The sequence below is a fragment of the Aeromonas ichthyocola genome (assembly GCF_046087985.1).
Classification (GTDB): domain Bacteria; phylum Pseudomonadota; class Gammaproteobacteria; order Enterobacterales; family Aeromonadaceae; genus Aeromonas; species Aeromonas rivipollensis.
In genome coordinates this window covers 55,767-260,000 of the sequence record NZ_JBJSWH010000005.1, presented here as the reverse complement: position 1 = coordinate 260,000, position 204,234 = coordinate 55,767, and the positions used below count along the sequence as shown (strand labels likewise).

Genomic DNA, 204,234 nt, shown 5'->3' with positions numbered 1-204,234 from the left:
AAACCGTATGTATGCCAAAGAAGAGGCGCCGGTCACCCGGGTCAGCTTCAATGTGGGCGATCAAATTGCCAGTCACGAAGACTGGACCATGACGGTCGAAGAAGTGCAGGAGAAAGACAGCCTGCTTATATATGTAGGTGTTCGCACCGACAACGATGAGCCCGTTGCCCTCAAGGAAGTGTTTCTCAACAACTTCATCAAGTTCAACAAGCCGCAGGATCGCCTGTTCGCCGGTCAGATTGACCGTATGTCCCGCTTTACCCTGCGCTACGAGGCGCTGATCAACCAGCACCAGCGCCGTCGCAACCCGACTCGCGGTTTGGCCGGTGGCCGGGTCAGCCTGATCCCGCACCAGCTCTATATCGCCCATGAAGTGGGTCATCGCTACGCCCCGCGCGTATTGCTGGCGGACGAAGTGGGTCTGGGCAAGACCATAGAAGCGGGCATGGTCATCCATCAGCAGCTGCTCTCCGGTCGCGCCCATAGAGTGCTGATCCTGCTGCCAGAAACCTTGCAGCACCAGTGGCTGGTCGAGATGCTGCGCCGCTTCAACCTGCACTTCTCCCTGTTTGACGAGGAGCGCTGCATCGAGGCATTCGCCGATGCGGAGAACCCCTTCGAGACCGAGCAGCTGGTGATCTGCAGCCTCGACTTCCTGCGCAAGAAGCGTCGTCGCTTCGAGCAGGTGCTGGAAGCCGAGTGGGATCTGCTGGTCGTCGACGAAGCGCACCATCTGGAGTGGAGCGAAGATGCCCCCAGCCGCGCCTACGAAATGGTGGAGGCGCTGGCCGAACAGGTGCCGGGCGTACTGCTGCTGACCGCGACCCCGGATCAGCTGGGCCACCAGAGCCACTTTGCCCGTTTGCGCCTGCTCGACCCGGAGCGTTTCTACGACTACGAGGCCTTCCTCGCCGAGGAACAGGCCTACGGTCAGGTCGCCAGCGCGGCGCAAGAGCTGCTGGATGGCGAGACCTTGAGCGATGAAGCCAGGCAGATCCTCGCCAGCCAGCTGGAAGGGCTGGACTTAAGCGATGCTGCCGCCCGTCAGCAGGCGGTCGCCAGGCTGCTGGATCAGCATGGCACCGGGCGGGTGCTGTTCCGCAACAGCCGCGCCAATATTCAGGGCTTCCCCGAACGTCACCTCAACGTCTACCCCATGCCGCTGCCGGAGCAGTACAAAACTGCCATCAAGGTAATGGGCATGATGGGTGGCAATGGTGGCGATCTGCAGACCCGCGCCCTGCGCTACCTCTACCCCGAGAAGATCTTCCAGCAGTTCGAAGGCGACAACGCCACCTGGACCCAGTTCGACCCCCGCGTCGAATGGTTGCTGGAACTGCTGCTCTCTGCCCGCCAGCAGAAGGTGCTGGTGATCTGCTCCGAAGCGGCCACCGCCATCGCGCTGGAAGAGGCGCTGCGTACCCGTGAAGGGATCCGCGGCACTGTATTCCATGAAGGGATGTCCATCCTCGAGCGGGACAAGGCCTCCGCCTATTTCGCGCAAGAGGATGGTGGCGCCCAGGTGCTGCTCTGCTCCGAGATCGGCTCAGAGGGTCGCAACTTCCAGTTTGCCAGCCATCTGGTGCTGTTCGATCTGCCTCTCAATCCGGATCTGCTGGAACAGCGTATCGGCCGACTGGATCGTATCGGTCAGCAGAATACCGTCGAGATCCACGTTCCCTATCTGGAAGGGACTGCCCAGCGCGCCCTGCAGCTCTGGTACCACGACGGCCTGGACGCGTTCGAGCAGACCTGCCCGACTGCCCGCCCGGTATTCGAAGCGGTGCGTGACGAGCTGTTCGAACTGCTTGCCGCCAATACTGGTGATCAAGGCGCTCTGGATATCCTGCTGGCCAAGACACGAGAGATCCACGAGCCGCTCAAATCCCGCATGGAGCAGGGCCGCGATCGCCTGCTGGAGATCCACTCCAGCGGTGGCGAAGCCGCCCAGCAGCTGGTCGACAAGCTGGCCGCCGAAGATGACGACACCGGCATGATCTCCTTCGCCCTCAAGATGTTCGACGAGATCGGCGTCAATCAGGATGACAGGGGCGAGAACGCGCTGGTGCTGACCCCCGGGGATCATATGCTGGTCTCCAGCTTCCCGGGCTTGCCGCAAGACGGCATGACCATCACCTTCGATCGCAACACCGCCCTGTCGCGGGATGATATGGCGCTGCTCTCCTGGGATCACCCCATGATGCGCGGCGGTATCGACCTGATCCTGGGCTCCGAGATCGGTGCTACCTCGGTCGCACTGCTCAAGAACAAGGCGCTGCCCATAGGCTCCATCCTGCTTGAGCTGATCTTCGTTGCCGAGTCTGCGGCCCATCCCCAGCTCTACCGCTTCATGCCGCCGACCCCGATCCGTCTGCTGATGGACAAGAACGGCCAGAACCTGGGTGAGAAGGTGGCGTTCGATGCCTTCAACCGCCAGCTGACCCCGGTCAACCGCCACCTTGGCAGCAAGCTGGTCACGGCGTCACAGCCGGTGATCCACGGCCTGATTGGCAAGGGCCAGGTCATTGCCGACGAGCTGAAAGCCGGGATTGTCGACAAGGCCCGCGCCCAGATGGCGCAGACCCTGCAGCAGGATCTGGATCGTCTGGAAGCGCTCAAGGCTGTCAATCCGAACGTGCGCGACAGCGAACTGGATTATCTGCGCAATCTGCAGGCAGAATTGCACCACCTGATCGATCAGACCCAACTCAAGCTGGACGCAATCCGCTTTATCGTGGTCACCCATAACTGACAAGGTACCGACCGACAGCGGCCAGACCCAGCTCAAACTGGATACCCAATGCCGCTTTATCATGGTCACCCATAACTACTGATGGGGGCTTGCCCCCACCTTCTGATGCGAGACATTTATGTTTGAATACTCACCGCCTCTGGAACCCTGGCTCGATATCCTGTTCAAGGACAAGGACATCATGGTGGTCAACAAGCCCACTGGCCTGCTGAGCGTCCCTGGGCGCGGCCCCGAGAATGAAGACAGCGTCCTGCATCGGGTGAAGCAGCAGCACCCCAAGGCGGCGGCAGCCCATCGCCTCGACATGTCCACCACTGGCGTCATTGTCATTCCCCTCAATCCCAATTCCCATCGGGAGCTGAGCCGACAATTTCGTGAGCGGGAAACCGAGAAGCACTACCTCGCCTGGGTGTGGGGCGAGCCGGAGGTAGACTCGGGTCAGGTCGACCTGCCGCTCTGCGTCGACTGGCCCAACCGCCCGAAGCAGAAGGTGGACCATGAAGAAGGACGCCACGCCCTGACCCTGTGGGAAAAACTGAAGGTGGAGAACGGCAACAGCCTGATCAAGCTGACCCCTATCACGGGTCGCTCCCATCAGCTGCGCGTCCATATGCTGGAGCTGGGGCACCCGATTCTGGGTGACAACCTCTATGCCCATCCGGATGCGCTGGCGGCGGCCCCCCATCTCTACCTGCATGCGGCCATGCTGACCATCAGCCACCCCCGCAGCGGCGAGCGGATGACCTTCGAAGCCCCGGCCCCCTTCCCGGTCTGAGCAGTGAAACCGTCAGATAACACCCGATAAAAAAGAAAGCCCCCATCGCGAGATGGGGGCTTTTTCGTTCAGGTCAGACGCGAATATCGATCTTGCTTCCGAGGGAAGCGCTGGCCGATGTCGGCGCTGCCGGAGCAGACTGAGCTGCCGTTGCCAGCAGTTTCAAAGCCGATTCGCCCTCCTGGGTCTGCTGCTTCTTGGCCAGGCTGGCCACCATCAGTGCAGAACCAAACGACGCATTTGCAGAGCTAGAAATATCCATTGTGTACCTCCTGCCTAAACACTATCGGCCAGAACGTGGCAGACATGAGCCATATCGTTCAGAGCAGGTATGCCTTGTTCGGCGCACGCCGTGCCAACCAGCGCTCCTCCATCTCCAGCAGGGTCTGATAGGCCTTGGACGCCTGCTCCGGGCGACTGAACAGATAGCCTTGTCCGTAGAGATGGATGTCGGTCAATGAACGCAGCACGTCGAGCTGGCCCTGAGTCTCGATGCCTTCACACACCAGCTTCTTGCCCAGCATGGAGCCCATGCGGCAGATGTTGGCCACCAGCTCGGCCGCCTCTATGGAGGTATCTATGCCCTGGATGAAGGATCTGTCTATCTTCACCTTGCTCACCGGCAGCTTCTGCAGATAGCTGAGAGATGAGTAACCTGTCCCGAAGTCATCCAACGCCAGGTGTACCCCTTGCTGGCTGAGATCCTGCATCAGCTGCAGCGAGTTCTTCACCTCGCGCATTGTGGTGTCTTCCGTCACCTCCAATACCAGGCAGGATGCGGGTATATGGTGTTCCATCAACGCCTTGGCCACCAACTTCAACAAGTTGCGCTGGTACATGCCAGGGGAGATGTTGACGCACATCTGCAGATCGACCAAGCCCAGGTGCTGCCACTGGTGGAGCTGCTCGCACGCCGTGTTCAGCACCCAGCTCCCCAGCTTCTCGGCAAGCTGGAACTCTTCCGCCACCTGGATCACCTCGTTGGGCGGGATGAAGCCAAGTTCGGGGTGGCGCCACCTCAGCAGCGCCTCCACCGCCTCGCAGCGACCACTCTCCAGATTGACTATGGGTTGGTAATAGAGCTCCAGGGCATTGTGTTCCAGCGCCATCACCATGTCGGAGGCGAGGTGCTTGCGCCTGGCGGTTTCGTTGAGCAGGGAGCTGTCATAGATGACATAAGGCACATGGGTCTTGCGACTGTGGAACAGCGCCTGCTCCGCCCGGCTCAGCAGCTCCTGGGTCTGGTTGCTGTCCGTGGGGAAGAAGGCGATGCCTATGCCCACCTCCAGCCGGAAGGGGTAGCTGTCGATGATGATGTCTTGCTTGATGGCATGGAGCACCCTCGCCACCAGCTCCCTGACCTGGCGCAGGTCGCTGCTGTCCCGTTGCAGCATGGCGAGCTGATCGCCCCCGAGACGCGCCACCCACTCGCCGTTTTCACACAGGGCACGCAGCCGCTTCGCCAGCTCCTGCAGCAGTATGTCCCCTGTGCTGTAGCCAAACTTGCTGTTGATGTCCCGAAAATCGTTGATGTCGATCAGTATCAGACCAAAGGGAGTATCACGGCTGACATAGGACTCCATCTTCTCAAGCAAGGCCAGCCTGTTGGCCAGGCCAGTCAGCGGATCGACCCGGGCCGTTCTGAAATGGCGCCTGGCTTCACGCACCAGCAGACCGCTGAGCAGAATGACGGAGATCACCAGGCCCAACACCATGAACAGCAGGGCATCGCGCAGCTGGCCGAAGCGCTTGTCATTGCCCGAATAGACGTTGATGTTCTTCTGCATCATGGAGGCGAGAGAGTAGGAGAGCGGCTCCTGCAAGGGCGCAAGGGTCATCATGATCTGCTGGTAGTCCGGCATCCCCGGCTTCAGCCTGGTCAGCTCCGGCTCCAGCTTGCGGATATTGCTCTCGGTCAGCTGGACCAGCCGCAGCGTCTTCGGACTGTCCGCCAGACTCTTGCGCAGCTGGCCGCTCAGCAGTATGGGGGTGCGGCTCCACAGGATGTCGTAGCGCAGCAGCAGGGTTTCATGGTCGATGCCGCCGTAGTGGTAAATCTCGACGGCATTGATAAAGCGCCCCAGCTCGAGCTGCAACTGCATCAATGCCCAGGAGACGTCATAGGTATACTTTTCCATCACCCGAGTCGCATTTTGTATCTGCACCAGGCAATACAGCGTGCTACCCGTGAATAACAGAATGGATAGATAAAGAACGCCGAGTAAGGGCCAGGCCCTGGTCTTCGCTTTCACCCAATACTCCCGCAAGTCACCGTCTTTACTGCTGAATATCGATTGCGCTCAGTTGCCAGATCATCATGTCGGTGAACTCGGATCGCTTGAGTTCGGGATGCTGATCCAGCGGCAGGATAAACCAGAGCGGCCCTTTGTCACGTACCCGCATGGTCACCCCATCATCCTGCCAGGCCAAGATGGGATCGTATTGCCTGACCTTATCCCAGTTGATCCGGATCTGGAAACTATTCAAGGCGGTGAGCGTGATGCTCTTGCCGTTGGCCTTCACCGCCGTCAGCACATCCGCCAGCTTGGGCCCCACGTATTTGTGCGGTTTGTCCACCCAGGGATTGCTCGTCACTATCTCATGCTGTGGCAGGGCCTGGATCATGGCCATGTCGAAGGCAACCTCACCATCAGTCGGGTCGGCGGGATCCAGATTCCCCGTCACCTTGAGGATCACGGGCCCTTCGGGAGTGGCCAATGCCATGGTGGGGACGACAAGGGAGAACAGTAATGGGATCAGGCCTAATGTTCGCATGCTTACCTCAGATCATTTCACTATCAACAACTTCAGCTTAGTAGCACTAAAAAAAACGGCCCGCAAAAGCGAGCCGTTTGATGACTATGACGGAATTACATCATACCCATACCGCCCATGCCACCCATATCAGGCATGGCCGGGGTATCTTTCTTCGGCAGCTCGGAGATCATGCACTCTGTGGTGATCATCAGGCCGGCAATAGAAGAGGCGAACTGCAGGGCAGAACGGGTCACCTTGGTCGGATCCAGGATGCCCATGGCCAGCATGTCACCGTACTGTTCGGTGTAGGCGTTGTAGCCGAAGTTACCTTCACCGTTCTTCACGGCGTTGGCAATGACGGAGGCTTCTTCACCGGCGTTGATGACGATCTGACGCAGCGGTGCTTCCATGGCGCGCAGGGCGACCTTGATACCCACGTTCTGGTCTTCGTTGTCACCACGCAGGGAGGCCAGCTTGGCGGCTACGCGCACCAGCGCCACACCACCACCGGCAACCACGCCCTCTTCCACGGCAGCGCGAGTGGCGTGCAGGGCATCGTCAACACGGGCTTTCTTCTCTTTCATCTCGACTTCGGTGGCAGCGCCAACCTTGATCACGGCAACACCGCCGGCCAGCTTGGCCACGCGCTCTTGCAGCTTCTCACGGTCATAGTCGGAAGAGGTATCTTCGATCTGCTGACGGATCTGAGCCACGCGGCTCTCGATCAGGGCGGCATCACCCACGCCATCGATGATGGTGGTGTTCTCTTTGGTGATGACGATGCGCTTGGCACGGCCCAGATCTTCCAGAGTCGCTTTTTCCAGCTCCATGCCCACTTCTTCGGAGATCACGGTACCACCGGTCAGGATGGCGATATCCTGCAGCATGGCCTTGCGACGGTCGCCGAAGCCCGGCGCCTTGACGGCAGCGACTTTCACGATGCCGCGCATGGTGTTGACCACCAGGGTCGCCAGCGCTTCACCTTCCACGTCTTCGGCCACGATGATCAGCGGTTTGCCCGCCTTGGCCACGCCTTCCAGCACCGGCAGCATTTCGCGGATGTTGGAGATCTTCTTGTCCACCAGCAGGATGAAGGGGTCATCCAGCTCGACGGAGCCGGTTTCCGGCTTGTTGATGAAGTAGGGGGAGAGGTAGCCACGGTCGAACTGCATGCCTTCAACGACAGCCAGCTCGTCTTCCAGACCCTGACCGTCTTCTACGGTGATCACGCCGTCACGGCCGACCTTGTCCATGGCTTCGGCGATCAGTGCACCCACTTTCTCGTCAGAGTTGGCGGAGATGGTACCGACCTGAGCGATGGCGTTGTTGTCTGCGCAGGGCTGGGACAGGGCCTGCAGCTCGGCGACGGCGGCCACGACGGCCTTGTCGATACCGCGCTTCAGATCCATGGGGTTCATGCCGGCGGCAACGGCCTTCAGGCCTTCGTTGACGATGGCTTGCGCCAGTACGGTGGCAGTGGTGGTACCGTCACCGGCGGCGTCGTTGGCCTTGGAAGCAACTTCCTTGACCATCTGGGCGCCCATGTTCTGGAACTTGTCTTCCAGCTCGATCTCGCGGGCAACGGATACGCCATCCTTGGTGATGGTCGGGGCGCCGAAGGACTTGTCCAGTACCACGTTGCGGCCTTTCGGGCCCAGGGTCACCTTGACGGCGTCGGCCAGGATGTTGACGCCTTCCAGCATTTTGATGCGGGCTTCGTTGCCAAACTTAACTTCTTTAGCTGCCATGTTCTTCAGTCCTTAAATCAATTCGGGAAAAGGGGGAGGTGATTACTCTTCGACAATCGCCAGGATGTCGGTCTCGGACAGGATCAGCACGTCCTGGCCATCCAGCTTCTCGGTCTTCACGCCGTAGCCTTCGTTGAAGATCACCTTGTCACCCACCTTGACGGCGAGGGCTTTGACATCGCCATTGTCCAGAATTCGGCCAGTCCCCACGGCAAGAACTTCACCACGGGTGGACTTCTGGGCCGCAGTGCCAGTCAAGACGATGCCGCCAGCGGATTTGGCTTCAGCTTCGATGCGCTTGATGATGACGCGGTCGTGCAGTGGACGAATTTTCATCGATAACTCTCCCAAAATGAGTCTCTGTGTTGCTTGAGGAATGGCCGCAGTCGGCCAAATTTGTTATGCCCCTGATCTGGGGCAATTTGGGTAGCCCTTCAAGGGCAAATACAAAAAAAATATTTTCACGTACTATGAGTATCTTCGATGGATCACCCACCCCCAATCAGGAAGGCGGATGGACGCGGCCAGCATTTAGGCCCAGAGCACATAGAGACCCTGCCTTGAGCCGACCCAATCCCATGCTGACCGAGCCCATGACGCCAGTGCTGCTGCGCATGACGGGCCCCATGATCCTCGGCATCGTTGCCATCCTCGCCTTCAACCTGGTCGATACCTTCTTCATCGGCATGCTGGGTACCCAAGCGCTCGCCGCCATCAGCTTCACCTTCCCGGTCACCTTCGTGGTCACCTCCCTCACCATGGGGCTGGGAGCGGGACTGTGCGCCTTGCTCGGTCATGCCCTGGGCCAGGGCCGTCACGACGAGGCCGCCCGCATCACCACCGACTGCCTGTTCCTCGCCGTCATCCTGGTGACCCTGCTCGCCGTGCTGGGGGCCTTGACCATAGAGCCCCTCTTTACCTTGCTGGGCGCCAGCGCCGAGCTCATTTCCCTCATCCATGACTACATGCTGATCTGGTATCTGACCGTGCCCATGCTGGTCATCCCCATGGTCGGCAATGCCGCCATCCGGACCACAGGGGATACCAAGACCCCCAGCCTGGTGATGGGGGTGGCCGGTCTGGTCAACGGGGTGCTGGATCCCCTGCTCATCTTCGGGCCCGGCCCTTTCCCCGAATGGGGCATCCGCGGCGCCGCCATCGCTACCTCGATCTCCTGGCTGATGGCCATGCTGGTCAGCCTGCACATACTGCGCAAGCGGGAGCAACTGCTGTCATGGCGCCTCTCCCCTCGCCCGCGGCTGCTGGCCCACTGGCGCGCCCTGTTGCAGGTGGCGGTGCCCGCCTCCTTCACCAACATGCTCAATCCGCTGGCCAACGCCGTACTGATGGTCATCTTCGCCGGCCTGGGTACCGAGGTGGTGGCCGCCTATGGCGCCGCCTCCAGGGTGGAGGCGCTGCTGCTGATCGTGATGATGGCGCTCTCTTCCGTGCTGGCACCTTTCGTCTCGCAGAACTGCGGGGCGGGCAATCCGGCAAGGGCCAGGGCCGCCCTGCTGCTCTGCATGCGGTTCGCCCTGCTGTTCCAGCTCGCCATCTATGGCCTCGTCTGGCTGCTGGCCCCCCTCATCGCCAACCTGTTCAGCGATCACCCTCAGGTCGTTCGGCTGATCGTGCTCTACCTGCATCTGGTGCCCATCGGCTATGGTTTTCAGGGCATGGTGATGCTGCTGGCCTCGGCCCTCAACGGGGTCAGAGCCTCGACGGTGTCATTCGTCTTCAACGGCATGCGGCTGTTTGTCTTCTTGCTGCCAGGGGCCTGGCTGGGGGCAAAGCTGGGGGGAGAGCAGGGGATCTATCTGGGGATATTGCTGGCAAACCTGGCGGCGGGGCTGCTGGCCTGGGGCTATGCCCACCGCAGGTTTGAGGGGCTCTGCCATCAGGTCCACCCCTGACGGCGAGGGCCCCGATATGGCGGCCGACTCCGTTCACTCACTCCTTGCGTTCAAATTCGCCTTCAATTGTGGTTCCGCCACCCTTGGTCCGATCCGGCTGCACCTCGCCAGGGCGCGCCTCGAACGGCGGTTGCTGCCCCTGGAAGCCTCCCATCTGCATCCTGAACTGGCTGCTGCCCACCAGCTTGTCGGCCAGCCGGTTGCGCAACCAGGGCTGCAGCAGCAGGATGCCGAAGAAGTCGGTCACGAAACCCGGAATGATCAGCAGCAGACCGGCCAGCGCCAGCATCATGCCCCCCATCACCTCGCGGCCCGGCATCTCGCCCTGCTGCATCTTCTGCTGGGCGCTGAACAGGGTCTTGATCCCCTCGCTGCGCACCAGGGAAGAGCCCAGCACCGCGGTCAGCACCAGCAGGCCCACGGTCGGCAAGGCACCAATCACCGAGCCCACCTCTATCATCACGGTGAGCTCCAGCAATACCAGGCCAACCAACAACAGTAACAACTTGCCCATAGCAACCTCAGTGCGGTGAATAAATGAACCTGCCATCGCGCAGTCAGCGGAGTATGGCCCATGCCAACTCGTCATCGCGCAGGTCTCTTGTCACTAAAATGGGGAGCCCTGGCGGTTTTTCAAGTCCGCGGCGTCAGACAACCCGGGGTCGGGAGAAATATTTGGTCGCCCAACTGTGATTGAAGTGATTGTTCTGTCAAAGTTAATCGCTCAATTGCAATATCTGTTTAATGACCACAAGATATTTGGGGTTGCCTCAAATTTAGTGATCCAAGTCTAATATCAGATACCTCAATTGAGGTAAGATCTATCCCAGTCATTGCACAGGGGAGCCATCGGCTCCCCACTGCCCCACCCGATGTGTGGTGCTTCAGGATGAAATGTGCGTAAGGAAGTCGCGACCACTCGGTGAGGATCGTTTCCATTTATCTGATTTCTGAGGCATTACAATGAGCGACATCAAGAACGTCCGCATTGAAGAAGACCTGCTGGGCACCAAAGAAGTTTCCAACGATCTCTATTACGGTGTGCATACCCTGCGCGCCGTCGAGAACTTCAAGATCAGCACTCAGAAGATTTCTGACGTTCCCGAATTTGTCCGTGGCATGGTGCTGACCAAAAAGGCCGCCGCACTGGCCAACGGTGAGCTGGGCACCATACGTCCCGAAATCGCTGACAAGATCATCGAAGCCTGTGACCTGATGCTGAACACCGGCAAATGCTTCGACCAGTTCCCGGTCGATGTCTATCAGGGCGGCGCCGGTACCTCCGTCAACATGAACACCAACGAGGTGCTGGCCAACATAGCACTCGAGTTGATGGGTCTGGAGAAGGGCCGTTACGACGTCATCAACCCCAACGATCACGTCAACAAGTGCCAGTCCACCAACGACGCCTACCCGACCGGTTTCCGCGTGGCCGTGGTCAACAGCACCGACACCACCCTGCATGCCCTGGAAGCGCTGATCGCTGCCTTCGATGCCAAGGCTGCCGAATTCAAGAGCATCCTGAAGATGGGTCGTACCCAGCTGCAGGATGCTGTCCCCATGACCCTGGGTCAGGAGTTCCACGCCTTCGCCGTCACCCTGCGCGAAGAGATCAAGTCCATCAAGCGTTGCCAGGAGCTGCTGCTGGAAGTGAACCTGGGCGCCACCGCCATAGGTACCGGCCTGAACACCCCGCCCGAGTACTCCGCCCTGGCCATCAAGCGTCTGGCCGAGATCACCGGTCGTGCCTATGTGCCGGCAGAGGATCTGATCGAAGCGACCTCCGACTGCGGCGCCTACGTCATGCTGCATGGCGCGATCAAGCGTCTGGCCATGAAAATGTCCAAGATCTGTAATGACTTGCGTCTGCTCTCCTCTGGCCCGCGTACCGCGCTCAAAGAGATCAACCTGCCGGAAATGCAGGCGGGCTCTTCCATCATGCCGGCCAAGGTCAACCCCGTCATCCCGGAAGTGGTCAACCAGTCCTGCTTCAAGGTGTTCGGCAACGACGTCACCATCACCTTCGCCGCCGAAGCCGGTCAGCTGCAGCTGAACGTCATGGAGCCGGTGATTGGTCAGGCCATGTTCGAATCCCTGAGCCTGATGGAAAAAGCCTGCATCTCCCTGCGCGAGAAGTGCGTGGAAGGCATCACCGCCAACCCGGAAATCTGCATGAACCACGTGCTGAACTCTATCGGCATCGTGACCTACCTGAACCCCTTCATCGGTCACCACGAAGGTGACATCGTCGGCAAGATCTGCGCCCAGACCGGCAAGAATGTCCGCGAAGTCGTGCTTGAACGCGGCCTGCTGACCGCCGAGCAACTGGACGAGATCCTCTCCATCGAGAACCTGATGAATCCGCAATACAAGGCCAAGCGTTACACCCGCGAAGCCACCGTATAACCGGAATCCTGGGCCGGGTATATCCCGGCCCCATAGAGTCAGTTCCCGAGCGGCCTCCTGCTAGTCCCGTCGGGAATTGGCTTTCTGCCTAATAAAACCTAAAAAAACTGGAAAATGGAGTGTTCGCTATGATTGGAATCGAGTTACTTGTGGTGCTCGCCGCTATCTATCTGGGGGCCCGGATAGGCAGCATCGGCATCGGCTTTGCCGGTGGTCTGGGGGTGCTGGTACTGACCTGGGGTCTGGGCATGCCCATCCCGAGCGATCAGCTGGTTGCCTACCTCCCCTGGGACGTGATCATGATCATCGCGTCCGTCATCTGCGCCATCGCCTGTATGCAGCTCGCTGGCGGGATGGACTACCTGGTGCACCTGGCCGAGAAGGCACTGCGCAAGAATCCCAAGCACATCACCTTCGCCGCCCCCGTCGTCACCTACCTGATGACCATGCTGGCCGGTACCGGTCACACCGCCTTCTCCACCCTGCCGGTGATAGCAGAAGTGGCCAAGGAGCAGGGCATTCGCCCCTCCCGTCCGCTCTCCATCGCGGTCGTTGCCTCCCAGATCGCCATCACAGCCTCCCCCATCTCGGCAGCCGTGGTCGCCTTCTCCGGCATGCTGGAGCCGCTCGGTGTCGACTACCTGACCCTGCTGGCCATCTGCATCCCGTCCAGCTTCATCGCCTGTCTGCTGGGGGCCTTCGTGGCCAACATGCTGGGCAAGCCGCTGGAGCAGGATGAAGTCTACCTGGAGCGCAAGGCCAAGGGCCTGATCAAACTGCGCGGCACCAGCAAGGTTGAACTCAAGCCTTACGCCAAGCTCTCCGTCGGCATCTTCGTCGTCGCCATAGTGGCCGTTATGGCCTATGCCACCGCCATCTCCGGCAACGTGGGCCTGATCGCCAGCCCGCCCATCCCCCGCGATGGCGCCATCATGGGCATCATGCTCTCCGCCGCCACCCTGATGGTGCTGTTCTGCAAGCTGGACGCCGCCCAGATCACCAACATGCCGACCTTCAAGTCCGGTATGTCCGCCTGTATCTGCGTACTGGGTGTGGCCTGGCTCGGCAACGTCTTCGTGAAGGGCAACATGGTCGAGATCCAGGCGTTCGCCGGCGATCTGCTGAGCCAGTACAGCTGGCTGCTGGCCGTGGTGCTGTTCTTCTCCTCCATGCTGCTTTACTCCCAGGGTGCCACCACCAAGGCACTGATGCCGGCCGCGCTGGCACTGGGCGTCAGCCCGCTGGCGGCCATCGCCTCCTTCGCCGCCGTGAGCGCCCTGTTCGTGCTGCCGACCTACCCGACCCTGCTGGCGGCGGTCGAGATGGACGACACCGGCTCCACCCGGATTGGCAAGGCGGTGTTCAACCACCCCTTCTTCATCCCGGGCGTGGCCACCATCGCCATGGCAGTGGCGCTGGGCTTCTTCTTCGGCGGTCTCATCCTCTGATAGCGAGCAACTCCTTGCCAAACGGCCCTTCGGGGCCGTTTTTTTTATGTCCGGCCGCCGCGAATGGCTTCCGAACGCCCATGAAAAAAGCCGCTCAAGGGAGCGGCTCTCATCATCAGGGGCAGGCACTCAGGTGGTCTGCCGGGCACCGAAATAGTCGGCGAGGAAGTCGTCGAACGACAGGCTGTCACCGCGCTCCCGCTCCCGCTGCTTGGCCAGGGAGTCCCGCGCCTCGCCGGCGAAGTAGGCCTCATCCCAGTACTGCAGCTCACCGCTCAGCATCTCTTCCCGGTAACGGCTCGCCAGAGCGTCACCGAAGCAGCCGTTGTCCTGGCCGCTTTCCAGCAACTGCTTGAGCAGGCGGGCGGAGTAGGTCAGCTCGGGGTTGAGCAGCTTCTCCCTGTGCATGGCCAGGGTTTCCCGGTAACGGTTGCGGCCGCAGCAACGATCCAGCAGTTCGGCGACCTGGGCCAGCTCGTCGAACAGCTTGAGCCCGTACTCCTTGAGGCCGATGGCATTGCCCTGCTCATCTTCCAGCTCGAGGCCGGGACGGCGCCCTTCCAGCACCACCTTGTTCTGGTTGCGACGGTTGCGGGCTATCTCCTCGTCATCCAGCACGGGAGACGGGCGCAGCAGGCACCAGACCAGGAAGAGATCGAAGAAGCGGATCTGATCCACCTCTATGCCGAACGGCGTGAAGGGATTGACGTCCACTGTGCGCAGCTCTATGTATTCGATGCCGCGCTGCTCCAGCGCATCCGAGGGCTTCTCGCCGCTGCGCGGGGTGCGCTTGGGCCGGATCGGGGCGTACAGCTCGTTCTCCAGCTGCAGCACGTTGTCGTTGAGCTGGCGGTACTCGCCGTTCACCTTGACCCCTATCTTGGCGAACTCGGGATCATGGGTGTTGATGGCACGGCGCAGGCTGCTCACGTAAGCGGGCAGGTTGTCATGGCTGATCTTGAGCCCCGCCTGGGCGCTGTTGGTGTAACCGAGATCGGACAGGCGCAGGGCGGTGGCATAGGGCAGATAGAGGGTCCCCTTGCCAATCTTCTGGAACGGCAGGCTGCTCTTGCGCCCCTTGAGGAAGGAGTCGCAGATGGCCGGGGAGGCACCGAACAGATAAGGCACCAGCCAGCCGAAGCGGTAGACGTTGCGGATCAGTCCCATGTACTTGTCGGAGATGAAGCGCTGGCTGCAGCACCCCTCGCCCACCAGATCCTGCCACTCGCACCAGAAGCTGTCCGGCATGGAGAAGTTGAAGTGCACTCCGGCGATCACCTGCATCAGGCTGCCGTAACGGTTCTTCAAGCCCTGGCGATAGAGGGTCTTCATCCGCCCTATGTTGGAGCTGCCGTACTGGGCCAGGCGGATGCTATCCTCGTCACCGACGAAGCAGGGCATGGAGAGGGGCCAGATCCGCTCATCCCCCAGGTGGTGAATGGCGTGGCGATGGATGTCGCCAAGCTGCTCGATCAGGCTCTCGATGGAGTCGGTCGCCGGGGTGATGAACTCCAGCAGGCTCTCGGAGTAGTCGGTGGTGATGTTGGCATGGGTCAGGGCCGACCCCAGGCCTCTGGGGTGATCGGTCTGGGCCAGGGTCCCTTCCGGGGTGATGCGCAGACATTCACGTTCGATCCCGCGCCGGATCCCCTTGAGGGCGGCCACCCGATCCGGGGTGCCCAGCGCGGTCAGCAACTCGGTGAGCGACAAGCTAGTAGTAGTCATATTCACGGCTCATGTATGGCCGCCCCACCTGGGGCGGCGCTCATTTTTTTGCAACGCCCCTCAGGGCAGTTGCAGCGGATAGATGGGAAGATGAAGCTCGCTCAGGGGTTTTTCAAGCTTTTGCTTGTCCCCCACCACCACAATCACCATGTCGGCCGGGTCGAGCCAGCGTGCCGCACTGGCTTTTAGCGTCTCAGGCGACACCGTTTTGATCAGCTGGTTCTGGGCCTGCACATAGTCCGGCTTCAGCCCATACATGATCATCTGCAGCAGGAAGCCCGCCTTCTGACCGAGGGTCTCGTAGGAGAGCGCATCCTGCTGGGAGACGGCGCTGCGCATATAGGCCAGCTCCACCGGGGTGGGCCCGCTCGCCCGGTAGCCATCCATCTCCTTGAGGAACTGGCGGATGGCATCCGCGGTGGCATCGGTGCGCACGTTGGCGCCGGTGGCGAAGATGCCGGCCTCGCGGTTCGCCTGGAAGCCCGAGCTGGCACCATAGGTGTAGCCCTTGTCTTCCCGCAGGTTGAGGTTGATGCGGCTGTTGAAGTTGCCCCCCAGGTTGAAGTTCATCAGGTTGGCGACGAAGTAGTCCCCGGTGGTGTCAAACGGCATGGCACGGCGGCCGATGCGGATCACCGACTGGGGCGCCCCCGGCTTGTCCACCAGGTAGATGCCCGGCTTGGCCTGCTCCCCCTTGAGCTTGAGATCCCCCAGGGTCGGGGCAGGCCCCTGCCACTGGGTGAGGAAGCCGAGCTGCTGTTCGACCTGTTGCTGGGTCACATCCCCGGTCACCACCACCTTGGCATTGGTCGGGTTGTAGTAGGTGTGATAGAAGCGCTTCACGTCCGCCAGGGTCAGCTTCTCGACATCGGTCAGCACCCCGTCGGTCGGCTGACCGAGGCGGTTCTGCTCGCCGTAGACCAGCTCACGGAACGCCTGCCCCGCCAGCCACTCGGGCTGCTGCTCGCTCTGCTTCATGCCTTGCAGCATCTGCGCCTTGAGCCGCTCGAAGTCCGCCTCCCGCAGGCCGGGTTGCAGCAGCACCTCGCGTACCAGTGCCAGCGTCTGGGGCAGCTTGTCGGTCAGGCTGCTGATGGTGATGAGGTTGTTGTACTGGGCGGTCGAGACGCTGATGCTGGCGCCGAGCTTTTGCAGCTCGTCGCTGAGCTCGGCCTCGGAGAGGCGCGCCGTTCCCTGCCCCAGCATGGCGGCGGTGAGACTGGCCAGCCCCAACTCGCCCTTGCCCTCGGCCCGGATGCCGCCCGGCAGGGCAATCATGATGGAGACGGCCGGGATCTCGTCACTCTGGGTGCCGATGATCTCGATGCCCTTGTCCAGCTTGCCATGCCAGATGGCCGGCACCTTGACGCTGACCGCTTCCGCCGTCTTGGGCTCCACGCTGCGATCGAAGCTATCCTTGACCGTTTGCTGGGCCAGCGGCTCCCCATGCTGGCTGTAATCCGGCAGCTCGCGCTTGGCCGGGGTGAAGTTCGGCGTGCCCGCCTGCCACTGGGTCTTGCCCTTGGGCACCACGCTCAACACCACCGAGGGCTTGTTCGCGATGAACTTGTCGTAGGCCGCCTTGACCTGCTTGGCGTTCACCTGACCTATGGCATCCAGGTTCTTGAACACATAGTTGGGATCCTGGGCCAGCACCTGACCCATGGCGAGCTGGCTCACCTTGCCGGACACGCTGTCCAGCCCCCAGATGGCCGAGGCGCGATAGCTGCTGATGGCCTTCTCCAGATCCTCGGGCTTGATGCCGCGACCAGCAAACTCGCCGATCACCTTGTCCACTTCCCCCTTGAGGGTCTTGAGGCTGCCATCCACCGCCGGGTTAGGGTAGGCGTAGACCGCCAGGGTACAGGCCAGCTCCTCGCAGGAGTGAGACGCCCCCACCTCGATGGCCTTGCCGGTCTTGACCAGAGACTGATAGAGCATGGAGCTCGCGGAGCCGCCGAGCACATCGGCAAAGATGTCCAGCGCCGGCTCCTGGGGGTCGCCGAGGGAGACGGTCGGATAGCTGATGTAGAGCAGCGGCAGGTGCACCTTGTCTTCCAGCGTCACATAGCGGGTCTCGGGCAGGGTCGCAGGCTCCGGCGTTGGCTCGGCCACCTCGGGACCACGGGGGATGGGGCCGAAGTACTGCTCAATCCAGGCCAGCGCCTGCTTGGTGTCGAAATCGCCGCCCAGGGTGAGGGTGGCGTTGTTCGGACCATACCAGCGCAGGAAGAACTGCTTGAGGTCGTTCACATCGACCCTGTCCAGATCCTCCACATAGCCGATGGGCTGCCAGGAGTAGGGATGGGTGCGCGGATAGAGCGCCTCCCCCACCTTCTCGCTCAGCAGGCCATAGGGCTGGTTGTCGATGCGCTGGGCCCGCTCGTTCTTGACGGTGGCGCGCTGGATCTCGAACTTCTTCTGGCTCACCGCATCGAGCAGGAAGCCCATGCGATCCGCCTCCAGCCAGAGCACCTTCTCCAGCTGGTTGGCCGGTACCGTCTCGAAATAGTTGGTCCTGTCCTTGTTGGTGGTGCCGTTCATCTCGCCACCGGCCTCGTTGATGATCCGCATGTGCTCCTGATCGCCAACGTGTTTGGAGCCCTGGAACATCATGTGCTCGAAGAAGTGGGCGAACCCCGACTTGCCGACCGCTTCGCGGGAGGATCCCACGTGATAGGTGACATCCAGGTGCACCAGGGGGTCAGACTTGTCCGGCGCCAGGATCACGGTCAGGCCGTTGTCCAGCTTGTACATCTGATAGGGAATGCCGAGCTTGCCTTCCTGCTTGACCTGCTCGGACACCAAGGTGGGCGCTGCCAGTGCGGGCAGGGAAAACCCCAGGAGAATGCTTAATGGAATAAGTTTGTTCACGGTTACCTCGTGAGTGACAAGAATGGGCTAGAAGATCTGGCTGGCCAGCAGAAACACCAGGGCATAACGAAACAATTTGCCGAGCCCGATCAGGATGAGAGAGCGCCAGAAGGAGAAGCGAAGCCAACCGGCCAGCAGGCAGAGACCATCGCCGATCACCGGCGTCCAGGCGAGCAGCAGGCACCAGTGACCATGTTGTTTGAGCCAGGTGAGCGCCTTTTGTTCCCCACGGCCTTGAAAATCTTCCGGTTTTTTCTTCGATGTGGCGAGTCGGCCGAGCCACCAGGTGGTCATGGAGCCCAGGGTGTTGCCCAGCGTCGCCCACAGCAGCAGGCTGGCCATGCTCCACTCTCCCCGGGTGGCCATGGCCCCCAGCAGCACTTCCGAGCTGCCGGGCAGCAGGGTGGCCGAGGTGAAGGCGCTCAGAAACAGCCAGCCCAGCCCCATCTCGGCAATGTCGTTCATCCGGGCTGGCCGTCGGCGGCAGGCATGCGCAGCAGCAGCTTGCCCCGCACATGGCCACCCTCGATGGCCTGATGGGCCAGCGCCCCTTCCCCCAGCGGGTACTCGCCGGAGATGGTGATATGCACATCGCCCTGACGCAGCAGCATCAGCACCTGGGTCAGCTGCTTGCTGTCGGGGTGGACCAGCATGCCGAGCACCTCTATGCCAGCCTCGGCCCCCGCCTCCTTGATCTGCTGGGCAGTGATGGTGGGCACAGTCACCAGGCGGCCACCCGGTTTGACGCAGGCCAGCGCCGCCTTGCCGCTCTCGCCGCCCACCAGATCCAGCACCAGATCCACCGGGCCGCCAGCCACCACCTGTGAAGGCCAGTCGGCGTCGTGGTAATCCACCATCTGGCTGGCCCCGAGCCCGTGCAGGAAGCTGTGGTTGTCAGGCCCTGCCGTGACCACCACCTGGGTCCCGTAGGCGGCGGCAAACTGCACCGCCAGATGCCCCACGCCACCGGCACCGGCCAGGATCAGCACCCGCTGACCGCCCTTGAGGGCTCCATGCTCGAACAGTCCCTGCCAGGCGGTGAGGCCCGCCAGCGGCAGTGCCGCCCCCTGCTTGAGGCTGACCCCATCGAGCTTGACCAGCTCGTCCTCGCGCGCCACCACAGACTCCGCATAGCCACCGACCGTCAGGGGAAAGCCCACCATGCCGCACACCTTATCCCCTTCCACCAGGGTGGTGACATTGGGGCCGACCTTCTCCACCACGCCGGAGACGTCATAACCCGGGGTCCAGGGCAGCTTGTCCTTGTTCTGGGCCGCCGCCCAGCCGAGGCCGGCCCGGGTCTTGGCATCTATGGGGTTGACCCCCGCAAAGCAGATGCGCACCCGGACTTCCCCCTCGGCGGGCACCTTGTCTAGGGAGGGGTTGAGCCGAAGTACCGAGGGGTCGCCGAATGCGGTAATCTGTAGCTGCGTCATTGCACAATCCATCCTGTTGATTGATCAAGGATCAACAGAATAACAGCGAGGACACCATGGCTCGAATGTTTCTTATTCCTCTGTTGCTGGCCCTGGGGTGGTGGGCGTTTCTGCTCTACTTCCGCATCCCGCTCAAGCAGGGGGCCAAGGGGTTTTACTGGATCATCGGCATAGGTGGGGGGCTCGCCGCCTTCTTCAGCCTGATGATGGTGCTCACCCACTGACGCCGCCTGCGGCAACAAAAAGGCCACCCTGAGGTGGCCCGGATCTCAACCCGCCTGTGAACTGAGGTGGTAGTGGCGATTGCTGCCCTGCCCCAGCACCCCCTCTGCCAGCAGATGGTGGAACACCCTGTCCACCTCTTCCAGCGAGAGGGAGAGGGCCTCAGCCACCTTGCGCTTGCTGCACTTGAGCTCGCCGCTCTCCAGCGCGCTGCGCACCTGGGCCACCACGGCCGGTGCGGGCTCGGATCTGCTCACCACCATGGGCGCGGCGGCGGCTGATTCGATCTGGCGCGCCTCGGCCTGCTCCCGCGCCCGCAGCCACTGCCATTGACGGCGGAAGCGGTTTTCCTCGCCGATCAGGCTGACGAAAAAGGCACCGAACGCATCCAGCAACACCGAGAGGAAGCAGACCAGCAGGAACTGCACCTGGCTGATGCTCATGCCCACCCCGTCCGCCAGGCTGCTCATCAGCCCCAGCATGGAGGACTGCTCATTGACAGGCTTGGCGTCGCGCTCCTGGCGCAGCTCATCCTGCTTCAACCTGAGCCGGGTGTTGGCCTGCTGCAATCCGCTCACGCCGCTGGAGATACGCGCCATCTCTATGTACTTGCGCGCCGCCTCCTCGTTGAGCTGGATCTGCCGCTCTATGCTGGCGATCTGCTCGTCGAAACGGGCTATCTCCCGCTCGTGGCGTGCCTGCTGGCTCAGTATGGTGTTGGTGGCGCTGTTGATGCCGCCTATGCTGCCCCCTATGGAGATGGCGGCCAGCACGCTGTAAAACAGCAGTGACCAGAATGCCCCCCCGAGATCGCGGCGCGCCTTGCACTCCCCATACTCGTACCAGACATAGAACTTGCCCAGCTCGAAGATGATGGCCAGGCCGCCAAACAGCCACTTCATCAGCGGGTTGTCGTCGATGGAGAGAAACAGCAGCAGGGAGAAGACGATGGAGGCCAGAATGGCCAACCCGGTAAAACTGTACACCGTGGTCAGTGCGAACCAGCCCTTGGGATAGCGCAATGCGGCAGGAGCCTGTGTGGTCATGATGAAGAGGGAGTGCCGTGCAGGAAAAGTTGGCTGCCGATTATAGTCAGCGGGCGGTCGGAGAGAAGGGCAAATACCTGAATTCCTTCATATGGATAACCAGCTGTCCATAGTGCGACCAAAACGGACAAATCGGCAGCAGAAAACCGCTACAATCCACCTCAGACTTGAAGGGCATGTTTCGTTGTGCCCGGGTTCAGCCCGGCGCGCTACACTGACTCCCTATTGCCATTATCCGAGGCCATCATGAACAGAACGACTAAGCTGCTGCTCTCCCTTCTTCTGGTTGCCGGCACCTCCACCTCATCGGTCCAGGCTCAGGAGCAGGGGAATCAAACTTTCTCCGTTGACGAGCTCACCTTCAAACTGGACTGGAATGACACACAATTTGACTGGTCGCAGACCGGCTGTCTGGATCTGGGGGTCGGTGAGGAGACCTCACCCGATTGCAAGGGCGTGAAGCTCAATCTGGATGATGAGGCGCTCCGCAACCAGCCCCCCAGCAGCAACCAGATCCCGACCAGCCAGGAAGAGTAACCCGTCCCCCCAGGAGCATCTCTGATATGACCCACTTCAAGCGCAGTGCCATCATGCACAGGAACACCCTGCTGTGCGCTCTGCTGATGGCCCAGGGCGTCGCCTTTGCGGCCCCTCCCTCCAAGAACAACGACGACGTCAAGATCTCCACCGATCGAGGCCAGATCAGCCTGGATTGGGACGACAAGGAGTATGGCTGGTGGCAGGACAACTGCCTGGATGTCAGCACCCGCAGCAGCCGCATCAAGCTCAACTGTGACAACATGGATGGCAAGTATCGCGATCACTACAACCGCAGCATCCACAGCGGCAACAACCCGGGCAAGGGCCACGACAAGGACGACTGGGACAATCACGGCAACGGGAAGAACAAGGATAAGGGAAACGGGAAAGGCAAAAACAAGTGATGGTTCAGGGGCCCCAGCCCCTGAATGCGGCCACCTGTGCAGGCGGTGGCCGCCATATCCTACGCTCGGCTCACGAGCCCCGGGAACAGGCAACTGCCATTCTGCCAACCCAGGCTCAATGGAACACCTTGATACCCTTGGCAAAAAAGTATGAACCAGGCCATTTCACGCACGTTCACCGCCCATTTCTGACAATATTCACAACGATGATGCCAGGATCCTGTTCCGCCCCGGTTAAGGCTGGCGGCGATAGACTGCCTCTCCTCCAGCCGTCATCGAGGCCATCATGCGCAACACCATCTCCCATCTGCTCGCCCGGTTACTGAACAGCGGCGCCGCATTTGAAGCCCCTCTTGCCCGGCGCAGCGCCGCCCAGGATCCCGGCGCCCGCCAGGAAGCACAGGGAGCGAGACGGCCGCCACAGGGCAATAACGCCTGCGCCGAGAGCTCTGGCAAGCACGACTGTGACAAGGTCGGCCGCTGACCGCCCCTGCTGGCGTCTACCAGTAATTTTCCACGCTGATGTTACCGGGGGCCCGGCGCAGGTTCTTGGCAAGACCAAGCTCCAGCAGGGTTAGCTGCGTCTCCTTCACCATGGCGGGATTGCCGCAGATCATCACCTGGCTATGCTCGGCCGAGAAGGCGAGCCCGACCCTGGCCTGCAGCTCGCCGCTGGCGATGGCCGCAGGGATCCGGCCGGGCAGCGCACCGGGCCAGGGTTCCCGGCTGACGAAGGGTACATAGTGAAAACGGGGTCCATACTGCTCGACCAGGCTGGTAATCAGGCCCTGATAGGTGAGCTCCTCCCCCTTGCGCACCCCCTGTACCAGCACCAGATTCTCGAAACGCTCGAATGCCTCCCCCTCCGCCAGCATGGCGAGGAAGGGACCTATGGCCGTGCCGGTGGAGAGCAGCCAGAGATCCCGTCCAGGCGGGAGCTCGTCCAGGGTCAGGAAACCCGTGGCCTGGGACTGAACCAGCAAGGTATCTCCCAATTGCAAGGCTCCGAGGGCGGGAGTCAGTTCGCCGTCCGGGATCTCCACCAGATAGAATTCGTGATAGGGGGCTGAGGGGGGATTGACGAAGGAATAGGCGCGCTGGATCCGCTGCTCGCCCCGTTGCAGGGCCAGCTTGGTAAATTGCCCCGCCTTGTAGGGGGCGAGATCCGCCGCTATGCGCAAGGAAAACAGGGTGGGCGTCCACTCGATGCGCTCGAGTACCCGACCTTCGACCCAGGCTGCCATAAAGGTTCTCCTCCAAAAGAACAGAACCTCACTCTACCCCTTGATCCCCTCTTGATTCAAAAAGAAAAAAACCCGCGCATGTGCGCGGGTTTTTTCTGCAAAGCGAATCGCTATTACAGAGCAACAACCTGGATCTGTACGGTTGCCTTGACGTCAGCGTGCAGCTGAACAACAACTTCGTACTCGCCGGTGTTACGCAGAACGTTGCCCATACGGACTTCGCTCTTGGCAACGGCGACGCCGGCAGCAGTGATGGCTTCAGCCACGTCACGGGTACCGATGGAACCGAACAGCTTGCCTTCGTCGCCAGACTTGGAGGCGATGACAACGGCAGCCAGTTCACCCAGCTTGGCAGCGCGCTCTTCAGCGGCAGCTTTACCGGCAGCCAGCTTGGCTTCCAGTTCAGCACGGCGAGCATCGAAGGTCTCGATGTTGGCCTTGGTAGCCATAACGGCTTTGCCTTGCGGGATCAGATAGTTACGGGCGTAGCCAGCTTTAACAGCGACTTGATCACCCAGACCGCCCAGTTTGGCGATTTTGTCGAGCAGGATAACTTGCATTACCTTTCCTCTATAAAAGTTGAGTTAGGCTTAAGTGCCGGACCGATTCTTACTTGTTGTGCAGATCGGTGTACGGCAGCAGAGCCAGGTAACGAGCACGCTTGATGGCGCGTGCCAGCTGACGCTGATACTTGGCGCGGGTACCGGTGATACGGCTCGGTACGATCTTGCCAGATTCAGTGACGTAGTTTTTCAGAGTAACGATATCTTTGTAGTCGATCTCGGTAACGTTCTCGGCGGTGAAGCGGCAGAACTTACGACGACGGAAATAACGTGCCATGGCCTTTATCCTCTAATGCGGTGATCTAAGAATTACTCTTCGGAAGACGCTTCAACAGCATCTTCGCGGCGCTCGTCGTCACGACGGGTGAAGCGCTCTTCCTTGGCCTTGGCCATCGGAGAAACTTCAGTCACGGCGTGCTTGGTGCGCATGATCATGTTGCGGATAACGGCATCGTTGAAGCGGAAGTTGGTTTCCAGTTCGTCGATAACGGCCTGCTCTGCTTCTACGTTCATCAGAACATAGTGAGCCTTGTGCAGCTTGTCGATCGGGTAAGCCAGTTGACGACGGCCCCAATCTTCCAGGCGATGAATGGTGCCACCAGCGGTGGTGATAGCGCCGGTGTAACGCTCGATCATGCCAGGTACTTGCTCGCTCTGGTCCGGATGAACCATGAAGACGATTTCGTAATGACGCATTTTAGCTCCTTACGGATTAATTCAGCCTCCGCCCAGGTGCAGCCAGACCTCGGAGGCAAGGAACATAGTGGTGTTTAGACGCTGCTTTCTAGGGCGGCGTATTGTACGAAATCACATCTCCCACTGCAACTGGCGTCGACAGATGTTTTTGTCGATGACCTTGATGCAAAACTTCAATTGATAACAATTATCATTTAGATCTATGCTATCTCCATGCTCTTATGGAGGGTGACACCATGCAACCCGCATTGACCACGGCCATCCCGGCCCGCAAATTCAAGCTGACCCTGCTTGGCCCCGCCTTCATCGCCGCCATCGGCTACATAGATCCGGGCAACTTCGCCACCAACATCCAGGCCGGATCCACCTTCGGTTATCAACTGCTGTGGGTGGTGGTCTGGGCCAACCTGATGGCCATGGTGGTGCAGACCCTCTCCGCCAAGCTCGGCATAGTCACTGGCAAGAACCTGGCGGAGCACATCCGCGACCGCCTGCCCAAACCGGCGGTCTGGGCCTACTGGGTACAGGCGGAGATCATTGCCATGGCCACGGATCTCGCCGAGTTCATTGGCGCTGCGGTGGGCTTCAAGCTGCTGTTCGGGGTAACCCTGCTGGAAGGGGCCTGCATCACCGCCGTGGTCACCTGGGGCATTCTCATGCTGCAATCCCGCGGCCAGAAGCCGCTGGAATTCGTGGTGGGCGGTCTGCTGCTGTTCGTGGCCGCCGCCTATATAGTCGAGCTGGTGTTCTCCCGCCCTCATCTGCCCAGCCTGCTGGAAGGCGCCCTCTTCCCCGGCCTGCCCAACGGCGATGCCGTCTATCTCGCCGCCGGCGTGCTGGGGGCGACAGTGATGCCCCACGTCATCTACCTCCACTCGGCGCTGACCCAGCACACTCAGGATCAGGGAACCCTGTCCCAGCGGCTGCACAGCACCCGGGTCGATGTGGCCATCGCCATGACCATAGCCGGTTTCGTCAACCTGGCCATGATGGCCATGGCCGCCGCGGCCTTCCACGACTCGGGCCACCAGCAGGTGGCTGAGCTGGAAACGGCCTACCAGACACTCACTCCCTTGCTGGGACAGGCAGCCGCCACCCTGTTCGGCCTCTCCCTGGTCGCATCCGGTATCTCATCCACAGTGGTTGGGACCCTGGCAGGCCAGGTGGTGATGCAGGGCTTCGTGCGCTTCACCATACCGCTCTGGCTGCGCCGGGCCATCACCATGGCCCCCGCCTTCGTGGTGATCGCCATGGGGCTCAACACCACCGAGATCCTGGTGCTGAGCCAGGTCATTCTGAGCTTTGGCATAGCGCTGGCACTGATTCCGCTGCTGATCCTGACCGGCGATCGCGCCCTGATGGGGGAGCATCGCAACCATCCTCTGACCCAGGCAGTCGGTCGCCTCATAGTCGCCCTGGTGATCGGCCTCAACGCCTATCTGCTGGTCACCACGATCTAGTGCTCACTCCGCCATCTTGGGGCCGGCTCGTTAACAGAGGTTAATGAGCCGGCCCCCGCTTTGGCGTATGCTGCCGCTTTCTCTTCTCTTTTTCTCGTTGCGGGAGCCTTGCCATGGAACATACCCGAGTCAGCTTCGTGCTGGGCCATCATCAGGAACAGGCTAGCGTCGTCTATTGCGAGCAGGGGCAACCCAGCCTGCTGGTCACCGACCTCACCCCCTTCCACCCCCAGAGCCACCTCTGGCCCGATCAGCCTGGCGATGTGGGCACTGTGCGCTGGGATGGTGGCGAGGCGGCCGTGGGTCCCTGCCGGATGGGGGCCATCAGCCCGGAAGGCAGGCTGTTCGTGGATCAGGATATTCCGGTCAAGCGGGGCGCCGAGGGCTGGGCCTTCGTGGTGGTGCATCCCCTCGCCGGCTCCCATCAGCTTGCCATCGGCACTCAGCTGGAACTGAGGGTGGACGCCGAGGCCCGCCACGCCCTGAGTCTGGGCCACAGCGGCTGCCATCTGGTGGCGCTGGCCCTTAACCGGGCGCTCGTTCCTTACTGGCGCAAGGAGGTGAGCGAGCGCGACGCGCTGGATCAGCCCGACTTCGACCGCCTCGCCATCCAGAGCTCGCGCGTCGAGCCCATGGGCTCCCGGGAGCAATACCGCATCGGCAAGAGCCTGCGCAAGAAGGGGGTCAACGGCGAGGCCCTGCTGGCGGATTTGGCGCTGATAGAAGAAAAGGTCAACCGGCAACTCGCCGACTGGCTGGCTGCGGGGGGCGAGATCCGCCGCTCGCGGGCTGGCGAGGCCATCATCGACTCTCGTTACTGGCACTGCACCCTGGAAGGGCAAGAGCTGACCATCCCTTGCGGCGGTACCCATGCCGGCACTCTGGCGGAGCTGGGTCAGGTCAGGGTGCGGCTCGTCCCCGCAGAGGAGGGGTTCAGCCTGCTCTCCGAAGTCACCCCCTGAGTCAACGACCGAGCCGGCTTCGCCTCATCAGCCGAGCCGGATCAACAGTATGCCGCAGAGGATCACCAAGGCCGCCATCAGCCTGACCCGCCCCAGCCGCTCCCCCAGCCAGAGCCAGGAGAGCAGCACGGCAAACAGCACGCTGCTCTCACGCAGCGCCGCCACCAGCCCGATGGGGGCCCGGGTCATGGCCCAGATGACGATCCCATAGGCGAGCAGCGAGAGGGCGCCACCCAGAGCGCCCGAATACCACTCTGCCCGGGTCAGGCTGCGCAAGGCGGTGCGGCTCTGCCATCTCATCAGCAGCGGCATCACCAGGGCCGTCAGGGTAAAGAGCCAGAGGGTGTAGCGTATCGGCTCCCCCGCCGAGCGTGCCCCGACCCCGTCAGACAGGGTATAGGCGGCGGTAAACAGCGCCGTGATCAGCACGGCGCACAGGGCCGCAGGCGCCAGCCTGATGCCGCCACGCCAGGCCATCAACAAGACTCCGCTCACCAGCACCATGGCCCCCGCCACAGCCACGACACCGGGCACCTCCCCCAGCAGCAAGGCACCGAACAGCAGCGTCACCAGAGGGGCGCTGCCACGGGCCAGCGGATAGATCTGGCCAAACTCCCCCAAGCGGTAGGCCCGGCCGAGAAAGAGGCAATAGCCGCAGTGCAACAGGATGGAGAGTGCCAACCAGGGATATTCGACCGGGGCCGGCCACCCTACCAACGGCAGGAAAGGCAGGGAGAAGAGGCCGGAGCAGAGGGAGACCAGCAGCACGCTGACACGCCCCTCGGCCTGGCGCTTGGCCAGCGCATTCCACAGGGCGTGCAACAAGGCGGCCAGCAAGATGGCCGCGAAGATGGAGAGGGTCACGACGGGGTTCCAATCAACAAGGGTGTGAGATCATACCCGTTTGCGTCGCAGCAATATGGGAGCCAGCTCATGAAGGCTCCCAGGACTTGCCATCAACTCAGGGGGCTTTGCGCATCCCCATATGAGGGATGTCGTCTTCGATATAGCCCTCCCCTTCCGGCACGAAGCCGTGCTGGCCATAGAAACCCTGCAGGTGAGCCTGGGCACCGAGCCAGATGGAGTGACCCGGCCAGCGGGCCGTGCAGGCGGTCACCGCCTCGCCGATCAAGCTGTGACCCAGACCGCCCCCTCTCGACTGGGGGGATGTGACCACCCGGCCTATGGCGGCGCCATTGTCGTCGCCGATGCCGGGGGCCATGATGCGGGCATAGGCTGCCAGATGCTCTCCCTCGTAGCCGAGCAGGTGCAGCACCCCTTCGCGGCGATCCAGTCCATCCAGATCCTGGAAGGGGCAGCTCTGCTCCACCACGAACACCTCGGCCCGCAGGGCCAGCAACTCGTACAACTCGTCCGTGGTCAGTTCAGACCAGGGTTTCAGGATCCAGTTCATGGGCGACTCCTTATCGGTTAGGCCCGCCAGCATAGGTGAGCACCGCCAGGGCGGCATTAACCTTGGTTAAGACTTTTAAGCCGTTTGCGAATGCGGCTGAGGCTGATAGGGGTGATCCCCAGATAGGCGGCGATCTGGTGATCCGGCACCCTGGCATCCAGGGCCGGGAAGCACTGCAGGAAGTGCTGGTAGCGGGCTTGGGGGCTCTCGGTCAACAGCAGCAACTCCTTCTCCTCCTTGATACGCAGCTGCACCGCCAGCAGGTGCTGATACCAGGCGGACCAGCAGGAGAGCTGGCGCAGGTCGGCCAGCTGGAACAGCTGCAACCGGCAGGGTTCCAGCGCCTCCACGCTATAGCGGGCGGGTTCACCACTGAGCAGGTGATGGAAGTCGAGAAACTCGTCCCCCTCCCAGTAGAACTCCTTGACGTACTCCCGCCCATCCGCCAGCACCACCTTGGCTCGCAGCAACCCCTGCTCCACCCTGACCAGCAGATCCGGGTTGTCACCGGCGTGCCAGAGACAGGTTTTTGGGGCCAGCCGCAGCGGCCGGGCAAAAGAGAGGAGGCGCGTGGCCTCCTGCTCATCTGTGACCCTGTCCCAACAAAAGGGAGGTCTGTCCGTCATCACGGCGTTAGCTGCGGCGCTGACGCACGGCTTCGAACAGGCAGACGCCGCTCGCCACCGAGACGTTGAGGCTGGATACCGCCCCTGCCATCGGGATGCTCACCAGTTCGTCGCAATGTTCGCGGGTCAGGCGACGCATCCCCTTGCCCTCGGCGCCCATCACCAGCGCCATAGGGCCGGTCAGCTTGGCCTGATAGAGGTCGTGGTCCGCCTCGCCGGCGGTGCCGACGATCCAGACGCCGCGATCCTGCAACTCACGCAGGGTGCGGGCCAGGTTGGTGACCTGAATGAGCGGCACCACTTCGGCGGCGCCACAGGCGACCTTGCGCACTATGGAGGTCAGGCCGGTGGCCTTGTCCCGCGGCACTATCACCGCATGGACCCCGGCCGCATCGGCGCTGCGCAGGCAGGCGCCGAGGTTGTGCGGGTCAGTCACCCCATCGAGCACCAGCAGGAAAGGTTGGGCCTTTTGATCGGCCAGGCTGTCCAGCAGGCTGGCCAGGTCGTGCTCGGCCAGCTTGGGCGCTTCTATCACCTTGGCCATGATGCCCTGGTGATTGTTGCCCTCGGCTTTATCATCGAGCGTCTTGCGGTTCACGCTCTGCACCTTGATGCCGAGGGATTCCAGCTCGATCAGCAAGGGTTGCAGCCGGTCGTCATCACGGCCCTTGAGGGCCCATACCTCGATGAAACGCTCCGGGGTGCGCTCCAGCAGCGCGGATACAGCGTGAATGCCGTAGATCAGTTCTGTACTCATTTAGTGCTCTTGGTCTTGTCCCGAGCCTTCTTGCTCGGTCGTCTGTTGCTGGGCTTGGCACGGCCACCCTTGTCGGATTTGCCGCTATCCTTGCTCTCTTTGCGTTTATCGTGACGCTGGCCACCCTTGGCTGGCTTGCGCACCACCTCTTTGCCATCCTTGCCGGTCAGCGGCGCTTCCACCATCACGAAGTCGATCTTGCGATCGTCCAGGTTCACGCCCATCACCTTGACGCGCACCTTGTCACCCAGACGGTAGCGACGGCGGAAGTTCTCGCCGATCAGCTGCATGTGCAGGGGATCAAACTGGTAGTAGTCGTTGGTGAGGGTACTGACGTGCACCAGACCGTCGATGTGGATATCCGCCAGGCGCACGAAGAAGCCAAAGCCGGTAACGCTGGCGATGACGCCGTCGAAGTCGTCACCCACGTGATCCAGCATGTACTCGCACTTGAGCCAGTCGGCCACGTCGCGGGTCGCATCGTCGGCACGGCGCTCTGTCATGGAGCAGTGCTCGCCCATGGGATCCACTTCTTCCAGCTGGTAGTGGTAACCACCGCTCGGAGTCCACTTGTGGCGCAGGTTGCCCTGCTGTTCCTTGGCCGTCTGGTACTTGATGGCGCGGTGCAAAATGAGGTCGGGGTAACGACGGATCGGCGAGGTGAAGTGAGCGTAAGACTTCAGCGCCAGACCGAAGTGACCTATGTTGTCGGCCTGATAGACCGCCTGGCGCATGGAGCGCAGCAGCATGGTGGAGAGCAGCTCCGCATCCGGGCGCCCTTCAAACTTGGCGGCCAGCTCGGCAAAGTCTTTCGGCTCTGGCTCGAGGCCACCCTTGAGCTCCAGACCCAGTTCGGCCAGGAAGTCACGGAAACCGGTCAGACGCTCTTCGCCCGGGCGGTCGTGCACCCGGAACAGGGCAGAGGCTTCGTTCTTCTCGATGTAACGGGCCGCGGCCACGTTCGCCTGGATCATGCACTCTTCGATGATCTTGTGGGCATCGTTGCGCACCAGCGGCACTATCTGGTCGATCTTGCGCTGGGCGTTGAAGATGAAGCGGGTCTCTTCGCTCTCGAATTCCACGGCGCCACGCTGGTGACGGGCGTGCTTGAGCGCCTTGTAGAGGTTGTTGAGCTCCTCGATGTGACCCACCAGCGGCTCGTACTGCTGACGCAGCTTGGGCTCGCCATCCAGGATCCCCGCCACCTTGCTGTAGGTCATGCGGGCGTGGGAATTCATCACGGCTTCGTAGAACTTGTAACCGGACATGCGGCCGGCGGCTGAGATGGTCATCTCGCACACCATGCAGAGGCGGTCAACCTGCGGGTTCAGGGAGCAGAGGCCGTTGGAGAGCACCTCCGGCAGCATGGGCACCACGAACTCGGGGAAGTAGACGGAGTTGCCGCGCTGATAGGCTTCGGCATCCAGCGCCGTACCGGGCTTCACATAGGCGGAGACGTCTGCGATGGCTACCCACAGGCGCCAGCCGCCACCGCGCTTGGCTTCACAGAAGACGGCGTCATCGAAGTCGCGGGCATCTTCCCCGTCTATGGTGACCAGCGGCAGGGCACGCAGATCGATGCGACCCTCTTTGGCCTTCTCCGGCACCTGCTCGCCCAGACCGGCAACCTCCTTGGTCACCTCTTCCGGCCAGGTGTGCGGGATGCCGTGGGTGCGCAGGGCGATCTCGATCTCCATGCCAGGGGCCATGTTCTCGCCCAGCACGTCCAGCACAGTGCCGACCGCATTGATGCGGGAGGTGGCGCGCTGGGTGATGCGAACGACCACCACCTGGCTCTGGCGGGCACCCTTGTTCTCCCCTTCCGGGATGATGATGTCCTGGCCGATGCGGCTGTCATCCGGCACCACGAAGCCAACCCCGTTCTCGACGAAGTAGCGGCCGACGATGTCAGCCTCGCGGGCCTTGAGCAGGCGTACCAGACGCGCTTCCTGACGACCCTTGCGGTCGATCTCGGTGGGCTGCACCAGCACGTAGTCGCCGTGCATCAGCCGCTGCATCTCGCGGTTGTTCAGGAAGAGATCCGATCCACCACCCTCGGGGCGCAGAAAACCGAATCCATCTTTGTGGCCGAGCACATAGCCTTTCACCAGATTCAGACGATCCGGCAGGGCGTAACATTGGTTGCGAGTGAATACCAGTTGCCCATCGCGCTCCATGGCGCGCAGACGACGGCGCAAGGCTTCCAACGGCTCTTCGTCGGTCAGCTTGAGGACCTTGGCCAACTCCTCCCGGGACATGGGTTTCTCATGACCACGGATAAGCTCCAGCAGCATCTCGCGGCTGGCGATGGGGTTATCGTATTTTTCGGCCTCGCGTTGGAGGAAAGGATCTTTTTGAGACATAAGCAGGCCTTAGGGTAGGTAGTAACGCAGACATTATATCGAAGGGGGGAGCTAATGGCATCCATCGACTGCCTTTTGCCCAATCTCTCTGTCATACTGGGCAAAGTTTGCAGGTATGTGAGACTCGGAACTCATGAGCAAGGACTCGTTCGCCCAATCAGCCGCCTATTTGAAACAGGCGGTCCCCCTGATGATCAAGTATCAAATCCCCACCACCCCGAACAATTATTCATCTTTGGTACAACTACGTCTCCGGCGCCATGCCCGAGCTGAACAATGCCGTCGATCACGCCATAAAACTGCAGGGCACCTTCTCCCTCACCACCTGTGAGCGTCTCTATCACCAGCATCTGGCCAGCCAGGACGAACAGCAGATGGAGACCATGAAGCTCAATCTGGTCGCCATGGCCAACGAGCTCGGCCACTCCATGCAGGATGCGCTGGTCGACACCAGCCAGTTCCAGGCGATGCTCGACAAGAGCTTCGACAAGTTGAGCCTCATCGATGACGAGGGGCTGAGCCTGGACGACACCATGGCCATCTTGCGGGAGCTGGTGCGCGAGTCGCGGGACGTGCGCATGTCTACCCTGCACTTTCGCAACCAGCTCAGCAGCGCCGAGAAGGAGATCAAGGAGCTAAAGGCGGCGCTGAACGAGACGCGCAAGATGGCCACCGAGGATGCCCTCACTTCCCTGCTCAACCGCCGCGCCTTCGATCTGGAGATGGACAGCCTGATCCGCAACAAGCAGCCCTTCTCGTTGATCATGACCGACATCGATCGTTTCAAGAATTTCAACGACGAATATGGCCACTTGCTGGGGGATCAGGTGCTGCGCATCGTCGGCAAGCGGCTGCGGGAAGTCAGCAAGGAGGGCATCACTGCCTATCGGCTCGGGGGGGAAGAGTTTGCCCTGCTGGTGCCGGGCCGGGCTCTGGCACTGACCCGCCAGATGGCGGAGAGCCTGCGCCGGGTCATAGAGCGGATGTCACTGCTGGATCGCAAATCGGGCCGGCGCATCGATCACATCACCGCCTCCTTCGGTGTGGGGGAATACAATGGCCAGGAGACGGCAGACGCCCTGATAGAGCGCACCGACAAGCTGCTCTACAAGGCCAAGGAGCTCGGTCGCAACCGGGTGATGCCGCTTCCCTCCTGAGCACATCAGACACAAAAAAGGCCGGTCAATGACCGGCCTTTTCAACTTTACCGCGTCGGCTCAGAGGCTTTTCAGCTTCTCTTCCGGCAGCGCCAGCTCATCGTTGTGGTTGACGCCGATGCCGCGCTCCAGCACGTGGCGGGCGATGGCATGGGCCTCTTCCAGGGAGTGCATGCTGTAGGTACCGCACTGGTATTCGTTCAGCTCGGGGATCTTCCCCTGCTCCTGCACTGTCAGCACATCGCTCATGGCAGCCTGCCAGGCCGCACCCACGCGAGCCTCGTCCGGCGCGCCGATCAGGCTCATGTAGAAGCCGGTACGGCAGCCCATGGGGGAAATGTCGATGATCTCGACCCCGTTGCCGTTCAGGTGATCACGCATGAAACCGGCAAAGAGGTGCTCGAGGGTGTGGATGCCGCGCTCGGAGAGGATCTCCTGGTTCGGCACGCAGAAGCGCAGATCGAACACGGTAATGGTGTCCTTGCTCGGGGTCTGCATGGTCTTGGCCACCCGGACTGCCGGGGCTGCCATGCGGGTATGGTCGACGGTAAAACTGTCCAATAACGGCATTTCTGACTCCTGATTGGTTACGAGAACCAGCCCCCGCTGGGGAGCCGATCCTTGCATTGTCGATACTGGGCGCCGTAGCGTTGGGCACGGGCCTCCACCTTGCGGGAGACCTTCATCAGCCACCCCTTGCTGCGGTAGCTGCCACGCCGGTAGCCACCCCAGCCTTCGTGATAGTTGAGATACTGGCCATAGGCATCCCACTTGGAGGTGCCGTTGAGCCGCTGCGCCTTGTTAGTGTACCAGCCCATGAAATCGATGGCGTCGGCGAAGTCGTCGCGATCGCTCCAGCCGTTGCCTGTCTCACGCTGATAGTCGTCCCAAGTCTCATCCTTGACCTGGGCATAGCCGTAGGCAGAGCTGGCACGCCCGGTCGGGATGAAGAGGAAGTATTGCATCGGCGGCTGGGCATCGTGCACGAAGGAAGACTCCTGATACATCATGGCCATCACCACGTGCACCGGGGTCCCCCACTTCTCGTTCATCTTGAGTGCCGCCTTGTGCCACTCCGGCTTCTCCCGAAAGATCTGGCACAGGTTTTCCGGCTGGGCCGGTGGCCGGGAGCTGCAAGCCGTCAGCGCCATCAGCAGGCCTGCCGCCACCACGAGACGCATCCCTGAGATCAAGGGGGTTACATCGTCGTGTTTTTGGTCGTTTCGAGGCACATCCATCACATCAAATCGCGTCTTCGTTCTCTTCGCCGGTACGGATACGAATGACACGCTCCACCTCGCAGACGAAGATCTTGCCATCACCGATCTTGCCGGTGCGGGCGGTGTTCTGGATCGCTTCCAGACAGGCGTCGAGCTCTTCGTCCTGCACCACCAGCTCTACTTTCACCTTGGGCAGGAAGTCGACCATGTACTCGGCACCGCGGTAGAGCTCGGTGTGGCCCTTCTGGCGCCCGAAGCCTTTGACTTCGGATACCGTCATGCCGTTGATGCCGATCTCGGCCAGGGCTTCGCGCACATCGTCCAGCTTGAACGGTTTGATGATGGCTTCAATCTTCTTCATGGTGACTCCTTACCAGTTCTGTTTACCGAACCCGGACGTAATGGGGTAGCGGCGATCCTTACCAAAGTTGCGAGCCGTGATGCGGGGCCCGACGGCAGCCTGACGGCGCTTGTACTCGTTGAGATCCACCAGACGGATCACCTTGCGCACCACGGCTTCTTCGAAGCCCTCCGCCACCATGTCGGCGACCGAGGCATCTTCTTCCACATAGCGCTTGAGGATGGCGTCCAGAATGTCGTAGGGAGGCAGGCTGTCCTGATCCACCTGATCCGGTGCCAGCTCTGCCGAAGGGGGACGATCGATGACCCGCTGCGGGATCACGTAGTCGACAGAGTTGCGATATTCGCACAGCTTGAAGACCAGCGTCTTGGGTACGTCCTTGAGCACGTCAAAGCCGCCCGCCATGTCACCATACAGGGTGGCATAGCCGACCGCCATCTCGCTCTTGTTGCCGGTGGTCAATACGATGCGGCGACGCTTGTTGGAGAGTGCCATCAAGAGCACACCGCGGCAGCGGGCCTGCAGGTTCTCTTCGGTGGTATCCCGGGCCGTCCCTTCAAACAGCGGCGCCAGCTGGGTCATGAAACCTTCGAACATAGGCTCGATGGAGATGATGTTGAACTCGACCCCCATCCGCTCTGCCTGTTCCTTGGCATCTTCCACGCTCATCTGGGCTGTGTAGCGGAACGGCATCATCACCGCCTGCACCTTGTCCGCACCTATGGCATCGGCCGCGATGGCGAGCGTCAGGGCGGAGTCGATGCCACCGGAGAGGCCCAGCACAGCCCCCTGGAAGCCGTTCTTGGTGACGTAGTCATGCACCGCCAGCACCAGCGCCTGATAGGTCTCGGCTAGGGGCTCCAGTGGCGCTGCGGGTTCCCGCTCTTTCAGCGGCTGGCCGTCGACAAAGCGCACCAGAGCAAGCTCTTCGGCAAAGGGAGCCAGCTTGTGAGTCAGCTCGCTCTGACCGTTGAACACCTTGGAGCAACCATCGAAGATCAGTTCATCCTGACCACAGACCTGATTGAGGTAAACCAGTGGCAAACCGGTCTGCTCGCAGCGCTCGGCCATCAGCTCGCGGCGGATCCAGGGTTTCTCCTGATCATAAGGGGAGGCATTGATGGTGAGCAGCAGCTCGGCACCGGCCGCCTTTGCCGCGAGTGCCGGGCCCGGTTGCCACAGATCTTCGCAGATAAGCAGCCCCAACTGGTGGCCACGGAACGACACTACGCAGGTATCGCTCGCCGCGGTGAAGTAACGCTTCTCGTCGAACACCCCGTAGTTGGGCAGATCCTGCTTGAAGTAGCGGGCGATGAGCTTGCCCTGCTCATAGAAGGAAGCTGCGTTGTAGAGCGCCTCTCCTTCACGCCAGGGGTGGCCCACCAGAATGGCGCAACGACCCTGCCAGGCCGCGACACGAGCCAGGGCCGCCTCCACACGGATCATCAGATCGCTGCGCAGCAGCAGATCTTCAGGCGGGTAGCCGGTCAGCGCCAGCTCGGAGCAGACCAGCAGATCGGCTCCTTGCTGGTCGGCCTCTGCGGCGGCAGCCAGCACCTTGTCACAGTTATCTTCGATAGCGCCTACCGTCAGATTTAACTGGGCAAGCATCAGAGAGAGGGCTTTTGCCATGGCGATGCATCTTGAATTCGAAAATGATGGGGAATGATAAAGAAAAGGGGCTGGCTGTGCCAGCTCAACACTTGGCCTTTGCGCTGGTGTTCTGGCTGTCTGGAGATAAGATGTAACTAATCGAGGGAGATATTTGCCATGATCAAGGATGTGAAAGGATTCACTCTGCTGGAACTGATGATAGCGGTCAGTCTCGGGGTCATCTTGCTCGGGATTGGGGCACCGGCCATGTCGAGTCTGCTCAGTGAGAACAGCTTGCGATTTGAATCACGCACTCTCCTGAAATACCTGCGCTTTGCCCGCAGCCAAGCCATCGACAACCAGCAATCAGTCACCGCCTGCCTGGCCAATGCCAGCGACAACTGCGTCACTGCCAACCCGACTCAGTTGCTGGTATTCGTCGATAATGATGCTCCGGCAGACAACATCTTGAATAACAGCGATCAATTTCTGGCCAGAACCGCTGCATTTGCCGGAACACTGACAATCTCCAACAACCGGATTTCCACCACCTTCAGCCCGGATGGCACCAGCCTCGGCAGCAATGCCACTATCAGCCTCTGCCGCTCAGGCAATGCCCAAGTCAACTTGGTCATTGCCCAATCGGGGCGCTCCAGCCAGTCAACCCAGGCCAACGTCTGCCCCTGAAAACGTCGGCTCACTAGCGTAACTGGCTGGCGTCCTGCTGCTGTCCCTCCTTTGACTGAAACTTCTCCCCCAGCGGGCGGCACTCCAACAGTGTCTTCACCGGCTCTACTGCCCCGTCGACCTCATATCCTCTCTTCTTGAATTTCTCGTGTACAGCCTGAGGAGAAGTATCCGTCACAGGACCATGCAACACGACTCGCTGTCCATTCGCCAGCTCGGCGTAACACTTCATGTCCTCCGCCAGCGCCGCTCCCGATAACAACAGGCTCAGGCCCAACACCGTGCTCAGTGGTTTCATTGCGCCTCTCCTTCATACAGGTAAATTTTCTTGGGCGACATGTCCATTTCCGCCTCTTCCGCGCCCTGGTTGCACTCCCCGGCACCAGTACAACGCTCCGGCTCACCGTCACCCTCGTCCTTGAGAATCACCTCCTCCCCAACACCTCCTCCAATGATACGGACCTTGGCATCATCCCCTGCATGCACCACCAGATCATCCGCCACCTTGTTTTGCACTTCCACGTAGCGTTCCGGCGTTTCATTGCCATCGAGATCGACCACATAACGGAAGGAGCTGCCATAGTGCATGTCCACCATGTACTGGCGCGCCGCACCTATAGACTGAATGGTGCATTGCTGGAAAGACTGCACCTGCGGCAGGAACGAGGTGAAGTAAAGTTTGCCCTGCAACACCACACCCGCCCCCATGGACTTCTCGCCGGGCTCGTTCAACCAGTTGACCCAACCTTTGGCTGTGGTGATCCCCGCCTTGGTCGCCAGAACATCATCACTGGTCGTCTGTGCCGACAGGGGGTCTGAGGTCACGTCGTAGAGATCGGTAATCAGGATGGGATCTCTGGCCTGTGCAGTAGTTGCGCGGGGCATGACGTCATAGTCACGCAACATGAAATAACCATTGCGGACAGTCGCTTCCGAGGAGGGCCGATTGCGATCACCACTGCCGATCAGCACAGCATCAAAGGGGCGATCCTGGTAGGAATAGACAGTATTCCCCCCCACCACTGTACGTGTCACTTCCTTGTTGATGGTGCGCACCACTATAGGTTGCGTAAAGAAGCGGCGATCGGCGGCCTGAGTGCTGTCAGATCCCAGACTGGCAAATTTGAATACCCGCCAATCTGATTTGGTGGCATTCGGGAGATCCATCCGCCAGATATTACCTCCGGTATCCCCTGCATAGATGCGGTCAGTCTTGCCATCACCATCGCTATCCAGGGTCGCCACCGAGCCAGGCATGCTGTCAGCCATCCCCGTTACCTGGAGATTTGTGGTTGAGGTGGCTGCCGGGGTCGCACTGAACACCAAGGCCCCTGTCTCGGCGTTGACGATATAGATCCCCCTACCCATGCTGTCATTCGCCCCCAGCCCCTGGGCACTCTTGTTCACGTCATAGCCGCCAGCAAAGATCAGGACTGGTGTGGTGACCCCTGGCACAAAGGCAACCTCAGGCACCGACCAGGTCAAACCCAGCTCGCCGAAGCCCGTCGTTTGGGAGTTCAGGCGCCATTTCAGCGTCGGCGTATCGGGGCTGGAGATATCAAAGGCGTAATAGGCCTTTCCACCGCTTCTCAATCCAGTGAATACCCAAACGAAGTCATTCTCGGACGATTTCAACACCCCATTTCGATTGACATCTTTGATGAGGGCGACAGGAGAGGAGTCAACACCATAAATATGATCCGCAGATTCTGCGTTGATACGCAATGCTCTCTGATTGGGCAAGAACTCATAGGGAATGGCGGCCCAACTCTCGTCTATGGTGCTGCCCATATCCTTGAACATATGAAGGAAGCCCGCATTGGTCCCAAACAAGATCCGCAAATCAGGCGCATCGGCCGGGTTGCCGGATTGCGGGCCATAGTTCAGCACCAGGGGCCGGGAGTGCAGGGGATCGCCCATGATATGCGTGCGGATCAGGGTTGATGTATCAAAATCTTCGTCGTCAACATCCAACCCCTTGGTCCAGTCGATCAGGGAATCGAGTTCTGTCGTACTGCCTGCCTGCATGAAAGTCATGAGCGCCGCCTCACTGCCCGCCTGAGTCACCAGATTGGCCTTGGTCAGCGCATCGAGCCGGCTCTGGGCATTATTGATGACATAGAGACTGCGGGTGCTTTTCCCCGCCAGCATCTCTTGTGCCCCACCTTCAGCCACCTTGTTGCCATCACGACCTGATGACCAGAAGGTCTGAGCGCTGTCGATGATGGTGCCATCAAACTTGATGGCGGGCAGCCCTCGGCTATCCGCAACATAACCGTCCGGGGAAAATACCAGTTTCTTCAGATTGCCCCGCCATCTGGGCCCGTCATCCGGCTCAAACATGGCGTAATAGATATTGTTAAGGCTGCGAGTCCGGTCAAAGTTGTTACTGGCAATCGCAGGTGACACCAGTGAGGTATTGATGCGCAGGATCGCTAGCAAAGAGGCCTTTAGCGCATCGGTCAAGGCTGAGGCATCGGTCGCTGGGTAGTACTCACCACCTCCCCGCCTGGCCGTCTCCGCCAGCAGATTACCCGCCCCCGAGATAGCCTCATCACCAAATCCGACAGTAAAGGTGGTCACAGTCTGGGTCCCTGGTGAAACAGCATTGACATCCTTGTGCTTCATATAACCAGCCAAGGCAGCCAGATAGCTGTTTTCTCTGTTTCTTCCAGAACCATAAGAAACCACAGTCCCATAGGCCGCTTTTTCATCCGTGCTCAGGGTCTTGATTAGCTCCTGCACAAGGGTATCTGAAGAAGTATCCTGGGTCGGCTCGCCATCGGTGATATAGATGACATAACCGTTATTTGAGCAGTTATCATAGGGTGCCTCATAGGTACCAGTCGGACTCTCGGCTGTAGTATCTCTCGGGCTACCTTGCAGTCCATACACAACGCTTTTGCCCCCAAAGAATTGATATGCCTCACTCAACGTCTCACATAACGGTGTGTTGGTGCTGGCAGTCAGGGCTTCGACCCGATCCAACAGATCCTGCTCCCCCGTCTTGCCATTTGCCAGTGTAATCTCACTGCCTAATATGTCTCTGACAATACGCCCGCCATTATTATCAGTGTCATTGTTTCTATTAAATACCGCCAGACCAAAGTCCACCCCAGGTGTGGATGATATCAAGCCTTTCACTGCATCCTTGGCAATGCGGAGTCGAGATTCCTCTGAGTATCCGGTTGGGCCATGATACCAGCGAATATAATTGGCAGAATAAATGGTCACAGCAGTATTACTGGCATTGACAGCATTATTTTTATTGGCCGTATAAAACCACTCGCCGCTTCTACTACTGTCCTTGTCTACTGGATAACCAGCCCCAACCGTCCAGCTTCCGCTGTAGGGGTTGGCCGGGTTGCTTGCTGTAATATCCTGCTTGCAATCTACCAGATTGATATTGTTCTCTTGATCACCGCTGAGTGAATTCCATTCACCCCGCCCTCTTCCTGGTGGGTTACCATTCGTAACCTCATAACTCCACATTTGCGACTGAAAATAACCAATATTCGACAATGGAGTTTTTGAAGTCGCACAAGCATTCAACTTGTCGGAGAATCGCCTGCTGGTGTTAATAGCAGGAATACTGCCATCGGTTGAATAGTAAATGTACTTTTTACTATTGTTAGAGTCCGGATCATTGCTCAATGCAGGATACACGGTAGCAGGGTTATAGACCTCTTTGATCTGCTCCATGGTGTCAGCCATACTGCCGGAGTTATCAAATATCAGCAGCACCTTGGGGCGAAAGTCACCGGCCTTGTTGAAATCATAAATAAAAAGCTCGGTGTCATCAGCCCTTGTCGAGGTCACCGACAATACAAGGCTACACCAGCATAAAATTACTCCCAGTTGTCGTAACCACATATCCTTCGCTCCTATTCTGTGAGCAGTGGTTGTTCTACACCCGCAATCCAAGTCAACGGGCGAACATATTTTCCATAATTCACATTGGCCTGCAGCTCGACATACTTGCACGCAGGAATCACATTGTTGCTGCTGGCGTCTATCTTTCGCTTGCACACGGTTTCGGCGCGATTGGTAAGAGCGACAGCCGCCGAAGCATTGCTGCTATTGACGCTGATCGCCGCACTGGCCCCCAGAGTGGCGCCCATGCCGGCAATCACAGTCGATATGTTGTTGCTCTGCATCGCCGCTTCGATGATGCCTTCGAGCCGATGCTCCGCCTGTCGGAAGCTGGCGGACGAGCCTGCCATCTTGAGGTCTTGCCCCGAAGATTGCATCACTACCACGGCAATCAGGGTAAGGGGCAGCAAAATGATCAGGGCGACGATCAGAGCCACACCGCGCTGGGATCTCATGCTCCACCTCCCACTATTACCGCAGGATTGCGCAGCGATACACTGGTTTCCAGTAACAGACGGCGGAAACCATCTCCATTGCCTGATACGCTAGTGCTGCCAACCTGATAAACATTGTTATTCACATAACTGCTGGATGCTTGCAGTGAGCGCACCAGAATAAAGATGCGTGCCGCCACGACCCGACCTTCACTCCATTCCTGTTCAGTGACATTCGCGGTCGCGACATAACGGTCAATTTCACCATCCGGCACCGGGCTGTCGTCGACACCAAACAGCACCGTCATCCGTTCAATTCCTTCGGCCATGGGGCCGGAGATCAATACCGATCCGCCATTTGCGGTCAGGTAACGCTTTCTCAATTCAGGGTTGCCGGCGGCATTGGGAGAAAGGTAATAGATAAAGTGCTGATATTCCCAGAGTTGACGTGCCGTCATGGCTGCCGAGATAGGTCTAGTTTTGCTATTCTTGATGCCTCCTTGAACATCTGAGCCGCCTGGGTCGTTGTGGCGAGATAAAAGCGATTGCCAGTAGCTGCGGCATCCGCCAGCGGAAGACCAATCAGCCGCTTGATGCTGATGACATCCGTATTGGCGATACGCGAAGCCACAGGGATACAGGCAAAAGCCCCTCCCGTAATCGCCCTGCTGTTGTCCACCCCTGCGACCCAGATCCCCCGATTTGTTCCCACACTGGGTGGCAGGCTGCCTCGCCCAAGATTGTCCAGACAATCATTTGCGGCAAGCACACTAGACCCAGCACTCAGCGTAACCCCCTGCCCCACGGCCATGGGAGAACCCGTATAGTCCCCCCAAAAGCCAGCCCATTTCAGGTCCTGGGTGAGCAGACGCATGGCGATGCGGCCATTTTCCTGCAACTCGCTCTGATCGAAGGCATCTTCAGTGGTGGCCCGAGAGGCTACAAAGATGCTCAGGCCACCACCAATCAGAAATACTCCGATCAGCATGGCGATCAGCCACTCGACCAGAGTAAATCCACGAGCATGTCATAACGTGGTCGTCAGAATAAACTGGCGCCTCGCTGCATCGATTGTTGTAGATAACTCCACAGCTGTTGCGCACGGCGGTAACCGCATCCCCGCCATCATGATAGAGATTGCGGCCGCGCCCAGAAGATCCCCACAGTCAATACATTGTTGGCCCCGCGGATCACGCAGCCGACCGGAGAGTGCAGAGATGAGGCTGCACCGGACACACTGACCCAGCAGGGACTGTTGCCAATAGTGAAGGTCCAGCGCCTGCCGTTCGGTCCTGCTGCAATCCGCTGATGGTGCCATTGCTGTTGGCACAACTCGGCATGGCAAGATGGCGGCCTGATACGACTGTCGTGCCCTGGGCGCTCCAGCTGTCCCTGGTTGATCCTGGCCCGCTCAACCATATCGTTAGCCAGCCAGCTGGCAATCGTGCGCTGTCGAGCTTCATAACTGGCAAATTTGGAATGGGTTGCATGCAACCAGACCCAGCAGCCCCAACGACAGGATTACTGCGGTGATCATCACCTCCAGCAGGCTGAATCCTTTGTCATGTGATGAAACATGAATGGCCATGGCTATTCCCAACAGCTATTGCTAGCTGCACCAGAGGCACTTTTGACGCCCAACTGATTAATGGAAAACACCGTGCAATCGGTATCGTTAGCTTGGGCTGTCGTCGCGCCAGCACTGGCTGACAAGGTGTAGGTGTTGCCTGATACGGCAGATGGATAATTGATACAGACCATTCTCAGACGCACTACTGATACCAAGAGCAGCAGCAGAGGATGCATACTGATTGAAATCCATAAAATAGGTTTCTTGCCGATTGGCCGCATTGAGCAGCATGGCTTTTTGGCTTCGACACGATGACTGGTCAGCACATATTGCTGATAGGCGGGTAAGCGATGGTGCCAAGAATCGCCACAATGGCGAACGACAATCATCAGCTCAATAAGAGAAAAGCCACGAAAGTATCCAATCATATCCCATCCTTGGTGACAGACTGCTTTATAAGTTTAACGCCGAGCCTGTCACTAGACAAACCCGGCGTCATCAACATTGCACTTTATTCTTAAGCCTTCCTGGCTGCACTCAAATTATTCTAAGTTCGGGAGGAACCTCAAAGACCACGTTCTCTTCACGGCCAGGATGCTCGGCGACCACCTTGCCACCCAGCTCCCGCAGGCGGGCGATAACCTTTTGCACCAGCACCTCGGGGGCGGATGCGCCGGCAGTGACGCCGATCGCCTTCACCCCTTCCAGCCAGCTCGCCTCAATCATGGACGCATCGTCGATTTAAGGCGTTATCCCCAGTTTTTAAGTGAAATCTCTCCCACTGACGTATCATTTGGTCCGCCCGAGATAGGCCTTGGCGCCCCTACCTTCTCGGCCAGCTCGCGCAGGCGGTTGGAGTTGGAGGAGTTCCGTGACCCCACTACCAGCATGGCGTCCACCAGCCCCGCCATCTCCCGCACCGCATCCTGACGGTTCTGGGTGGCATAACAGATGTCATCCTTGCGCGGTCCCTGAATTTTTGGGAAGTGTTGGCGCAAGGCATCGATAACGTCCGAGGTCTCATCCACGCTGAGCGTAGTCTGAGTAACGAAGCAGAGATCGTCCGGGTTCTTCACCTTGAGCCTGGCCACGTCCTCCGGCGTCTCCACCAGATACATGCCCCCTTCCGGATTCTCGTACTGCCCCATGGTGCCGATCACCTCGGGGTGACCGGCGTGACCGATGAGCACGGCCTCGGATCCCTTGCGGCTGGCACGATGGACCTCCATGTGCACCTTGGTCACCAGCGGACAAGTGGCATCGAACACCTTGAGGGCACGGGACTTGGCCATCTCGCGCACCGTCTTGGCCACGCCGTGGGCGGAGAAGATGACGATGCTGTCGTCCGGCACCTCGTCGAGCTCCTCGACGAACACGGCCCCCGCCTCTTTCAGCTTGTTCACCACATAACGGTTGTGCACCACTTCATGGCGGACATAGATGGGCGCCCCGAACTTCTCAAGCGCACTCTCGACTATGCTGATGGCCCGATCGACACCGGCACAAAAACCACGTGGGTTGGCGAGCAGAATATCCATCAGTGCACCTTTTCCTCGTCATCCACGCCCAGGATCTCCACCTCGAAGGTGACGGTGTGACCCGCCAGCGGGTGGTTGAAGTCGACCGTCACCGACATCCCTTCCACCGCCCGTATGATGCCGGGCAGCTCGCTGCCATTGGGCTGGTCGAAGAGGATGATGGTGCCAATCTTGGGCTCCACATCGGCACCGAACTTGGCTCTGTCCAGATGGTAGATGTTGTCGGGATTGGAGTGACCGAACGCCTGTTCAGGCGCCAGCGTGAAGCTCTTGGCCTCACCCTGTTGCAACCCCAGCAGACACTGCTCGAAGCTCGATGTCAGGCTGCCGTCCCCCATTCGCAGGCGGGCCGGTTTGCCGTGCAGCGCCGTGCTGTCGGCAACCGAGCCATCTTCCAGCTTGATGGAGAAGTGGAACAGTACGCTGCTGTCAGCGCCTATGGCCTGGCTCATGCCGCCTCCTTCTGTTTTTCGGAGCGAAAACCTTCCAGCACTATCATGGCTGCGCCGATGAAGATGAAGCTGTCCGCCAGGTTGAATGCGGGCCAATGGGAGCGCTGCCAGTAGAAGTCGAGGAAGTCGACCACATGGCCAAGCACCAGACGATCAAAGACGTTGCCAAGGGCTCCGCCGATGATGAGCGAATAGGCGATACCGCTCCAGCGCTGGGTGACCGACTGCTTGCGCAACCAGTGCGTCAGCAGCCCACAGATGGCAAACGCCAAGACCGCGAAGAACCAGCGCTGCCAGCCCCCCTGATCGGCCAAGAAGCTGAACGCTGCGCCCTTGTTGTAGACATGCACCAGGTTGAAGAAGGGGGTGATCTCCACCCCCGGATAGCCAAACGGCAGCAACTTGACCACGGCGAGCTTGCTCGCCTGGTCCAGTACGAAAGCCAGCACCGCCAGCCACAGCCAACGCAGGCCCGTTTTGTTATGAAGAGCGTTATTGGTCATGTTCATCAGGCAAATTGACGCGTTTCGCCGTCACCCTCGACGTTGGTGACGCAGCGGCCACAGATCTCTTCGTGACCGGCTATGGTGCCCACGTCTTCCACATGGTGCCAGCAGCGGTCGCACTTGGCGGCAGCAGACTGGGCCACGTTCAGCCACAGATCATCGCGCTCGGTCGCAACGGCACCTTCCGGTGCTGTGTCAGCCACCACCACCTTGGCCTTGGAGGTGAGCAGCACGAAGCGCAGCTCATCGGCCAAGGCATTCAGGCGCTTAGCCAGCTCGGGCTTGGCGAACAGAGTCAGTTCTGCCTGCAGGGAGCCACCGATGCGCTTCTCGCCACGGGCGGCTTCCAGTGCCTTGTTCACTTCACCGCGCACTGTGAGGATCTCAGCCCAGAAATCGTCGTTCAGCACTTCACCCGCTTCCAGCCCGAACAGGCCGTCGTACCACTCTTCGGTGAACACGAACTCACCGCGCTCACCCGGCAGCAGAGCCCAGATCTCGTCGGCGGTGAAGCTCATGATGGGCGCCATCCAGCGCACCATGGCCTCGGCGATGTGATAGAGGGCGGTCTGGCAGGAGCGACGAGCCAGGCTGTCAGCCTTGGCGGTGTACTGCCTGTCCTTGATGACATCCAGATAGAAGGAGCCCATCTCGATGGAGCAGAACTGCATCAGCTTCTGGGTCACACCGTGGAAATTGTACTCATCGAACGCCGCCATGATCTCGGCCTGTACCGCCTTGGCACGGCCCACGGCCCAACGATCCACCACCACCATGTCGGCAGACGCCACCATGTCGGTCGCCGGATTGAAACCGTTCAGGTTGGCCAGCAGGAAGCGGGCTGTGTTGCGAATACGGCGATAAGCATCGGCGGAGCGCTTGAGGATCTCGTCAGAGACTGTCATCTCGCCGGTGTAGTCAGTGCTCGCTACCCACAGGCGCAGGATGTCGGCGCCCAGCTTGTTCATCACGTCCTGCGGGCTGACCACGTTGCCGATGGACTTGGACATCTTGCGCCCCTGGCCATCCACGGTGAAGCCGTGGGTCAGCACCTGGTTGTAGGGAGCCTTGTCTTTCATGGCCACGCCGATCATCAGGGAGGACATGAACCAGCCGCGGTGCTGATCAGAACCTTCCAGATAGAGGTCGGCGGAGTGACCGTTGAACTCGGGACGGGCATCGACCACGGAGGAGTGGGTCGAGCCTGAGTCGAACCAGACGTCCAGGGTGTCGGGCACCTTGTCGTACATGTCGGCGTCGCTGCCCAGCAGCTCGGCCTTGTCCAGATCCCACCAGGCCTGGATGCCGGACTGTTCGACCCGCTTGGCCACCTCTTCCATCAGGCGCACGGATTCCGGGTGCAGCGCCTGAGTCTCCTTGTGAACGAACAGGGAGATGGGCACGCCCCAGGTACGCTGACGGGAGATGCACCAGTCAGGACGGTTCTCGACCATGGCCTGGATGCGGTTCTTGCCCCATGCCGGCACCCAGCCGCTCTGGCCGTGCTGGGCAATGCCATCTTTCTCGATGCGCTCGATCTCTTCCAGCGCACGCTTGCGCAACCCCTTCTGCTCCATGCTAATGAACCACTGGGGGGTAGCACGGAAGATGATCGGGGTCTTGTGACGCCAGCAATGGGGGTAGGAGTGGTTGAACACCTTGTGGTGCAGCAGGGCGCCGCGCTCGGTCAGCACCTCGACCACGGAGGCGTTGGCCTTGAACACGTGCTGGCCGGCAAACAGCTCGGTATCCGGCAGGTAAACGCCGTTGCTGCCAACCGGGTTGGCTACTTCCAGACCGTACTTCTGACCGACCACGAAGTCTTCCTGACCGTGGCCAGGGGCGGTGTGGACAGCGCCGGTACCGGCATCCAGGGTGACGTGGTCACCCAGCACCACAGGCACGTCGAAGCTGTAGAAGGGGTGGTTGAAGCGCAGCAGCTCGAGCGCCGCACCCTTGGCATAGCCCAGGTTGTGGAACTTCTCGATACCGGCTCTGTCCATCACGTCCTTGACCAGCTCGGCGGCCAGGATCAGGCGCTCGGGGTTGTCACCCTCCACCTGTACCAGGGCGTAGTCCAGATCGGCGTGCATGGCGATGGCACGGTTGGCCGGCAGGGTCCAGGGGGTGGTGGTCCAGATCACGGCAGAGAGCGGGCCCTTGCCGGTGTGACCTTCGGGGCAGTCGAACTTGGCTGCCACTGTCGCCTCGTCGACGGCCTTGAAGCGCACATCGATGGAGGGGGAATTCTTGTCGTAGTACTCCACTTCGGCTTCCGCCAGGGCAGAGCCGCAGTCGGTACACCAGTGTACCGGCTTGGAACCCTTGTGCAGGTGGCCATTCTCGACGATCTTGGCCATGGAGCGGATGATGTTGGCTTCGGTGCCAAAGTCCATGGTCAGGTAGGGGTGTTCCCAGTCACCCAGCACGCCCAGACGGATGAAGTCGGTCTTCTGCGCTTCGATCTGGGTCTTGGCGTATTTGCGGCACTCGGCGCGGAACTCGGCGGCGGAGACCTTCACACCCGGCTTGCCGACGAGCCCCTCGACCTTCAGCTCTATGGGCAGACCGTGGCAATCCCAGCCCGGCACATAGGGAGAGTCGAAGCCGGAGAGGCCCTTGGACTTGATGATGATGTCTTTGAGGATCTTGTTGACCGAGTGACCGATGTGAATGCTGCCGTTCGCGTAGGGAGGGCCATCATGCAGAATGAAGGAAGGCTTGCCCGCTTTGGCGCGGCGAATGGCGCCGTAAAGATCCTGATCGTACCAACGTTTCAGCATGTTGGGTTCGCGCTTGGCCAGATCGCCACGCATCGGAAACTCGGTTTCCGGCAGATTCAGGGTGTGTTTATAGTCGCTCATCAGTCCTGGGTTCCCTTCTTTTCTAAAAGAGTGCTGGGTAAATTGAATGGTGGCAGCCCGAACCAGGCTCGGGCCGCCAGGGCATCTCGTTCGATCTGCTCTTTCAAGGCGGTGAAAGAGGCAAACTTCTGCTCTTCGCGCAGCTTGTGGCGAAGCAGCACCTTGACCTGTTGACCATATAGATCGCCAGAAAAATCAAATAGATGTACTTCCAATCTGGCTTGTGTACCGCTCAAGGTCGGCCGTACACCCACATTGGCGACACCGGGGAAGGTCTTGCCGGAACATATCACTTCCACCGCAAACACGCCACCGACCGGGATCACCTGGCGTTTGAGGGCCAGATTGGCGGTTGGAAAACCTATGGTGCGCCCCAGCTTGTCGCCATGGGCCACCCGGCCGCTGATGGTATAGGGGCGGCCGAGCATCAGTTCCACTTCCGCCATCCGGCCCGCCTTGAGCGCTTCGCGCACCAGGGTACTGCTGACCCGCTGGCGGGATAGCTGGAAACTCTGGGTGCTGATCACCTCGAAACCGAAGCGCTGCCCCGCCGCCTCCAGCAGCTGGAAGTCCCCTTCCCGCCCCTTGCCGAAGCGAAAATCATCGCCCACCACCAGGTAGTGCACGCCGAGTTTCTCCACCAGCAACTGCTCGATGAAGCTGCTGGCGGCCTGCTCGGCGAAGCGGTGCGTGAACCGCACACAGAGCATGCGATCTATATGCATCCCCTTGAGGGCTTCGTACTTCTCCCGCCAACGGCTGAGACGGGCAGGAGCCGCATCCCCCGCAAACAGCTCAAGGGGCTGCGGCTCGAACAGCATGACGCAGGCGGGCAGACCAAGCTGGGCGGCTTTCTCCTGCAGTCGGGCCAGCACCGCATGGTGGCCCTGATGAACCCCATCGAAGTTGCCTATGGTCAATACACAGCCCCGATGACGGGGCTTGATATTGTGAATGCCGCGAATGAGTTCCATCAGTGCCTTGTGCGTTGCTGCCATGGAAATCGGCGGATTATATATCAGGCAGCAGGCAGGGTCAGCCCTGCTGTTGAGCCGATTTCAGGTATCTGACCCGGAACCCGTGCGCCATCAGCCTCATTGCTGACCCGATTTCAGGTGTCTTGGCCTGACCCCCAGCACCAACAGGACTATTCCATACAAGGCGCCCCCCAGGCAGAGCAGCAAGGTCAGCTCCAGACTGGCTTTGCCCATGCTCCAGGCTCCCCACTGGGCGAGATCCGGTGACAGATAGCCAAGCACGCCCCCCATCAGCACGGTCGCCACCAGCAGCTTGAGGCAGAACACGCCCGTGTTGCGGGAAGGGCGATAGACCGCCTGCTGATACAACCCCTTGAACAGCAGGGCCGCATTCAGGGTGCCGGAGCAGGCGGTGGCGAGCGCCAGCCCCACATAGCCAAGCGGATAGATGAAGATGAGGTTGCACACCATGTTGGCCACCATGGCCATGATGCCGATCCGTACCGGGGTCCTAGTGTCCTGGCGGGCATAGTAGCCGGGCGCCAGCACCTTGATCAGCATCAGGGAGAGCAGCCCTGTGGTGGACGCCAGCAGGCTGGCGCTGGACATGGCCACTCGTGCATGCCGAACTCCCCGCGCATGAAGAGCACTCTCAGTATGGGCTCGCGCAATACGGCAATCCCCACCATGGCGGGCAGGCCGAGCAGCATCACCATCCGCACCCCCCAGTCCATGGTACGGGAGAAGTCGGCCGGATCCGCATCCACATGCTTCTTGGCCAGCGCCGGCAGGATCACTGTGCTGATGGCGACCGCGAACAGGCCGAGGGGGAACTCCAGCAGGCGATCCGAATAGTAGAGATAGCTGATGGCACCGGTCGCCAGGAAGGAGGCCAGCATGGTGTTGATCAGCAGATTGATCTGGCTGACCGAGACGCCGAACAGCGCCGGTATCATCAGGGTGCGGATCTTCACCACACCAGGATGGTGCCAACCCCACTTGGGCCACACCAGCATGTTGATCTGGCGCAGGAAGGGGTACTGGAACAGAAACTGCACCAAGCCGCCGAGGAAGACGCCGATCGCCAGCGCGATCTCGGGCCGCTCCAGCAACGGGGCTATCCACCAGGCCGCCGCTATCATGGTGAGGTTGAGGAACACCGGCGTGAAGGAGGAGACGGCGAAGCGACCAAAGGTGTTGAGAATAGCCCCGGCCATGGCGGTGAAGGTGATGAACCAGAGATAGGGGAAGGTAATCTTGAGCATCAGGCTGGCCAGCTCGAACTTCTCGGCCGCCGGGCCGCCGTGCAGCCAGTCCCAGAACCAGCCCCAGCCGAACAGGGCCGTCAGCACCCCCGAGCCCAGCACACCGAGCAGGGTGACTATGGTGACTATGCCCCCAAGGGTGCCCGCCACTGCGGCCAGCAGCTCTCGCACGGCCTGCTCGTCACCGTTTTTCTTGTACTCCGTCATCACCGGCACGAAGGCCTGGTTGAAAGCCCCTTCGGCGAACAGCCGGCGCAAGAAGTTGGGAATGCGGTTGGCGAAGAAGAAGACGTCTGCGGCCACCCCGGCACCGAGCAGATTGGCGATGACCACATCGCGCACCAAGCCCATCACACGGGACACCAGCGTCATTGCGGACACTATCATGCCGGATTTGATCAATTTCTTACTCAAGACGAGGCCTCTGGAACTGTCAGAATGGAAAGAATGCTGCTAGAATCGGCCGACAGTTTAACCGCCTCCCAACTGACACACCACCGGGGGGCGGTGTTTATTTGCACAAATCATTTGACAATATGTGGTTGAGAAGGCATATTTCCGGGCCTTTTCAATACACTCGCTAAGACAGTTTTAGGAGTTTTACCTTGGCTAATATCAAATCTGCTAAGAAGCGCGCGATTCAGTCAGAGAAACGTCGTCAACACAACGCCAGCCGTCGTTCCATGACCCGTACCTATCTGAAGAAAGTAATTGCTGCAATCGCTTCTGGCGACAAAGCTGCTGCCACTGCCGCTTTCGCTGTTGCTCAGCCGATCATGGATCGTATGGCGACCAAAGGCCTGATCCACAAGAACAAAGCTGCTCGTCACAAGAGCCGCCTGTCTGCCCAGATCAAAGCTATGGCTTAATCAGCTTCGGCTGAACAAAGCTAAAAAAACCGGCCTTAGTGCCGGTTTTTTATTTGGGTTCGCTGCAATACAGCCTGTGCAACAATCCAATCATCTCGCGTACCTCATGGCTGCGCAGCGAATAGTAGACCGTCTGGGCCTCTTTTCGCGTCGCCACCAGCTCATCACGCCGCAGCACAGCCAGATGCTGTGACAGGGCCGATTGACTCAGTCCAAGCACCTCGTTGAGTTCCCCCACCGACAGCTCTCTCTCCAATAACTGGCACAGAATGAACAAGCGCCGTTCATTGGCCAGCGCCTTGAGCAGGGTGACCGCACGTCCGGCATTCGCCTCCATCTCTTCCAACTGCATCGCATTCCCTCCCCTGCAAGACAGGAATCATACCCTCTGCCCCGCCGATTTAAAATGACAGGGTCGCCGGCTGAATGGTGGTGAAATCCTCCTGACCGGCAAAGAGGAAGGAGAAATCACTCTCGCACACCCGCTTCACCGCCGGATGCTGGATCATCCGTTCGGCGAAGATGACGTAGTACTCCTCCATCAGATCCTGGGTCTCCCCGATCAGCATCACCTCCTCCCCCTCCAGGATCTCCTCCCGATAGATGGTCGGCGCCATGAAGATCCCCTGATTGAAGAAGCCAAATGCCTTCATCAGGGCCGCATCGTCGAATTCCCCCAGGATGCTGGGAGAGATGCCCTGCTGCTCGAACCACTGGGTCAGCTGGCGCCCCATGGCGGTACGACGGCCCGGAATGAGCAGCTTGCGCTCCTCGAGACAGGCAGGAAAAGGCTTTTCGGGCAGCGGCGCCTTGCAGAAGAAGCTGACGCCACAGCCTCCCAGCCGCTTGGAGAGCAGGCCGGCGTGCTGGCTGGAGTCCACCGGACAATCGGAGAGGATCATGTCTAGCTTGTGCTCGCTCAGTTGTTCCAGCAGCAGCTCGTGGGTCGATTCGAAACAGCGCAGGTGGATGGAGCCGTCGTTGGGGATGACGGAGAGCAGCACCCGGCTGGCGAGGCGCTTGGAGAGTGCATCGGCGATGCCTACGTCGAACAGGATCTGGCTCTCCTTGCGGTAGTTGACGATATCCAGCATCTCGTAGGAGAGGCTGAACATCTTGTCGGCATAGCGAAACACCAGCTGGCCCAGTTCGGTCGCCTCGAGGGATCGCCCCTTACGGATCAACAGCTTGCCGCCGAGACGCTGCTCCAGCAGTTTGATCTGACCGGTGACTGTCTGCGGGGTCAAGAAGAGGGCTTCCGCCGCCTGGGTGACGGAACCCTTCTTCTGAGTCATCCAAAAATAGTAGAGATGGTTGTAATTAAGGTGTGACATCCGATGGGGTTCCCGCGCTGCGCGGGCTCCGGTAGCAGCTGAGTTCAACCGCCAGAATGTCATACATGTCGCTGATCGAGTCAACCTTGTTTGCGCCGAACTGCTCTTGCAGGGTCAGCTTGAGGCGGGCCGGATCCGGCATCCGCTCCCCGCAGTAGCGCTTATGGGACTTCTTCACGCGCTCGCCGGCCCGGCTGCTCAAGGCCCGCTCGGTGAAGGTCTCACCGAACTGGGCCTTGGCCTGCTTGTCCCCCAGCATGAGGGCGCTGTCCACCACCCCATTGAGATAGGCCGAGCAACTGGCCGACATCGCATCCTGCTGGCACTCCGCCAGGCTATTCGCCCAGACTGCCGGGCTCGCCAGCATGACTAACCATCCGAGTCTTCTCATAACCCCTCCGTGCTTTGATTCGCCTCCCGATTGGGCAGCGATATCCGCAGGGCGATAAAACCGATCACGGCCGCCAGGGTAGATCCCACCAGGATCCCGAGGCGTGAGTAGCTGCCGTAGTCCAGTCCGCCATGCTCGAATGCCAGCGATGCGATGAACATCGACATGGTAAAGCCGATGCCACACAGGATGCTGACCGCAAAGATCTGCTTGAAGTTGACGCCGCTCGGCAGCTGGGCGATGCCGAGTTTCACCGACAGCCAGCTGATGGTGAAGATACCGAGGGGTTTGCCGATGAAGAGCCCCAGTATGATGCCCATGGGCACCGGGCTGAGCAGATCCGACAGCTGGATCCCGTCGAGGGAGACCCCGGCGTTGGCAAAGGCAAACAACGGCAATATCAGGTACGCACTCCAGGGGTGCAGCACATGCTCGAGGTGCTTGAGTGGCGAGGCATAGCGCTTCCCGGAGATAGGGATCATGAAGCCAACGATGACGCCGGCCAGGGTCGCATGGACGCCGGACTTGAGCACCGCAACCCAGAGCACCAGACCCACCAGCATGTAGAGGCCGATCCTGTCCTCACCGCGGCGATTCATCCACAGCAGAGTGAGGGTCGCCAGAATGCCGACCGCCAGTGCGGTCAGCGACAGCTGCTGGGTATAAAAGAGCGCGATGATGATGATGACCCCAAGGTCATCCATGATGGCCAGGGCCAGCAGGAATACCTTGAGGCTGGTCGGTACCCGCTTGCCGAGCAGCGCCATCACCCCGAGGGCGAAGGCGATGTCGGTTGCGGCCGGAATGGCCCAGCCGGCCCGGGTCACTTCGTCTTCGTAGTTGAAGAGGGCATAGATGAGCGCAGGGGCCAGCATGCCGCCCACGGCGGCGATGGCCGGGAAGGTGGCCTGCACCCGTGATGAGAGCGCCCCCTCCAGCATCTCACGCTTTACTTCCAGCCCGACCAGCAGGAAGAAGATCGCCATGAAGCCGTCGTTGATCCAGAGCAGCAGCGGCTTGTTGATGTCGAGGGCGGCAATGCGCACCTGTACCTGGGTATTGAGGAAACTCTGATAGTGCTCCGCCAGGGCAGAGTTGGCCAGACCGATGGCCACCAGGGCGGCCAGGATCAGAATTATTCCGGAGGCTGACTCCAGTTTGAGAAATCGCTTGAACACATCGCTCATGGTCTAACTATCCATAAAATTGTACTTTTTCAGTCTAGGGGCCGAGTGAGTTAATGAAAAATCGTTTCTAACTGCCAATAACAACGGAAAAACCGAAGGCAAAATGAATCATGCCTGCTATAAGCACGTTTTACCCCGCCTTCATGAGCCCGCGGAGTATTCTTTTTTTTGCATATTTATTCTTTTAAGGCATGAAAAAGGCGCCCGCAGGCGCCTTTCGAACAGATGGAATAACGTAATGCCGCCACGCGGGAGATCCTGCCGAGAGCCGCTCGCCATCACGGCGGATACGGGATCAGATGGCAACAGGGGCCTTGATACCCGGATGGGGATCATAACCCTGGATCTCGAAGTCCTCGAACCTGTAGTCGAAGATGGAGTCCGGCTTGCGCTTGATCACCAGCTGCGGCAAGGGACGCGGCTCGCGGGAGAGCTGCAGCGCCGTCTGCTCCATGTGGTTGGAGTAGAGGTGCACGTCGCCACCGGTCCAGACGAAGTCGCCCACGGCCAGATCGCACTGCTGAGCCATCATGTGGGTCAGCAGGGCGTAGCTGGCGATGTTGAACGGCAGGCCGAGGAATACGTCGCAACTGCGCTGATAGAGCTGGCAGGAGAGCTTGCCGTCTGCCACGTAGAACTGGAAGAAGGCGTGACAAGGGGCGAGCGCCATCTTGTCCAGCTCACCCACGTTCCAGGCGGAGACTATGATGCGACGCGAGTCCGGGCTGTGCTTGATGTCATCCACCGCCTTCTGGATCTGGTCGATGACGGCGCCATCGGCCGCCGGCCAGGAGCGCCACTGTGCACCGTAGACAGGGCCCAGATCGCCGTGCTCGTCGGCCCACTCGTCCCAGATGCTTACGCCGTGCTCTTTCAGGTAGGCGGTGTTGGTGTCGCCATTGAGGAACCAGAGCAACTCGTGAATGATGGAGCGCAGGTGGCACTTCTTGGTGGTGACCAGCGGGAAGCCTTCCGCCAGATTGAAGCGCATCTGATGACCGAACAGGGAGACTGTCCCCGTGCCGGTGCGATCGGATTTGACGGTGCCTTCATCCAGGATCTTCTGCATCAGGTCGAGATAGGCCCTCATTGCTTTGCCTCCTTCGCCGCGTTGCCGAACAGCTGCGGACGCTTGTAGGCGACCCAGATCATCAGGGCGCCGATGATGATCATCGGGGTGGAGAGGATCTGGCCCATGCTGATCTCCTGGAAGTAGAGACCCAGCTGGCTGTCAGGCTGGCGTACGAACTCCACCAGGAAGCGGAACAGGCCGTAGAACAGCAGGAACATGCCGGAGATGGCGCCCCGTGGCGGGTTCTTGCGCCAGAACAGGTTCAGGATGATGAAGAGCACCACACCTTCCAGAGCGAACTGGTAGAGCTGGGAGGGGTGACGCGGCTCGGGGCCGGCCTCCGGGAAGATGATGGCCCAGGGCACGTCTGTGATCCTGCCCCACAGCTCGCCGTTCATGAAGTTGCCGATGCGGCCGACACCGAGGCCGAACGGAATGAGCGGCGCCACGAAGTCCGCTACGGTGAAGAAGTGACGCTTGGTCTTGTGGGCAAACCAGATCATGGCGGTGATGACACCGATCAGGCCGCCGTGGAACGACATGCCGCCGGTCCAGATCTTGAACAGGTAGGTGGGATCGGCCAGGAAGAGATCGAAGTTGTAGAACAGCACATAGCCGATACGACCACCCAGGATCACCCCGAGGAAGCCGTAGAACAGCAGGTCGGAGACCTCGTTGCGAGTCCAGCCACTGTTGGGCGCGTCGGCGCGGCGGCCCGCAAGCCACATGGCAAAGGCAAAACCAAACAAATACATGAGACCATACCAGCGTACCGATAGTGGTCCCAAACTGAATGCTACGGGATCAATCTGCGAGAAAACCCAATATCCGTCGTGCTGCATGGCGCGGCCCCAGTCATAAGAAAAGCCGCATTCTCCGATCATTCGTCAGCAGGAACAAGACTGAATATCAATCGGGCAGCTTGGTCTTGTGGCCCGCGCGCAGCAAACCGCCCAGACCGTGCTCTTCCAGGTAGCGGGCAAACAGGCCACGGAGCACGTGGGGATTGTCGTGCTTGAGGCCATCTGCCATCAGCGCCTTCAGCTCGCCGAGATCGGATTGACGCAGCACGTACTTGATGCGGGAGATGTTGTGGGTGTTCATGCTGAAACGGCGATAGCCCATGGCCAGCAGCAGCAGCACGCCGACCGGATCCCCGGCCAGTTCGCCACAGACAGAGACCGGCTTCTGGTAGCGATGGGAGGCATCGACCAGCAGTTGCAGGGCGCGGATCACAGCGGGATGGAAGGCGTCATAGATGCTGGCGACCCGGGCGTTGTTGCGATCCACCGCCAGCAGATACTGGGTCAGGTCATTGCTGCCCACCGACCAGAAGTCGATGAGGGGGGCCATCTCCGGCAGGATGTAGAGGGCGGAGGGCACCTCTATCATCACCCCGAGGCTAGGGTAGCGGATCACCGCATCACGGCTCGCCGCCTCTTCCGACACTTCACGCCAGGCCTGATCCAGCAGCCGGCGGGAAGCCTTGATTTCACTGACGCTGCTGATCATCGGCAGCATGATGGCCAGATTGTCCAGCCCTTCGCTGGCGCGCAGCATGGCCTTGAGCTGCACCAGGAACAACTCGGGGTGATCCAGGGTGAGCCGGATCCCCCGCCAGCCAAGGAAGGGATTTTCCTCCACTATGGGGAAATAGGGCAATTGCTTGTCCCCCCCCACGTCCAGGGTGCGCATGCAGACCGGGCGATCCCGATAAGTCTCCAGGATCCCGCGATAGCGCGCCGTCTGCTCCCATTCGGAGGGGAAGCTGTCCTGCAGCATGAAGGGGATCTCGGTGCGATAGAGCCCGACCCCGTCCGCCAGATGGTTGAGGGAGATCTCGGTGTCGGCACTGAGGCCGGCGTTGAGCAGCAAGGAGACAGGAGTGCCGTCAGCCGTCTCCGAGGGTTGGTTGTCGACGCTGCGCACCAGAGTATCGAGCGCCCGCTCCTCGCTCAGCAGCTGCCGGTACTCGGTCAGGATCACCTGATTGGGTTCGATGAAGAGATCGCCGCTGTAACCATCGACGACCAGGGTGCGACCACCTATGTCACCCAGGGGCAGATCCACCCCCATGATGGCCGCCACCCCCATGGCGCGGGCCAGGATGGCGGCATGGGAGTTGGTCCCCCCCTTGAGCGACACCACGCCGCTCAGGAACTCCCGCGGGATCTCGGCGAGTATGGTGGCGGTCACCTCGTCGGCGACCAGCACCACAGGCTCCCCTATGGTGAGCTGCTCGGGTTCGTCCTGCACCAGACGGCTGATGAGCCGCTGGGCTATGTCTTTCACATCGGTGGAGCGCTCCCGCAGATAGGGATCCTTCATCCCCTTGAACTGCTCGATCAGCCGATCGCTGATGATCTTGACCGCGGAGATGGCGGTCCAGTGCTCCTTGCCGACCTTGTTGCGGATGGGCTTGATGTAGCCGGGATCGTTCAGCAGGTGCAGATAGATGTCGAAGATGGCGACCGAATCCTGGCTGTAGCTCTCGCGAAAGCGTAGCGCCAGGCTCTCCAGATCGTGGCGAACCTCTTCCACCGCGAGCTCCAGTCGGGCCAGCTGCTTGCCGTGGTCCTCGTCCTTGCGCGGGGTGATGCTGTTGAGCGCCTTGCGCGGGCGCCACACCCAGGCCTTGGCGATGGCGATGCCACTGGCACCGGCGATGCCGCGCAGCGGCTTGCTCCAGTCGGTCTTCTGCAACCAGCCCTTGGCCTGGGCCTGGGCGATGCGCGCCGCCAGCTGCGCCGCCAGGGTGACCATGAAGGACTCTTCCCCTTCATCGAACAGCCGGCTCTCTTTCTGCTGCACCACCAGAATGCCCACCACCTGGCGCTGGTGCATGATGGGGGCGCCGAGGAAGGAGCGAAACGCCTCTTCCGCGACATCGGGCAGGAACTTGAAACTGGGGTGAGAAGGCGCATCGGCCAGGTTGATAAGCTCTTCCCGCTGACCCACCAGGCCGACTATGCCCTGCTCGAACGGCAAGGTGGCCTTGCCCACCGCCGACTCGGCCAGGCCATCGGTCGCCGCCAGTCGATAGCGGCGCATGTCGGGCTCGGCAACATAAACGGAGCAGCAGTCCACCGTCATGGCGAGCCGGGTCTGGCTCACCAATGCTTGCAAGGCCTGTTCGAGGGTGTTGGCCTCGGCCATGCTCTCGACGATGCGTCTGAGTTCCGTCAGCAACTAATTGTGCTCCTTAGCGCGAGCGGTTGCGCCGCCCATCCTTTCGATTAACCTGCACCACCGGCACCGGCATGGCCAGCGGGGCAAACTCCTTCATCACCCGGCGGTAAACTTCCCGCTTGAAGGAGACGACCTGACGAACCGGGTACCAGAAGCTGACCCAACGCCAATCATCAAATTCCGGGTGACCATGACAGCCGAACTGGATCCTGGACTCTCTGCCAGGATCGAGCTGCAACAAAAACCATTTCTGCTTCTGGCCAATACAGACCGGTGAACTGTCCCAGCGAACGAGTCGTTTGGGTAAGCGATACTTCAGCCAGTTGCGACTGGTCGCCAGTATGGTCACATCCTCGGGCTTGAGGCCTATCTCCTCATACAGCTCACGATACATGGCCTGTTCCGGCGATTCACCATCATCAACTCCCCCCTGCGGAAACTGCCAGGAGTGCTGCCCATAGCGCTTAGCCCACAATACTTGCCCGTCACGGTTACAGATCACGATGCCGACATTGGGACGAAATCCGTCGCCATCTATCACGTGATCACCTTATAAAGGCTGAATCTATAAAGAGATTGTTCCACATTCACCCCGTGGCGGCAAACAGGGACTGTCATCTTCCACTCATGAATAACTTGGCATTTCAAGCAAAGTTATAAACAAACAGGAAGGACAAGCTCCGCAAGTTGCCCACCCAGACTGTGCATAAGCCTGTGATCAAGCGGGTATATACAGTAGTTTTATACTACGACTTCAAATCATGCCGTATCATACCCGATTCATATAAAAACAAAATATTCATTTAAATACATACAGTTAATATTTAAAGACTGGATCAAGATCCATGTCTTTTGCGCCCGAGGATCCTGGCTGTCAATTGTGAACAAGTTCGACTGTTCAAAGATCCATCAAGGCTAGTTTATCCACAAGGATGGCGCATTATCTGCACCGATATGGCGAGAAAAATCGGCGTGCTCTCACATTTATTTCTGATGCCGGGCCCTGTATCACCACTTTATGTCAGTTATCCAAGATTTCTGTGGATAACTATGTGCAACAGCCAGGCCAAACCCTTGGACAACTCGCAGCAACCGGGATCCTCCCGTTATCCAGGCTGGAGAAAAAAGTCAAATTCCTTTAAAATCATTGCCATAGATTAAAATTCACAATCCTGCCCCCCCTGTGTATAGCCGGGCAAGGATCGGTTACAAAAACAGCGATCCTCTGTCAGGATCACACTTGTCCACCCCTTCTCGCCAACAGGAGCCCCTCATGCCCGACAACCCACAGTCAGAGCAGGAATTGCTGGCGCGCGCCTACGCCATGGCGGGCTTCACCCTGGCTCAACTCGCCGCGACGGCCGGCATCCCGGTGCCACGGGATCTCCGGCGGGACAAGGGCTGGATCGGCCAGTTGATCGAGTGGCAGCTGGGCGCCAGCGCGGGTAGCCGACCGGAGCAGGACTTCCCCGATCTCGGCATAGAGCTCAAGACGATCCCGATCGATCCTCAGGGCAAACCGCTGGAAACTACCTTCGTCTGCGTCGCGCCCCTCATCGGGATCAGTGGCCAGCGCTGGGAGGAGTCCAATGTGCGCAACAAGCTGTCGCGGGTACTCTGGATCCCGGTGGAGGGCAGCCGCACCATCCCCGTCGGTGAGCGCCGGGTCGGCATGCCGTTGCTGTGGAGCCCGAACGAAGAAGAAGACAGGTTACTGCGTCAGGATTGGGAGGAGCTGATGGACATGATAGTGCTGGGGGAGGTGGAGCAGATCAGTGCCCGCCACGGCCAGGTCATGCAACTGCGCCCCAAGGCGGCCAACAGCAAGGCACTGACCCGCGCCATCGGCCGCAATGGCCAGCCAATCCAGACACAGCCAAGGGGCTTCTACCTCAAGATTGACTTCACTCACCAGCTGCTTCGGCGTCATTTCGCCCTGCCTGCCTGACGATTGCTATCAACATCCTTGTCATAAAGTGATATAAAAATGAACAGCACTGCTTTCTTCGCAGTCAGTGACAAGGAGTCGATATGCCGATCAACAAGCAATTTCTCAAGTCCCGCCCCGAGGTCAAGGTGACCTTCGCAGTGGAAAAGGAGGCCGCAGGCGAGGCCGAACAGGTCTTGCTTCTGGGGGAGTTTAGCCAGTGGCAACCCATTGAATTGAAAAGAATGAAGAGCGGGGAGTTCAAGGCGACCCTCAACCTTCCCACCGATGGCCCCAGCCATTTCGAGTATTGCTACCAGCTGGTGCAGCCGGACGGGGAGACCCGTTATGACAACGACTGGGAAGCGGACGACTACGTGCCTGGCCCCTTCGGGCGCGACAACTCTGTGGTGCGGGTCAGTCAGTAGACGACGACCAGAACACTAACACCTCTGACCGATACCCGAATTACAGACACAAAAAAGGCTCGCCATTGGCGAGCCTTTTCACTACCTGTCGAGCTTTTCGCCGACATACCGACACCAATTCGAATCGAATTAGTTGAGCTTCTCTTTGATACGAGCAGCTTTGCCGGACAGGTTGCGCAGGTAGTACAGCTTGGCGCGGCGAACATCACCACGACGCTTCAGTTCTACACTGTGGATCAGCGGAGAGTGAGTCTGGAATACACGCTCAACACCTTCGCCGTTGGAGATCTTGCGAACGGTGAAAGCAGAGTGCAGACCGCGGTTACGCTTGGCAATGACGATGCCTTCGAAAGCCTGCAGACGCTCTTTACCACCTTCTTTAACACGAACTTGAACACGTACGGTGTCGCCCTGGGCAAAAGCCGGGATGTCGGTACGCAGTTGCTCTTGTTCAAGCTGCTGAATAATCTTGCTCATTGTCTTTCCTTACCTAGGATAAACTGAAAACTCTACTTAACGCTGTCACGCACTTCGCGGACATACTCGGCAAGAAGTGATTCTTGCTCGTCAGTCAGAGCTAGGTTGTTAATAAGTTCCGGCCTTCTCTGCCAGGTTCGTCCGAGCGACTGCTTGAGACGCCAGCGCCGAATCACTTCGTGATTGCCGCTTGTCAGCGCCTCGGGCACCGCCAATCCATCCAACAACTCCGGCCGAGTGTAGTGGGGATGATCCAGCAGGCCATCCGTGAAGGAGTCCTGCTCGGCACTGGCCTGATCGCCCAGGACCCCGGGGACCAGACGCGAAACCGCATCGATCAGGGTCATGGCAGGCAACTCGCCACCACTTAACACGTAATCCCCGATAGACCACTCTTCGTCCACTTCGGTTTGTATCACGCGTTCATCGATACCTTCGTATCGACCGGCGACCAGAATCAGTGTCTGATTCGTCGCCAACTCGGTTACGCCCGCTTGAGTCAGCTTGCGCCCCTGAGGAGAGAGATAGATGACTTTCGCCCCGTCTCCCGCCGCTTGCTTGGCTGCATGAATAGCATCACGCAGCGGCTGAACCATCATCAGCATCCCAGGCCCACCACCATAAGGACGATCATCGACCGTGCGGTGTTTGTCGTGGGTGAAATCCCGCGGGTTCCAGCACTCAATCTGCAGCAGGCCACTCTTGACGGCCCGACCCGTTACCCCGTGCTCGGTAATGGCTCGGAACATTTCCGGGAAGAGGCTAATCACCCCAATCCACATAAGAAACCTCCGGCACCCGTGTTAGCGCGGGAAACTAGAAACCAGGATCCCAATCAACTTCGATTGTTCGAGCAGTCAGATCAATGTTCTTGATCACCTGCTCTTCCAGGAACGGGATCAGCCGCTCCTTTGCACCAAAGGCATCTTTTACATTGGCCTCAACCACCAACACATCGTTGGAGCCGGTTTCCATCAATTCGGTCACCTTGCCCAGGTCGTATCCCTTGGTGGTCATCACGGAGCAACCAATCAGGTCACGCCAGTAGAACTCACCTTCAGGCAACGCAGGCAACAGATCGGCGGCTACGCCAATCTCGACATTGGTCAATGCCAGGGCATCCTCGCGCACATCGATACCATCGAGTTTGCAGATCAGACCCTTGTTGTGACGCTTCCAGGCCGAAACCTGAATCTCACGCCACACCCCGTTCTGATTGATCAGCCAGGGGTTGTAATCGAAAATCGCTTCGGCAACATCGGTGAAGGAGTTCACTTTAAGCCAGCCCTTGATGCCGTAGACGGTACCCAGGGTGCCCAGAACTATAGGTTTTTCCACCTTAACTCCTTACCGTTTGGCTGATTAAGCAGCTTTTTTAGCGTCTTTGATCAGCTTGGCAACGCGGTCAGAAACAGCGGCACCAGTAGCAACCCAATGCTCGATACGAGCCAGGTCCAGGTTCAGCTTTTCAGCGTTACCAGCAGCAACCGGGTTGAAGAAACCAACGCGCTCGATGAAGCGACCGTCACGGGCGCAACGGCTGTCAGAAACTACTACCTGGTAGAACGGACGCTTTTTCGCGCCACCACGTTGTAAACGAATGGTTACCATATCGTCCTCATGAACATCTAATGAACAAGGCCTGCAAATACGCAGACCCTAGCTTAAAATAAGCCGCGTAATTCTACTTGGATTCGTAATAATTGCAACCAAGCCTGCTATTTTTTGCGCAGGAGTTGGCATGAAAAAGGCTCACCGCAGTGAGCCTTTTTGCCTGACAAGCAGGAAAATCAGAACGGACCGCGTCCGCCACCGAATCCGGGCGGCAGCATGTTCTTCATCTGGCCCATCATCTTGCGCATGCCGCCCTTGCCGGACATCTTCTTCATCATGCGCTGCATCTCGGTGAACTGCTTGAGCAGCTTGTTCACATCCTGCACCTGCATGCCGGAACCCGCGGCGATGCGGCGCTTGCGGGAGCCCTTGATGAGATCGGGATGAGCACGCTCCTTGGGCGTCATGGAGCTGATGATGGCCTCCATCCGCACTGTGATCTTGTCATCCATCTGATCTTTCACATTATCCGGCAGACCGGACATGCCGGGCAGCTTGTCGAGCATGCCCATCATGCCGCCCATGTTGCGCATCTGGGCCAGTTGCTCGCGGAAATCTTCCAGATCGAAGCCCTTGCCGCTCTTGACCTTGCTGGCCAGCTTGGCGGCTTTCTCCTTGTCGACTGTACGTTCCACTTCCTCGATAAGCGACAGCACATCGCCCATGCCGAGGATACGGGATGCGAGTCGGTCCGGGTGGAAGGGCTCAAGGGCGTCGGTCTTCTCGCCCATACCGATGAACTTGACCGGCTTGCCGGTGATATGGCGCACCGACAGGGCGGCACCGCCGCGGGCGTCGCCGTCCGCCTTGGTGAGGATGACGCCGGTGAGCGGCAGCGCTTCGTTGAATGCCTTGGCGGTATTGGCGGCATCCTGACCTGTCATGGCATCCACCACGAACAGGGTCTCGACCGGCTTGATGGTGGCGTGAAGATCCTGGATCTCCGCCATCATCTCGGTGTCCACGTGCAGACGACCGGCGGTATCGACGATCACCACGTCATAGAACTTCTTGCGCGCCTGATCGATGGCCGCGGTGGCGATCGCCACCGGCTTCTGGGTCACATCGCTCGGGAAGAAATCGACCGCGATGTCGTTGGCCAGGGTCTCGAGCTGCTTGATCGCCGCGGGGCGATAGACGTCGGCACTGACCACCAGCACCTTCTTCTTGTGGCGCTCTTTGAGCAGCTTGGCGAGTTTGCCCACAGTCGTGGTCTTACCGGCCCCCTGCAGGCCCGCCATCAGGATGATGGCCGGCGGCTGGGCGGCCAGATTGAGCTGCTCGTTCGCCTCCCCCATGACGGAGACCAGCTCGCCATGCACTATCTTGATGAAGGCTTGGCCCGGGCTCAGGGACTTGGCCACTTCCTGGCCGACGGCACGTTCTTTCACGCGGGCAACGAAGTCACGCACCACCGGCAGGGCCACGTCCGCTTCGAGCAGCGCCATGCGCACTTCACGCAAGGTATCCTTGATGTTCTCTTCGGTCAGCCGGCCACGGCCACTGACATTGCGCAGGGTGCGCGAGAGTCGTTCAGTCAAATTCTCAAACATGACGCATTCCGATTCTTGGCGTAACTAGTGGGGCATTGTGGGGCATTATACCCCAGTCAGCACTGTGAGGACGATTACTCACCGCTTGCGGCGGTGACCCGCCATCGAATGAGCGGGTGTAACAAATGGAGGGCATTATACCCCAGTCAACGCCGGAGGACGATTATTCGCCGCACGGGGCCGTCAGCTGCTACTTATATATGGGCAGTTAGCCCCTGGCACAACTGGCGAGCATATCTTGTGCAAGGTATACTGCCCCTCTTATCCATAAAAGCTTGTTCGACAACGACCTGGTTATGATCGTGATCTCTGTTCTGGCCCTGGCGTTTTACCTGCTGGCCATCATCGCCTCTCTGCACCTGCTGCTCAGCGCCAAGCCCGTCGGGCAGGTGTCGCTGTTTGCCTGTGTCGGCCTGGCCCTGACCGCCCATGGCGTGGCGGTGGGAAGCGAGGTGCTGGTCACCCATTCCGGCCAGAATCTCAGCATGTTGAACGTCGCGTCCCTGGTCAGCCTCATCATCAGCTGCTTCATGACCTGCGTCACCCGCCGCTTCAACGGCTGGATCCTGCTGCCCGTGGTCTACAGCTTCTCGGCCTTGCTGCTCGCCGCCAGCGCCCTCATACCGGGTCGCTACATCACCCATCTGGAAGCGCATCCCCAACTGCTGCTGCACATAGGGCTCGCCTTGATGGCCTATTCGGTGCTGATGATCGCCTGCCTGTTTGCGCTCCAGCTTGCCTGTCTGGATCGGCAGCTAAAGTCCAGAAAGATCAGCCATCTGCCCGCTATGCCGCCCCTGATGACGGTGGAGAAGCGGCTGTTCCAGCTCATCTCCGCGGGCCTCTTGCTGCTGACGCTCTCCATCGCCTCGGGCCTGTTCTTCCTGGAAGACATGTTCGCCCAGGGCAAATCCCACAAGGCCATCCTCTCGATCCTGGCCTGGTGCGTCTATGCCTTGCTGCTGTGGGGTCACCACACCCGTGGCTGGCGTGGTCGCAAGGTCATCATGCTGAGCCTCATCGGCAGCGTCATCCTGACCCTGGCCTACTTTGGCAGCCGCTTCGTCAAGGAAGTCTTGCTGAGCTGACGGTTCAGCCACCCCAAAACCATCCCAACAGGAGCCCTTCTTGGACAGTATCTCAACGAGCACATTACTGATTGTTCTCGTTATCTTGATTGTTTTGTCAGCCTTCTTCTCCAGTTCTGAAACCGGTCTGATGTCCCTCAACCGCTACAAGTTGCGGCATCTGGCCCAAACCAAGCACAAGGCGGCCCGTCGGGTCGAAAAGCTGCTGGCCCGACCGGACCGCCTGCTTGGCCTCATCCTCATCGGCAACAACCTGGTCAACATCCTGGCCTCCGCCATCGCCACCATAGTCTGCATCCGGCTGTTCGGGGACATCGGCGTCGCCGTTGCTACCTTCGGCCTCACCCTGGTGGTGCTGGTATTCGGGGAAGTCACTCCCAAGACACTGGCGGCCATGTTTCCCGAACGCATCGCCTATCCCGCCTCCTGGGTCCTCAAGGGGCTGATGGTGCCTTTCGCCCCCCTGGTCTGGCTCATCAACAGCATCACCAACCTCTTGCTCAAGTTGCTGCGACTGGAACATCGCAAGGATGACTCCCTCAACACCGAAGAGCTGCGCACCATAGTCAACGAGGCGGGCAGCCTCATCCCCCAGCGCCATCAGGAGATGCTGATCAGCATTCTGGATCTGGACAAGATGACGGTGGAAAACATCATGGTGCCGCGCAGCGAGATCTCTGCCATCGACATCAATGACGACTGGAAGAGCATATTGCGCCAGCTGGCTCACTGCGCCCATACCAAGATCCTGCTCTATCGCGACAATATCGACGACGTCGTCGGATTTTTACACTCTCGTGACGCCCTCAGGCTGGTCGCCAGAGACCAGTTCAGCAAGTCCAGCCTGCTGCGGGAAGTCGATCCCATCTACTTCATTCCACAGGGCACGCCGCTCAACGTGCAGTTGGCCAAGTTCCAGCGCAACAAGGAGAGGATCGGGCTGATTGTCGACGAGTATGGCGATATTCAGGGGCTGATCACCCTGGATGACATCCTGGAAGAGATAGTGGGCGACTTCACCACCTCCATGGCCCCGGCGCCAAGCGACGAGATCCACCCCCAGCCGGACGGCTCCTTCCTGGTGGAAGGCTCCGCCAGCATCCGCGAGCTGAACAAGGAGATGCACTGGCACCTGCCCATCGACGGCCCGCGCACCCTCAACGGGGTGATCCTGGAGTACCTGGAGGAGATCCCCCAGCCCAACATCAGCGTCAGGCTGGCGGGCTATCCCATCGAGATCATCGAAGTCGAGAACAACATGGTGAAGATGGCGAGGATCATGCCACATCTCTACCGGAACGAGTCAGGTTACGAGGATTGAAAAAGGCTGCCGATGGCAGCCTTTTTCGTCTCACTCGTTCTCGTCATCCGGCTCCAGCACCAGAGTCGGGATCAACTCGCCGAACACCTGCTGCAGCTCGTCGCGGTTGGCCAGCAGGTCTTGCAGCGTATAGCCGTCCATCACCGCGAGGAAGGCGTTCATCGCCTCCTTCAAGGCACTCTTGAGCAGACAGACAGAGACGATGTGGCACACTGGCGAGTTGCAGTCGATGCCGTCCAGGTTGCCTTCCAGCGCCCGGATCACCTGGCCTATGTTCACGCTCTCAGGGGAACAGGCCATGCGGATCCCGCCATTCTTGCCACGCTGGGACTGCAGATAACCCAGCTTCACCAGCTGGTTAACCACCTTCACCATGTGATTGCGAGAGACGTCATACAAGGCAGACACCTTGGCCACGCTCGACAATTCCCCCTCCGGCAAGGTGGCCAGATAGAGCAGGGCTCTCAATCCAAAATCGGTATAGCTTGTTAGTCTCATAGTGCCTGTGGCGCATAGCGCAAAGAATTGATGATTGATCCAGATCAATTAAACATTTAGGATGCAACTTATTAAGTGACATTCCAGATGTTCAATTAGAAAGGACCTCCTATGTTAGACCAAGCCACCATCGCCGTCATCAAGAGCACCATTCCTTTGCTCGAATCGGCGGGGCCTGCCCTCACCCAGCACTTCTACCAGCGCATGTTCAACCACAACCCCGAGTTGAAGGATGTGTTCAACCTGGCCCATCAGCGCAGTGGCGGTCAGCCCCTGGCTCTGTTCAGTGCCGTGGCGGCCTACGCCAGGAATATCGACAACTTGGGGGCCCTGGCCGGAGCCGTGGAACGCATCGCCCACAAGCACACGGGTTTCCTGATCCAGCCGGAACAATATCACATTGTGGGTAGTCATCTCTTGGCCACGCTCAAAGAAATGGGTGGCAGTGCGGTGACGGACGAGGTGCTGGAGGCCTGGGGCAAGGCCTATGGCGTGCTGGCCGACATCTTCATAGGTCGGGAGGGGGAGCTCTACCGGGAGAAGGCGAGCGAGCTCGGTGGCTGGCAAGGGGCTCGCCCCTTCCTCATCAAGGAGAAGCGCCAGGAGAGCGAGCTTGTCACCTCCTTCGTGCTGGCGCCCGTCGACGGCAAGCCCGTGCTGCGCTTCAAGCCGGGGCAATATATCAGCATCAGGCTCAATCACCCGTCGCTGGCGTATCAGGAGATCCGTCAATACTCCCTCTCCGATGCCCCCAATGGCCACGACTACCGCATCAGCGTCAAGCGCGAGCCCCAGGGCCAGGCCTCCAATCTGCTGCATGACAAACTTCATGTCGGTGACGAGGTGGCGCTGATGCCGCCGGCGGGGGACTTCTTCCTGCAGACCGAGACGACCACCCCAGTGGTGCTGCTCTCCGCCGGGGTGGGCCTGACCCCCATGCTGAGCATGCTCAACCAGTTGCTGGCCGAACAGGCGGGAACTGAAATCCGCTGGCTCCATGCCTGCGAGCATGGCACCCAGCACGCCTTCAAGGAAGAGATCCAGGCCAAGAGCCGCCAGCACGCCAGTCTGCAGAGCCGGGTCTGGTACAGGGTGCCTGCCGAGCAGGACGTGCAGGGTAAGGACTACGACTTCAGCGGCACCATGGCGCTGGAACAAGTCACGGACCTCATCCCGGCCAAGGCCCACTACTACTTCTGCGGCCCTCTGGGTTTCATGAAAGCGATCAAGGCCCAGCTGCTGGCCCTGGGCATCCCCGCAGACAGAATGCACTACGAGGTATTCGGCCCCCATCAGGATCTCTGATCCCGCCGCCTGACCGGAGAAATGCACAAGGCCCACGAATGCAGGTTCGTGGGCCTTGTCGTATCCAGTGACCTGGCTTGCGGGTTTAGTGCATCGCCTTGGCGCGGGCGATGGCATTGGCGGGCATGCGATTGCCGAGCCGGCTCAGCAGGCTAGCGGCTTTCTGGTGGGTCGCCTTGTTGCCGATGACGGCGCCGTGCAGCCAATGATAGGCCTCTTCGTAATCCAGCGGACTGCCCATGCCCTGCAGCAGCATCTCGACCCACTCTATCTGGGCCCGCTGGAAACCCAGGCTGGCGGCCTCCCGCATCAGGGTCTCGGCCCGCACCAGATCCTTCTGGACCAGGATGCCTTTCCAGTAATAGCGCCCCAGCTGCTCCAGTGCCGGGGCCAGGCCCTGATTGGCCGCCTCCCACATGTATTGCACGCCGACCTGGGCGTCCGGCTTGATGCAGACGCCCCAGGCCAGCATGTCCCCCCACAGGAACTGATAGGCCGGGATCTTCATCACAGAGGCGCGCGCCTCTATGTCCTGGGTCAGCTGGCACCTGTCCTGCTTCACCCGGGTCAGATGACGTCCCTGCTCTATCCAGTTGAGCAGTTCGTCCTGGCGATAGAGCGGCACCGCCTGCAGATCTGCGGTGACCAGGGAGCCAGGATTCACCGCCTTGGGTAGCGGCGCTGCCGCCGGGGCTGATACCACGGGGGCAGGTGCTGCAACGGTCGACAGCACAGGGGCCGGATCACCAGCAGGCACCGCGGCTGACGGTACAGCTGCGGTGGCCGGGGTCGCTGGCGCAACCGGCACTGGTGCGCTCGATGGCAAGGCCGCCGAGGGCACCGGGAAGGAGGCGGCTGCCACCGACTGGGTTGGCACGGCCGCGGATACCGGCTCGGCTCCCTGCAAGGGGAGGCTGCACAGACCGACGAGGCCGATGAGGGTACTGGGTTTCATCATAGGGATCTCCTGCTGCCCTCTTTATCGGCAGCCGGGTCCATCTCCTTAGTCCGCCATGGCAAACCCCGGAAATGACAAAGGGGAGCCTGGGCTCCCCTAATGATCGACGCTGCGGCTTATTTGACGAAGTCGACACCCAGCTGGATATCTGCCTTCAGGGTAGCCAGCATGCTGTCCATGGACTCTTGCTCGAAGGCGCTCAGCTTGCCGTAGTCCAGCACGCTCTCGACACCGTTCTTGCCCAGCAAGACCGGCTGCGCGAAGAAGGTGGCGTGCTCGCCATTGCCTTCCACATAGGCGCACTCGATGACGTTGGCTTCACCCTGCAGACCCTTGATGAGGGACAGACCGAAACGGCAGGCTGCCTGACCCATGGAGAGAGTGGCAGAACCGCCACCGGCCTTGGCTTCCACCACTTCGGTACCGGCATTCTGGATGCGCTTGGTCATGGCAGCCGCTTCTTCTGCGGTGAAGCTGGCCCCTTCGATCTGGGACAGCAGCGGCAGAATGGTCACGCCACTGTGGCCACCGATCACGTTGACGCGGATCTTGTCGATGTTCAGGCCCTTGGCCTCGGCAACGAAGGTCTCGCCACGGATGACGTCCAGGGTGGTCACGCCGAACAGGCGACGCTTGTCATAGACACCGGCCTTCTTCAACACTTCGGCGGCGATGGCGACCGTGGTGTTGACCGGGTTGGTGATGATGCCGATCAGTGCCTTGGGGCAGGAGACGGCACACTTCTCCACCAGGTTCTTGACGATACCGGCGTTGATGTTGAACAGATCTGAACGATCCATGCCGGGCTTGCGCGCCACGCCGGCAGAGATCAGCACGACATCGGCGCCGACCAGAGCAGGGCTCGGATCTTCACCGCAGAAACCTTTTACTTTCACGTCAGTCGGGATATGGCTCAGGTCCGCCGCCACGCCCGGAGTGACCGGGGCAATATCATACAGGCTCAATTCGGAACCGGCAGGCAGGCGATTTTTCAACAGCAGAGCAAGGGCTTGGCCGATGCCACCGGCGGCACCCAGAACGGCAACTTTCATGATCAACTCCATGTCTAAGCGTAGGTTTAAGGTTGTTTCTAGTTGGGTTAACGCTGTTTCTTATTGTGCGCCTCACCTTAAAGGATCCCCTGCTAAAAAACAATCTGATAACAGTTGTAATCACGGGTTCTGTGAGCCAGGGAACAAGCGGCGACGAAATCGGAGAGGAATATGCGATAAATGGGAGGAAAGACACAGATTTCCCGTGTCTCCCTCACCATTAAGAGGTAAATACGACTGCTTCAGGACTGGAATGCCAGTGCTCGCTTCTCGCACCAGCGGAAACCAATTGTTAACAAACCATTCATGGTCAGGTAGAGGCCCCCGGCCACGGTGAACACCGCCAGGGTGTCATAGGTCTGGGCGTTGAGACGCTGGGCCAGCCCCATGATGTCCATGATGGTGATGGTGCTGGCGAGGGAACTGCCCTTGAGCACCAGGATCACCTCGTTGGAGTAGGCGGGCACCAACCGACGGGCAGCGTGACGCGCCTTCATCCACAGGGTCTGGCCGGCCGAGAAACCGAGCGCCCGGCAGGCTTCCACCTCGCCGGCGGGGATAGCATCTAGCGCCCCCTTGAACAGCCGGGTGGAGTAGGCCGCGGTGTTGAAGCCAAGCGCCAGCACGGCGCAGAACCAGGGTTGCTTGAGCAGCGGCCAGAGCGGCCCTGCCTTGAGCCATTCAAACTGACCCGGCCCGTAGTAGATGAGGAAGATCTGGATGAGCAGAGGCGTGCCGGTGAAGATCAGCACCCACAGCTGCACCAGCTGGGTCGCCACCGGAATGCGGCGCTCCAGCACCCAGGTCATGCCAGCCGCCAGCAGCACGCCGAGCAGCAAGCTGAGCGCGGTGAGCTGCAGGGTGATGGCCAGCCCCCCCAGCAGGGTCATCAGGTAATCCTGCATGATCAGCCTCCGTAACGGCGGGTATAGTTGGCAGCCTGCTTGAGGCCGAACTCGCTCACCAGGCTGATGGCCAGGTAGATGAGGGCCGCAGCGGCATACCAGGTGAAGGGTTCATAGGTGCTGGCCGAAGCCATCTGAGCCTGACGCATCATCTCGTTCACCCCGATGAGGGAGACCAGGGCAGTGTCTTTCAGCAACACCAGCCACTGGTTGCCGAGCCCCGGCAGGGCGTGACGCCAGGCCTGGGGCAGCACGATGCGAAAGAAGATGTGGCTCTTGCCAAGGCCCAGCGCCAACGCCGCCAGCCGCTGCCCGGCGGGCACCGCATTAAGGGCGGCCCGCAGAGTCTGGGTGGCGTAACTGGCGAACAGCAGGGAGAGCGCCAGCACGCCGCAGGCGAAGGGGCTGAACTCCACGTACTCGCCGGTGATGAGGAACAACACCTGGGTCGAGCCGAAGTAGATGAACAGCACCACCAGCAGCTCGGGCAAACCACGAATGAGCGTGGTCAGGGTGGCCACAGGCCACACCAGCCAACTGCGCTTGCTGAGCTCGGCGGCGCTGAACGCCAGCGCAAGCGCCATGCCCCCGACCAGTGATGCCAAGGCCAGCCCCAGGGTCATCCAGGCTGCATCCAACAACAGGCTCAGCATGGCTTACTGCGCGAAGTACTTGTCATAGATCTTCTGATAGGTGCCGTTGGCCTTGATCTCGGCCAGCCCCTTGTTCAGCTGAGTCAGCAGCTCCTGGTTGCCCTTGGCCACAGCGATGCCAAAGCCGGTACCGAAGTACTTGGCGTCGGTCACCGGCGTGCCGATGACAGAGTACTCCTTGTGCTGCTTGAGCCAGTCGGCGGCGACGGCGGTGTCGGCGAAGACACCGTCGGTGCGACCGTTCATCATGTCGAGGAAGGCGCTCTGGTAGCTGGCGTAGGGCACGGTCAGCAGACCCTTGCTCACCCAGTTGTCCACCAGGTAGGACTGGTGGGAGGTGCCGTTCTGCACGCCGACCGTCTTGTCCACCAGCTCTTCAGGCCCCTTGAAGGCACCCTTCTTGGCCACGAATACCGCCGAGTTCTCGTAATAGATGTCGGAGAAGTCGACCTGGGCGGCCCGCTCCGGGGTCACGTCCATGGCGGCGATGACGGCGTCATAGCGACGGAACTTGAGGCTGGGGATCAGGCTGTCGAAGGCCTGGTTGTGGAAGCTGCACTCCAGCTTGGCCTGCTCGCAGACGGCGCGGGCCAGATCGATGTCAAAGCCCTGGAACTCGTTCTTGTCATCCAGGTATTCGAACGGCGCATAGGTGGCCTCGGTGGCGAACTTGATCTCCTTGGCCAGCACCGAGGTGCTCAGCAGACCCATGGCAGCAACCAGCAACAGACTCTTTTTCATGACAGCTTCCTTATCGATTCAGTATCAATGCATCAAGAATTCGGCAAACCGGCTGGTTTGCGGGGATTGGAAGATGGCGGCGGTGCCGGATTCGATGATCCGCCCCTTCTCCAGATAAATCACCTGACTGGCCACCTTGCGGGCGAACTCCACCTCGTGGGTCACCACCACCTGGGTGATGCCGGTCTGGCTCAGGGTGCGGATGATCTCCGCCACCTCTTTGGTTATTTCAGGATCGAGCGCCGCGGTTGGTTCATCAAACAGCAGCACCTGGGGATCCATCATCAGGGTACGGGCAATGGCCACCCGCTGCTGCTGACCGCCGGAGAGGCGCGCAGGCCAGGCATCCCGCTTGTCGGCCAACTGCAACTGGGCCAACAGGTAGGCGCCCTTCTCGATGGCGGCCTCGCGGCTCATGCCCAGCACCTTGATGGGGGCTTCAATCAGGTTCTCCATCACGGTGAGATGGGGCCACAGATTGTACTGCTGGAACACCATGCCCACCTTGCGGCGCAAGGCCTGGGCCTGACGGTTGAATTCCGCGGCAGAGAGGCTGGACGGGAAAGAAAATTCACTGTCAGCAATGCGCAGCACACCCGCATCCGGGGTATCCAGCAGGTTCATCATCCGCAGCAGCGAACTCTTGCCCGCACCGCTCGGGCCCAGCAATACCAAGGTCTCGCCGGGTGCGGTCCGGAAGCTGACCTGTTGCAGTACCGGCACCTTGTGCCAGGATTTTTCGATGCCGATTAATTCGATACCCATACAGCCCAATTGAATAAGTTTTCAAAATTTCGTCCTGATTCTAGCGCCAGCATAAGTTGATGCAAGCTATATTTGAATCAATATGCAGAACAAGCGCCGCTTCCTTGCCAAAACAGGCATATGAATGCAAAATAGCAGCGCTGTTCGTATCTGCCGCCTGAGCGTGACAAGCGGTCACCTCCCTCATTCGTGAGTCCAAGATGAAACATAACGACAAGCAAGAAAAACTGGCCAAGGCCTTTAAAGCCTTGCTGAAAGAGGAGCGATTTGGCTCCCAGGCAGAGATAGTCACTGCCCTGCAAGAGATGGGCTTTGAGAACATCAACCAGTCCAAGGTCTCGCGCATGCTGAGCCGCTTCGGCGCCGTACGCACCCGCAATGCCAAGATGGAGATGGTCTACTGCCTGCCGGTGGAGCTGGGTGTGCCCACCACCTCCAGCCCGCTCAAGAACCTGGTACTGGATGTCGACCACAATGGCGCTCTGGTGGTGATCCACACCAGCCCGGGTGCGGCCCAGCTCATCGCCCGCCTGCTCGACTCCCTCGGCAAGGCCGAAGGTATCCTCGGCACCATAGCCGGTGATGACACCATCTTCATCACCCCGACCAGCGACACCGACATCGAAGAGCTCTACCTCTCCGCCCTCGAGCTGTTCGAACAGACCCCCTGATCGGGTCTCGCTCGCGCCACCTGAACGAAAAATCCCGGCCAAGGCCGGGATTTTTGTTTCTGCACGATCGGCAAGTCGTTACTTACCCTGGGCGACCAGAAAATCGATGGAGGGGGCGAAGAAGGCAGCCCCTGTCACCGCCCTGGTGAAGCGCAGCAGGTGATCGAAGTGGCTGCCCTCCCCCTTGTACATGCTGGCCAGCATGGCATTGAAGTGCTGCGGGGTGCGGCAGCAGGAGATGAAGTAGAGCCCCTGCTCGGTCATGGTGCCCCAGGGCATGCTCTGGCGCAGTATCTCCATGGACTCCCCCTTCGGGGTCTTGAGGTTGACCCGCTTGATGTGGGAGGTCAGCGGCTTGTCGGCCGACTCGTACTCGATGTTGTCTGCCTTGGTACGGCCTATGATGTCCTCCTGCTCCTTCAGGGCCAACCTCTCCCAGTCGCTCATGGCATGCACCCAGCGCTGGACATGGACATAGGATCCGCCGGCAAACTCGCCCCCCTCCAGCAGTGCCACCTCGGCCCTGTGCTCATCCTGGGGGTTCTCGGTACCGTCGACGAAACCGGTCAGATCCCGGCAATCCAGATTGCGGAAACCACGCACTTCTTCGGCCAGCTCCACCAGGCCGGCCAGCAGCGCCATCACCCGCTGCCCGGCGTGATGGAGCACGTCGACCCGATCGGCACGCAGTTGCACGAAGAGATCGAACGGGGTATTCGGGGCCTCCTGGCCGTTGGCAGACTGCGCCATAAAGCCACGGAACTGGGGCGGACGGGCGGCAGGGTAGATGGCATCCCAGCCCTCGGCACCGACGGCGACCAGACCGCTGAAACCAGCGTCGGGGAAATCGGCACTCACCGCATCCCACAGAACCGGCAGCTTGGCAAGACGGGCCGCCAGCTCGGCACCGTCACCGGTGCGATTGAACATCAGATAGAGGGCATGCAGATTCGGCTCTGCGCAGATCCCGGCTTGGGCTTTCATTTCTCTCTCCAAAGACATTGGCTATGGGCGTGGCGCGATTATAAACCGGAACCGGGTCAATTCCTTGATTTCACATCACTATCAGGGCATCTGTTCGAACAGCACCAGGGCATGGGGGGCCACGGTCACCCGCGCCCTCTCCCCTTCGAGAGGCTCCCCTATGCTGGCCTCCAGCACCTGACCTGCACACTCCACCAGCACCCGGCAGTGATGGCCGAGGAACTGCTGCTCCCGCACCAGCAAGTCGCCGTCAGCGGCGGCTGCCAACGCCAACTGCTGGGGCCTGAGCATCAGCTGCAGCCGCTCTCCCGGGGCGCGACCGTGCGGCTCATGGCCACAGATGACCCCGAGCGCTGTCTGCACGCAGTGGCTGTCCACCACCTCAGCCGCCAGATAGTTGACCCCGCCGAGAAACTCCGCCACGAAGCGGTTCCCGGGGCGGCGATAGAGCTGCTCCGGCTGGCCCACTTGCTCGATATGACCGGCCCGGAACAGCGCCAGCCGATCGGCGAAGGCGAACGCCTCCTCCTTGCTGTGGCTGACGAAGATGGCGCCGATTCCCTGACGCTTGAGCAGGGCGCGGATCTCGAGGATCAGCTTCATCCTCACCTGGGTATCAATGTTGGAGAAGGGCTCGTCCAGCAGCATCAACTTGGGCTTGCAGACCAAAGCGCGAGCGATGGCAACCCGCTGCTGCTGGCCACCGGAGAGCTGATGGGGATAGCGCTCCCCCAGCCCCTGCAGATTGACCAGGGTCAGCGCCTCGTCGATCTGCTGCTGGCGGCTGTCGCGAGGCACCCGAGTCAGCCCGAAGCCGATGTTCTCGGCCACCGTCAGATGGGGGAAGAGGGCGTAATCCTGAAAGATCATGCCGATGTGGCGACGCTCAGGCGATACCGTCACGCCGGGCCCATCCAGCAGGGTCTCGCCGAGACGAATGCTGCCTTCCGCCAGCGGCAGCAGGCCGGCGACCGCCTTGAGCAGCGTGGTCTTGCCACAGCCGCTCGCCCCGAGCAGGCAGACGATCTCGTTGTCGGCCACCGTCAGGGAGAGCTGTTCCAGCACGTTCTGGCCGTTGTAACGGCAGCTTACCTTCTCTACTTGCAAGCAAGACAAGACAGACTTCCTCTCGTTTCTGGCGGTGCGCTGCCTTTCGGTCAAGCACACCGCATGCAATTTCATTGGCCGACGTGGCGACTCAATGCCCCGGGCTGTCCAGGCTGCGGTTGACCCAGATAAGCGGCACCAGCCCCACCAGCACTATGACGATGGCGCCGAGCGCCCCCCGCTCCAGCATCTCGTCCGAGACGAACTGGTAGACGTGGGTGGCCAGGGTCTCGAAGTTGAACGGCCGCAGCAGCAAAGCCGCGGGCAGCTCCTTCATGGATTCGATGAACACCAGCATGGCACCGGCAAAGAGGCCGCGTCGCACCAGGGGCAGATGCACCCGGCGCAGCATGCCCCCCGTCCCCTGCCCCAGGGAGCGGGCCGCCATGTCGAGGCTGGGGGAGATCTTGCCCATGCTGCTCTCCACCGAGCCGATGGCGATGGCCACGAAGCGCACCAGGTAGCCGAATACGATGGCGGTGAGGGTGCCGGTCAGCAGCAGGCCGGGCCCCTGCATCCCGAGCCACTCGGCCAGATCGTTGAGACCAAAATCCAGCGCCGTCAGCGGCACCAGCACCCCGATGGCCAGCACTGTGCCCGGCATGGCATAGCCGGTGGCGGCGATGCGCAGAGGCAGCAGGCTGCGGGTGCCGCCATCAAGGCGGCGGAAGAAGCCGAGCAACAGGGCTATGGCCATGGCGAGCAGGGCAGTCAGGGCCGAGATGAGCAGACTGTTGCCAGCGAAACGCACGAACTCCGGCGTCCACGACAACTCGAAGTAGCGCACCCCGTAGTCCAGCAGGATCACGAACGGCAGGCCGAAACCGGCCAGCACCAGCCCCCAGCACCAGAGCCCGGCCAGCAGACGGCTGGCCCCCTTGAGGGGGTAGCGCAGGGGCTGCTCATGGCCCATCGACTTCTGGAACACCTGCTGACGCTGGCGGGAGCGGCGCTCCAGGGCGATGAGCAGCACCACAGCCAGCAACATCAGGCAGGAGAGCCGTGCGGCTGTGGCCAGGCTGCCATAGCCGAGCCAGGTGTCGTAAATGGCCGTCGTCAGGGTGTTGATGGCAAAGAAGTGGACTGTGGCGAAGTCCGCCAGTGTCTCCATCGCCACCAGCGACGCCCCCACCATGATGGCAGGACGGGCCAGGGGCAGGCTGAGGCGACGAAAGCTCTGCCAGGGGGTGCAACCGAGCAATCGGCTGGAGTGGATCAGGCTGACCGACTGCTCCAGGAAGGAGGCGCGCGCCAGCAGATAGACATAGGGGAAGAGCACCAGCGCCAGCACCCAGGCGGCACCGCCGAGGGAGCGGATGGCCGGGAACCAGTAATCGGCCGGGCTTTGCCAGTCAAACAGGGATCTCAGCCCCGCCTGCAACGGGCCCGAGTAGTCGAGCAGGTCGGTATAGACGTAAGCCACTATGTAGGAGGGCATGGCCATGGGCAGCATCAGCGCCCACTGCAGGGCGCGGCGCCCCGGCACCTGGCACATGGCGACCAGCCAGGCGGTGGGCACCCCGAACAGCAGGCTGAGCAGCACTACCCCCAGCACCAGCCCTGAGGTGTTGCCAAGGTAATCGAGCAACACCGTATCGGCGAGGTGGCGAAACAGGTCTCCGTCTGCCGAGAAGGCAGAGAAGATGAGGGCAAGCACCGGCAAACCCAGCAGCAGGGCGGTGGCCCAGCTGCCGGCAATCCATCCAAAATTTTTCATGAGACCACAGCGATTGATGGGGCCTTAGGCCCCATCTGATTACAAGTCGAATTTCACTTCATCCAGCAGCTGCAAGGCGTCCTTGCGGTGCTTGGCATAGTCGCTGACCGGCATGGGGTCAGACTTGAAACTACCCCAGGACTTGACCATGGAGGAAGGCTCCACCCCGGCCTTGACCGGATACTCGGCATTCACATCCGCGTACATATGCTGGGCGGTGTCACCAGAGAGGAACTCCATCAGCTTCTGGGCGGCTTCCTTGTTCTTGGCGTACTTGGTCATGGCCACGCCGCTCACGTTGACGTGGGCACCGCGATCAGCCTGGTTCGGGAAGTTGATGTAAACCGCCTCGGCCCAGGATTTCTGCGCCGGATCTTTCAGCATGGCGCCCAGGTAGTAGCTGTTGCCGAGGGAGACATCACAGATACCGTCCTTGATCGCCTTGACCTGATCCCGGTCGTTGCCTTGCGGCTTGCGCGCCAGGTTGGCCTTGACCCCTTCCAGCCAGGTCTTGGTGTCCGCCATGCCGTGATGGGCAATCATGGACGAAACCAGCGCCACATTGTACTCGTGCTTGCCGCTGCGGGTACAAATTTTTCCTTTGAATCCAGGCTTGACCAGATCTTCGTAGCGGATGGTGTCGAGCTTGCCGAGACGATCCTTGCTGGAGTAGATGGCGCGCACCCGGGTGGTCAGGGCGAACCACTTGTTGTCCGGATCACGATAGATGGAGGGGATGTTCTCCTGCAGCGTCTTGCTGTCCACCGGCTGCACCAGATCCCTGTCCACCAGATCGGTCAGACGGCTGATGTCGACGGTCAGCATCAGATCCGCCGGGGAGAGCTTGCCTTCGCGCTCCAGGCGCTCGTTCAGCCCCTCTTTGGCAAATACCACATTGACCTTGATCCCGGTCTCTTTCTCGAACTGCTGGATGATGGGCTTGATCAGCTCATCCTGCCGATTGGAGTAGACATTCACTTCAGCGGCGGCAAAGGCCGACTGGGCGATCAGCGAGGAGAACAGCAGCGCCAACATCTTCATTTTCATCATCCATTCCTTGTCTGTGCATATAGTGATAACTATTTTCGTTTGCATTCTGCATGCATCGGGATGAGCGGATCAAGAACGGTCGCCGTCGCCACATCATTTTAATCGTCCCATAAATGAAAAGGGCCGGATGGAATCCCATCCGGCCTCTTCTGACCAAAACGCTATGTTTTGCTATCAGGCTTCAATAAGCGCTCACTCCATCGGGATTCCCCGAGGTCGGGAGGTCAACAGATCTGTACGTCACTGATGCGGTTCATCACAGCGCCTCGTCGTCGCTCTCGCCGGTACGGATGCGCACTGCCTGCAGCAGGTCATAGACGAAAATCTTGCCGTCCCCTATCTTGCCGGTATAAGCCGCCTTGCAGATGGCCTCGATCACCCCTTCCACGTTCTCGTCGGCGGTGGCGATCTCCAGCTTTACCTTCGGCAGGAAGTCGACCTGGTACTCGGCCCCCCGGTATAATTCGGTGTGCCCCTTCTGGCGACCGAAGCCCTTGACCTCGGACACGGTCAGGCCCTCGACCCCCAGGTTGGCGATGGCCTCGCGCACGTCGTCCAATTTGAAAGGTTTGATAATCGCAGTAATCAGCTTCATCTGGTTGCTCCCAATCCATGGTATGTCACGAATGGGTCATCAATTCTTGTGCCAAGTATTTTTATTGTTTATTTTCATAAAGATAGCCATTAACCCTTGAGCCATTCGCCAGGCACATCCCCATAACCGGCCAGCACGCCCCATAATGAGGCACCATGCTGCAGCGGCCAGCGGGTATGCACCAAACAAGAGCAAAACAGCATGTTAGTTATCTCCAACAGCGTCACCCTTCCCTGGCATGAGCTGCAATTTCAGACCATGCGGGCACAGGGCAACGGTGGACAGCACGTCAACAAGACCGACTCCGCCGTCTGGTTGCGCTTCGATTACCGCAACTCTCCCAGCCTGCCGGATCTCTACAAGGAGGGGCTGGAGAAACTGAGCGACAGCCGGGTCCACGATGGTTTCATCCAGATCAGGGTCGAGACCCACCGCAGCCAGGACATGAACCGCAAGGAGGCCATGAGCCGCCTGACCGAGCTGCTGAAAAAGGCCGCCTGGCGTCCCAAGGCCCGCCATGCCACCAAGCCGACCCGCAGCTCCCAGCGCAAGCGGGTCGACGCCAAGAAGCGCAAGGGCGAGATCAAGTCGGCCCGTGGCAAGCCCGGGATGGAGTGAGCCGTTCAGGCCGAGGAAGAGAGACGCATGAGATACAGTTTTTGTGACAGCGCCCAGGGCCCCCTGCTGGTCGCCATCGACCAGGATGGCCTGCGCCACGTGGAGTTCATGCAGGGGAACGGCCCGTCATGCCCAGGCTGCAGTGGCAGCGGGACGATGTGGCCCTGGCCCCCTACCTCGAGCAGTTCGAAGCCTATTTTGCCGGCCGGCTGCAGCACTTCACGCTGCCGCTCGCCGCCAGAGGCACCCCCTTCCAGCAGTCGGTGTGGCGCGCCCTGTGCGACATCCCCTACGGCGAGACCGTCAGCTATCTCGAGATAGCCCAGGCCATCGGCAACCCCAAGGCGATGCGGGCCGTCGGGGCGGCCAACGGCCGCAACCCGCTCAGCATCATAGTGCCCTGCCACCGAGTGATAGGCAGCAGCGGCGCGCTGACGGGGTACGCTGGCGGCATTCCCATCAAACGCTGGTTGCTGGCATTGGAGCAACAGACTGTCGGCCACTTCACGCTGACTCCCTGACCCCTGGTTAGCCGGCGGCATCCCGTTCACAACACTGGTTGCTGGCGCTGGAACAACAGACTGTCGACAACTTCACGCTGACTCCCTGATTGGTTAGCTGGCGGGAACAATGGCATCCCGATTAGCCGGCGGCATCCCGTTCACAACACTGGTTGCTGGCGCTGGAACAACAGACTGTCGCCCACTTCACGCTGACTCCCTGCCCCCTGGTTAGCCGGTGGCATCCCGTTCACAACGCTGGTTGCTGGCACTGGATCTGGGGAAAAGAGGCTTCGAGCTGACGCCGCCGGGCGTTTAGCAAAATGAACATAGTATGAAGAATCGCCTCAGAAGGGCTTCAGACTGGGAAAGGCATGATGCACTCACACTTGGATGGCACGGCTCATCCCTCATTCAAGTGGCACCCATGTGACGCTTCCAATCTGTCTTTTTCCCCGCGCCTCCTCTGAGGCGCTTTTTTTTGCCCGACAACGGCCACAAGAAAGCCCGCCGAAGCGGGCTTTGATCTGAAGGCGCTAGCCTCGAGGGCACTCAGAGGGCGAGGAACAGACCCGCGAGCGAGGCGCTCATCAGGTTTGCCAGCACCCCCGCCAGTATGGCGCGCATGCCGTAACGAGCGATGAAGGACTTTCGCTCCGGCACCATGGCCCCCAGGCCGCCGATGAGGATCGCCATGGAGGAGATGTTGGCGAAACCGCACAGGGCGAAGGTGACTATGGCCTTGCTCGACTCGTTCAGCGTCTGATCCTGCACCAGGGCGATGAAGGCGACGAACTCGTTGATGACGATCTTGGTGCCGATAAGCGCCCCGGCTGCCTGAGCCTGATCCCAGGGCACACCGATGAGCCAGGAGACGGGGGCGAACAGCCAGCCCAGGATGATCTGGAAGCTCAGATCCAGCCCCACCAGATCACCGGCCCAGCCCAGCAGACCGTTGAGCATGGCAATCACGCCGACGAAGGCCAGCAGGGTCGCACCCACCGCCACAGCGATATTGAGGCCGGACATGGCGCCATCGGCCGCCGCTTCGATCACGTTGGTGGCGCGGGGGATCTCCACGTCCTGATGGTGATCCACCTCATCGGCACCGGGCGGCACCAGGATCTTGGCCATGGCCAGGCCGGCAGGGGCCGACATGAAGGCGGCGGCGATCAGGTATTTCAGCTCGACCCCTATGCTGGCATAGCCCACCAGGGTGCCACCGGCCACTGAAGCGAGACCACAGCTCATCACCGCGAAGAACTGGGAGTCAGACATCTTGGAGAGGTAGGGTTTGACCACCAGGGGCGCCTCCACCATACCGACGAAGATGTTGGCGGTGGCGGAGAGACTCTCGGCACGGCCGGTGCCCAGCAACTTCTGCAGGCCGCCTCCCAGCAGGGCGATGACCCGCGGCATGATGCCTATGTGGTAGAGGATGGCGATCACCGCGGAGAAGAAGATGATGACCGGCAGCACGTTGAACGCGAAGATGAAGCCCAGCTTGAACTTGGCCAGATCGCCGAACAGGAAGGCAATCCCCTCCTGACCGTAGCCGATCACGCTGCTGACGCTCTCGCTGACGCCGTTGAGCACGCTCTGACCGGCGGGCAGCCAGAGCACCAGTGCGGCGAAGAGGACTTGCAGGCAAAGGGCGAGACCCACTGTTCTCAGCGGGATACGACGACGATTATCAGAGCAGAGTGCGGCTAGTGCCAGGATACTCAAGATGCCGAGCAGGGCGATCATAGGGATTCCATCTAGTGGGACTGAAGATGGGCGCGGATTCTGCTCCCCCTGCCCCCGTCACTGCAAGCCCACCTGGTTACAACCCTGTTAGCAAAAACGTTTGCACGATATCGGTTGCGCCAACTGGCTGATTTGGCTCGTGTTTGGTATCAGGCGAAAGTCAGTGTTCTTGTATGGAAACGATTATTCCTCCACACCGGACAATCTGCCCCCAAGCCAGGGGGCCAGCCGCTGCGCCCAATAGGGTTCGGGCCCGAAGCTCTCCTTGAGGAAGTCGATGAAGAGGCGGATCTTGGGATCCAGGTGCTCACGCCTGGCGTAGACGGCGTGCACCGCCATCTTCTGGTTCGGGCGCCACTGGGGGCAGCAGGGGAATGAGCTGACCGGATTGCAGCTCCTTGTCCAGCAGGTAGTTGGCAACATAGGCGATGCCGAGCCCGGCCAGGGCGGCATCCCGCACCGCCTCCGCCAGATCCACCCTGTAGTTGCCGGCCACCTGCACCGTCTGGCGCTCCTTGCCCTGGCGAAACGACCACTCGTGGTAGCGCCGCTCCCGGCTCTGGTAGGTGATGCAGTTGTGCCTGGCCAGATCCCTGGGGTGCAGCGGGGTGCCGTGGCTCAGCAGATAGTCCGGCGAGGCCACCAGCACGAAGCCGATGTCCGCCAGCCGCTGCCCCACCAGCCCCTCGGGCTTGTCCTCGTAGGTGGTGATCCAGAGATCCAGCCCCTCATCCACCAGGTTGGTTCTGTGGTCAAACAGGGAGACTTCCAGCTCCAGATCGGGGTAGCGCGCCTGGAATGCCTTGAGCCGCGGGATCACGTGCAAGCGGCCGAAGGACTGGCCCACCCCCAGGTGCAGCACGCCGCTCACCTTGCCACGCCGCTCCGCCACCATGGAGTCCGCCTCCAGGGCCACCGCCACCAGGGCGCGGCAGTGACGGGCATACTCCTGACCGAGTTCGGTCAGGGAGAAGCGGCGGGTGGTGCGTTGCACCAGCTGGGCCCCGAGCTCGGTCTCAAGCTGGGCCAGCTGCTTGCTGATGTGGGACTTGGATACCCCGAGCCGCCGCGCGGCGGCAGAGATGCCCTGCTCGCGGACCAGGGCATCGAAGATCACCATTTGGGGAAGACGTTGCAGCACGGAATAACCAGAGTGAGTGGCGGGCCCCCATTATTCCAGAGCCGCCCGCCAGGGGGTAGGGTCAGCGTCCCAGCGCCTGGATCAACTGCTCCTTGAGGGGATCATCGGCCGGATTCTGGTTGGCGCCATAACTCGCAATCAGCTTGCCATCGCGGCCCACCAGGTATTTGTGGAAGTTCCAGTTGGGCGCATCCCCATCGGCGGCGGCCGCCAGCCCCTTGAACAGGGGTACCGCATCGGCGCCACGCACCGAGACCCGGTTGAACATGGGGAAGGTCACACCGTAATCCCGGCGGCACACCTCGGCGGTCTTGTTCTCATTGCCCGCCTCCTGCCAGAAGTCGTTGGAGGGGAACCCCAGCACCATCAAGCCCTTGTCCTTGTAGCTCTGATAGAGCGCCTCCAGATCCCGGAACTGGCCGCTGTAGCCACAATAAGAGGCTGTATTGACCACCAGCACCACCTTGCCCTCGGTCAGCTGGCAGAGGTTGTGACGCTGGGTATTGTTGAGCTCCCGCATCTCCACATTGAAGTAGTCGGGACAGGCGGCAGATGCCGCGCCAGATCCGAGCAACAGCAGCAGGGTGAACCATTTCATTGACATGACTCCTCGGGTTTTCTCCATCATACGCGAGATCCCCGAACAAGGTTCAGCGATCAGTGCAGCGGGATCCCGGTCAACCAGCCGTGGCCCCAGAAGATGAGCAGGGCCGTGAGCGCCAGACCGGCGCCCACGCTGATCCCCGTCCCCTGCCAGGTGGCCGCCGGTCTCGGCTTGGTGCGCCAGTCCCGCACCGAAATCCAGACGATGCTGACCAGCGCCCAGGCGCCCAAGCCCCCGAACAGCACCAGAGAGCGTGCCTCGCTGTTGACCGCCAGATGGGCGCAGGCCCAGAGCAGGGTGCCGAGCAGTTGGGGGTGTACCAGCCACCGCCTCAGGTGGTTGGCCCCCTGCCCTGCGCACAGCAGGATCAGCGCAACCGGCATAACCGCCATCACCAGCATGGGCCCCCAGGCGGGCGGGAAGTAGAGCGGCATGGGGCTGGCGCTGCGCCAGCCGGCGAGGATGCAGCCGATGGCGACGAACACCAGCAGCGAGAAGAGTCCCTTGTAACGGTTCTCCCCCAGCCGATCGCGCATTCGGGCACGGTGCGCTGCGGCGAAGCAGGGATAGAGATGGATCAGGGTAAATAGCAGTACCCCCAGGGTCAGCAAGATCATGGGTTGCTCCTTGTACTATGGGGGATCACTATGCCGCAAAGGCCACTGGCAGAATACAAAAACCATATAAAAGACAGCAGGATAATAAAAAAGCCGATCCTGGGATCGGCAAGGTGCGTCAGAGGGTCCGCCCTCAGGCGAGCAACCACATCCGCTACACGGGGCTGGGTGTGGCCGGTGACGGGCACCGGCCAGAAGAGGGTTAACGACGCAGCAGATAGAGGGCGGCGACGTTGCGGGCCGTGAGCTGCAGGTTGGTGGTGGCGGTTGCGATCGCCTCCGGCAGGGACATGGCCCGGTTGACCACGGCGAACACGGCGTCGATGCCATGGTCATGGACAACGCCGCAATCGTCGGTGAGGCAGCCGGCGATGCCGATCACCGGCTTGCCAAACTGCTTGGCGCAGCGTGCGACACCGATTGGCGTCTTGCCGTGGATGGTCTGGCTGTCGATGCGCCCTTCCCCTGTGATGACGAGATCCGCGTCGGCCACTTCATCGGCCAGCTTCAAGGCTTCTATCACTATCTGGATGCCGGGCTTGAGCTCGGCCCCGAGCAGGCCGACCAGGGCAGCGCCCATGCCACCAGCGGCGCCCGCCCCCGGCAGTTCCTTCACCTGCTTGCCGAGGGCCTGCTCGATGCAGTCGGCATAGTGGGCCAAATTGGCGTCCAGCTGGGCCACCATCTCGGGGGTCGCCCCCTTCTGCGGGCCGAACACCGCGGAGGCGCCTTTCGGGCCGCACAGCGGGTTGTTCACATCGCAGGCCACCTCGATGACCAGCTCGCTCAGGCGGGGATCCAGCCCGCTCAGATCTATAGTGGCAAGCTCGGCGAGACCAGCACCGCCCAACTCGATGGCAGAGCCATCGGCTTTGAGCAGCTTGCCGCCGAGCGCCTGGATCATGCCGGCACCGCCGTCGTTGGTGGCACTGCCGCCGATGCCGAGGATGAGGTGAGTAACCCCCATCTCCAGCGCGGCCAGGATCAGCTCGCCAGTGCCGAAGCTGGAGGTGAGCAGCGGATTGCGCTGCTCCGGTGCCACCAGATGGATACCGGAGGCCGCCGCCATCTCGATGACGGCACGCTTGCCATCCCCCAGCAGACCGACGAAACCCTGCACCTTGTTGCCAAGGGGCGCGGTCACCTCGACCGGCAGTATGTGACCACCGGTGGCATCCACCAGGGACTGCACAGTGCCCTCGCCGCCATCGGCCATGGGCAATTTGACATAGGTGGCATCCGGCAGCACCAGCTTGAAACCGGCCTCGATGGCATCGGCCACCGCCATGGCGCTCAGACTCTCCTTGAATGAATCGGGGGCAATAACAATTTTCATATCAATTCCTTAGGCGAGGCCAAACACGCCAAACATCAGGGTGGAGACAGTTGCAATGGTCAGACCGACCGCGGTTTCGTACGGGATGAGCTTGAGGCGCTCACCCACACCCATGTGGACGCTGCCACCGGTGGCATGGAAGAAGGAGCCGTGGGGCATGTGGTCAAATACGGTGGCACCGGCATGGATCATGGCGGCCCCCGCCAGACTGCTGATCCCAAGTTCAATCAGGGTGGAGCTGAACACGTTGGAGGCCACCACAGTGCCGGCCGTGGTCGAGGCGGTCGCGAGCGACATCAGGGCGCCCGAGATGGGGGCCAGCAGGTAGGAAGGCAGACCTGAGGCGGTCAGGCCGCTGATCAGCACATCCTTCAGACCCGAGTTGGCTATGATGCCCGCCAGGGTACCCGTCCCCAGCAGCATGATGGCCACCGGCGCCATGCGGGCCAGACCCGAGACGGCAAACTGGTTCACCTTGCTGAACTTGCCCATCATCAGGGCGCCGACCAGGCCGCCGAGGGGCAGGGCGATGAGGGGATCCACGACTATACCGGCCACCGGGCGCAGGGCCAGCAGCAGTATGGCGACCAGGGGGGCGCTGATGGCGGCGAAGAAGCCGGGCAGCTTGCCACCGTCAAAGTTCACCACCTCGTCGGCCGCGACCTTGCTGCCCCGATTATTGAGGCGCTTGGCCAGCCAGTAGGCCATCACCAGACCGAACAGGCCCGGGATGATACCAGCCGCCATCACTGAGGTGAGGGGCAGATGGAAGGCGTCTGACGCGGCTATGGCATTCGGGTTGGGGGACATGACGTTGCCCGCCTTGCCGCCCCCTATCATGGCCAGCAGTATGGCGGCCTTGGAGAGATCGGCGCGACGGGCGATGGCGAGCGCTATGGGGGCGACAGTGATAACGGCCACGTCCACGAAGACGCCGACCGCGGTCAGGATCAGGGTGGCCAGCGCCAGCGCCAGCAGGGCACGGGTCTCGCCGAGCTTGCGGACTATGGTCTCGGCGATGGTGGTGGCGGCCCCCGATTCGATCAAGACGCCTGCCAGCACACCGGCCGCCAGGATCCGCATCACGGCCGTGGTGATCCCCTGGGCGCCGCCGATCATCAGGGCGACGGTCTGGGTCAGGTCGGCGCCGCCGATCAGGCCACCGGCCAGGGCACCGACTATCATGCCGTAGGCGGGCGGCACCTTCTTCAGAATGAGGAAGATGGCGATGGAGAGCGCAGCGAGAGCACCGAGCGCGGATACAGGGATCATGACGGGCACCTTGAGTGGAAGTAAGTGGTGGCCATTATGGTGATCCCCGCCCGCAATGCTTTGGCTGAAAAGCCAAAGCTTGTGCTTCAGGAGCCTTCTATTTTGTTCATATGAACAAATCAGCCGTCGAGATTGAGCCCGAGATAGAGCAGAAACTTGTCATCTAACTTGTTGAAATTTAAGCCCGTTATCTGCTCTATCCGGGTCAGTCGGTAACGCAGGGTATTGGGGTGGATGAAGAGCGTTTCGGCACAGGGATGCAGATCACAATCCTGCAAGAAATATTGGCGCAGTGTCTTTTGCAGCGTTCCCTTTGCATCCTCCTTTGCCAGCTTTAGCAGGGGGGCCCGCAGCTGATCCGCCTGCCAGGAGTCCGCCAGGCTCCCGAGCAGCACCGGCAGGCGGTAATCCTCGAAGAAGTAGACCTGCTTGCGCGGTGCCTGGCTCATGCCGCGGCGCAGGGTGTCGCGGGCGGTCTGGTAGGAGCGCGCCAAGCCGCCCGTCCCGGCGAAGTAATCACCCACCCCGATGCGCACCTTGAAATGGGGAATGCGGGCCAGCAGCAGCTTGATGCGGCTGCGCTCCTGCGCCGATTGCCAGACGCCGTCGCTGAGCTGGGCCGGCTTGAGCACCACTATCTCGTCCAGGCCGTTGATGGCCACCAGGTTGTCCCGCTCCGGATTTTCCAGCAAGTGCACAAGCTCCCGCAGCCGGGCGGGATCCGCCTCCTCCAGCGCCAGCACGGCGACGACGCGAGGCTGGGCCAGATCGAGATCGAGGAAGCGGGCCGCTTGCTGCAACTGATCGGCCCGCCCCTCGCCGCGGATGAGCTGCAGCACCAGCTCCTCCTTGTGGCGCTTGTCCCACTGCAACTGCTCGGTGAGCGCCGCCTGCTCCAGAATGAGCTCGGCCGTCATCCGCACCAGCTCGGCGTAAGCACGCACTTCCTCCGGATCCCCCGAGATGCCGATGACCCCGAGCAACTCCCCCTGATAGGCGATGGGCAGGTTGATGCCGGGCCTCACGCCCTTGAGCTGCTGGGCGGTCGCTTCGCTGATTTCCACCACCCGATTCTCGGTCAGCGCCAGCACGGCCCCCTCGTGACGTTGATGGAGCCGCTCCGGGTTGCCGGAGGCGATGATGAGGCCGCGCTCGTCCATCACGTTGACCGAGAACGACAGTATCTTCATCGCCCGGCTCACTATCTGACGAGCAAGGGTGTCATTGAGCTGCATAACATCTCCGGATAGATAGCAGAGGGTTTCCGGAGGCGATGATAAGACCCCTTTCGTCCATCACCTTGACCGAGAACGACAATATCTTCATCGCCCGGCTCACTATCTGACGGGCAAGGGTGTCATTGAGCTGCATTGCCTCTCCATACCATTCGTTGACAGGGCCCCCGGGTGGCCTGGATCGGGGGGACAGACCCGTTAAAGATCCCACATCATCAAGACAAGCGCGGGGGGGATCGCTAGAATAGGCCACTTTACGCTATCTGTGCCCCACCCTGGATCATGGATCCGGCGTCACGCCGCTCCGTGTTGTGGTGGCTCCACCCTTCCGATAGGGACTCCGCTATGGACTATGAATTTCGCCGCGACCCGTTCGGTGGCTATCGCGCCCGGTTCTCCATGGGCCATGAGGCCATAGGTCAGTGGCTGATCGATGAAGTTGGCAAGGATGAGGAAACCCTCGACGAGCTCTTCTCCATCATCGACCAGCTCTCCAATCGAACCCGTACGGAGTACAGGCGTCACGGCGGTGACTATTCGCTGCTGCTCACCCCTGAGGAGGCCGAGGTGAAAGCCAACGTCCTCAATATCGAGCTGGATGAGGATCTTGACGATCTCGCCTACTACGATGATGAGCAGCTGGCCATGTGCGGACTGGAAGACTTTGCCCAGGTGCTCGGCTCCTGGCGCGCCTTTATCCGCAACGAGGATATGGGCTGAATACCCACATTTCGGGCGAGCATGCCCCTTGCAACCCAACAGGATTGACTATGTCCATTTACGATTTTGATGACGAACTGCCGGAAGACGAAGAACAGGAATCCAGCCAGAAAGCCGCCGTGCCTGCCAAGAAGAAAGGCAAGCAGGTGATGAATACCCAGGTCAACCTGAGCCCGCGCGATGCCAGCCGCCTGAACGGCCTGCACGTCGAAGCCATCACCACCCTGGACGACGTCAGCCTGCCGAAGAACGTCATCTTCAAGGCCGGCCTCATCGCCCTGGGCGAGCTGGAAGCGACCAAGCGCGCCGACATCATAGCCCGCGTCATCGCCGAATCCGGCCGTTAATCTGGCTTGGCCCCTTCATCCGGGCCACCCCCTGTCCCCAAAGCCGGAGCCTTTGCTCCGGCTTTTTTATTGTCCAGACCGGCCAGAACCATCGGCAAAAAGGAGCACAACAGGGCTCCGACCAGTCCATTGCGCCTTGTGCGAGAGACAGAGGCTGGTTAAGGTGCGCCCCTTGCAACCCACAAGGAGACTCAATGTTACCACTCCCTGATACCCTCATCTGGCTCGCCCTGGGACTGGCCGTGCTGCTCTGCCTGGCCCGCCAGCAGAGGAGCGGTCTGATCCTGCTGGGGGTCGCCCTGCTGACCGCCCTCTGGCTGGAGCGACTCAGCCCCGTCGCCGCGCTGGTCAGCCTCGCCGGTCTCTTGCTGGCCTGGCGCACGCCCCGCCTGCCCCAACCCTGGCGTGGCGTCGCACTGACGCTGGTACTGCTGTGGGCCATGGCCCTGACGCTGCACCTGGTGCCTGGCTTTGACAACCTCAAGGTGCTGGATCGGGTACAGGCCGGCCCCGCCAGCGTCCCTTTCACCCTGTACCTGAATCTGGACAAGCCGCTCATCTTCTTCGGCCTGCTGCTGGCCTGGCCCGCCTTGCTCGGCCCGGGCGGCGCGATGCGCTGGCGACCGCTGGCCCTGCTCATGCTGCCGCTGGCGGCCCTGCTGATCACCGCCTGGCAACTGGGGGCCCTCAAGCCCGACGTGGGGCTGCCTCACTGGTGGTGGCTGTTCGCCTTCAACAACCTGCTGTTCACCTGCGTGGCCGAAGAGGCGCTGTTTCGCGGCCTGATCCAGCAAGGGGTGGCTAGCCGAAGCAAACCCTGGTTCGGTCTCCTGGTCGCCAGCCTGCTGTTCGGGGCCGCGCACCTGGCCGGTGGTCCGCTGCTGGTGCTGTTTGCCGCCCTGGCGGGGGTCTGTTACGGCCTGGCATTCCAATTGAGTGGCCGCCTGAGTGTCGCCATACTGCTGCATTTTTTGTTCAACTTCGCCCACCTGGCCCTGTTCACCTACCCGCTGGCCAGCCGCTAGATACGGAGGCAGGCTCTCGCCGGATAAAAAAATGCCCCGAACCTGTGGGTTCGGGGCATTTTCATCGCATCCGGACAGCTAGTCGACGTAGAAGGTCTGCTGGAAGGTCAGCGTCTGCTGCTGCCCCTCCCCCATGATCTTCAGGGTGAACTGGTAGGTGTCCTCGTTCCGGTAGGGCAGCACCGCCAGGTAGTAAATGGAGTCACCCTCCTTCACCTCCTGGAAGCTCAGGGTACGTATGGTGCCGGTGAGGTTCTTGGCCTCGCCGCTGATGCCCACCGCCTGAGCCACCCCTTGCTTGTTCTGCACCGCAATATTGACGATGCCGTTGTAGCGGCTGCGCTCCAGGCCATAGGCCTTGGCCACCTCAGGGGTGAGGAAGCTGGAGTTGAAGGCGCTGTAGTGAACCTGCCAGGGGCCCAGCTCCTTCATCTGCTCGGCCCGCACCGGCAGCGTCATCAAGAGCGCCAGCAGGCAGCTCATCCAGACTGTTTTCATGATGTCATCCTTCTCCTGTTCCACTCTCCAGCAGGGCGGCGATCTCGGCGGGGATCTGTCTCGGTGCCTCGATGGCGACCGTCTTGTGCCGTCCCAGCTCCCCCCGCACTATGCGGACCTGCCCCTTGGCCACCTTGCACTGCTTGGCCAGATACTTGATCAGATGGCTGTTCGCCTGACCATCCACCGGCGGCGCCGTGATGGCCACTTTCAGTTCGTCCCCGTGCAAGCCGACGATCTGATCCCGGCTCGCCTTGGGCTGGATCATCAGGTGCAGTATCAGTGCGTCCCCTTCCAGCAGGACGGCTGGCATCAGATCATCCACCACAGCTGACCAAACAGATCCCCCAACAGATAGTTTATGGCCTGCAGCGCGATGAAGGCGACCAGCACGGAGAGATCCAGGCCACCCAGCGCCGGCAGTATGCGGCGGATAGGTGCCAGGAAGGGTTCGGTCAGCTGATGCATCACGTACTCGATGGGGTTGCGCCCCTGGCTTACCCAGCTCAGGATGGCGCGGATCAGCAGCACCCAGAAGATCATGGATCCCGTCTTCTTCAGAATGGTAAGTACGGCAAACAGGCTGAGGGTCAGCCAGTCGGTCAGCAGCACGTTCATGCTCTTGAGCAGCGCCAGCTTGGCGAAGGCGATGATGAGCGCCAGCAGCACCGAGGCCATGTCCAGCCCGCCGAAGCCGGGGATGATGCGGCGCAGCGGGATCACCAGGGGGTTGGTCACCTTGACCACCATCTGGCTCATGGGGTTGTAGAAATCGGCGCGGGCCCACTGCAACCAGACTCGCAGCAGCACCACCATGAGGTAGAGATCAAAAATCGTGTTAATCAAAAAGTAAGCCGTGTTCATCCGGGCTCCTTGCTACAAAAGGTTCAGAAAAGGGTTTCCATCTCGGCGGCCCGGGTGACGGCCGCCTGCATGGCACGAGCGGTCAGCGGCTTCAGCCCCTGCTCCTGGAATGTCTTGACGGCCTCGGCCGTGGTGCCGCCCTTGCTGGTGACCTGCTCGCGCAGGACCTGCAGGGAGAGCTCGGGGTTCTGCTCCACCATGGCGGCGGCGCCCAGGGCGGTCTGCTGCACCAGCAGACGGGCCTGCTCGGGAGTGAAGCCCATGGCTTCTGCCTCCTCGGCAATCCCCTGCATGAACAGGAAGAAGTAGGCCGGGGCACTGCCCGCCGCGGCGATGACGCCGTTGATGCCGCTCTCCTGCGCGACCCAGAGGGTCTTGCCGACGGCCTGCATCATCTGCTCGGCGAAGTCGCGATCCGCCTGCGCTATGCCGGTCGGGGCATAGAGGCCCGTCATCCCCAATCCCAGCAGGGAAGGAGTATTGGGCATGGTGCGGATGATGCGGCCATGTCCCCCCGCCATCTCCTGCAACCGCTCGACCTTGATGCCGGCGGCGATGGAGACGAGCAGCTTGCCTTCAAGGGAGCCCAGCTCGGCCACCAGCGCCTCCAGCATGGCCGCCATCAACTGGGGTTTGACCGCCAGTACGATGACATCGCTCGCCCTGGCCGCCTCGGCGTTGTTCTGGGTGATGCGAATGCCGAACTGGTCAGCCAGCTCGTCCAGCTTGGGCCGGCTGGGGTTGGCGGCGGTGATCCGCTCGGCCGGATAACCGGCCTGGATGAGGCCGGCAATGATACTGCGGCTCATGTTACCTGCCCCGATAAAGGCGAGGGTTCTCTGCTGCATCAAACACTCCTGTTATTGGCTGCCAACACGGCGGTTCACCTGCGCCGACGAAGGCGAGGGCAGGCTGCACCGCGTGCTTCTGTTTATGAGTAATCGCGGGCACCGAAGATGGCGGTGCCGACCCGGACCATGGTGCTGCCATGGGCGACGGCGGCCTCGAGATCCTCGGTCATGCCCATCGAAAGGGTGTCGACGCTCGGGTATTGTTGCGCAAGCTCGGTGAACAAAGCCTGCATGCGCCGCATCTGCGCGGCCAGAACCGCCTCGTCGCTGGTGTGCTCCGGGATGGCCATCAGGCCACGCAGCACCAGTCGCTCGCTCTGGTCAACCAGGGCGGCCAGCCGGAAAATCTCTTGCTCCGACGTACCGGATTTGCTGCTCTCTCCGCTAATATTGATTTGCAGACAGACATTTAGCGGTGACAACCCGGCTGGACGCTGGTTGTTGAGGCGCTCGATGAGTTTGTCACGATCGACACTTTGCACCCAATCGAATCGCTCCGCCACCAGCCTGGATTTGTTCGATTGCAGCGGGCCGATAAAGTGCCACTCTATGTCTTGGCAGGCCGCCTGCTCACGCAGGGTATCTATCTTGAGCGCGGCCTCCTGGGCATAGGATTCGCCAAAGCGGCGCTGACCGGCGGCATAGGCGGCCTGGATGTCTTCAAGCGGCTTGGTCTTGCTGACCGCAAGCAGCTGGATATGATCGGCGCCACGGCCAACTCGCCTGGCGGCCTGTACAATACGTTCCTTTACCTGAAGCAGGTGCTGGGCAATCTGGCTCATATTTCGTTCGTGATCTTGTGATGGGAGAATAACAAATCTATGGATATCACAGAGTTATTGGCTTTCAGTGTAAAGCATAAGGCCTCGGATCTACACCTCTCGGCCGGGGTTCCCCCGATGATCAGGGTTGATGGGGAGGTTCGCAAGATCAATTTGCCCGCCCTGGATCACCGTGAAGTACACGCCCTCATCTACGACATCATGAACGACCACCAGCGCAAGGAGCTGGAGGAGAATTTCGAGGTGGACTTCTCCTTCGAGGTGCCCGGCATGGCGCGCTTCCGGGTCAACGCCTTCCAGCAGTCGCGGGGCTCTGGCGCCGTGTTTCGTACCATACCGAGCACAGTTCTGACCCTGGAAGATCTGGGGGCACCGGAGATGTTTCGCAAGATAGCGGAGTTTCCCCGCGGCCTGGTGCTGGTCACGGGCCCGACCGGTTCGGGCAAGTCCACCACCCTGGCGGCCATGGTCGATTACATCAACGACAACTTCCACCACCACATCCTCACCATCGAGGATCCCATCGAGTTCGTGCACGAGAACAAGCGTTGCCTGGTCAACCAGCGCGAGGTGCATCGCGATACCAAGAGTTTCGCCAACGCCCTGCGCTCGGCCCTGCGTGAAGACCCGGACATCATACTGGTGGGGGAAATGCGCGATCTGGAGACCATACGCCTGGCCATGACGGCGGCGGAGACGGGCCATCTGGTGTTCGGCACCCTGCACACCTCGTCGGCGGCCAAGACAATAGACAGGATCATCGACGTCTTCCCCGGCTCGGAGAAGGACATGGTGAGATCCATGCTCTCCGAGTCCCTGCGGGCTGTCATCTCCCAGACCCTGCTCAAGCGGATCGGCGGCGGCCGGGTGGCGGCCCACGAGATCATGCTGGGGATCCCGGCGGTGCGAAACCTGATCCGGGAAGACAAGGTCGCCCAGCTCTACTCCATCATCCAGACCGGGATGACCCACGGCATGCAGACCATGGATCAGAGCCTCAAGCAGCTCGTCAACCGGGGTGTCGTTGCCGCCCTCGATGCCAAGGCCAAGGCGGCCGATCCCAACAGCATTTAAAACGCTTTCACACCCAAGGAGTCGCTATGAACATGGATGTTCTGCTCGCTGCACTGGTTGAACAAAAGGGCTCGGATCTCTTCATCACGGTCGATGCCCCTCCCACCCTCAAGGTCAACGGACGACTGGTACCACTCGGCGATAAGCCCCTGGACAGGCAGGCGGCACTGGCGCTGGTCAGGGAGAGCCTGGATGAGGCGCACTTCGAGCGCTACCTGCACACCCGGGAGGCCAACTACGCCATTCACCGCGAGGGGCTGGGGCGATTTCGGGTCAGCGCCTTCTGGCAGCAGGATCTGCCGGGCATGGTGCTGCGCCGCATCGAGACCCGCATTCCCACCTTCGAGGAACTGACGCTGCCCCTCATACTGCAGGAGGTCGCCATGGCCAAGCGCGGCCTGGTGCTGTTCGTCGGCGCCACCGGGGCCGGCAAGTCCACCACCCAGGCGGCCATGATAGGCTACCGCAACCAGCACGGCGACGGCCACATACTGACGGTGGAGGATCCGGTGGAGTTCGTCCACCAGCATGGGCGCAGCCTGGTGACCCAACGGGAAGTGGGGATCGACACCGAATCCTTCAACGTGGCACTCAAGAATTCCATGCGCCAGGCGCCGGACGTCATCCTCATCGGCGAGATCCGCACCCAGGAGACCATGGAGCTGGCCATCCAGTTTGCCGAGACGGGCCACCTCTGCCTCGCCACCCTGCACGCCAACAATGCCAACCAGGCGCTGGATCGCATCCTCCATCTGGTGCCGCAGGAGAAGCATCGCCAGTTCCTGTTCGATCTCTCCTTCAACCTGCGCGCCATAGTCGCACAGCAACTGCTGCCCTCCCTTCACGGGCAGCGCCGTGTCGCCGCCTTCGAGATACTGCTCAACACCCCGCTCATCACCGACATAGTCCGCAAGGGAGAGGTGCACAGGCTCAAGGAGGTGATGACCAAATCCGGCGAACTCGGCATGCAGACCTTCGATCAGGCGCTGTTCGCCCTGTTCTGCGCCGGCCAAATTGGCTACAGTGAGGCCCTTGCCCATGCCGACTCCGCCAACGACCTGCGACTGCTGATCAAGCTGTCGGGTCGCGAGCAGCTGGGTGCAGGCACACTCGACAACGTGACCCTGGATGAATGAGGGGCGTGCGTCACCGCTAGTAAAGGACAGTTATGCTGATTGTGGTTTCCCCGGCCAAGACGCTGGATTACGAGTCGCCGCTGGTGACCTCCCGTTTCACCCTGCCCGAGCTGCTGGATCACTCCGCCCGGCTGATCCACAGGGCCAGGCAGCTGGCACCGGATCAGATCGCCAGCCTGATGAAGATCAGCGACAAGCTGGCGGGACTCAACGCCGCCCGTTTTGCCCAGTGGCAGCCGGATTTCACCCCGAGCAATGCCCGCCAGGCGCTGCTGGCCTTCAAGGGTGATGTCTACACCGGTCTTGCCGTTGAGGATTTCAGCGAGGCCGACCTCGACTTTGCCCAGGCGCACCTGCGCATGCTGTCCGGCCTCTACGGGGTGTTGCGACCGCTGGATCTGATGATGCCCTACCGGCTGGAGATGGGGATCCGCCTCGACAACGAGCGCGGCAAGGATCTCTATCAGTTCTGGGGTGACATCATCACAGAGCACCTGAACAAGGTGCTGGCCGCACAGGGCAGCGAGGTGATGGTCAATCTGGCGTCTGACGAATACTTCAAGTCGGTTCGCCTGGGCGCCCTGAAGGGCCGCATAGTGACTCCGGTGTTCAAGGACGAGAAAAACGGCCAGTTCAAGATCATCAGCTTCTACGCCAAGAAGGCCCGCGGCATGATGGCCCGCCACATCATCAAGCACAGGCTGACCGAGGTGACCCAGCTGACCGGGTTCAATGAGGCTGGCTACTATTTCGTGCCAGAAGAGTCCGACGATCGCACCCTGATGTTCAAGCGCGCCGAAAATTAATTACAGATGGAGGGAACCAAGTTCGGGATCCCCGGGTCTGAACCTATGAATCCTCTGTTGTAAGCACTTTTTGTTGGCCGACGTTCATGCGTCGGCTTTTTTCTGCGCGTCTATCCCCACGGGCCCGGGTGACAGGCAGCAAAACGGCCATCCGAGGATGGCCGTTGCAGCGTCAATGGGGCATTACTTCTTTTTCTTCTTGGCGCTCTTTTTCTTGCCATCCTTCGGCTTTTTCTTCTTCACCGGCACCCGCGCCTCCTTGTGCCTGGGGCGCAGCTCATCGATCACCCGGCGCTTGAGGCGCTCCTCGGTGTAGCGCTCTATCTTGGCCACCATGGCCATGTCGTGGGCTTCTACCAGACTGATGGCACAGCCACGGTTGCCGGCGCGGCCGGTACGGCCGATGCGGTGGACGTAGACGTCGGTGCCGTAGGGCATGTCGTAGTTGATGACGTGGCTGACGTTGGGCAGGTCGATGCCCCGGGCGGCCACATCGGTGGCGATGAGGAAGGGCACCTCCCCTTCATGGAACTTGCGAATCGACTCGACGCGCTTGCTCTGCTCCATCTCGCCACGGATCCAGGCACAGGAGACACCGGCCGCCTGCAACTGGCCGGAGAGCTCCGCCAGCCGCTCGCGGGTCTTGACGAAGACGATGGCCTTCTGGGTCTGGGGATCCTTCAGAATGTGGATCAGCAGCGCCAGCTTGTGGGCGGCGTCATCGGCCAGGTGCACCCACTGGGTGATGGGGCGGCGCTCGCTGCGGGGCGGCTCGGCATGCAGCTCCACCGGATCTTTGAGGATCTCGCTCGCGAACTTCTCGAGACCGGCCCCTTCCAGGGTGGCGGAGAACAACATGGTGTGCTTGCGGTAGCGCGCCTCGGCCACTATGCGGTTCACATCCTTGATGAAGCCCATGTCCAGCATGCGGTCCGCTTCATCCAGCACCAGCACCTCGATGTCGTGGCTCTCGAACTCTTCCTTTTCTATGTACTCCAGCAGGCGACCCGGGGTGGCCACGACTATGTCGGTGGTCTTGGTCAGGGCCGGCAGCTGCTCTTCATGGCTGACGCCGCCGATGATGGTCTCGATGCTGAGATGGGTATGCACCGCCAGCGCCCTGGCATGGGCACTGACCTGCAGCGCCAGCTCGCGGGTCGGAGTCAGGATAAGCATGCGGCACGGGCCCGGCTTGCGACGCGGGAAGTCCAGCAGGTGCTGCATGGCGGGCAGCAGGAAGGCGGCTGTCTTGCCGGTACCGGTCGGTGCTGATGCCAGAATATCGCGGCCGTCCAGGGCTGGCTCCAGCACCATCTGCTGAATGGTGGTGGGGCGGGTGAAACCCATCTCGGCCAAGGCCCGGTTGAGGGCTGGATTCAGGTCGAAATCATCAAAGGACTGGCTCATGGCAATACTCGGTCATTAAGGAAGCGGCTGATTATAGGCGATTATGCCGCCGGCTCCTATGGCGACTGTGGCTTAGCCGCTATAATCGCCGACCATTTTCGCCATGGCAGACGAGCAACGAGGGTCAGATGGGACGTAGCAGCGGTTTTACCTTCAAACAATTTCACATCGACCATGACCGCTGTGCCATGAAGGTGGGCACCGACGGCATACTGCTGGGGGCCTGGGCGCCAGTCGAACAAGCGCACCGGGTGCTCGATATCGGCACCGGCAGCGGCCTGATCGCCCTGATGCTGGCCCAGCGCAGCACGAACGACTGCCGGATCGACGGGGTGGAGCTGGATAAGGATGCAGCGGACCAGGCCAGGGATAACGTGGCGGCCTCCCCCTGGGCCACCCGGGTCAGCATTATAGAGAGCGCCATTCAGGATTATCAGGCGGCCCCTTACGATCTCATCGTCTCCAACCCTCCCTATTTCGTCGCAGGTCAGGTATTTAGCGATCCGGCCAGGGCGCTCGCCCGTCACACTGGCGCGCTCGATCCCCATGCGCTGCTGGCGGCAAGCCGTCGTCTGCTGAGTCAGAATGGACGGTTGGCGCTGGTGCTGCCCACCGCCATGGCAGATGAAATTTTATGCATCTCGGCAGATTATGATCTGTACAGCCTTTGTTATACAGCTGTTATCACCAGGGAGGGGAAAGAGGCAAATCGCGTTTTATTGCTACTTGGCAGAGGATTAAGCAGGTGTGAGCAGGGTGAGATTGTGATCCATTCTACTGCCGGAGGCTATTCCGACAGATACATCCAACTAACCCACCCCTTCTATTTGAAGATGTAAATTTCGCCTTGAACTATTTTTTCACATCATTATGCTGACTAGCAAACGAGCGCCCGCTCAAGACCAGCTCAAACCACTGGTGGCGATGAAAAAAGCAGCGGGGCTCCTTTTTTTTACCCCTGAACAACGCCGGTCACTGACCAATAAAAAACTATAACAAGCAATAGTTTACAAGACAGACGAGGTTGAACTTGACGAAATCACTCACATTGTCCGATGTACTCGGATTGGGCTTCATGACCTTCGCCTTCTATCTGGGCGCAGGCAACATCATCTTCCCGCCCCTGGCCGGTTACATGGCGGGTGAGCACCTCTCCCTGGCCATGCTGGGCTTCCTGGTGACCGCCGTGGGCCTGCCCCTCATCACTATTCTCGCCGTCGCCAAGGCCGGCAACGGCTGGGCCGGCATGACCAAGTTGCTGCCAACAGGCGTTGCCACCGCGCTGGCCGTCGCCATCTACATCATCATAGGCCCGGCCTTCGCCGCTCCCCGTACCGGCCTGGTGGCCTACGAGATGGGTCTGAAACCCTTCCTCGGCGACATGGGTCAATCCGGTCTGGCCGCCTACACTGTGGTCTTCTTCGGTATCGCCATCCTGGTCTCCCTCAATCAGGGCAAGCTGATGGATGCCATCGGCAAATACCTGACCCCCGTGCTGATGCTGCTGCTGCTGACCCTGGCCGTCGGCGTCTTCGTCGCGCCGCAGGGCACCATGCCCGCCTCGTCCGGCGACTATCAGCACAGCCCCCTGGTGAAAGGGATCCTGGAAGGCTACAACACCATGGATACCCTGGCGTCCCTGATGTTTGGCGCCCTGATCGTCGATCTGCTGCGCAAGAAAGGCATTCACGACTATCAGAGCCAGTTCAAGTACCTGGCCATCGCCGGCATCATCTCCGCCATCGGCCTGTCCGTGGTCTATGTCTCCCTGTTCCAGCTGGGTAACACCGCGGCCGGTGTCGCCACCGACGTCAGCAATGGCGGCGCCATCGTCAACGCCTACGTGCTGAGCCTGTTCGGCCAGCCGGGTCAGTTCATCCTGGCAGCCATCATCACCCTGGCCTGCTTCACCACGGCCGTGGGCCTGATCTCCGCCTGCTCCGACTTCTTCCACAATCTCACCGGCGTGAGCTACCAGAAGCTGGTGGTACTGCTGGGTGTCGTCTGTGCCGTAGTGGCCAACGTCGGCCTGAGCCAGCTCATCAGCCTCTCCATCCCTGTGCTGGTCGCCATCTATCCGGTGGCCGTGGCCCTGGTGCTGGTCACCTTCCTGAAGGGTTACTTCGGACGTCCCCGCCTGGTGTTCCGCTCCGTGCTGCTGGTTGCCTTCCTGTTCGGCTGCCTGGACGGTCTGGGTGCCGCCGGCATGAAGATGGATGCGTTCGCCTTCCTGCCGCTGTTCGACAAGGGCCTGGCCTGGTTGCTGCCCACCCTGCTGGCCTGCGGCCTGGGCACCCTGGTGCGCGGTGGTGACAAGCTGGCCGCCGAAGCCGCCTGATCCTCATCCCAACGACATGAAAAAGAGGCCAGCTTTCGCTGGCCTCTTTCATTTGTGCAACTGTGCATGGCAAATCGGGTTTGTGCTCAGAGCACGGATGCTGGCTTGGGCTTGCCGGCCAGGCCGTACCAGTGGCTCTCGACCTGGCCGGCATGCCAGCGCAGGGTGCCCCAGGGCTGCTCACTCTGCCAGCGCGGGAAGTTGATCTGCACGCTGTTGTCTTCGTACTTGTAGAGGGAAGTGCTGATCTGGATATCCGACAGGATAAGCAGCAGCACCCCACAGATGACAGTCCATTTCAGCATCGTCCACATGGCGGTTACTCGAAGCAGATCTCTATGGTGGCACGGCCGTATTCGGAATCGAACGGCATCATGATCTTGGCACCGTCAGCCCTGTGGGTGATGGTGTGATTGGGGCCGGAGACTATGATGGGGGTCGCCATGTCGAACTCATAGCCCTTCTCCCCCAGCATGCGCTTGGCGCCGCCGGTCACCATGTTGGTGATCTCGCCCACCATGTCGGTCACCTCTTCGTTGATGGTGGCCGGTGCCTCCCCCAGCATGCGGCGCATGATCTCCAGCGCCAGCCCCTTCTCGAAGCTGATGGAGAGCGATCCCCGGGTCTGCGGACCCACCATGCCGATGAGGCCGGAGACATCCCCCCGCGCCAGCTCGTCCGTCTTGCGCTTGGGCGCGCCGGGTTTGAGCTCCAGCTGTGCCATGGTAGAGAGCACATTGAGCAGGGAGAGCAAGAACGGGTTTACAAAATCAGCCTTCATCTTCACTTCCTAGGGTGTCAGAGCAACGAGCACATTGACCATGGGCCTCTATGGTCTTGTTGGTAATAGTAAAACCATGCTGGTGAGCCTGCTCGGAAAAGGCGCTGTCGATGGCCGGATCGTGCAGCTCCACCACCTCCTTGCAGCGATCGCAGATCAGCAGCTGCATGGGATGGGCATGGTCAAAGTGGCAGCAGAAGATGAAGGCGTTGAGCGACTCCACCTTGTGGGCAAACCCCTGCTCGAGCAGAAAGTCGAGCGCCCGGTAGACGGTGGGGGGTTTGGCATGTGCCTCGGTCTGCTGCAACTGGGCCAGCAGATCGTAGGCGCTGATGGCATTGCCATGGGCGGCAAGCAGCCGGAACACCTGGCGCCGGGTCGGGGTGAAACGGATCCCCCGCTGGTCGCAGAGACGTTCCGCTCGTTGTAGAAGTAGGTCTTGATTCATGATCACGCAGATACCCTGTCAATTAGCCGGATACTATCACAGGGCCCCCTGTGCGCGGCGACAAAATTCATTTTCTGAGGCCGTCTCACCTTGTGGTAGAATCCGGCCCCTTATTTTGCCAACCCGGATGATTTTTATGCAGGCGCAGCGCTTCTCCATCGCCCCCATGCTGGATTGGTGAGATTTTCTCTCTAGCCCTTATCTGGCGTGGCCTTCATTTTCCATGGGGCAGATATGGGGCAGGTGGTTGCCAAAACGGCTTTACTCAGGGGTTTTCTCAAGCCTTTCAGCTCTTCTTGTCTACTCTGAGAATATGTCCCAACAACTTTGTTCGTTAAATACAAAAGTCAGCATCATCAACAGGTTATGTTGATTTCGGTGACCATTTGATTATACCCACTCGAGATCTTAAGAGCGAATAAGAGGGAACATGGGTAGGAGCATCGTCATACGGTTCTGCCTATATGCCTTCCTTGAGCTGTTTGCTGTGCTAGCAGGAGCGCCTACCACCTGACCCAGACCACTGACAAAGACAAAAAATGAAAAAAGCCCGCGATTCGCGGGCTTGCCCTTCCAGAAGATTATCTTCGAGCCTCCATCTTCGTGATCGCAGTTAGCCTGCGCACTTCTTTCTCTCTCTGCTGATCTATATAGCAGGCCAGGTCAGTCAGGTGCACCAGATAGTCACTCTTTTGGCTGGTTCTGAACGTCGGGATGGGTAACATCCCGGCATTTGCACGCTGTCTGGCTGTTTGATATGACAGACCAAAATAGTCACTACAGATGTCTTTAAGCGGCACGACAGGTTTCTCGTATTGCGCCAAGAGCATAAAAACGGTTTGCATGCTGTCACCTCACAACAGAGCCGGTGGAACTGGGAAAACCGGGAAATCCATTAATCCACCTCCAGCTCGGCCAGAGCTTTTTTGATTCGCTCAGGCCAGATTGCAAAAAACCGGGCCGACTTTTTTTCTTGTACCACTTTGAGAGTCAGTCGCTCTTCCTCATTGAATTGCAGCCAATCTCTTTTGACTAGTCGCAGCATCTGTGAGCGATATTGTGGACGTAAATTCAATGCCTGTTTCAACACATCAGTTTTGACTAGCCATTGCGGCTCTCCCTGATACGTTCGGCTGTAACCAACGCTCGACTTCAGCCGACCTTCCAGGGGTCTTATATACGGACCCCAGCCCTGTATGGCTGCTTTCAGCATACAGAACAGCCGATAATCCTCAGTGTCCAGACCATGACCGCGGTTCTTTAGCCATAGGCTGAAGCAATGGTTAATAGCATTCACTGAATGATGCTCGAGCCAGGGCAACAGGTTGAAATGGTTGGCCATGATCAGCGCAACTTGGACTATGGCAAAATGCCTGATTACACGCATTACTTGGGGGCTGACGGAATAGTCTAGGGTGACCTCCGCGTCCTCTTTCATCAGTTCGCTGTGATAATTGAGTAGACCTGTAACTTTTCTTGCTAGCTCCGCCTCTTCATAGCTGACCAATCGGTCTACCCATGCCGGGAACAAGGTACCGTAGTAGTTTTTACAGCGTCGCTTTAACTCGTCTGACAGCAGATCTCCCCGTTTGAAGCCGTGGAGTGTATCAAACATGCCATACTGACCTGTTATCGGGATTTCAATCACTCGGCTCAGCTGTCCTGCCAATGGTTCTTTACCTAGTTGTGCCAAGTGTTCAGCCAGCGTTACCTCCCCGTTTGACAGGGCAATGGTTCGCCAAGATTCGCCTATGGCTAACTGCCCCGTTTCGTTGGATCTCAGCTTGGGTCTACCATTACAAATTGAGTAGACAGCTACATCCGCATCTTCAGGTTTGGCCTGAGATAATTCATCCAGAAAAAGCGGGACGTCGTGGTGTAGTGCCGCGGCTGCAGCCAGGCCATTGGCTGTGCTCAACCAGGTTCGCATGAGTGACTCATCGCCTAAGACCGAAGTCGCTACCTTCATTGCTGTGGATTTACCAGAGCCCGAGTCGCCATAGAGATGGAAGATCACGTTTTCGACGCCTGAGCTACTGAGCAGAGGCGCACTCAGAGCGACTCCACAGCAAAAAATCAGTAGTGGATTACCAATACAGACTTTGCCAATCTCTTCCTGCCACTGTTCCAGCGTGCCAGATGACCTCAGCTCCACATCCAGTCCCTTGCGCAGAAGATGTACTTTTGCATTACCCCTGGGGGCAATCCAGCCAGGACTGACAAAGCCCTCTGCATGCCAACCGGTTCGTTCCACACAGGTTGCTGGTTCTGCACGCTGTAGCTCATTGAGCAGGTAACGTTGAAGGCGTTGCCAGGCTTGAGGGCTTGGCTCCAGTTGATAGCCAGAATCGATCAACATCTCCCGAACCAACCTGCTATTATCACCCTGAAGATGCCTAATTAAGACGATGTCTTGCAAGTGAACACCGTCCAGGTTTTTCCACTCAAGTAAAACGCCGTAGCTACGTTTTTGATCCGAAGAGCGGGTTCGAGCGAGGACCTTGATGTGTCCTCCGATTTTTACCCAGCGTTCCGACTCTTGGACTTCCAGTGCATCCGGCAGTAATCGAAATTCCATAAGCACCTCCCTCAAATGTTATTTAGATACCGCTGAATGTCTGACAGCTTGAATCTAATTGAACGTCCGGTGGGGCCTAATCTGATGGGGGCAGGCAAGATTCCTGATTTTACAAGGCGCCGTACTGTCGACTGTGAAAGGGAAGTCAGTTCAGTGACCTCAGCCATCGTTAGCAATGTTCTATTTTGTGTTTCAGCCATACATCCTCCTGGTTTTTCATGTGTTGGCAGGAGCATTCTGAATGTTGTATGTAGAAAACTTCGTCGCTGGAAGTGCCTTTTTCGGGTAAAGCGAAAAAACAATTTTTCCTATAAAAACAATCAGTTATGACATGAACTTGCTTGATATAGACTATTCCCCCATCTCTTGGCTATTACCGTATTATTTTTTGATTCGCTAATTTGTCAGAAATTTCACATGTGAAATTTTTTGCGTCGACTTAGCTTGTAGCTCTAGGTGAAATCACGGACGGCACAATAGTTAAAAAAATCCCCGAGCGATGCCCGGGGACCGATATATAAGAGACAGTCCTAAGGGGAAATCCAGTCAGGCTGCTCTCCTTCAACTGACCGACGCATTACCAAAAAGGTGAGCCAACGTACTCTCCGGTCTGTATGTCATAGCCATTGGAAACAAGCCGGATCGGGCTTTTTTTTCTGGCTACATTGCCCGTAGCCTCGTTCTTTGGTGCAGCGAGCAAGCCATAGAACATCCCTCCAATAAGAGCTCCCTGCCAGGCAAACAAGGCCATCAGCCCCCAGAAGGCAAGGCCCACCCAGTAGTTCTTGTGGAGCAGATCCAGCACGGGTTTGAGCCAGTAAACAACTGGGATGGCTAAAACGGCATAACCACAGCCAGTGACCTCAAGCATTGCCCAGCCAAGGACGACAACAGTCATCAAAAATATATTAATTAAATCTTTCACGGTGACCTCCCTTAATATTTCACATCCATATTATCGCGATTTCATAAAATGCAACCTTAAGAAGGCTATGATTAAATAATTAATGAGTGAAGGCATAGGGTAATGTTCATTAGTAGAGTCGGCAACATTCGCCATCAGAGCTAAAAAGTTTCACGTATGAAATTATCTGAGCCGTCATGGCTGCTGCCTAAAGAGAGAGCATATTTATTGAGTACTACAGCATTTGAAAACGAACAAAAAGCCGCACGGAGGCGGCCAGTGGTGCGATGTTTTATCAGAATGGGTAGACAAAGATCTCTGGTTTCCCTTGTTCAAGCAGGTAGGGAAATACGATCTTGTCGCTATTATTTATTTTGACTTGTTGAGGAGCTAGGTACAGGAAGGCCCAAACTGGTAGCTTCTCACTGATCTTGCTGTATACGGCTTGTTCTGGTGCGTGGCTAGCCGCTCCATTCGTAACATTAATAAAATTAAAATCCGTGTCATGGCCGGAAGTGAATGCATAAGCATCCCCTTGAGCTCCAGTAATAAAGGCTGGTGCCTTGTCTTGATTCGGCTCTACGATTCGTACCTTAATAGAGCACATGTCCGAGACCTTGCTTTTACCGTTGGTCCAAGTCGGACAATCCCATTCGTTGCTGTAAAAATGATATGTCAGGTTGCCATCTTTTTCGTACAGCAGGTCGAATTGAACACCCAGATCGGTTAACGATGACTCGATAGAAAGTTTCACATGAGAAATCAATTTGGTCTGAGCATCGGCTGACGATGCCGCCTTAATTACAGGCATCCAAGCTATCAAGCTATTCCGGGCACCATGCTGCTTGGGGCCAAACGCCCAATTAGCCATGTTGACTACCCCACCTTGCCAGTTTGATAGGCCTCCCACACTGGGAGCGATATAGCCGGACATCACATAAGCTGCACCAAAGGTTTTGGTATCTGTCATGCGTTCCAACTGATCACTTGGTACAGCAGCATCCTTAATTCCAGTAATCAAACCACCAGCCTCGGCAATATTGTAGGCGCGACTGTGCTCTGTCTTGTACCGGTAGCTATTTGGTGTCATGGCACAACCAGAGGCCAACCCCAGCCCGGTTGCAACGATTATGGTGGTTAGTTTTTTCATCATTGTTATGTCTCGTGTGGAGCTTGCCATAGGGTGGCATGAATCCTATAAAAAGCAACGAAATGCATCTATCTAATTGAAATTATTAAATATATGTACATAGCGAACATTTTTACTGTTGCTGGATAGAACGCCTAAGCTGGGTTGCAACATTAATGACCTAGGGTGTTGTAGCAGCCCACAGTGAGCTACATAGGAGCTTTGATTTGGATGTTCTACTGGTTTTTTCGATCCGCATCTTTCACCTGTGAAATTTTAAGTTTCTCTCTGTAGAGATATGCAGCAGCTACCGCAACGCCTAGAAGGAAAAGGAATAGAGTGACCAAAATTACGATGCTGTTCATAAAACGCCCTCCAAATGGTATGGAAAACTATGCATCACGCGGTTAGGTTGATCAATAAGTTATTGATTTTTATGTAACTTTGTCTTTTCAGAACAAAGTTCAGTTGCAGGGTTTTACAAAAACGCGCTCGTCCGCCTAACTCAGTGTTAGGGGCCGCCAGTTGACTAGCTTTATATTATTTTTCATATAGATAGCCCCAGGGTGCATTCCGATACCATCGTAGCCGATAGCTCATTAATCCCTCCCTGAGGCTGTACGGGAAACTACCTTCAGGAACAGCGGCCGTTTTTGTAATTCGTTTGCGCTAAGAGCCGAGTCATGACAGAACGCCCATCTCATCGAGGTGCTGGATCAGTGTTCCTAGTAGACGTTGGCTGCTGCGAGAAAGCCGACGCAACTGCATCAACTGATCATTGAGTTGGCGTATCAGGGCAAAGCCTTCCTCTGTGGCCAAAATGACTGGTTTTTCCCAGTCATGTGCAGGTGTAAATGTCGCTTTGTAATACGAAAACTGACCATTGCGCGGCAGGTAATGGCTAAGAACCTTGTGCTTCCCCGATCCTTTTGGCTGTTCAATGAATTGGTTGTAGTACCAGTGGCATTCCAGCTTGAATTGACGAACTCGTGCCCTGCAACCGAAATGGCCCGGATAACCGGGGGTCTGCCTGGTTCTGTGTGCTCGATTGTGTTGCCAAAAATGGTCGCAGAGTCGATTCGCTAAAAACTCGTAGCGCCTCTGCTCAATCTCCGCCATGTCATGGATGGCGATGAGGAACTCCCCGCACTGCTGTAGTGCCATACGGGTGGCGTTATCCCGATCTGCTTGAGTCGTCTGTTTGCGACTGATTATTCGCCATGCCTCCGCCATGCGGGAAATGTTCTGTTGTGTCATACATCCTCCTGATCTTGGTTATGACACCACAGATGTTAAACATGAGGCTGCAAAAACCTACGCTCTGTATCTGCCCTTTTGGGGCGTTCTGAGAGATATTGCAGGTCCCAAGATGATTACTCCCGCTCCAAAGACCTATCCAATTCCTTTCCAATAGCTTATCTGATGTGGGACCCATCAATAACGAACAATCAAGCGCTGCAACATGGTGCAAGGACCTTGGAAAAGTCGTTCCACCAATGATGTGGGACCTGCCTGTAATGTGGTAGATCGCTGTGCTTTTCGTGGGTGAGCACGCCACCGCTCATGATGATCGGCAACTACCGACCACAGCGCTCATTGGTGCTGTCATCAACTGACCTTAGGGTAGCAAAGTACAGCAGTCGTTCCTGGTGTTAGGCCACAGGTGCGAGATCGGCCAATCCAGACGTTCGCGTGTCAGCTGTTCGAGGGCTGCTATGCGACGGGTACACTCCGTTGAGGAAAGTCGCAAGTTAAGTATTCCCCCTAGCTAGTATCTACAAATTCCAGCACCATGGGGATGCTCTTATGTGACCATAAAAAATCGAGCTAGTAGATAGCAAAACACTAGCCAAGAACTAATGACCTAGAGGTCCCGTCTGGTATGGCGACACAACAAATTCAATTGAAAACCGTTCATGAGCTACGCACCTTCCATGTAGATGAACGGCCGCAACGCTTCTTCATCCCTGCCTACCAGAGAGGATACCGCTGGACCTCACTCCAGATAACCCAACTGTTGGATGACTTCCGCGAGTTCACCCAACGACCTAATCCTCAGCCTCAGGAGTTCTACTGCCTACAGCCCTTAGTAATCAAGGCTCGGCCACAAGGGGACTGGGAGGTAGTCGATGGCCAGCAACGCCTGACTACACTGTTGTTGATCCTCCGTCATTTCAACGAACGATTGGCAGAGCGCTTCCGCCAACCAGTCTACCAGCTGGATTATGAAACTCGCCCCAAGCTGGCGGACTTTCTAGACGAACCATCGCCGGCACTAGCGGATACTAACGCTGACTATTTTCATCTCTATCTGGCCATGCAGACAATAGAGAGCTGGTTCGCCCAGCACGAAAGCGAGGTGGAAGCGATCAAGGCTGTGATACTAAACCAGGTCAAGCTTATCTGGTTCGAGTTGGCCGAAGGGGACCATCCAGTCGAGGCCTTCACCCGGCTGAATGTAGGTAAAATACCGCTAACATCAGACGAACTGATCCGCGCGCTGTTTCTGCGCCGAAGCACCGGCGCCGGGGCAGATCCCACAAGCGCTCAGTTACGCATCGCCTACGAATGGGATGTGCTGGAAAAAGCTCTCCAAAACGATGCTTTTTGGTACTTCATAAGCAACAAGCCTGCTCCCGCCCAGAACCGCATCGGCCTATTGTTTGAACTGGTAGCGCAACAAGACGGTTTACCGCAGGCATGGCAACACGACGCCTATGCCGTTTTCCATCACGTCAATGGGCGGCTCAAGGCATCAGGTGCCAGCGTTACGGACGAGTGGGGACGCATTAAGTCCAGCTTTCTGCAGTTAGAAGAATGGTTTGAGGACCGCATGCTCTTCCATATGGTGGGTTATCTGGTTCATCAAAGCGTCGGTATCAACAGCATTCGCCAACTGGCGCAAGGCACAACCAAGAGCGGTTTCGAGCTGACTTTGCGTCGCGAGATCTTCAAACGCGTGACAGGATATGAGCTGTCTGTTCCTGTGCTCGAGGCGGTTGTACGGGAACGACTGCTAACACATATGGATGGACTCAGCTATGGACGTAAGGTTAGCCACGTACGCATCCGTGCATGGCTTCTGCTGTTCAACCTCGCCACCTTATTGCAAGACGAGCGCTCCAACCTGCGTTTCCAGTTCGACAGTTTCAAGACCCAGTGCTGGGATATCGAGCACATTCGTTCCGTTAGCGACGACAGGCCTGGCCGTCCTGATACGCAAAAGACCTGGCTGGAACACTGCCTTAGATTTCTCGCTGCGCAAGGCACAGCCAATGTTTTATGCGAAGAGATTGATACCTACTTAGCTGACCAAGCTCTCTCTAAGACTCCGGAAGTGTTTGACGATCTGTATGACAGAGTGCTGGAGTTTTTTGCCGAAGCTAAGGAGTGGGAGGAAGAGCATGGCTTGGGCAACCTGACTCTGCTTGACGAGCATACCAACCGCAGCTATGGCAATGCCGTATTTGCGTTAAAGCGTCAACGACTGCTGTCGCTGGATCAGGCCGGCATCTTCGTGCCGCTGTGCACCCGCAACATCTTCCTTAAGTGCTACAGCCCACAGGTGGGCAACACTCTGTTTTGGACCGAACAGGACAGAGAAGCATACGAAACAGTCATGTTGGATACACTCACCCGCTTTTTCTGCGGTAGCAGGAGAGGAATGCAATGAACTTAGGTCAACAAATCAGCTACATTCAACTGCTGCAGCGGCACACACACATCCAGATTCCGATTATCCAGCGTGACTACGCCCAAGGCCGACCTGATGAGCAAGAGGTTCGTGATTCCTTCCTTGCCGCACTGGAAGATGCCTTGCTCAAACCTGCGCATGACGCCAGTCTGCCGCTGAATTTAGACTTCATCTATGGCAGTGTTGAAGCATGCCATGGAAAGACACACTTCCTTCCTTTGGACGGACAGCAGCGTTTAACCACTCTGTTTCTACTTCACTGGTATCTCGCATGGCACGATGACGCTTGGGAAGTGTTCACAGCACTATTCGTGGCAGACGGCAAATCCCGTTTCTGCTACGGAGTGCGCCCTAGTAGCAATGATTTTTTTGACCAGTTGGTGGCGTATCGTCCAACCGAAGTAGTGGACGAAGTAGATTCGCTTGCTGTCACATTGTGCGATCAACCTTGGTTTTTCCGAAGCTGGCTGCGCGATCCAACTATCCAGTCTGTCCTAGGCATGATGAATGCCATCCATAAGCGTTTTGCAACGCATTCGAGCTTATTCGCCAGACTGATAGACGAAGTTCGTCCAGCAGTCACCTTTCAACTCTTGGGCCTGCATGACTTCGGCCTATCGGATGACCTTTACATCAAGATGAATGCCCGGGGAAAGCCTCTCACTGCTTTCGAAAACTTCAAGGCTCGTTATGAGCAGTTGCTGAAAACCCAGCTCGTAAATCGCAGGTTTAATATCAGTGACCAATCATTCCCCGTCCATGAATACGTAGCCATCCAACTGGACACACAATGGGGGGACTTGTTCTGGCAATTCAGAGACAAAGTCAGCAATCTATTTGATCAGACTTTCCTACGCTTGTTTCGGGCTGTGGCTTTGGTGACGCGAGACTCAGGGAGAGAAGCATTCAACAACGATACCGAGCGGTTACGCAATGTGCATCAATCACTCTCATTCCATGACTACTATCGCCAGGATTGGCTGGATGAACATTTCTCTACGTCGCTCATTTATTTGCTGAATGCGTTACACGCCGAAGGAGGCAGATTATGCACGGGATTGCTAAACGGTCAGTCCTTCAATGAGTCAGCCATCTTGGGAAAAATTCTTAATCCTAACAACATTTCACTCAGCTACAGTGAGGCGGTGCAGTTCGCGGCCTATGTGGGCTATCTCCATAAACATGAGGGCAAGCCAGAGCCAGAGGCATTCGATCACTGGATGAGGGTCATCAAGAACCTATCCGTGAACACCACTTATAACCGGATAGATGACTTCCGGCGTAGCGTTGAAAGTGTGAATGTACTGTTGATGCATGCGGACCACATTCGGGAGCATCTAGCAAATCCGGACAACTCCGTAGAGGGCTTCAGTAGAGTTCAAATCGGCGAGGAGCGTATCAAGTGCGCGTTGATGCTGGCCCATGAAGGGTGGAAGCCTCTGATCCAAGTAGCAGAATCGCATGGGTACTTCGCCGGACAAATTGACTTCCTTTTAGAGTTCTCAATGGTGACAAACAAGTTCAAAATAGCAGCTCCCAGTGACTGGGCTGCTGAGCAGCACCGAGAGCTCCAGCATGCTTTTGAACACTACTGGAGCTGGGCTCGTGTCACCTTCTCGAATATGGGCTTAAAAGAATTGGGGTCGCATTATTGGCAGAGAGCTCTTTTGAGTCTTGGTGATTGCTTATTGCAAAGGGGAAGAAATAAATCCTTTTTAGTGGATCGCTCAGATGATGAAGTCAGCTGGAAGCGATTCCTACGCATGGTGGGAAAGCGCGATCTGCTGAAAAAACTATGGGACCAAATGGACCCCGCCATTGACTTATCCAATCAACTGGAGCGTGTCATCTCCAGTGTGTCCGAGTGTGAAAGTTGGCGACGATTGATCGTCGGTACACCGGAGGTCATGGCGTTTTGTGAAGCTAAAGCTATTCGCTTTGAATCTAGCGAGAAGGTTTACATACTAAAACGTAGACAACTTAATGGTGAACATGCCGAGCTGCTCACATTCTGCCTCTATCATAGACTTAGGGCAAAATCGCAAACTCTTAACAATTTACATATAACCTATGTGACTGCAGTTGGTACTGCCTCCAGTCCTTATATCAAACTGACTTGCCTCCTGGCTGATGGATGGCCTGAATTCAACATCGTCGCAGATCAGAGCCAATTCTGCATAAGAACAACATTACCGACCAAGGAAATTGAGCCACAGATTAGCGCAATGCTTAGAGATATTTTTCACCACCAAGAACATGGTCACTATCAAATAGTGTTGAATAGCTATGACGTCGGACATATATTAGAGCAACTAAATAATCACATCTCAACGGCGTCTGAATTGTCTCAAGTTAACTAGATACTCTGTGAGTGGCTGCCTGTTGTGGTCACAAGGCTGCGCTGGCTAGGCTCGCTAAATCGTTATATTGAAGTAGTTAGTCAACCCAGCAGGAGGACTGCAGTTACGGTCAGTTCCTAGCAGGTTGCTGCCGACGGATCACATAGCATGCCGGCAACATAGCGGCAGCGCCGTGTTATATCGATCTGAAAGGTGTGAGCAAGCCCACAGGATTACGCAGCTCATCAAGCCTGTGCCAAGTCAGCCGCCCAGCACTTTGCAGATCGCCCAGGCAAAGCCCACCTCGAACAAGGTACGGCCGTGCTCGTGAGGATTTCGCCAATGGCTGCCCTCCTTCAAGCCTCGCTCATCGAGGTAGTTAGACACAGCCTTTTTCAAGGCTTCGTGCTTGGCCTGAAATTGATATCGATATCGAAGGAAGTGGTTCTTAAAATAGCGTAAGCAAGACACCGGCTTGAGGCCGGTGTCAGGTGATACCTAAATATTTAAAAGTAAAGAGATCTCCATAGAATACGCGTTATAGTTATCTTCTCGTAATAACCGATGACCATCTAACTCGATCACATGAGCTTCAGATGCAAACACATCTAATGCAGGATTCTCCATACCACACATAATGATTTGAGAATTTTTAGGTACATTCTCCATAATCACTTTAACTACTTTTTCATACCTGTGAACGGCTTGTTCTTGCTGGTTAGGAGTATCGACTACAAAAGGAGATGTTGCACAGTTCTGAGCAAATTCACTCTGTCTTAGGATCGCTAGTTGGTATGCAAGCAAACCTCGAGTTCCCTCTGCTGCACCTCCCCCATCAGCTTGTTATAATCTGTTGGGTGTTTAACCTTGCTTAAATTCAGCCCCTCAGCACCAAGAACCTTGATGTTTTCTATCAGGTTTCCCATGAAAAGTTCTCCCAGCTCTTTTCTAGTAGCCGTAGGTAATAACTTTCGCTGGTCTGATTTAAACCTTTTTTGGTTTTGTTCTGCATTCATTAAGATAAGTTTCTGCGTTTCTTTAGAACGAATCACATTATTGTTTACATTTTTTTTAGCAATATTACTTAATACACTTGAGAACGCTGAAGATTCAACCTCATTCCCATCATCTGAAACAATGTATTTTTTGTTGATTCTTGTGACTTCTTCTCTTGCCATTATTAGGTCGGAGTTAACCACATGAAGCTGACTTTTCCTTTTCGCAATCTCATCTTGAATTAGATACACCTGATCCAATACCGCACTTTTATCCGCAAGCAAGACAGCCCTACTAGCTAGTGAGTTATCGTGGTGAGTGCCACACAATGGGCATTCAAGTACATCCCCGGGAATAGACTCCACAGCAAAAGCATAATCTGCTTCTAGTTCATTAGCTGAGTTAACTGCTAGCTCTAATTGTTTTTCCAGGTCATACAACTCAGTTTTAATATCTGTTTGAGTTTCAAACAACCTCACCTGATCCGCTACAAACTGGCTTAGTTCCTCTTGAATTTCTTGCTGAACAATATCGAATTGCTCTTCACTCATCGCGATCGTAGTTTCTGCTGACACCTCTTCTAAGACCTCAATTGCAGAGTCTATTCTTTGAATTTGCGTATTAGCTTCATTTGCAATTATTTTCTGTTCGCAAATGTTCTCTTCGATCTCGAAATGCTCAGGACCAATGTAACCAGAGTGATACTTAACGACAGTAGGCTTCCAATTACGATACTGCCCAAGCCTTTCAAATGACTCCCATGGCTTGCTCCAGCTCTTCAACTGATCAATATAGAATGGCAGGAAATAAAAAGCAGGTGGTGGAACTTGTAATTCAGTCTCATCATCCCGATTAGGGAGCTTGAGCTTAAAGTCAACTAGCTGTGAAAATTCTTCCGAGTAGCGCCCCCCAATACTGGTATACCTTACTCCATTAAGCACTATAGTATTTTGGTAACGAATCACATAGTGCTCAACGCCGTTAACGTTGAAGTAAAGCAGTGCTTTTACATCATTAGACTTCCACTCCTCATCCAGCGCTGGCTCACAGCCTAGCGCCCAGAATATGTTTTTTACTAATGTAGACTTACCAATACTATTGTCTTTTCCTGTAACTAGATTCAATCTCTTGGGAAATTCGAACTGATTCGCAAGTCTTTTCGAATCTGATACTAGAACTAATCGTTTGAATTGCAAGCTTTTCATTTTTTCTTTTCCTCAAGTTCCTAATTAGTAATTTATAGCTTTGGTTCATGATTAGTCCTTTAGGTAAAGGTAAAGCACCTCTGCCGTAATCTCTTCGTCATCATTAAAAGAGTCTACTGGAAAATCAGCTTTGATCTTTGATACCTGAGCTGCAAAACCATCCCTTAATGAGCTGTATTGATCAGGATCTATGGATTTGATGCAATCCTCAAGCTGTTTCATTCTGTTAATATCAAACGCGGTCAGCATCCCTGTTCTCTGAAGTAATAACTTTTCTATTCTTCTTCGATACTTTTTGAAAGTAGGAAAGTTCCACCCCATATCATCTTTTAAGCTACTTAAGTCGCTTATCATACGCTCAGTGGAAGGATGTGTGGTGTTCACTGCTATGACTTCTTTGACTTTATATGATGTCAGAGACTTCTCATCGACAAGTCTTTCCCAATCAGGGAAATCATACTTCACGCATCCTTTCCTATGAATTTCATCAATGATGGCTCTATAAATTGAAACCGCGTTACACATACCATTAGGAAATAGTGAGTCAACGAGATCTGAAAATTTAGTAATTACATACTCTCGTTGATTCTCTAACCTAATTGTAGGTATGATGAACTTTAGATTGTTAGGGATTTGGCTTTCTCCTAACTCAGACTCAATTTTTATTGTAAGTTCTTTTTTACAAGCTTCTGATAAGTCACCTATAGTTATTACATCAAGTTTAAGCTCATTATTATTCTGATCGAGATTAAAACCGTTGGAAGCGACCAAGCCTATTTCAGTTATCCTGTCAGTATATTTAGTTCCAACGCATGAGCTAAGAAGCTTCCCTAAGACGGAGTTCTTTTCTCCTTTTTTGGCTGCTGAGCGTTTTGTTAAGGAATCTACAGTGTATCGAGCGCCAGTCTTATTTTTCACTTGATAGAAATCAAACTGCGCCTTCTGACCATCCATGGAGTCAGCTATAACTACGTCTTCGTGATACTCAAGAAGTAAAGCATAGTCTTGCTGCTTATGATGCTTTTGCAGAATTTTGCATAGTGCCCAGTGAAACTGGAACTCGTACTTTGCAAAAGTCTCCGCTCCAGACGTTTCTCTTTGGGGTTCATTTAGAATGTTGTCGACCATGTGATCCAACCATAACGAAGCCAACTCTTTGAAGAAATTTTAGTAACTGCATGATATCACATGTAAAACTATGAAATGAACGGCCATAATATTTACAGGTAGGTATGGGCGTTGTTGACTAAACCTAAGTGAGCTAAACTTGATAGCGTACTGGGCGGTTTAGCTTTTTAACTACCCCTTCTTCTTCGGCGCGCCTCAACCAATCAGTTAGCTGTGCTTTGTGTAACTGTGTGCGTTCAGCCAACTCATCAACGGAGACTGGTACCTTTGCTAACCATTGAAGCTCGGTGGTGAATAACTGATAAAAATCGATATAGTTTGATAGTGCAGCCTCATTTTCAATATGTCGTTCTTTGGTGGTGTCAATATCTACCCACTGCTCGGGAACCTCACTATCGCGTGCAACATCATAAACCGCTGTCTCTGGTTCGGTCTCAGTAAACAATTCTGGCTGAGAAAGCATAGAAAAGAGATCGGTCTGTTCTTCTTTCGCATGATTCACACCACAGCCTTCATGGCTCATTAAATCGGCAATGGTGAATGAGTAAGCATCAGCCTCCAACCAACGGCCACCTTTGACTACCAGGTCTGCATTGGCTGCATCTTTGTCCGTTGTATGTTTAACCCACAGTGGTACCCAAGCTTTTTTCAGGTTTTCTTCTGCCCCGTTTATTGTCCCTCCTTTCTTTCCAGAGTGAATAACTAAAGAACTATCAGCCAAGCAGTAGATGTATTTATTGCGGGCCATTGCATTACCGGCATTGAAGCCCGATTCGGGGTAAAAAGGTGATATCAAGACGGTATGCCCATCCATCAAGCCTTTTCGCCACTTGCTGCTGGTCGCAGCTTTTAGCAGGCTATCTGCCATCACCCCGATCACCGCACCACCTTGTTTGATGGCCCCTTGCATTGCCGTCTCATCGACACCGCGAGCTCCACCGGAGACAATCGCAACTCCCTCTGAGGCAGCCTTGAAACCCACCTGATCTGTAAAAGCCAAGTCCGACACACTGGCGTTGCGTGAGCCAATAACAGCCAATCCGCCGGCATTCAACAGAGCTTTGTTACCACACCCAAATAACACTGCTGGTGAGTCTGTTTTTAGTCGCTTTTTTAGGCGTTTTGGATACTCGGGGTCGGAACGGGTAACCACCCAGAGTCCAGCCCGTTGCCACTTTTCCATCGCAAGTGCAAGACTATGCCCACGATTCAGCAACTCAATAATTCGCTCGGTACTGATACGCGTATCATGCCAACCATTTAGTAAAGTCTTAGGGTCCGTCACCAACAGATCGGCTGGCGTGGCAGATTTCTCTTTCAGCCACAACGCAAATCTTCCCCATTCCGCATTGGTAAGTGGCTTGGCGGTTTCGCTACTGGCTTTTGAGAAGTAACTTGTCAATAGCAGCGTAGCTTGTGCTGTAGGTGACAATAAGCTTGAAATATTCATGAATCTTTTACCGATGAAGAGGCAAGGGCTACGGGATAAACTGGACCACTTCCTGCCTGCTGTAATAGTGCTGCGATGACTGTTAATGTCCAGCCGGAATCTACAACATCATCAACCAGAAGAACCGGTTGTCCCGGATAACGCTGAGAAACTTCAAATGCACCATCTAGATTTCGGCATTGATGGAAGCGATTTTGCTGAACTTTTTGTGGTTGGTTGTCTTTCACCTTGCTGATTGCATCTATGAATGGTAAGCCCAAGCGAACAGCCAAGCGACGAGCAAAGTCCGGCACCAATTCAGGGTGGTTACGGGATGGAACACAACACACCCACAGTGGCGCTGGGTTAGGCTGCCAACGCTGCTGGATCATTTCCACCATGGCATCAACCAGTTCATCGTTGAAACGTCCAGCGTGCTTGTTGTCAGCAACTAAACGCCCCCAGCCAGCATCCCCCCAGCGAGACAAAACACGCCCCTCTTGTGCGCGAAGATGTTGAGGTAAATTACCGCGAAATCCGTATTCCAGAAACGCATTAGATGCGACTTGGGCTTTGGGCTCAATCACCATTTCTGCGTGCTTAAGGAATGTACCCGCACGATGAGCCAAAATAGGATCAACATATACATTGATCTCCGGGTGGCCAAGGCAAGATGAGCATTTACCGCAAGATGTTGGATCGAAATCATCTAGAGCTCGACGCAGAAACGTCATTTTGCAACCGATATCTGTAATGTATGCCTGAACCTCCAGCCATTCTTGGACACGTTGTCTAGTAAGATGGGCGATACGATTATGGTCCATTCGGTAATGAACTGGCGTTCTGAGCCACCGGCTACCGTCTTTGATAACAGGTGCCGGGTTTTCCACGCTGAGCAGCTTAAGCACTTTTTCAATCTGGCTATGACGCAGGTTCGTGTGCTCTTCAATACTTCGAAGGGTTAAGCCATCACTCTGCTCCAGTAACTGCAGAATTTCATTAACTTGGCCCTCTGACGGAAATGCTGAAGCCCGAAAAAACTCATGGATGTCCTGATCTTCCACTCCGGACATCAATACACCTACCGCATGATCGATGCCACGCCCTGCACGGCCGACCTGCTGGTAATAAGCGACGATAGAACCAGGTGCTTGATAGTGAATAACGAAGCTTAAGTCTGGCTTGTCGTAGCCCATACCTAAGGCTGTTGTTGCTACTAATACTTTTAATTGATTGTTGAGTAGCAGCCCCTCCAGATGCTGACGGTATGTATCACTGTTTTCAAAATCCTCATTCTCAACGCTACCGTAGTAAGCTCTGGCGTCGATTCCGTTTAACCCTAACCACTTAGCGACTTGCTCGGCATCCCGTACTGTTAAGGTATATATAATGCCAGTACCAGGCAAAGTGGGGATGACTTGCGCTAACCAGGCCAAGCGAGATGCTTGATCTGGCAGTATCATAGCTTGCAACGCGAGGCTTTCACGGGTTAGTGGACCTCGATGGATCTGAATGTCGCCCAGTTGGATTTGAATATCGTCAACCACCCGGTCATTAGCTGTTGCAGTGGTACCAAGTACTGGCGTATTGGCGGGTAACTGACGCAGTATATTGACGATACGTCGATAATCCGGGCGAAAGTCATGGCCCCAGTCGGAGATACAATGGGCCTCATCAATAACCATCAATGCAATACGGTCGGCGATAGGCTGCAACACGGTGTCAATAAAACCATCGTTAGCTAATCGCTCAGGGGAAATTAGTAAACAGTCGATCTGATTAGTAAGAATACGCCGGGTAACCTCTTGCCAATCGGCACTATTGGTCGAGTTCATGGTTTCTGCGACAATGCCTAAACGTTGGGCCGATTCAATCTGGTTACGCATTAACGCCAACAAAGGCGAGACGATTATTGTCGGCCCCATGCCACGATCGCGGAAAATTCTTGTGCTGATAAAGTAAACCGAGCTTTTACCCCAACCTGTGCGCTGCACCACTAACAGTTTCTGACGATGGTTCACCAGCGCATCAATGGCTTCCCATTGGCCTTCACGGAATTCTGCTGAAGGATTGGCCAACGCCGCTTGCAGTAATTGTTGGGCTTGAGCTCGAATCATTATCGTTCCTTGATTGAGATTATGGGTTCACCAAGCATTAGCTTGGCTCGCAGCAAATCGTTGATGCAGTTGATCATCTTGAATTAATCTGACAAGAGCAACACCTTAGCTGTAATCTACATCCCACTTTTCCCACTTTATCTGGCCTCTTCCACCACCTTGGCCTGTTGTAGCCGTTCAAACTTGGCGTGTACCCGGTTTGGGTAGAGGTCGGTGTAGATCTGCCAGAGGATGTTGATGTTTCTATGGCCGGTGACTTGGGCGACTTCATCAATGACGAAGCCAGCCTCAAACAGACGGCAGGCTCCTTCGCGGCGTAGGTCGTGCCAGCGTAAGTCTTCAATACCAAGCTCCGTTCTGACTCGCTGAAAACCTGCGGTGACGCTCTTGCTGTTGTAGGGGAAGATGCGATCGTCGGCTCTGGGCTGACGTTTGAGGATCTCCCAAGCCTCGCCGAGCAGGGGCACCAGCATATGGTTCCCTATCTTTTTTCTCGGGTCTTTGCGGTCTTCAACCAACACAGCCCGGTTTTTCTCATCCACGCCAGACCACTTGATCTTGCATACCTCGCTTATCCGCATGCAGCTCAGGATGGCGAAGTTGAGAAGAGCGGTGTAGGGGATCTTGGCCATGCCGCGGCTCTGTCGTTTTTCCAGTCCCAGAATAATCCGATCGAGTTCATCGCTCACCGGACGTCGGGTGCGCTTCTGGGCTTTCCCCACCAGTTTCAGGTTGTTAAGGGTCTTACGAGCTTCAAGGATGAGCTTGTTGTCGACCGGGATATTGAAGACGGGGTTGGCGGCAGCAAATACGGAGCCAAGGTAGCTGATATCGTGGGCTATGGTGGCAGGCGAGGCTCCCGCATCCCTTCTGGCCTGACAGTGGTCGACCAGATCCTTGATGGTGAGCTGATCAGCGTTGAGCTTAGCGATATCGCAATCGGCTACCAGATCGAGGCAGTAGGCTTTGGTTCTGCCTATGGTGGGGCTGATGGCTGGGTGATCGCGGTAGAGGGCGATAAGCTCGCGGATAGTGGGGACGGGTTGCACCAGGCCAGGCAAACCATCCCGCTCGATCATCGTCACCATCTGCATCCCCCAGCTCTTGGCGTCTGACTGTCTGCCAAAGGTACGGGATTCTCGGTATACTACCTCTTCGCCTTTATGTTCCCTGACGGTACAGCGATAGCGTAACTCGCCTTTGCTGGTCTTACGTTTTTCTATTGTGTAGCCGGCCATAGATACCTCGTGGAGTACACCTGCCCCATGAAATGGTGGGGCAGATATGGGGCAGGATCAATCAACAAATGTCTGGAAACACCCGCAAATGACTCAGAAACAAATCAGTGAAAACCCCGTTAAATCAGGCTCTGAGGCCATATCTGGCAAGCCTGCCCACCGCCAGACATTCTCGATTGCCCCCATGCTGGACTGGACCGATCGGCATTGCCGTTATTTCCACCGTCTGATGACCCGCCAGACACTGCTCTATACCGAGATGGTGACCACGGGCGCCATCATCCATGGCAAAGGGGACTATCTGGGTTACAGCGAACAGGAACATCCCCTCGCCCTGCAGCTGGGTGGCAGCAATCCGGCGGACCTGGCCCGTTGTGCCAAGCTGGCCGAGGAGCGCGGCTATGACGAGATCAACCTCAACGTGGGTTGCCCCTCCGATCGCGTCCAGAACGGCCGTTTCGGCGCCTGTCTGATGGGGGAGCCCGCCCTGGTGGCCGACTGCGTCAAGGCGATGCGCGATGTGGTGGGCATTCCGGTGACAGTGAAGACCCGCATCGGCATCGATGATCAGGACTCCTACAAATTCTTGCAGGCCTTCATCGAGCAGGTGCGCGATGCCGGCTGCGAGACCTTCATCGTCCACGCCCGCAAGGCCTGGCTGAGCGGCCTGAGCCCGAAAGAGAACCGCGAGATCCCGCCGCTGGACTACCCGCGCGTCTATCAGGTCAAGCAGGACTATCCCGAGCTGACCATAGCCCTCAACGGCGGGGTCAACTCCCTCGAACGGACCCTGGAGCACCTGCAACAGGTGGACGGGGTCATGATGGGGCGCGAGGCGTACCAGAACCCCTATATCCTGGCCGAAGTCGACAGTCGGATATTCGGTCTGGGGGGCGAGGTGCCGAGCCGCCACGAGGTGGTGCGCATGATGCTGCCCTACATGGAGCAGGAGCTGGCCAAGGGCAACTACCTCTCCCACATGACCCGTCATATGCTGGGCCTGTTCCAGAACATGCAGGGGGCCCGCGCCTGGCGCCGCCACCTGAGCGAGAACGCCTGCAAACCCGGGGCCGGCATCCAGGTGGTGCTGGACGCCATGGCCAAGGTGCCCGAGTTCGCCCCGGCCGAATCGGTGGAGTAAACATGTATCGCTTCACCGGTTCCTGGCTGCACAAGGCGCTGGTTCGCCTCTGTGCCGGCATGCTGGCCATCCTCGGCATCAAGCTCAGCGCCTTCTACCTGCTCGGGCTCCTGATAGTGCTCGGTCTGCACAGGGAGCAGTTGCTCGGCTGACCCCGTCGGCCCTCAGGCAAGAAAAAGCCGGAACAGCGATGTTCCGGCTTTTTTATCGGGATGGTGGCGCCCGCTCACTCCTCCAGCGCCACAAACTGCAATTCCGGAGGGGAAGAGGTCAGCACATCGGCGCAGTAATCCCAGGTCGAGATGCGATAGTGCTGCAAGTCCTCGTCCAGGTGCAGTCCATCGGACTCCTGATGGAACCAGCTGGCGAAGCGGGACGGTGTGATCAGCTGGATCTGCTCCTCGATGACGTGGCTGTCCCGCCCTTCCGCCAGATCGCAATCCTCCATCACCCTTACGGCGAAGATATGGCGGAAACTGACCCGGCACAGCGGCTGCGGCGGCAGATCTATGCTGCGGGCACGCCCCAACACAACCGTCAGATTGTCACTCCAGATATCCTGATGCAGTTCGGCCACAACCAGGCCGGGGGGAAGTTGGCGGGAGGGTGCCCAGGGCACAGCCACCTGCCGGATGGCATTCTTCTGTTCCATATCCACCTCACTACAGCGCATGCCATATCCTGAGTGTATCTGAAACAAATTTTAACGAAGATGGCAAGAAAAAACCCGGCAGGCGCCGGGTTTCATTTGATTACTTTACGCGATTACTTGACGGCGTCTTTCAGCGCCTTGCCTGCCACAAAGGACGGCACATTGGCGGCTGCAATCTGGATCTCTTTACCAGTTTGCGGGTTGCGACCGGTGCGGCCCGCGCGATGGTTGACCTTGAAGGTACCAAAACCCACCAACTGAACGGCATCGCCCTCTTTCAGGCTCTGGGTAATACCATTGATGATCTCTTCCAGAGCAACTTTGGCCTGAGCTTTGCTCAGGTCTGCTTTGGCGGCAATTGCATCGACAAGTTGAGCTTTGTTCATAACATTTCCTTTATGATCGGGCATTTAGCACCGGGCCACTCTATTCAAAAAAAAACACTCAGGCAAAGGCTTTATCAGCCGGATTGGCTTGAATGCTGGGGTTTTCATCAAGATCTGCGGAAATAGTCACATATCTCGCCCCTGCGTCCTCCTGACAAGCGACACGGGACCAGAAACCGACGGAGACTTGTATGCAAACCCCCGCCTGATGTAACAATATCCCCACACTCCTATTGACGGTCAACAGGATTTTCCCTAGTTATAGGAGTGTCGTCAGTCGCTGAGAATGACCGAAGGCCTGCAGCCATCGCGCTTCATGCCATGCCCATGGAGGGACTATGTTAACTGAACTGGAACAAACCAAGCGCGCGTTGGCAGGCAAGCACAGGGCAATCGATGACTGGCTGGATGCCAGGCAGGCATTGCTGGTCGAGTACATGCGGCTGGCCGGGCTCATGCCCACCAAGTCCAAGCAACGCTCCCTTCCCGGTCATGTCGAACTGCAACGCTTCTGCGAGCAGCTGGTCGACTATGTCAGCGCCGGTCATTTCGAGATCTACAACCACGTGGTCACCGCCTTCGAGCAAGCCAGCGGTGACAAGCTGGAGCTGGCCAAACGCATCTATCCCCATATCCGCGCCTGCACCGAGTTTGCCCTGGAGTTCAACGACAAATACAGCAATGCCGACGAGGCCCAGCTGTTGCAGCTCGATGAAGATCTGAATCAGCTGGGTCCGGTGCTGGAGGACAGATTCAAGCAGGAGGACAGGCTGGTCAAGGCGCTTCAGGTGGTCGAATCCCTCAGCCGCTAGCGGGTCTGATGCTCAATATCGGAGCCAGTTCAACATCCTGATGCACCGGCTAGATTACACTCTGGGCATGGATGGTTAGCACTGTGCTCGCACGCAGACCGGAGATGAACATGGCCGAGCGCCGCCACTTTACCCGAATCTTCTATTTGACCGCCGCCAAGCTGACGCAAGGGGTGCACCAGTGGCGTACCCAGCTGGTGGATGTCTCCCTGCAGGGCGCCCTGCTCATCAGGCCCGAGGATTGGGTCGGCAGCGACGACAAGGAGTACGAGATCTGTTTCATGCTGGGCGGCAGTGACATCGAGATCAAGATGCAGGTCGAACTGACCCACGAGGCCAGCAAGAAGCTGGGCTTCTACTGCCACCACATCGACATCGACAGCGCCACTCACCTCAAGCGGATGATAGAACTGAACATAGGTGAGGAGCAGCTGCTGTATCGCGAGCTGGAGCAGTTGCTGCAAGAGCACAGGGAGCACAATCCCCCCTCCTGATCCGCCGTCATGTCTAGTCCTGAAATAGGTTTACACATTTTCGTCTAGCTTCACGTGACTCAGAACCCCCGATGCACCGCATCGGGGGTTCTGTATTTCAACGCATGATGTGGCCGCTCCAGGTTGTAAATATCCACCGCCTCACGCACCATCTCCCGCGCTTGCGCCAGGTCCTGCGGGCTTTGCAACAACAACTCTCCTTTCAAAATCCCGTTCACCCGCTCCGCCAACGCATTCTGGTAACAGTCATAGCCATCCGTCATCGAGCACCGCACACCATGCCGCTCATGCAATGACTGATACAGGCCCGAGCAATACTGCACGCCGCGGTCCGAGTGATGGATAAGCTCCCCGCCGCCACGCCGTTGCTTCAGCGCCTGTCTGAACGCCATCGCCACCGACTCGGCGTGCATCCCTTCGTGCACGTGATGACCCACTATCTTGCGTGAGTAAGCATCCGTCACCAGGCTCAGGTACAGCGGCCCGCTCCTGGCTGGCAGATAAGTAATGTCGGCGACCCAGACTTGCTCTGGAGCCACCGGCGTGACCTGCTCAGGCCCTGCCTTGAGCAAGTTGGGATGACGGTAGAAGCGGTGAAAACTGTGAGTAGTCTTGTGATACGCCCGCCTGGGCTGCACCAGCAGGCGGTGCTCGGCCAATATCTGAAACAGCCTGTCCCGCCCGACCTTCAGCCCGCCATCATCCTGACCCTGAAGCAGATAATGCAGCTTGCGGGCGCCCACCCGCGGCTGGCGTAACCGTACCTGACGCACGTAACGCACCACCTGCAGCCCCTGTGCATGGCGCAGGTCTGCAACCCGATTGCGCTTGTAGTAAGCCTGACGGCTTATCCCCAGAAACAGGCAAGCCCTGACGATGGTCAGCCTCTGGACTTGCCGCTGCGAGAGGACTTGCCGGGTCGCTTTTTTACGATGGAGACGCCGTAGTCGTTCTTCAATACATCGACGACGGCCTCAAAGAACTGGGCCTTCTGGCTCATCAGCGCCAGCTGCTGCTCGAGTTCCTTGATGCGCTGTTCGGGCGTCTGGTTGTCGGGGTTAGGCATGGTGATACTCCTGCCGGCGCGCACAGAAGCCCCCTGGCTCCAATCCTGCCGACCATGTTTACGCAACCATACCAGAACGGTGGAGTTGCCCTGAATGCCGTATCGGGCTTGTGCCTGTTGGCAGGTGAGCTCACCTTTTTCAATCTGCTCGACCACGGCTAATTTAAAAGTCAGCGAGTAATCGCGCTGTGTCCGTTTCACACCTTGTCCCATCGGGTTCTCCATTGATTGGGGGGAAAGGTGTAAACCATATTCAGGACGGGACAGCTACAACAAAAGGGGAGCCAATATGGCTCCCCTCTCTTTTCCTCTCCCCCTCATGGTGAGGAGGCCAGAAGCTGTTCACGACCTGTCGCGAGAAGGCGTCAGCAAGGTGAAGAGCAGCGCAGGAACCGGAGCGTATAGATATACGTGAGGATTCCGAGCAGCACATGAGCCTTGATCACGGCTTCGCAGTAAGATCGTGAACAGTTTCTCAGGGGGTCAGCTCGCCGCGCAGGGACTGCTGCATCAGCTCGCGGATGCGCGGGGCGGGCAGATCCTGGCTCAGCAGGAAGTGCAGCTTGGTGAGCGCCGCCTCGGCTGTCATGTCGAAGCCCGAGATGACACCGGCCCGGGAGAGGGCGTTGCCGGTGGCATAGCCCCCCATGTTGACCTTGCCGTGCAGGCACTGGCTCAGGTTGACTATGATGACGCCCCGGGCGGATGCCTCGGAGAGCAGCGCCAGCATGGCCGGGTTCTGCGGCGCATTGCCCACCCCGAAGGAGAGCAGGATCAGCGCCCGCACCGGTTGCTGCAAGATGTTGGCGATCACCTCGGCCGAGATGCCGGGATAGAGGGTCACCACACCGATGGGCTGGGGGGTGATGTCGTGCAGCACCAGCGGACGCTCGGACGGCACGCCCAGCTCCCCCGCTTCCAGGGAGATGGCGATGCCGGCATTGAGCAGCGGCGGGTAGTTCGGCGAATCGAAGGCGTGGAAGCCGTCCGCGTGCACCTTCTTGCTTCGGTTGCCGCGATAGAGCTGATTGTTGAAAAACAGCGTCACCTCGTGGATCGGGTAGTTGGCCGCGATATAGAGGGCATTGAGCAGGTTTTGCTGGCCGTCGGAGCGCAGCTCGGCGAGCGGGATCTGGGAGCCGGTGATGATGACCGGCTTGTGCAGATCTTCGAGCATGAAGGAGAGAGCCGAGGCGGTGAACGACATGGTGTCGGTACCGTGCAGGATCACGAAGCCGTCGTACTGCTCGTAGTTGTCACGAATGTCCTCGGCGATGCGCTGCCAGTCCGCCGGGGTCATGTCGGAGGAGTCGATGAGGGGGGCATATTCGTGGATATGATAATCCGGCATCTCGGGCCGGTGAAACTCGGGCATCCGGGCCAGACAATCTTCCATGAAACCCGCCATCGGCACATAACCGTGGTCGGAACGCTGCATCCCTATGGTGCCGCCCGTGTAGGCGATATAGATAGACTTCTTCACACCCTCTCCTCTCTCTGGACTGACAACCGGCGGACAATTCAAGGTTCAACCGGTTCCTTCACTTCCTATTCCGGTTCCGCTCATGGGCGGGAAACTGGCGAATTATAGAGACTGCCGCTGCAAATGACAGCAGCATTGTTGCGGGCCGGAGCCCCCTCAGGGCATAGTGTTAAATGCCAGGTTAACGCACAGTTTTGAGCATTAATATGATGAACATGGATATAAACGGTGTTTTTTGCTAGTATCCGGCGGATTTTTCATAAATGTCATCTGGATGCCTGATGCAATCGGGCTCGCATCGATCCCATTTTTGCCTGGGACTGGGGCTGTGGCCCCCTCTTGAACTGGCGCCTGCGCCACTCTGTTTTTATCCCGGCTGAATCTGTGAGTCTTTCTCGCCAAAGACACAGCCGATCAACATGGGAGTACCGCATGATACAACTTGATTCCTACGCCACCCTGGTCGCCGCCACCCTGGTGCTGCTGCTCGGCCGTCTGCTGGTCAACCGGATTGGCCCCCTGCGTACCTTCAACATTCCCAAACCGGTGGCAGGCGGCCTGGTGGTCGCCCTGGTGCTGCTGCTGCTGCGCTCCACCATGCAGCTTGAACTGCAATTTGACACCACACTGCAAACCCCGCTGATGCTGGCCTTCTTCGCCTCCATCGGTCTCTCCGCCGATCTGGGCAGCCTCAAGCGCGGCGGCAAGGCGGTGATCACCTTCCTGCTGGTGGTCACCGGCCTGCTGCTGGTGCAAAACAGCCTGGGGGTCGGTCTGGCCACCCTGCTGGGTCTGGACCCGCACATGGGGCTGCTGGCCGGCTCCATCACCCTCTCCGGCGGCCACGGCACAGGCGCGGCCTGGGGCTCCATCTTCACCGAGAAGTACGGGGTGCAATCTGCCGCCGAGCTCGCCATCGCCTGCGCCACCTTCGGCCTGGTGCTGGGAGGCCTGATCGGCGGGCCTGTCGCCCGCTACCTGGTGAAGAAGGTGCAGGTGCCCGGCGAGGAGCACAACCGTGACGGTGCCCCCCAGGGCTTCGAGATGCCGGACATGGAGCGGCCGCTGACCACCTTCAGCCTGATCGAGACCCTGGCCCTGATCGCCATCAGCCTCAAGGGGGGCGAGATGTTCTCCCTCTACCTCAAGGGCAGTGCCCTGGAGCTCCCGGTCTTCGTCTGCGTGCTCTTCGTCGGCGTGCTGCTGCGCAACCTGCTGACCCTGCTCAACTGGCATGAGGTGAGCGACCGCGAGGTTTCTCTGCTCGGCAACGTCAGCCTGTCGCTCTTCCTCGCCATGGCGCTGATGAGCCTGAAGCTGTGGGATCTCGCCAGCCTGGCCCTGCCCATCTTCATCCTGCTGGCCGCCCAGACGGTGGCGATGGCGCTCTACGCCATCTTCGTCACCTTCAGGGTCATGGGCAGCAACTATGACGCGGCCGTGCTGGCGGCAGGCCACTGCGGTTTCGGTCTGGGGGCCACCCCCACCGCCATCGCCAACATGCAGGCCATCACCCAGCGCTTCGGCCCCTCCCACCTGGCGTTCCTGGTGGTGCCCATGGTGGGCGCCTTCTTCATCGACATCATCAACGCCGTGGTGATCAAACTGTTCCTGGCCCTGCCCTTCCTGTAAGCCCGGGCGCCAGACCCCATATGAAAGAGCCCACCTTTTGGTGGGCTCTTTGCTGGCGCTCTCCCGCCACCATTGGTTCTCATCGGGTCGGGGACTCTGCCCCACGCGGCGACAGTCAGCCAGGGCGCATCACAGCCCTGGCCGGATGACGGACAACAAAAAGCCCCGCACTCCAGTGCGGGGCTTTTTACATCGGGCGCCGCAGTGGCGCCGCTTCCAGGCCCTTTCTTACAGGATAAAGGTCGAGACCTGCTGGTTCAGATTGGTGGCACGCCCCTTGAGGTGGTGCGCCTGATCCAGGTCCCGCATGGCGGCGGCGGTGATCTCGTCGCTCACATCCTTGATGGCGGTGGTGTTCTGGGTGATCTCGCCGGTCACCTGGGTCTGCTCCTCGGCGGCGGTGGCGATCTGACCCGCCATGTCGGAGATGAGGGAGACGGCCTGGGTGATCTCTTCCAGCGCGGCGGCCGCGGCATCGGCATCCTTGACGCTGTTGTCCGCCAGCCCCTGGCTGGTCTGCATCAGGCTGACCGCTCGGGCCGTGGTCTGCTGCAGGGTCTCTATGGTGGACTGGATCTCCTGGGTGGAGTCCTGAGTACGGCGCGACAGTACCCGCACCTCGTCCGCCACCACGGCGAAACCGCGACCCTGTTCACCGGCACGGGCCGCTTCGATGGCCGCGTTCAGCGCCAGCAGGTTGGTCTGCTCGGCGATGCCCTGAATGGTGGAGAGGATGCCGGAGATGGCCTGGGCGTGGCGGCTCAGCTCGCCGATGACGCCGGTGGCCTGACCCACCTCCTCGGCCAGGTTGTTGATGGACTGACGAGTCTGGTTCACCAACATCTTGCCCTGCTCGCTGCTCTGGGCAGATTGCTGGGCGGCGGCGGCTGTGTTCTCGGCGTTGCCGGCGATCTCCATGGTGGCGCTCGCCATCTCGGTGACCGCGGTGGCGACCATGGTCACCTCCTGCTGTTGACGCTGCAGCTCTTCCACCGCGGCCTGGTTGGTCACCAGGCTGCGCTCCGCATCGGCATTCAGCTCGTTGGCCAGCTGGCGGATATTGCCGATCAGCTGGTGCTGGCTGCCAACGAAACGGTTGAAGCTGTTGGCCAGCTGACCCACCTCGTCATTGGCATCGATCTTGATGCGCTGGGTCAGATCGCCGTTACCATCGGCAATGCGGGCCAGGGCCTGGGAAACCTTGCCAAGCGGGCCAAGCAGCAGGCTGACCAGCCAGGAGATAGCGATGATGCTGCCCACCAGCACCAGCAGGGCCAGGCCGAGCTGGGTCATCAGCAGGGAGGAGAGCGGCGCCTCCAGGGTCGCCTTGTCCAGCACCAGCACCAGCTCCCAGTCGGTGTTCGGGATGTCGGTCGCCCACAGCAGCTTGTCGCGGCCTTCGTTGTCAAAATAGACGGGGAGCAGGCTGTTGCTGCTCTTGCTCTGATCGATCAGGGCATTGGAGAGATCGTTGTCGATCTCGCTGCCAGGCTTCATCGCCTTGGCCGCATCTTTGTAGGCGATGACGGTGCCGTCCTTGTGCATCAGGATGGCGACACCGTCCGCCGGCAGGGCCATCTTGGTGACATCCTCCACCAGGGAGGCGATGGAGAGATCGCCGCCGACCACGCCGCCCTGGGCCGGTTGGGCCAGGGTCACCACCATGACGTTGTAGGCTACGTCCAGGTAGGGCTTGGTCACTATCATGCCGCCCTTGGCCATGGCTTCCTGATACCAGCCACGGGAGCGGGGATCATAGCCATCACGGTTGATGGAAGGGTCAGAGTCGTTCATCTTGCCGCTGCCCTCACCGAAATAGGTGAGCTGGAAACGGCCGGACACCTGGGCCTGTTGCAGGGCGTTGAGGGGGTCGGGGCCGGCCTTGTTGCCAAGGGCCTGGATGACATCGCGACGGGCGGCGAGCCAGTCACTGACGCTGGCGGCCTGCTGGCTGCCGAGGCGCTGCACCTGTTCCTGACTGCCTTGCAGCAACAGGGACTTCTGGCTGCTGTAGCTCTGCCAGGAGAGCAGCAGGATCACCAGGGAGAGGGCGATCACCACAGACAACAGTATCTTCTGCTTGAGTGATAGGTTTTTCATCGTGCTTTCTTCTTGTGGGGTCAGGAACAGGATTACTCGAAAAGTGCGCGGCACTCCATGTTGTTGTTAGCGGCCAAGGCGCACAAAACTGAAGCGGAGAATGGTGCGGCTGGCGATATTTTCCGCAAGAAAGCACAAAATGGCCTCCGAAATCGGTGACAGAAGGCGGCCGGGACCAGCCAACCCTGTTTATTCCTTCCGCAATTGGCTAGAATATCCCGTTTTTAAATCACATCGACCCCGAGAGTTTTCACGATGTTTGAAGTCAATCCTGTATTAAACAAGCTTAAGGAGCTGTCTGAGAGGACCGAGCTGCTTAGGGGGTACCTTTGACTATGACGCCAAGAAAGAGCGTCTAGAAGAGGTCAATGCCGAGCTGGAACAGCCGGATGTCTGGAACGAGCCGGAGCGCGCACAGGCGCTGGGCAAGGAGCGCGTGTCGCTGGACAACGTGGTCAACACCATCGATACCCTGACCCAGGGCGTCGATGACGTCGAGATGCTGGTCAGCCTGGCGGTCGAAGGCGAAGACGAGGAAACCTTCAACGAGGCCATCGTCGAAGCCGATCAGCTGGAAGCCAAGCTGGTGGATCTCGAATTCCGTCGCATGTTCTCCGGTCAGCACGACGGCTCCGACTGCTACATCGACATCCAGTCCGGTTCCGGCGGCACCGAGGCCCAGGACTGGGCCAACATGGTGCTGCGCATGTACCTGCGCTGGGGCGATGCCCACGGCTACAAGCCCGAGCTCATCGAGTGCTCGGAGGGTGACGTGGCCGGCATCAAGTCCGCCACCATCAAGTTCACCGGCGAGTATGCCTTCGGCTGGCTGCGCACCGAGACCGGCGTACACCGTCTGGTTCGCAAGTCGCCGTTCGATTCCGGTGGCCGTCGCCACACCTCGTTCTGCTCCGTCTTCGTCTATCCCGAAATCGATGACGACATCGAGATCGAGATCAACCCGGCGGATCTGCGCATCGACGTCTACCGCGCCTCCGGTGCCGGTGGTCAGCACGTCAACCGGACCGAGTCCGCGGTGCGTATCACCCACGTCCCCACCGGTGTGGTGGTGCAGTGCCAGAACGACCGTTCCCAGCACAAGAACAAAGATCAGTGTATGAAGCAGCTGAAGGCCAAGCTCTACGAGCTGGAAATTCAGAAGCAGAACGCTGAGAAGCAAGCCCTCGAAGAGACCAAGTCCGACATCGGCTGGGGCAGCCAGATCCGCTCCTACGTACTGGATGACTCCCGTATCAAGGATCTGCGCACCGGCGTCGAGACCCGCAATACCCAATCGGTACTCGACGGCGACTTGGACAAGTTTATCGAAGCCAGCCTGAAATCAGGCCTGTAAACAGAGCAGCAGGAATCACCATGTCTGAACAAACCACTACTCCGGAAGTCGACCAGACTCTCGAACTGAACAACGAGATGACTGAGCGTCGCTCCAAGCTGGCCGCCTTGCGCGCCCAGGGCAACCCTTTCCCCAACGACTTCCGTCGTGACAGCCTGTCCGGCGATCTGCACGCCGAGTTTGGCGACAAGAGCGCCGACGAGCTGGTGGCCTTGAATAAACGGGTGAAGATTGCCGGTCGTATCATGACCCGCCGGATCATGGGCAAGGCTTCCTTCGCTACCCTGCAGGACATGGCTGGCAAGATCCAGATCTACGTGACCCGTGACGACCTGCCGGAAGGCTTCTACAACGAGCAGTTCAAGAAGTGGGATCTGGGGGACATTGTCGGCGTGGAAGGGACCCTGTTCCGCACCAACACCGGCGAGCTCTCCGTCCATGTGGGCGAAATCCGCCTGCTGACCAAGGCACTGCGTCCGCTGCCCGAGAAGCACAAAGGCCTGACCGACCAGGAAGCCCGCTGCCGTCAGCGCTACCTGGATCTGATCGCCAACGAAGAGTCCCGCAAGACCTTCATGATCCGCACCCAGGTGGTTGCCGGCATCCGCAAGTTCTTCAACGAGAAGCGCTTCATGGAAGTGGAAACCCCCATGATGCAGGTCATCCCGGGCGGTGCCTCCGCGCGTCCCTTCGTCACCCACCACAATGCGCTGGACATCGACATGTACCTGCGTATCGCCCCCGAGCTCTATCTGAAGCGTCTGGTGGTCGGTGGTTTCGAGCGCGTGTACGAGATCAACCGCAACTTCCGTAACGAAGGGATCTCGGTGCGTCACAACCCCGAGTTCACCATGATCGAGTTCTACATGGCCTATGCCGACTACATCGATCTGATGGACCTGACTGAGGAGCTGCTGCGCACCCTGGCCCAGGACATCCTGGGTGACACCAAGATCCGTTACGCCAAAGAGGGCGAAGAGGGCCTGACCATCGACTTCGGTCAGCCGTTCCAGCGCCTCACCATGGTCGAGTCCATCCTCAAGTTCAACCCGGATGTGACCCAGGACGATCTGGCCACCCTGGAGAGCGCCAAGGCCGTCGCCAAGCGTCTGCACATCGAGCTGATGAAGGGCTGGGAGCTGGGCCATGTGATCACCGCCATCTTCGAAGAGACAGTTGAGCACATGCTGCTGCAACCGACCTTCATCACCGAGTACCCGGCTGCCGTCTCCCCCCTGGCCCGCCGCAACGACAAGAACCCGGACGTGACCGATCGCTTCGAGTTCTTCATCGGCGGCCGCGAGCTGGCCAACGGCTTCTCCGAGCTGAACGATGCGGAAGATCAGGCCAAGCGCTTCCAGGATCAGGTGAACCAGAAAGAAGCGGGCGACGACGAAGCCATGTTTTACGACGCCGACTTCGTCACCGCGCTGGAACACGGCCTGCCGCCCACTGCCGGTCAGGGCATTGGCATCGACCGTCTGGTGATGCTGTTCACCAACAGCCACACCATCCGCGATGTCATCCTGTTCCCGGCCCTGCGCCCGCAACAGAAATAAGCGATCGCCTCAGGCCTGGCCTGATGCCCGATGGCACTGAAAACGCCCCGCAACTGCGGGGCGTTTTTTATGGCAAAGACCAAAGCTGCGAGCAGGGTACGCCCGGCTGGCGACTTATGGGGCGGGCGGCAGCAACCACTCCCCCTGCCACAGGGTCAGCGCCTGACCCGACATCCACACCCTATCCCCCTGCAATTCGAGCACCAGCTCCCCGCCCCGCGCGGAGATCTGGCGCGCCCGCAACTGCGTCCTGCCGAGTCGCTCGGCCCAGAAGGGCACCAGGGCGCAGTGGTTGGAGCCGGTGACGGGATCCTCCTCCACCCCGACCCAGGGGGCGAAATAGCGGGAGACAAAGTCATGGTCCGGATCCCTCGACGGCGCCGTCACCATCAGACCGCGGCCGGGCAGGGCCCGCAGGGCGTGGAAGTCCGGCCTGAGCCCCTGCACCTCTTCTTCGCTGCCGAGCACCAGCAGGAACTTGGCGCCGGCGGCCAGGGTCTGCAGCGGCGTGCAGCCGAGGGCCTCGGCATAGGCGGGATCCAATGTCAGCGGGGCAAGGGGGATACGCGGAAAGTCGAGCCGGATCCACTCCCCCTCGGCGCTAGCCTCCAGCAGGCCGCTGCGGGTCTCGAAGCGCAGCACCTGAGAGCGAGCCACAGCCCCGGTCTGCCACAGCACATGGGCGGCCGCCAGGGTGCCGTGACCGCAGAGATCCACCTCGACCGTCGGGGTAAACCAGCGCAACCGATAGTGCGCCTCCCCCAGGGGAGAAAGGAAGGCTGTCTCCGAGAGGTTGAACTCCGCCGCCATGGCCTGCAGCTCGGCATCGCTGCGCTCCTGCCCCAATACGACGATGGCGGGGTTGCCCCCGAAGGGGTGCTGGCTGAAGGCATTGACATGGAACAGTCTGGACATCGGCAGATCCTGAGAGGCGAAGGGGGACTCAATATTGCGATTTTTATACCACAGCCGGGGAGCCGCTGAGGCGGATTTCGGCTTTATAAATTCATAAATCGCATAAAGAAGATATTTTTATTCTTTGTTGTTATTCATTGCACCCCTTAACCTGACCAAAAATCAGACCATGGAAGACGTGTGTGATGCAATTGACAGCCCCAATACCCACCATAAGCCCGCTCTCTGACGAGCAGCAGCGCCAGCTGAATCAGGTCTTGTCGACCCTCAATACCCAGCAACTCGCCTGGGTAAGCGGTTATCTCTACGGCCTCTCCCAGTCAGGCGTCCAGAGCGTCGCCACCAGCGCCGCCGTGGCCGCCCCAGGTGGCAGCCTGACCATTCTCTACGGCTCCCAGACCGGCAACGCCAAGGGTGTCGCCAGCGCCATCCAGGCTCAGGCGAAAGCCCGCGGCCTGCCGGTGAACCTGACCTCGATGGCGGACTACAAACCCAAGCAGCTCAAGAAAGAGAGCCATCTGCTGGTGGTAGTGAGCACTTACGGGGAGGGGGAGCCGCCGGAGAGCGCGGTGGATCTGTTCGAGCAGCTGAAAAAAGGCAAGATAGGCAAACTCGAAGGACTCAAGTTCGCCGTGCTGGGGCTGGGTGACAGCTCCTACGAATTCTTCTGCCAGACCGGCAAGGACTTCGACGACTTCCTGTCAAAAGCGGGTGCCGAGCGCATTCATGAACTCGCGAGCCTGGACGTGGACTATCAGGACGCGGCCAAGGCCTGGGGCGAGCAGGCAGTCAATGCCGTCGCCGCCACCCTGTCCGCAGGGGCCGCGACCGCCAGCGTAGCGGGCTCGGTGCAGCAAGCCGTCGGCCACAGCCAGTATCACAAGGAGAATCCCTTCCCGGCCAAGCTCTCGGTCAATCAGAAGATCACCGGCCGCGACTCCACCAAGGACATCCGCCACATCGAGATCAACCTGGAAGAGTCCGGCATCACTTATCAGCCGGGGGATGCCTTGGGCATCTGGTTCGACAATGACGCCGATCTGGTGGGCGAAGTGCTGGCCCTGACCGGCCTCTTTGGCGATGAAACCACCGCACAGGGCCCCCTGCGCGCGGCCCTGACCCGCCACTTCGAGCTGACCCGCTTGCACGGCGGCTTTATCACAGGATTCGCTGACATATCGGGCAATCCGGCGCTCAAGGATCTGGCCGGCGACAAGGCCCAGGTCAACGCCCTGGTGGCCAGCGCCCAGGTGGTGGATGTGCTCAAGCGCTTCCCCTCCTCCCTGAGCGCGGATCAGCTTGTCAAACTGCTGCGCCCGCTGACTCCGCGCCTCTACTCCATCGCCTCCGCCCAGAGCGAGGTGGAGGAAGAGGTACACCTGACAGTCGGCGTGGTGCGCTATCCCCAGGAAGATGGCACAGTGCGATCTGGCGGCGCCTCCTCCTATCTGGCGGACCGCCTGGCCGAGGACGCCGAGGTCAGGGTGTTCGTCGAGCACAACGACAACTTCCGCCTGCCGGTCAATCCCGATACCCCCGTCATCATGGTGGGTCCGGGCACCGGCATAGCCCCCTTCCGCGCCTTTATGCAGGAGCGTGAGGCACAAGGGGCCGAGGGCAAGAACTGGCTCATCTTCGGCAACCCTCACTTCACCCAGGATTTCCTCTATCAGGTGGAGTGGCAGCGTTATGTGAAATCCGGCCTGCTGTCGAAGATTTCCCTGGCTTTCAGCCGGGATCAGGCCAACAAGATCTATGTGCAGGACCGCCTGCGCGAAGCGGGGCTTGAGCTCTACCAGTGGCTGGAAGCAGGTGCTCACTTCTATGTGTGCGGCGACGCCAACCACATGGCGAAGGATGTGCAGGAGGCCCTGCTGGATGTGATCAGCGATCATGGCCACAAGAGCCGTGAAGAAGCAGAAGAGTATTTGAGCGAATTGCGTCGTGCCAAACGTTATCAAAGGGATGTCTACTGATGAGCAAGCAACCAATCTCGAAACAAGCAGCAGGACCGGTTGAAGGACCACTGTCCGACAACGAACGCCTCAAGCGCGAGAGCAATTTCCTGCGCGGCACCATAGAGCAGGATCTGCAGGATCCCCTCACCGGTGGCTTTAACGGCGACAACTTCCAGCTGATCCGCTTCCACGGCATGTATCAGCAGGATGACAGAGACATCCGCCCCGAGCGCACCGCCCAGAAGCTGGAGCCCCTGCACAACGTCATGTTGCGCGCCCGCCTGCCCGGCGGCATCATCACCCCGGCCCAGTGGCAGGTGATCGACAAGTTCGCCGAGGATCACAGCCTCTACGGCAGCATCCGCCTGACCACCCGCCAGACCTTCCAGTTCCACGGGGTGCTCAAGCGCGACATCAAGCTGATGCACCAGACCCTCAACAGCACGGGCATAGATTCCATCGCCACCGCCGGCGACGTGAACCGCAACGTGCTGTGCACCAGCAACCCGGTGGAGTCCGAGCTCCACCAGGAGGCCTACGAGTGGGCCAAGAAGATCTCCGAGCACCTGCTGCCCAAGACCCGCGCCTACGTGGAGATCTGGCTGGATGGCGAGAAGCTGGGGGGTGACGAGGAGCCGATCCTGGGCTCCAACTACCTGCCGCGCAAATTCAAGACGACCGTGGTGATCCCGCCCCACAACGACGTGGACATCCACGCCAACGATCTCAACTTCGTGGCCATCGCAGATGGCGGCAAGCTGGTGGGCTTCAACGTACTGGTGGGCGGGGGTCTGGCCATGACCCACGGCGACACCAGCACCTACCCGCGCAAGGCGAGCGATTTCGGTTTCATCCCGCTCTCCCACGTGCTGGAGGTGGCTGCCGCCGTGGTCAGCACCCAGCGCGACTGGGGCAACAGGGTCAACCGCAAGAACGCCAAGACCAAGTACACTCTTGAACGCGTGGGGGTGGAGGCCTTTAAGGCCGAGGTGGAGAGCCGCGCCGGCATCAAGTTTGGCGAGGTTCGCCCCTATGAGTTCACCAGCCGTGGGGATCGCTTCGGCTGGGTGGAGGGGATAGATGGCAAACACCACCTCACCCTCTTCATCGAGAACGGCCGCCTGCTGGACTTCCCGGGCAAGCCCCTCAAGACCGGCATGCTGGAGATCGCCAAGATCCACCAGGGGGACTTTCGTCTCACCGCCAACCAGAACCTGATCATCGCGGGTGTCCCTGCCAGCGAGAAGGCGCGCATCGAAGCCCTGGCGCGCCAGTACGGTCTGCTGGACGACGGCGTGAGCGAGCAACGCAAGCAGTCCATGGCCTGCGTAGCCCTGCCCACCTGCCCGCTGGCGATGGCCGAGGCCGAGCGTATGCTGCCGGCCTTCGTCACCGACATCGAAGGTCTGCTGGCCAAGCACGCCCTGGCGGATGACGCCATCATCTTCCGGGTCACCGGCTGCCCCAACGGCTGCGGCCGCGCCATGCTGGCGGAAGTGGGTCTGGTGGGCAAGGCCCCCGGCCGCTACAACCTGCACCTGGGGGGCAACCTGGAGGGGACCCGGATCCCGCGCCTCTATCAGGAGAACATCACGGAGCCGCAGATCCTGGCGGAGCTCGATGCCCTGATCGGCCGCTGGGCCAAGGAGCGCGACGGGAACGAGTGCTTCGGCGACTTCGTGATCCGGGTTGGGGTGATTGCCCCCGTCATCGACTCCGCGAGGGACTTCTATGCAGCCTGAACTCATTGATAGCGGGCGGCTGACACTGACCGCCGATGGCAGGCTCGACCTCGACGCCCTGCTCTCCCTCGGCCGGGAGGAGCAGAGCGAGGCGCTGGCCCCCCTAAACCGGGAGCTGGACGCCATGAGCGCCTCCGAGCGGGTGCGCTGGGCGCTGGCGAATCTGCCGGGGGAACATGTGCTGTCGTCGAGCTTCGGCATCCAGGCGGCGCTGATGCTGCACCTGGTGAGCCGCGAGCGGGCCGACGTGCCCGTGGTGCTGACCGATACCGGCTATCTCTTCCCCGAGACCTACCACTTCATCGACCAGCTGACCGAGCGCCTCAGCCTCAACCTGAAGATCTACCGGGCCGAGCTCAGCCCGGCCTGGCAGGAGGCCCGCTTCGGCCTCTTGTGGGAGCAGGGGGTGGAGGGGATCACCCGCTACAACCAGCTCAACAAGGTGGAGCCCATGGACCGCGCCCTGAGGGAGCTCGGCGCCCGTACCTGGTTCTCCGGCCTGCGCCGGGAGCAGGCGGGCAGCCGCGGCAAGCTGCCGGTGCTTGCCATACAGCGCGGCCGCTTCAAGTTCCTGCCGGTGATCGACTGGAGCAACAAGGACGTCTTCTACTACTTCAAGGAACACGATCTGCCCTACCACCCCCTGTGGGAGCAGGGCTACCTCTCGGTGGGCGACGTGCACACCACCACCAAGTGGGAGCCGGGCATGAGCGAGGAGCAGACCCGCTTCTTCGGCCTCAAGCGCGAGTGCGGCCTGCACGAAGAGAGCGGTGAGCACGACGGATCCGGCATCTGATCCCGGGTGCAAGCGGCTGACCATAAAAAACGCCCGGCAATGGCCGGGCGTTTTGCTTGCTGACATCCATGGGCTGGGCCGCGCCGAGGGGGCCTTAGCCCGCAGACTTGTCTTGCGCGGCGGCGGCGGCACGCGCCTGGGTCAGCCAGTCATTGACCAGGGCCTCGTGTCCCTTTAGCCAGGCATCGGCGTGGCGCTCCACATCCGCCGGCTTGTTCTGTCCCTTGTTCATCAGGCCGTTCTGGATGTTGATGTCGTTCAACGGCAGCTTGACGATGGCAAACAGCTTGGCCGCCGCCGGGTTGGCATCGGTGAAGGCCTTGTTGGCGACTATGTGCATGGTGTTGACGGCAAAGCCGTAGTTCTTGCCGCTCGGCAGCCGAGTCTTGTCCCCATCAGGGGCATCGGCGGGCACCTCCAGCCAGACCACATCCTTGCCCGGCACCAGCTCGCTGCTGAGCCAGTAAGGGGTCCAGGTGTAGTAGAGCACCGGCTTGCCGGCCTGATAACGGGCCAGGGTATCGGCGATCAGGGCAGCGTAGTTGCCCTGCTTGTGGGTGACTGTCGGGGTCAGGCCGAACTCGTCCAGATGATGGTTGATGGCCCCTTCGCAGCCCCAGCCCGGGTTGCAGCCCACCAGATCGGCCTTGCCGTCGCCATCGCCGTCAAACAGCGCCGCCAGCTTGGGATCCTTGAGCTGGCCCAGGTTGGTGATGCCGTACCGGGCCGCTGTCTTCTTGTCGATGAGGTAACCCTGGGCGGCGCCGGCCACATAGGTGCCCTGACGGAAGAACACCTTGTCGCCCCCCGCCTGCTCGTACTTGTTGTCCTGCAGCGGTATCCAGTTGAAGGCGAGGAAGGTGCCGTCCCCCTGCGCCACCGAGGCGTAGGCCACGTTGTAGTCCACCTCCTGGGCGGGCTGCACCTCGTAGCCGAGACTACCCATCAGCTTGCTGACCAGCAGGCTCTGGAAGGCCTCCTCCGGCAAGGAGCTCTGCAGGGGCTGCACCTTGACCCCCTCCCCCGGCAGCGCTGTATTGGCCATGGCGAGGGAACTCAGCAGCAGGGCGCTCAGGGTCAATCCTTTGGTAATCTGTTTCATGCATTTACTCCTTTGTAATCGAGGGATTTGCCGCGGCCGCACAGGCGCAGCAGCAGGGCGACGGGACCACGCTGATACCAGCGGCCGACCCGGCTGCGATCCGGCTGCCCCATCGCCTGGGTCAGGCGGTCGAGGACTATGGCCAGCAGCACTATGCCGAGGCCGCCGATGGAGGCGAGCCCCATGTCGAGGCGGCCTATGCCGCGCAGCACCATCTGGCCGAGGCCGCCGACCGCTATCATGGAGGCGATCACCACCATGGAGAGCGCCAGCATCAGGGTCTGGTTGACCCCGGCCATGATGGTGGGCATGGCGAGCGGCAGCTGTACCTTGAACAGCAGCTGGGAGGGGCTGGCACCGAACGAGTGGGCCGCCTCCACCAGATCGGCGGGCACCTGGCGGATGCCCAGCATGGTCAGCCGGATCATGGGCGGCAGGGCGAAGATGACGGTCACCACCACCCCGGGCACATTGCCTATGCCAAACAGCATGACGATGGGGATGAGATAGACGAAGGCCGGGGTGGTCTGCATGGCATCCAGCAGCGGCCGGGTCCAGGTGGAGAGCCGCTCGCTACGGGCCAGCAAAATGCCGACCGGCAAGCCTATCAACACGCAGAAGAAGAGGGAGGTCAGCACCAGGGACAGGGTCACCATGGCATCGGACCAGGCGCCGATAAGGCCAATCATCACCAGAGAAACGAGGGTGCCGAGCGCCATGCGGCCGCCCACCAGCTGCCAGGCGATCAGGGTCAAGAGCCCCATCATCAGGGTGGAGGGCACCGTCTGCAGCAGCTGGGTCATGGCCCCCAGGGCCAGCTCCACCGGCGCGCGGACCAGCTGGAACAAGGGCCGCAGGTTCTCCACCAGCCAGCCGATGCCCCCCTCGACCCAGGTATCCAGCGGCACCAGGGCCTGCTGGAAGGGATCCAGCCAGTCGACGGCGGCACTGTTATCGACCATTGCGATCTGGCTCTGCCAGTCTGCCGCCTCTGTGGCCGTACTGCCCCAGGGATCCTCGACAGTGGTGGTGGTGGTCGCAGCGCCCCAGGGATCGGCCTGCGCCTCGTCGGCCCAGGCGGGAGCGCTCGTCAATAACAACAGCGCCAGCAAGCCGGTCAGCAGACGGTTAAAGGGGTTGAGATTCATACCGGGGTACTCCTGTCCAGGGTGTTGAGCAGATTGGCCTTGGAGATGAGTCCCAGATAGGTGCCATCCTCCTCGACCACGGGCACCTGACAGGGTGCGGCGGCCACCTGGCTGATGAGTTCGTTGAGGGAGGTGTCGGCCAGAATGGGCTGGATGTCCGCCAGCAGCGCCTGCTCCAGGCTCCCCTTGTCACGGACCGCCTGACCGAGCGACTCGACCGAGACGACCCCGAGGAAGCGGCGGCTGCGATCCACCACGTAGCCGTATTCCCGCTCCAGCTCCTTGAGCTGGCGCAGGGCATTGCCCGGCCCGTCCGTGGTGTGTTTCTTGATAAGCGGCATCTGCTTGCGGCTGGCCACATCCCGGGCGCTGAAGACGTTGGCGAGATCCACCCCGCGAAAGAAGGCGCGCACATAGTCGTTGGCGGGCTGGTTCAGGATCTCGTCCGGGGTGCCCACCTGCACCAGCTGGCCATCCTGCATGATGGCGATGCGATCGCCGATGCGCATCGCCTCGTCCAGATCGTGGGAGATGAAGACTATGGTGCGCTGCTGGCTCGCCTGCAGCTTGAGCAACTCGTCCTGCATCTCGGTGCGGATCAGGGGATCCAGCGCCGAGAAGGCCTCGTCCATCAGCAAAATGTCCGGGTCATTGGCCAGCGCCCGGGCCAAGCCGACCCGCTGCTTCATGCCGCCGGAGAGGGCGTCGGGGAAGGCGTCAATCCACTGTCCCAACCCCACCTGGTGGAGCGCCTGACGGGCACTCTGCTGGCGCTCCGCCAGCGGCACCCCGGCCAGCTCCAGGCCGAAGGCGGTGTTTTCCAGCACGCTCAGGTGGGGCATCAGGGCGAAGGACTGGAACACCATGCTGATCTTCTTGCGGCGCACCTGGCGCAGTTCGCGCTCCGAGATGGCGGCTATGTCCTCGCCATCGATCAGCACCTGGCCACGGGTCGGCTCGATCAGCCGGTTGAAGAGACGCACCAGGGTGGACTTGCCCGAGCCGGAGAGGCCCATCACCACGAAAATCTCCCCCTCGTTGATGGCCAGATTGACATCCTGGACCCCCAGGGTCTGCCCGGTCTTTTGCAGTATGCTGGCGCGGTCGTGCCCTTTCGCCAGCAATTTGAACGCTTTTTCCGGATGTTCTCCGAAGATTTTATAGAGCGATTTCACTTCGAGTTTGACTGTCATACTGTCCTTTTTTTATGGCCGGCATATTGCTGTTCCTGCTGCCGAACGCGCATCAATTACTTTCAACACTAAACAATTAAACCAAATTAACAAAAGAACCATAAGAGTCCATAAAAACAAGTCGAGACATAAATAACTGATTTTTATAATTTATTTAAGGCAACAAAAATTCAACAGATGACCGAGATGGATCGGAAAAATATGAGATGGCTGCATAAATAGTCTGTTTATTATCCATGCCATGAATAGAATCAAGGGGTGAGGGGCATAAATGAGGGTAACCCCCGGACTGAGGCCCCCCTTTCATCAAGACCCACAAAACAATTACAACATTAATTATATTTAGTCCCTGTGAAGGGAGGGCATTAAGGGGAGGATTGAGCAGGAGAGGAGCCTATGCGGGGCGCGGCGGCGAAGTCGAAAAAAAAAGCCCCTCGCAGTGGAGGGGCCTTGCTGACGGGAGGGATTAGCGTCGCTGCCAGGTTTCGAAGCAGTAAGGATGAGGGTTCTTCTCGTCGGGCTGATGGGGATCGCTCTCGGTGCGCACCCAGTCCCCCTCATCGAAGGCGGGGAAGCGGGTATCCCCTGCCACCGCCAGATCGATCCGGGTCAGATAGAGCCTGTCGGCCCGGGGCAGCAGCTGGCCATAGAGATGCCCCCCCCCTATCACCATCAGCTCATCCACTTTCTCGCCCCTTGCCAGCAAGGTGAGCGCGGCCTCGACCGAATCGACCACCTCCACCCCTTCTGCGCAATAGTCAGGGTTGCGGCTGATCACCAGGTTGCGGCGCCCGGGCAGCGGGCGACCTATGGACTCGAAGGTCTTGCGCCCCATCAGCACCGGCTTGCCGAGCGTCACCCGCTTGAAGTGGGCCAGATCGGCGGGCAGATGCCAGGGCATCTGGTTGTCCAGGCCAATCACGCGATCGTGCGCCATGGCGGCAATCATGGAAATGTGCATGGGTTCAGCCTCTTGCAGCCTGTCTCAGACAATGGGCCGGTTACGGTACACGACCAGGGAGGGGATCGCCAAACCGAAACTGAGGGCCCCCACGATAAAGAGCACCTTGAGGCCGTTGGTCACGGCGTGATGGATAAGCTCCGTGGTCACCCCCGAGATATTGAGCTCCACCACGGCAATCATGGTCTTGAACGCATAAACACCCGGGATCATGGGGATGATGGAGGCAACGCTGAACACGGGGCGCGGTGCCAGCAGGCGCTTCGACCAGTAGACGCAGACAAAGCCCACCGTAGTAGACGCCGCCAGGGTGGCCCACTCTATGGGCATGCCGTAATGAATGAGCAGGGTGCGCAGGCTGTGGGCCAGGGCGCCTCCCATGGCGCAATACTTCAGCATCCTAGGCGGCACATTGAACAGCATGGCGAAGCCGACCGCCGGTATGGCAGACCAGAACGCATCCCTGGCGAGCAGCAAGAGCAGTTCCATCATGGCCGCGTCCCTCCCGCCAAGACCACCAGACGAGGTCCTGGCCCAACACTCACACTAGTGGCACCGAAACGGCGCGCTATTGTCCCGCTTCGAGCGCGGATAGCGTCATTGCATCTCATATGGAGTTCCACCACAGTTTCCAGCCCCAGATCCCGGTGACCGACATGGCCAGCACTATGCCGATGACGGCGCTGATGGTGAGCAGGGTCGCCATGCCCCAGCGGGCCAGCCCCAGGTTGAAGTAGCCCTTCACCATGTCGGAGACCGCATTGATGAGCGGGAAACCCGGCACCAGCAGCAAGACGCTGGCCGCCATGGCGAGATAGGGTTGGTCTCCCCACTGGAAGTAGGTGGCGCAGGAGGCGATCAGGGTGGCGACGAAGCCGGTCGCGGCGAAGTTGATGAGCGGACTGTGGTGATGGCGAGCCATCAGCTGGCGCACTCGCATCGCCACCGCAGCGGCGATGAAGGTCACCAGGAAGATGGGCCAGTCGCCGCCGAACAGCAGACTGAAGGCGCCGCAGGAGAGCCCCACCATGGGCACCACCAGCCAGGGGTGATAATGGAACGGCACTATGCCGTCGAGCCGCTGGCGCACCTCCCGCACACCGATCAGCTCCTTCTCCGCCAGGATGCAGATGCGCTGGACCTCGCACACCACCTGCATGTTGATCCCCTGATCCCGTACCCGGCGGGTGGTGGTGACGCAGCTCCCCTGATAGAGGCTGGTGAGCACTATGGCACTGGCAGAGATGGCCATCTCGACGCTCTCCAGCCCCAGCGCCAACCCGAGCCGGACCGTGGTCTGCTCTATGATGCGCCCCTCGGCACCATGCTGGGCCAGCAACTGACCCACCTTGACGATGATCCGGGTGATCTCTGTCTGTTGCTCCCGCGACAGCACCCTTCTTGGTGTGATACTTCTCATAATCCCTTAGAGTCGTAGCAAGATGAAATGTGCCGAGATATTACCCCAAGCGTTATATTCCTTCATCCATATCTGCGAATTTAGCGGGCCGCCATGTTATTAAATGAGTGTGCAATATGAATTTGCAGCAAATAAAAAACAAACCACCCTGTTTATTAACATTGGGTGGTTTTCGCTGAAGAAAATATTGAAAATAGCGGAGCAGGGTGGCGACCAATAAATTATTTATTCCTCGGATGATCCGCCAGCACTATCACATTGTCTGGCGGCAGCCTCTCTTCGGCTTGCGCCAGAGACGTCTCCTGCAACTGGATGATGTGGCGGCGCATGGCATACACGGAGTCGTGCATCATGTTGGCAATCCGGATGCAGCTGTCGAGATTGTTCCTGGCCAGACGTCGCTGGCAATCGATGCGAAACTGCAGGCCCCGCAACCGCCGCTGCCGATCCGGCCCCACCTGCGCTATCAGGGCCTCTATCTGCTGATGCAACAAGGCATCGAGCCGCTCCGGCTCGGCCAGGGCCCAGTGTTTGAGCGTATCAAAATCTGGCAGCTCCATATCCCCTCCTGGCCAGACTCCTCCCACATCCAAGTGCGACCACGCCCGGCACATCATTTCGCTGTCCATAGGAAGGTTATATAAGATGGTGAGGATTTTGGGTCTGCCGGCTCCGAGTCACAGGAGTCCGCTTTTTCATCCAGTGGGCGGATATTGGGCGAGAGGAAAAATTAATTCTTTAGGATTCATGAAATTATAGTGATGCCCCATGCGTCACTTTTTTTATAAATTTTAAAGGCTTTTATGGCTCTTCTTATTCCCTATTCGTCGATAGCGAATAGATCTGCTTTTCGTTCGACTCTCAATTCAAGCCTTTCCATCTCGCACCCAAGCCGGTGGTTTAACATATCTCACTGATTATGTTATTTTATTTACCACTTTTTCCAATGACCAAGGGTTGAGCATGAGCAAGGCAAGAATCGGTATAGTCACCGTCAGCGATCGCGCCAGCGCGGGCATCTATGAAGATCTCTCCGGCAAGGCCATCATCGACACCCTTGACGCCTATCTGACCTCGGAGTGGGAACCCGTCTATCAGGTAATCCCGGATGAGCAGGATCAGATTGAGGCGACCCTGGTTCGGCTGGCGGATGAGGAGTCATGCTGCCTCATCGTCACCACGGGCGGCACAGGACCGGCCAAGCGGGATGTGACGCCGGAAGCCACCGAAGCCGTGTGCGATCGCATGATGCCGGGCTTTGGCGAACTGATGCGGGCCGAGTCACTCAAGTTCGTGCCCACCGCCATTTTGTCACGCCAGACCGCCGGCCTGCGCGGCAGCTCCCTCATCGTCAACCTGCCGGGCAAGCCCAAGTCCATCCGCGAGTGCCTGGATGCGGTCTTCCCCGCCATCCCCTACTGCATCGACCTGATGGACGGGCCCTATCTCGAGTGCGATGAAGCCGTCATCAAGCCATTCCGCCCCAAGAAATAGCTAAATGGACGGGGGATGTTAAGCCCCCGTCCCTCTCTTATTTACGGCCGTACACCTTGACCCCCGCCTTGCTCCCTTCCGAATTGCCATAAACCTCGATCCGCTTGATGCAGACCCGGCTGCCGAGGGACTTCCAGCCGGACTCCTGATCCTCTTTCAGGTTCTTGTCAAAATGCAGTGTCTTGCTGCGGTCATTGCCGTAGATCACCTTGACCCTGTCCAGGGTCAGCTCCCGCCCCGCCTTGACCATGATGGACTTGGCCGGACGACAGATGATGACGGGAATGATGGCAGCATGGTCGCCCACCCCCAGCAGCATGGTATTGCCCAGCCGAAATTCATCATCGGCCATGGCCGGGGACACAACCCCGCCGAGCAGCGCCATCGGCACCAGGATGCGCAAGGCGCGGGTAAAGGGGGATGAGAGATGAAGAGAAAACAGAGCTGACATTATGCCTCCTGAAAAAAGGGGCATGATAAGGGCCCATAGCCAAACCCAAGCTGTACTGGAGCTGTACCAGTGGGCAAGGCAATAGCCAGGCGAGGCTCATTCCGATGATGGCACCTCACGCCCGGGACCTGTGATGACAGGGACTCAGGCCCCCGTCATCACCTCTGGGGAGACTAGTTGCCCCACATGTTCATCAGCTGGGATTCCATGGCCTCTTCCGGCTCATCCGGCAGCGCGGCGAAGAAATCGAGCCCGGTCTGCTCCTCCACCGCATCCACAGTCACTATGTAGTCCGCAAGCCGGCTGGCCGACACATTCTCCTGGGGCAGGATGAAGGCGATGGCTTCCTGGTTGGCCACGTCCATCACCACCCTGTAATAGGCATGGGGCACAGTCACGCCATTGCCGATGGCGCCATCGGAGTTGGTGAAGATGGGGCCCGTGATCACCTGGACATTCTCATAGGCGATGGCCCACTGCCGGGTCTTCTCCTCCAGAATGCGCCAGGCCCCCTGATTGAGGGCCGGCAACTGCGGCGTCATGTTGGTCAGCAGGAAGCTCTGCTTCATGGTGGTGGCGCTGGTGCGCATGTCCGCCGCGGGCGCCTGATGGCCGCGGTCAAAGCCCGAGCCCTTGTAGTCCGCCAGGGTGGCGCGGTACTGCACCGGCACCTCCTTGTCTTCGGCGAAGGCATCCTTGCGCGGCACCTGCCCCTGGGCGCTGGCCACCGTCATCCGGTAAGAGACCCAGTCAGAGACCTTGGTGTCGTAGTTGTAACCGGCGGCATAGCCCTCCCGGCACAGCAGCTGACTGGATTGACCAGGCACTCCCAGGGCAACGTGATCCTTGCACTGGAAGCCCGCCGCCAGGGTCGGGAAAGTGGTGAGAGTAAATCCGATAGCCAGAACTAATTTATTGATATTATTCATTATTATGCCACTCCTTGTGTTAGGCGGAGTGATTTGACACCAGGTCGGATGAGCAAGGCAATCGCACAAATAGCGAGCAGTGCGGAAATGTGAGGGGGACGGCAGATCGGTGAAATCCCTGTCGCCAGCTGGGGGATTGCCATCCCGTCCTCGCTGTGACAGGAACGGCACTTTGACTTGGTTATCAGATAGATAGGCAGACAAAAAGCGGAGCCACCGGCTCCGCCACTCTCCTCATGTAGCTCAGCTCTTCACCTCAGGCCTGGGGGTATCGGGCCGGGACGGCGGCAGTATGGGCAGCACTATCTGCGGCTGCTCCCCGGTCAGGCTCTTGAGGTAGGCGGTCATGTCGTCGGCCTCCTGCTCGCTCAGGCGCTGGCCGAGCTGGATGTCCGCCATGATCTGCACCGCCTCCTTGAGATCCCAGACGGCGCCGTCGTGGAAGTAGGGGTAGGTCAGCTCTATGTTGCGCAGGGTGGGCACCTTGAACCAGCCGATGAGCTGCGGCTCGCCGGTCACGGCGCCGCGTCCCTGGGCCGGGTTGTCGGTCTGGTAGTGCTTGACCAGCCCCATCTTCTGGAAGGAGTTGCCACCTATGGCGACCCCGTTGTGGCAGGCGGTGCAGCCCTTCTCCTTGAACAGCTGGTACCCCTTCAGTTGCTGCGCCGTCAGCGCCTTGCCGTCCCCCTTCAGCCAGCGATCGAAGGGGGCATTGGGGGTGATCAGGGTCTCCTCGAAGGCGGCGATGGCATCGGTGACTTCATCTATGCCGAAGTCCGCCTTGCCGTAGACAGCATCGAAGCGGGCGCGGTACTCGGGCAGGGTGTGCAGGGTGCCCACCGCCAGCTTGTGGGTGAAGGCCATCTCAAGCGGGTTTTCTATGGGCCCGGCCGCCTGCTCCTTGAGATCCTTGGCGCGACCATCCCAGAACTGCACGAAGTTGAGGCTGGAGTTGAGCACGGTCGGGGAGTTGATCGGCCCCTCCTTCCACTTGTGGCCGAGGGAGCTGACCTGATTGTCCACCCCGCCGGTTGCCAGGTTGTGGCAGGAGTTGCAGGAGATGGCATTGGATTTTGACAGTCTGGGCTCGAAGAACAGCATCTTGCCCAGCTCGACTTTCGCCGGGTCTTTCACCTTGGCGGCCTCGACCGCTTGTATCGGCTCACTCGCCCACCCCATCCCGGGCAAGGCCAGTGCCAGCAGCAGACAATATTTATTCATCTTTTTTCTCTCCCTTGAGTCTGCGAACAATCGCAGCCTCAGCCTGCCCGGGAAAGGTTGTCTTTTATTTGCCCAAGATCAATATAGGTTACAAAAAACCACAATAAAAACAATGGATTGATTTATTTCAGGCGGAGTAACGGCGGGGACTTGCGAGGTAAAAACAAGCTGAATTTCGATGCGTGAATTATGAGCTAATTCATCAGCAACGACAGCCTATTAATTAGATTGCTGTCATTGAATAAAGCGATTATTCAATATGCAGTGGCGACCGCCCGTTAATTAGATTCATTTAATATGCATCATAAATATGGTCAGCTGTCGCCATCAATAATAAAGAAGCCGGTCTGAGCCGTTGTTCCCATTATTTCAGACGATGCCATTTGTTATTCCTTCACTAAATCAAGGAGGCGAATGGTTGTGCTTTTCAATCAAGATAAGGATATATGATGAGAAAGTCCCTGCTGGCCGGCGCCCTGCTGCTCTGCCCCACTGCCTTCGCCGCTACTGTGCACTGGGAATACAGTGGTGAGGCCGGCCCGGCGAAATGGGCAAGGCTGACCCCGGAGTTTGGCCAGTGCGCCGGCAGCAACCAGTCGCCGGTCAACCTCACGGCTCTGGTGGAGGCCGAGCTGGCGCCGCTGCAGTTCCACTACCTGCCAGGTGGCAAGACGCTGGTCAATAACGGCCACACGGTACAGGTCAACTATGCCCCCGGCAGCACGCTGCAACTCGACGGCATGGCCTTCGAGCTCAAGCAGTTCCACTTCCACGCTCCCAGCGAGAACCTCATCGAGGGCAAGTCCTACCCCCTGGAGGGGCACCTAGTCCATGCCAATGGCAAGGGGGAGCTGGCGGTGGTGGCGGTGATGTTCGAGGCGGGCCGCGCCAACCCGGCCCTGAGCCAGGCCTGGCAGGCGCTGCCGACCAAGGCGGGGGAAACTCGTGCCCTCAAGGTGCCGCTCTCGGCAGAGCAACTGCTGCCCACCCAGCGCGACTACTACCGCTTCAGCGGCTCGCTGACCACACCGCCCTGCTCGGAAGGGGTACGCTGGCTGGTGATGAAGCAGCCGGTGCAGGTGAGTCAGGCCCAGATCGACGCCTTCAAGGCGGTGATGCACCACCCCAACAACAGACCCGTCCAGCCCCTCAACGGGCGCCAGGTGCTGCAATAGGGTTTTATGTAAGCGATTTTCGCAATAGAAAGAGGGCCAACAGGCCCTCTTTTGCATTCACCGCGAGTCGTTAGAGGCTAGCGGCGATGCGCGCCCCCAGGGCGGCGTTGTTCAGCACCAGCTGGATGTTGGCCGCCAGGGAGTTGCCGCCGGTCAGCTCGCACACCCGGGCCAGCAGGAAGGGGGTGGATGCCTTGCCCTTGACGCCCTGCTCGTCCGCCTCACGCAGTGCCTGGGCAATAGCCGCATCTATGTCGGCCTTGGGCATGGCAAACTCGGTCGGGATCGGGTTGGTGACCACGGCACCACCGGCCAGCCCCAGCTCCCATTTCAGGCGCAGCGCCTCGGCAATGGCCGCCGGGGTGTCGAGGCGGTAATCCACCTTGAAGCCACTCTCGCGGGTGTAGAAGGCGGGCAGCTCCTCGGTCTGGTAGCCGATGACGGGCACCCCCTGGGTCTCCAGATATTCCAGGGTCAGGCCGATGTCGAGTATCGACTTGGCACCGGCGCAGACCACGGCCACCGGGGTCTGGGCGAACTCCTGCAGATCCGCCGAGATGTCGAAGGTCTCCTGGGCGCCGCGGTGCACGCCGCCGATGCCGCCGGTGGCGAACACCCGGATCCCCGCCATGGCGGCGATGATCATGGTGGAGGCGACCGTGGTGGCCCCCAGCCCCTTGTTGGCCAGCACGAAGGGGATGTCACGGCGGCTGCACTTGGTGGCGGCGTGACCGGCCTTGCCCAGCGCCTCCAGCGCCCCCGCATCCAGACCCACCTTGAGGCGGCCATCCAGAATGGCGATGGTAGCCGGCACGGCGCCGTTGTCGCGCACCACCTGCTCCACCTGGCGCGCCGTCTCCACGTTCTGCGGATAGGGCATGCCGTGGGAGATGATGGTGGACTCCAGGGCTACGACGGGTTTGCCGGCGGCCAGGGCAGCAGCGACTTCAGGTTGGATATCGAGGTAAGCGTTCAACATGGGTACTCCTCCAGCATGCGTTCAACGGCGGCCTTGGATAGGCCGGAAAAGACGGTATCGGAACAATTGACGGTGAGGGCGGCGCAGCCGAGAGCGAAACGGGTCGTCTCCATGATGCCCTGCTCCTGCAACCAGGCGTGGGCCAGCCCTGCCATGAAGGCATCGCCACCGCCGGTCACGTTGACGACAGGGCTGCCGAGCACAGGCAGATGGCCCTGGCACTCCCCGTCGCTATAGAAAATCCCCTGATCGCCGAGGCTCAGGAACAGCCGCTGCACCCCGGCGCGGTGGAACCAGGCTGCCGCCATGGGCCAGGTATCTGGCCCGGCTATGGTGAAGCCGCACAGCTGCTCCGCCTCGCTGCGGTTCGGTTTGAGGGTGTGGATCCGATGCAGCCAGGGGCGGATCTTCTCCACCTTGGCCACAGAGACGGTGTCGACGAAGATGATGTGTTCACCCTGGCGCTCGAACAGCCAGTCCAGGGTGTGGGTGGCGAGATTGGTGTCCAGCACCCAGAGCCGGGCCGCGCCAAGGAAACCGGTGAGCGGGGTAAGCCGGGCCGGGGTGAGTTCGTCTATGATGCCCATGTCGTTGACGGCGCAGCTCATCTCGCCGCTGCCATCGTGCAGGCTGAGGTAACAGGAGGTCGCCTGCCCCTCCAGCACCAACGCCTGGCGCACATCGACGCCGGCGCGCTGGCTCACCTCCAGCAGGTGATGACCGTATTGATCGTTGCCCACAGCCGTCAGCAGCCGGGTGTCTGTGCCGAGCCGCGCCAGGTTCTCGGCTATGTTGCGCCCCACCCCGCCGGCGGAGGTGCGGACCCGGCCGGGGTTGGAGTCGCCGATGCGCAGGTTGTCGTGGCTGCAGCCGCAGATATCCATGTTGGCACCGCCGATCACCACGGCGTAGGGCCCTTCCCGCAGCACATAGCCGCGCCCCTGCACATAGCCCTGGCGCATCAGGCTGGAGATGTGACTCGCCAGCGCCGAGCGGCTGATACCCAGCCTGTCTGCCAGCTCCTGCTGGGCAATCATGGGATCCTGGCGCAGCAGGGCGAGGATCTCTTGTTCACGTTCCGTCATAGACAAACATCCAGTTACAAACGTTTGTCCATTATTTCCGAAAAACGTTTTCCCGCCATCCTCTCGTGCAAGAAATGTCGGGTCAGCCACAAAAAATCACCGGGCAGTGCCCGGCGATCAAAAAATGGTTTTCAGATGATGCCACTCAACCCAACTGTACCCAGACCTCGCTCCCCTCCAGCCGCACCGGCCAGCAGGCGACACTCAGGGCCGGATCGTCCAGACAGCGGCCATCCATCAGGGCGTAGCGCTGCTTGTAGAGGGGGGAGGCAACCACGGGTTCGCCCCCGGCGTCTCCCACCAGGCCGCGCCCCAGCACGGCCACGCCGGCCAGAGGGTCCACCCCATCCAGGGCATAGACCCGCCCCCCGAGGCGAAACAGCGCCAGCACCCGCCCCTCCAGCCAGGCGCTGCGCCCGGCCTGCTCCGGCAGGGCGGACAGCTCGCACACCCTATGCCACTGCCCATGCTCGGGGTGCGCTGTGCCTTCCTTGAAATCCTTCATACCACCTCCTTGATACTGATATCCGGCACCCACTGGCCCCGCTCCTCACGGCGCGGCGGCGTCTCGTCTTCGGGCCGGTTGACGAAGGCCTCGAACAGCTTCAGCTTGTCCGGATCCGCCAATGTGCTCTTCCACTCGCACTGCCAGGTGCCGACTATCTCCCCCATCATGGCCTCCAGCTCGGCGCCGATGCCGAGCCTGTCCTCGATGATCACCGACTTGAGGTAGTCGAGCCCCCCCTCCATGCTCTCCATCCAGACCGAGGTGCGCTGCAGCCGATCCCCTGTGCGCACGTAGAACATCAGCAGCCGGTCTATGTAGCGGATCAGGGTCTGCTCGTCGAGATCGGTGGCAAAGAGATCGGCGTGGCGCGGCCGCATGCCGCCGTTGCCGCACACATAGAGGTTCCAGCCGCGCTCGGTGGCGATGACGCCTATGTCCTTGCTCTGGGCCTCGGCGCACTCCCGGGTGCAGCCGGAGACAGCAAACTTCAGCTTGTGGGGGGCCCGCAGCCCCTTGTAGCGGTGCTCCAGGGTCTGGGTCAGGGTCATGGAGTCCTGCACCCCGTAGCGACACCAGGTCGAACCGACGCAGGACTTCACGGTGCGCACCGACTTGCCGTAGGCCTGGCCAGTCTCGAAGCCCACCGCCACCAGCTCGCCCCAGATGGCGGGCAGCTGGTCGACCCGGGCACCGAAGAGATCGATGCGCTGGCCGCCGGTGATCTTGGTGTAGAGGCCGTACTTGCGCGCCACCTCCCCTATGGTGATGAGGCCGTCCGGGGTGATCTCCCCACCCGGGATGCGCGGCACTACTGAGTAGGTGCCGTCCTTTTGCAGGTTGGCAAGGAAGGCGTCGTTGGTGTCCTGCAGGGTGCGGTGTGGCTTCTCCAGCACGTGCTCGTTCCAGAGGGACGCCAGTATGGAGGCGACCGTCGGCTTGCAGATGTCGCACCCCAGCCCCTGACCGTGCTTGTCCCGCAGCGCCTCGAAGCTCTTCAGTTCACCGACCCGGGCCAGGTGGTAGAGCTCCTGGCGGCCGTAGGTGAAGTGCTCGCACAGCCCCTTGTCCGCCTCCACCCCAAGGTCTGCCAGAGTCTGATCCACCACCTGCTTGAGCAGGTTGCCACAGCCGCCGCAGCCGGTGCCCGCCCTGGTGCAGCTCTTCACTGCCCCCAGCTCGTGATTGCCCGCCCGAACGGCGGCCACCACCTCCCCCTTGCTGACGTTGTGGCAGGAGCAGAGGATGGCGCTGTCCGGCAGCACCAGAGGCGCCGCCGCGCCGCCCGCCTCCCCCACCAGCAGGGAGAGGGGCGGCTGGGGCAGCGCCACCCCGTTCTGGTAGTACTGCAGCAGCCGCTCATAATCACTGCCGTCCCCCACCAGGATGGCACCGAGCAGCCGATTGCCCTCGCCGTCGGTCACCAGCTTCTTGTAGATGCCCTTGACCCTGTCCAGCAGCAGCAGCTCCTGGGCGCCGGCGGTGCTGGCGTGAGCGTCGCCGATGGAGCCCACGTCCACCCCCATCAGCTTGAGCTTGGTGGACATGTCCGCCCCGACAAAACGGCTCTCGCCGCCGCACAGACTGGCCACGGCGGCCCGCGCCATCTGGTAGCCGGGGGCCACCAGGCCGAAGATGCGCCCCTGCCAGAGCGCGCACTCGCCGATGGCGAGGATGGCGGGATCCGAGCTGTGGCAGCCGTCGTCGATGCAGATGCCGCCGCGCTCCCCGACCGCCAGCCCCGATTGCCGGGCCAGGGCGTCGGCGGGACGGATGCCCGCCGAGAACAGCAGGACATCGGTCTCAAGATGAGAGCCGTCCTTGAAGCACAGTCGGTGGCGGGCCTGCTCCCCCTGCTCTATGCACTCGGTGGCCTTCTCCACCAGCACCTCGACCCCGAGGGCCTGAATTTTGTCTCGCAGCACGGCGCCGCCGCTCTCGTCGAGCTGCACCGGCATCAGCCTGGGGGCAAACTCCACCACTTGCGTCTTGAGCCCGAGCAGGCGCAGGGCGTTGGCCGCCTCCAGCCCCAGCAGGCCGCCACCTATGACCACGCCGCTGCGGGCCTGGGCGCAGGCATCGCGGATGGCGGCAAGATCCCCCAGGGTGCGGTAGACGAAGCAGCCCTCCCGCTGATGGCCGGGGATGGGGGGCACGAAGGGCACAGAGCCGGTCGCAAGCACCAGACGGTCGTAAGGGAACTGCTCGCCGTTGGCGAGCGTCAGGGTGCGGGCAGCTCTGTCGAGCACCTCCACCTCGGCCCCCAGCCGCAGCGCAATGCCGCTCTCTTCATACCAGGCGGGATCCGCCATGCGCAGCGCCTCCGGGGCCTTGCCGCCGAATACCTCGGAGAGGTGCACCCTGTCGTAGGCGGAGTCCGGCTCGGCCCCGAATACCGTCACCTCGAAGCGCGCCAGCCCGCCGGCCGCCACCAGCTGTTCGACGAAGTGGTGACCCACCATGCCGTTGCCGATCACCAGCAGACGCTGCTTACCAGCCTTTTCGGGGGATCCGGCGCTCTGGCGATCGTTAAGATCCATGCCGTCGCCTACCACCCACTGTTGCTCTTTGTCAGCCATATCTCTCTTCCTTGAATCCGTTTGGGCTCAGGCACGCAGCTTGCTGCGCACGTTCTCGGCCGTCTTGAGGGGGGTCACCTTGCGCTGCTTCTCGTAGAGGAAGCGCAGCACCTGCTGGCGCAGCTTGTGGTAGTGGGGATCGTCCGCCAGGGCGACCCTGTCCCTCGGCCTTGGCAGATCCACTGTCAGGATCTCCCCGACGGTGGCGCTGGGGCCGTTGGTCATCATGCAGATGCGATCGGAGAGCAGCACCGCCTCGTCCACGTCGTGGGTGATCATGATGACGGTGTTGCCAAGCTCCGCCTGAATAGCCATCAGGGCATCCTGCAGATGGGCCCGGGTCAGGGCATCGAGGGCGCCGAACGGCTCGTCCATCAGCAGCACCTTGGGGGAGAGCGACAGGGCGCGGGCTATGCCGACACGCTGCTTCATGCCCCCCGACAGCTCATGGGGCATCTTCCGGCTGGCGTGATCCATCTGCACCAGGGAGAGGTAGTAATCCACCCGCTCCGCCACCGCCCGCCGGTTCGGCTCAACCTGCCCCACCGCCAGCGCCACGTTCTGCTGGACGCTGAGCCAGGGCAGCAGGGCGTGGTTCTGGAACACCATGGCCCGCTCGGGCCCCGGCCCCGCCACCTCGCGGCCATCGAGTATGATGCCGCCGAGGGTCGGCTCCAGCAGCCCGGCCACCAGGTTGAGCACCGTGCTCTTGCCGCAGCCCGAGTGACCTATGAGGGAGACGAACTCTCCCTTCTCGATGCGCAGGTTGACCCGGCTGAGGGCCTCGAAGCTGCCCTGCTCCGTCTCGAACGAGATGCCGACGTCGCTTATCTCCAGATAACTCTTCATTGGCTCTTCTCCTGCCTGAATAGGAATGTGATTAACGCAGCACTTGGCGCTTGTCCCAGGACAACCACTGCTGCAGGGCAAGCATGCCCCTGTCCAGGGCACAGCCGATGAGGCCTATGGTGATCACCGCCACCATGATCCGGGCCAAGGAGGCCGATCCGCCGCTCTGAAACTCGTCCCACACGAACTTGCCGAGCCCCGGGTTCTGGGCCAGCATCTCGGCCGCGATCAGCACCATCCAGGCCACCCCCAGGGAGAGCCGCAACCCGGTGAAGATCATGGGCAGGGCGCCGGGCAGCACTATGCGCCGCACATGGGTCACAAAGGAGAGCCGCAGCACCCGGCTGACGTTGTGCAGATCCCTGTCCAGCCCCGCCACCCCCACCGCCGTGTTGATCAGGGTCGGCCAGAGGGAGCAGAGGGTCACCGTCAGGGCCGAGGTGAGGAAGGACTTGGCGAGCCAGGGGCTGGGGTTGGCGTAGAGGGCACTCACCACCAGCGTGATGAGGGGCAGCCAGGCCAGGGGTGACACCGGCTTGAGCAGCTGGATCACCGGGTTGGCGGCGCGATAGAGCCCCTGGTTCATGCCGAGCAGCACCCCGCACGGGATGGCGATCAGGGTCGCCAGCCCAAAGCCGCACAACACAGTGAGCAGGCTGGTGGCGATCTGATCGAAGAAGGTGGGACGCCCTGTATAGGGGCGCAGCTTCACCTCGGCCGCCGGATCCTGCGCCAGCCTTGCAGCGTTGCGCGCCTGCTGGCGCTCGAGGAAGGCGCTCGCCCTCTCCCGCTCGGCAAGGTGATCCTGACCCAGGGACCAGAACTGGCTGGCGGTGGCCACCGGCCCGGGCAGGGTGCCCAGACTGGTCTGCACCTGGCTAGCTCCCCACTGCCAGAGGCCGAGGAAGAGCAGCACGCCCAGCAGGGGCTGCACCATGACTTTCCAGTTGACGGCTTTCCAATGGATGGATAGCCACTTGTGTCGTTTCATCGGGTTCTCCTTGCTCATTGCACTCGCTCATCGCCCTTGAGGCCGATGGCAAACTGCTGCAGATAGGCGTTGGGGTGGCGGCCGTCGTAGAGCAAGCCGTCGATGAAGCCATCCTGGGGGCCGCGATAGCCCTGCTCGCGGGCAAAATCCGGGAAGTCGGTGGCCTTGAGCTTGCCCTCGGCGATCAGTGCCTCGGCGGCCTGGCGATAGACGCCCGGCTGATACACCGCCTTGGCCACCTGCTCGAACCAGGCGTCCGGCTTGGCCTCGGGGATCTGGCCCCAGCGCCGCATCTGGGTCAGATACCAGATGGCGTCCGAGTAGTAGGGATAGGTGGCGTGGTGGCGGAAGAAGACGTTGAAATCAGGCAGCTGGCGCTTGTCCCCCTTGGCGTACTCGAAGGTGCCGGTCATGGAGTTCGCAATCACCTGCTCGTCGGCCCCCACGTACTCCGGCCTTGCCAGCAGCTTGGCCGCCTCGCGCCTGTTGCCGTTCTGCTCCGCATCCAGCCACCAGGCCGCCCGCAGCAGCGCCTTCACCAGCCGGACATGGGTGTTGGGGTGGCGCTCTGCCCACTGCCGGGTGACGCCGAACACCTTCTCCGGGTTGTTGCGCCAGATCTCAAGGTCGGTGATGACGGGCACCCCTATGCCTCTGGCGACCGCCTGCTGGTTCCAGGGCTCACCCACGCTGTAGCCGGCTATGGTGCCCGCCTCCAGGGTGGCGGGCATCTGGGGCGGCGGCGTCACCGAGAGCAGCACGTCAGCCTGACGCTGGCCCGAGTTGTCGCCGAGCTTGGGCGCATAGAAGCCGGGGTGCAGGCCGCCCGCCGCCAGCCAATACCTGAGCTCGTAGTTGTGGGGGGAGACGGGGAACACCATCCCCATGTTGAACGGCTTGCCCCCCTGACGGTACTCGGCCACCACGGGCTTGAGGGCCGCGGCGCTCACAGGTGGCGGCACCTGGCCCGCCTTCGCCTTGGGCAGCTGGGGCGCCATGGCGGCCCAGACGCTGTTCGCCATCGTGATGGCGTTGCCGTTGAGATCCATGGCAAAAGCCGTCACCAGCTCGGCCTGGGTGCCTATGCCGATGTGGGCCGCCAGAGGCTGGCCCGCCAGCATCTGGGCGCCGTCCAGCTCGCCGTCTATCACCCGATCCAGCAGTATCTTCCAGTTCGCCTGAGCTTCCAGGGTCACGTAGAGCCCCTCGTCCTCGAAGTAGCCCCGCTCGTAGGCCACCGCCAGCGGCGCCATGTCGGTCAGCTTGATGAAGCCGAGCCTCAGCTCCTCCTGTTCAGGTGCCCCCAGCGCCAGTACCGGCAGCGACAGCGTCGCCAGCAGCAAGCCCGTACATCCTTGTCTCTTGTTCATTCGCCTTCCTCGCTCACATCACAGTCATGGGCAGCCGTTCCCCTGCGCCGTTGCAGAGTTGCGGCCAAAAAAAAACCTCACCGATCCGGGATCGGTGAGGCCTCTTTGCCCTGTTGCGAGTGACGGGCCCATGGGCACCATCACTCCTTGTATGTTGACTAATTCACTTTCCGTGCCAAATTGGCTAATCCATAGAAACTGGCCCTATCCCGCCTCTTTCCTCCCTGTTTCTCCCCTCGTTTGCCTCAATTAGGCGCAATTGCACCAAAACGGTTTGCCAGCGGGGCGCTCAGGCGGGCAATGCCTGCAGCAGTTGCCGCGCCAGCTCCCCCAGGCTCAGGTGCCGGCTCATGGCGGTGCTGCGCATCAGGCGGTAGGCCTGCTCCTCGTCCAGCCCCTGATGGCGCATCAGGCGCCCCTTGGCCTGCTCGACGAGCCGCCGCTCCTCCAGCTTCTGGCGCAGCTCGCTCTCGGTCTGCATCAGGGCCTGCACCATGGCCAGCTGGCTGCGGGCGAGGCGCAACCACTGCTCCACCGGCTCCCGCTCGCCGCAAGGGTGGGGCACCAGCAGCACCCCCTGCTGCAGCAGGGCGAGCTGGGTGTCGCCCCCGAGCCGCTCGCAGAACAGCAGGCGCGGCAAGCCCGACCAGAGGGAGAGGCCGAGGCGCACCTCGGCGCCGAACTGGCGGCAACTGACCAGCAGGGCATCCCCCTGATCCATAGGGGTCAGCAACTGACGGGTGTCGAGTATCCTGGGCTGATGGCCGTAGTGGCTCACCAGCAGGGCCAGGCGATTGGCCTGACCCGGATCATCGGCGTGGATCAGCAGGCGGGAGGGGGGGCCATCCTGGCCCCGGGGAAGAGTAGTCATGGCGCTCCTTGCCAACGGCTATCGCAACGTGTCTGCTGAACATGCCGCAACATGAAGGCCAACTATTTGAATCTACCTCCTTTTTATCTATCCAGAGGTAGTGGGGGTAGAGGGGAAACCCCGGCTCAGGCCACCCGCTCCATGGTCTGGTTCAGCAGGGCCTGCAGCTCGGCGCCCAGGTTCACCACCTCCCCCATGATCATCAGCACAGGGCTCTGGCCGAGCAGGGCCCGGGCGGCCAGCTCCAGCCCCTCCAGCCGGGCGTGATGGACCTGCTGGCGCGCACTGCACCCGGCCACCACCAGGGCCACCGGCAGATCCCCGGATGCCCCTGCCGCCAGCAGCCCCTGCCGGATCTGGGCCGCCCGCTCCAGCCCCATGTAGAACACCAGGGTGTGGCCGGCCCGGGTCAGTCCCTGCCAGCCTCGATAGTCCCCCTCGTCCATCAGGTGGCCCGTCACCAGGGTCAGGGAGCGCGCCAGTCCCCTGTGGGTCAGGGGGATCAGGGTGCTGGCGGCGCAGCCCAGGGCCGCCGTGATGCCGGGCACCAGCTCGGCCTCTATGCCGTGGCGGGCCAGGTGCAGCGCCTCCTCCCCGCCCCGGCCGAACACCAGGGGATCCCCCCCCTTGAGGCGCACCACCCGCTTGCCGGTGCGAGCCAGGGCCAGCAGCAGGGCGTTGATCTCCTCCTGGGTCGGGCTCGGCTCGCCGCAGCGCTTGCCCACGTCGAAGCGGGCCGCCCCCTGGGGGATCCGGGCCAGGATCTCGCTCCCCACCAGGCGGTCATAGACCACCACCTCAGCCGCCTCTATGCGGTGCAGGGCGCGCAGGGTCAACAATTCGAGGGGCCCGGGGCCCGCTCCTACCAGACTGATTTGGCTCATCGCACACTCCTTGTGTTGCTGCCCAGGCCTCAGGCCTGGGCGATATAGACATGCTTGATCAACAGCTTGTCGATCTCGGGCAGGCAGGTGCCGCAGTTGCTGCCGCAGCCGAGCAGGGCCTGCAGCCCCGCCAGTTCGCTCACACCCTGCCGGGTGATGGCATCGACGATGCGCTGCTCCGACACCCGCAGGCAGGAGCAGACCAGCCGGCTCTCCCCGGCCAGGGCCAGGCTCAGGGTTTGGCTCAGGGCCCCCGCCTGCAGCGGCGTGCCGAGCAGGCTGGCCAGCAGATCGACCTTGATGTCAGGGCGCCGCTCCCCCACCAGCAAGATGCCCTCGATGCGATCCCCGGCCAGGGCCAGGGCGAGCCAGCCCTCCTTCATGGGCAGCCGCAGCCAGTGCCCCTCGGCCCCCAGCCGCTGCCACAGCCCCTGGGGGCTGTCGGACCAGGAGGCCAGCAGGGTGCAGTTGCCCTCGGGCAGGGGGCGCCTTGCCCACCAGTCCACCGGCTCGCGCCACTCATGGCGGCCGCACCAGAGCCCCTGCCAGCGGGTGGCCTGCGCCCTGGCCTGCACCCGCCCCTGCTTGAACATGGGCTGGCCCGAGAGGGGATCCACCACGGCGGCGATGAGGCGGTTGACCGCCCCCTGGCTGCACTGGCTGTCGGTCCAGTGCATGGGCAGGAAGGCCTCCCCCTCCCTCAGCCCCTCGTCCAGCCCGACCAGCAGCAGGGCCTCCCCGAGCTCGTTGTAGAGACGCACCAGCTCCCCCTCCCTGACGCCGAGCGCCAGCAGGCTGGCGGCCCCCACCCGCACCCTGGGCCAGGGCTCGGCCTCCTGCAACCTGGGCACGTGACCTGTGCGGGTCATGGTGTGCCACTGATCCCGCAGCCGCCCGCTGTTGAGGAGCAGGGAGAGATCCTCCCCCCGGGGGGCGGCCTTCGGCTGCGGGGGGAAGTGCTGGGCCAGGGGCTGCAGGCGGGCCCGGCCATCCGGGGTGGCAAAGCGCCCGTCCTCGAACAATCGGGCTCGCCCCTTTGGCCAGTCGCCGTTGACGGGCCAGCTCAGGGGGGCGAGCGCCTCGAACTCGGCGCGGCTAAGATCCGCCAGCCCAGAGATGTCGAACTGGCGGGCCCCTTCGTTCTCGAAGCCGGAGAGGGCGGCGTGTTCACAGAAGATCTCGTGCTCGTGCTCATAGGCGAACCCCTCGCCAAAGCCGAGCCGGCGGGCGAGCTGGGTCAGGGCCCACCAGTCAGGCCTGGCCTCCCCCGGCAGGGGCAGGAAGGCGCGCTGACGGCTGATGGTGCGCTCGGAGTTGGTGACTGTGCCGCCCTTCTCACCCCAGGCGGCGGCGGGCAGCAGCAGGTGGGCGAGGCGCGCCGTGTCGGTATTGGCCGTCACCTCGGAGACCACCAGCAGCTCGCAGCGGCTCAGGGCTTCGCGCACCCGGTTGCCGTCCGGCAGGGAGACAGCCGGGTTGGTGCCGAGCACCCAGAGGGCGCGGATCTCCCCCCTGTGCACCGCCTCGAACAAGGCCACCGCCTTGTGCCCAGGCCCGCGCACTATGGTCGGGCTTCCCCAGAAGCGCTGCACCCTATCACACTCCTCCTCGCCAAAGCCCATGTGGGCGGCGAGCTGGGTCGCAAGTCCCCCAACCTCGCGCCCCCCCATGGCGTTGGGTTGCCCCGTCATGGAGAAGGGGGCAGCCCCCGGCTTGCCGATGCGGCCACACAGCAAGTGGGCATTGATGATGGCGTTGGCCTTGTCCACCCCCTGGTTGGACTGGTTTATTCCCTGGCAGAACAGGGTGACTGTCCTGGGGGTGCGGGCAAACAGCTGGTAGAAGCCGAGCAGATCGCTGCGGGAGAGGCCGCAGCAGCGGGCCACCTCGTCCAGTTGCCAGGCGGGGTCGTCCAGCGCCGCCGCCAGCGCCTCGAAGCCGCTCACATGCTGCGCCACATAGGCCTTGTCCCAGCCGTCGCTGTCGAGCAGATAACGGCACAGGCCGTTCCACAGCGCCACGTCGCTGCCGGGCTTGAGGGCCAGATGCAGATCCCCCTGCTCCGCCGTCATGGTGCGGCGGGGATCCAGCACCACCAGCCTGAGCTCGGGACGCCGCGCCCGCGCCTGCTGCAGGCGACGAAACAGCACGGGGTGGGTCCAGGCGGTATTGGCACCGGTCAGCACCACCAGATCCGCGAGCTCCAGATCCTCGTAGCAGGCGGGCACCAGATCCTCCCCGAAGGCGCGCTGATGGGCCACCACAGCCGACGACATGCAGAGCCGGGAGTTGGTGTCCACGTTGGCGCTGCCCAGATACCCCTTCATCAGCTTGTTGGCGACGTAGTAATCCTCTGTGGTGAGCTGGCCCGACAGGTAGATGCCGATGGCCTCGGGCCCGGATTCGGCCAATATGGCGGTAAAACGACTGGCCAGGGTATCGAGCGCCTCCTCCCAGCCGATGCGCTGCCCCATCCAGCGCGGATAGAGCAGGCGGTCGGGGAAGGCCAGGCTCTCCAGCAGGCTGGCCCCCTTGACGCACAGGGCGCCGCCGTTGGCCGGATGCTCTTCATCCCCCTGCAGTTGCCAGCTCTCCCCCTCCCGGCTCAACCGGATGCCACACCCCACTCCACAATAGGCACAGGTGGTCTTCATTCCCTCGCTCCTTGTCGCCGGCGGCCCCCGGGGCCGCCTCCTTGTCCTGTTTGATGACGGGCCCATAAAAAAGCGTCCGCCCCCCTGCGGGGACGGACGCCTTTGTCCGGATGAGCCTCAGTCATCTTGTATGGGGAAGTGACTGCAAAGCCCGCGCCAGTATGCAAGGTGCGTCGCCATTGGGCGCCAGGGCGCAGGGCTGCGCCAGGGCGGTGCAACTGCTCCCTTGTTGGGCCCGCCGGACGGGAGTCTGCGCCACAGGCTGGGCAAGGGGCTCACCGGGGGTATAATGCGCCGCCACAGAGGAGAACGAGATGAAAGAGTCAGGTTACGGCGCCGCAGAGCGGGTCGATGCGCGGCCGGATGCGGCCCCCGAGTATTGCGCCATCGGGCTGGTCAACCCCAAGTCACCGGAGAACGTGGGGGCCGTGATGCGGGCCGCCGGCTGCTACGGGGCAGAAGAGGTCTACTACACGGGTCAACGCTTCGAGCTGGCGCGGCGTTTTGCCACCGACACCAAGCAGATGGTGGAGAAGATCCCCCTGCTCGGGGTCGAGGATCTGCTGGCCTTCGTCCCCGAAGGCTGTACCCCTGTGCTGGTGGATCTCATCGAGGGAGCCACCTCGCTGCCGGACTACGAGCACCCCGAGCGGGCCTTCTACATCTTCGGCCCTGAGGATGGCACCCTGGAGCCCGCCCGCTTCGAGGCGGTGAAGGAGGTTGTCTATGTGCCGACTCAGGGTTGCATGAACCTGGCCGCCTCGGTCAACGTGATCCTCTACGATCGGCTGGCCAAGAAGCTAAGGGCTGAAGGCTGAAGGCAGAAGGCAGAGCAAGACGATGATCCAGGTGACCGGACAGCAGGCCGCCTCAATCCTGTGATGGCGCCTCCCTGCGCACCCTCGCCTCCTGCTCCCTGATAAAGTCCAGGTAGTCGTCGTAGAGCCGGTTTTCCCGGTAGATCCGTGCCAGTGTCCCCTCCCTTATCAGGGTGCGCATGCCGGGATCCCAGAGCCCATGCAACTGCCTGCCCTTCTCGTTATTGGCGAAGATGGGGTAGGTCGGGATCCAGCGCAGGAACACCTGCGCCAGCTCGGGCGGGAGGGCATCCTTGGGGTAGAGGGCGCCGTCGGTCAGGTAGTAGCGATAGCGCCCCTTGAGCAGCAATTGCAGCGCCATCTCATGGCTGTCTATCTCGTACCAGCGCATCGGCAGCGGGATGAACTTGTCGAAGGCCCAGCCCCGCAGCCAGAGCACCTCCTGCTCCTTCAGGCTGTGCTCGCCGGCCCAGTGTGGCAACCAGTGCTTTTGCATCACCACGCTCACGTAGTCCGCCGAGTCGGGGTAATCGGGCTGATGGGCGCCCTTCACCTCTCCCCGATAGACCCCCATCGCCATGTCCCCCGCCTTCTGCGACACCACCGCCAGCGCCCGCTTGTAAGGCACCAGGTGCGGGCGCACCACATAGCCCTCGGGCTCATAGATGGCGCGCACTATGTCCAGATAGACACCTTCGCCATCCTTCTGGCAGAAGCCGGGCCAGTCATCGCAATAGACATCCAGGGTATCGGCCCGCACGGGCCAGATGAGCAGCAGGCAGCAGAACAGAAAAAGACGAACCATGGGTTTCCTCGGTGGTATGACCGTCGGCAGGCGCTCACCGCCAGACGGCCCGTTCAGGCATACAGATAGCATAGAAAGCCAGCCTGCCCTGTTACATTTTTCCCGATTTTGCGAGCGGGTCGAGGGTTATTGCCCCCTCGATCGGTATCATGAAGCATAAGATTCATTAGTGACCTAACTGAGGGGAGCCTTCTCATGCCAACCATCAAATCCCTGCTCTGTCCCGTCGATTTTTCCGAGATGTCCAAGGCCGTGCTCGACTACGCCGTCTTCATGGCCCAGAGCCATCAGGCCGAGCTCAAGCTGGTCCACGTGGTGGATCAGCTGCACGGTTTCGACAGCTACAAGATCCTGCACATGACCGCCATCGAGATCACCCATGAGATGGAGCGTCAGGCCAAGAGCCAGCTCAAGGAGCTGGTCGCCAGCCTGCCCATCCCAGCCAAGTTCGAGGTGCGCTTCGGCCGCGCCGCCGACGAGATAGTGATCCAGGCGAAGGAAGACAAGGTGGATCTGCTGGTCATGGGCAGCCACGGTCGCTCCGGCATCAGCCACCTGCTGGTGGGCAGCGTGGCGGAATCCGTGGTGCGCCACGCCCCCTGCCCCGTGCTGGTGGTGCGCAAGTAACCCCAGCCCCCGACCGGAAGGCCAGCACGAGCTGGCCTTTTTGCTCTCTATGCCCCCTCAACCGTGGGCATAGATGACGCTGCCCCCCTTGATGGTGTCTATGATGGCCCTGGACTGCTCTCGCGGCAGGGCCGGGCAACCCCAGCTGCGGCCCAGCTTGTCATATTTTTGCAAATGCCTCGGGCTCGCATAGTCAGCCCCGTGCACCACTATGGCGCGCTTGCGGGCATTGCTGTTCTTGCCGGGACTGAGTCCGTCCAGGCGCAGTGAGTAGCCGTGCTTGCCCTGATAGGTCTCGGCGGTGCGATAGACCCCGAGGGAGCTCTGGCGGGAGTTGAGCTGGTTGGAGAACTGGCGCGCGGCCAGCTCCCCCGAATTGCGACCGTGGCTGACCCAGGTGTGGTAGAGCAGCTTGTGACGCTTCACGTCGATGACGAAGAGGCGGCGCATGGTCGAGGGTTTGCTGTAGTCGATGATGGTGAGTATGGGTTTGCGCTTGTGGCGCACATCTTGATAGCCCTGCAGGGCCTTGCGAAATACCTGCTTGTCCAGCTTGCCCGCCAGACCCAGCTGGCGATAGAGATCCTGATCCCAGCTGGCGTGGCCCTGGCTGCTGAAGCAGAGCGCCCCCAGCAGCAGCGGCAGCCCCAGCCAGAGGCTGGCCAGCCGCGACATCCAATACTGTCGCTTCATCCTGAAGTCGCTCCCCTTCCTGAACTGACGTTCTGAATGACGCCATGTCTCGCTGGATAGTTATATGCAAGCCACTGATAGTGCGCAATAAAAAACCACAAAAATGCCGACCTGAGTCGGCATTGACGGCAATATGTTGACGACCTTGCTCAGGCACGGATCAGGTAGTCCGCCTGACCAACCCACTTGTAGCTGGTCAGCTCGGTCAGTCCCATGGGGCCACGGGCGTGCAGCATCTGGGTCGAGACAGCGACTTCCGCCCCCAGGCCAAACTGGCCGCCGTCGGTGAAGCGGGTGGAGGCGTTGACGTAGACAGCCGCAGAGCCGGCGCCGTTGACGAAGCGCTCCGCATTGGCCAGATCGTTGGTCAGGATGGCATCTGAGTGGCCGGCGTTGTGCTCGCGCATGTGGGCCAGCGCCTCGTTGACGTCAGCCACCAGCTTGACCCCCAGGGTCAGTCCCAGCCATTCGGTGTCGAAATCTTCCGCTCCCGCCTCGCACAGGTTGTCGGCCCCTGCCAGCAGTGGCATGGCGTTGGCGGCGCCCACCAGGGTCACCTTGCGCTCGTTCATCAGGGAGACCAGCTGCGGCAGGAAGCGGGCGGCGATCTGCTCGTGAACCAGCAGGGTATCGAGGGCGTTGCAGGCGGAGGGGCGCTGCACCTTGGCGTTGTCGATGACCGCCAGGGAGCGTTCCAGATCGGCGCTCTCGTCCACGAAGATGTGGCTGATGCCAAAGCCGCCGATGATGACGGGGATGGAGCTGTTCTCCTTGCACATCTTGTGCAGCCCGGCACCGCCGCGGGGGATGATCATGTCCACATAGCGGTCGAGGCGCAGCAGCTCGCCCACCAGGGCCCGGTCCGGATTGTCGATGTACTGCACCGCATCCCCAGGCAGGCCGGAGGCGGCCAGCGCGCTCTGGATCACCCGCACCAGCTCCAGATTGGAGTGGAAGGTCTCGCGGCCACCGCGCAAGATGCTGGCGTTGCCGGTCTTGAGGCAGAGGCTGGCGATGTCGATGGTGACGTTGGGGCGCGCCTCGTAGATGACGCCTATGACCCCGATGGGCACCCGGCGACGGGAGAGGCGCAGGCCATTCTCCAGCACCCGGCTGTCGATCTCAGCGCCCACCGGATCATCCAGGGAGATCACCTTGCGCACGTCCGCCACTATGCCGGCGAGGCGGGCGGGGTTGAGCAGCAGGCGATCCAGCATGGCTTCCGACAAGCCGGCGTCGCGGCCAGCCGCTATATCCTTCTCATTGGCAGCCAGGATCTGCGCACTGTGCGCCTCCAATTCATCGGCGATGGCGGCCAGCGCCCGGTTTTTCTGCGCCGTACTGATGGTCGCCAGCTGATAGGCGGCCTCGCGGGCCGCCTGCCCCATTTTCTCCAGACTCATAACGTCATCCTTTTTCTCTTTCATAGGTGTCGCTTACAGCAGCACCATGTCGTCTCTGTGGATGGCCCATGATCCCGTAGCCATGGCCGCAGTTTCTATCGAGCCAGCTGCTTTACAGCAGCACCATATCGTCTCTGTGGATGGTCCATGCTCCCGTAGCCATGGCCGCAGTTTCTATCGAGCCGGCTGCTTTACAGCAGCACCATGTCGTCTCTGTGGATAGCAACGGCGCCATAGCCGTAACCCAGCACGGCCTCTATCTGATCCGAGTGTAGGCCCCGCAGCTTCTCAAGCTCCAGATGATCGTAACGGCAGATGCCGCGGGCCAGCTCGCTTCCCTGAGGGCCCAGGATCCGCACCACGTCGCCACGGACGAAGTCTCCCTTGACCGCGACTATGCCCTTGGGCAGCAGGCTGGAGCCCTTCTCCTGCATGGCTGCCACGGCCCCCTGATCCACCTGGACTTCCCCATGGGGGGGGGGCCCTGCCAGGATCCAGCTCTTGCGCCCTTCCAGCGGCGAGGCCAGCGCCGGAAACAGGGTGCCCACACGCTCGCCGGCGGCGAGGCGACCTATCACTTCCGGGATCTGGCCGGTGGCGATCACCACGTTGACCCCGGCGCGGCGTGCCACGTCGGCGGCCTGCAGCTTGGTGGCCATGCCACCGGTCCCGAGACCGCTGACGCTGTCACCGGCGAGGGAGCGCAGGGTGTCGTCTATGGTCTGCACCTCTTCGATGAGCTGGGCATCCGGGTTGGTGCGGGGATCCGCGGTAAAGAGCCCCTTCTGGTCGGTGAGCAGGATCAGCAGATCCGCATCCGCCAGGATGGCGGCGCGAGCGGAGAGATTGTCGTTGTCCCCCACCTTGATCTCGGCGGTGGCCACGGCGTCGTTCTCGTTGATGACGGGGATGATGCGATGATCGAGCAGGGTGCGCAGGGTGTCGCGTGCATTGAGGTAACGCTCCCTGTCCTCCAGATCGGCGCGGGTCAGCAACATCTGGCCGATGTGCAGCCCGTAGAGGTTGAACAGGTCCTGCCATACCCGGATGAGCTGGGTCTGGCCCACCGCCGCCAGCATCTGCTTGTTGGGCAGGGTCGGCGCCAGCGGAGGGTGCCCCAGGTGCTCACGTCCGGCGGCGATGGCGCCAGAGGTCACCAGAACGACACGGTGTCCGTGTCGATGCAGGGCGGCACATTGCCTGACCAGCTCCACCATGTGGGCACGGTTGAGACGGGCAGATCCCCCGGTGAGCACGCTGGTGCCCAATTTGACGACTATGGTTCTGTTTTCCATGGGAACAAAGGGTTAGAAAAGTAAGGAATCCCTTTATACCCACGGCCCTGTTACCCTGCAAGGCAATTAAGCCTCACAGCTGTCATGGCAAAGAAGGAGGCCCCGCGGATATGACCGCAGGGCCCGGGCGGATCAGGCCGCCGTCACGTTCAGCTCGGCGGTGACCTGCTTGGCGGGAGACAAGGTGCACTCCAGCAGGGTCAGCTTGGCGCTGATGAGCTTGTAGAAGTGGTTGAGGGTACGCTCGACCTCGGCCTGGTGCTTCTTGGGCAGCGGCTTGTTGATCCACTCCCCGTCCGCATTGTAGAAGCCGACCTGATAGTGATAGCTGAAGCTGTGGTCCTCCTGCTCCAGCACCAGCCACCAGCCCCAGAACTCCCGCTTGTCCGGCGCCGGTTTGGCGCTGACGCAGACGGAAAGGCAGTCGAAGCGGTAGCGTCCCTCTTCGCACAGATCCTCGCGCAGATAGGGGCCAATGGCCGCGAATTGCCTCAGCAATCGCTTGTAGGTCACTCTTTCTGACATGCTAACCTCCCTGTTGAACAAGCCATACCATCACATGGTGATGTTACATTTTTAGTTCTATATCATGTACATAAGTGTTTCTTTAGCCAATCTACCGTCTCTTTGAGCGCCTCGTCATACACCTCCAGCAGAGGCTGTTTGTCGAACACCACCGCCTTGCCATTGCGGCTGGCGGAGGCCAGGGCCCGGACATCCTGCTCGGGACAAATGAAGTCGCGCTTGTGGCCAATGCTCAGGATGGGCACAGAGGTGCGGCTCCCCAGCAACCCCTGGGTCTTGAGGGAGAAGACCTGGCACTTGGTGCGCAGCAGATCCCACTGGGCGGCATCGGCCCCCAGGCGGTTCGCCAGCCCGTCTCGCATCATGCGCGGACAGCGGGCAAACATCTCCTGATTGGTAAACACCTGATTGATGCCGGCCCCGATGCAGACCACAGTCCTGAGCTTGAAGGGCTCGATGAAGGCGAGGCGCGCCGCCACATTGCCGGCGAGGCGGAACCCCACCATGGCGATGCGCTGATGATCGACCCAGGCCACCTCGGAGAGGTGGTTGAGCACCGCCTGGTGCAGGCGACTGGTGTCCTGCACCAGAGGCCAATGCTCCGCATAGCCGGTTCCCGGCATGTCCAGCGACAGCATGCCGATGCCGTGGGGCTCGAGGCACTTGAAGTAGAAGTTGAGGAAGTCGACCTGGAGGGCGTCTATGCCGCCGCTGACGATGACCAGGGGCACAGGCCTGTCGGTGGTGGGCAGGTGCAGATAGCCTTGAATGGTCTTGCCCCGGAACGGGACCTGCAGCTCCTTGAGGGGCACCTTGAACAGCCTGCCTGCCTCGCGGTAGGCCATGTTGCAGAGCAGCTGGGCCTGATCCGCCAGCTCGTCATTCTTGAGGTGGGGGTAGCTCGCGATGGAGTAGTAGCGCACCGCCTTGAGCAGATTCTTCAACGCCCCGGCGCTGTCGCCCTGGCTGACCAGCTCGCGCCCGGCATTGAAATAGCGGCCAGCCAGCTGGCTCCACTCATAGACCCAGTTGCCGGGCACATAGCCTTTGATGGTATCCAGATAGCGCTCGTGGCTGCGCTCCCCCTGACCCATGGCGATGCGGGCAAGAGTCTGCTCCACTTCCACCGGATCCGCCCCCTGCCAGGCCCAGGTCGGCCGGCGCAGCAGGCGGTACCAATGGGGCGACAGGGCGCCGTCGATGAAGCTCTCGGCCAGGGAGCTGTCCTGCTCATCGACCAGGCTGGAGTTGGATATTTCGGAGGTTTCCAATACCTGTTTGACCCGGGTGAACAGCTTTTCCGTCAGGTTGGTATCGTCGTTTGGTTCCAAGATGGTGACTCTTCTGTCTCAAACAATGGTCCATCTTAACCACTTTTCACCGCGGGCAGCCACATCATAAACGCATAAGGCCCCAAACAGGGGCCCTATGAAACCATCTTGCCATCAGCGCGAGCGAGCCGCCCCACCAAAGTCAGGGGCAGACGGTGCGCCAAGGCAGGGGGCGATTACTCTTCGTCGCAGATCGGGTTGGCAAACTCCAGCGCCATGTCCCAGGGCTGCTCAATCCAGGTGTCCTGCGGGATGGCGACCTCGAAGTCATCCAGCAATTGCTCACCCATGGGCTTGGCGAAGATGGCGATGAACTTGGCCTTGGGATAGAGCTCGCGGATCGCCTTGGCGGTAGTTCCTGTGTCCACCAGATCTTCCACTACCAGCCAGCCTTCACCGTCACCGGCTGTGGTGGCGGCCTTGACGACCACCAGCTCACGCTGGCTGTTGTGGTCATAGCTGGAGATGCAGAGGGTTTCGACGTTGCGAATGCCAAGTTCACGGGCCATCAGGGCAGCAGGCACCAGGCCACCACGGCTGACCGCGATGATCCCTTTCCACTGGCTGACGGGCAGTTGACGACGGGCCAGACGGCGCGCTTCACGTTGCAGGTTATCCCACGACACATAGAATTTCTTTGGCATGCTATCGATCTCAACGAGTTATAAAGGCAATCACTAAGACATAAGAGTCCCGGCAGACACACGGGATCCGGTAAATTCTGGCCCCCGTTTCCTGAATTTTGCTTGCACTTTTGCGGCCTCAGGGATGAACCCTCGGCAGCAAAAAGCAGATGCATTGAAAGCAGGACGGGCATGGCTGGCGGCCATCTCGATCTAGACCCAGACCTCAGGCCAGCTGTTGGGCCGGTATGATAGCACCCTTTGCAGATAAAATGACTGGCAAACGTATGCGAAAAACAGGAAAAGTCGGCCATCTCCTGCCCGTTTGGCCTCCCCTCGGGGCCCAGTCCTCATCAACAGGGTGCTCATTCGAAGAGCAAACCTCGAATTTCGGGTAAAAAAATAGCAGGGGGAGGATGGAACCCTCACACACCTGCTGCTTTTCTGCTTTCTCTGTCAGCCTGGCTGACTGCCCGTCTTAACGACGACCGGCGTAGGGGTTCGGATAGTTGAAACCCTGGGTATAGAGAGACTGGGCAAACCAATAGGTTGAATTGCTGCCTGACATAATGAACTCCTGATTGCTTAACAAGTTACGTACCTTTAATGCGGGTTCAGATCCTTGAACAGACACTCGGTTCCGTGGAGGCGCACTTGCTTTGCTTCGGTTCCCTGGAGGCATTCATTGTCATCCTGACAAGTGGTTGACCCACGGCGGCTAATTTACCACCCGGCGGCGAAAAGACAATATTTTTGTGATGTGCGTCACGAATTTCATCTTCTGCTGGTAACCATGGGCGAGGCAGTCATGTTCGCCATTCAGGCTCCCTTTATCAGCACAAGCAGACCGCAATTTGCGCAGATCGCTCACATTTTTGTGTGATTGACTGTATTATCGTTACCCTCTTCTGCGGCCCACTGGGCCCTGTCCATTTCCGTGCTGGTAAGGAGTCCCGACGTGGCACAGCTTAGTTCTCTGTCTCCCAAATTGATTTGGCAATTCTTCGAGCAGATCTGCTCCATTCCCCACCCCTCCAAGCACGAGGCCAAGTTGAGCGCCTGGATAGTGCAGTGGGCTCAGGGGGAAGGCCTGGCGGTCAAACAAGACGCCGTGGGCAACATCATCATCAAGAAGCCGGCCACCCCGGGCATGGAAAACCGCAAGGCCGTGGTGCTGCAGGCCCACATCGACATGGTGCCCCAGGCCAATGCCGACACCCGGCACGACTTCACCCAGGATCCCATCGATGCCTACATCGACGGTGAATGGGTCACCGCCCGTGGCACCACCCTGGGGGCCGACAACGGCATGGGCATGGCAGGCTGTCTGGCCGTGCTGGCCGACAAGACCATCAAGCACGGCCCGCTGGAAGTGCTGCTGACCACGGACGAAGAGACCGGCATGACAGGCGCCTTCGGCCTGGAAGCGGGCTGGCTGGAGGGCGAGATCCTGCTCAACACCGACTCCGAAGAGGATGGCGAAGTCTACATGGGCTGCGCCGGCGGCGTGGATGCCAATATCCGCTTCCCGCTGGAGCAGGTTGCCGCCACCCAGGGTGAAGGTTTCGAGCTGCAGGTGAAGGGGCTGCGTGGCGGTCACTCCGGGGTCGACATTCACCGCGGTCGTGGCAACGCCAACAAGCTGCTGGTGCGCCTGCTCAAGGCCGCCGAGCCGCTGGGGGTGCGTCTGGCCGAGATAAGCGGCGGTACCCTGCGCAACGCCATCCCCCGCGAAGCCCGCGCCACCCTGCTGGTGCCCACCGCCAGCGTCAGCGAGTTCAAAGCCCTGGTTGACCGCTACGCCGGCATCTATCAGAGCGAGCTGGCCGCCACGGAAGCAAACCTGACCGTGCTGCTGAGCGGCCGGGACATGCCCGCAAAGCTGATGAGCGAATCCCTCCAGACCCGCCTGCTGGATGCCCTGATGGCCTGCCCCAACGGCGTCATCCGCATGAGCGATGCCATCCCGGGTGTCACCGAGACCTCCACCAACCTCGGCGTCATCAAGACCCTCGAGGGTGAGGTCTATGTGCAGTGCCTGATCCGCTCCCTCATCGACTCGGGTCGCGAGAGCGTCGAGCAGATGACCCGTTCCCTGTTCAGCCTGGCGGGCGCCAGCTGTGAATTCACCGGCGCCTACCCGGGCTGGGCACCGAACGTGGACTCCCCCGTCATGGCCCTGGTACGCAACAGCTACCAGACCCTGTTCGGCGAGATGCCGAACGTCATGGTGATCCACGCCGGTCTCGAGTGCGGTCTGTTCAAGAGCGCCTACCCGGATTGGGACATGGTCTCCTTCGGCCCGACCATTCGCGGCGCCCACTCACCGGACGAGCGGGTTCATATCCCGGCGGTCGAGCGCTTCTGGCAGCTGCTGGTCCATGTGCTGGAACAGATCCCGGCCAAGTAAGCACGGCCTCCCGAGCCACTCCATGCCCCGCCCAGTGCGGGGCATGTCATTGGGACTGTGCCCCTCCTTTCTCTGCGTTGACCCCTTCACTGCCCCTGCCGATCCCCCTTGAAATCGTATCCATAAGCAACCCTGGATTTGAAAACCTTTTCCATGATTTATGTAAATTTACAACACAATAAGTTGATCGAGATCACAAAAGCCTCTAGCATCAAATTGTGACCAAGGTCACAGGAAACAATAATCAACAGAGCGAAGAGGTAAGACTATGTTTGAGAACCTGGCAGTGCTGTTCCACCTTAAGGGCGCATCCAGCAAGAAAGGCACACAAGAGAAAGACACTTATGCGCCTTCGACTCGCAACTACTACTTCCGCTATGGCGCCTGATGTCGCCCGTCCGGAAGTTGAAAATTACGACGTAATAAAACTACAAAACAACTCAACAATTCACACCACAGCCACCCCCTCGGGGCGCTGTCCTGCCCGGGCCAGATGTTCCACGGCCAAACCTGAACTCCAACCATGAAGATGGGGCCCACAGGCCCCATTTTTTTATTGCTCGTCCCCGACGCCACCTTGCTGTGATACCGGCCCTGGCGAAGCGGACGCCGGCATCAGACCGCCTTTCCCAGCGGCGCCGCCTCCACCACGGGCAAGGGGAAGTGGCAGGCCACCTGATGGGCCTCTGTGCCACAGGGCTCCAGACTCGGCGAGGTGCCTCGGCACAGCTCTGTGGCATAGGGGCAGCGCTGATGGAAATGGCAGCCGCTCGGCGGCGAGATGGGTGAGGGGACGTCCCCGGTCAGCAGGATGCGCTGGTTGCGCCTGCGGGGATCCGGCACCGGGATCGCCGAGATGAGCGCCTGGGTATAGGGATGGCGCGGGCTCAGGTAGAGTTGCTGGGCCTCGGCCAGCTCGACGATCCTTCCCAAGTACATGACCGCAATCCTGTCCGAGATGTGTTTGACCACAGAGAGATCGTGGGCGATGAAGATGATGGCCAGATTCATCTCCCGCTGCAGGGTGAGCAGCAGGTTCACTATCTGGGACTGCACCGAGACGTCCAGCGCCGACACCGCCTCGTCGCACACCAGCAGTTTGGGCTTGAGGGCGATGGCGCGGGCTATGCCGATGCGCTGGCGCTGGCCGCCGGAAAACTCGTGAGGATAGCGATCCACCGCACTCTTCGGCAGGCCTACCTTGTCCAGCAGCTCCAGTACCCAGCCGCGTCGCTGCGCTGTGTTGCCTTTACCGTGGATGATGAAGGGCTCCTCCAGGATCTGGCCCACTGTGTGGCGACCGTTGAGGGATTCTGCAGGATCCTGAAAGACTATCTGCATCACCTGGCGCAAGGATCGCATCTCCCCGGGTGACAACCGGGTGATGTCGCGCCCCTCGAAGCTTATCTGCCCCGCCGTGGGTTCAAACAGCTTGAGCAGGGAGCGCCCCAGGGTAGACTTGCCGCAACCCGACTCCCCCACCAGCCCCAGCGTCTCCCCCTGCTTGAGATCGAAGCTGATGCCATCCACCGCATAGACGGTGTAGGGTTTGCGCAAAAAGCCGCCACCCATCTTGAAGTGCTGCTTCAAGTCTCTGACCGACAACAAGACGCTCATCGCCGCCGCTCCCGTCCATTCAGGTGAAGAGGCGACCTGCCGCCCTCCCTGTTGCTGAAATGCTGCTTCAAGTCTCTGACCGACAACAAGGTGCTCATCGCCGCCGCTCCCGTCCATCAAGGTAAAGAGCCGACATAGCCCCTTCCCGATTGCTGAGGTGCTGCTTCAACTCCCGTACCGACAACAAGATGCTCATATGCTCAACTCCTTCCAGTGGTGGCAGGCCACGGCGTGGCGCTCGCTCAGCTGCTCTGTCACCGGTATGGTGCTCACGCAGATCTCGGTGGCGTGGGGACAACGGTTGGAGAAGCGGCAGCCCGCCGGCATCTCGTGCAGGGCGGGCACCTGGCCCTTGATGGTCTTGAGCAGGCTCTTTGGCACGTCTTCGAGGCGCGGGATCGAGGCCATCAGACCATGAGTATAGGGATGGCGCGGGTGGTCAAACAGCTCGAAGATGTCGGCCCGCTCCACGGCGCGACCCGCATACATCACCACCACCTCGTCGCACAGCTCCGCCACCACCCCGAGATCGTGGGTGATGAAGATGATGGCCATGCCGGTCTGGGCCTGCAGCGCCTTCATCAGATCCAGGATCTGGGCCTGGATGGTGACATCCAGCGCAGTGGTCGGCTCGTCGCAGATGAGCAAATCCGGCTCGCAGGCGAGCGCCATGGCGATCATCACCCTCTGGCGCATGCCGCCGGAGAGGTTGTGGGGATAGACGGCGAAGCGCTGGGCCGGCTCCGGGATCCCCACCTTCTGCAGCATGGCGATGGCGGCCTCCTTGCGCTGCGCCTTGCTGAAATCGGGCCTGTGCAGGCTGAACACCTCCATCAGCTGAGTCCCGACCGTTTGCACCGGATTGAGCGCCGTCATCGGCTCCTGGAAGATCATGGAGATGCGGTTGCCGCGCACCTTGTACATCTGATCCGGCGGCAGCGACAGCAGCTCCTCCCCCTGAAAGCGGATGGAGCCCGCCACCACCTGACCGTGGGGCCTGGGCAGCAACCCCATGATGGCCAGCGAGGTAACGCTCTTGCCGCAACCTGACTCACCGACGATACCTAGGGTCTGGCCCGGGGCGACCTGGAAGCTGACCCCGTCGAGCACCTTGATCTTGCCGTCGTCGACGCTGAACTCCACCTCGAGATCCCGCACCTCCAGGATGGGGGCCCTGCCCTGACCGTTATCAGCGGTGAACTGCCCCCCACTATCTCGGACGTCGAGGATGGGGGCCTGTGTCTCTGCCATCGCCTCCCCCTTCTCAATGATGCGCATAGGTCTTGTCGATCAGGGTGATGGGAGAGAGCGACTCACCCGCTTCCTTGGCATTGCTGGTCTCTTCCTGCACCTTGGGATCGAGCCAGAGCAGGCCGCCACTGCTGTGGGGGTAGCCGTCCATGGGCCAGTAGAGCAGATCCGGGGTGTTACGGGTGGCGGGCACCTCCGGCAGCATCACGTGGCGCCAGCTGCTGGCCCGCACGTAGTTGAGCTGCACCCCGGGCACGAAGATGGCGAGGTCATAGATGCGCTGCTGGATCTGGCGGGAGATCTCGGCTCGCTTGGTCATGTCGAACTCGACGTTGTAGGCGTCAATCAACCCGTCCAGCTCCTTGTCGGCCACGTTGAACAGGTTGTTGGTCTGGGGCTTGTTGGCGTTGGCCGAGTGGAACGACTCCCAATATTGCGGGTAGAGACCGCTACCACCCCAGCCGAGCCAGGCCGCCTCGTGTTTCTTCTCCAGCATCACCTTGAAGCCGGTGGCCCCATCCACCAGGTTGAGCTCCAGATCCAGGCCCGCCTTCTTGGCCTCTTCTTTCAGCACAGTCAGCCGTTTGGAGTGCTCCTGGCTGGTGTAGGTGAGGGCCAGGGTCAGCCGCTCCCCCTTGTCGTTTTGCAGAATGCCGTCCGGCCCCGGCTTGTTGTAGCCGCCCTTGGCGAAATACTCCCGCGCCTTGGTGATGTCATAGGCCCGCTCCGGCAGCTTGATGTCGGTGAATTCGCCAAAGCCCGAGCCGAAGGTGGTGGCCCTGTCATAGTCGCCGTGCAGCACTGTCGCAATCATCTTGTCCAGATTCATGGCGTACTGAATGCCGAGCCGCACATTGAGATCCGCCAGCTTGGGGTTGGCCACATTGAGGTGCACCCCCTGCCCCCCTTGTTTGGTGTCTGTCATGGCCATCACCTTCTGCACATAGCCCTTCTTGTATTCCGGGGTCACGGCTTTTTCATGCCACCAGTTGGGCAGTATCATCTCGAAAGTATCTATCTCTCCCTTGAGGAAGTGGCGAAACGCTATGTTGTGATCCCGGATCACCTGCACCTTGATGCGGTCGATATTGAATCTGTGCTGGTTGTAGCGATCCTGCTGGGCCCACCAATCCTTCTGCTTGCTGAAGGTGATGGACTTGCCCTTCTTCACCTCGCTCATCACATAGGGGCCAGTGGTCGGCACCACAGCCCAGTTGTACTGCTTCACCCAGTTCGGGCCCATCTTGTAGTAGTGCTTCGGCTGGGGCCAGAGCTCAGTGGTGTTGAGGAGATCCAGCCTGGCCTTGCGGCTGCCCGCCTTCACCAGGATGGTGTGATCGTCAATCTTCTCCACCGCCACCACCTCCGTGGTGTAGTAGTTGTTGAACCAGGGCCCCTTGATGTCCTTGGAGCGCATCATCTCGTAGCCGAAGGTGTAGTCGTCGGCGGTGACGGGCTTGCCGTCAGACCATTTGGCGCGGGGATCCAGCTTGAAATAGACGGTCTGGCTGTCCGGTGCTATGGCCCAGGCGCTCGCCAGCGAGGGAATGGGGTTGCCGGTGTTGGGGTGGAAGCTGATGAGCCTCAGCTGGTTGTCCAGGATGAAGGAGCGGAACGAGCCGTTGGAGTCGGGCCCCACGGTGCGAAACGTCAGCGGAAAGCTGTCGATGAAGAGGTTGAGGGTGCCGCCGGGCTGCGCCTTGGGGGAGGCAAACACAGGGTCTGTGTCATTGGTCTCCCACTTGAGATCCGCGGGCAGGCTGGCGGCCCACACCCAGGATCCGTTCACCAGCACGAAGAGAGCACCTATCCATTTGATTTTATTTTTCATGTTTGACTTCCAGGTCATGCCCCTGCACCGGGGGCGTCTCAATTAAGGGTTGGATACCCAGGGCCCTGAGGCGCGCCCCGGGTCACTGATAACGGGTAAACTTGCGCGGATCGAACGCCTCGCGGATCGCCTCCCCGATGAAGGAGACCATGATCAGCACCAGGCTCACCGCCGCCACCACAGAGCTCACTATCCAGATGGCATCCAGGTTGTTGATCCCCTGCGAGAGCAGCTCCCCCCAGCTCGGGGTCGGCGGGGCCAGGCCGAAGCCCAGGTAGTCCAGCGCCGTCAGGGTGGAGATGTTGCCCACCACGGCGAAGGGGGCCAGGGTGACTATCATCATCAGGGTGTTGGGCAGTATGTGGTTGAAGATGATCCGTTTGGTGCTCGCCCCCTGGGCCCGCGCCGCCATCACATAGTCCCGCGCCCGCTCCTTGTAGGTGAGGGTACGCATGTACCAGGTGATCCCCATCCAGCCGAACAGCACGTTGATCCCCACGAAGAGGCCGAAGTTCGGCTTGGCCAGTGACACCAGTATCATGATGACGTAGAGGAAGGGTACCTGGGACCAGATCTCGATAAAGCGCTGCAAGATGAGGTCAAAGCGCCCGCCGAGGAAGCCCATCATGCAGCCGATGCTGACCCCGATGACATAGCTCGCCACCAGGGTGATGAAGGCAAAGCCGATGGCGATGCGAAAGCCGTAGACCAGGCGCGCCAGCACGTCGCGACCGCTGGTGTCGGTGCCGAGGAAGTGGCGCTCCGTGAGGCTGGGAGCATAGGGCGGGTAGGCCTCCTCCTTGAAGTCCTGCTCATAGGGGTTCCAGGGCACCAGGGGCAGCAGCACCCAGTCCCCCTTCTCTTCCTGTGCAAATTTGCCCTTGAGCTGGCGGTAGTTGGTCTCGTACTCGTAATCGAGCCCGAACTGCTGGCCCGGGATCACGTCGCCATAGGTGGGGAAGTAGAGCTCTCCCTGATAGCTCACCGCCAGCGCCCGGCTGTTGACCAGCAGCTCCGCCAGCAGGGAGATGACCACCAGGGCCGAGAAGATGACAAAGGAGTAGTAACCGCGCTTGATCGACTTGAAGCGCTTGAGTTTTTTCAGCGTTACCGGGTTCAGGTTCATGGCTATTCTCCAAACCGCACGCGGGGGTCAACCAACGGGATGGCAACACAGATATCGGTGGCGATAGGGCGCACAGTTAAACTGGCCGTGACTAGCGAAAGATGACTCATGCTCAGTCTCCAAACCGCACGCGGGGGTCAACGAGGGCAACGCAGATATCGGAGACGATATTGCCCACCAGCATCAGCATGGAGGTGATGGCCAGTATGCCCATGACGGTGGGGTAATCCCGCTCGACGATTGCCTCGTAGCCGAGCAGACCTATGCCGTCGATGTTGAAGATGGTCTCGATGAGGAAGGAGCCGCCGAAGAAGACGGTGAGCACGGACCCCAGGTGACTGGCGATGGGGATCAGGCTGTTGCGCATGGCGTGATCGGTCACCGCCTTGCGAAACGGCAGCCCCTTGGCCACGGCGGTGCGCACGTAATCCGCCGACAGGTTCTCCATCAGGCTGTTCTTCATGGTCATGGTGAGGATGGCAAAATCCCCGATGGCGTAGGCGATGAGGGGCAGCAGGGCGTGGGCGAAGAGGGTGCGGATCTGATCCCAGCCGCTCTCCATGGAATCGAAATCGTCCCCCGGGAAGCCCCCCATGGGCAGCCACTCCAGATGGAAGGCAAATACCGTGATGAGGAAGATCCCCACCACGTAGGCAGGCAGCGCATAGGCCATGTAGATGAGCATGGAGCTCAGGGAATCGAAGCGGCTGTTGTGCCTGAGCGCCTTGGCCACCCCGAGCGGGATGGAGACGGCGTAACTCAGCAGGAAGGTCGCCAGCCCGAAGAAGGCCGTCACCGGCAGCCGCTCCTTGATGAGATCCCACACCGGCTCGTAGTAGCGGGTCGACTCCCCGAGATCCAGCACCGCCAGCTTCTGCAGCCACTCCCAGTAGGCGATCAGCATGGGCTTGTCGAGACCGTAAAAGGCCTTGAGCTCCTCGATCTGCTCATCGGAGAGCGCCTGCGCTCCCTTGCTGCCGCTGGAGCGACCTGTCTCGTTCTGCGAGACCTGTGCCTGCAGCAACATGCGCTCGACCGGGCCGCCCGGCACGAAGCGGGTGATGGTGAAGACGAGCAGGGTGATACCGAGAAACGTCGGGATGATCAGAAGCATCCGACGTAAGAAATACGACAGCATGGTGGAACCTCGTCCTTGTTGTTCTTTTATGGTCAGTCACATCCGGTGACCGGCCTATGCTTCCTGGCATTACTCACTGAATTGACTGGTATTGGCAGACAATCCCGCTCGGCCACTGTAAAAGCTCTGCAACAAAAATCAAGTAGAACTAAGCCCATCGATCGTCAGTGAGGTCCGCAGCATAACTCACCGATGTTTTTTTCCAAAAAATCCAACTTCAATATAAAAAACTGCTACCCCTTCTCATTTAACTTGTTTTTAATTATTAAAAAATTAATTACACATCCGTTTGAAATTCAAAAAATACAAATAAAAACATACAGATAAAATCAAACACCCTCTCATCTCATTTTACCTATTAAAGAAGAGGGAAATATCCTCCGGCCTGAACCTGAACTGAAATCCCCCTAGCACCGAAGATAGATTTAAATACTGCAAAAATGTCATTCCACGATACCGAGGTCATGGCGACAGGTGGTTTATCGATAAGTTCAAAACTAATCAATAAAATGGGGAAATACAAAGTTAACAACATATTTACATGAGCATCCGCATTCTTTACGGAATAAAACGCCAAAAAAATCGCCCAAATCCTGCACAGTCTTCTAATTCCCCTTCCAGTCACCATCCTGGCCGCTCCATTTGACGTCAATCATCAAAGCTTGATAAGCCTTACGCACCGCTCCAACGAGGGCGGTAAGGGAAGCAAACAAAAAAACAATCAGGAAGGATACTAACGATGCTTAGGAAAAGCAGACTCTCTGCTGCCGTAGCGTTTGCCTTGGCGAGCGCGGCAGTTGTGGTCACCCCTGCCCTGGCCGAAGAGGGCCAGAACGTCGAAAAACTGCAAAAAATCAAGGTCACCGGCTCGCGGATCTCCCGGGTCGATGTGGAAGGGTCCACCCCCGTCGTCTCGGTGACCAAGGCCAAGATCGAAGCATCGGGTCAGCAGACCGTCGCCGATTACCTCAAACAGGCCTCCTACAACTCCTTCGGTGGCGTCTCCCCGGCCTCCGGCAGCTCCTTCCAGTCTCAATCCACCGTCGGCCTGCGCGGCCTGGGCTCGGAGCGCACCCTGGTCTTGCTGAACGGCAAGCGGGTGGCAGGCTCCCCCACCATGGGCGGCACCTCCATCAACCTCAACACCATCCCCATGGCCGCCGTTGAGCGGGTCGAAGTCAACCTGGACGGCGGTTCGGCCATCTATGGTTCCGACGCCATCGGCGGTGTCATCAACGTGGTGCTCAAAGAGGGCTATGAGGGCCTGACCTTCCAGGGACGTCTCGGTTCCCCGACCGAGCCGGGCGGCGATGAAGCCAGCGGCTCCGTCGTGGCGGGCGTCAACGGCGAGAAGGGCTCGCTGATGGCGGTCTACGAGCACGACAAGAAAGACGTCGTCTATGCCCGGGATCGTGACTATCTCGCCAAGCAGGGCAACGACGCCCCCAGCGCCTACGGCCGCAACGTGGAGGGGATCACCGGCCTCGACGCCAACGGGGATCCCATCTGGAAATACGGCCCCCTGGCCGGTGCCACCAATGCCGACGGCAGCTGCAAGGAGCCCTTCATCGGCTTCGAGGGCGGCTGCAACTTCAACTACGGTCAGGTCGCGGCCACCACGGCCTCCCGCAGCCGTGACACCCTCTATCTGAACGGTCGCTACCACCTCAACGACAATGTCGACTTCGTGCCGCAGATCATCGGCTCCCGGGTCGAGAGCTTCGGCCGCTTCGCCCCCGCCGCCGGCGCCTTCGCCATAGACCCGTCCAATCCGAACAACGCCCAGTTCTTCGCCGATAACGGGCTGGACGCCGCCGCCACCCAGGGTCTGGGTGAGGCCGCCTACGCCTACTACCGCTTCAGCAACGTCGGTCCCCGTGACAACTATGTCACCGACATGACCGGCAGCCTCAACCTCGGCTTCGAGGGCACTGTCACCACAGAATCCGTGGGCGACATGCAGTGGAACGCCGGTTACATGTACTCCAAGACCGACAACAAGGAGAACGGCACCGGTTACGTGCTGCAATCCGCCGCCCAGCAGGCCATCGCCGACGGCAAGTTTGTCGGGGGCGAGTTCGATCCCAAGAGCACGGCCGCCATGGCCGCCGACACCAGCCGCCGCTCCACCATGGACTTCTACCAGTGGTACGCCGGTGTCCAGTGGGACATGGGTGAGCTGCCGGCCGGGCCGGTCAGCTGGTACGCGGGCGCCGAGTACAACGACTGGGTCTATACCGACAAGTACGATGCCCAGTCCGAGGCGGGCAACATCATAGGCTCCGCCGGCAACTCCTCCGGCGGGGTGCGCGACGTCACCGCCGCCTACATCGAGTCCCTGGTGCCCATCACGGAGCAGGTCGAGCTGAACCTGGCCGGCCGCTTCGATGACTACAGCGACTTCGGCAGCGCCTTCTCCCCCAAGGCGAGCCTGCGTTACCAGCCGCTGGACAACCTGATGCTGCGCACCTCCTGGTCCCGCTCCTTCCGCGCCCCCAGCCTGAGCGATCTCTACGCTGCTGACTCCTTCTCGGCCGACTGGGCCAAGGACTATGTCTACTGCGAGGCCAACGGCATCTCGGCGGCAGACTGCCCGAACCGCCAGTACGACACCACCCGCACCGCCAATGAGGAGCTGAAGGAGGAGACGGCGGACACCTGGAACTTCGGGGTGGCCTACAGCCCGCTGGATGACCTGAACCTCTCCCTGGACTACTACACCATCAAGATCGAGGACGTGATCCAGCTGAACACCCTGCAGTCCGTCATCTATGACGAGCTGAACAACGGGGGCTCCAGCAACATCACCCGCAACAGCCAGGGCAAGATCAGCAACGCCATATCCCCCATGGTCAACCGGGGCACCCTGAACACCAGCGGCCTGGATCTCAAGCTGGATTACCGCTACGACCTGACCTCCGCCACCATTCGCTATGACCTGGGTGGCACCTACATCCTGGACTACAAGGAAGGTCTGTACGCCGGTGGCCCCGTCATCGACAAGATCGGCCAGAACGGCAAGCCGCAGATGCGCTTCAGCACCGGCGTGGGTGTCAACGTGCCCCAGTGGTGGAACATGGATAGCTACCTGAGCGCCAACTACATCGACTCCCAGAGCCAGGACTACATCGCCGACACAGGTGAGGAAGTGGGCCACATCGCGTCCCAGACCACCTGGAACCTGAACGTCGGCGTGGATGCCCCCTGGAACGGCAAGATCCAGGTCGGGGTGAAGAACATGTTCAACGCGGGCCCGTCCCTCGAGAGCGATGGCTTCACCTATGACGAGGAGCTCTACAGCATCGACGGTCGCATCTACTACCTCGACTACGCCCAGAAGTTCTGATCCACCAGGAAAGTGACGAGCCGGCCCCCTCGGGCTGGCTCTGCCCCATGCCCCAAGGAAGTCACGGAGATAGGGTAATCCTATGAAAAAAAGGACTATTACAATGAAGAAAGCGCTCCTCGGCAGCCTGGTTTCGGCTGCCCTGCTGACCAGCTTCAATCTGAGTGCCGCCTCTGCCGGTCAGGCAGTGGACGCTCAAGCCGCCACCGACAATGCCTCCAAAGTGTCCCAGCAGAAGATCGACAGCTACGCCGAGTCTGCCGAGTCTGCCCTGGCCCAGTACAAGGCCGCCCTGCGTCAGGTCGACAGCCTGCGCACCTACAACGAGCAAGTGGGCAAGATGGTCGACTCCCAGAGTGCCGAGCTGGCCTCGATGCAGCGCCAGATAGCCCAGATCGATCAGACCAGCACCGAGGTGGTGCCCCTGATGCTCAAGATGATCGACTCCCTCGATCAGTTCGTCGCCCTGGACTTGCCGTTCCAGAAGGTCGAGCGGGAGGACCGCGTGGCGGTCCTGACCGACCTCATGAACCGGGCCGACGTCACCATCTCCGAGAAGTACCGCAAGATCCTTGAGGCCTACCAGATCGAGGAGGGCTTCAGCCGCACCATAGAGTCCTACAAGGCGAGCCTGGACAAGGACGGCGGCGAGAAGACCTACGAGTTCCTGCGGGTCGGCCGCATCGCCCTGCTCTACCAGTCCCCGGACGGCAACGAGACCGGCATGTGGAACAAGCAGACCCGCCAGTGGGAAGAGCTGCCCCAGGAGTATCGCAGTGCGGTTGAACAGGGCCTTCGCATCGCCAAGAAGCAGGCGCCTCCCGCCCTCATCAAGCTGCCGGTTCAAACTGCGGAGAAAGCATCATGAAAGGAATCAGACTCGCCATTGCCTCCCTGATAGCGGGAGCCACCCTGATCACCCTGCCGGTGACCGCCGCCGAGAAGCCGGTGGATCTCAATGCCCTGCTCAATCAGGTCAAGGCCGCCAGCACCAGCGAATCCCAGCTCAACAAGGAGCGGGAGGCCCGCTTCCTGGCTGACAAGAACGAGCAAGGGGCCCTGCTCGCCAAGGCCAAGGCCGAGCTCGCCGCCGAGACCGCCAAGGGCGAGCAGCTCAAGGCCACCTTCGATGCCAACGACAAGCAGCTCACCGAGCTGACCGAGACCCTGCGCCAGCGTTCCGGCAACATGGGCGAGATGTTCGGCGTGCTGCGCCAGTTCGCCGGCGAGTTCAAGGGGATCTTCAACGCCTCCGCCCGCCGGGTCGAACACCCGGAACAGGCGGCGCTGCTGACCCGCCTGGCGGAGAGCAAGGAGCTCCCCTCCAGCGACGACCTGACCGCCTTCTGGACCACCACCCTCGGCCGCATGGTGGACGGTGGCAAGGTGAGCCAGATCCCGGCGACCGTGGTCTATGGCGAGGGCAACCAGGCCGAGAAGACGGTGACCCAGATAGGCGAGTTCAACACCGTCTCCGAGGGCAAGTACCTCACCTTCGTGCCTGAGACCGGCAAGTTCGAGCAGCTCTCCCGTCAGCCGGACAACGCCGTGCTGGAGCCCATCGCCCAGTTTGAGCAGGGCAACGGCGCCGTCGAACCCATCTTCATCGACCCCTCCCGCGGGGTGATCCTCTCCCTGCTGGTGCAGTCGCCGACCTTCAAGGAGCGCGTCGATCAAGGGGGTGAAGTGGGCTACGTCATCATGGTGCTCGGCGTGCTCGGCACCCTGCTGGCCATCTTCTGCGGCCTGCGCCTGTCGATGATCGGCAGCGCCATGCGCAAGCAGCTGAAATCCGATCAGATCGTCAAGGGCAATCCCATCGGCGAGATGCTGGGGGCCTATCAGTCCCACCGCGGTGACAACATAGAGGATCTGGAATCCAAGCTCGACGAGATCATCCTGCGCAACGTGCCCAAGTTCGAGAAGGGCATCAGCATCATCAAGCTGATCGCCTCGGTGGCGCCGCTGCTGGGTCTGCTGGGTACAGTGGTGGGGATGATAGCCACCTTCCAGGCCATCACATTGTTCGGTACCGGGGATCCCAAGCTGATGGCGGGCGGCATCTCCGAGGCCCTGGTCACCACCATGCAGGGTCTGGTGGTCGCGGTGCCCATGCTGTTCCTCTACACCATAGTGCAGACCCAGAGTCGTCGTCTCATCCAGGTGCTGGAAGAGCAGAGCGCCGGTTTCGTCGCCCGTTATCAGGAACGTCTGCACGCCGCCAAAGCCGCAGCCTAAGGAGTCACCCATGTGGTTCTGGTTGATTGAAGAAGTCGAGTCGGTCCGCCGGTTTCTGGGATTGGGGGGCGACGTGCTGGTCGCCCTGTTCTTCCTGACCCTGATGATGTGGGCCCTGCTGCTGGAGCGCTGGTTCTACTTCATGGCGGTCTACCCCCAGCAGGTGAAGCAGACCAAGGCGACCTGGATGGCCCGTAGCGATCACCTCTCCTGGTCTGCCAAACAGATCCGCCGCGAGCTGGTCTCCCGGGTCGCCATGGCGGTGGACAAGGGGATGCCGGTCATCAAGGTGCTGATCGCGCTCTGTCCGCTGATGGGGCTGCTCGGCACCGTGGTCGGCATGGTGCAGGTGTTTGACACCCTCGCCATCACGGGCACGGGTTCCCCCAGGGCCATGGCCTCGGGGATCTCCAAGGCGACGGTACCGACCATGGCGGGCATGATTGCCGCCCTTTCCGGCCTGTTTTTTGTCAACCAGCTCGATCACAAGGCCAAGTTGGCGGTGCAGAAGCTGGAAGACAACCTGAAACACGGCTGATGCAGGATGCACTCCCCCGGCCGGGCACTGCCCGCCGGGGCACAGAACAAGCAAGGAGTTTTTGCCATGAGAAAACGTCACAGCGACAGCGGTGCCGATGAGGCGGCCATCGATCTGACCCCCATGCTGGACATAGTGTTCATCATGCTGATCTTCTTCATCGTCACCACCTCGTTCGTCAAGGAGTCCGGCGTGGAGATCAACCGCCCGAGCGCCAGCACGGCCGAGACGGTGAAGAAGGGGAACATCATGGTCGCGGTCCGCGAGAACGGCCAGGTCTGGGTCGACAAACGGGTCGTCGAAGTGGGCGCCGTGCGTGCCAACATCGAGCGGCTGCGGGCGGAGAACCCGGAGAGCGCCGTGGTGATCCAGGCCGATACCGAGTCCCGTTCCGGGCTGGTGGTCCAGGTCATGGATCAGATCCGCATGGCCGGTGTCCAGAACATCTCCATCGCGGCGAGCAAGAGCAGCTGATGCCGGAGCGAGCACCATGAGATACCTGATAGCGATAGCTGTCTCCTGTGTGGTGGTGTTCTTCCTGTTTCTGGGAATGAACAAGCTGATCACACCGGATCACCGGGAGCTGACGGAGAGAGAAGACGTCACCATGACCGACTTCATTCGCCTCAAGCCCCAGGAGACACTGCAAGAGAAACAACGGGAACTGCCCAAGCCGCCGCCCCCGAACCGCCCGCCTCCCCCACCCGAGATGGAGGTGGCGAGCACCGACAGGCCCAAGATGGATAGCGCGCCCATGGACATGCCCAAGCTCGACATCCCGGTCAACATCGGCGGCGGCAACGCCCTGGGTGCCTACAGCACAGGGGGCGGTGGCGGCGGCATGGGCGGCAACAACGGCGCCATGCCCATGGCGACCTTCGAGCCCATGATGCCCCGCAAGGCGGCGCTGGCCGGCCTCGCCTCCGGCAAGGTACTGGTGGAGTTCACCGTGACCGAGCGCGGCACCGTCAGCAACATCCGGATCGTCAAGGAAGAGCCCCGCAGCTACGACCTCGGCAAGGAGGCACGCAAGACCATAGCCAAGTGGACCTTCAAGCCGGCCATGGTGGATGGCAAGCCCCAGGCCAGTCGCATGCAGCAAGAGATCGAGTTCGCGGTCAACTAAGGAAGGTGGCGATGAAAAAGTTACATACCCTGATCCTCGCCCCGGTGGCCATGGCGGTACTGCTCAGCACCGCCAGCTGGGCCGCCGAGCAACCCGCCCTGTCTGACCGCGCCTACCGCGCGGTCAACAAGGCCCAGGCGTTGATCACCGAGAAGAAATACGGCGAGGCCAATGCTAAGCTGCAGGATGCGCTCTCGGGCGCAGGCGATCGGGTCTACGACAAGGGGGTCATCTTGCAGACCCTGGGCTTCGTGGCCGCCCAGCAGGAGAAATACGGCCAGGCGACCAAATACTTCGCCGACGCCATCGCCACCGGCGGCCTGCCGCAGCCGGTGGCCCAGCAGGTGCGCTACAACCTGGCCCAGCTCTACATGGCGGAGGGCAACTTCAAGGCCTCCATCAGCACCATGAATGAGTGGTTCGCGAACCTTGGAAAAGATGAGAAGCCGACCCCCCACGCCTACATCACCCTGGCCAACGCCCATGTGCAGCTCAAGCAGTACCGGGAAGCCATACCGGCGGTGGATCAGGCGATCAGGCTCTCCGCAGGCAAGGCGCCGGAGTCCTGGTACCTGCTGAAGATGGCTGCCCACTACGAGCTGAAACAGTACAAGCCGGCCACCGAGGTGCTGACCGCCCTGGTGGACAAGTACCCGGAGAAGAAGAAGTACTGGACCCAGCTCTCGGCCATGCACATGCAGGCGGGCAACGATGCCAAGGCGCTGGCGGCGCTCGAGTCGGCCTACAACCTCGGCATGCTGACCGAGGCGACCGAGTTGCAGCGGCTCGCCAACTACCTCGCCTTCGCCGGCATTCCCCATCGCGCCGCCCGCGTGATGGAGAAGGCGATGAAGGAGGGGCAGATCGAGAGCAGCGCGGCCAACTACAAGACCCTCGCCAACTACTGGCATCAGGCCAAGGAGCTGGATCCCGCCATCGACACCCTGGCCAAGTCCTATCAGCTGGCCCCCAGTGCCGAGCTGCAGCTGAAGATGGCGCGCATGATGATCCAGAGCAAGCGATACAAGGATCTGGTAGCCCTGGCCGCCAAGCCCGCCGTCAATGCCAGCGGTGAACAGCGCGCCGATCTCAAGTTCCTGACCGGGGTCGCCTACTTCGAGCAGCAGAAACCCAAGGAGGCGCTCAGCGCCTTCACCCAGGCCGCCCAGAATGGCAACGTCAGTGGCCGCGCCTCCCCCTGGATCAGCTTCCTGAAGGAGCAACAGGGCGGCGCCGTCACTCAATAAACCGGCACGTCATGGGCAAGCATCCGCCCATGGCGACTGCCCATCCACAAGGGGTTAGCCCCCACAGCTTGCCTGGTGGCAATTGGCCGCTCTTCGGAGCGGTCTTTTTTATGATCCCCTCCCCCCTTTCACGAAACGCCTTCCTTATATAAGGCGCAAAAAATCCGGAGCCTGGGCTCCGGATTGGGTCATTGCGTTGAAACGGGGCTGCCCCCCTTCAACAGGTCATCAGTAACTGCATACCAGCTTCCAGCTGCCGTCGCCCGCCTTGGGTTCGCTGCTGGTCCACCAGTTGGCCTGCCAGACTGCCTTGCCGTTGGTCATGCGATCGTTGCCATTGGCGTGATCCCCGCGAGGCCAGCTCGGATAGGCCGGATAGGCCGCCGGGTCCACGCTCTGGCTGGTGCAGCTGGTGCCACCGCTGCCGCCATCACCCCCACTGCTGCCCCCCAGCACCGCCTCGGCCAGGGCCGGGAAGTCGGACTTCAGGCCTATGGTCTGGCTGCCGGCAATCAGGCGCATGCCGCTCGGCACCCCCGCCGCCGGCAGGTAGTAGGTCATGGCCACTTCCACCTCGGTGCCCGGCGCCCAGGCCTTCCAGGCCGGCAACGTCAGGGCCACCTTGTGGAAGTCCTTCTCATTGGCGATGCCGTCGGAGTTCTGGTTGCCGCCGCTCTCCACTACCTTGAGCCCCATGCCGCTCTGATCCGTGATGGTGTCAGAGGTGGAAGTGGGCATCAGGAACTCGATGCGGGTGCCGCCCGGTATGGTCTGGGTCGACTTGTTGGTGAGCTTGAGGGTCGGGTTGATCGGGTAGTTGGAATCCCCCTCCTTGAAGCCCGAGAGGCTGACGCCTATGTCGAGCTGAGCGGCCGGGGCCGGCAGATCGTTCTGCTTCAGGCTGGCCTTGCTCGCCTTGCTGAACTTGTCGTAAGCCAGGCTGGTGAGGGTGCTGCCCATGACATACTCGTTCTTGGCAGCGTCGAAGTCGTAGTCCCCCGCCATCTCCCAGAACATGACGCCACCCAGGCCCCGATTGACTATGTAGTCGAGCTTGTGACCCATGGACTCTTCATCTTCGGTGGAGAGGAACACCTTCTTCTCTTCGTTCCAGAGCCAGGGCGCATGGGCCTTGTCATCGTAGTAACGCACGTACTGGCCCTGGATCACGTGGGCCGGGTTGTTGGGATCCAGACCCCAGGCAGTGCCATAGCTCGGCAGTGTGGTGATGCCGAGGCTGGCCGCGTGCTCCAGGTTCTTGGCGTGCCACATGGGCACGGCGCCACCGCCTATCTCCTTGCCGTTCTTGTCGAGATCATGCCAGATGTTGTCGATGCCGACCGCACCATTGCCGCAGGGAACTGTGCTGCCCCCCGTGCCCGGCTGACAGGCGCTCTGGCTCGGCAGCGCCGCCTTGCCCCCCAGGCCATGGGTACCACCTGTCACCCCTTGCCAACCACGGGTGTAGTAAGGCACCCCTATGTTGATCTTGCCTGCCGCCAGGGCACCACGGAAGTAGTGGGCCGCCCAGGCGGAGTTCAGGTAGCCGATGGCACCGAACTGGGCCTGGTTGTAGACACCCCACTGGGCCAGCTCGGGATCCGCCTTGTTGTCGAACAGGGCGGCATTGTGGCCGACGAAGTGGTTCCAGGCGCCGTGGAAGTCATAGGTCATCAGGTTGACGTAATCCAGATACTGGGTGACCTGGAAGTTCTCCATGCCGCGCAACAGGTAGGCCGAGGCCGGCGAGGCTATGGTCAGCATGTACTTGCGACCGTCCTCGGTGCCGGCGCTGTCGAGCCGCTCGCGCAGTGTCTTCATCAGCACTTCGTAGTTCGCAAACAGCTTGGCCCGGCACTGGTTGGAGAGCGGGAAGTCGTTGGGGTTGCCCGCATCCTTCATGGAGGTGGGGTACTCGTAATCCACATCCACGCCGTCGAAGCCGTACTGGCGGATGAAGCTCACCGCCGAGTTGGCAAAGGCGTTGATGCCGGCGGTATTGACCGAGCAGTCGCCCTTGGTGGTGGCGGTGTAGAAGCCGCGGGTATCGGCCCAGCCACCCACGGAGATCAGGGTCTTCACGTCCGGATACTGCTTCTTGTATTTCGACAGCAGGTTGAAGTGACCCTGATAGGCGAATTCGGGATCCATTTCGGCGCCCGGCACCCCGTCCCAGGTCAGCTTGGTGGCGGCGTCATCCACCTTGATGAGGTGGCTCTGCTCGTCCACCGCCGCGAAGGCGTAGTTGATGTGGGTGATCTTGTCCCAGGGGATGTCGCCCACCAGGTAGGAGGGCAGCCCGTTCTTGCCGGTCCGCCAGGAGGTGAAGTAACCGATGACGCGGCGGCCATGGTCATCCCCCATGCACTCGCTGCCGTCGGCGCGATAGATCTGGCGCACGTCGCAGGAGAGATTGCCACCCGTGGGGGGCAGGGCCGCCTCTTCCACCTGGACATCGACCTGGGCCGACTCGCCGGAGAGGTTCTCCTTGTCGGTCGCCACCAGCTTGAGACCGGCCAGCCCCTTGCTCTGGGGTGTCCAGCTCAGTTGCCAGGGGGCGCTGCTGTCTTCAGCCACCTTCTTGCCATCGACGAACAGCTCGACCCTGGCGACGTCGTCATTGGCGTCGGTCACATTGCCAGTCACTGTGAGGGCGCGGCCCAGGGTCACCTTGGCCCCAGCGGTGGGGCTGGCGATGCTCGCCTTGGGTGCCTCTGGCGCCACCACGGCGGCGACCTTGAAGCTGGAATCAGCCTCACTCAGCAGCTTGCCATCTTTATCCAGCGCCCGGGCCTTGAGGGCGTGATTGCCCACGCCGGCGGCAGACCAGCTGGCACTCCAGGGGGAGGCTGTGGCCGTGGCGACCAGGGTGCCGTCGATCAGGTACTCCACCTTGGCCAGCGCCGTGACCGGGCCGCTCAGGGTCACCGCCAGGGCGACGCTGGCACCTTCGCTGACGCTGCTGCCCACGGCGGGGGAGCCGATGGCAACGACCAGAGCAGGCGGCGGCACCTCACCGCCATGAAGTTTCCAGGCATCGGCCCAGACGGCGCCGACACCAGGCTCGTAGTGGTAGGGGGAAGCCCCGCACCAGCCGGAATAAGGGAATTCTTTGCATTCGTAGAGGGCGCCTGCGTTGCTGACGACATCGCCAGCTTTGTAGGCGGTGCCAGCCTGATAGGCGGGATAGGCGGCGTGCGCCCAGGCGGGCATGGCCGCAAGGGCAACCAGCATGGCGAGCCTGCTGGGCCTGAGGGTCTGTTGCATCTTGTTATCATCCTTGTTTTGTCTTGGCTTCAACACCGGGAAAAGCGCAATCGCAACAGGGGATCAGGGAACGACAACAGGCCTTGGACGGGGCCACATACCCTCATGTCACCCCGGGTAACCCCGCTGTCTGGCCCGCTTGGGACAGATCGGAGGCTTTGCGTCCCGGCATCACTGCCGGTTTGCCCTTAACCTGGGTTCCGTGAGGAACGGCTCGAGTATAGAAAGCAAGTGGCGACCGCTCAATCTTTATTCTCTAAGGAAAATATGTGAATGCCGGCCAGCTCACATCCCCCCTCAATCGGCCAAATAACTATTAAATCATTAATATCAATCTGTTAGCCACGTCAAAAAAACGGACTCAGCCTCTTTTGTCTCCCCATAATGTGCGCTGCCTCACTGGTCAGAGCTGCCAGAAATGTGACAATGCGCGCCCTTGGCCAGAGCGCCAAGGCTATGGAAACACTGGCAAAAAAATAAAAAAGGAATACCCATGAAAGGAAGACCTACCCTGCTGTCCCTGGCCGTGGGGCTCGCCCTCGCGTCCCCGTCTCTCCATGCCGCTGGCTTCAGTTGCCCGGCCGACAGCGCCCTCACCCCCATCCCCGCCATCCAGGGCAGCGGCGACAAGAGCCCCCTCGTCCCGGACCATCAGTTCGAAAGCCCCGGGACTGTCTCGGTCAAGGCGGTGGTCTCCGCCCTCGGCGAGAGTCTCTGAACAAGGGCTTCTATCTGCAGGATCTGCAAGGGGACGGCAATCCCCAGAGCTCGGACGGCATCTTCGTCTACCTGAGCGACAAGCAGTTCGCCAGCAAGTACCCGGACATACAGCCGGGTGCCCTGATCTGTCTGGAGGCCAAGGTCGAGGAGTATCATGGCCACACCCAGCTCAAGCCCCTGTTTGACGGCAGCGCCCCGCGCCTGACGGTGCTGGCCCAGGGCGACGCCCCGACCGCCACGGCGCTGCGGGTGCTGGAGGGGGAAACCCTGGCCCGGGCCCTGGAGCGTCACGAGGGGATGCGGGTGCGCCTTGATGGGGAGAGCGCCCTCAAGGTAAGCCGCAACTTCAGCTACGACTACGCCGCCAAGCGCAACAACCTGGTGCTCTCCCACGGCGCCCCACTGATGAAGCCGACCCAGCTCCATGTGGCTGGCAGTCAGGAGGCAAACACCCTGGCCGAGGCCAATGCGGGCAACCGCGTCTTCCTCGAGTCGGACTTCAAGGCCGCCAACGGCAAGCTGCCCTGGCTGCCGGCCTGGGAGCCGGAGCAGGGTTACCTGCGCATCGGCGATGCCCCGGTCAATCTGGAAGCCCTGGTGGGTTACAGCTTTGACGAGTACCGGCTGATAGTGCCCAAGGATCAGCGCATCACGGCGGGGGATCTGCTGCGCACCGACGAGAACGACCGCCAGGGCGCCCCGGCCCGCGCCAATGGCACCGACCTGCGCATCGGCAGTTTCAACGTGCTCAACTACTTCACCAGCCACTCCAGCGTGGGGGGCGCCCTCAACGTGCTCTGTGCGGATCAGGCGGATGCGGACAGCGCCAAGGGCTGCAACCGCGGCGCCAAGAGCCTGGAGGAGTTCCAGCTGCAGCGCACCAAGATAGTCAACGCCATCACAGAGATGGACGCAGACCTCCTCGGCCTGATGGAGATGGAGAACAACGGCTTTGACAGCCACTCCGCCATCAGCGACCTGGTACAGGCCCTCAACGAACAGCAGAAGAGGCGGGCAAGCAGTACGCCTATGTCACCCTGCCGGTCAAGGCGCTGCTGCAGGGCGAGCACTACTTCGGTGGCGACGCCATCATGGTGGCCATGATCTACCGGCCGGCCAAGCTGGCACCGCAAGCGGGGATGCCAGCGTCATCAAACTGCCGGTGCAGAAATACCTGGATGCCAAAGGGGTCGAGCCAAGACAGGCCTCCAGCGTGACTCCCTGGTGCAGACCTTCACCGTTGGAGGCAGCAAGGATCCGCTGACCCTGGTGGTCAACCACCTGAAGTCCAAGGGTTCAGGCTGCCTCGAGAACCTGGACGGCAAGGAGCCGGCCGATCTGCAGGGCAAGTGCACCGAGTTCCGGGTCAGCGCCGCCAAGGTGCTGGGCGAGGCGGTGAGCAAGCTGCCCGGTCAGGTGCTGCTGGTGGGCGACTTCAACTCCTACGCCAAGGAAGATGCGATCCGGGTGCTGACCGACTACAACCCGGCCACCAGCGAGCGCAAGATCGTCTCCGCCTCCCACACCTTTATCGGCGACCAGCTCTATGAACAGCTCGGTCGCGAAGTGACTCGCAGCTACGGCCTGGTGGATCTCAACGTCAAGTTCAATCAGGAGAAGGCCATCTCCTACAGCTACGAGGCCGAGCTCGGCACCCTGGATTACGCCCTCGCCAACCCGGCGCTGGCGAGCAAGGTGGTGGCGGTAGCCGACTGGCACATCAACTCCTTCGAGAGCAACCTGTTCGAATATGGCAGCGCCTTCACCGGCGAGCTGATCAAGTCGGACAATCCGTTCAGCGCCTCGGACCACGACCCCATCATCGTCGACCTCAAGCTCAACGAGCAGAGCAAGGGCGGTGGTGGTCGCCATCAAGCAAAGCCCGCAGCGATGCGGGCTTTTTCATTCTGGCCATTTGATTTGTAAATGAAGGGGCAGTAGTCATGAAAAAAACAAATGCCTGAACAAACAAAAAGGCCACCGCGATAACGGTGGCCTTTTGCTTCTTGTAACAAGAATTTGGTGGAGCTACGCGGGATCGAACCGCGGACCTCTTGCATGCCATGCAAGCGCTCTCCCAGCTGAGCTATAACCCCAAGTTGTGGCGAATCAAGGTCAAGACCTTCACTCTGAATTTGGTGGAGCTACGCGGGATCGAACCGCGGACCTCTTGCATGCCATGCAAGCGCTCTCCCAGCTGAGCTATAACCCCAAATTCTTTCTTCATTAGACAACGGGTTCTGGCGGCCGGTTGCCCTAACTCTGGTATTCAAATATTGGTGGAGCTACGCGGGATCGAACCGCGGACCTCTTGCATGCCATGCAAGCGCTCTCCCAGCTGAGCTATAACCCCACAAAGGTCGGCCTGGGTGATACACACCGCACTGCCCTGGGTACTGCACTTCTACAATCAGGAACCTGGTGGAGCTACGCGGGATCGAACCGCGGACCTCTTGCATGCCATGCAAGCGCTCTCCCAGCTGAGCTATAACCCCTTGGATTCCAGATTGTTCGAGGAGAATTTGGTGGAGCTACGCGGGATCGAACCGCGGACCTCTTGCATGCCATGCAAGCGCTCTCCCAGCTGAGCTATAACCCCAACTCACCTCGGCGCTACCAAAGTTATCTCTGGCAACGGAGGCGCATGATAGGCATCACCCGCTTTGCTGTCAACCCAAAATTTTCGCCGGTTGGAGCGTTTAGTCAAAATTCAGGCAGTTAGCTGTTTTTACCGCCAACAGCGTCGCTATGTCGCTGTTTTACGTCGCAAATCCGCTTGAGGCCAAAATGCAAAGGGCCCCCGTCATTATTGTCAGTGGAAGGCGGCCATGCGCGCTGCGATGTACGCCAGGGCGCGGTCATCAGGGAGCCCTTTGTTGTCAGCGACTGGCGCTTATTCGGCGGCCATGCGCGCTTCGATATAGGCCAGGGCGCGATCGATGCGAGCGAGCACCCGCTCCTTGCCCACCAGCGCCATCACGGCGTCTATGGCAGGAGATTGGCCCAGACCGGTGACGGCGACGCGCAGCGGCATGCCGACCTTGCCCATGCCCTGACCCAGCTCGGCGGCGGTGGCTTCAATCAGCTCGTGCAGCGCTTCGGTGGTCCAGGTCTCCAGCGCCGCCAGCTTGGCCTTGGCCAGAGTCAGCGGCTCGGCAGCGACGCCGCGCAGGTGCTTCTTGGCAGCGGCTTCGTCGATGGCCTCAAAATCTTCGAACAGATAGCGGCTCTGGGCGGCCATCTCTACCAGGGTGTTGCAGCGCTCTGCCAGCAGGGTGACCACCGCAGGCAACGCCGGGCCCTTGCTGGTGTCGATGTTCTGGGCGGCCATGTGCCACTCCAGGTGCTTGGCAACATAGGCCGGATCCAGGCTGCGCATGTAGTGGTTGTTCAGCCACAACAGCTTGTCGGTGTTGAAGGCGGAGGCAGACTTGGAGATGGCATCCAGGCTGAACAGCTTGATCATCTCGTCCAGGGTGAAGATCTCCTGATCGCCGTGGGACCAGCCCAGACGCACCAGATAGTTCAGCAGGGCTTCCGGCAGGTAGCCGTCGTCGCGGTACTGCATCACGGAGACTGCACCGTGGCGCTTGGAGAGCTTGGCGCCGTCGTCACCCAGGATCATGGAGACGTGGGCAAACTCCGGTACCGGCGCGTTCAGTGCCTTGTAGATGTTGATCTGGCGCGGGGTGTTGTTGATGTGGTCTTCGCCACGCACCACGTGGGTGATCTCCATGTCCCAGTCATCGACCACTACGCAGAAGTTGTAGGTCGGCGCGCCGTCGGTGCGGCGAATGATGAGATCGTCGAGCTCGGTGTTGGCGAACTCGATGCGGCCACGGACGTGGTCATCGAACACCACTGAGCCTTCGGTGGGGTTGCGGAAGCGGATCACGTGGGGCGCATCGGCCGGGTGATCGTGGGCGGCATCCCGGCACTTGCCGTCATAGCGAGGCTTCTCGCCGCTCGCCATCTGGCCTTCGCGCAGCGCCTCCAGGCGCTCCTTGGAGCAGAAGCACTTGTAGGCCCGGCCATCGGCCAGCATCTCGTCGATGATGCCGTTGTAGCGATCGAAGCGCTTGGTCTGGTAGTAGGGGCCCTCATCCCAGTTCAGCTCCAGCCATTCCATGCCCTCAATGATGGCGTCGATCGCCTCCTGAGTGGAACGTTCCAGATCGGTATCCTCGATACGCAGCACGAACTCGCCGCCCTGGCTCTTTGCGAACAACCAGGAATAGAGTGCGGTACGGGCACCGCCGACATGCAAAAAGCCGGTCGGGCTGGGAGCAAAACGGGTTTTGACTTTCATCTTTAAGCCTTGTGTAGAGGGCCTTGGGCCAATGCGTTAGAAAAAACCGTCGCATTTTAGCACTCAGAATCACGGATGGGAAAACCATGCAATAGCCGGGGCCTAAACAGGTCTTGATTCGGCCGGGGCGCCGTTCTTTGAGAGGGATCGCAAAACCTCCCCTCATTTTCAGCTTTGCTGATCAACATTGCTGGAGGAATCTCCCGCCATGCCGATAATTCATACAACTTTCTACTCACAAGGAACACGAGATGCAGTTTCGCTCTATCCAGAATCGCATCCTGGTACTGGCGGGGGTCGCCATGACCACGGCCCTGGTCATCCTGATCCTGCTCAACCAATACTCGAGCAAGCAGACCCAGCAACTGACCATCAGTTCCAGTCGCGCGGCCCTGCAGCAGGAGGCGTGGCAGAAGGTGAGTGCCAACGCCCGCGCCGAGGCCGCCACCATCACCCAGTTGCTGCAAAAGGGGCTCTCCTATACCCAGCAGATGGCCAGCGTCTTCGCCCTGCAGCAGGAGGGCAAGCTGCCGCTGGATCGCCAGCAGGCCACGGACCTGCTCAAGGCGCAGCTCGGCCTGGAGCCGCAACTCTATGGTGCCTTCGCGGGCTTCGAGCCGAACGGCTTCGATGGCCAGGACAGCGCCTTCGCAGGCCAGAGCGCCCTTGGCAGCGATGACAAGGGGCGTTTCGTCCCCTACTTCTATCGCGACAAGGAGAACATTGGCTCGGATCTGCTGCTCTCCATCGAGAAGAGCGACGCGGATGAATTTGGCAATCCGGCCAACGACTACTACGCCTGCCCGAAACGGGAGGGGCGCTCCTGCCTCATCGATCCCTTCAAGGTGGACATCAACGGCCAGCAGGTGCTGGTGAGCACCATCACCACCCCCATACTGGTGGGCGGCCAGTTCAAGGGCGTCGCGGCCCTGGATCTGGCGGTGGACTCCATCAGCCGCCAGGCCCAGTCCCTCAACAGCAACATCTATGACGGCAAGGGAGAGACACTTATCGTCAGCGCCGCCGGCGTCATCACAGGCACCAGTGGCGATGCCAGCCTGCTCGGCAGCCGCGCCGACAAGCTGCTGGGCGACGGCTGGCAGCAATACCTCAAACCCGAGCTGCAACGCCAGGAGCTCGACGAGGCGTTTCGCATCTCTGTGCCCATCGCGGTGCCGGGCATGGCCCGCAACTGGGCCATCATAGTCACCCTGCCCTATCAGGTGGTGCTGGCGGGCGCCGACGAGCTGGAGAGCCAGCTCACCGAGATGAACCGGGCCGCCATGACCCAGCAGCTCATCGGTGCCCTCATCGTACTGGTGCTGGCCCTGGCCACCATGCTGGCGATAGCACGCAGCATCACGGGCCCCATCCGCCAGATGGTCAGCCTGGTGGATGACATCGCCGATGGCGAGGGGGATCTCACCAAGCGCCTGAACACCCGAGCCCAGGACGAGCTGGGGGCACTGGCCCGCGGCATCAACCGCTTCATCGACAAGTTGCAGGTGCTGCTCGGGGACGTGCAGAAAACCGCGAGCGAGGTCCATCGCCACGCCGGGGATACCGACCGTATCGCCGGCCAGACCGACAGCAACCTGCAGCATCACCAAGCGGAGATGGAGCAGATGCTGACCGCGGTGCAGGAGATGTCCTATGTCAGTCAGGAGGTGGCGACCCACGCCAACAACACCGCCGACTCGGCCAAGCAGGCGCAGGGCGCGGCGGATCAGGGCAAGGTGCGCTTCCAGCAGGTGATCCAGTCCATGCACAAGGTGGCGGCCGAGGCGGGCAAGGGTGCCGAGGTGGTAGAAGGGCTGGCCCACGACAGCGAGCAGATCACCAGCATACTCACCGTCATTCAGGGCATCGCCGATCAGACCAACCTGCTGGCGCTGAACGCCGCCATCGAGGCGGCCCGGGCCGGCGAGCAGGGGCGCGGCTTTGCGGTGGTGGCCGACGAGGTGCGCAAGCTGGCGGGCAACACCCAGCAGGCGGTGCAGAATACCCAGGAGCTGATCGAGAAGATCCGCCACAGCTCGGCCAATGCGGTCAACGCCATCCAGCAGAGCCAGCAGCTGACCCATCAGGCGGTGGGCGAGGCCGATCTGGCGGAGGCGGCGCTGGACAGCATCTTCCAGGCCATCGCCACCATCAACGACATGACCTATCAGATAGCCTCCGCCGCCGAGGAGCAGAGCTCGGTTTCCGAGACAGTCTCAGGCAACCTGTCAAAAACCAACGCACTGGCCAACGACATCGCACAGGATGCCACCAATACGGCGAAAGCCAGCCAGGCCTTGCGCCAGGCGGCCGAGCGTTTGCAGCAGTTGCTGGGGCAATTTCGTCTCAGCTGATAATTTTCATGCTCAGGGCTCTCCCCCTCGGGGGCGAGTCCGTTTACCATAGGCACTATATTTGCCTGATGGCAGGCAATGTAGTGAGAGGTAAATGCCGTGCCCACCCCGGACCGTCGCCCACGTGGCCATAACAGACGAGCCCAGCAGCGTCGCCAAGACGAATCACAAGGAACCCTGCTCCATCGTATCAATGCCGCTACCCTGCCCCTGCGTCAACGTCTTGGCCAGGGATTGGGCGGCCTTGGTCAGCGTAACAAGGAGTCGAAGGCGGCTTCATTCAAGCTGGCTAGTCCGCTGCCGCGCAAGCACACCATAGGCCTGCTGGTGCTGGTGCCTCTCTGGCTGTTGCTGCTGGCCTGGGAACCTGCCCCCGCCGCCCCCAAGGCGGCGCCTTCCGGTTCGCTCGCCGTGCCGCTGGCCGTGCCGACCCAGGCGCTGACCGTGGGCAACGGGGCCGCAAGCAGTGCGCCGGTCGCGGCCAAACCTGTCGAGGAGAGAGTCGATGGCACCTGGCTGCAGCACGAGGTGCAGGCTGGCGAGACCCTCTACTCCATCTGGCGCAAGTTTGAACTGCCCGGGGCCGAGCTGAGCCGCCTGATCGCCATCGAGGGGCCGGACAGGCCGCTGACCCGGCTGCAATCGGGCAAGTCGGTGTTCATCCTGGTGGACACAAGCCGCCGCATCCAGCGGGTCGAGATCCGCTCCTTCGGTCAGGCAAACTACCGCTACGACCGACAGGGCGAAGGGTTCGCCCTCAAGGAGTGATGAAACGGGAGGCCATGGCCTCCCGTTTTTTTGACCAGAAGCATGAAACAAGCCGCTGACTTCCCAATACTTTTAGCTCGCTCAAAAAATGAAAAGTGCCAAATTGACAAGGGATCGGGCTCCAGTACAATCGGTTGTGCTTTAGACAGGGATTGTACTGCATGCCACTGGAACACATCGACGTAGTCAGTCATGGGTAGGCCCCTGCATTCTAGGCAAATGCTGCCCAACAAGGCGTTAGTTTCATTTTGTTATAGATAGGACTTACCACATGTCTGACATTCGCACCGGCCAAGTAAAATGGTTCAACGAAACCAAGGGTTTTGGCTTCATCGAGCAATCCCAGGGACCGGACGTTTTCGTTCACTTCTCCTCCATCCAGAGCACTGGTTTCAAGACCCTGGCTGAAGGTCAAAAAGTCCAGTTCACCGTGACCCAGGGCAAGAAAGGCCCGCAGGCTGAGAACGTGACTCTGCTCTAAGCCGCATCCGTGAACTCGCAGGAGGAGCCAAGGCCCCTCCTATTTTTTTGTCTGCCATTTACCACGCCCCGCCACAACCCGCTTGCCCCGCAGTGACAACCGCGCTTGCCCGCCATCCCTCCCTTGTCAATCCATCAGGCCATGCCACTGGGTACCCCGGACCACAGCGTCCTCAGGCTAAGCGAACTTGGCAAACAGCAAAGCAGGAACACAAACGCATGCACGGAAGGTGGATAAGAAAAGGATTAAAGACATGGACCTACTTCGAAGAGAAATTGGAGCGGGAAACGCCGAACTACGACCCCAGCCTTGGCATCGCGGATGCGATGTGATGGGCAATTCAAAGAGGATTATGATTTGAGGAGAGATTGGAGCGGGAAACGAGACTCGAACTCGCGACCCCGACCTTGGCAAGGTCGTGCTCTACCAACTGAGCTATTCCCGCAACAGGATGTCTTCTGCAAGTGATTTGGAGCGGGAAACGAGACTCGAACTCGCGACCCCGACCTTGGCAAGGTCGTGCTCTACCAACTGAGCTATTCCCGCATCGGAATAATCATCTGCAGTCACTTGCTAATACGTATTGGAGCGGGAAACGAGACTCGAACTCGCGACCCCGACCTTGGCAAGGTCGTGCTCTACCAACTGAGCTATTCCCGCAACAGGATGTCTTCTGCAAGTGATTGGAGCGGGAAACGAGACTCGAACTCGCGACCCCGACCTTGGCAAGGTCGTGCTCTACCAACTGAGCTATTCCCGCATCGGAATAATCACTTACACTAATTATTGGAGCGGGAAACGAGACTCGAACTCGCGACCCCGACCTTGGCAAGGTCGTGCTCTACCAACTGAGCTATTCCCGCAACATGTGTCTTGAGGCTGTGCTGATGATTGGAGCGGGAAACGAGACTCGAACTCGCGACCCCGACCTTGGCAAGGTCGTGCTCTACCAACTGAGCTATTCCCGCATCGGGCTGGATTGAACCAGTGTCATCATCAGATTTTGGAGCGGGAAACGAGACTCGAACTCGCGACCCCGACCTTGGCAAGGTCGTGCTCTACCAACTGAGCTATTCCCGCAACTGCCTTAAAACGGCCGTACAGCATTTGGTTGCTTGCGCTACTGTACGGGAGCCGAATTATAAGAGCAGTCATTCCAATTGCAAGGGCTTTTTTGTCACTGTGCAGCCGTTCGCTCAAAAGCTGGCCGAACTGCCGATTTTAGCAACCGAGCGACGGCAACCCCTTGCTGGGGACTCAGATTTTGAAGACGTGGCTGCGGTAGAACTGCAGTTCGGCGATGGACTCGCGGATGTCGTCCAGCGCCTGATGGGAACCGCTCTTGGTGAACTGATCCAGCAGCTCCGGCTGCCAGCGGCGCACCAGCTCCTTGATGGTGCTGACGTCGACGTTGCGGTAGTGGAAGAAGGCTTCCAGCTCGCCCATGTGCTTGACCATGAAGCGGCGATCCTGGCCTATGCTGTTGCCGCACAGGGGGCTGGTGCGCTCCGGCACCCACTGGCGAATGAAGTCGAGGGTCTCGGCCACGGCGCGGGCTTCGTCGTGCTCGCTCGCCTTGACCCGGGCGACCAGTCCGCTCTTGGTGTGGGTGTTGACGTTCCAGTCGTCCATCTTGGCCAGCTCTTCATCGCTCTGATGAATGGCGATGACGGGCCCTTGTGCCAGCACGTTCAGATCCTTGTCGGTGATGATGGTGGCAATCTCCAGAACCACGTTCTCTTCGGGGTCGAGACCCGTCATCTCCATGTCGATCCATACCAGGTTCTGCGCGCTGACTGTCATGATTGCTCTCTCTATTGGGAGGAATGGCGGAATTTTGCCAATTTGCATGTATCATACTGGCTTTGGATCTGTTCATAAACTGGCGAATCGAGTGGCAAAGAAAGCAAAACTCAATCTGGGTCAACAGAGGCGCGTTCAGGCCAACCGCGAGCGGCGGCTGCAAAAAGATCACACCACAGTCGTGGATGACACCCTGTTCGGCCCGGCCATCGAAGGGGTGGTGATCAGCCGCTTCGGCCAGCACGCGGACGTGGAAGCCGTCGACGGCACCATACACCGCAGCAACCTGCGTCGCAGCAGCATCAACAGTCTGGTGTGCGGTGACAAGGTGGTCTGGCGTCCCGGCCTCAATGCCGCGACCGCCGGGGTCATCGAGGCGGTGCATCCCCGTCACTCCGTATTGACCCGGCCGGACTTCTACGACGGGGTCAAACCCATCGCCGCCAACATAGACCAGATAGTCATCGTCTCGGCGGTGATGCCCGAGTTCTCCACCAACATTGTCGACCGCTATCTGGTGGCCGCCGAGGATGTGGAAATCGCCCCCCTCATAGTGCTGAACAAGGTCGACATGCTGGACGAGGCGGCCCGCATCCGGGTCGAGGGCCAGCTCGCCGCCTACCGCAAGCTCGGCTACCCGGTGATCCTGGTGAGCTGCGAGAGCGGCGAGGGGCTCGACCAGCTCAAGGCCGCACTGACCGACAAGATCAGCATCTTCGTCGGCCAGTCCGGGGTGGGCAAGTCGTCCCTGACCAACGCTTTGATGCCGGGGCTTGGCGTGCTCACCGGCGAGATCTCCGAAAACTCGGGGCTGGGCACCCATACCACCACCACGGCGCGGCTCTATCACTTCCCGAGCGGCGGCGATCTCATCGACTCCCCCGGGATCCGCGAGTTCGCCCTCTGGCACCTGGAAGCCGATCGCATCACCTGGTGTTTCGTGGAGTTTCGCGACTACCTCGGCAGTTGCAAGTTCCGCGACTGCACCCACAAGGACGATCCCGGCTGCGCCCTGCGGGCGGCGGTCAGCAGTGGCGCCATCAGCCCTGACCGCTTCCACAACTATCACCGCATCCTGGAAACCATGCAGGAAGCCCGCCACGGTCGGCAACAAGCCCGGCTGTGACCCAATCAACCTCCCTCTTTTTAGAAAGAGCAGATGAAGATCATGAGCATCACTGACAACCTGAAAATTGCCGGTCAATACTGCCTGCCCAAACACGCCCTCTCCCGCCTGGTCGGCAAGCTTGCCGCCGCCGAGGCTGGCAACCTCACTACCCGGGTGATCGAGGCCTTTATCAAGCAGTACGGCGTCGACATGAGCGAAGCGCTGCACGAAGATCCGGCCCACTATGCGAGCTTCAACGCCTTCTTCACCCGCGAGCTCAAGCCGGGGATCCGTCCGCTGGTCGAGGATGCCATGACCCTGGCCCTGCCGGTGGACGGCACCGTCAGCCAACTCGGTCCCATCCATCAGGGCCGCATCATCCAGGCCAAGGGCCACGACTACAGCGCCCGCGAGCTGCTGGGTGGCTTCGAGGATCTGGTGGCGCCGTTCAAGGATGGCGACTTTGCCACCATCTATCTGGCGCCCAAGGATTACCATCG

The 204,234-nt window shown here is 60.0% G+C and carries 186 protein-coding genes, 12 tRNA genes, 7 pseudogenes and 1 riboswitch (2 of these 206 running past the window's edge); of the genes and pseudogenes, 60 read left to right on the top strand and 145 right to left on the bottom strand.

Features of this window, described 5'->3' with window-relative positions; genetic code table 11:
* Positions 1–2,752, top strand: the 3' portion of a protein-coding gene (rapA, locus tag ACF2JD_RS16290) for an RNA polymerase-associated protein RapA (RefSeq protein ID WP_440987782.1). 116 nt of this gene lie to the left of the window's left edge; 2,752 of the gene's 2,868 nt are visible here — the last part of the coding sequence; its start codon lies beyond the left edge, outside the window; it ends in the stop codon at positions 2,750–2,752.
* Between the two features lie 118 nt (positions 2,753–2,870).
* The gene (gene rluA, locus ACF2JD_RS16285; RefSeq protein ID WP_303808267.1) at positions 2,871–3,527 is read left to right on the top strand and encodes a bifunctional tRNA pseudouridine(32) synthase/23S rRNA pseudouridine(746) synthase RluA; all 657 of its coding nucleotides are present in this window, start codon (positions 2,871–2,873) and stop codon (positions 3,525–3,527) included.
* Between the two features lie 73 nt (positions 3,528–3,600).
* On the opposite strand, the gene ACF2JD_RS16280 is transcribed toward rluA, so the two are convergent.
* From ACF2JD_RS16280 to ACF2JD_RS16260, 5 genes are all read right to left on the bottom strand, one after another.
* A complete protein-coding gene (locus ACF2JD_RS16280; protein ID WP_041206379.1) occupies positions 3,601–3,789 on the bottom strand; it encodes a hypothetical protein in 189 nt (62 codons plus the stop codon).
* 58 nt (positions 3,790–3,847) lie between these two features.
* Complete coding sequence (locus tag ACF2JD_RS16275; RefSeq protein WP_139743740.1) at positions 3,848–5,779, bottom strand: putative bifunctional diguanylate cyclase/phosphodiesterase; 1,932 nt, start codon at positions 5,777–5,779, stop codon at positions 3,848–3,850.
* 25 nt (positions 5,780–5,804) lie between these two features.
* A complete protein-coding gene (locus tag ACF2JD_RS16270) occupies positions 5,805–6,302 on the bottom strand; it encodes a molybdopterin-binding oxidoreductase (protein ID WP_106884961.1) in 498 nt (165 codons plus the stop codon).
* 95 nt (positions 6,303–6,397) lie between these two features.
* Positions 6,398–8,032 (bottom strand): chaperonin GroEL, encoded by a 1,635-nt coding sequence (groL, locus tag ACF2JD_RS16265; RefSeq protein ID WP_025325745.1) that lies wholly within the window; start codon positions 8,030–8,032, stop codon positions 6,398–6,400.
* 42 nt (positions 8,033–8,074) lie between these two features.
* Positions 8,075–8,368: a co-chaperone GroES gene (locus ACF2JD_RS16260; RefSeq protein WP_005309514.1), complete on the bottom strand. Its 294-nt coding sequence runs from the start codon at positions 8,366–8,368 to the stop codon at positions 8,075–8,077.
* A gap of 242 nt (positions 8,369–8,610) precedes the next feature.
* Here ACF2JD_RS16260 and ACF2JD_RS16255 point away from each other — a divergent pair, with 242 nt between their 5' ends.
* Complete coding sequence (locus ACF2JD_RS16255; RefSeq protein WP_234676051.1) at positions 8,611–9,945, top strand: MATE family efflux transporter; 1,335 nt, start codon at positions 8,611–8,613, stop codon at positions 9,943–9,945.
* Positions 9,946–9,982: 37 nt separating this feature from the next.
* On the opposite strand, the gene ACF2JD_RS16250 is transcribed toward ACF2JD_RS16255, so the two are convergent.
* Positions 9,983–10,459, bottom strand: a complete 477-nt coding sequence (locus tag ACF2JD_RS16250; protein ID WP_162520012.1) for an FxsA family protein — start codon at positions 10,457–10,459, stop codon at positions 9,983–9,985.
* 449 nt (positions 10,460–10,908) lie between these two features.
* Between ACF2JD_RS16250 and aspA the strand changes: the two genes are divergently transcribed.
* Positions 10,909–12,351, top strand: a complete 1,443-nt coding sequence (aspA, locus tag ACF2JD_RS16245; RefSeq protein WP_106884964.1) for an aspartate ammonia-lyase — start codon at positions 10,909–10,911, stop codon at positions 12,349–12,351.
* Between the two features lie 128 nt (positions 12,352–12,479).
* Positions 12,480–13,799 carry an anaerobic C4-dicarboxylate transporter gene (locus ACF2JD_RS16240; protein ID WP_106884965.1) on the top strand — a complete coding sequence of 440 codons (1,320 nt, stop codon included), beginning with the start codon at positions 12,480–12,482 and terminating at the stop codon, positions 13,797–13,799.
* A gap of 129 nt (positions 13,800–13,928) precedes the next feature.
* Here the strand turns inward: ACF2JD_RS16240 and gshA are convergent, their stop codons facing one another.
* Genes gshA through ACF2JD_RS16220 form a run of 4 tightly spaced genes read right to left on the bottom strand, consistent with a single transcriptional unit; the run spans position 13,929 to position 19,834 of the window.
* The gene (gene gshA, locus ACF2JD_RS16235; RefSeq protein WP_440987781.1) at positions 13,929–15,524 is read right to left on the bottom strand and encodes a glutamate--cysteine ligase; all 1,596 of its coding nucleotides are present in this window, start codon (positions 15,522–15,524) and stop codon (positions 13,929–13,931) included.
* A 60-nt stretch (positions 15,525–15,584) separates the two neighbouring features.
* Positions 15,585–18,398 (bottom strand): insulinase family protein, encoded by a 2,814-nt coding sequence (locus ACF2JD_RS16230; protein ID WP_440987780.1) that lies wholly within the window; start codon positions 18,396–18,398, stop codon positions 15,585–15,587.
* Positions 18,399–18,425: 27 nt separating this feature from the next.
* Positions 18,426–18,863, bottom strand: a complete 438-nt coding sequence (locus ACF2JD_RS16225) for a YqaA family protein (RefSeq protein WP_106884967.1) — start codon at positions 18,861–18,863, stop codon at positions 18,426–18,428.
* Positions 18,860–19,834: a zinc-binding dehydrogenase gene (locus tag ACF2JD_RS16220; protein WP_440987779.1), complete on the bottom strand. Its 975-nt coding sequence runs from the start codon at positions 19,832–19,834 to the stop codon at positions 18,860–18,862. Before ACF2JD_RS16220 ends, ACF2JD_RS16225 begins: the two co-directional genes overlap by 4 nt.
* Positions 19,835–19,890: 56 nt before the next feature.
* Here ACF2JD_RS16220 and ACF2JD_RS16215 point away from each other — a divergent pair, with 56 nt between their 5' ends.
* Positions 19,891–20,058, top strand: a complete 168-nt coding sequence (locus ACF2JD_RS16215; protein ID WP_162472074.1) for a hypothetical protein — start codon at positions 19,891–19,893, stop codon at positions 20,056–20,058.
* 45 nt (positions 20,059–20,103) lie between these two features.
* Here ACF2JD_RS16215 and ACF2JD_RS16210 read toward each other — a convergent pair whose 3' ends face one another.
* Positions 20,104–21,102 (bottom strand): Preprotein translocase subunit SecY, encoded by a 999-nt coding sequence (locus ACF2JD_RS16210; protein ID WP_408837210.1) that lies wholly within the window; start codon positions 21,100–21,102, stop codon positions 20,104–20,106.
* 246 nt (positions 21,103–21,348) lie between these two features.
* Here ACF2JD_RS16210 and ACF2JD_RS16205 point away from each other — a divergent pair, with 246 nt between their 5' ends.
* The 3 genes from ACF2JD_RS16205 (at position 21,349) to ACF2JD_RS16195 (ending at position 22,530) form a co-directional block, all read left to right on the top strand.
* Positions 21,349–21,639: a hypothetical protein gene (locus ACF2JD_RS16205; RefSeq protein WP_171275434.1), complete on the top strand. Its 291-nt coding sequence runs from the start codon at positions 21,349–21,351 to the stop codon at positions 21,637–21,639.
* Between the two features lie 26 nt (positions 21,640–21,665).
* Complete coding sequence (locus tag ACF2JD_RS16200) at positions 21,666–22,046, top strand: hypothetical protein (protein WP_429169910.1); 381 nt, start codon at positions 21,666–21,668, stop codon at positions 22,044–22,046.
* A gap of 286 nt (positions 22,047–22,332) precedes the next feature.
* On the top strand, positions 22,333–22,530 hold the full coding sequence (locus ACF2JD_RS16195) for a hypothetical protein (RefSeq protein WP_440987778.1): 198 nt from the start codon (positions 22,333–22,335) through the stop codon (positions 22,528–22,530).
* A 16-nt stretch (positions 22,531–22,546) separates the two neighbouring features.
* Here the strand turns inward: ACF2JD_RS16195 and ACF2JD_RS16190 are convergent, their stop codons facing one another.
* The 4 genes from ACF2JD_RS16190 to rpsF all read right to left on the bottom strand — a co-directional run bounded on the left by ACF2JD_RS16190 (position 22,547) and on the right by rpsF (position 24,549).
* Positions 22,547–23,290 (bottom strand): ferredoxin--NADP reductase, encoded by a 744-nt coding sequence (locus ACF2JD_RS16190; protein ID WP_163135559.1) that lies wholly within the window; start codon positions 23,288–23,290, stop codon positions 22,547–22,549.
* Between the two features lie 113 nt (positions 23,291–23,403).
* A complete protein-coding gene (rplI, locus tag ACF2JD_RS16185) occupies positions 23,404–23,850 on the bottom strand; it encodes a 50S ribosomal protein L9 (protein ID WP_005331773.1) in 447 nt (148 codons plus the stop codon).
* A gap of 49 nt (positions 23,851–23,899) precedes the next feature.
* Positions 23,900–24,130, bottom strand: a complete 231-nt coding sequence (gene rpsR, locus ACF2JD_RS16180) for a 30S ribosomal protein S18 (RefSeq protein WP_005313392.1) — start codon at positions 24,128–24,130, stop codon at positions 23,900–23,902.
* A gap of 32 nt (positions 24,131–24,162) precedes the next feature.
* Positions 24,163–24,549 carry a 30S ribosomal protein S6 gene (gene rpsF / locus ACF2JD_RS16175; protein ID WP_005331771.1) on the bottom strand — a complete coding sequence of 129 codons (387 nt, stop codon included), beginning with the start codon at positions 24,547–24,549 and terminating at the stop codon, positions 24,163–24,165.
* Between the two features lie 236 nt (positions 24,550–24,785).
* Here rpsF and ACF2JD_RS16170 point away from each other — a divergent pair, with 236 nt between their 5' ends.
* The gene (locus ACF2JD_RS16170) at positions 24,786–26,009 is read left to right on the top strand and encodes an Nramp family divalent metal transporter (RefSeq protein ID WP_440987777.1); all 1,224 of its coding nucleotides are present in this window, start codon (positions 24,786–24,788) and stop codon (positions 26,007–26,009) included.
* A 113-nt stretch (positions 26,010–26,122) separates the two neighbouring features.
* Positions 26,123–26,971, top strand: coding sequence for an alanyl-tRNA editing protein (locus ACF2JD_RS16165; protein ID WP_234690105.1), 849 nt, complete (start codon positions 26,123–26,125; stop codon positions 26,969–26,971).
* Positions 26,972–26,998: 27 nt separating this feature from the next.
* On the opposite strand, the gene ACF2JD_RS16160 is transcribed toward ACF2JD_RS16165, so the two are convergent.
* The 5 genes from ACF2JD_RS16160 to rnr all read right to left on the bottom strand — a co-directional run bounded on the left by ACF2JD_RS16160 (position 26,999) and on the right by rnr (position 32,131).
* On the bottom strand, positions 26,999–27,835 hold the full coding sequence (locus ACF2JD_RS16160; RefSeq protein WP_408782143.1) for an EamA family transporter: 837 nt from the start codon (positions 27,833–27,835) through the stop codon (positions 26,999–27,001).
* 97 nt (positions 27,836–27,932) lie between these two features.
* Positions 27,933–28,385 carry a GNAT family N-acetyltransferase gene (locus ACF2JD_RS16155; protein ID WP_168236415.1) on the bottom strand — a complete coding sequence of 151 codons (453 nt, stop codon included), beginning with the start codon at positions 28,383–28,385 and terminating at the stop codon, positions 27,933–27,935.
* 56 nt (positions 28,386–28,441) lie between these two features.
* Positions 28,442–29,011: a Crp/Fnr family transcriptional regulator gene (locus ACF2JD_RS16150; protein WP_168236414.1), complete on the bottom strand. Its 570-nt coding sequence runs from the start codon at positions 29,009–29,011 to the stop codon at positions 28,442–28,444.
* Positions 29,012–29,018: 7 nt separating this feature from the next.
* Positions 29,019–29,768: a 23S rRNA (guanosine(2251)-2'-O)-methyltransferase RlmB gene (rlmB, locus tag ACF2JD_RS16145; RefSeq protein WP_168236413.1), complete on the bottom strand. Its 750-nt coding sequence runs from the start codon at positions 29,766–29,768 to the stop codon at positions 29,019–29,021.
* Complete coding sequence (gene rnr, locus ACF2JD_RS16140; RefSeq protein ID WP_106884977.1) at positions 29,765–32,131, bottom strand: ribonuclease R; 2,367 nt, start codon at positions 32,129–32,131, stop codon at positions 29,765–29,767. The genes rlmB and rnr overlap by 4 nt, the downstream gene beginning before the upstream one ends.
* A gap of 133 nt (positions 32,132–32,264) precedes the next feature.
* Here rnr and ACF2JD_RS16135 point away from each other — a divergent pair.
* A pseudogene (locus ACF2JD_RS16135) lies at positions 32,265–33,288 on the top strand (GGDEF domain-containing protein).
* A 60-nt stretch (positions 33,289–33,348) separates the two neighbouring features.
* Here the strand turns inward: ACF2JD_RS16135 and luxS are convergent.
* The 4 genes from luxS to ACF2JD_RS16115 form a co-directional block, all read right to left on the bottom strand.
* Positions 33,349–33,858 (bottom strand): S-ribosylhomocysteine lyase, encoded by a 510-nt coding sequence (luxS, locus tag ACF2JD_RS16130; protein ID WP_106884978.1) that lies wholly within the window; start codon positions 33,856–33,858, stop codon positions 33,349–33,351.
* Between the two features lie 17 nt (positions 33,859–33,875).
* Positions 33,876–34,469, bottom strand: a complete 594-nt coding sequence (locus tag ACF2JD_RS16125) for a transglycosylase SLT domain-containing protein (protein ID WP_163149504.1) — start codon at positions 34,467–34,469, stop codon at positions 33,876–33,878.
* Between the two features lie 61 nt (positions 34,470–34,530).
* Positions 34,531–34,869, bottom strand: coding sequence for a nitrogen regulatory protein P-II (glnB, locus tag ACF2JD_RS16120; protein ID WP_025325723.1), 339 nt, complete (start codon positions 34,867–34,869; stop codon positions 34,531–34,533).
* A 9-nt stretch (positions 34,870–34,878) separates the two neighbouring features.
* Positions 34,879–36,501, bottom strand: a complete 1,623-nt coding sequence (locus ACF2JD_RS16115; RefSeq protein ID WP_440987776.1) for an NAD+ synthase — start codon at positions 36,499–36,501, stop codon at positions 34,879–34,881.
* Positions 36,502–36,639: 138 nt separating this feature from the next.
* Between ACF2JD_RS16115 and ACF2JD_RS16110 the strand changes: the two genes are divergently transcribed.
* Positions 36,640–37,149 (top strand): GspH/FimT family pseudopilin, encoded by a 510-nt coding sequence (locus ACF2JD_RS16110; protein WP_106884981.1) that lies wholly within the window; start codon positions 36,640–36,642, stop codon positions 37,147–37,149.
* Positions 37,150–37,162: 13 nt separating this feature from the next.
* Here the strand turns inward: ACF2JD_RS16110 and ACF2JD_RS16105 are convergent, their stop codons facing one another.
* From ACF2JD_RS16105 to murJ, 13 genes and pseudogenes are all read right to left on the bottom strand, one after another.
* Positions 37,163–37,447 (bottom strand): TapY2 family type IVa secretion system protein, encoded by a 285-nt coding sequence (locus tag ACF2JD_RS16105; protein ID WP_234690111.1) that lies wholly within the window; start codon positions 37,445–37,447, stop codon positions 37,163–37,165.
* Positions 37,444–41,022 (bottom strand): pilus assembly protein, encoded by a 3,579-nt coding sequence (locus tag ACF2JD_RS16100; protein ID WP_408752036.1) that lies wholly within the window; start codon positions 41,020–41,022, stop codon positions 37,444–37,446. Before ACF2JD_RS16100 ends, ACF2JD_RS16105 begins: the two co-directional genes overlap by 4 nt.
* An 11-nt stretch (positions 41,023–41,033) precedes the next feature.
* Positions 41,034–41,477, bottom strand: a complete 444-nt coding sequence (gene tppD, locus ACF2JD_RS16095) for a type IVa pilus pseudopilin TppD (RefSeq protein ID WP_408752034.1) — start codon at positions 41,475–41,477, stop codon at positions 41,034–41,036.
* Positions 41,474–41,914 carry a PilW family protein gene (locus ACF2JD_RS16090; RefSeq protein WP_440987775.1) on the bottom strand — a complete coding sequence of 147 codons (441 nt, stop codon included), beginning with the start codon at positions 41,912–41,914 and terminating at the stop codon, positions 41,474–41,476. Before ACF2JD_RS16090 ends, tppD begins: the two co-directional genes overlap by 4 nt.
* Positions 41,911–42,444, bottom strand: a complete 534-nt coding sequence (locus tag ACF2JD_RS16085) for a PilW family protein (RefSeq protein WP_440987774.1) — start codon at positions 42,442–42,444, stop codon at positions 41,911–41,913. Before ACF2JD_RS16085 ends, ACF2JD_RS16090 begins: the two co-directional genes overlap by 4 nt.
* A 471-nt stretch (positions 42,445–42,915) precedes the next feature.
* Complete coding sequence (locus ACF2JD_RS16080) at positions 42,916–43,044, bottom strand: prepilin-type N-terminal cleavage/methylation domain-containing protein (protein ID WP_440987773.1); 129 nt, start codon at positions 43,042–43,044, stop codon at positions 42,916–42,918.
* 2 nt (positions 43,045–43,046) lie between these two features.
* Positions 43,047–43,454, bottom strand: a complete 408-nt coding sequence (locus ACF2JD_RS22690) for a type IV pilin protein (protein ID WP_456305340.1) — start codon at positions 43,452–43,454, stop codon at positions 43,047–43,049.
* A 109-nt stretch (positions 43,455–43,563) separates the two neighbouring features.
* Positions 43,564–44,564 (bottom strand): annotated as a pseudogene (gene ispH, locus ACF2JD_RS16070) (4-hydroxy-3-methylbut-2-enyl diphosphate reductase).
* Complete coding sequence (gene fkpB, locus ACF2JD_RS16065) at positions 44,564–45,016, bottom strand: FKBP-type peptidyl-prolyl cis-trans isomerase (protein WP_106884989.1); 453 nt, start codon at positions 45,014–45,016, stop codon at positions 44,564–44,566. Before fkpB ends, ispH begins: the two are co-directional and overlap by 1 nt.
* Positions 45,013–45,525, bottom strand: coding sequence for a signal peptidase II (gene lspA, locus ACF2JD_RS16060; protein WP_025325712.1), 513 nt, complete (start codon positions 45,523–45,525; stop codon positions 45,013–45,015). The genes fkpB and lspA overlap by 4 nt, the downstream gene beginning before the upstream one ends.
* Positions 45,525–48,386, bottom strand: coding sequence for an isoleucine--tRNA ligase (gene ileS, locus ACF2JD_RS16055; RefSeq protein ID WP_440987772.1), 2,862 nt, complete (start codon positions 48,384–48,386; stop codon positions 45,525–45,527). The genes lspA and ileS overlap by 1 nt, the downstream gene beginning before the upstream one ends.
* The gene (gene ribF, locus ACF2JD_RS16050) at positions 48,386–49,360 is read right to left on the bottom strand and encodes a bifunctional riboflavin kinase/FAD synthetase (RefSeq protein WP_440987771.1); all 975 of its coding nucleotides are present in this window, start codon (positions 49,358–49,360) and stop codon (positions 48,386–48,388) included. The genes ileS and ribF overlap by 1 nt, the downstream gene beginning before the upstream one ends.
* 120 nt (positions 49,361–49,480) lie before the next feature.
* Positions 49,481–51,042 (bottom strand): annotated as a pseudogene (murJ, locus tag ACF2JD_RS16045) (murein biosynthesis integral membrane protein MurJ).
* 191 nt (positions 51,043–51,233) lie between these two features.
* Here murJ and rpsT point away from each other — a divergent pair.
* Positions 51,234–51,497: a 30S ribosomal protein S20 gene (gene rpsT, locus ACF2JD_RS16040; protein WP_033129187.1), complete on the top strand. Its 264-nt coding sequence runs from the start codon at positions 51,234–51,236 to the stop codon at positions 51,495–51,497.
* Between the two features lie 49 nt (positions 51,498–51,546).
* Here rpsT and ACF2JD_RS16035 read toward each other — a convergent pair whose 3' ends face one another.
* The 8 genes from ACF2JD_RS16035 to rppH all read right to left on the bottom strand — a co-directional run bounded on the left by ACF2JD_RS16035 (position 51,547) and on the right by rppH (position 59,211).
* On the bottom strand, positions 51,547–51,849 hold the full coding sequence (locus ACF2JD_RS16035) for an ArsR/SmtB family transcription factor (RefSeq protein ID WP_106884992.1): 303 nt from the start codon (positions 51,847–51,849) through the stop codon (positions 51,547–51,549).
* Positions 51,850–51,898: 49 nt separating this feature from the next.
* The gene (nhaR, locus tag ACF2JD_RS16030) at positions 51,899–52,831 is read right to left on the bottom strand and encodes a transcriptional activator NhaR (protein ID WP_005332358.1); all 933 of its coding nucleotides are present in this window, start codon (positions 52,829–52,831) and stop codon (positions 51,899–51,901) included.
* On the bottom strand, positions 52,818–53,198 hold the full coding sequence (locus ACF2JD_RS16025; RefSeq protein WP_171277181.1) for a hypothetical protein: 381 nt from the start codon (positions 53,196–53,198) through the stop codon (positions 52,818–52,820). The genes nhaR and ACF2JD_RS16025 overlap by 14 nt, the downstream gene beginning before the upstream one ends.
* A 20-nt stretch (positions 53,199–53,218) precedes the next feature.
* Complete coding sequence (gene nhaA / locus ACF2JD_RS16020) at positions 53,219–54,409, bottom strand: Na+/H+ antiporter NhaA (RefSeq protein ID WP_440987770.1); 1,191 nt, start codon at positions 54,407–54,409, stop codon at positions 53,219–53,221.
* Between the two features lie 295 nt (positions 54,410–54,704).
* On the bottom strand, positions 54,705–55,499 hold the full coding sequence (gene thyA / locus ACF2JD_RS16015; RefSeq protein ID WP_440987769.1) for a thymidylate synthase: 795 nt from the start codon (positions 55,497–55,499) through the stop codon (positions 54,705–54,707).
* A complete protein-coding gene (gene lgt, locus ACF2JD_RS16010) occupies positions 55,496–56,323 on the bottom strand; it encodes a prolipoprotein diacylglyceryl transferase (RefSeq protein ID WP_408752026.1) in 828 nt (275 codons plus the stop codon). The genes thyA and lgt overlap by 4 nt, the downstream gene beginning before the upstream one ends.
* A gap of 67 nt (positions 56,324–56,390) precedes the next feature.
* Complete coding sequence (ptsP, locus tag ACF2JD_RS16005) at positions 56,391–58,670, bottom strand: phosphoenolpyruvate--protein phosphotransferase (RefSeq protein WP_106884996.1); 2,280 nt, start codon at positions 58,668–58,670, stop codon at positions 56,391–56,393.
* A gap of 13 nt (positions 58,671–58,683) precedes the next feature.
* On the bottom strand, positions 58,684–59,211 hold the full coding sequence (gene rppH, locus ACF2JD_RS16000) for an RNA pyrophosphohydrolase (protein WP_106884997.1): 528 nt from the start codon (positions 59,209–59,211) through the stop codon (positions 58,684–58,686).
* Between the two features lie 732 nt (positions 59,212–59,943).
* On the opposite strand from rppH, the gene mutH reads away from it, so the two are divergent.
* Entirely contained in the window at positions 59,944–60,618 is a 675-nt protein-coding gene (gene mutH / locus ACF2JD_RS15995; RefSeq protein WP_427235148.1) for a DNA mismatch repair endonuclease MutH, read from the top strand.
* Between the two features lie 83 nt (positions 60,619–60,701).
* Entirely contained in the window at positions 60,702–61,025 is a 324-nt protein-coding gene (locus tag ACF2JD_RS15990) for an isoamylase early set domain-containing protein (protein WP_005332348.1), read from the top strand.
* 129 nt (positions 61,026–61,154) lie between these two features.
* Here the strand turns inward: ACF2JD_RS15990 and rplS are convergent, their stop codons facing one another.
* The 5 genes from rplS to ffh form a co-directional block, all read right to left on the bottom strand.
* Complete coding sequence (gene rplS / locus ACF2JD_RS15985) at positions 61,155–61,502, bottom strand: 50S ribosomal protein L19 (RefSeq protein WP_005313505.1); 348 nt, start codon at positions 61,500–61,502, stop codon at positions 61,155–61,157.
* Between the two features lie 32 nt (positions 61,503–61,534).
* Positions 61,535–62,284: a tRNA (guanosine(37)-N1)-methyltransferase TrmD gene (trmD, locus tag ACF2JD_RS15980; protein ID WP_041206410.1), complete on the bottom strand. Its 750-nt coding sequence runs from the start codon at positions 62,282–62,284 to the stop codon at positions 61,535–61,537.
* Between the two features lie 34 nt (positions 62,285–62,318).
* Positions 62,319–62,840 (bottom strand): ribosome maturation factor RimM, encoded by a 522-nt coding sequence (rimM, locus tag ACF2JD_RS15975; RefSeq protein ID WP_005332346.1) that lies wholly within the window; start codon positions 62,838–62,840, stop codon positions 62,319–62,321.
* A 24-nt stretch (positions 62,841–62,864) separates the two neighbouring features.
* Positions 62,865–63,113: a 30S ribosomal protein S16 gene (gene rpsP / locus ACF2JD_RS15970; RefSeq protein ID WP_025325696.1), complete on the bottom strand. Its 249-nt coding sequence runs from the start codon at positions 63,111–63,113 to the stop codon at positions 62,865–62,867.
* 179 nt (positions 63,114–63,292) lie between these two features.
* Positions 63,293–64,669 carry a signal recognition particle protein gene (ffh, locus tag ACF2JD_RS15965; protein WP_408752022.1) on the bottom strand — a complete coding sequence of 459 codons (1,377 nt, stop codon included), beginning with the start codon at positions 64,667–64,669 and terminating at the stop codon, positions 63,293–63,295.
* Positions 64,670–64,965: 296 nt separating this feature from the next.
* Between ffh and ACF2JD_RS15960 the strand changes: the two genes are divergently transcribed.
* Complete coding sequence (locus ACF2JD_RS15960) at positions 64,966–65,757, top strand: cytochrome C assembly family protein (RefSeq protein ID WP_290029359.1); 792 nt, start codon at positions 64,966–64,968, stop codon at positions 65,755–65,757.
* Positions 65,758–65,797: 40 nt separating this feature from the next.
* Complete coding sequence (locus tag ACF2JD_RS15955) at positions 65,798–67,078, top strand: HlyC/CorC family transporter (protein ID WP_106884999.1); 1,281 nt, start codon at positions 65,798–65,800, stop codon at positions 67,076–67,078.
* 30 nt (positions 67,079–67,108) lie between these two features.
* Here the strand turns inward: ACF2JD_RS15955 and ACF2JD_RS15950 are convergent, their stop codons facing one another.
* A complete protein-coding gene (locus ACF2JD_RS15950) occupies positions 67,109–67,576 on the bottom strand; it encodes an Rrf2 family transcriptional regulator (protein ID WP_106885000.1) in 468 nt (155 codons plus the stop codon).
* Positions 67,577–67,687: 111 nt separating this feature from the next.
* Between ACF2JD_RS15950 and hmpA the strand changes: the two genes are divergently transcribed.
* A complete protein-coding gene (gene hmpA / locus ACF2JD_RS15945) occupies positions 67,688–68,881 on the top strand; it encodes an NO-inducible flavohemoprotein (RefSeq protein WP_408866334.1) in 1,194 nt (397 codons plus the stop codon).
* A gap of 85 nt (positions 68,882–68,966) precedes the next feature.
* On the opposite strand, the gene ACF2JD_RS15940 is transcribed toward hmpA, so the two are convergent.
* The 6 genes from ACF2JD_RS15940 to ACF2JD_RS15915 form a co-directional block, all read right to left on the bottom strand.
* Entirely contained in the window at positions 68,967–69,545 is a 579-nt protein-coding gene (locus tag ACF2JD_RS15940; protein ID WP_440987845.1) for a tetratricopeptide repeat protein, read from the bottom strand.
* Between the two features lie 410 nt (positions 69,546–69,955).
* A complete protein-coding gene (mdh, locus tag ACF2JD_RS15935; RefSeq protein WP_025325689.1) occupies positions 69,956–70,891 on the bottom strand; it encodes a malate dehydrogenase in 936 nt (311 codons plus the stop codon).
* Between the two features lie 242 nt (positions 70,892–71,133).
* Complete coding sequence (gene artM, locus ACF2JD_RS15930; protein ID WP_139743708.1) at positions 71,134–71,796, bottom strand: arginine ABC transporter permease ArtM; 663 nt, start codon at positions 71,794–71,796, stop codon at positions 71,134–71,136.
* A 2-nt stretch (positions 71,797–71,798) separates the two neighbouring features.
* A complete protein-coding gene (gene artQ, locus ACF2JD_RS15925; RefSeq protein ID WP_171275409.1) occupies positions 71,799–72,449 on the bottom strand; it encodes an arginine ABC transporter permease ArtQ in 651 nt (216 codons plus the stop codon).
* A 3-nt stretch (positions 72,450–72,452) separates the two neighbouring features.
* Entirely contained in the window at positions 72,453–73,190 is a 738-nt protein-coding gene (locus tag ACF2JD_RS15920; protein WP_440987768.1) for a transporter substrate-binding domain-containing protein, read from the bottom strand.
* A 24-nt stretch (positions 73,191–73,214) separates the two neighbouring features.
* Complete coding sequence (locus ACF2JD_RS15915) at positions 73,215–73,955, bottom strand: ATP-binding cassette domain-containing protein (protein ID WP_106885004.1); 741 nt, start codon at positions 73,953–73,955, stop codon at positions 73,215–73,217.
* A 200-nt stretch (positions 73,956–74,155) separates the two neighbouring features.
* Between ACF2JD_RS15915 and argR the strand changes: the two genes are divergently transcribed.
* On the top strand, positions 74,156–74,626 hold the full coding sequence (gene argR, locus ACF2JD_RS15910) for a transcriptional regulator ArgR (RefSeq protein WP_005308670.1): 471 nt from the start codon (positions 74,156–74,158) through the stop codon (positions 74,624–74,626).
* Between the two features lie 78 nt (positions 74,627–74,704).
* Here the strand turns inward: argR and ACF2JD_RS15905 are convergent, their stop codons facing one another.
* The 5 genes from ACF2JD_RS15905 to glnK form a co-directional block, all read right to left on the bottom strand.
* Entirely contained in the window at positions 74,705–75,610 is a 906-nt protein-coding gene (locus ACF2JD_RS15905; protein WP_111912155.1) for a Dyp-type peroxidase, read from the bottom strand.
* Positions 75,611–75,691: 81 nt separating this feature from the next.
* Positions 75,692–76,726: an ATP-binding cassette domain-containing protein gene (locus ACF2JD_RS15900; RefSeq protein ID WP_440987767.1), complete on the bottom strand. Its 1,035-nt coding sequence runs from the start codon at positions 76,724–76,726 to the stop codon at positions 75,692–75,694.
* 82 nt (positions 76,727–76,808) lie between these two features.
* Complete coding sequence (locus ACF2JD_RS15895; RefSeq protein ID WP_290070213.1) at positions 76,809–78,434, bottom strand: ABC transporter permease; 1,626 nt, start codon at positions 78,432–78,434, stop codon at positions 76,809–76,811.
* 39 nt (positions 78,435–78,473) lie between these two features.
* Positions 78,474–79,481: a Fe(3+) ABC transporter substrate-binding protein gene (locus tag ACF2JD_RS15890; protein WP_440987766.1), complete on the bottom strand. Its 1,008-nt coding sequence runs from the start codon at positions 79,479–79,481 to the stop codon at positions 78,474–78,476.
* 259 nt (positions 79,482–79,740) lie between these two features.
* Positions 79,741–80,079, bottom strand: coding sequence for a P-II family nitrogen regulator (gene glnK, locus ACF2JD_RS15885; protein ID WP_005332325.1), 339 nt, complete (start codon positions 80,077–80,079; stop codon positions 79,741–79,743).
* Positions 80,080–80,280: 201 nt separating this feature from the next.
* Here glnK and arfB point away from each other — a divergent pair, with 201 nt between their 5' ends.
* Both arfB and ACF2JD_RS15875 read left to right on the top strand, forming a co-directional pair.
* Entirely contained in the window at positions 80,281–80,697 is a 417-nt protein-coding gene (gene arfB, locus ACF2JD_RS15880; protein ID WP_440987765.1) for an alternative ribosome rescue aminoacyl-tRNA hydrolase ArfB, read from the top strand.
* A 27-nt stretch (positions 80,698–80,724) separates the two neighbouring features.
* A pseudogene (locus ACF2JD_RS15875) lies at positions 80,725–81,218 on the top strand (methylated-DNA--[protein]-cysteine S-methyltransferase).
* Positions 81,219–81,749: 531 nt separating this feature from the next.
* On the opposite strand, the gene ACF2JD_RS15870 reads toward ACF2JD_RS15875, so the two are convergent.
* The 8 genes and pseudogenes from ACF2JD_RS15870 to ACF2JD_RS15835 form a co-directional block, all read right to left on the bottom strand.
* Complete coding sequence (locus ACF2JD_RS15870) at positions 81,750–82,946, bottom strand: NupC/NupG family nucleoside CNT transporter (protein WP_139743701.1); 1,197 nt, start codon at positions 82,944–82,946, stop codon at positions 81,750–81,752.
* A gap of 183 nt (positions 82,947–83,129) precedes the next feature.
* A pseudogene (locus ACF2JD_RS15865) lies at positions 83,130–84,066 on the bottom strand (LysR family transcriptional regulator).
* 82 nt (positions 84,067–84,148) lie between these two features.
* The gene (locus ACF2JD_RS15860) at positions 84,149–84,685 is read right to left on the bottom strand and encodes a glutathione peroxidase (RefSeq protein WP_025325677.1); all 537 of its coding nucleotides are present in this window, start codon (positions 84,683–84,685) and stop codon (positions 84,149–84,151) included.
* A gap of 59 nt (positions 84,686–84,744) precedes the next feature.
* Positions 84,745–85,308 (bottom strand): NnrU family protein, encoded by a 564-nt coding sequence (locus ACF2JD_RS15855; protein ID WP_234690126.1) that lies wholly within the window; start codon positions 85,306–85,308, stop codon positions 84,745–84,747.
* Between the two features lie 202 nt (positions 85,309–85,510).
* A complete protein-coding gene (locus ACF2JD_RS15850; protein WP_393935050.1) occupies positions 85,511–86,644 on the bottom strand; it encodes a glycerate kinase in 1,134 nt (377 codons plus the stop codon).
* A 9-nt stretch (positions 86,645–86,653) separates the two neighbouring features.
* Positions 86,654–87,916 (bottom strand): GntP family permease, encoded by a 1,263-nt coding sequence (locus ACF2JD_RS15845; protein ID WP_111912139.1) that lies wholly within the window; start codon positions 87,914–87,916, stop codon positions 86,654–86,656.
* Between the two features lie 119 nt (positions 87,917–88,035).
* On the bottom strand, positions 88,036–89,151 hold the full coding sequence (locus ACF2JD_RS15840; protein ID WP_440987764.1) for a sugar diacid recognition domain-containing protein: 1,116 nt from the start codon (positions 89,149–89,151) through the stop codon (positions 88,036–88,038).
* 22 nt (positions 89,152–89,173) lie between these two features.
* Positions 89,174–89,287, bottom strand: a pseudogene (locus tag ACF2JD_RS15835) (sugar diacid recognition domain-containing protein); the annotation flags it as partial.
* A 209-nt stretch (positions 89,288–89,496) separates the two neighbouring features.
* On the opposite strand from ACF2JD_RS15835, the gene ACF2JD_RS15830 reads away from it, so the two are divergent.
* From ACF2JD_RS15830 to ACF2JD_RS15820, 3 genes are all read left to right on the top strand, one after another.
* Entirely contained in the window at positions 89,497–89,871 is a 375-nt protein-coding gene (locus ACF2JD_RS15830; protein WP_025325672.1) for a YacL family protein, read from the top strand.
* Positions 89,872–89,921: 50 nt separating this feature from the next.
* On the top strand, positions 89,922–90,218 hold the full coding sequence (locus ACF2JD_RS15825) for a hypothetical protein (RefSeq protein ID WP_005332293.1): 297 nt from the start codon (positions 89,922–89,924) through the stop codon (positions 90,216–90,218).
* Positions 90,219–90,412: 194 nt separating this feature from the next.
* Positions 90,413–91,243, top strand: coding sequence for a CPBP family glutamic-type intramembrane protease (locus ACF2JD_RS15820; protein ID WP_440987763.1), 831 nt, complete (start codon positions 90,413–90,415; stop codon positions 91,241–91,243).
* Positions 91,244–91,321: 78 nt separating this feature from the next.
* On the opposite strand, the gene ACF2JD_RS15815 is transcribed toward ACF2JD_RS15820, so the two are convergent.
* From ACF2JD_RS15815 to ACF2JD_RS15795, 5 genes are all read right to left on the bottom strand, one after another.
* A complete protein-coding gene (locus ACF2JD_RS15815) occupies positions 91,322–91,741 on the bottom strand; it encodes a DUF4426 domain-containing protein (protein WP_025325669.1) in 420 nt (139 codons plus the stop codon).
* Between the two features lie 4 nt (positions 91,742–91,745).
* The gene (gene yggU / locus ACF2JD_RS15810; protein ID WP_111912133.1) at positions 91,746–92,054 is read right to left on the bottom strand and encodes a DUF167 family protein YggU; all 309 of its coding nucleotides are present in this window, start codon (positions 92,052–92,054) and stop codon (positions 91,746–91,748) included.
* Entirely contained in the window at positions 92,054–92,605 is a 552-nt protein-coding gene (locus tag ACF2JD_RS15805) for a YggT family protein (protein ID WP_025325667.1), read from the bottom strand. The genes yggU and ACF2JD_RS15805 overlap by 1 nt, the downstream gene beginning before the upstream one ends.
* A gap of 23 nt (positions 92,606–92,628) precedes the next feature.
* Entirely contained in the window at positions 92,629–93,453 is an 825-nt protein-coding gene (gene proC, locus ACF2JD_RS15800; protein ID WP_440987762.1) for a pyrroline-5-carboxylate reductase, read from the bottom strand.
* A gap of 83 nt (positions 93,454–93,536) precedes the next feature.
* Positions 93,537–94,238, bottom strand: a complete 702-nt coding sequence (locus tag ACF2JD_RS15795) for a YggS family pyridoxal phosphate-dependent enzyme (RefSeq protein ID WP_440987761.1) — start codon at positions 94,236–94,238, stop codon at positions 93,537–93,539.
* Positions 94,239–94,277: 39 nt separating this feature from the next.
* Between ACF2JD_RS15795 and tapT the strand changes: the two genes are divergently transcribed.
* Genes tapT through yaaA form a run of 3 tightly spaced genes read left to right on the top strand, consistent with a single transcriptional unit; the run spans position 94,278 to position 97,254 of the window.
* Positions 94,278–95,312 (top strand): type IVa pilus ATPase TapT, encoded by a 1,035-nt coding sequence (gene tapT, locus ACF2JD_RS15790; protein WP_111912129.1) that lies wholly within the window; start codon positions 94,278–94,280, stop codon positions 95,310–95,312.
* Between the two features lie 26 nt (positions 95,313–95,338).
* On the top strand, positions 95,339–96,448 hold the full coding sequence (locus tag ACF2JD_RS15785; RefSeq protein WP_440987760.1) for a PilT/PilU family type 4a pilus ATPase: 1,110 nt from the start codon (positions 95,339–95,341) through the stop codon (positions 96,446–96,448).
* Between the two features lie 32 nt (positions 96,449–96,480).
* Positions 96,481–97,254, top strand: coding sequence for a peroxide stress protein YaaA (gene yaaA, locus ACF2JD_RS15780; RefSeq protein ID WP_440987759.1), 774 nt, complete (start codon positions 96,481–96,483; stop codon positions 97,252–97,254).
* 183 nt (positions 97,255–97,437) lie between these two features.
* On the opposite strand, the gene srmB is transcribed toward yaaA, so the two are convergent.
* Positions 97,438–98,661, bottom strand: coding sequence for an ATP-dependent RNA helicase SrmB (srmB, locus tag ACF2JD_RS15775; protein ID WP_106885020.1), 1,224 nt, complete (start codon positions 98,659–98,661; stop codon positions 97,438–97,440).
* A gap of 128 nt (positions 98,662–98,789) precedes the next feature.
* Between srmB and ACF2JD_RS15770 the strand changes: the two genes are divergently transcribed.
* On the top strand, positions 98,790–99,500 hold the full coding sequence (locus tag ACF2JD_RS15770) for a tRNA1(Val) (adenine(37)-N6)-methyltransferase (protein ID WP_139743691.1): 711 nt from the start codon (positions 98,790–98,792) through the stop codon (positions 99,498–99,500).
* A gap of 191 nt (positions 99,501–99,691) precedes the next feature.
* On the top strand, positions 99,692–100,999 hold the full coding sequence (gene brnQ, locus ACF2JD_RS15765) for a branched-chain amino acid transport system II carrier protein (RefSeq protein ID WP_163149557.1): 1,308 nt from the start codon (positions 99,692–99,694) through the stop codon (positions 100,997–100,999).
* Positions 101,000–101,085: 86 nt separating this feature from the next.
* On the opposite strand, the gene ACF2JD_RS15760 is transcribed toward brnQ, so the two are convergent.
* The 9 genes from ACF2JD_RS15760 to mobI form a co-directional block, all read right to left on the bottom strand.
* The gene (locus ACF2JD_RS15760) at positions 101,086–101,313 is read right to left on the bottom strand and encodes a hypothetical protein (protein ID WP_025325658.1); all 228 of its coding nucleotides are present in this window, start codon (positions 101,311–101,313) and stop codon (positions 101,086–101,088) included.
* A gap of 5 nt (positions 101,314–101,318) precedes the next feature.
* Positions 101,319–101,780 carry a chemotaxis protein CheX gene (locus tag ACF2JD_RS15755; RefSeq protein WP_025325657.1) on the bottom strand — a complete coding sequence of 154 codons (462 nt, stop codon included), beginning with the start codon at positions 101,778–101,780 and terminating at the stop codon, positions 101,319–101,321.
* On the bottom strand, positions 101,770–102,228 hold the full coding sequence (zur, locus tag ACF2JD_RS15750; protein WP_025325656.1) for a zinc uptake transcriptional repressor Zur: 459 nt from the start codon (positions 102,226–102,228) through the stop codon (positions 101,770–101,772). Before zur ends, ACF2JD_RS15755 begins: the two co-directional genes overlap by 11 nt.
* Before the next feature lie 581 nt (positions 102,229–102,809).
* On the bottom strand, positions 102,810–103,073 hold the full coding sequence (locus ACF2JD_RS15745; RefSeq protein ID WP_440987758.1) for a pyocin activator PrtN family protein: 264 nt from the start codon (positions 103,071–103,073) through the stop codon (positions 102,810–102,812).
* Positions 103,074–103,123: 50 nt separating this feature from the next.
* Positions 103,124–104,806, bottom strand: a complete 1,683-nt coding sequence (locus tag ACF2JD_RS15740; protein WP_275057420.1) for a DUF927 domain-containing protein — start codon at positions 104,804–104,806, stop codon at positions 103,124–103,126.
* An 11-nt stretch (positions 104,807–104,817) separates the two neighbouring features.
* Positions 104,818–104,973 (bottom strand): helix-turn-helix transcriptional regulator, encoded by a 156-nt coding sequence (locus ACF2JD_RS15735; RefSeq protein ID WP_374828365.1) that lies wholly within the window; start codon positions 104,971–104,973, stop codon positions 104,818–104,820.
* A gap of 410 nt (positions 104,974–105,383) precedes the next feature.
* Positions 105,384–105,731 carry a hypothetical protein gene (locus ACF2JD_RS15730; protein WP_045523225.1) on the bottom strand — a complete coding sequence of 116 codons (348 nt, stop codon included), beginning with the start codon at positions 105,729–105,731 and terminating at the stop codon, positions 105,384–105,386.
* A gap of 274 nt (positions 105,732–106,005) precedes the next feature.
* Complete coding sequence (locus ACF2JD_RS15725; protein ID WP_440987757.1) at positions 106,006–106,863, bottom strand: hypothetical protein; 858 nt, start codon at positions 106,861–106,863, stop codon at positions 106,006–106,008.
* Between the two features lie 657 nt (positions 106,864–107,520).
* Complete coding sequence (mobI, locus tag ACF2JD_RS15720) at positions 107,521–108,096, bottom strand: conjugative transfer protein MobI(A/C) (protein ID WP_239052880.1); 576 nt, start codon at positions 108,094–108,096, stop codon at positions 107,521–107,523.
* A 625-nt stretch (positions 108,097–108,721) separates the two neighbouring features.
* Here mobI and ACF2JD_RS15715 point away from each other — a divergent pair.
* Both ACF2JD_RS15715 and ACF2JD_RS15710 read left to right on the top strand, forming a co-directional pair.
* The gene (locus ACF2JD_RS15715) at positions 108,722–110,512 is read left to right on the top strand and encodes a DUF262 domain-containing protein (protein WP_275057426.1); all 1,791 of its coding nucleotides are present in this window, start codon (positions 108,722–108,724) and stop codon (positions 110,510–110,512) included.
* On the top strand, positions 110,509–112,893 hold the full coding sequence (locus tag ACF2JD_RS15710; RefSeq protein ID WP_440987756.1) for a GmrSD restriction endonuclease domain-containing protein: 2,385 nt from the start codon (positions 110,509–110,511) through the stop codon (positions 112,891–112,893). The genes ACF2JD_RS15715 and ACF2JD_RS15710 overlap by 4 nt, the downstream gene beginning before the upstream one ends.
* A 477-nt stretch (positions 112,894–113,370) precedes the next feature.
* On the opposite strand, the gene ACF2JD_RS15705 is transcribed toward ACF2JD_RS15710, so the two are convergent.
* From ACF2JD_RS15705 to ACF2JD_RS15680, 6 genes are all read right to left on the bottom strand, one after another.
* The gene (locus ACF2JD_RS15705) at positions 113,371–113,676 is read right to left on the bottom strand and encodes a hypothetical protein (protein ID WP_275057428.1); all 306 of its coding nucleotides are present in this window, start codon (positions 113,674–113,676) and stop codon (positions 113,371–113,373) included.
* A complete protein-coding gene (locus ACF2JD_RS15700; protein ID WP_440987755.1) occupies positions 113,658–115,073 on the bottom strand; it encodes a hypothetical protein in 1,416 nt (471 codons plus the stop codon). The genes ACF2JD_RS15705 and ACF2JD_RS15700 overlap by 19 nt, the downstream gene beginning before the upstream one ends.
* Positions 115,074–115,124: 51 nt before the next feature.
* Positions 115,125–116,201 (bottom strand): DUF4297 domain-containing protein, encoded by a 1,077-nt coding sequence (locus ACF2JD_RS15695; RefSeq protein ID WP_275057430.1) that lies wholly within the window; start codon positions 116,199–116,201, stop codon positions 115,125–115,127.
* Between the two features lie 133 nt (positions 116,202–116,334).
* On the bottom strand, positions 116,335–117,651 hold the full coding sequence (locus ACF2JD_RS15690) for a DNA-processing protein DprA (protein ID WP_275057431.1): 1,317 nt from the start codon (positions 117,649–117,651) through the stop codon (positions 116,335–116,337).
* Entirely contained in the window at positions 117,648–119,747 is a 2,100-nt protein-coding gene (locus tag ACF2JD_RS15685; protein ID WP_275057432.1) for a RecQ family ATP-dependent DNA helicase, read from the bottom strand. Before ACF2JD_RS15685 ends, ACF2JD_RS15690 begins: the two co-directional genes overlap by 4 nt.
* 137 nt (positions 119,748–119,884) lie before the next feature.
* Entirely contained in the window at positions 119,885–120,985 is a 1,101-nt protein-coding gene (locus tag ACF2JD_RS15680) for a tyrosine-type recombinase/integrase (RefSeq protein ID WP_275057433.1), read from the bottom strand.
* A gap of 88 nt (positions 120,986–121,073) precedes the next feature.
* On the opposite strand from ACF2JD_RS15680, the gene dusA reads away from it, so the two are divergent.
* Positions 121,074–122,126, top strand: a complete 1,053-nt coding sequence (gene dusA, locus ACF2JD_RS15675; protein WP_440987754.1) for a tRNA dihydrouridine(20/20a) synthase DusA — start codon at positions 121,074–121,076, stop codon at positions 122,124–122,126.
* A gap of 2 nt (positions 122,127–122,128) precedes the next feature.
* Positions 122,129–122,278, top strand: coding sequence for a hypothetical protein (locus ACF2JD_RS15670; RefSeq protein ID WP_106885023.1), 150 nt, complete (start codon positions 122,129–122,131; stop codon positions 122,276–122,278).
* Positions 122,279–122,352: 74 nt separating this feature from the next.
* Here ACF2JD_RS15670 and ACF2JD_RS15665 read toward each other — a convergent pair whose 3' ends face one another.
* Both ACF2JD_RS15665 and hupA read right to left on the bottom strand, forming a co-directional pair.
* On the bottom strand, positions 122,353–122,778 hold the full coding sequence (locus tag ACF2JD_RS15665) for a hypothetical protein (protein WP_106887789.1): 426 nt from the start codon (positions 122,776–122,778) through the stop codon (positions 122,353–122,355).
* A gap of 113 nt (positions 122,779–122,891) precedes the next feature.
* Positions 122,892–123,164 carry a nucleoid-associated protein HU-alpha gene (gene hupA, locus ACF2JD_RS15660; protein WP_005305063.1) on the bottom strand — a complete coding sequence of 91 codons (273 nt, stop codon included), beginning with the start codon at positions 123,162–123,164 and terminating at the stop codon, positions 122,892–122,894.
* Between the two features lie 338 nt (positions 123,165–123,502).
* Here hupA and rsd point away from each other — a divergent pair, with 338 nt between their 5' ends.
* Together rsd and ACF2JD_RS15650 are read left to right on the top strand one after the other, a co-directional pair.
* Positions 123,503–123,976 carry a sigma D regulator gene (gene rsd, locus ACF2JD_RS15655; protein ID WP_106885024.1) on the top strand — a complete coding sequence of 158 codons (474 nt, stop codon included), beginning with the start codon at positions 123,503–123,505 and terminating at the stop codon, positions 123,974–123,976.
* Between the two features lie 110 nt (positions 123,977–124,086).
* Positions 124,087–124,470 (top strand): PilZ domain-containing protein, encoded by a 384-nt coding sequence (locus ACF2JD_RS15650; protein ID WP_106887790.1) that lies wholly within the window; start codon positions 124,087–124,089, stop codon positions 124,468–124,470.
* A gap of 59 nt (positions 124,471–124,529) precedes the next feature.
* Here ACF2JD_RS15650 and ACF2JD_RS15645 read toward each other — a convergent pair.
* A protein-coding gene (locus ACF2JD_RS15645) for an IS3 family transposase (protein ID WP_440987753.1) occupies positions 124,530–125,749 on the bottom strand; the annotation gives its coding sequence in 2 pieces (ribosomal slippage) (positions 124,530–125,401 and positions 125,401–125,749; 1,221 coding nt in all).
* A 262-nt stretch (positions 125,750–126,011) separates the two neighbouring features.
* Positions 126,012–127,019, bottom strand: coding sequence for an asparaginase (gene ansA / locus ACF2JD_RS15640; protein ID WP_042648756.1), 1,008 nt, complete (start codon positions 127,017–127,019; stop codon positions 126,012–126,014).
* 432 nt (positions 127,020–127,451) lie between these two features.
* Between ansA and gltS the strand changes: the two genes are divergently transcribed.
* Positions 127,452–128,651, top strand: a complete 1,200-nt coding sequence (gene gltS, locus ACF2JD_RS15635; protein WP_025325999.1) for a sodium/glutamate symporter — start codon at positions 127,452–127,454, stop codon at positions 128,649–128,651.
* Between the two features lie 228 nt (positions 128,652–128,879).
* Here the strand turns inward: gltS and ACF2JD_RS15630 are convergent, their stop codons facing one another.
* Positions 128,880–130,751, bottom strand: a complete 1,872-nt coding sequence (locus ACF2JD_RS15630; RefSeq protein ID WP_408777310.1) for a methyl-accepting chemotaxis protein — start codon at positions 130,749–130,751, stop codon at positions 128,880–128,882.
* A 255-nt stretch (positions 130,752–131,006) separates the two neighbouring features.
* Here ACF2JD_RS15630 and prfB point away from each other — a divergent pair.
* Positions 131,007–132,105, top strand: a protein-coding gene (prfB, locus tag ACF2JD_RS15625; RefSeq protein WP_148297608.1) for a peptide chain release factor 2 whose coding sequence is annotated in 2 segments (ribosomal slippage) — positions 131,007–131,081 and positions 131,083–132,105 — 1,098 coding nt in all. Because the reading frame shifts where the segments join, the coding sequence is not laid out codon by codon here.
* A 20-nt stretch (positions 132,106–132,125) separates the two neighbouring features.
* Positions 132,126–133,664, top strand: coding sequence for a lysine--tRNA ligase (gene lysS, locus ACF2JD_RS15620; protein ID WP_106887662.1), 1,539 nt, complete (start codon positions 132,126–132,128; stop codon positions 133,662–133,664).
* A gap of 114 nt (positions 133,665–133,778) precedes the next feature.
* Here lysS and ACF2JD_RS15615 read toward each other — a convergent pair whose 3' ends face one another.
* Entirely contained in the window at positions 133,779–134,579 is an 801-nt protein-coding gene (locus tag ACF2JD_RS15615) for a PhzF family phenazine biosynthesis isomerase (RefSeq protein ID WP_440987752.1), read from the bottom strand.
* A gap of 185 nt (positions 134,580–134,764) precedes the next feature.
* Here ACF2JD_RS15615 and ACF2JD_RS15610 point away from each other — a divergent pair, with 185 nt between their 5' ends.
* The 3 genes from ACF2JD_RS15610 to ACF2JD_RS15600 are packed head-to-tail and all read left to right on the top strand — an operon-like array spanning position 134,765 to position 139,075.
* The gene (locus ACF2JD_RS15610; protein WP_440987844.1) at positions 134,765–136,555 is read left to right on the top strand and encodes an assimilatory sulfite reductase (NADPH) flavoprotein subunit; all 1,791 of its coding nucleotides are present in this window, start codon (positions 134,765–134,767) and stop codon (positions 136,553–136,555) included.
* Positions 136,555–138,279, top strand: a complete 1,725-nt coding sequence (gene cysI, locus ACF2JD_RS15605; protein ID WP_440987751.1) for an assimilatory sulfite reductase (NADPH) hemoprotein subunit — start codon at positions 136,555–136,557, stop codon at positions 138,277–138,279. The genes ACF2JD_RS15610 and cysI overlap by 1 nt, the downstream gene beginning before the upstream one ends.
* Positions 138,269–139,075, top strand: a complete 807-nt coding sequence (locus ACF2JD_RS15600; RefSeq protein WP_290029964.1) for a phosphoadenylyl-sulfate reductase — start codon at positions 138,269–138,271, stop codon at positions 139,073–139,075. The genes cysI and ACF2JD_RS15600 overlap by 11 nt, the downstream gene beginning before the upstream one ends.
* A gap of 94 nt (positions 139,076–139,169) precedes the next feature.
* Here ACF2JD_RS15600 and proX read toward each other — a convergent pair whose 3' ends face one another.
* The 7 genes from proX to ACF2JD_RS15565 form a co-directional block, all read right to left on the bottom strand.
* Positions 139,170–140,177 (bottom strand): glycine betaine/L-proline ABC transporter substrate-binding protein ProX, encoded by a 1,008-nt coding sequence (proX, locus tag ACF2JD_RS15595; RefSeq protein WP_440987750.1) that lies wholly within the window; start codon positions 140,175–140,177, stop codon positions 139,170–139,172.
* Positions 140,174–141,325 carry a glycine betaine/L-proline ABC transporter permease ProW gene (proW, locus tag ACF2JD_RS15590; protein ID WP_440987749.1) on the bottom strand — a complete coding sequence of 384 codons (1,152 nt, stop codon included), beginning with the start codon at positions 141,323–141,325 and terminating at the stop codon, positions 140,174–140,176. Before proW ends, proX begins: the two co-directional genes overlap by 4 nt.
* On the bottom strand, positions 141,322–142,518 hold the full coding sequence (gene proV / locus ACF2JD_RS15585) for a glycine betaine/L-proline ABC transporter ATP-binding protein ProV (protein ID WP_163154318.1): 1,197 nt from the start codon (positions 142,516–142,518) through the stop codon (positions 141,322–141,324). Before proV ends, proW begins: the two co-directional genes overlap by 4 nt.
* Before the next feature lie 466 nt (positions 142,519–142,984).
* On the bottom strand, positions 142,985–143,479 hold the full coding sequence (folA, locus tag ACF2JD_RS15580) for a type 3 dihydrofolate reductase (RefSeq protein ID WP_106887670.1): 495 nt from the start codon (positions 143,477–143,479) through the stop codon (positions 142,985–142,987).
* Between the two features lie 24 nt (positions 143,480–143,503).
* A complete protein-coding gene (locus tag ACF2JD_RS15575) occupies positions 143,504–143,971 on the bottom strand; it encodes a threonine/serine exporter family protein (protein ID WP_106887671.1) in 468 nt (155 codons plus the stop codon).
* Between the two features lie 115 nt (positions 143,972–144,086).
* Entirely contained in the window at positions 144,087–144,899 is an 813-nt protein-coding gene (locus ACF2JD_RS15570) for a threonine/serine exporter family protein (RefSeq protein WP_106887672.1), read from the bottom strand.
* 221 nt (positions 144,900–145,120) lie between these two features.
* Entirely contained in the window at positions 145,121–145,459 is a 339-nt protein-coding gene (locus ACF2JD_RS15565; RefSeq protein ID WP_163137383.1) for a DUF3135 domain-containing protein, read from the bottom strand.
* 403 nt (positions 145,460–145,862) lie between these two features.
* On the opposite strand from ACF2JD_RS15565, the gene mog reads away from it, so the two are divergent.
* Positions 145,863–146,393, top strand: coding sequence for a molybdopterin adenylyltransferase (mog, locus tag ACF2JD_RS15560; protein WP_025325984.1), 531 nt, complete (start codon positions 145,863–145,865; stop codon positions 146,391–146,393).
* 37 nt (positions 146,394–146,430) lie between these two features.
* Here the strand turns inward: mog and ACF2JD_RS15555 are convergent, their stop codons facing one another.
* The 3 genes from ACF2JD_RS15555 to ACF2JD_RS15545 form a co-directional block, all read right to left on the bottom strand.
* Entirely contained in the window at positions 146,431–146,778 is a 348-nt protein-coding gene (locus tag ACF2JD_RS15555) for a DUF2541 family protein (RefSeq protein ID WP_408777398.1), read from the bottom strand.
* 239 nt (positions 146,779–147,017) lie between these two features.
* Positions 147,018–147,773, bottom strand: coding sequence for a DNA/RNA non-specific endonuclease (locus ACF2JD_RS15550; protein WP_440987748.1), 756 nt, complete (start codon positions 147,771–147,773; stop codon positions 147,018–147,020).
* A 243-nt stretch (positions 147,774–148,016) separates the two neighbouring features.
* A complete protein-coding gene (locus ACF2JD_RS15545; protein ID WP_163154328.1) occupies positions 148,017–148,994 on the bottom strand; it encodes a cytochrome-c peroxidase in 978 nt (325 codons plus the stop codon).
* A gap of 449 nt (positions 148,995–149,443) precedes the next feature.
* Between ACF2JD_RS15545 and ACF2JD_RS15540 the strand changes: the two genes are divergently transcribed.
* Complete coding sequence (locus tag ACF2JD_RS15540; RefSeq protein ID WP_262108461.1) at positions 149,444–150,169, top strand: carbonic anhydrase; 726 nt, start codon at positions 149,444–149,446, stop codon at positions 150,167–150,169.
* A 70-nt stretch (positions 150,170–150,239) separates the two neighbouring features.
* On the opposite strand, the gene ACF2JD_RS15535 is transcribed toward ACF2JD_RS15540, so the two are convergent.
* The 10 genes from ACF2JD_RS15535 to ACF2JD_RS15490 all read right to left on the bottom strand — a co-directional run bounded on the left by ACF2JD_RS15535 (position 150,240) and on the right by ACF2JD_RS15490 (position 162,936).
* Positions 150,240–151,148: a pseudouridine-5'-phosphate glycosidase gene (locus ACF2JD_RS15535; RefSeq protein ID WP_106887678.1), complete on the bottom strand. Its 909-nt coding sequence runs from the start codon at positions 151,146–151,148 to the stop codon at positions 150,240–150,242.
* Positions 151,142–152,233 carry a PfkB family carbohydrate kinase gene (locus ACF2JD_RS15530; protein WP_303807415.1) on the bottom strand — a complete coding sequence of 364 codons (1,092 nt, stop codon included), beginning with the start codon at positions 152,231–152,233 and terminating at the stop codon, positions 151,142–151,144. Before ACF2JD_RS15530 ends, ACF2JD_RS15535 begins: the two co-directional genes overlap by 7 nt.
* 145 nt (positions 152,234–152,378) lie before the next feature.
* Positions 152,379–152,738 carry a nitrite reductase small subunit NirD gene (gene nirD, locus ACF2JD_RS15525; RefSeq protein ID WP_440987747.1) on the bottom strand — a complete coding sequence of 120 codons (360 nt, stop codon included), beginning with the start codon at positions 152,736–152,738 and terminating at the stop codon, positions 152,379–152,381.
* Positions 152,735–155,317 (bottom strand): nitrite reductase large subunit NirB, encoded by a 2,583-nt coding sequence (gene nirB / locus ACF2JD_RS15520; protein WP_440987746.1) that lies wholly within the window; start codon positions 155,315–155,317, stop codon positions 152,735–152,737. Before nirB ends, nirD begins: the two co-directional genes overlap by 4 nt.
* Before the next feature lie 27 nt (positions 155,318–155,344).
* Positions 155,345–156,166, bottom strand: coding sequence for an ABC transporter ATP-binding protein (locus ACF2JD_RS15515; protein ID WP_411649774.1), 822 nt, complete (start codon positions 156,164–156,166; stop codon positions 155,345–155,347).
* 31 nt (positions 156,167–156,197) lie between these two features.
* Positions 156,198–157,157, bottom strand: coding sequence for an ABC transporter permease subunit (locus ACF2JD_RS15510; RefSeq protein WP_440987745.1), 960 nt, complete (start codon positions 157,155–157,157; stop codon positions 156,198–156,200).
* 14 nt (positions 157,158–157,171) lie between these two features.
* Positions 157,172–158,527, bottom strand: a complete 1,356-nt coding sequence (locus tag ACF2JD_RS15505; protein ID WP_440987744.1) for an ABC transporter substrate-binding protein — start codon at positions 158,525–158,527, stop codon at positions 157,172–157,174.
* Between the two features lie 289 nt (positions 158,528–158,816).
* On the bottom strand, positions 158,817–159,398 hold the full coding sequence (locus tag ACF2JD_RS15500; RefSeq protein WP_440987743.1) for an ANTAR domain-containing protein: 582 nt from the start codon (positions 159,396–159,398) through the stop codon (positions 158,817–158,819).
* 125 nt (positions 159,399–159,523) lie between these two features.
* A complete protein-coding gene (cobA, locus tag ACF2JD_RS15495; protein ID WP_234568700.1) occupies positions 159,524–160,282 on the bottom strand; it encodes a uroporphyrinogen-III C-methyltransferase in 759 nt (252 codons plus the stop codon).
* A gap of 29 nt (positions 160,283–160,311) precedes the next feature.
* Positions 160,312–162,936, bottom strand: coding sequence for a molybdopterin-dependent oxidoreductase (locus ACF2JD_RS15490; protein WP_440987742.1), 2,625 nt, complete (start codon positions 162,934–162,936; stop codon positions 160,312–160,314).
* Positions 162,937–163,250: 314 nt separating this feature from the next.
* Between ACF2JD_RS15490 and ACF2JD_RS15485 the strand changes: the two genes are divergently transcribed.
* Complete coding sequence (locus ACF2JD_RS15485; protein ID WP_440987741.1) at positions 163,251–163,754, top strand: RNA methyltransferase; 504 nt, start codon at positions 163,251–163,253, stop codon at positions 163,752–163,754.
* A 52-nt stretch (positions 163,755–163,806) separates the two neighbouring features.
* Here the strand turns inward: ACF2JD_RS15485 and ACF2JD_RS15480 are convergent, their stop codons facing one another.
* Positions 163,807–164,559: a hypothetical protein gene (locus ACF2JD_RS15480; protein ID WP_440987740.1), complete on the bottom strand. Its 753-nt coding sequence runs from the start codon at positions 164,557–164,559 to the stop codon at positions 163,807–163,809.
* Positions 164,560–164,754: 195 nt separating this feature from the next.
* Here ACF2JD_RS15480 and ACF2JD_RS15475 point away from each other — a divergent pair, with 195 nt between their 5' ends.
* Positions 164,755–165,186 (top strand): universal stress protein, encoded by a 432-nt coding sequence (locus tag ACF2JD_RS15475; protein ID WP_025325966.1) that lies wholly within the window; start codon positions 164,755–164,757, stop codon positions 165,184–165,186.
* Between the two features lie 57 nt (positions 165,187–165,243).
* Here ACF2JD_RS15475 and ACF2JD_RS15470 read toward each other — a convergent pair whose 3' ends face one another.
* From ACF2JD_RS15470 to gpt, 6 genes are all read right to left on the bottom strand, one after another.
* Entirely contained in the window at positions 165,244–165,879 is a 636-nt protein-coding gene (locus ACF2JD_RS15470; RefSeq protein WP_025325965.1) for a murein L,D-transpeptidase catalytic domain family protein, read from the bottom strand.
* Between the two features lie 149 nt (positions 165,880–166,028).
* On the bottom strand, positions 166,029–167,282 hold the full coding sequence (locus tag ACF2JD_RS15465) for a glutamate-5-semialdehyde dehydrogenase (RefSeq protein WP_234691225.1): 1,254 nt from the start codon (positions 167,280–167,282) through the stop codon (positions 166,029–166,031).
* A 191-nt stretch (positions 167,283–167,473) separates the two neighbouring features.
* Positions 167,474–168,577 carry a glutamate 5-kinase gene (gene proB / locus ACF2JD_RS15460; RefSeq protein WP_106887690.1) on the bottom strand — a complete coding sequence of 368 codons (1,104 nt, stop codon included), beginning with the start codon at positions 168,575–168,577 and terminating at the stop codon, positions 167,474–167,476.
* A gap of 132 nt (positions 168,578–168,709) precedes the next feature.
* Positions 168,710–169,102, bottom strand: coding sequence for a sigma factor-binding protein Crl (crl, locus tag ACF2JD_RS15455; RefSeq protein ID WP_106887691.1), 393 nt, complete (start codon positions 169,100–169,102; stop codon positions 168,710–168,712).
* Between the two features lie 62 nt (positions 169,103–169,164).
* Positions 169,165–170,433 carry an esterase FrsA gene (gene frsA, locus ACF2JD_RS15450; protein ID WP_139744014.1) on the bottom strand — a complete coding sequence of 423 codons (1,269 nt, stop codon included), beginning with the start codon at positions 170,431–170,433 and terminating at the stop codon, positions 169,165–169,167.
* A gap of 176 nt (positions 170,434–170,609) precedes the next feature.
* Positions 170,610–171,077 carry a xanthine phosphoribosyltransferase gene (gene gpt / locus ACF2JD_RS15445; protein ID WP_025325960.1) on the bottom strand — a complete coding sequence of 156 codons (468 nt, stop codon included), beginning with the start codon at positions 171,075–171,077 and terminating at the stop codon, positions 170,610–170,612.
* Positions 171,078–172,014: 937 nt separating this feature from the next.
* Between gpt and ACF2JD_RS15440 the strand changes: the two genes are divergently transcribed.
* Positions 172,015–173,466, top strand: coding sequence for an aminoacyl-histidine dipeptidase (locus ACF2JD_RS15440; RefSeq protein WP_171275569.1), 1,452 nt, complete (start codon positions 172,015–172,017; stop codon positions 173,464–173,466).
* A gap of 615 nt (positions 173,467–174,081) precedes the next feature.
* On the opposite strand, the gene ACF2JD_RS15435 is transcribed toward ACF2JD_RS15440, so the two are convergent.
* The 6 genes from ACF2JD_RS15435 to ACF2JD_RS15410 all read right to left on the bottom strand — a co-directional run bounded on the left by ACF2JD_RS15435 (position 174,082) and on the right by ACF2JD_RS15410 (position 181,057).
* Entirely contained in the window at positions 174,082–175,083 is a 1,002-nt protein-coding gene (locus ACF2JD_RS15435) for a dipeptide ABC transporter ATP-binding protein (protein WP_440987739.1), read from the bottom strand.
* 192 nt (positions 175,084–175,275) lie between these two features.
* The gene (locus ACF2JD_RS15430) at positions 175,276–176,334 is read right to left on the bottom strand and encodes an oligopeptide/dipeptide ABC transporter ATP-binding protein (protein ID WP_440987738.1); all 1,059 of its coding nucleotides are present in this window, start codon (positions 176,332–176,334) and stop codon (positions 175,276–175,278) included.
* Positions 176,335–176,347: 13 nt separating this feature from the next.
* A complete protein-coding gene (locus ACF2JD_RS15425; protein ID WP_440987737.1) occupies positions 176,348–178,165 on the bottom strand; it encodes an extracellular solute-binding protein in 1,818 nt (605 codons plus the stop codon).
* Positions 178,166–178,247: 82 nt separating this feature from the next.
* Complete coding sequence (locus tag ACF2JD_RS15420; RefSeq protein ID WP_440987736.1) at positions 178,248–179,291, bottom strand: ABC transporter permease; 1,044 nt, start codon at positions 179,289–179,291, stop codon at positions 178,248–178,250.
* A gap of 112 nt (positions 179,292–179,403) precedes the next feature.
* Positions 179,404–180,429 carry an ABC transporter permease subunit gene (locus ACF2JD_RS15415; RefSeq protein ID WP_440987735.1) on the bottom strand — a complete coding sequence of 342 codons (1,026 nt, stop codon included), beginning with the start codon at positions 180,427–180,429 and terminating at the stop codon, positions 179,404–179,406.
* Between the two features lie 358 nt (positions 180,430–180,787).
* On the bottom strand, positions 180,788–181,057 hold the full coding sequence (locus ACF2JD_RS15410; RefSeq protein WP_392417890.1) for a hypothetical protein: 270 nt from the start codon (positions 181,055–181,057) through the stop codon (positions 180,788–180,790).
* Between the two features lie 111 nt (positions 181,058–181,168).
* Here ACF2JD_RS15410 and ACF2JD_RS15405 point away from each other — a divergent pair, with 111 nt between their 5' ends.
* The 7 genes from ACF2JD_RS15405 to ACF2JD_RS15375 all read left to right on the top strand — a co-directional run bounded on the left by ACF2JD_RS15405 (position 181,169) and on the right by ACF2JD_RS15375 (position 188,924).
* On the top strand, positions 181,169–183,775 hold the full coding sequence (locus tag ACF2JD_RS15405; protein WP_440987734.1) for a TonB-dependent receptor domain-containing protein: 2,607 nt from the start codon (positions 181,169–181,171) through the stop codon (positions 183,773–183,775).
* 103 nt (positions 183,776–183,878) lie between these two features.
* Positions 183,879–184,643, top strand: coding sequence for a DUF3450 domain-containing protein (locus ACF2JD_RS15400; RefSeq protein WP_404835377.1), 765 nt, complete (start codon positions 183,879–183,881; stop codon positions 184,641–184,643).
* A complete protein-coding gene (locus ACF2JD_RS15395) occupies positions 184,640–186,013 on the top strand; it encodes a MotA/TolQ/ExbB proton channel family protein (protein ID WP_234566805.1) in 1,374 nt (457 codons plus the stop codon). The genes ACF2JD_RS15400 and ACF2JD_RS15395 overlap by 4 nt, the downstream gene beginning before the upstream one ends.
* Before the next feature lie 10 nt (positions 186,014–186,023).
* Complete coding sequence (locus ACF2JD_RS15390; RefSeq protein WP_106887699.1) at positions 186,024–186,551, top strand: MotA/TolQ/ExbB proton channel family protein; 528 nt, start codon at positions 186,024–186,026, stop codon at positions 186,549–186,551.
* A 66-nt stretch (positions 186,552–186,617) separates the two neighbouring features.
* On the top strand, positions 186,618–187,025 hold the full coding sequence (locus ACF2JD_RS15385; RefSeq protein ID WP_005327075.1) for an ExbD/TolR family protein: 408 nt from the start codon (positions 186,618–186,620) through the stop codon (positions 187,023–187,025).
* 16 nt (positions 187,026–187,041) lie between these two features.
* Entirely contained in the window at positions 187,042–187,677 is a 636-nt protein-coding gene (locus ACF2JD_RS15380; protein WP_106887700.1) for an energy transducer TonB, read from the top strand.
* An 11-nt stretch (positions 187,678–187,688) separates the two neighbouring features.
* On the top strand, positions 187,689–188,924 hold the full coding sequence (locus ACF2JD_RS15375; RefSeq protein ID WP_440987733.1) for a tetratricopeptide repeat protein: 1,236 nt from the start codon (positions 187,689–187,691) through the stop codon (positions 188,922–188,924).
* Positions 188,925–189,152: 228 nt separating this feature from the next.
* On the opposite strand, the gene ACF2JD_RS15370 is transcribed toward ACF2JD_RS15375, so the two are convergent.
* Positions 189,153–192,191 (bottom strand): glycosyl hydrolase family 18 protein, encoded by a 3,039-nt coding sequence (locus ACF2JD_RS15370; protein ID WP_440987732.1) that lies wholly within the window; start codon positions 192,189–192,191, stop codon positions 189,153–189,155.
* 113 nt (positions 192,192–192,304) lie between these two features.
* Positions 192,305–192,388: riboswitch (cyclic di-GMP riboswitch) on the bottom strand.
* Between the two features lie 296 nt (positions 192,389–192,684).
* On the opposite strand from ACF2JD_RS15370, the pseudogene ACF2JD_RS15365 reads away from it, so the two are divergent.
* Positions 192,685–194,837: pseudogene (locus ACF2JD_RS15365) on the top strand (ExeM/NucH family extracellular endonuclease).
* Positions 194,838–194,931: 94 nt separating this feature from the next.
* On the opposite strand, the gene ACF2JD_RS15360 reads toward ACF2JD_RS15365, so the two are convergent.
* The 6 genes from ACF2JD_RS15360 to gltX form a co-directional block, all read right to left on the bottom strand.
* Positions 194,932–195,007, bottom strand: a tRNA-Ala gene (locus ACF2JD_RS15360).
* A 40-nt stretch (positions 195,008–195,047) separates the two neighbouring features.
* Positions 195,048–195,123 (bottom strand) — tRNA-Ala (locus ACF2JD_RS15355).
* Positions 195,124–195,188: 65 nt separating this feature from the next.
* A tRNA-Ala gene (locus tag ACF2JD_RS15350) sits at positions 195,189–195,264 on the bottom strand.
* 66 nt (positions 195,265–195,330) lie between these two features.
* Positions 195,331–195,406, bottom strand: a tRNA-Ala gene (locus tag ACF2JD_RS15345).
* A 28-nt stretch (positions 195,407–195,434) separates the two neighbouring features.
* Positions 195,435–195,510, bottom strand: a tRNA-Ala gene (locus ACF2JD_RS15340).
* Between the two features lie 294 nt (positions 195,511–195,804).
* Complete coding sequence (gene gltX, locus ACF2JD_RS15335; protein WP_234677164.1) at positions 195,805–197,220, bottom strand: glutamate--tRNA ligase; 1,416 nt, start codon at positions 197,218–197,220, stop codon at positions 195,805–195,807.
* Positions 197,221–197,471: 251 nt separating this feature from the next.
* On the opposite strand from gltX, the gene ACF2JD_RS15330 reads away from it, so the two are divergent.
* The 3 genes from ACF2JD_RS15330 to ACF2JD_RS15320 all read left to right on the top strand — a co-directional run bounded on the left by ACF2JD_RS15330 (position 197,472) and on the right by ACF2JD_RS15320 (position 200,823).
* Positions 197,472–199,574: a methyl-accepting chemotaxis protein gene (locus ACF2JD_RS15330; protein WP_440987731.1), complete on the top strand. Its 2,103-nt coding sequence runs from the start codon at positions 197,472–197,474 to the stop codon at positions 199,572–199,574.
* Positions 199,575–199,673: 99 nt separating this feature from the next.
* The gene (locus tag ACF2JD_RS15325) at positions 199,674–200,342 is read left to right on the top strand and encodes a LysM-like peptidoglycan-binding domain-containing protein (RefSeq protein ID WP_440987730.1); all 669 of its coding nucleotides are present in this window, start codon (positions 199,674–199,676) and stop codon (positions 200,340–200,342) included.
* A 271-nt stretch (positions 200,343–200,613) separates the two neighbouring features.
* A complete protein-coding gene (locus tag ACF2JD_RS15320; protein WP_005327092.1) occupies positions 200,614–200,823 on the top strand; it encodes a cold-shock protein in 210 nt (69 codons plus the stop codon).
* A 369-nt stretch (positions 200,824–201,192) separates the two neighbouring features.
* On the opposite strand, the gene ACF2JD_RS15315 is transcribed toward ACF2JD_RS15320, so the two are convergent.
* The 8 genes from ACF2JD_RS15315 to orn all read right to left on the bottom strand — a co-directional run bounded on the left by ACF2JD_RS15315 (position 201,193) and on the right by orn (position 202,626).
* Positions 201,193–201,268, bottom strand: a tRNA-Gly gene (locus ACF2JD_RS15315).
* Between the two features lie 25 nt (positions 201,269–201,293).
* Positions 201,294–201,369, bottom strand: a tRNA-Gly gene (locus ACF2JD_RS15310).
* A gap of 38 nt (positions 201,370–201,407) precedes the next feature.
* A tRNA-Gly gene (locus ACF2JD_RS15305) sits at positions 201,408–201,483 on the bottom strand.
* Between the two features lie 24 nt (positions 201,484–201,507).
* A tRNA-Gly gene (locus tag ACF2JD_RS15300) sits at positions 201,508–201,583 on the bottom strand.
* A gap of 27 nt (positions 201,584–201,610) precedes the next feature.
* Positions 201,611–201,686: transfer RNA gene (locus ACF2JD_RS15295), tRNA-Gly, on the bottom strand.
* Between the two features lie 29 nt (positions 201,687–201,715).
* A tRNA-Gly gene (locus tag ACF2JD_RS15290) sits at positions 201,716–201,791 on the bottom strand.
* A gap of 36 nt (positions 201,792–201,827) precedes the next feature.
* Positions 201,828–201,903: transfer RNA gene (locus ACF2JD_RS15285), tRNA-Gly, on the bottom strand.
* A gap of 177 nt (positions 201,904–202,080) precedes the next feature.
* A complete protein-coding gene (orn, locus tag ACF2JD_RS15280; protein ID WP_111912002.1) occupies positions 202,081–202,626 on the bottom strand; it encodes an oligoribonuclease in 546 nt (181 codons plus the stop codon).
* Positions 202,627–202,717: 91 nt separating this feature from the next.
* Between orn and rsgA the strand changes: the two genes are divergently transcribed.
* Both rsgA and asd read left to right on the top strand, forming a co-directional pair.
* A complete protein-coding gene (gene rsgA, locus ACF2JD_RS15275; RefSeq protein WP_210428253.1) occupies positions 202,718–203,752 on the top strand; it encodes a small ribosomal subunit biogenesis GTPase RsgA in 1,035 nt (344 codons plus the stop codon).
* Positions 203,753–203,794: 42 nt separating this feature from the next.
* A protein-coding gene (gene asd, locus ACF2JD_RS15270) for an archaetidylserine decarboxylase (RefSeq protein WP_106888021.1) crosses the window boundary here: on the top strand, positions 203,795–204,234 show its 5' portion. It continues 433 nt past the right edge of the window; the window shows 440 of its 873 coding nt (coding positions 1–440); it begins with the start codon at positions 203,795–203,797; its stop codon lies off the right edge, out of view.

Bases quoted from the DNA above. Each gene is read 5' to 3' on its own strand.
- ACF2JD_RS15795 (WP_440987761.1), bottom strand. From the start codon at position 94,238: ATGAGCCAGATTGCCCAGCACCTGCTTCAGGTAAAGGAACGTATTGTA.
- ACF2JD_RS16110 (WP_106884981.1), top strand. From the start codon at position 36,640: ATGATCAAGGATGTGAAAGGATTCACTCTGCTGGAACTGATGATAGCG.
- ACF2JD_RS15745 (WP_440987758.1), bottom strand. From the start codon at position 103,073: ATGCAAACCGTTTTTATGCTCTTGGCGCAATACGAGAAACCTGTCGTG.
- ACF2JD_RS15920 (WP_440987768.1), bottom strand. From the start codon at position 73,190: ATGAAAAAGAGTCTGTTGCTGGTTGCTGCCATGGGTCTGCTGAGCACC.
- cobA (WP_234568700.1), bottom strand. From the start codon at position 160,282: ATGAGCCAAATCAGTCTGGTAGGAGCGGGCCCCGGGCCCCTCGAATTG.
- ACF2JD_RS15390 (WP_106887699.1), top strand. From the start codon at position 186,024: ATGTGGTTCTGGTTGATTGAAGAAGTCGAGTCGGTCCGCCGGTTTCTG.
- ACF2JD_RS15850 (WP_393935050.1), bottom strand. From the start codon at position 86,644: ATGAAAATTGTTATTGCCCCCGATTCATTCAAGGAGAGTCTGAGCGCC.
- ACF2JD_RS16255 (WP_234676051.1), top strand. From the start codon at position 8,611: ATGCTGACCGAGCCCATGACGCCAGTGCTGCTGCGCATGACGGGCCCC.
- ACF2JD_RS15425 (WP_440987737.1), bottom strand. From the start codon at position 178,165: ATGAAAAATAAAATCAAATGGATAGGTGCTCTCTTCGTGCTGGTGAAC.
- ACF2JD_RS15830 (WP_025325672.1), top strand. From the start codon at position 89,497: ATGGACTATGAATTTCGCCGCGACCCGTTCGGTGGCTATCGCGCCCGG.
- ACF2JD_RS15825 (WP_005332293.1), top strand. From the start codon at position 89,922: ATGTCCATTTACGATTTTGATGACGAACTGCCGGAAGACGAAGAACAG.
- ACF2JD_RS16215 (WP_162472074.1), top strand. From the start codon at position 19,891: ATGGCTCGAATGTTTCTTATTCCTCTGTTGCTGGCCCTGGGGTGGTGG.
- ACF2JD_RS16090 (WP_440987775.1), bottom strand. From the start codon at position 41,914: ATGACGGCACGTCAACTCTGGGAATATCAGCACTTTATCTATTACCTT.
- ACF2JD_RS15540 (WP_262108461.1), top strand. From the start codon at position 149,444: ATGAGAAAGTCCCTGCTGGCCGGCGCCCTGCTGCTCTGCCCCACTGCC.
- ACF2JD_RS15535 (WP_106887678.1), bottom strand. From the start codon at position 151,148: ATGTTGAACGCTTACCTCGATATCCAACCTGAAGTCGCTGCTGCCCTG.
- ACF2JD_RS15490 (WP_440987742.1), bottom strand. From the start codon at position 162,936: ATGAAGACCACCTGTGCCTATTGTGGAGTGGGGTGTGGCATCCGGTTG.
- ACF2JD_RS16270 (WP_106884961.1), bottom strand. From the start codon at position 6,302: ATGCGAACATTAGGCCTGATCCCATTACTGTTCTCCCTTGTCGTCCCC.
- ACF2JD_RS15870 (WP_139743701.1), bottom strand. From the start codon at position 82,946: ATGATCGCCCTGCTCGGCATCTTGAGTATCCTGGCACTAGCCGCACTC.
- hmpA (WP_408866334.1), top strand. From the start codon at position 67,688: ATGTTAGACCAAGCCACCATCGCCGTCATCAAGAGCACCATTCCTTTG.
- ACF2JD_RS15550 (WP_440987748.1), bottom strand. From the start codon at position 147,773: ATGAATAATATCAATAAATTAGTTCTGGCTATCGGATTTACTCTCACC.
- ACF2JD_RS15700 (WP_440987755.1), bottom strand. From the start codon at position 115,073: ATGAAAAGCTTGCAATTCAAACGATTAGTTCTAGTATCAGATTCGAAA.
- ACF2JD_RS15735 (WP_374828365.1), bottom strand. From the start codon at position 104,973: ATGGCTGAGGTCACTGAACTGACTTCCCTTTCACAGTCGACAGTACGG.
- ACF2JD_RS15430 (WP_440987738.1), bottom strand. From the start codon at position 176,334: ATGGCAGAGACACAGGCCCCCATCCTCGACGTCCGAGATAGTGGGGGG.
- nirD (WP_440987747.1), bottom strand. From the start codon at position 152,738: ATGAAGGATTTCAAGGAAGGCACAGCGCACCCCGAGCATGGGCAGTGG.
- ACF2JD_RS16115 (WP_440987776.1), bottom strand. From the start codon at position 36,501: ATGGCAAAAGCCCTCTCTCTGATGCTTGCCCAGTTAAATCTGACGGTA.
- nirB (WP_440987746.1), bottom strand. From the start codon at position 155,317: ATGGCTGACAAAGAGCAACAGTGGGTGGTAGGCGACGGCATGGATCTT.
- rplS (WP_005313505.1), bottom strand. From the start codon at position 61,502: ATGAGCAAGATTATTCAGCAGCTTGAACAAGAGCAACTGCGTACCGAC.
- ACF2JD_RS15435 (WP_440987739.1), bottom strand. From the start codon at position 175,083: ATGAGCGTCTTGTTGTCGGTCAGAGACTTGAAGCAGCACTTCAAGATG.
- ACF2JD_RS15690 (WP_275057431.1), bottom strand. From the start codon at position 117,651: ATGAATATTTCAAGCTTATTGTCACCTACAGCACAAGCTACGCTGCTA.
- ACF2JD_RS15840 (WP_440987764.1), bottom strand. From the start codon at position 89,151: ATGCAGCTCAATGACACCCTTGCTCGTCAGATAGTGAGCCGGGCGATG.
- ACF2JD_RS16195 (WP_440987778.1), top strand. From the start codon at position 22,333: ATGCGCAACACCATCTCCCATCTGCTCGCCCGGTTACTGAACAGCGGC.
- ACF2JD_RS16205 (WP_171275434.1), top strand. From the start codon at position 21,349: ATGAACAGAACGACTAAGCTGCTGCTCTCCCTTCTTCTGGTTGCCGGC.
- ACF2JD_RS15465 (WP_234691225.1), bottom strand. From the start codon at position 167,282: ATGAGTCTGGAGAAAATGGGGCAGGCGGCCCGCGAGGCCGCCTATCAG.
- ACF2JD_RS15715 (WP_275057426.1), top strand. From the start codon at position 108,722: ATGGCGACACAACAAATTCAATTGAAAACCGTTCATGAGCTACGCACC.
- proV (WP_163154318.1), bottom strand. From the start codon at position 142,518: ATGACAGTCAAACTCGAAGTGAAATCGCTCTATAAAATCTTCGGAGAA.
- ACF2JD_RS15400 (WP_404835377.1), top strand. From the start codon at position 183,879: ATGAAGAAAGCGCTCCTCGGCAGCCTGGTTTCGGCTGCCCTGCTGACC.
- ACF2JD_RS15470 (WP_025325965.1), bottom strand. From the start codon at position 165,879: ATGAAGCGACAGTATTGGATGTCGCGGCTGGCCAGCCTCTGGCTGGGG.
- glnB (WP_025325723.1), bottom strand. From the start codon at position 34,869: ATGAAGAAGATTGAAGCCATCATCAAACCGTTCAAGCTGGACGATGTG.
- ACF2JD_RS15665 (WP_106887789.1), bottom strand. From the start codon at position 122,778: ATGGAACAGAAGAATGCCATCCGGCAGGTGGCTGTGCCCTGGGCACCC.
- zur (WP_025325656.1), bottom strand. From the start codon at position 102,228: ATGAATCAAGACCTACTTCTACAACGAGCGGAACGTCTCTGCGACCAG.
- rpsR (WP_005313392.1), bottom strand. From the start codon at position 24,130: ATGGCACGTTATTTCCGTCGTCGTAAGTTCTGCCGCTTCACCGCCGAG.
- ACF2JD_RS15950 (WP_106885000.1), bottom strand. From the start codon at position 67,576: ATGAGACTAACAAGCTATACCGATTTTGGATTGAGAGCCCTGCTCTAT.
- ACF2JD_RS15575 (WP_106887671.1), bottom strand. From the start codon at position 143,971: ATGATGGAACTGCTCTTGCTGCTCGCCAGGGATGCGTTCTGGTCTGCC.
- ACF2JD_RS15515 (WP_411649774.1), bottom strand. From the start codon at position 156,166: ATGAAGAGTTATCTGGAGATAAGCGACGTCGGCATCTCGTTCGAGACG.
- ACF2JD_RS16085 (WP_440987774.1), bottom strand. From the start codon at position 42,444: ATGCTGATCGGAGTATTTCTGATTGGTGGTGGCCTGAGCATCTTTGTA.
- ACF2JD_RS15405 (WP_440987734.1), top strand. From the start codon at position 181,169: ATGCTTAGGAAAAGCAGACTCTCTGCTGCCGTAGCGTTTGCCTTGGCG.
- mobI (WP_239052880.1), bottom strand. From the start codon at position 108,096: ATGACACAACAGAACATTTCCCGCATGGCGGAGGCATGGCGAATAATC.
- ACF2JD_RS15375 (WP_440987733.1), top strand. From the start codon at position 187,689: ATGAAAAAGTTACATACCCTGATCCTCGCCCCGGTGGCCATGGCGGTA.
- ACF2JD_RS16080 (WP_440987773.1), bottom strand. From the start codon at position 43,044: ATGGCCATTCATGTTTCATCACATGACAAAGGATTCAGCCTGCTGGAG.
- ACF2JD_RS15895 (WP_290070213.1), bottom strand. From the start codon at position 78,434: ATGAAAAATTTTGGATGGATTGCCGGCAGCTGGGCCACCGCCCTGCTG.
- ACF2JD_RS16190 (WP_163135559.1), bottom strand. From the start codon at position 23,290: ATGGCAGCCTGGGTCGAAGGTCGGGTACTCGAGCGCATCGAGTGGACG.
- ACF2JD_RS15420 (WP_440987736.1), bottom strand. From the start codon at position 179,291: ATGAACCTGAACCCGGTAACGCTGAAAAAACTCAAGCGCTTCAAGTCG.
- ACF2JD_RS15330 (WP_440987731.1), top strand. From the start codon at position 197,472: ATGCAGTTTCGCTCTATCCAGAATCGCATCCTGGTACTGGCGGGGGTC.
- ACF2JD_RS15615 (WP_440987752.1), bottom strand. From the start codon at position 134,579: ATGTCCAGACTGTTCCATGTCAATGCCTTCAGCCAGCACCCCTTCGGG.
- ACF2JD_RS16250 (WP_162520012.1), bottom strand. From the start codon at position 10,459: ATGGGCAAGTTGTTACTGTTGTTGGTTGGCCTGGTATTGCTGGAGCTC.
- lysS (WP_106887662.1), top strand. From the start codon at position 132,126: ATGTCTGAACAAACCACTACTCCGGAAGTCGACCAGACTCTCGAACTG.
- crl (WP_106887691.1), bottom strand. From the start codon at position 169,102: ATGTCAGAAAGAGTGACCTACAAGCGATTGCTGAGGCAATTCGCGGCC.
- ACF2JD_RS15395 (WP_234566805.1), top strand. From the start codon at position 184,640: ATGAAAGGAATCAGACTCGCCATTGCCTCCCTGATAGCGGGAGCCACC.
- ffh (WP_408752022.1), bottom strand. From the start codon at position 64,669: ATGTTTGAGAATTTGACTGAACGACTCTCGCGCACCCTGCGCAATGTC.
- aspA (WP_106884964.1), top strand. From the start codon at position 10,909: ATGAGCGACATCAAGAACGTCCGCATTGAAGAAGACCTGCTGGGCACC.
- artM (WP_139743708.1), bottom strand. From the start codon at position 71,796: ATGCAGGATTACCTGATGACCCTGCTGGGGGGGCTGGCCATCACCCTG.
- ACF2JD_RS15670 (WP_106885023.1), top strand. From the start codon at position 122,129: ATGTATCGCTTCACCGGTTCCTGGCTGCACAAGGCGCTGGTTCGCCTC.
- ribF (WP_440987771.1), bottom strand. From the start codon at position 49,360: ATGGAACTCATTCGCGGCATTCACAATATCAAGCCCCGTCATCGGGGC.
- tapT (WP_111912129.1), top strand. From the start codon at position 94,278: ATGGATATCACAGAGTTATTGGCTTTCAGTGTAAAGCATAAGGCCTCG.
- ACF2JD_RS15860 (WP_025325677.1), bottom strand. From the start codon at position 84,685: ATGAAATGGTTCACCCTGCTGCTGTTGCTCGGATCTGGCGCGGCATCT.
- rpsF (WP_005331771.1), bottom strand. From the start codon at position 24,549: ATGCGTCATTACGAAATCGTCTTCATGGTTCATCCGGACCAGAGCGAG.
- rluA (WP_303808267.1), top strand. From the start codon at position 2,871: ATGTTTGAATACTCACCGCCTCTGGAACCCTGGCTCGATATCCTGTTC.
- ACF2JD_RS16260 (WP_005309514.1), bottom strand. From the start codon at position 8,368: ATGAAAATTCGTCCACTGCACGACCGCGTCATCATCAAGCGCATCGAA.
- ACF2JD_RS15555 (WP_408777398.1), bottom strand. From the start codon at position 146,778: ATGGCGCTGCTCGGCGGGGTTGTGTCCCCGGCCATGGCCGATGATGAA.
- gltX (WP_234677164.1), bottom strand. From the start codon at position 197,220: ATGAAAGTCAAAACCCGTTTTGCTCCCAGCCCGACCGGCTTTTTGCAT.
- ACF2JD_RS15960 (WP_290029359.1), top strand. From the start codon at position 64,966: ATGATCGTGATCTCTGTTCTGGCCCTGGCGTTTTACCTGCTGGCCATC.
- ACF2JD_RS16200 (WP_429169910.1), top strand. From the start codon at position 21,666: ATGACCCACTTCAAGCGCAGTGCCATCATGCACAGGAACACCCTGCTG.
- ACF2JD_RS15685 (WP_275057432.1), bottom strand. From the start codon at position 119,747: ATGATTCGAGCTCAAGCCCAACAATTACTGCAAGCGGCGTTGGCCAAT.
- dusA (WP_440987754.1), top strand. From the start codon at position 121,074: ATGACTCAGAAACAAATCAGTGAAAACCCCGTTAAATCAGGCTCTGAG.
- mog (WP_025325984.1), top strand. From the start codon at position 145,863: ATGAGCAAGGCAAGAATCGGTATAGTCACCGTCAGCGATCGCGCCAGC.
- ACF2JD_RS16100 (WP_408752036.1), bottom strand. From the start codon at position 41,022: ATGTGGTTACGACAACTGGGAGTAATTTTATGCTGGTGTAGCCTTGTA.
- nhaR (WP_005332358.1), bottom strand. From the start codon at position 52,831: ATGTCACACCTTAATTACAACCATCTCTACTATTTTTGGATGACTCAG.
- orn (WP_111912002.1), bottom strand. From the start codon at position 202,626: ATGACAGTCAGCGCGCAGAACCTGGTATGGATCGACATGGAGATGACG.
- ACF2JD_RS16125 (WP_163149504.1), bottom strand. From the start codon at position 34,469: ATGCGTCTCGTGGTGGCGGCAGGCCTGCTGATGGCGCTGACGGCTTGC.
- ACF2JD_RS16225 (WP_106884967.1), bottom strand. From the start codon at position 18,863: ATGAACGACATTGCCGAGATGGGGCTGGGCTGGCTGTTTCTGAGCGCC.
- folA (WP_106887670.1), bottom strand. From the start codon at position 143,479: ATGCACATTTCCATGATTGCCGCCATGGCGCACGATCGCGTGATTGGC.
- ACF2JD_RS16220 (WP_440987779.1), bottom strand. From the start codon at position 19,834: ATGACGCAGCTACAGATTACCGCATTCGGCGACCCCTCGGTACTTCGG.
- ACF2JD_RS15740 (WP_275057420.1), bottom strand. From the start codon at position 104,806: ATGGAATTTCGATTACTGCCGGATGCACTGGAAGTCCAAGAGTCGGAA.
- ACF2JD_RS15545 (WP_163154328.1), bottom strand. From the start codon at position 148,994: ATGAATAAATATTGTCTGCTGCTGGCACTGGCCTTGCCCGGGATGGGG.
- ACF2JD_RS15815 (WP_025325669.1), bottom strand. From the start codon at position 91,741: ATGAAAACAGTCTGGATGAGCTGCCTGCTGGCGCTCTTGATGACGCTG.
- proX (WP_440987750.1), bottom strand. From the start codon at position 140,177: ATGAAACAGATTACCAAAGGATTGACCCTGAGCGCCCTGCTGCTGAGT.
- rplI (WP_005331773.1), bottom strand. From the start codon at position 23,850: ATGCAAGTTATCCTGCTCGACAAAATCGCCAAACTGGGCGGTCTGGGT.
- ACF2JD_RS15380 (WP_106887700.1), top strand. From the start codon at position 187,042: ATGAGATACCTGATAGCGATAGCTGTCTCCTGTGTGGTGGTGTTCTTC.
- rlmB (WP_168236413.1), bottom strand. From the start codon at position 29,768: ATGAGTACAGAACTGATCTACGGCATTCACGCTGTATCCGCGCTGCTG.
- trmD (WP_041206410.1), bottom strand. From the start codon at position 62,284: ATGTGGATTGGGGTGATTAGCCTCTTCCCGGAAATGTTCCGAGCCATT.
- ACF2JD_RS16155 (WP_168236415.1), bottom strand. From the start codon at position 28,385: ATGAACTGGATCCTGAAACCCTGGTCTGAACTGACCACGGACGAGTTG.
- ACF2JD_RS15755 (WP_025325657.1), bottom strand. From the start codon at position 101,780: ATGAAGGCTGATTTTGTAAACCCGTTCTTGCTCTCCCTGCTCAATGTG.
- ACF2JD_RS15710 (WP_440987756.1), top strand. From the start codon at position 110,509: ATGAACTTAGGTCAACAAATCAGCTACATTCAACTGCTGCAGCGGCAC.
- ACF2JD_RS16240 (WP_106884965.1), top strand. From the start codon at position 12,480: ATGATTGGAATCGAGTTACTTGTGGTGCTCGCCGCTATCTATCTGGGG.
- rsd (WP_106885024.1), top strand. From the start codon at position 123,503: ATGTTAACTGAACTGGAACAAACCAAGCGCGCGTTGGCAGGCAAGCAC.
- ACF2JD_RS16035 (WP_106884992.1), bottom strand. From the start codon at position 51,849: ATGCAGTTGGAAGAGATGGAGGCGAATGCCGGACGTGCGGTCACCCTG.
- ACF2JD_RS16170 (WP_440987777.1), top strand. From the start codon at position 24,786: ATGCAACCCGCATTGACCACGGCCATCCCGGCCCGCAAATTCAAGCTG.
- ACF2JD_RS15485 (WP_440987741.1), top strand. From the start codon at position 163,251: ATGAAAGAGTCAGGTTACGGCGCCGCAGAGCGGGTCGATGCGCGGCCG.
- ACF2JD_RS15385 (WP_005327075.1), top strand. From the start codon at position 186,618: ATGAGAAAACGTCACAGCGACAGCGGTGCCGATGAGGCGGCCATCGAT.
- hupA (WP_005305063.1), bottom strand. From the start codon at position 123,164: ATGAACAAAGCTCAACTTGTCGATGCAATTGCCGCCAAAGCAGACCTG.
- ACF2JD_RS16025 (WP_171277181.1), bottom strand. From the start codon at position 53,198: ATGCTGGCGAGCCCGGCAGTCTGGGCGAATAGCCTGGCGGAGTGCCAG.
- lgt (WP_408752026.1), bottom strand. From the start codon at position 56,323: ATGCAGCACGACGGATATTGGGTTTTCTCGCAGATTGATCCCGTAGCA.
- ACF2JD_RS16165 (WP_234690105.1), top strand. From the start codon at position 26,123: ATGGAACATACCCGAGTCAGCTTCGTGCTGGGCCATCATCAGGAACAG.
- gltS (WP_025325999.1), top strand. From the start codon at position 127,452: ATGATACAACTTGATTCCTACGCCACCCTGGTCGCCGCCACCCTGGTG.
- ACF2JD_RS15760 (WP_025325658.1), bottom strand. From the start codon at position 101,313: ATGTGGACGATGCTGAAATGGACTGTCATCTGTGGGGTGCTGCTGCTT.
- ACF2JD_RS15890 (WP_440987766.1), bottom strand. From the start codon at position 79,481: ATGAAAATGAAGATGTTGGCGCTGCTGTTCTCCTCGCTGATCGCCCAG.
- ACF2JD_RS15695 (WP_275057430.1), bottom strand. From the start codon at position 116,201: ATGGTCGACAACATTCTAAATGAACCCCAAAGAGAAACGTCTGGAGCG.
- argR (WP_005308670.1), top strand. From the start codon at position 74,156: ATGAAACATAACGACAAGCAAGAAAAACTGGCCAAGGCCTTTAAAGCC.
- arfB (WP_440987765.1), top strand. From the start codon at position 80,281: ATGTTAGTTATCTCCAACAGCGTCACCCTTCCCTGGCATGAGCTGCAA.
- mdh (WP_025325689.1), bottom strand. From the start codon at position 70,891: ATGAAAGTTGCCGTTCTGGGTGCCGCCGGTGGCATCGGCCAAGCCCTT.
- ACF2JD_RS15510 (WP_440987745.1), bottom strand. From the start codon at position 157,157: ATGAAACGACACAAGTGGCTATCCATCCATTGGAAAGCCGTCAACTGG.
- ACF2JD_RS15370 (WP_440987732.1), bottom strand. From the start codon at position 192,191: ATGCAACAGACCCTCAGGCCCAGCAGGCTCGCCATGCTGGTTGCCCTT.
- glnK (WP_005332325.1), bottom strand. From the start codon at position 80,079: ATGAAGCTGATTACTGCGATTATCAAACCTTTCAAATTGGACGACGTG.
- ACF2JD_RS15320 (WP_005327092.1), top strand. From the start codon at position 200,614: ATGTCTGACATTCGCACCGGCCAAGTAAAATGGTTCAACGAAACCAAG.
- yggU (WP_111912133.1), bottom strand. From the start codon at position 92,054: ATGCCAGCCGTCCTGCTGGAAGGGGACGCACTGATACTGCACCTGATG.
- ACF2JD_RS15600 (WP_290029964.1), top strand. From the start codon at position 138,269: ATGCAGCCTGAACTCATTGATAGCGGGCGGCTGACACTGACCGCCGAT.
- yaaA (WP_440987759.1), top strand. From the start codon at position 96,481: ATGCTGATTGTGGTTTCCCCGGCCAAGACGCTGGATTACGAGTCGCCG.
- ileS (WP_440987772.1), bottom strand. From the start codon at position 48,386: ATGAGCGACTATAAACACACCCTGAATCTGCCGGAAACCGAGTTTCCG.
- ACF2JD_RS15475 (WP_025325966.1), top strand. From the start codon at position 164,755: ATGCCAACCATCAAATCCCTGCTCTGTCCCGTCGATTTTTCCGAGATG.
- srmB (WP_106885020.1), bottom strand. From the start codon at position 98,661: ATGAGCCAGTCCTTTGATGATTTCGACCTGAATCCAGCCCTCAACCGG.
- ACF2JD_RS15785 (WP_440987760.1), top strand. From the start codon at position 95,339: ATGAACATGGATGTTCTGCTCGCTGCACTGGTTGAACAAAAGGGCTCG.
- thyA (WP_440987769.1), bottom strand. From the start codon at position 55,499: ATGAGGGCCTATCTCGACCTGATGCAGAAGATCCTGGATGAAGGCACC.
- tppD (WP_408752034.1), bottom strand. From the start codon at position 41,477: ATGAGATCCCAGCGCGGTGTGGCTCTGATCGTCGCCCTGATCATTTTG.
- ACF2JD_RS16150 (WP_168236414.1), bottom strand. From the start codon at position 29,011: ATGACGGACAGACCTCCCTTTTGTTGGGACAGGGTCACAGATGAGCAG.
- ACF2JD_RS15770 (WP_139743691.1), top strand. From the start codon at position 98,790: ATGGGACGTAGCAGCGGTTTTACCTTCAAACAATTTCACATCGACCAT.
- cysI (WP_440987751.1), top strand. From the start codon at position 136,555: ATGAGCAAGCAACCAATCTCGAAACAAGCAGCAGGACCGGTTGAAGGA.
- artQ (WP_171275409.1), bottom strand. From the start codon at position 72,449: ATGCTGAGCCTGTTGTTGGATGCAGCCTGGATGACCCTGGGGCTGGCC.
- luxS (WP_106884978.1), bottom strand. From the start codon at position 33,858: ATGCCGTTATTGGACAGTTTTACCGTCGACCATACCCGCATGGCAGCC.
- ACF2JD_RS15650 (WP_106887790.1), top strand. From the start codon at position 124,087: ATGGCCGAGCGCCGCCACTTTACCCGAATCTTCTATTTGACCGCCGCC.
- ACF2JD_RS16105 (WP_234690111.1), bottom strand. From the start codon at position 37,447: ATGAAACCACTGAGCACGGTGTTGGGCCTGAGCCTGTTGTTATCGGGA.
- ACF2JD_RS15570 (WP_106887672.1), bottom strand. From the start codon at position 144,899: ATGAGAAGTATCACACCAAGAAGGGTGCTGTCGCGGGAGCAACAGACA.
- ACF2JD_RS16280 (WP_041206379.1), bottom strand. From the start codon at position 3,789: ATGGATATTTCTAGCTCTGCAAATGCGTCGTTTGGTTCTGCACTGATG.
- rnr (WP_106884977.1), bottom strand. From the start codon at position 32,131: ATGTCTCAAAAAGATCCTTTCCTCCAACGCGAGGCCGAAAAATACGAT.
- lspA (WP_025325712.1), bottom strand. From the start codon at position 45,525: ATGAACATGACCAATAACGCTCTTCATAACAAAACGGGCCTGCGTTGG.
- ACF2JD_RS15845 (WP_111912139.1), bottom strand. From the start codon at position 87,916: ATGATCCCTGTATCCGCGCTCGGTGCTCTCGCTGCGCTCTCCATCGCC.
- ACF2JD_RS15805 (WP_025325667.1), bottom strand. From the start codon at position 92,605: ATGAACACGGCTTACTTTTTGATTAACACGATTTTTGATCTCTACCTC.
- ACF2JD_RS15410 (WP_392417890.1), bottom strand. From the start codon at position 181,057: ATGGTGACTGGAAGGGGAATTAGAAGACTGTGCAGGATTTGGGCGATT.
- proC (WP_440987762.1), bottom strand. From the start codon at position 93,453: ATGCAGCAGAGAACCCTCGCCTTTATCGGGGCAGGTAACATGAGCCGC.
- proB (WP_106887690.1), bottom strand. From the start codon at position 168,577: ATGGAAAACAGAACCATAGTCGTCAAATTGGGCACCAGCGTGCTCACC.
- ACF2JD_RS15915 (WP_106885004.1), bottom strand. From the start codon at position 73,955: ATGGGTATCGAATTAATCGGCATCGAAAAATCCTGGCACAAGGTGCCG.
- ACF2JD_RS16210 (WP_408837210.1), bottom strand. From the start codon at position 21,102: ATGACCACACAGGCTCCTGCCGCATTGCGCTATCCCAAGGGCTGGTTC.
- mutH (WP_427235148.1), top strand. From the start codon at position 59,944: ATGCCCGACAACCCACAGTCAGAGCAGGAATTGCTGGCGCGCGCCTAC.
- ACF2JD_RS15905 (WP_111912155.1), bottom strand. From the start codon at position 75,610: ATGAAAGCCCAAGCCGGGATCTGCGCAGAGCCGAATCTGCATGCCCTC.
- ACF2JD_RS15500 (WP_440987743.1), bottom strand. From the start codon at position 159,398: ATGACTACTCTTCCCCGGGGCCAGGATGGCCCCCCCTCCCGCCTGCTG.
- ACF2JD_RS15680 (WP_275057433.1), bottom strand. From the start codon at position 120,985: ATGGCCGGCTACACAATAGAAAAACGTAAGACCAGCAAAGGCGAGTTA.
- ACF2JD_RS15530 (WP_303807415.1), bottom strand. From the start codon at position 152,233: ATGACGGAACGTGAACAAGAGATCCTCGCCCTGCTGCGCCAGGATCCC.
- ACF2JD_RS15610 (WP_440987844.1), top strand. From the start codon at position 134,765: ATGCAATTGACAGCCCCAATACCCACCATAAGCCCGCTCTCTGACGAG.
- ACF2JD_RS15630 (WP_408777310.1), bottom strand. From the start codon at position 130,751: ATGAAAAACCTATCACTCAAGCAGAAGATACTGTTGTCTGTGGTGATC.
- rpsP (WP_025325696.1), bottom strand. From the start codon at position 63,113: ATGGTAACCATTCGTTTACAACGTGGTGGCGCGAAAAAGCGTCCGTTC.
- gpt (WP_025325960.1), bottom strand. From the start codon at position 171,077: ATGCCAAAGAAATTCTATGTGTCGTGGGATAACCTGCAACGTGAAGCG.
- ACF2JD_RS15990 (WP_005332348.1), top strand. From the start codon at position 60,702: ATGCCGATCAACAAGCAATTTCTCAAGTCCCGCCCCGAGGTCAAGGTG.
- ACF2JD_RS15415 (WP_440987735.1), bottom strand. From the start codon at position 180,429: ATGCTGTCGTATTTCTTACGTCGGATGCTTCTGATCATCCCGACGTTT.
- groL (WP_025325745.1), bottom strand. From the start codon at position 8,032: ATGGCAGCTAAAGAAGTTAAGTTTGGCAACGAAGCCCGCATCAAAATG.
- proW (WP_440987749.1), bottom strand. From the start codon at position 141,325: ATGAATCTCAACCCCTTTAACCGTCTGCTGACCGGCTTGCTGGCGCTG.
- gshA (WP_440987781.1), bottom strand. From the start codon at position 15,524: ATGACTACTACTAGCTTGTCGCTCACCGAGTTGCTGACCGCGCTGGGC.
- ACF2JD_RS15855 (WP_234690126.1), bottom strand. From the start codon at position 85,308: ATGATCTTGCTGACCCTGGGGGTACTGCTATTTACCCTGATCCATCTC.
- ACF2JD_RS15480 (WP_440987740.1), bottom strand. From the start codon at position 164,559: ATGGTTCGTCTTTTTCTGTTCTGCTGCCTGCTGCTCATCTGGCCCGTG.
- ACF2JD_RS15565 (WP_163137383.1), bottom strand. From the start codon at position 145,459: ATGGAGCTGCCAGATTTTGATACGCTCAAACACTGGGCCCTGGCCGAG.
- ACF2JD_RS15820 (WP_440987763.1), top strand. From the start codon at position 90,413: ATGTTACCACTCCCTGATACCCTCATCTGGCTCGCCCTGGGACTGGCC.
- nhaA (WP_440987770.1), bottom strand. From the start codon at position 54,409: ATGAGCGATGTGTTCAAGCGATTTCTCAAACTGGAGTCAGCCTCCGGA.
- ACF2JD_RS15725 (WP_440987757.1), bottom strand. From the start codon at position 106,863: ATGATGAAAAAACTAACCACCATAATCGTTGCAACCGGGCTGGGGTTG.
- ACF2JD_RS15505 (WP_440987744.1), bottom strand. From the start codon at position 158,527: ATGAACAAGAGACAAGGATGTACGGGCTTGCTGCTGGCGACGCTGTCG.
- fkpB (WP_106884989.1), bottom strand. From the start codon at position 45,016: ATGAGCCAGGCCATAGGCGCTGACAGCAGCGTACTGTTCCACTTCTCC.
- ACF2JD_RS22690 (WP_456305340.1), bottom strand. From the start codon at position 43,454: ATGATTGGATACTTTCGTGGCTTTTCTCTTATTGAGCTGATGATTGTC.